The sequence below is a fragment of the Armatimonadota bacterium genome, from assembly GCA_031432545.1.
GTDB lineage: Bacteria > Sysuimicrobiota > Sysuimicrobiia > Sysuimicrobiales > Sysuimicrobiaceae > Caldifonticola > Caldifonticola tengchongensis.
Map to the genome: position 1 here is coordinate 1 of JAVKGX010000003.1, position 198011 is coordinate 198011.

Here is a 198011-nt window from a genome sequence, read left to right on the forward strand (position 1 = left end):
CGCACACGCGGCGATGGAGGTCGGGCCTTCCATCGAACTGGGAGAAGACCTGTGGGCGAAGATGGTCTACGACTTCGCCGTGGGGTTTCACCGAGAGGATCTCGACCCCGACGAGGTGGTCGGCGCACTCGTACCGATCTACTTCGGCCGGATCGCGGCATTCGCCGCCGAGACCGATTCGAAGACCACCGCCCAAGCCGAAGAGGTGATCGAGCGGCAGGCCCGGGTGTTCGAAGAGTTGAAACCGCGGCTGATCCAGGCGTGGGACCGGGGTTGATGTAACCGTAGCGTGCAGTCCGCGCGGCTGACCTCGTCATGTGGCAGGACGACCGCTGGATGCGATCCGGTGCCGATCCGGATCTGCGACGCGACGCGGCCGCGATCCTGGAAGCCGCCATACGCGCCGTCGATGCTCAGGAAGCCGTTCGCCGGTTTGTGCGGCGCGAAGGGGACGTCCTGTGGGTCGGGGCGTCGACCTACGATCTCAGTCGCATTCGACGGGTGTGGGTCGTGGGTTTTGGGAAAGCTGCGGCGTCGATGGCCCGGGGACTGGAGGATGTCCTGGGAGACCGGATCGCCGGCGGGGTCGTCGTGGTGAAGCACGGGCACCTGTCGGATCTGCGCTGCGTCGAGATCGTGGAGGCCTCACACCCGCTGCCCGATCGCGACGGCGAGGCGGGTGCACGCAAGATCGTGGAAGTGCTCCGAGAGGCCGCAGACGGCGATCTGGTGGTTTGCGTGATCTCCGGAGGGGGATCGGCGCTGCTCCCGCTGCCGGCGGAGGGTCTCGGGCTCGAAGACAAGGTCGCCACCACCGACCTGCTGCTGCGCAGCGGTGCAACGATCGTCGAGGTGAATGCTGTCCGCAAGCACCTGTCGGCGGTCAAGGGCGGACGGCTGGCGGCGGTCGCCTACCCGGCGCAGGTTGCGGTCCTCGTGCTCAGCGACGTCATCGGCAACCCGCTGGACGCCATCGCGTCCGGGCCGTTTGCTCCGGACCCGACCACCTACGCGGACGCCCTGGACATCCTGGGGCGCTACGGCCTCGAGGAACGCGTGCCGAAGACCGTGTTGGCGCGCCTGCGGCGCGGAGCATCGGGTGAGGTCGAAGAGACGCCCAAGCCCGGAGATCGGGTCTTCGAGCGGGTGACGACTACGATCGTCGGAAGCGTGGTGCAGGCGGCCGAGGCCGCGCAGGCTGAGGCTGTGGCGCGCGGGTACGCTTCCATGATCCTGAGCACGAGTGTCGAAGGAGAAGCTCGCGAGGTGGCTCGCGTCGTCGCCGCTCTCGCCAGGGAGGAACGCCAATACGGCCGTCCGGTGCCCCTTCCGGCCTGCCTGATCCTGGGTGGTGAGACGACGGTCACCGTGCACGGCAGCGGGCGAGGCGGGCGGAACCAGGAACTGGCGCTGGCTGCTGCCCTCGGGTTGGAAGGATGTGAGCGGACACTCGTCGTCAGCTTCGCAACGGACGGAACCGACGGGCCGACGGACGCTGCTGGTGCGGTGGCCGACGGCGACACGCTCCGACGCGCGCGGGACCAGGGGTTGAATGCGCACCGATATCTTGTGGACAACGACGCCTACACCTTCTTTGACGCGTTCGGAGACCTCCTGCGCACCGGCCCCACGAACACGAACGTCAACGACTTGATCCTGGTGATGGCGAAGTGAGGGTCTTGCCCCGGGCTGGTCAGGAGGAGGGGGAGGAGGTACGCTGGCCAGCGCGGTGGATGGGGATCACGCGGGCGCTGTGGCTAGGTGCTGGGGCGACGGTTTCCTCCGCCGGCGGCTCGATCGCAGCCGGGATGATCGGTCCCTTCAGTACGCCGCGGGCGATGAGTTCGTCTTCGAGCGCGCGGACCACCGAGAGGTCGTACTCCTTGCCGGCAACACTGTATAGTTCCCGGACGGTGGCCTCCGGAGTCTTCGCCGGGCGGTAGGGGCGGTCGGTGGTCATCGCATCGTAGGCGTCGGCCACCGCCAGGATTCGCGCAGGGTAGAGGATCTCCTCGCCCTTCAGGCCCTGCGGGTAGCCCGAGCCATCGAGCCGCTCGTGGTGCTGGTGGAGGACGTCGAGGGCCGGCCGGTAGAGGCTGATGCGTTCGAGGATACGTACCCCGGCTTCGACGTGCTCTTGCATCTCTCCGAGCTCGTCGGCGTCCAGTTTCCCCCGCTTCTGGAGTACGGCGTCCCGGACCGCGACCTTGCCCACGTCGTGCACCCGGGCGATGACTTCCAGGTTGTGCAGGTCCTGACTGCTGATTCCCAGGCGCCGACCCAGCGCCGTCGCCAGCTCGGCCACCCGCTGGGAGTGCTGCGACGTATATGGATCCCGAAGGTCGATGGCGTCGGCCAGGGCCTGGATGAAGCTATCGGTCTCCGTGCGCAGACGGACGTAGTTCTCGTAGGAGAGTTTGGTGGCGATCATTGGTGGAATCAGGAGGAGCAATGCGGCCGGATGCAGGTTCCAAAGAAGCACAGCGATAACCGCGAGGCCAATCATTGCTCCAAACACCGGGGCCACGACGGACATATTCTGAAAGAGCACTGGAGGCAATGACAGGCCCTGGGCTACCGAGATTACCATTGCGATCATGCTACTGTTTGCAACAAAGAAGACACCGCCCGCAAGAAGTGCAGCAATGATGCTATGCGGCAGGGCATTCTGAAAGGCAGTGTTGCCCGCAACACTTTGATAGGCGGTCCCAGCGAGAAACACTGAGACCCCGTACGTGGCGACGTTGTAGACCGTCTTAAACCAAGGCTTGCCGGCTTGAATGTGCGTTGTGGTTGCGGCAAACACCAGTAAGAGAAAGGCCACTGGCCATCCGTAAAGAATGAGAACAGGAAGGGCGATGATAATGGTAAGGGTTACCTCGGTGCCTTCCTTACCAATGTTGAACCTCGTAGGCCGAAGCTCAGTTAGGATTGCAGCGAAGGTCGCAGACATTAGCACAGCGACGTCCTGATGGAGAACCGGTACTCGATCACTGACCAACAGCAAGACAACGTGGACGGCAAGCATGCCGAAGCCTGCTGTAACGACAGCAATCAGCAGCTTTAACTGCGGGCGCACCGGAGCATTTCCTCCGCTCGAGGGGCGGTACCCGCCCGTCGAGGGGAAGTTAGGGAGCAAATCGCGTGCCACTTAGAACTACAGCCCCTCTGGCCTAGAAGATACAGAAGTGCCGTGTCATCAGGGAGTGCGGAGAACTCTGGCTTTATCCCCTGGCGCAGGCACGATGTGCGGAAGCGCTAGGCCCAGCGCTCACACTTGGTACGACCCCACTTGTTCATGCCGCCCTCCTCAACACTGGGGTAGTCATGACGGTGAACTGAGAACTGAAGGTTCTAGGCCCAGCGCTCACACTTGGTACGACCCCACTTGTTCATGCCGCCCTCCTCAACACTGGGGTAGTCATGACGGTGAACTGAGAACTGAAGGTTCTAGGCCCAGCGCTCACACTTGGTACGACCCCACTTGTTCATAGCGCCCTCCTCTGGTTTGGTGTGCAGTGCCGGTACCACCGCGTCCGTACGATCCGTCGATGCGTAACGGCTAACCCCACTTGTTCATGGCGCACTCCTTAATCCGGTTTGGCACGGTAGTTGCTCTTGCAGCACTGCGGCTACAAGTGCCAGCGGCCCGAGCCTCCGGCGTGCTGGGTACTACCTGTGTCTGGCGAGGGGGTCAGTGTGCCCTCGCGTCAGACAAAACAACCGACTGCGTCCGTCACAGTCGGTTGTCCGGCACTTTCCTTGAAGTTAGCTGGAGATTTGACGCACACCCCGTCTGGGGTCGGCGTCCAAACTCCAAGCGTCAATCCGAGTTCGATTGTCCTGGAAGCTGAAAAGACCCTATCACCCCTGCAGCGCCAGCATGCGGCCTCTACCGCTGTGCTGTCAAGAAAGTTCGTTTTTCCGGCTGTCCCCCGCTTTCTATATCGGACTCCGTTATAAATGCATGGGCTACGGTTCTGGACAAAGAACGTGCGCTCGGCCTTCTTCCGCCGCATGTGGGGCGCGGCTCTCCGTAGGCCGGTCCAATGCATGGAGGTTGGCCGCTGGCACAAGCCGAGCGCTGGAGTTCGCTCGGCGGTGGCAGCGGTGCCTGCTATCATGACCCGGGACGGCCTGGATGGCCTAACGGGTCCATATTGCACTGCACGTGTCGCCACCGGACGGGGCGCACCACCCGGTCGTGACCGCCTCGAGACTTGATCCCCGTCCGGGGCTTTCAAGCGTGTCATGGGCCGCCGGCTTAAGGTCCGATCGAGGCCGCCGCACGGTTGACCACCGGCACCGACCATTGGCTTTCGTGGGGTGACGCCTTGCGGGTGCTGTTCGTCTCCTCGGAAGTTGCACCGTTCGCGAAGACCGGCGGACTCGCGGACGTGAGCGCCGCGCTGCCGGCTGCTCTGGCCCGAGCGGGGATCGACGCGAGGATCTGCATGCCGCGGTATGGTTCCATCCCCATCCCTGCGCCCTCAAGCCTCGTGCGCGAGAGCGGTGGGGAGATCGTCGAAACCTCGTTGGGTGACGTCACGGTCTGGATGGTGGATCATCCGGGCTACTTCGACCGTCCGGGCCTGTATGGGGAGGGCGGGCGCGACTACGAAGACAACCTGGAGCGGTTTGCGTTCTTCTGCCGCGCGGCGCTGGCATGGTGCCGGCAAAGCGGCTGGATCCCCGACGTGGTCCACTGCAACGACTGGCAGACCGCGCTGATCCCGGTCTACCTGAAGATCGCCCATTGTGGCGATCCCGATTTGCGGGACGTGGCCAGCCTCCTGACGGTCCACAACCTGGCCTACCAGGGCGTGTTTCCAGCCGAACGCTTCTCGGCCACGGGCCTGCCGCCGGAGCTGTTCAGTTCGGCTGCGTTGGAGTTCTGGGGCAAGGTCAACCTGCTCAAGGGCGGGCTGGTGTTTGCCGATCTGTTGAGCACGGTCAGCCCGACGTACGCGCGCGAGATCCAGACCCCTGAGTTCGGGTGCGGTCTCGACGGTGTCCTGCGCGAGCGGGCGCACGATCTGTACGGCATCCTCAACGGGGCTGACTACACGGTGTGGGATCCCTGGGTGGACGAACTCATCCCGGCCCGCTACAGCGCAGCCGACCTCAGCGGCAAGGCGGTCTGCAAGGCAGAGCTGCAGCGGGAGTTCGGTCTGGACCCGGCGCCAGAAGCGCCACTGTTGGGGGTGGTGTCGCGGCTCACGGATCAGAAGGGGCTGGACCTGATCGCGGCGTGCCTAGACCGGATCGTCGCGGCCGGCGCCCAGTTCGTCCTCCTCGGCACGGGGGATCCCAAGTACCAAGACCTCTTCCGCAACGCTGCCCGGTCCCATCCGGGTTCGGTCGGCGTTCGGATCGGGTTTGACGAGCGGCTGGCGCACTGGATCGAGGCCGGCGCCGACATCTTCCTGATGCCGTCTCGCTACGAACCTTCGGGGCTGAATCAGCTCTACAGCCTCCGATACGGCACCGTCCCGGTCGTGCGCAGGACGGGCGGACTGGCCGACAGCATCACCGACGCCACACCGGATGCGATCGAGCGAGGTGAGGCCACGGGGTTCGTCTTCGTCGACTACACGGCCGATGCGTTGTGGACGGCCATCGAGCGAGCACTGGCTGCCCACCGGGACCCCGAGATCTGGTCCAGGTTGGTGCAGGCCGGGATGGCGGCGGACTTCTCGTGGGATCGGGCAGCGGCGGGCTACGTCGAGCTCTACCGTAAGGCGGTCGAGCGGCGCAGGGCCGGGCGGGACTTTGGCGACCGCGGATACGGAGGGTAGTATGGGGGCGTTCCCCGGCGCACGGTTGTCCCGATCACAGCGGAAGCCACCGCTCGTCGGACGGCCCGCGCGGACGGGGTGAGGGGGCAAACAAGGCAGGTATCTGGAGGCCGCAGGTGCCCGAGTTGCGACGTGATGTCGTCTCCGGCCGCTGGGTGATCATCGCCACCGAGCGGGCCGCCAGGCCCACGGACTTCACGAAGTCGCGGGAGGCGGTGCTGGAGGACCGTGAGCGATGCCCGTTCTGCTACGGTCGCGAGAGCCGGACGCCGCCGGAGATTTTCGCGATCCGGCCCGACGGGACCGCTCCTGATACCCCCGGCTGGCAGGTACGCGTGGTGCCCAACAAGTTCCCCGCACTGCGCATCGAAGGCGAGGTGAACCCCGACGGCGGTCCCCTCGCCGAGCACATGGACGGCGTGGGAGCCCACGAGGTCATCATCGAGACTCCTGACCACGATGCCCACCTCGGGCTGCTGTCGGCAGACCAGGTGGCAACGGTGCTGCGCGCATATCGGGAGCGCTACGTCGACCTCAGCCGCGATCCCCGCTTCCAGTACGCGTTGCTGTTCCGCAACCACGGCCGGTCGGCCGGCGCGAGCCTTTCCCATCCTCATTCGCAGCTGATCGCCCTGCCGGTGCTGCCGCGCCGGGCCGAAGAGGAGCTGGAAGTGGCGCGCACCTACTTCGCCGAGCACGCGCGCTGCCTGTACTGCGACGTCGTCGCGAGGGAGCTACGCGACGGAGGGCGCATCGTGCTCGCCAACGAGCAGTTCGTCGCCTACGAGCCCTACGCGTCTCGGTTCCCGTTCGAGACGTGGGTCGTCCCGAGGTTCCACCAGGCGTCGTTCGGTGATCTTGCCGACGACCATCTCCTGCCGATGGCCGAGGCTCTGGGTGCGACGCTGCACAAGTTGCACGCGGCGCTGGACAACCCGCCCTACAACTTCATCCTCCACACCGCACCGTACAAGCTCCTGCCCAGGCACTACTACCACTGGCACATCGAGATCATGCCCAGGCTGACCCACGTAGCGGGCTTCGAATGGGGAACCGGCTTCTACATTAACGTGGTGCCGCCAGAGCACGCGGCGCGCTACCTACGCGAAGCCCCGGCGCGCGTGTCGGCAACGGAGGTGGCCGGGCCGCCCAAGGAGCCCCTCCGGGTGCACGGGGAGGTCGGCGGGAGATGACCACGTCGACGTCGCAGTAGTTGGAGAAGACGACGATGAGGATCGTTTCGCCATCGGGTGTGGAGGTACGCGGTCCCGAAGTTCCGGGTGCCGAGCGGGTCCTCACCCCAGAAGCCCTGGACTTCGTCGGCGCGCTGCACTTGGAGTTCCGCGCCAGGCGCGGCGCGCTGCTGGAGCGCCGGTCGCAGAGGCAGGTGGAGATCCTCGCCGGCGCGATGCCCGACTTCCTCCCCGAAACCGCGGCTGTACGCGACGGCGCGTGGCGGGTGGCGCCGGCACCTCCCGATCTCGAGGACCGGCGCGTGGAGATCACCGGTCCCGTCGAGCGCAAGATGATGATCAACGCGCTCAACTCCGGCGCGCGCGTCTTCATGGCCGACTTCGAGGACGCGCTGTCGCCGACCTGGGCGAACGTCGTCGCGGGCCAGCAGAACCTGATCGACGCCGTGCGCCGCACGATCACCTACACGAGTCCGGAGGGCAAGCGCTACCGGCTGAACGAGACGACCGCCACGCTGGTGGTGCGGCCCCGGGGATGGCACCTGGTCGAAAAGCACGTGTGGGTGGACGGCGAGCCGATCTCGGCCAGCCTGTTCGACTTCGGGCTGTACTTCTTTCACAACGCGCGGGAGCTGCTGGATCTGGGCAGCGGTCCGTACTTCTACCTCCCCAAACTCGAGAGCCACCTCGAGGCGGCTTTGTGGAACGACGTGTTCCAGTATGCGCAGGACGCGGTGGGCATCCCGCGGGGGACGATCCGGGCCACGGTGCTGATCGAGACGATCCTGGCGGCGTTCGAGATGGATGAGATCCTCTACGAACTGCGGGACCACGCATCCGGGCTGAACGCTGGGCGCTGGGACTACATCTTCAGCGTGATCAAGAAGTTCCGCCACCGTCCCGACTTCGTGCTCCCTGACCGTGCGCAGGTCACCATGGTGGTGCCGTTCATGCGCGCCTACACCGAGCTGCTGGTCAAGACGTGCCACCGCCGCGGCGCGCACGCGATCGGCGGCATGGCGGCGTTCATCCCCAGCCGCAAGGACCCGGCGGTCAACGAGGTGGCGCTGGCGAAGGTGCGCGAAGACAAAGAGCGGGAGTCGGGCGACGGGTTCGACGGGACCTGGGTGGCACATCCGGACCTGGTGGCGGTGGCGCAGGATCCGTTCGACCGCGTGCTGGGCGGCCGCCCGCACCAGAAGGAGCGGCTGCGGGAGGACGTGCAGGTGACCGCGCGAGACCTGCTGGACATCCGCGTCCCCGGCGGCTCGATCACGGGCGACGGGGTGCGCAACGACGTCAGCGTGGCCCTGCAGTATCTCGATGCCTGGCTGCAGGGCACGGGAGCGGCCGCGATCTACAACCTGATGGAAGACACGGCGACCGCCGAGATCTGCCGCGCCCAGCTGTGGCAGTGGATTCGCCACGGCGCCAGATTGCACAAGGACGGCGCGGTGGATGAGGCGCTGTACCGTTCATTGCGGGAAGCGGAAGTCGAGCGCCTGGTCCGCGAGGGAGCCGCCGGATCGAAGGTAGGCGAGGCCGCAGAGATCCTCGACGCACTCGTGCTCAGCGAGGAGTTCGTGGAGTTCTTGACGGTGCCGGGGTACGAGCGGCTATAGGAGCGCGACTCACCCCTCCCTGACGCCCGTCGGTCATGAAACCGTGAGCACGTTCGACATCCGATCATCGCTTCGGGAGATCTACCCACCCGCTCGGATCCTGACGCGACCGGCCGAGCTGGCGCCGTACGAATCCGACGCGCTGACGGCTTTCCGCGCCCGGCCGGTCGCCGTCGTCCTGCCGCAGACGCAGGACGAGGTCGTGGCCACCGTCCGCTGGTGCAACCGTACGGGTGTACCGTTCGTGGCGCGGGGCAGCGGCACCAGCCTGTCGGGCGGCTCGCTTCCCGTGCCCGACGGGATCGTGATCGCCCTCAACCGATTGAACCGCATCCTGCGCCTGGACCCGACCGAACGCCTGGCCGTGGTGGAACCGGGCGTCATCAACAGCGACGTCTCGCGGGCGGCCGCGCCCCATGGTCTGTACTACGTGCCCGATCCGAGCAGCCAGCCGGTCTGCACGATCGGGGGCAACGTCGCGTTCAACTCCGGCGGGGCCCACTGCCTGAAGTACGGGATGACCACCAACCACGTGCTGGCGATCAAGGCCGTGCTGGCCGACGGCGAGGTGGTGCAGCTGGGGGGCGGCAGCGTCGAGGGCGTCGGGCCGGACCTGGTTGGGATCTTCGTCGGCTCCGAGGGGCTGTTGGGCATCGCGCTGGAAATCACGCTCCGGCTGCTGCCCAAGCCCGAAGGCTACCGCACGGTGCTGGCAGCGTATCGCACCCTCGAGGCGGCGGGCGAGGCGGTGGCCCAGGTGGTGGCGGCGGGGTTGCTGCCCGGCGCGATGGAGATCATGGATCGGCTGGCCATCGAGGCCGCGGAAGCCGCGGTTGGGGCGGGGTATCCGTTGGACGCGGCGGCCATCCTGATCGTCGAACTCGAAGGCGAACTCCCCGAGATCGAAGCCGAACTGGCGCACCTGATGCGGGTCATCAAGGTTTCGGGGGCCTACGAAGTCCGCCTGGCGCGCGACGAGGCGCAGCGGCAGGTGATCTGGAAGGGGCGTAAGAGCGCGTTCTCCGCGGTGGGGCGACTGAGCCCCGATTACATCGTCCAGGACGGCGTCGTCCCGCGCGGCCGGCTCGCAGAGGCGCTCGCGGAGATCGAGCGGTTGAGCCGCGAGTCAGGCATCCGCGTCGCCAACGTGTTCCACGCCGGCGACGGCAACCTGCACCCGCTCATCCTCTACGACGGACGCCAGCCGGGCGCGCTGGCACGGGCGGAGGAACTCGCCGGCGAGATCCTGCGGCTGTGCGTGCGTCTGGGGGGATCGATCACCGGCGAGCACGGCGTGGGGATGGAAAAGCGCGACTACCTGCCGCAGATGTTCGGCCAGGCGGACCTGGAGGCGATGCGGCGGTTGCGGCGGGCTGTCGACCCGCTGGAACTGTCCAACCGGGGCAAGATGTTCCCATCGCGCGAGTGAGCCTGCGCATGATCTGCCGCCCACGCAGCATCGACGATGTGCAGGAGGTGGTGCGCGAGCGTACGCGGATCAGGCCGCGCGGGGGCGGCACCAAGACCGCGCTCTCGGCTCCCGCCGACGGCGAGACGGTCGTGGACATGTCGGGCCTGACAGGGGTCGTGGAGTACGATCCGGGCGAGTTCACCTTCAGCGCGCTGGCTGGCACGCCGGTGCGCGAAGTGGAAGCACTGCTTGCACAGCACGGTCAGTACCTACCCTTCGACCCGCCGCTCGCCGCGGCGGGGGCCACGCTGGGTGGGACCGTCGCCGCGGGTTTGAGCGGGCCCCGGCGGTATCGCTACGGCGGGGTACGGGACTTCGTGCTCGGCGTGCGATTCGTCGACGGCGAGGGGCGCGTCGTGCGTGGCGGCGGCAAGGTCGTCAAGAACGTCGCCGGTTTCGACTTTCCCAAGCTGATGGTCGGGAGCCTGGGGCGGTTGGGTGTGCTGGTCGAACTCTCGTTCAAGGTCTTCCCGAGGCCACGGTCGTACGCAACGGTGCACGTCGAGCGCGCCGACATGAGCGCGGCGGTGGAGGCGCTGAAAGACCTCTACGTGAGTCGGTTCGACATCGAGGCGCTGGACCTGGAGCCGCCGGGCGTTCTGTGGGTACGAATCGGGGGCCTATCCGAGTCCCTGGACGTGCGGCTGCAGCGGCTGCTGGAGTTCTTGGGGCGGGCGGCGCGGGTTTTGCGCGGCGACGAGGAAGTTGCGCTGTGGGAGTCCGTCCGCGAGTTCTCGTGGGTTCCCGCCGGATGTTCCCTGGTCAAGGTGTCAATCACACCGGGACGGGTTACGGCACTGGAGGAGCGACTGGCAGCGAGGGAGCCTGCGCGCCGGTACAGCGTCGGCGGCAACCTGGCATGGGTAGCGTGCCCCGGTGACCTCGGAGACCTGGACGCGATCCTGACGTCTGTTGGACTGGCGGGCCTGTGCGTTCTGGGTCCTCCGGGGCGGGTGCGCCTGGGCGCGTGGGGCGACGGTGTGTTCGCCGAGAGGGTGAAGCGCGCCCTCGACCCTGGGGGGCGCTTCGGGAGAATTGCCTAGTGCAGCATAAGATTCCGCTGGGGCGGTACGGAGCGGCCGGTGCGCACATGGCCCAGGCCGTGGAGACGTGCGTGCACTGCGGGTTCTGTCTTCCCGCCTGCCCCACGTACCGTGTGCTCGGCGAAGAGATGGACTCCCCGCGCGGCCGCATCTTCCTCATGAAGGAAGTCCTGGAGGGCAGTCTGGCACCGGACGAAGCGGCGCCGTTCGTCGACAGGTGCCTGGGGTGCATGGCCTGCGTGACCGCATGCCCTTCCGGAGTCCGGTACGGCGAGCTGCTCGTACCTTTCCGCGATCATGCCGAACAGCACCGCCGCCGGCCCATCGGCGAGCGGGTGCTGCGTCGGGTGGTGATGGCGACGCTGCCCCATCCGGGGCGGTTCCGTCTCGCCGCGTGGGCAGGACGCCTCGCGGGCCCGTTGGCCCATATCCTGCCGTCACGCCTGCAGGCGATGGTGGAACTGCTCCCGTCTTCCCTTCCCTCGGCATTGCCGTTGCCTGAGGTCGTTCCGGCGCAGGGAACGCGTCGCGCGCGCGTGGCGCTGCTGTCGGGATGTGTGCAGGAGGTGCTCGCGCCCGAGATCAACCGGGCGACGCTGCGTGTGCTGAGCCGCAACGGCATCGAGACCGTGATCTCCAAGGAGCAGGGATGCTGCGGCGCTCTCCCGATGCACGCGGGAGAAGCGAAGCTGGCGCGCGCTCTGGCTCGCCGCAACCTCGCAGCGTTCCCTCCCGACGTGGATGCGGTGGTGACGAATGCGGCCGGATGCGGATCGGCGATGCGCGAGTACGGCCTGCTGTTTGCCGGCCACCCCGAAGCGCCGACCGCCGAGGCGTTGGCGCGCAGGGTGCGCGACGTGAGCGACTTCCTCGCCGAAGTCGGCATCGTGCCTTCAGGCTCGCTTGGTGCTGGGGTACGGGTGGCCTACCACGATCCCTGCCACCTCGCTCACGCGCAGGGGGTACGCGAGGCACCGCGGCGGCTGCTGTCAACCGTCGCCAACCTGAGTCTATTGGAGCCGGAGGAGTGGGAGATCTGCTGCGGGTCGGCTGGGATCTACAACCTCGAACAGCCGGACATCGCCCAAGACCTCGGCCGCCGCAAGGCCCACAACCTGCTGGCCACCGGTGCCGAGGTGGTGGCCACCGGCAACGTCGGGTGCATCGTGCAGATCCGGGCGCACCTCGCGAGGCTGGGCAGATCCCTGCCCGTCTTGCACACCATGGAGATCCTCGACCGGGCGTATTCTGGGCTTCCCCTCGCGTAGGTGCCAGCCACGGTGGTGGCACGGTGGTCAGACCATCAGACCACGTGCCAGGCACGCAACGGTGTCAGGCACCCACGTCGCGTATCTGCCGGGCCTTGTGCACCACCGCCTGCGCCATCCGGACCGAGGCCGCATCGACCATCCGGCCGTCGACGGCGAGGACCCCGCGTCCGTCGCGCCGCGCCTGTTCGTAGGCCTCCAGCACACGCCGTGCCCAGATGACTTCGGCTTCGGTCGGGGAGAAGACTTCGTTGGCGATCGGAACCTGCGCTGGGTGGACGCACCACTTGCCGTCGAACCCCATCGCCCGCGCCACCTCGCACGAACGCCGGAAGCCCTCGAGGTCGCGAACGCCGGCAAACGGGCCGTCCTGCGCGCGCAGCCCACGGGCGCGGGCGGCGACCACGATGCGGTGCATCGGATAGTGCCAGCGGTGACCGGGATATCGGGCATCCCACTCGTCGGGCACACCGATGGCCGTCGAGGGCATGCCCATCGATGCCGCATAGTCTCCCGGACCGAAGACCAAGGCTTCGAGTCGATCGCTGGCCGCCGCGATGAGGTCGACGTTGACCACACCCAGCGCCGTCTCGATCTGTGCCTCGATCCCGATCCGACGGCCGCCTCCCGCAGCGAGCTCGAGCTGATCGAGCAGCGTCGCGACAAACGTAACGTCCTCGATGCGCCCGACCTTGGGCACCATCACGCAGTCGACGACGGTTCCGGCCGATTCCAAGATCTCGACGAGGTCGCCGTACGCCCAGGGTGTGTCCAGGGCGTTGATGCGGAACATGCACACCCTTCCAGTCCAGTCCAGGTCCTGCAAGGCGCGAACCACGTTGGCCCGGCTCGGCGCTTTGTGCTCGGGCGGGACCGCGTCCTCGAGATCGACGAGTACCGCGTCTGCGCCGGAAGCCAGGGCCTTCTCGATCATCCGTGCGCTCGAGGCGGGGACGACGAGGATCGACCGCTCGAGCCTGGGTGGGACCATGCCGACCTCCTCGATATCTGTGTGACAATGAGTTCGCAAACGCGTGGGCGGGATCCTACGGAGTATGAAGATCGTCGTGACGCGTCCTGAGCTGGACACGATGACCGGCCGCGACCGCTGGCTGGTGACGTACGCCGTGATGCTCGGCATGTTCCTGGCGGCGCTGGATACGACGATCGTCGCGACGGCTCTGCCCACGATCGCCCGCACGCTGGACGGCATCGAACTGTACCCGTGGGTCGTCGCCGCATACTCGCTAACGATGACCGCGGGGACTCCTGTGTTCGGTCGCCTCAGCGACCGGTATGGACGTCGGCGCGTATACCTGTTCGGGATCGCGGCGTTCCTCGCAGGCTCGGCGCTGTGTGGTGCGGCGCGGACGATGCCGCAGCTCGTCGTGTTCCGGGCGATCCAGGGGATCGGGGCTGGGGCGCTGCTGCCGATCGCCATCACGATCATCGGCGACATCTACACCGTGGAGGAGCGCGCGCGCATCCAGGGGCTGTTCAGCGGCGTGTGGGGCGTGGCGAGCATCGTCGGTCCCGTCTTGGGCGGCGTGATCGTGAACTTCTGGTCGTGGCCGTGGATCTTCTATGTGAACCTTCCGATCGGGGCCGTAGCGCTGTGGGTCGTGTGGAGAGGGTATCCGGAGCGTCCCGCGGCCGCCGAGGGCGACGTGGACGTGCCGGGAGCCGTGCTGCTGGTGGCTTCCGTGGTGCTGCTGCTGGTGAGCCTCGAGCGGGGAAGCGTGCACTGGGCCGGTGTCGGGGCGAGCGTGCTGCTGGGGGCTGTGTTCGTGTACAGGGAAACACGGGTGGCGCACCCAATCCTGCCCCTGGAGTTGTTTCGCAACCGCGTCGTGGCGGTGACGTCGATCAGCGGGTTGCTGATCGGGGCCGCGTTGTTCGGGAGTTTGTACTACATTCCTCTGTTCGTCCAGGGCGTGCGGGGTGGGGCGGCGACCGACGCGGGGTTTGCGCTGATGCCGCTGATGCTGTCGTGGACGGTCGCGAGCACGATCGGCGGCCGCCTGATATTGCGGATCGGTTTCCGCGCGATCGCCTCCGTTGGGCTTGCGCTGCTGGCCGGCGGCTTCGTGTTGCTGACACGCATGAACCCGCAGATGTCTGTCGCGGCGGTGCAGTTCGCGACCGCCCTGCTCGGCACGGGCATGGGACTCGCGATCCTGGTGTTCGTGCTCGCCGTGCAGACTTCGGTCCCCTACGCGCAGCGTGGTCTCGCCACGTCGCTGACCCTGTTCTTCCGGACGATCGGCGGCGCGATCGGTGTGAGTTTGCTGGGTAGCCTCCTGCTCGCGCGTCTGGCGGCCGACGGGTTTCCCGCGCGGGCGGTGCAGACGGTCCTCGACCCGGTCAGGCGCGCGGCGCTGCCCGGCGCCACGCTGAGCGCGATGCAGGATTCGCTCGCCTCCGGGCTCGGCACGCTGTTTGCGGTGTCGCTGGTCCTGGTGCTTCTCGCGCTCGTCTCGCTGCGCTGGCTGCCGGCCGGACGGGCGGTTGACCTCCGCGCGTCGGTCGCTCCGGAAGCCGCCGAGTAGCAAAGACCCCAGCAGCCCGAACCTACGTGTCTGTGGGCTTCGGCTGGCCTTGAGATCCCCGTGCCCCCGCTGGCCGGCGATCGGTGGGCTTGACTGCGATCACCGTCGCGGTGAACACCGGCGCCGCCGAACAGCACCCGGCTTCGCCGCATCCGTCGGACAGGCCGCGCGTCAGGCGCACGCCCACGAACCCCGCCTCCCGGACGGCCCGCAGGTACTCCGCCACGGGGAGCGCCCCCGCCAGACACGCGCTCCAAGCTTCCGGATCCTCGCGCAGTTCTTGCGGCAGCGCCGCCGACGCCAGGATGTCGGAGACGACGAGCCGACCGCCGGGCCGCAGCACCCGGTACGCTTCTCGGAAGACGCGGGCCTTGTCCGGTAAGAGGTTGATCACGCAGTTGCTCAGGATCACGTCGGCAAACGCGTCCGGCAGCGGCAGCGCCTCAATGTCCCCCAGCACGGACGAGACGTTGCGCACGTCCAGGCGCCGGGCATTGCGTTCCGCTCGCTCGATCATCTCCGGCGTCATGTCGACGCCGACGACGTGCCCTTCCTCCGTGACCGCCCGCGCCGCCAGGAACAGGTCCAGCCCCGCACCCGAGCCCAGGTCCACAACCACCTCGCCGGGCTTGAGGCCCGCGGCCGACACGGGGCTGCCGCATCCGAGCGAGGTGTTGCGCACCTCTTCTGGGACCCCCGCCAGGACTGCGGGATCGTAGCCCAGTGGCTCCGGACCGCAGCAGCACCCACATCCCGCATCGCGTGTGGCCTGCTGAGCGTACCGGGCCCGAACCGCCCGTTTCAGGTTGTCTGGTTGCATGGGCACACCTCCACGCTTAAGGTTTGCCGAAACCACCGCACGGACGGTTGTGCACAGTGTACGGCGGTGCGCCGGCGGGTCGCCTCGTGGACGAGGGTGTCTTGTCGCCGCTCGCGCAGGATCTCCCGGGTCCCCTCGCCTGCCCACGCTTCCGACAGCAAGGGGTGCATCATCTTCGCCTCCTCGATCATCATCGACGAATATCGATGAATGTACCCCACAGGGAACTGCCGCACAGCAAGGGCGATCAACACCGCGCTGTCCTCGCAGGCGCCCTGGAACTGGGCGGAGGCGGTCAGCCGCGGAGGGCTGTGCCCGTCGGATGCTGATGCGGCGTTCACAGCACTTCCACCAACCCCTGGGCCAGCCGCTTGACGGTGTCGCGGCGCAGGGAGTAGTACGCCCACGTCCCGCGGCGGGCGACCTCGACCAGGCCGGCGTCGCGCAGGACCTTCAGGTGGTGGGAGATCGTCGGCTGGGCCAGGTCGAAGGCTCCCTGGATTTCGCACACGCACAGCGCCGGATGGCGGGCAAGAAGCCGCGCGATGGCCAGCCGGACGGGGTCGCCCAACGCCGCGAACACCCGCGCATCGCGCTCGGCCGCCTGGCTGTCGGGCGCGGGCAATCTGACGACGCAGCAACCCGGCGGTTCCATGCGCGGCAGTGTGGTCGCAGTGCTCATCTTCGGCCTCCTGCGCCCAGCGTAGGGGATGTATCGATATATGTCAATGAAATATTTGGCGCCCCGGCGCCGGGCCGTGTGCAGGTGGCCTATGGGAGCCCGTGGCGTGCGAGCGTGCCGGCCAGCCATCCCGCTCCGGCGGCGAGGAGCGTCGTGCCCACCGAAAGGTGGATGGACCAGCCCAGACCGGTCAGGTGCGCTCCCGGATGCCCACCCCCAGTCCCGTACAGGACGTCGATCGCGGGCAGTTGCGACAGGACAAGGAAGTACAGCAGGCAGTAGACAGTCGGGATCGCCGCGGTCACTAGCGGCAGCTCGGACGCCCGCGGCGGGTGGGCCGCCTTCTGGGCCAGGGAATCGGTCAGCAGTCCGGCGCCGGCAGCCACTGCGAGGAACGGATATCGGTCCTGCAGCGCGACCATCAGCAAGCCGTTCAGCCCAAACGCGATCGTGAAGGTGCCGAAGGGAGGTCGGCGGCGGCGGAGGATCCAGGCGGCGGTCGCGGCCAGCAAAGTCGCCTGCAGCAGGATGCTCAGAACGCCCATCGCCTCCCCGAAGAAGAACCGGTTGTAGCGATACGTCTGCAGCCCCGTGCGCATGAACCCGATCGAGGGCCACGGGTCCGTGAGCGGGTGTGCGAACTGGGTGACGAAGGTGACCACCGAAAGCCCGAACGAAATCGACAGCGCCGCGGGCAGCCAAGATCCCGCCTGGGTCGACCACCCGCCGACCCACGCGCTGCGCAGCGGCCCCGTGACGACGAACAGCAGGCCCGCTGCCTGGAGGATGTGGGCGGGGCCGAGCATGCCGGTCAGGGACTCGAACCGGAACGCTGCCCCCGGCGTCTGGATGCCGGTTCCCGGCCACAGGGCACCGGCAGCGGTCGCTGCGGCGCACAGCACGGCACCGATCAGGGACTGCGAGTAGGCGGGCCCGAGTGTCTGCTGCCAGGAGGCGGCGTCACGCTGCCGCAGCAGCGGCGCGGCCAACACGATACAGGTGATCGCCAGCGCCGCGTGAAACGGCGCGTGCCACACCGTGAGGGCCGCCGGGATCTCGGGCGGTGCCAGCGGTGGCGGCGAGGGCATACCGGGCAGCAGGGGCCGGTCGGGGATGCGCCGGTTGTGTGCCCACCCGTCGAGGTAGAGCGCACCTATGAGCAGCGCGCCCAACCCGGCGACAAGCCAGTCGAAGCGGCGGCTGGCATGCCCGGTTGCGGGGTTCGTGGGCATTGCCACCTGTCGTTCGTCGGTCACGGACGGAGGACCGCCTGCCACCTCCACCTCCGCGCTGCAGGCGCCTCTGCCCTGCGGTCGGTCTGTGGCGACCGCCCGCGGGCCCGGAAGGGTATGCCCGGCACGGATGCGGCGCTGCCCTACAGGGCCCGGGTGGCGCCGCGTCCGAGGACGACGATCCCCGATCGGTCCACGTGGTAGTGGGCCGCGTCGACGTCGGCGTCGAAACCGATCCACGTACCGGGCTCGATCGTGTTGAACCGGTCCACGATCGTCCGTCGCAGGCGGCTGCCCCGCCGGACGATCGTGAAGTCCATGACGATCGACTCCTCGATCTCGACGTCGGCCTCGACGCGCACGCCGCGCCCGAGGATGGACCGCCTGATGCGCCCGCCGGAGACAATGCTCCCCTCGCCGACCAGTGAGTCCGTGACGTCTCCGTGCACGATCCGGGCCGGCGGACCCGGGTAGGGCGCGCCCATGATCGGCCACAGGTGATTGGCTAGATCCAAGCGCGGTTCGGTCCCCAGTAGGTCCATGTGCGCGTTCCAGTACGCTTCGATCGTCCCCACGTCGCGCCAGTAACCCGGCTCCTCGTAGTCGCGGACGCCGGGGATCCGGTTCGCGTGGAAGTCGTAGGCGAACACCCTCTGGTGGGCCACCATGCTGGGGATGACCGTGCGGCCGAAGTCGTGGTCGGTGTCCTGCCGGGCGTTCTCGATCAGTGTCTGGACGAGCAGGTCGGCGTTGAAGACGTAGTTGCCCATCGACCCCAGAGCGTGCGTGGGACGGCCGGCCATCGTCTTCGGCTCAAGGGGTTTCTCCTCGAAGCCCAGCACGCGGCCCTCGTCGTCGGCTTCGACGATGCCCAGCCCGGACGCCCGGTCCAGGGGAACGGGCAGCGCCGCGACCGTCACGTCGGCCTCACAGTCCAGGTGGAACTCCACCATCTGGGAGATGTCCATGCGGTAGATGTGGTCGGCGCCGAAGATCGCGACGAGCGAAGGCCCGTAGTCGCGAATCAGGTTCAGGTTCTGGTAGACAGCGTCCGCAGTCCCCCGGTACCAGGAGTCCCCCCATCGCATCTGTGGCGGCACGACCAGGATGAAGTGGTCCTCGTGCACGCCGCTCGCGCGCCAGGCGTGCCGGAGGTGGTCGATCAGCGATTGGGACTTGTACTGGACCAGGATGTACAGCGAGAAGACGTTCGAGTTGACGAAGTTGCTCAGCACGAAGTCCACGATGCGGTACTTGCCTCCGAACGGGACGGCGGGTTTGCTGCGCTCACGGGTGAGCGGGTGGAGGCGCTCGCCGCGCCCGCCGGCGAGGATGATGCCGAGGGTTCGTCGCCGCCCGCCGGGATAGCCGGCGCGGCTGGCGGCGGTTTTGGGGGTGGTCACGCCGTACACACCATCCTCACTGCGCACCTTCCGACGGTGCGATGGCCTGCAGAGGGATTCCGCGCTCGGCCAGCGCCCGCCTCACCCGCACGCGCAATTCGCGTTCGGCCTCCCAGTGCAGCAGTGGCTTCACCGGGATCGACAGGCGCAGCGTCGCAGAAGACCCGGAGATCTCCATCGGTCCTTCCACGCGGACGGGGCCGAGCGCGCGGTCGGGGTTGCGCGCCGCCCAGGTCTCGCCGACTTGCGCGAGCACGGCGGCCACTCCTTCCAGGTCCGCGTCGGCGGGGACCGCGACCGTGAGCATCGCCCGCATGTACCCGCGGTTGAGGTTCGCAAACCGCAAGATCTCGCCGTTGGGGATCGTGACGAGTTCGCCGGTGAAGCGTCGGATCTGCGTTGTGCGGATGCCGATCTGCTCCACCTGCCCCGTATCAGGTCCGACGCGGATGACGTCGCCGACCTGGATCGCTCCGTCCAGGATCAGAAAGAAACCGCTGATGGTGTCCCGGATCAGGTACTGGGCGCCGAAACCGATCGCCAGGCCCACAACGCCGGCGCTTGCGAGGATGGCCGTCACGTGGACGTTGAGCTGGGCGAGAATCGTCACTGCCGCGACAAAGTACAGCACGTAGCGGAACGCGCTGTGCAGCAGCGGGACCAGCGTGCGCGCCCGTGCCGCACGGCCGGCGTAGTCCCTTGCCCCTTCGCGTGGCTGCAGCGCACGTTCGAGGGCCCGCCGCGAGAGGTTGTTGAGCATACGCACGCCCACCAAGATCGATAAGACCACGACCGCACTTCGCACGGCTGCCGCGAGAGCGGCCGGCGAGAGCAGCTGCATCAGGGTCTCGCGCACGACGTCGATGGCGGCCACCTCCTGCGAGGCGAACCTAGATCTCCTGCCGCGTGCGGCGGATCGCCAGGTCGATGAACAGCGCCGCGGACCACCCGAACCCGGGCGCTGCTTTCTCGGGTACCTCACCGGTCTCCGGGTGATAGTACTCCTTGATGTCGGCGTGCCGGGCTACCAGCCCCAGCGTACGGTCGCACAGATCGCGCGCCAGTTGCCGCTCCCCGCAGCGCATCAACGCCTCGACGAGCAGGTAGTTGATGTTGACCCATACCGGGCCGCGCCACATCTGGTTGGGGTCGTAGCGCGGGTCGGACCGGGCGACCGTTGGCACGGGATAAAGCGTCCAGAACGTCTTGGGATCGCGCAGGCGCGCGAGGAGCTGCCGATTGACCTCCGGCGGCAGGCGGCCGGTCCACAGCGGCAGCAGGCTCATCGGCGTGAGCACCGGCACGGGTTCGTGTCCACCGTCGGTCATCCGAAGAGCGCGGAAGATCCCGGCAGCACGATCGTACAGATGCGCCAGCAGACTCCGGGCGGCGGCGTCGGCCTGCTCCCGCCAGCGCGCGGCGTCGCGGGTCTCGCCGAGCACTTCGGCCATGTTCGCCAGAGCCTCCGCCTGCAGGCACAGGTATGTGTTGAGATCCGGGGACTCGACCGGCATCCCCCAGTCCCACAGTGGGCTGTCGTCCAGCCCGGAGGAGTAGGGATGGTCGTACTGACAGACGCCGTCGCGGTCCGCGTCGCAGTGCTCGAACCACCACTGCTGCCAACGAGCGATCGGTTCGTACATCTCGGCCAGAAAGTCCCGGTCGCGGGTCACCTCGTACACCCGCCAGGCCGCCCACCCCGCGACCGGCGGCTTGGTGACTTTCGCGTCGACGGGGTAGCTGAGCCGCTCGACGATCCCCTCGTCGAAGACTGCGTCCGGCACCATGCCGTCCGGTCGCTGGTGGTCGAACATGACGCGGAACTGGTCGTGCGCGAGTTGCGCGTCGACGTGGCGGTAGGCGAGGGCGTGGAAGAACGCGTCCCACTGCCACAGCCCGACGTAGTGCACCTTCGAGGGAACCATCGCCTCCCGCGTGAGGTAATATCGGCTGCTGATCAGCCCCGCGCGCATCAGGTACCAGGCGTAGTAGTACGTCGACACCCAGGGTTCGACGACCGCGGGGACGGCCGCGAACCAGTTGCGCCAGCGACGCTCGGCCTCCTCGAACGTCGCGTCCGGATGGACGCGGCGGTCGAAGCCCAGCCTCGGCGTGATGTTCAGCGTGACCATCCCGTCGGCGACCGGTTCGACCAGCAGCGTGGCCCGCCAGCGGTTGTGGTCCTCATTGTGGATCTCGTTGTGCACGATGGGGGCGTTGGTGGTGTAGGCGACGTGCCGGATCCCGCGCGTGTGGCCGCCGCGGCGGTCGGTGGCAGCGGACTCGGCCCGCACCACCAAGCGCAGCCCACACCGCGCGGCGGGCAGGCGGATGGCGATCAGCTCGGGTGTGGCGAAGGCCATCTCGAACCGCCCGAGGCGGGTTTCGACGACGAGCTTGTGCGGGTAGGTGACGAGACGGAAGGACAGGGCCTGTCCGGCCCCGTCGAGGAACTCGATGTCGCGCACCAGCGGCGGCCGCACCCGGTAGTGCCCTTCCGTGTACTCGAACTTCGGCCAGCGTTCGCAGACGCGGACGTACAACCGGTCGGCGCCGTTCTCCCGGAACACGAGCAGCCGGCTGCCCCGATCGGTGAACGGGACCACCCCGATGTCGAGCCGGTTGCGCAGGACCTCGATCGGGTCACCAAGGCGGGTCGCGGTCGGGGCGTCGCCCATCGTCACAACGGCGTCTCAGCGAGAGCTTGACAGGGCGCGCTGCCGAGCCAGTTCGCTCCGGCGTGCGCGGTACTCGGGCAGCGTGACCATCGGAGGGCGCTCCCACTCCACCACCTCGCGCTCTTCCAGCGCGAGTTGCCCTTCGGCGGACCGGATCAGCTTCATGGTGCGCGTGGCGTCTCCGAGGAAGGGGACGCTGAGCCGGTCCTCGAGCCGCCGCATCACCACCTGGACGATCTGGAACGACATCATCGACAGAGTCTGCAGCGACTGGTTGCGGTGGATCCGCTGCTCGAGATCCACCTGGCCGATCGCACCCAGCCCGAAACGGGTCAGGATGTCGATCAGCATGCCGGTCTCCACGCCGTAGCCGGTGAAGAACGGGATCTGCTCGAGCACCTCGCGCCGCCCGGCGTATTCGCCGGCCAGCGGCTGGATCAGGCCGCTCAACTCGGGGAAGAAGAGATTGAGCAGCGGCCGGGCGGTGAGCTCGGTGACGCGGCCGCCTCCCGTCTCGTACATGCGGCCGCCGACCTGTACCGGCCGACGGTAGTAGCCCTTGACGAACTGGATCCGCCCTTCGCGCAGCAGCGGCCCGATGAGCCCGTAGACGAACTTCGGATGCATGTTCCGGATGTCGGTGTCCACCCAGACCACGATGTCGCCGCGCAGGACGTACAGGCTCTTCCACAATGCCTCGCCCTTGCCGCGGTAGGTGCCGTACTGGGGCAGGATCTGCGCGTGACGGTAGACCGAGACGCCTTCGTCGTGGGCAATCTCGCGCGTGCGGTCGGTGGAGTCGCTGTCGATGAGGGCGATCTCGTCGAGCAGTGGGACCTCGCGCATCAGGGCGTCGCGCAGGACCCGGATGATCTGGCCGATCGTCTCCTGTTCGTTCAGCGCCGGCAGGCCCAGGCTGATGGTCACGCCGCGTTGCTCCTTCAGGGCCAGCAGGCGATCCAGGTCGGCGAACTCGCGTGCGTGGAATGTGTTCTCGGCGAACCACTTCTCGACCTCGGGGAGAGACCATCGCGAGGGGAGGCGGGCCTGGCGGGCCATCCACGCCTCCACCGGCTGCGCGCTGCTGACGACGATCAGCGGCCGAATCCTCCGGAACGCCGGCTGGATCGCGGGGCGCTGTGGGTCTGCGGTCGCCCCCACCACGACGGCCGTGTAGCCGGCGGACTCGCGGGCGATGACATCGGCTGCGCTGCCGGCGGCGATCCGCTTGCGGACCGTCCCCTCCGCGTGCTCCATGACGGCGATGTAGGGCCGTTCCTCCCGCCAGCGGTCGCGTTCGGGGATGTCGTCCCGGAAGACGTGCAGCCCTGTGACCTCGCCCCCTTCCGGTTGGGCCAGGGCCGTGGCGACGCGCAGCGCCAGCTCGGCGTTCGGGCCGCCGCGCACCCCGACGAGGATGCGGTGAAACGCCTCCGGGGGCATGGCCGGCATCAGCACGAGGTCGCAGGGCGGGTGGTGCAGGACGAAGTCGACGGTGCGTTCGAACAGATGGGACCGTTCCGCGCCGTCCTCGAGCAGGACGAGTAGCGCGGCGTCGTGCTCGAGGCAGGCGGCGACGACCTCCTCCCAGGGTTCGCGTCCCACCCGGACCAGCGGGTGCACCCGGACATCGGAAGCCTCGGCCGCGGCAGCCTCGAGTCTCTCACGGGCGCGTTGCGCTTCGATCGCACCCTGGCTCAGCGGCGCGGGCGGCGGGACGGCCACCGTGTACAGCAGCAACAGCGGCGCCTGCCAAGCGCGCGCGAACCGCCTGCCCACTTCGGTAGCCGCGCGTGCCTGGTGCAAGTCGGCCAGCGGGAGGAGAATCGGGCGCGTCACTGTCTCCATTTTAGTCGGTAGCCCAGAACGGGTAGCGACGGCGACGGGATGGTGCGCGACAGGGACCTCGCGCGCCAGGAGCGAACCCTATCGGTATGCCGCATTTGCTGGACGACGCAGACCGCAGGCGCGCGCTGGACCCGCAGGACATGCTGGGGCTCGCGCTGCGGCTGGGCGAGACGCTGCGCGAGGGGTGGGCGCTCGGCCTCGAGGCGGACGTCGGTGGCGCACCGGACGCGGTGGACCACGTCTTGGTCATGGGCCTGGGCGGGTCGGGGATCGGGGGCGATCTCCTCCGAAGTGTGCTGTTCGACTCCGCTCCGTTCCCCGTCGTGGTCGTCAAGGACTACGCTCTGCCGGCATGGGTTGGTCCGCGGACTTTGGCATTCGCCTGCTCGTACTCCGGCAACACCGAGGAGACACTGGCCGCCTACGCCGCGGCCCGGAGGGCGAAGGCGAGGTGTGTGGCGATCACTTCCGGGGGTGAACTCGCTCACCGCGCGCACGCCGACGGCGTGCCGGTGATCTCGATCCCCTCCGGTTGGCCACCGCGGGCCGCGCTGGGATACCTGTTCGCGCCGTTGCTGGCGGTCCTCGAACGCTGGGAGGTCGTCCGAGGTCACGCCGCAGGGTTGGAGGAGGCCGCGTTGCTGCTCGCCGCGCTGGGCGCGGCCTGGGGTCCGGAGAGGCCGCAGTCGGACAACCCGGCCAAACAGCTTGCGCGCAGCCTGCTCGGCCGGGTGCCCGTCGTCTACGCCGCGTCCCGCTTCACCGAAGCGGCGGCGCTGCGCTGGAAGTGCCAGCTCAACGAGAACGGCAAGGTGTACGCGGTCTGGAACACCTTCCCCGAACTGAACCACAATGAGACCGTAGGGTGGGGGCTGAGCGGTCAGCCCGACGGGCTGTTCGAGGTCGTCGTGCTGCGCGACGCGTCCGACCCGCCGCGCCTTGCGCAGAGGGTCGAGATCACGCGGGAGATCGCCCTCGGCGGAGCCGCGGGGTTCCACGAGGTACACAGCGAGGGTGCAGATCCGCTGGCCCGGTTGATGTCCCTGATCCTGTTCGGTGACCTCGTGAGCGTGTACCTGGCGTATTCGAACGAGGTGGATCCCTATCCGGTGCCGGTGATCGACGAACTGAAGCGTCGGTTGGGGGAGGCAGGGACGCCCCCCTAGCTCGACGGGGGCGCGCGTGGCCCGAGGCGGTGGAGGAAGGACGGTATGGCGAGAGTGCTGCTCGAGAACGTCACCAAGCGGTTTGGAGCCGTGACGGCGGTCAAGGACGTGACGCTCGAGATCCCCGACCGCCAGTTCACGGTCCTGGTGGGGCCCTCGGGGTGCGGCAAGACGACCTGCCTGCGGCTGGTCGCCGGGCTGGAGGAGGCGACCGAGGGCGACATCTACATCGGCGACCGACGCGTCAACGACGTCGCCCCCAAGGACCGCGACATCGCGATGGTCTTCCAGAACTACGCGCTGTACCCCCACATGACCGTCTACGACAACATGGCGTTCGGGCTGAAGCTGCGGAAGTATCCGAAGGCGGAGATCGACCGCCGCGTGCGGGAAGCGGCGGCGATGCTGGGGATCGAGGGCCTGCTGCAGCGCAAGCCCAAGCAGCTGTCGGGCGGCCAGCGCCAGCGGGTGGCGGTGGGGCGAGCGATCGTGCGCGAGCCGCAGGTCTTCCTGATGGACGAGCCCCTGAGCAACCTCGACGCCGCGCTGCGGGTGCAGACGCGCGCGGAGATCAAGAAGCTGCACGCCCGCCTGCAGACGACCACGATCTACGTCACGCACGATCAGGTCGAGGCGATGACGATGGGTGACCGGATCGTGGTGATGCGGGACGGGGTGGTCCAGCAGGTCGACACACCCCTCAATCTCTACGAGCGCCCGGCCAACGTGTTCGTGGCGGGGTTCATCGGCAGCCCCGCGATGAACTTCGTCGAGGGGCTTTTGATGCGGGGCGACGGCGCGTTCGCGTTCGACGCCGGCAACTGGCGGATCCCCGTTCCCGCCGGCCTGTCGGAGTACGTGAAGGACTGGGAAGGCAGGCGCGTGGTGTTCGGCGTCCGTCCCGAGCACATGGAGGACGCCGCACTCGCCTCTCCCCAGGAGCATCACGCGGTCCTGCGCGCGAAGGTCGAGGTCCACGAGCCACTCGGCTCGGACGTCATCCTCTACCTGGACGCCGGGGGACACTCGATTGTCGCCCGCGTGGACGCCCACAGCCCGGCGAAGATGGGGGACGACGTCACCGTGGCGCTGGATCTGCGCAGGATGCACCTGTTCGATGCCGAGACCCACAAAGCCATCATCTGACCACACCGCCGTTCGCATGGCCCGTCGTCGGCGCGTTCGCGCGGCCGGGGATCCCGGCAGGTTTCCCGTCAGCGCGCGGGGCCTTGCTGCTGCTCGTATGCGGTCGTCGTCCTGATGCCGACCGCCCGGACGTGTTCGAGGCCGATGCGTTCCGGTCGCGTCACGCCCAGCAGCGTCATCGCGTTCACCAGTTCCTCCCGGAGGATCTGGAGCACGCGTGCCACGCCGGCCTCGCCGGCCACAGCCAGGCCCCACAGGTAGGGACGCCCGACGAAGACGGCCCGGGCACCTAGTGCCAGGGCGGTGACGACGTCCGTGCCGCGGCGTATGCCGGAGTCCACGTACACCTCGGCGCGACCACCAACCGCATCGACGATCTCCGCGAGCGCGTCGATCGCCGCCACCGCTCGGTCGAGCTGCCTGCCGCCGTGGTTGGAAACCCACACCGCCTCGACCCCGTGCTCTACGGCCTGCTGCGCGTCTTCCGCGGTCAGGACCCCCTTCAGCACGATCGGCAGCCGGGTCAGCGACCGCAGCCACGCCAGGTCGCCCCACGACAGGGAGCGGTCGAAGTGCAGCGAGACGGTGTCCATCAGGTCGCCTTCGGCCGGTAGGTTCGCCGGCTTGCACCGTGACAGGTCCAACGGTTCGCGGAGTTCGCGCTCGCGATAACCGGGGACGGGCAGGTCCACGGTGAGCACGATTGCCGTGTAGCCGGCAGTCTCCGCGCGGCGCACGAGTGCCTCTGCGACTGTGCGGTCGCGGTAGACGTACAGCTGGAACCAGCGCGGTCCCGGGCGGACGGCGGCGACGTCCTCGATCGTCCGGCTCGCCAGCGTCGACAAGCACATTAGGACGCCGGCCTCGGCCGCCGCGCGTGCTGTCGCGACTTCCCCTTCCGGGTGGGCGAGCCCTTGCAGCGCGCACGGCGCCAGCCCGACCGGCATGGCCACCGGCGTCCCGAGCACGGTCGTCTGGGGATCGACGCGGGAGACGTCCACCAACACCCGCGGCCTCAGCCGGTAGCGGGTGAAGGCCCAGACGTTGTCCCGCAGCGTGACTTCGTCGGCGGCGCCGCCCGCGTAGTACGCCCACGTGGCGGAGTCCATGTGGTCCCGGGCGAGCGCCTCCAGATCACAGACGCTGTGGATCCGATCGAGGTCGGTGCGGTCGGCCCCAGGCACGGTCACGAACCGTCTTTGTCGCCGAAGGCCTTTCCGGTCAGTTCACCGAGCGGCCCGAGCAGCCTCGTGAACTCCATCGGGAAGATGAACTTCGTGGCCGGGCCTTCCCCCAACGCCTTCAACGCCTCAAGGTACTGCAGGGCCATCGTCTTGCTGTCGACGTTGCGGGCGACGGCGAAGATCTTGTCCAGCGCCAGCGCGAACCCCTCCGCCCGGAGGATGGCGGCCTGGCGGTCTCCCTCGGCCTTGAGGATCGCGGCCTGCTTTTCGCCCTCGGCGACCTTGATCGCCGCCTCGCGCTTGCCGTCAGCCTCGGTGACGACCGCCCGCCGGTTGCGTTCGGCCGACATCTGGCGCGTCATCGCCTCCTGGACCTCGCGCGGCGGCAGGATCTCGCGGATCTCGACCGCGGTCACCTTCACGCCCCAACGCTCGGTCACCTCGTCCAGCTTTGCCCGCAGCACCTGGTTGATCTGCTCGCGGCGGGCCAGCACGTCGTCCAGGCTGATGTCGCCGATGACGGCCCGAAGCGTCGTCGTCGCGATGCCCCTCGCCGCACCCGCGAAGTCGGCGACCTGGATGACCGACGACTCAGGGTCGATCACCTTCCAGTAGATCAAGAAGTCGATGTTGATCGGCGCGTTGTCCTTGGTGATGCAGGTCTGGGAAGGGATCTCCAGGAAGGCTTCCCGCAAATCCACCCACACCGCGCGGTCCACGATCGGGATCAGGAACACGATACCGGGACCCCGCTGTCCGATCGAGCGCCCGAGGCGGAACACGACCAGGCGCTGGTACTCCCGGACGATCTTGATGGCCGACACCAAGATCCACAGAGCGACGACCGCCCCACCGATCACATAGACCATTCGCGCACCTCCACCCGCTTGCGTAACTTGGAGACGGACGTCTCGGTCTCCTGCTGGCGGGGTTCGGGCCGTCGGGCGCGAACACGAATCCAGGCGTCCTGGGGAGGTGCGCGGTGGGCCGATGGGTGTGGGGCGTGGACATCGGTGGGACGAAGCTGCGGGTCGGCCTGGTAAACGACTCCGGCACGGTGGCCGACACCGAGCTGCGACCGACGCCGCAGTCGGGGCCGGAGGCGGTCGTGGAGGCGATCGCCGACGCCGTCGAGGCGTTGGCCTCGCGGACCCTCCAGTCTCCGCGGCGCATGGGGGTGGGGGTGCCGGGTCCTCTCAGCATCCGCGAGGGTGTGGTCTTCGAGCCTCCGAACCTGAGAGGGTGGCACGACGTCCCCCTGCGTGAGACGCTCGAGCAGCGGTTGGGTCACAGCGTGGTGTTGGAGAACGACGCCAACGCCGCCGCGTGCGGGGAGTGGTGGCGGGGCGCGGCGCGGGGCGCACGCCACGCGCTGTACGTCACCGTCAGCACCGGGATCGGCGGCGGCTTGATCCTCGACGGGCGGATCTACCGGGGCGCTTCGGACACCGCCGGGGAGATCGGCCACACGGTGGTAGACCCCAACGGCCCGGTCTGCCCGTGCGGCCGCGTGGGACACCTCGAGGGGATCGCTGCCGGGCCGGCGATCGTGCGGTGGGTCCGCGACCAGATCACGCTCGGCCGCCGCACCGCGCTGGGGGACCGCAACGAACTGTCGGCGCACGATGTGGCCGCGGCGGCCACAGCCGGCGACGAACTCGCGCGCGAGGCGTTCGCCCGCGCCGGGCGGTACGTGGGCTACGCGGTGGGCAGCATGCTCAACCTCCTCAACCCCGAGGTCGTGGTGATCGGAGGCGGTGTGGCGCGAGCGGGCGACCTGCTCATGGCACCGCTGATCGAGATGGCCCAACGCACCGCATTCGAAGTGCCATTCCGCGCCGCCCGGATCGTGCCCGCGGCCCTGGGTGACGACGTGGGGGTGATCGGGGCCGCCTATGTGGCGCTGCACGAGGCAGAGATGGACGAGGAAGGATGACGGCCGGAGGTCGACCATGCGCATCGTGGTGGGCAAGACTTCGATCGAGATCGTGCAGGGCGACATCACCAAGCAGGAAGTCGATGCGATCGTCAACGCGGCCAACCCGTCACTGATGGGAGGCGGCGGGGTCGACGGTGCGATCCACCGGGCCGGCGGCCCGGCGATCCTGGAGGCGTGCAAGCGGATCGTCCTGACCTTGCCGGACCGCAGACTGCCGCCCGGGCAGGCGGTCATCACCACCGGGGGAAACCTACTGGCCAGGTTCGTCATCCACACCGTCGGTCCGGTATGGGAGGGCGGCGGCAAGGGCGAAGACGACGTGCTGGCCAGCGCCTACCGCAGCAGCCTGCGAGTCGCCCACGAAAGGGGAATGCGCACCGTGGCGTTCCCTTCGATCAGCACCGGCGCCTACCGCTTTCCGATCGACCGCGCGGCGGACATCGCACTGCGGACGATCCGTGACTTCGTGGAGGCGAACCCGGACGCGTTTGACACGGTGCGCATGGTGCTGTTCGGGGAACGGGACCTGCAGGTATACCGGCGGGCGCTGGAACAGCTGCGGAGCGCGTGGGGAGGTGTCGGGGATGCGGATCGGTGAACTCGCGGCACGTTGCGGGGCGAACGCGCGCACGATCCGATACTACGAGGCCCGGAGGCTCGCGTCCTCGTCGCGGTGGGGCTCTGGCAGGTCGCGTCCGCGGTGTGGGCGAAGTGGTTCGCGCAGGTCTTCCCGGTCTAGATTTCAGTAGGATGTAGACGGGATGCGGATCGTCTCTCTGCTGCCCAGTGCCACCGAGATCGTGTGCGCCCTCGGGCTGTCGGACGCGCTCGTCGGTGTCTCCCACGACTGCGACCACCCACCGGAGATCTTCGGCAAGCCGGTGCTGAGCGAGGCGGTCGTTACGACCGACATGCCCAGCGGCCGCATCGACGCGGTCATCCGCGAACGGGTGCATCGGGGCCGAAGCGTTTACCACCTCGACGCCGCCCAGCTGGCGGCACTCCGACCGGACCTCATCCTCACGCAGGAACTGTGCACGGTATGCGCGCCCTCGTACACCATGGTCACCGAGGCGGCGAAGGTGCTGGACGCAGACACGACGATCGTCTCGCTCGAACCGCTGGGGTTGTTCGACATCCTCGAGACCATCCGGCTTGTCGGCCACAGGACCAGGCGCTCGGCGCGGGCCGAGGCGCTGGTGGCCGAGCTGCGCGCCCGCATCGACCGCGTGCGCGAGCGCACCACCTCGCTGCCCCGACCGCGGGTCGTGTGCATCGAGTGGCTGGAACCCATCTACGTCGCCGGGCACTGGATCCCCGAGATGGTCGAGCTGGCCGGGGGCCAGGATGTGCTGGGCCGGCCGAGGGAACCCTCCTTCGCCGTGCCCTGGGAGCGCGTCGTGGCCGCGCAGCCCGAGGTGGTAGTCGTGATGCCGTGCGGGTTCGACGTCCCCCGCACGCGCGAGGAGATCCACCTGCTCACCCGCAGGCCCGGTTGGCGGGATCTCCCGGCCTTCTGCAGCGGGCGCGTCTACCTGACGGAAGCGACCTCGTACTTCAGCCGTCCCGGCCCTCGCATCGTCACGGGCCTGGAGATCCTCGCGGGGATCCTACACCCGGAAGAGTTCGCGCAGGTGACTGCGCCGGGGGCGGTCGAGACGCTGTAGAAGAAGACGAGACGTTCAGCCCAGCAACAGGATTGGATTCTCCAGCAGCCGCTTGACCTCGACGAGGAACTCGGCGGCCCCCACGCCGTCGGTGACGCGATGGTCCGCAGAGACCGTGATCGCCAGGACCGGACGCACGACGACCTGGCCGTCGCGCACGACGGGGCGCTCCTGCGCGCGCCCCACCGCGAGGATGCCGGCCTGCGGAGGGTTGATGATCGCGACGAAGTTCACCACGTCGTACATGCCCAAATTGCTCACGGAGAAGGTGGCGCCGGTGTACTCCTCCTGCTTGAGGCGGCGTTGGCGGGCACCCTCGATCAGGCGGCGTGCCTCGCGGGCGATCTCGAGCACCGAACGCCCATCGGCGTCCCGCAACACGGGCGCGATCAGCCCGTCGGGCGTGGCGACCATGATCCCCAGGTGGATCCGACGGTGGCGGCGCAACGTGCGGTCGTCCACGACCTGCGCGTTCAAGTCCCGGTGGCGGCGGAGGGCGAGGGCCGTGGCCTTCAGGATCAGGTCGTTGACGCTGACCCTTCCTTCGTCCTCGCCGTAGGCCTCGAGGAGCTGGCGGCGCAGTTCCAGCGCGCGTGTCATGTCCACTTCGGCGGTGACGTAGAAGTGCGGCGTCGTCTGCTTGCTCGCGACGACGGTGCGGGCGATGGCCTGCCGCATCCGCGACAGGGCCACGTCCTCGTAGTCCTCGGCCGGCGCGGCCAGGCCGGCCGGCCCGGTGCGCACCCGCGCCAGATGGGCTTCGATGTCCCGCTCCACGATGCGCCCCCCCGGGCCAGTGCCGGTCAGCTGCGACAGGTCGATGCCGCGTTCGGCGGCCAGCCGCCGGGCCAGCGGAGAGGCCTTGATGCGTTCCTCGCGTTCGGCCGGCTTGTGGCGCGTCGGCTCGGGGGCCCGGGCCACCTCGTCCGAGGGGGCGGCGGGCTGGGCGGCCGGCTCCTTGGGGGGCTCGGCGCGCCGCTTGCCGTCGATGTAGGCGATGACCTGTCCTACCGGGACGGTGCTGCCCTCGGCGGCCACGATCTGAGTGAGCGTGCCAGCGGTCTCGGCCTCGATCTCGACGTTGACCTTGTCGGTCTCAATCTCCGCGATCACCTCGCCCTTTGCGACCCTGTCGCCCTCCTTCTTGCGCCAGGCCAGGATCTTCCCCTCGGTCATCGCGTCGCCCATCTTGGGCATGATCACTTCCGCCATGACGACCCCCGGGCGGCGCTGACGCCGCCTACGCTGTGACCCTCCGCACCGCCTCGACGATCTTCTCCTCGTTGGCGAAGGCCAGCAGCTCCAGGTTGCGCGCGTACGGCGCCGGGACGTCCTCGCCGGTCACCCGCTCGACGGGCGCGTCGAGGTCGTCGAAGCAGTGTTCGTATATGGCTGCGGTGATCTCGGCAGCGGCGCCATACGGCTTCCATTGCTCCTGCACGACGACCGCACGGTGGGTGGCGCGGACCGACGCCGCGATCGTCTCGACGTCCAGCGGCCGCAGCGTGCGCACGTCCACTACCTCGCACTCGATCCCGTCCTGCGCGAGCCGCTCGGCCGCTGCGAGCGCCAGGTGCAGCATGCGGCTGTAGGCTACGACGGTGGCGTCGCTGCCGGCGCGCACCACGGTGGCACGGCCGAACGGGACGGCGTGGTCGCCGTCGGGGACCCGTCCCCTCGTGCCGTACAGGGCGGCGTGCTCCAAGAAGATCACCGGGTCGCGGCCCCGGATGGCCGTGCGCAGCAGACCCTTGGCGTCCGCCGGCGTAGCGGGCGCGGCGACCTTCAGCCCCGGAAAGTGGCCGTAGAAGGACTCGAACGACTGGGAGTGCTGCGCCGAGAGCTGCACGCCGGCGCCGTTGGGGCCGCGGATGACCATCGGCACGTCGACCTGCCCGCCCGAGAAGTAACGCACCTTGGCGGCGTTCTGGAGAATCTGGTCCGCGGCCGGCAGGGAGAAGTTCCACGTCATGACCTCGACGACCGGTCGCAACCCCAGCATCGCCATCCCGATCGCGGCGCCGATGAACCCCAGTTCGGAGATCGGCGTATCGATCACACGCTTGGGCCCGTACCTTTCCAGCAACCCCTCGGTGATGCGGAAGGTGCCCTGGTAGATCCCGATGTCCTCGCCGAGCAGCAGAACGCTCGGATCGCGGTCCATCTCCTCGACGAGCGTCGTCTTGATGGCGTCTCGGTAGGTCATCTCGACCATCGGCCACCTCTGCTCCGCGGTCGGTCCGAGGCCGTCAGGGGACCCTAGTCTCCGTACACATCCGTGTACAGCTCCTCCGGCGGGGGTTGGGGGCTGGCCTCGGCGAACGTGACCGCTTCTTCGACCACCCGATCCGCCCACGCGCCGATCTCATCAACCTTCTGGTCGTCGAGCGCGCCCTGGCCGCGCAGCCTCTGCTCCAGCAGGACGATGGGGTCTCGCGCCTTCCATGCCTCGATTTCTTTCCTGTCCCGATAGGGCTGGAAGAGGTCGGCGGCCCCGTGCCCGGCGAAGCGGTAGGTGATCGCTTCGATGCCGTACGGCCGTCCGGTTCGGCGCACGTCGTCGACGATCCGGCGTGCCGCCTCGTAGACCGCGATCACGTCCATGCCGTCGCACTGCTCGTTGGGGATGTCGTAGGCGTCAAACCGACGCGCCAGGTGCCTGACCGCCGACGAACGCTCCACCGAGGTGCCCATCGCGTACTGGTTGTTCTCGATGACGAACACGACGGGACACAGGCCCTCCCGTCCCCACAACCCGGCCAAGTTGGCGGCCTCGTGGAACGCACCGCAGTTGACCGCGCCGTCGCCCAGAAAGCACAAGCAGACGCGGTCGGTGTCGCGGTATCGCAGGGTGTAGGCGGCGCCGACGGCCAACGGGATGTGGCCACCGACGATGCCGTAGCCACCGTAAAAACCGCGCTCGACGTCGAACAGGTGCATCGATCCGCCCTTGCCCTTGCAGACGCCCGTTGCCTTGCCGTACAGCTCGGCCATCACGGCGCCAGGGTCCGTGCCGCGCACCAGGGCGTGGGCGTGATCGCGGTAGCCGGTGAAGTAGATGTCGTCGGGGCGTAGGGCGGCCAAAAAGCCCGTGGCCACGGCTTCCTGCCCGGTGTAGACGTGGAGGTAGCCGCCGATCTTGCCGCGGCGGAAACTGCGCTCGGTCTGCTCTTCGAAGCGCCGGACGAGCACCATCGTCCGGTACCAGTCGAGCAAGAGCTCGGCGCTCAGCGTCTGGTCGAGTTGCCTCATGCGTGTGTCCTGCTTCGTCACCGTGGCAGGGCCGCCAGGTCGATCCGGCGTTGCACGAAGTTGGTATAGACCTCGCCGCGCCGGAAGAACGCGTTGTCGAGCAGCAGTCGGTGGAACGGAATCGTCGTCCGAACCCCGGCGACCTCGAACTCCCGCAGCGCCCGCTCCATCCGCGCGATCGCCTCGGGGCGGTCGCGACCCCAGGCGATGATCTTCGCCATCAGTGAATCATAGTACGGCGGAATCGTGTAGCCGGCATAGACGTGCGTGTCCACGCGGATCCCGGGTCCGCCGGGCACGATGAACCCGCTCACACGTCCGGGCGAGGGGCGGAAGTCGTGGGTCGGGTCTTCAGCATTGATCCGGCACTCGATCGCGTGCCCGCGGAATTCGATGTCCTTCTGTTGCCAGCTCAGCCGCTCGCCGGCGGCCACGCGGATCTGCTCGCGCACCAGATCGAGTCCCGTCGTCATCTCCGTCACGGGGTGCTCGACCTGGATTCGGGTGTTCATCTCCATGAAGTAAAAGTTCTCGTCGCGGTCGACCAAGAACTCGATCGTGCCGGCGTTCGTGTAGCCGATCGCCTGGGCGATGCGCACGGCGGCGCGGTGGAGGCTGGCGCGCAGACGCCCGGAGATCCCCGGCGCAGGGGCTTCCTCCAGCAGCTTCTGGTGGCGGCGCTGGATCGAGCACTCCCGCTCGCCCAGGTGCACGACGTTGCCGCGGGTGTCGGCGAGGATCTGCACTTCGACGTGGCGCGGCTCGTCCAGGTACTTCTCGATGTAGATCTCGGCGCTGCCGAATGCGGCCTCGGACTCCTGTTGGGCCAGCTGCAAGGCCCGCGGCAGGTCCTCGCGGGTATGGACGTAGCGCATGCCGCGCCCGCCCCCGCCGGCCGACGCCTTGATGATCAAGGGGTATCCGATGCGGGCGGCGACGGCCTCGGCTTCGGCCTCGGTGCGCACCGGCCCAGGGCTGCCCGGGATCACCGGCACACCGGCCCGTTGGGCGATCTCGCGGGCCCGGGACTTGTTGCCCATCGCCTCGATGGCCTCGGGCGTGGGCCCGATGAACGCGATCCGCACATCGCGGCAGATCTCGGCGAAGTGCGCGTTCTCGGCCAGGAACCCGTACCCGGGGTGGATCGCGTCCACCCCCAGCAGTTCGGCGGTGCTCATGATGTTCGGGATGTTCAGGTAGCTCTCGACGGCCGGAGGCGGCCCGATGCAGAACGCTTCGTCGGCCAGCTTCACGTGCAGGCCGTTCCGGTCGGCCTCGGAGTACACCGCAACCGTGCGCACACCCAGCTCGCGGCACGCACGGATCACGCGGACCGCGATCTCTCCGCGGTTGGCGATGAGAACCTTTTTGAACATCAGGGATTCGGGGTCATGGGTTTCACTGTCCCCGCGGGTCGATCAAGAACAGAGGTTGGCCGTACTCGACGGGTGCTCCGTTTTCCGCCAGGATCCGCACGACGCGGCCGCTCACGTCCGCCGGGATTTCATTAAACATCTTCATGGCCTCGATGATGCACAGCGTCCGCCCCTCCTCGACCCAATCCCCCTCGTTGACGAAGGGCGCCGCCTCAGGGGAGGGAGCTCGGTAGAACGTGCCGACCATCGGCGCGGTCACCGGCACCCAGTGCGCGGGCATCGTGTCGGGCGGGGCAGCGGCCGGCGCCGGACCAGGGTTGTCGACCGTCGCCGGGGGCAGAGCTGGGGCGGGGGGAACAGGCGCGGCGGCTTTGCGGATTGCGACCCGTAGGTGACCCGCCTCCACCTCCAGTTCGGTGATGTTGGCCTCGCTGGCGATCCGCACGAGTTCGCGGATCTCTTCGAAGTTCAGGGCCCCGCGTTCGTTGTTCTCCATGGGCTCCCCTCGACGGTCAGCTCCCCACATACTTTCCCATGCGGCGGTACTTCTCGTAGCGGCCCGCGCACAGCGTCTCGGTGCTGAGACCTCGCAGCGACCCGAGGGCGTTCCGCAACGCCTCCCGCAGCGCGTTCATGACGGAGTCCGGGTCGAGGTGGGCGCCGCCGGGCGGCTCCGGCACGATCTCGTCGATGAGCCCCAGCTGCAGCAGGTCGGGCGCGGTGAGCTTCAGCGCCGCCGCCGCCTCCTCCTTGCGGGAGGCGTCGTGCCACAGGATCGCCGCGCACCCCTCCGGCGGGATCACGGAGTAGATGGCGTACTGCAGCATCAGAATACGGTCGCCTACGGCGATGCCCAGCGCGCCCCCGCTGCCCCCCTCCCCGGTGATTGCCACCACGATCGGCGTGCGCAGCTGCGACATCACCATGATGCTGCGCGCGATGGCCTCGGCCTGCCCCCGCTCCTCCGCCTCGACGCCCGGGTAGGCGGCCGGCGTGTCCACCAGCGAGATCACCGGAAGGCGGTGCTTTTCGGCCAGCCGCATGATCCGCACCGCCTTGCGGTAGCCTTCCGGATTCGGCATTCCCCAGCGGCGCTCGATGTTCTCGCGGGTCTCCCTGCCCTTGTAGTGGCCGATCACCGCGCACGGCGTCCCGTCGAAACGCGCCAGCCCGCAGAACATGGCGGGATCGTCGGCGAACAGGCGGTCGCCATGCAGTTCGGTGACGTCGGTGAACAGGCCGGCCAGGTAGTCGGCCAGCTTCGGCCGCTGGGGGTGGCGCGCCGCCTGGACGATCTGCCAGGCCGTCGGGTCCCGCCAGACCGCCTCGCGGAGCTCGTTCGCGCGTTCGGTCAGCGCGGTGATCTGGGAGCGCAGATCAACCCCCTCGTCCCGCTGCACCCGGGTCAGGCGCGCGAGTTGCTCTTCGACCTCTTGCAGCCGTCGCTCGAGTTCGGTTCTACTGGGCGCCGGGTGAGCGGTCACCGTCGACCTCCGGTTGCTCGGGAAGGGTTTCGGGTGAGCACCCCAGCAACTGTAGCAGATCGGCGACGGCGTCCTTCAGCTCGGCACGCGGCACGATGCGGTCGATCATCCCGTGCTGCAGGAGGAACTCTGCCGTCTGGAACCCCTCCGGCAGCTTCTGGCGGATCGTCTGCTCGATTACCCTCGCGCCGGCGAACCCGATCAGGGCCCCGGGTTCGGCGATGTGGACGTCGCCCAGCATGGCGAACGACGCGCTGGTCCCGCCCGTCGTTGGATCACAGAGCACCGAAACGAAGGGCAGCCTGGCGTCGTGCAGTCGCTGCACGGCCGCGCTGGTCTTCGCCAGCTGCATCAGCGACAGCGCTCCTTCCTGCATCCGTGCGCCGCCGCTGGCGCTGAACGTGACGACCGGCAGCCCGCGCGCGACCGCCCGCTCGAACATGCGCGTGACCTTCTCGCCCACCACGGACCCCATGCTGCCGCCGAAGAACTCGAAGTCCATGAATGCCGCGGCCACACGGACGCGGAGGATCAACCCCTCGCCCGTGATCACCGCGTCGTTGCGGCCGGTGCGCTGGCGCACCTCCTGGTACCGGCGCGCGTAGTTCGGAAAGCCCAGCGGGTCGGTGGACGCCAGTTCCGCGTCCCACTCCTCGAACGTCCCCTCGTCCACGATGAGTGCGAGCCGCTCCGGGCCGCTGATCCGGTGGTGGTGCCCGCACTTGGGACAGACCTTCAGGTTGCGCTCCAGTTCCTTACGATACACGAGCTGGGCGCACTTCGGACACTTCACCCACAGGCCGGCCGGCAGTTCACGCCGCTCCACGGCGTTGTACTTGGGCCGTCGCAGCCAGTTCAGCATCGTATGGCCTTTCTTTGCGCGCGCGGCCTTATCCTCTCGGTCTGCCGTTCGGCGGCGGTCACGGGGTGCTAGAGTGATGTGTGAGGGTCTGGTCGATGCGGCGGATCCTGCTGCTGTGTACGCTCGCGCTCGTCGCCGTACCGGTGGGGGCACAGAGCCCGCCGCCACCGGAGATGGTCGAAGTGTACCGGGTGCGGTTGGACCACCAGGCCGGCGGTGCGATCGAGGCCAGCGTGGATCGCGGCGCGACGTGGCGCGCCATCGGGCATGTCGCGCGTCCGGCGGAGGACGTCGCGGTCGGGTTCAACGCCGCGCGCTGGGGCACGCCGGGGACCGTGGTGGCGAGCGGCGCGAACGCGGTGCACATCAAGGTGGGCGACTCGCCGGAAGGCCGCGGCCTCATCGTCAGCTTGATGCCGCGCGGTGCGCCGGGCGGGCGGCACGTCGTCGGCACCGACATACCGGGCGGCACCGCGATCTTCGGGGGCCGGTTCGCCCCGTTCGTCGGCAACCCCGTCGTCGTCGAGCGGCCCGACGGCGTGGTACCGCTCGCCGAGCAGGCGCCGCGGATCGGCGACCGGATGGTCATCACGGTGCAGCGGCCCGCCCGCTATCCGCTGGAGATCGAGTTCGAGAATCGGTTCGGCGGGTTGGTCCGAGCGCGGTACGCGGACCGCAGCGAGCGGGTCGTGGCCGTCGTCCTGCGTCCGGTGGCCGGTGTCGGGCGGTTCGGGGGCACGGAGTACGTGGGCGTCGGCCGCGTCCGCGCCAACCACCCCGGTGTCATCGACATCTCCACCTCGCCCATCGGCCAGGTGGGAGGCTTCCAGATCATTCCGCGGGACCACGCGCACAGCGCGGAGCTGATCGGCGCGATCCTGGGGACGCAGTGGATGGTCGTCGGCCCGGTCAACCCCCTCGATCCGTCGCCGCAGGGTACGCAGCCGCTGTTCTCCTCGTTCATCATGCCGCGCTACGAGAGCGCCGACCTCACCGACGAGGAGTGGATGCGGCGGATGGCGGAGCGGTTCCTCGTGATGGTGCGGCTGCGAGAGGGGCCGTGGCAGCTCATGCCGCCGCTGGTGGGCAAGGACAACGGCGCGCTGCTGGAGATGACCCACTTCAAGATCCTGTTGGGGCTTTGGGCCGGCGCCGGGGCCGGGCCCCCGACGCCCGCTGCGACGCCGTCACCGTGGATCGTTGACTTCCACGGCCGGTGACGGGGCTCCTGCGCCGCCCGTACGGACCGGGCCGGCTCGGCTAGGCGTTGTGGCCCGATCCACCCCCGCGGTGGGATGCCGCCAGCGCCTCCAGCAGTTCCTCGGCACTCGTACCGGTGTCGCCGTCCACCCCCAGCGCCTGCGCGATCTCCCTCGCGCGCTGCGCCCGCGCGTCGGGTGCGAGTTCGGTGCGTCGCAGCAGGAAGCGGCGGACGAGTTCGTACTCCTGCGGACGCAACCGACGCGGGGGCACGCGTCCGGGGGGCACCGGCGTCGTCCGCAGGGCGCGGGGCCGCTGTGCGACCGCATCGTGGATCACGATCGTCCCGGCGGCGAAGTCGCCCAGACGGCGCTGTGCGCGGTTGAGGAGCATCGTGATCACGCCGACCCCGTAGGATAGCGGCAAGAAGTCCACGAGCCGCACGACGTTGCGGATCGCGGCCTGCGCAAAGCCCACCGGTCGACCGTCGTCGCGCACCACGCGAATCCCGACCGCCCGCTTGCCCGGCGTCTGCCCGTTCCACGCCGTTTCGAAGAAGATGAAGTACCCGGGGAAGATCGCAAACACCGCGAGCAGGACAATCGCAAGCTGCCACCACACGTAACCCCGCAGGGCACCCTCGATCTGTGCCGTGGAGGCGAATCCGATCAGGAGTGCGGCCAGGACCGCGAGTTGGACGACCGTGTCGATGAGCGCGGCGACGAACCGAGAGCCCAACCCGGCGATCTCGTAGGAGATCTCCACCTGTTCGGGTGTTAGGATGGTGGCGCGGTCCTCCACAGTACGCAGTATGGAACACGCACCGGACCGTCACAAGGCGCCGCGCGGACCCTCCCATGACCGTCGACCGTTTCATCGAGACCCGGCAGGCCGCCTGGGACCGGCTCGAGGCGCTCGTCCGCAAGGCGGACCGCGGCCGCGTGTGGCGCCTGTCAGAACCAGAACTGGCTGAACTCGATCGCCTGTACCACCGGACGGCCGCCGACCTGGCCCGTGCGAGGGCTGCCTATCCCGACCTCGTCCCCTACCTGAACCGACTGGTTTCTGGTGCGCACCACGTGATCTACCAGCCTCCTTCGCAGGGGATGCGCGGGGTGTGGCGGTTCTACCGTGACGAAGCCCCGCGGGTGGTGCTGCGCACGTGGCCATTCTGGTCGGTGGCGGTGGGGTTGCTCGCCGCCGGCTTCGCCGTGGCGTTCGCCGTCGGCGGTTCGGACCCGCAGGCGTTGCGGGCGTTCGTCCCGGATTTCTTCGAGGAAGTGGTCGAACGTGTAGAAGCCGGTCGCGCCGGCCCTGACGTGGTGCGCGAGCAGGCCCCGTATCTGACCAGCGCGGTGCTGACCAACAACCTGCGCGTGGCCATGCTCGCCTTCGGCGGAGGGATCCTCTTCGGTGGCCTGACCGCGTACGTCCTGGTGCTCAACGGCCTGATGTTGGGCGCGGTGAGCGCGGTCTTCCACCAGTACGGGTTGGCGTTCCCGTTCTGGTCGGCGATCTTGGCCCACGGATTCCTCGAACTCACGGCGATCGTCCTGGCGGGCGGGGCGGGGCTCGTCATCGGCTGGGCGCTCGTTGCACCCGGGATGCACACACGCAAGGACGCGCTCGTGGTCCGCTCGCGCGAGGGCGGCCGACTTCTCGCCGTCACCGTCCCGCTGTTCGTGGCCGCCGCGGTCATCGAAGGCTTCTTGAGTTTCTTTCCGGGCGACAACGCGACCAAGCTGGCGGTGGGCGTTCTGTCGGAAGCGGTCTTCGTGATCTACGTGCTGCGCGGGCGTGTGCCGCCCGCCGCCCGGCCGGCGGGGTGAGCGGCAGATCGGCCCTGCCGCAGCAGACGCGAGGAGTTGGCGAGGATGCCGATGTCGGGCAGCGACTGCGCGGCGGCGGCGAAGATCGGGGGCAGGTAGCCCAGGGCGGCCAGTGAGATCCCGACCAGGTTGTAGAGGGTCGTGAAGCCGATGTTCAGCCGAACCACCCCCATCGTCCGGCGCGCGATCTCGAACAGGGCGGGCACCAGGTGCCAGTCGTCGCGCAGCAGCGCGACGTGCGCGGCCTCGATCGCGACGTCGTGCCCCGCGGCACCCAGCGCGATCCCGACGTCAGCGCGTGCCAGCGCCGGCGCGTCGTTGACCCCGTCGCCGACCATCACGACGGTGTGTCCGGCGGCCTGGTATTCCCCGACGACGGCGAGTTTGTCTGCGGGTAGCAGGTTCGCGCGGTAGGGGATGCCGACTGCATCGGCGACGGTGGCGGCGGATGCTTCGTTGTCGCCGGTGAGCAACTCGATCGTGCGGATTCCCGTGGCCTGCAGCGCCCGTATGGCGCCCACCGCGTCGTCGCGGACGGAGTCACTGGCGGCCAGAACGCCGATCAGTTTTCCATCGCGTACCACGTACAGCGGCGTCTGGCCGTCCCGCAGCTGGGTCCGTGCCGCCGCGTCCGGTTCCGGGACGATCCGCTCGCTGCCGACGGCGACCAGATGGCCGTCCACGCGGGCGCGGACGCCCGCACCGGGCAGCGCCTCGAACGCCTCGACCGGTAGCGATGCCAGGCCGCGGTGCTGTGCCGCGTGGCGCACCGCTCGGGCGAGCGGGTGCTCGGAGTCCCGTTCAGCGGAAGCCGCCAGGGCCAGCACATCGTCCGGCGAGGCGCCGTTCATCGCCAGCACTTCGGTGATGCGCGGGCGCCCGGTCGTGAGCGTGCCGGTCTTGTCTACGAGCACGACGTCGGCGCGTGCCAGCGCCTCGAGGTAGCGGCCGCCCTTGACGAGGACGCCCCGCCGGGCGGCGGCGCCGATCGACGCGAGCATCGCGATAGGTGTCGCCAGCGCGAACGAGCAAGAGCAGGCGACTGCGAAGACCGCCGCCATCGCCAGCGGGTCGCGGCGCACCAGGAGCGTGAGACCGCCGATGGCCGCCACGACCGGGAGGTAGTAGGCTGCGAACCGGTCCGCGGTGCGGTGGACTTCGGCCTTGTGGGCTTCGGCCTCTTCCACCAGGCGGATCACGCGGCCGAACGTCGAGTCCGATCCCACATGGGTCGCCCGGATGCGAAGGCTGCCCAAGGTGGCGATCGTCGCGGCGAATACCTTCGAGCCGGGTCCGACCTCCGCGGGCATCGCCTCGCCCGTGATGGCGGCTTGGTCCACTGTGGCGGTCCCGGCGACGACTTCGCCGTCGACCGGGATGCGCTCACCGGGGCGGACGACGACGATCTCGCCGACCCGCACGCCCTCGACGGGGATCTCGACTTCGCGGCCGTCCCGCTCCAGCCGTGCCATCTGGGGGGCCATGGCCGTCAGATCACGGATCGCACTGCGCGCTCGGTCGGTGGTGAAGCGCTCCACGTAGTCGCCGAGGCGAATAAAGAAGACCAGCACCAGGGCGGTGGCCCACTCCCCGACCGCCAGCGCCGCCACCACGCCCAGCGTCATCAAGGTGTGGGCAGTAATGCGACGGCGCAGCGCTGCGCGGACGACGTTCCGAAAGACGGGATAGCCGGCCCCGAGCGCGATCGCCGCGCCGACCGGCCAAGGCACGCGGGCGGTGAAGCGGTCGAACAACCCGAGCCACTCGCCGGCGGCGACGGCGAACAACACGATCCCAAAGACCACGCCGAGGGCGGTCAAAAACGGCCGGTGCAGCGCGCCCTCGGCCGCCGGGGGACGGGTCGGCGCGGAATATCCCGCGGCTTCGATCGCTCGGCGCACGGCCGCCGGCGAGACGCGCGCCGGATCCAGCCGGACGACGGCCTTGCCCGCTCCCAAGAGGACGCGGACGGACTCGACGCCGGGCAGCTCCTCCACGGCCCGCCGGACGTGTGCGGCGCACTCGCCACAATCCATGCCCGACACGGGGATCTCGATCGTGTGGGTTCGCCCCACCCCTTGTCACCTCCGCGAGATGTGGCGCGGCGGGGTGTTTGCGGCGTAGCGCGTGCACTCATAGACGCCGCGGGCGACTTCGGCCAGCACCTCGTCGGCCGTCCGGAGTAGAGTCTCGACCCGGCGCTCGGCCAGCCGGTACCGGGTATGCCGGCCGCGGGGCTCCCGCACGACCAAACCGCAGTCACGCAGGCAGGCCAGGTGGTTCGATACGTTCGACTGACCCAGTCCGGTTAGACCGACGAGCTCGGTCACGGTCAGTGGCCCGGCGCGCAGCGCCTCGAGGATCGCCAGGCGCGACGGATCGGCAAACCCCCGAAACAACTTCGCCTTCAGGCCGACGGCCTGCGGCTGGGCGATCATGAGCATGACCTGACTCCTTATATTATTAGATCTAAATGTAATGATATTACATGACATGCTTGCAGTCCACACCCGCCCACCGCCCTCGCCAAGCATGTGCGGGCAGCGTCGGGAGCGTCCCCACGCGCCGGTAGAGTCTCGGCGGGTATCAGGAGGATCGGCGCGGCGGTGACGACGGGTACCGCTGGGGGCCTTAATGTGCCTCGCCCCTTGGGAATGACGGACTGCGCAGCGTGACCCCGCAGGGGGAGGAGCAGAAACGGCGATCGTCCACACGGTGGACGCGGCGGGTCTAGGCCCTGGCCGTCCCCTTGATCTCCAGGTACTTGTTGATGACGGCGATCGAGAGCGCCTCCGGCGGGCGGTCGACGACCGGGATGCCGCGAGAGTGGAGTAAGGCCACCGCGCGGTCGCGCTGCCGCAGCGCGGAGGCCGCTAGGGCCTTCTCGTACGCCTCGACTGCATCCTTGGGCAGGCGGTGCCCGAGGGCGACCATCGGCGGATCTTGCACCATGACGCAGACCACCTGGTGGCGCGCAGCCAGACGCACGAGCGGCCGCAGGATCGTCTGCGAAGCCTCGGGGTCGATCAGTTCGGTGAAGACCACGACCAGCGAGCGCTGGCGGTTTCGGACCCACAGGTCTGTCAGCGCGTGCTCGTAGTCCGGCTCGACGCGTTCGGGTTGCAGGTCGTAGATCGCTCGTAGGATGCGACCCACCTGGGAGCGCCCCCTGCGGGGCGGAACGTAGATGGCCCGGCGGGGCCCGAACGCGAGCAGGCCCACCTTGTCGCCGTTGTCGGCGGCGACCTGCCCGACGAGGACCGCCGCATTGATCACCAGGTCCAGCTTGCGCACGTCGCCGATCCACGACGCCATCAGCCTCCCGGTCTCCAGGACCAGGATCACGTTGCGGCTGCGCTCGATGTCGTACTCGTTGGTCATGGGCCGCCCGCGCCGCGCGGTCGCCTTCCAGTTGATGCGGCGCACGTCGTCCCCGGCGACGTACTCGCGCACCGACTCGAACTCGGTGCCGGTGCCGAAACGGCGCGCGGCGCGCAATCCGATCTCTGCCAGCCGGTTCCGGCGGCTGAGCAGTTCGTACTTACGCAGCTCCCACAGGTTGGGGTAGACGCGCACGGACCGGGAGGCTGACACACGGCCGGTCTTCTGTAGGAGTCCGAGCGTGCCCCACAACCGGAAGTGGATGTCGCCGAAGCGGTATGCGCCCCTGCGCCTGGGTCGAACGGTGTAGGCGACCTCCCCGCTGGTCCCGGGCGCCAGGTGCAACGTCGGCTGCGTCGCCGATGCCTCGAACTCGTGCGGGAATTCGTCGCGCACCACCAGGCGGACGGGCCTGCTGGCGCGGTTCGTTGCGGTCAGCACGACGCGGTTGGCCGCGCCGTTGGACAGCACCGACGGCACGGTGCGCCGCACTGCGACCTGCTGGGGCCGGGGCGGCAGGAGCGCGTCGACGATCACGAGTAGGGCGAGGGCGGTGTTGTAGGCGGCCAGCACGCCGATCCCCGTCCCCTCGGGCGCGATCCACACGGCCGCGGCACCCGCGGCGGCGAGGGCCACCAGACGGGCAGAGGGGATCATCCGGCTCCCTCACGCATCCGTCGTCGACGTCGGGGGATGGCACGCACCGCTATCGGGGAACGGGCACGGCCTCGACGACCTCCCGGATGGCCATGTCGGGTGTTATGCCCTCGATCTCCGACTCGGGGCGGAGCAGGATCCTGTGGCGCAGCACCGGGTAGGCCAGCTGCTTGACGTCGTCGGGGATCACGAAGTCCCTGCCCCGTAGGGCTGCCAGCGCCTTGCTGCAGACGAGCAGGTTGGCTGCCGCGCGCGGGCTCGCCCCCAACAGGATCGTCGGCGAAGTCCGCGTGCGGGCGGCGATCTGCCCGACGTAGGCGATCAGCTGGGGCGCAACCGTCACCTCCTGAACCGCGCCCTGCAGTTCGGCGATCGCGGCTCGCGGCAGCACCGGGCGAAGCGAGGACTCGACGATCCGGTGCGGGTCGAAGCCGGCGTGAAAGCGGTTGAGGATCTCCACCTCCTCGTCGGGGTCGGGGTAGGGGACGACGACCTTGAGCAGGAAGCGGTCCAGCTGCGCCTCCGGCAGGGGGTAGGTCCCCTCGTACTCGACCGGGTTCTGCGTGGCCAGCACCATGAAGGGTTCCGGCAGCGCGTGGCGCCGGCCGTCGATCGTGACCTGCCGCTCCTCCATCGCCTCCAGCAGGGCCGACTGCGTCTTGGGCGGCGTGCGGTTGATCTCGTCCGCCAGCAGGACGTTCGTGAAGACGGGTCCGCGGCGGAGGTGGAACGTGCCCTCCGTGACGGAGAACACGCTCGTGCCCACGACGTCGGCGGGCATGAGATCGGGCGTGAGCTGGATCCGGGCGAACTCGCAGTCCAGCGTCCGGGCAAGTGCTTTGGCGAGCAGGGTCTTGGCGACGCCCGGTACGCCCTCCAACAACACGTGCCCGCGGCTGAGCAGCGCCACGAGGAGCAGGTCAACCACCTCGCGCTGTCCGACCACCGCCTTGGCGAGTTCGTCGGCGATGCGACGTGCCGTCTGTGCGATGCGCTCGAACATTCCGGACTCCACGATAGGTCGTCAGCGGTTCTCCGTCAGTGTTCGCGGCTTCGTGCTCTGGGATCTCCGGACGTAGGGTACCGCGCCCTCTCCCAGGATCTGCCTGCGCAGCTTCTCTAGGGTGGCTGCGAACTCCACGAGGTCGGCGTCGGACCGCACCCCGGCTTCCAGCACCTGCAGCGCGCGGCGGAACCCCCCTCGGTCGCGTTCGGACAGGCGGGACGCGATGACCTCGGGTCCGGATGCGGCGCTCAGCCCGAGTCTGGGCGCCACCTCCCGGCGCCAGTGGTCCCACAGCGCAGTGGCGGCGGCACGGCGCGCTCCGGCACGGCGATACAGGCTGGCCATGGAGTGCACGTACTCGACCGCGTAGCGGGTGCGCTCCGGCTCAGGCAGCGGCACCGGAGGCCCCAGGTGGGACCCGGCCGACAGTGCGAGCAGCGCGGCCGCGAGGGCGACCTGCACCAGGCCCCAACCCACGTTGCCTCCGAGCAGGCGCGACCAAGGGCTGCGCGGCTGGCCTCCGAAGCCGTGGACCACCTCGTCGAACGCGACCGCTCGCCCGTCTGCGTAACGGAAGAGCAGGTTGGCGGCCAGGACTGCGTTGTCTTCGGCGGCCAGGTGGCGGTTGGTGAACAGGTGGCTGTCGGCGATCACAACGACCCGGCCGGCCCCCAGACGGTGCTCGGTGATCAGCGGACCCGCTGAATCGGCCAGCAGCACCGTCCCCGGCCGCCCGCGCACGCCCGTGGTGACCCAGACCCGGCGCACGTCGCGCGCCACGTCGGGTGTGCCCCACACCTGGCGGACACGACCGGCCGGCGGTGCCAGCGCAGCCGCCCGCCGGTTGGAGGGTTCGCCGAGGAAGGGCGCCTGGTCGGGGTGTCCCTGGTAGATCAGCGTCCCACCGCTGCGCACCCAACGCGCGATCGCCGGATCACGCGAGGGGACGGTCGCCGGCGTCGTCCACAGTACGGCGATGCGCGGCGCGAGCTCGTCGTAGGGATCGCGCCAGGCGAACGCGCGGATGCCCATGCGCTGGGCCAGCAACAGCACAGCGCGCATACCGCTTTCGGTGCTGTTGAACGTGCTGAAGGGTACAGGCGCCTGCACGGGCGGGCGCTGCTGCACGATGCGGGCGTTCAGCCACCACAGGGCGGCCAGGGCTCCTGCCACCAGGAGCATCTGCGCGATCCCGATCTTCTGACGTATGGTCATGCCGCAGCCTGTGCACGTTCGACCGCGTCGCACAACCGGTCCGCCTGCGCGTACGTCTCCGGCCCGGCCTGCGCCATGCCGTACCACACACGCTCGAACACCGTCGTCGCCTCCCACAGCGGCGCGCCGACCGGTTCTGTCCGCAACACCGCCACCGCCTCCCAGTTCGTCCGCGCCGGACAGGGCGGCAGCGCACCTCGTCGCTCCAGTTCCGCCAGCATGGCGCGGTAGCGCGCCCGTACGGCGTCCCGGTAACGTCCCGCCGCAGCGAGCGCCGCCGCGGCGGCCCGGGCGACCTCCGGGTCACCGTCCTCGGTTTCAGGTTGGGGCGAGGTATGCGCCGCGCGCGACCTGTGGGCCATCCGAATGTGCGTGCGGCGGAGCAGCAATGCGACGGCGACCACCGAGAGCAACGCGACCACCACCGCCGCCGCGCCGCCGGCGGACAGCCCGCCGGTGGGCAAGACGATCGTGTCCCACCACCGCGCGACCTGCTCGAGCAGCTGCTGCCACAGACTCTGGACCGGGTCGGGCCGCAGCCCCTCCACTGCTTCGGCGGCCCAGCGCCGGATCTGGTCCGCAGCGGGGCGCGCCGCAGCCGCCACCGCGATCACCCTGCCACCTCGGGCGCCCCCCGCCGCAGGTCCCGCGCGAGGATCTGCAGATCCAAGCCTTCCTTGCGCACGCGCAGGTCGTAGTACAGCAGTGTCATCCCCGCCATCCGCATGGGCTCCAGCACGACGCCGATCAGCGCGTACAGCAGCTGTCCTGCCCCGGCGACGTCCTCCGTCCGCACGCCCACTGCGGCGAACCGCAGCGCCAGCGTGCCCACGGCGACGGCTGCGACCTGTACGACGGAGATCAGCAGCGACAGCAGCAGCAGGATGGCGAACGCCTTCCAGCCGAAACCCGCGGTCAGCCGCCAGGACCGCTGCAGGGATGCCACCGCACCCAGACGTTCGACGACGACCGCCTGCGGAAACAGTTGCCAGCGCACGTAGATCAGCACGATCGCCACCAGCGCGGCCGCGGCCGCCAGCGCGGCGATCGCGACGGCGCCCGGCAGAAAGCCGGGTACGAGCGCACCGGCCGCCATCGGCGCGACGAACAGCAGCACGGTCGTGCCGAGGATCGCGCTCACCGACAGCACGAGCAAAAAGACGACCGCCAGCAGCGTGGTGGCGTGTCCCAGCATCCGGCGCAGGGCGTCGCCGACCCGCACGGTGCGGCCGAGCACGTGTTCGCTGGCGGCGTAGGCGAGCATCCCGGACCCGAGCGGGTAGGCGGTGAAGAAGAACAACAGGGACGACAACCCGCCCGCTTGCGATGCGATCTCCGGCAGGTTCACGCGCGGTGACAGGGTGCCGACCAACAGGTAGACGAGGACGTAAAACGGCAGGTAGACGGCCGCGGTCATCAACACGAACGGGACAAAATTGTCACGATACAGACGCACCGCACCGTCGAGGATCTCTCCGATCCGCAGCGGCCGCAGATGCATTCATCACCTCTTCACGGGGGATGTTCAACAGTAGTGATATCGCCTCGGGCAGAGTGGGCATCTCGCCCGGGCCCGTGAGATGATGCAATTGTGTGAGGTGGATGGATCCCATGTCTACGACACCGTACCGAGTCTACACACCGCCGCCGCCGGAGGCACCGCCCCCGCCCCCTCCGCCCAGGCGCGGGATGGGATCGGGGACCGTCGTCCTGATCGTGCTGCTGTCCCTCGTCGGGGGTGCCCTCGGTGGCTACTTCGCCCCCCGGGCGCTCCCGCAGGCCCCACCGCAGTGGTCGCCCGGTCAACCCGCCTCGCCTGTGACGCCCGGCGCCGGTGTTACGCGCGTCGAGCGCGAGGAGTCGGTCGTCATCCGGGTGGTCGAGCAGGTGCGGCCCGCGGTGGTGAACATCCGAACCGTGGCGGTCACGCCCGACTTCTTCGGCCAGCTCTTCCCGCGGCAGGGTGCCGGCTCCGGCGTCATCGTCAGCCCGGACGGCTACATCCTCACGAACGACCACGTCGTCCGCGGCGCGCGGGAGATCAAGGTCACGCTGCTCAACGGCCGGACGCTCGACGGGCGGATCGTGGGGACCGATCCCCTGTCCGACCTCGCCGTGCTCAAAGTCGACAGCCAGGACAGGCTGCCGGCCGCCGAGCTGGGCGATTCGCAGGCCCTCAAGGTTGGCCAGATGGCCATCGCCATCGGCAACCCGTTCGGTCTGGGCAGCACGGTGACGGTCGGCGTGGTCAGCGCCCTGAACCGCACGATCCGCGACCCCGCCAGCGGGGTCTCGCTGGACAACCTGATCCAGACGGACGCGCCCATCAACCCCGGCAACAGCGGAGGTCCGCTGGTCAACAGCGCCGGCCAGGTGATCGGCATCAACACCGCGATCATCCCGCAGGCGCAGGGGATCGGCTTTGCGATCCCTTCGTCGGTCGCCCGCACGATCATGGATCAGCTGATCCGCACCGGAACGGTGCAGCGCCCGTTTTTCGGCATCGCCTACATCGAGATCACCCCCGAGGTCGCCTCCGCTTACGGGCTCGCCGCAGACCACGGCGTGCTCGTGCAGCAGGTCGTGCCCGGCAGTGGGGCGGAGCGGGCCGGCATCCGTCCGCTGGACATCCTCGTGGAACTGGACGGACGGAAGATCGAGCGCGGTGCCGACTTCCAGGGAGAGATCTTCAACCGCAAGGTGGGCGACACCGTCCGGGTCACCGTCCTGCGCGGTGGGCAGCGCCTGTCGCTCGACGTGACGCTCGGCCAGCGGCCGCCCCAGTGAGGGGACGCGCCATCGAGGGTCGGCGGCCCGCCGTCTGCGGCTACAGGAGCCGGATCGCCCCGATCCGCTCGCGGTCGGTCACGTAGACGCTGTCCACGAAGCGGATCTCGCCGCTGGCCGCAGTCATGACCAGCGTGTGGGTGCGCATGCCGCCGGCGAAGTACAGGACGCCCTTGAACAGGTCGCCGTCGGTGATCCCGGTGCACGAGAAGATCACGTTGCGCCCGGGGACCAGGTCCTCGGTGAAAAAGACCCGATCGGGGTCGGAGATCCCCATGCAGCGCACCCGCTCGCGCTCTTCGTCGCTGCGGAACCAGAAGCGGCCCTGGATCTCCCCACCCAGGCAGCGCAGGGCCGCCGCCGCCAGCACGCCTTCGGGCGCACCGCCCACTCCCATGACAGCGTGCACGCCGGTGCCCGAGACAGCCGCCGCGATCGCGGCCGAGACGTCTCCGTCGGAGATCAACCGGATCCGCGCACCGGCGTCCCGTACCTGCTGGATCAGCTCGGCGTGCCGCGGCCGATCGAGGATCACGACCGTGATGTCGTGGACCGAGCGACGCAACGACGAGGCGATCGTGTTCAGGTTCCGCGCGACCGGCCAACGGAGGTCCACGCGGCCTGCGGAGGACGGGCCGACGATGAGTTTCTCCATGTAGATGTCGGGCGCGTACAGGATCCCGCCCCGCTCGCTGACGGCGATGACGGAGATCGCGTTGGGCAGCCCCTTGGCCACCAGGTTCGTCCCTTCGAGGGGGTCGACTGCGATGTCGACCTCGGAACCGTTGCCCGCGCCGACCTCCTCGCCGATGTAGAGCATGGGCGCCTCGTCGCGCTCGCCCTCACCGATCACGATGCGCCCGCGGATGTCCAGCTCGGACATCGCCGACCGCATCGCCTGCACCGCGGCCGCGTCGGCGGCCTCGTTGTCACCCTTGCCCATCAACCGGGCGGCCGCCAGCGCTGCGGCCTCGGTAACCTTTACGAAGTCGAGCATCAATGCCCTTTCCATGAGGCGCCCCCCTGACCGTCAGCGGTCCTCTTTGGTATTCGACGGAGCGCGGTGGCTTCCCGCCGGGCCGGTGGCTACATCATCTCCGGTGCAGGGACTCCGAGCAGGTCCAGTCCGGTGCGCAGGACGTCGCGCACCTGACGGGTGAGAGCGAGGCGCGCGCCGCGCAACCCGGGCGGCGCGTGGATCACCGAGGTGGCCGAGCTCCCGTCGGGGTTGCGGGCGTTGTAGTAGGCGTTCCAGGCGGCGCTGAGGTCGAGCAGATACTGGGCGAGGATGTGCGGCGTGCGTTCTGCGGCCGACGAGAGCACCGCTTCGGGGAACCCCAGCAACGCCTTCGCCAGCCCGACTTCGTACGACGTCACGAGGTCGTAGTCGGGGGCTTCTGTCGACAGCCCCGCGTCGGCGGCCTTTCGGAGGATCGAGTCGGCGCGGGCATGCGCGTACTGCACGTACGGCCCGGAGTCACCGTCGAACGACAGCGCCTGCTCCCAACGGAAGTCGATCTGCCGTCGTGGCTCCGTCTTGACCATCGCAAACCGCAGCGCACCGATGCCGACTGTCTCGGCCACGCCGTCGGGGTCGGGATGGTCAGGGTTTTTCTCGGCAACCACGGTTCGAGCCCGTCGGACCGCCTCCGCGACGAGGTCGTCGACCGAGATCGTATGCCCCCGTCGACCGGAGATGCGCCTGCCCTCCAGCGTCACCGTCTCGTAGGCGAGGTGGTGGGCGCGCTGGGCCAGATCGGGACGGCCGGCCACCGCGAGCGCGGTGCGGACGACGAGCTGCGGATAGCTCTGGGTCACGTCGATGACGTTGATCGTCTCGTCGCAGCCGCCGAACGGCATGTCCGGCTTGCCCTCGGGCACCGTCGTGTACAGCGGCCTTCCCGACGGCTGCGTGTCGAACCGCGCGTAGGCCAAGCCTCCCAGCAACCCCATCTTCCAAAACTGGAACGCGATGTCCTTGGCCGGATACGTTGCGGTCCCGTCGGACCTCAGCAGTACGAGGTAGGGGTCTTCCAGCCCTGCCACGAACGGGGAGGTGTCCATCACCAGCGCGCCGGCGTACTTGCCCTCGGTGGGCCGGAAGACGTGCGGGTTGCGTTCCAGCAGGGCGATCGCCTGGTGCAGGAGCCCGCTGCGGACGATGTCGGACTCCCACACGAGCAGGTCGTACTCGGCGCCCAGGCGCCATATCGTCTGCAGTTGCGCCCGGAGGATCCGCTCGACCTCCCCGCGCAGTTCACCCGACTCCAGACGGTGGATCGTCTGGCGGATCCCCGGTTCCAGCTCGGCGAGGCGTGCTGCGTCCTCCATGTCGCGGTGCAACCGGACGTAGGCTTCGCCCACCCAGTGGTCGTACTTGCGGGTCCCGTCGTGGCGCAGTCCGTAGTGGCGGACGGCGAACAGCGACTCGGCGACCTGCCGACCGGTGTCGTCGATATAGTTCGTGACCTCGACGCGGTGGCCGGCGTAGGCCAGGATGCGGGCGATCGCGTCACCCAGCGCCACGTTGCGCAGGTGGCCCACATGCAGCTCCTTGTTAGGGTTGACCGAGGAGTGCTCGACCATGACCTTGCCGGGCCGGTGCGGGAATGGCTCCAGCGGTCGCGCTGCGGCTTGCGTGAGGTGGCCGGGTTCGAACGTGAAGTTCAGGTAGCCCCCGGCGGCCTCGACGCGGCGCACGCCGTGCGGGGGCTCGATCGCGGAGGCGAGTTCGGCCGCGATCTGTGCCGGTGGTCGGCGCAGCATCCTGGCGAGGGTGAAAGCGACCGGCGTGCCGTAGTCTCCGGGTCGCTCGGGGGGTGTGGGCTGGAGTCGGATCTCGACGGACGCATCCGCGCCGATCGCCGCGACCGCACGCCGGATCGCTTGTCGGAGGTCGGCCTGCACGTCGTGCATACCCAGGATCGTAGCAGACGGGACGGCCGCGCCGTACCGAGACAGTGCCCGCCGGGGTGGGGATGTTATAATGCGACCGTGGCGATGGCCCGCGAGTTTTTGGACAAGGTCGTCCGGTCGGTCAAGGAGGGGGCGACCTCGGTGGCGCGCGAGTCGGAGAGGCTCGCGCGCATGGCGCGCGTGCGGCTGGAGATCGGAAACCTGCAGGCCAAGCTGAACAGCCACTATGAAGAGATCGGCCGTCTGGTGCACGCGCGGTTCCGGTCTGGGTCGCTCGCCGATCCCGATCTCGCCGGGCTGTGCGCGCAGGCCGAGGACGTCGACCGGCAGATCCAGCGCCTTGAGCACGAACTCGGAGAGCTCCGGGCTTCGGAGGGCAAGCCCGAGGCGCAGGCTGCCGACGCTGCAACCGAGTCGCGCGAGGACTGACCGCTCGCGGCCCGCTCGATCCCCCAGTCGCGACGTTTCGAAACCCAGGAGGACCGTGGAAGCGATGAAGCGTCTTGCCGTTCGCACGCTAGTAGCCCTGCTGGTCACCGCGCTCGCGGGAGCAGCGGTGGCTGCACAGATCTACACCGACGTCGCCGGCCGGCCTGAGCAGCGGATGCTCGAGAAACTGGCGGCCCGGGGTGTCTTCGAGATCCCCCAGGACCGACGGTTCCGCCCTGACGACAAGATCAACCGGCTGGACTTCGTCCTGGCGCTGGGCCGTGCGGTGGGCCTGCGGGAAGGTGGAGGCACGCTGCCGGAGTACCGGGACCTGAACGAGATCCCCGCGGCGGCCCGCGGGATGCTGGCGGCGCTCGTCCATTCCGGGACGGTGAACCAGACCACCGCGGTGCGGCGCACGCAGGAGATCGAGGTCATCATGGAGACCGACAAGGGTACCTATGGCCCGGGAGAGAACATCCGCCTGCGGCTGTGGGTGCGCAACACGTCGGGCCGGGCGGTCGAGCTGGAGTTTCCGACCTCGCAGCAGTTCGACTTCATCATCCGCAACCAGGCCGGCGCGGAGGTCGCCCGCTGGTCGCTGGGCCAGCAGTTCACGACGCAGGGGTTGCGGCTGACGGTGCAGCCCAACCAGCGGGTCCTAGTGGGCGAGACAGCGGGGTGGCGGCAGCTGGATCAGAACGACCGGCCCGTCCCACCCGGACGCTACGAGATCATCGGCGTGGTGACCTCCCGGCCCCAGCTCGCGCCGGTGACGATCTTCTACACGAAGGGGTTCGTTTCTGCATTTCCGGACAACACCTTCCGTCCGCGCGCCGACATCTCGCGCGCTGAGGTCGCCGAGTACGCGATCCGGGCTTCGGGGCTGGAGCAGGAGGCGATGGCCAAGCGCGGCAGCACCATCCAGGCCGCCGACGCCGCCGACGTGAAGGCCGAGCACCGGGGCTACGTGGCTTTGGGGATCGAGCGCAGGATGCTGGCGCTGGCCAACAACCGGGTGCGGCCCAACGAGCCGGCCACGCGCCTGGACGCCGCGGTCGCCCTCGACGTCGTGATGGAGGTGCTGGGCCGCTACAACTTCATCAAGGGACGGCTGCGCGCCATCCAGCCCGGCAACCCGGCCATCCTGTCGATCTCCGAGGGGGCCACCATCCGCAACTTTCGACTCTCGCCGGTCCTCGCCGTCTATCGCAACGACCGGCCGGCGCAGCTGGGCGACTTGAAACCGAACGACGAATTGGCGATGCTGGTGCAGGGAGACGTCGGGGACGTGACGTATATCGAGGCGAAGGGTCCGTAGGCGATGAAGTTCTTCCTGGACACCGCCAACGTCGAACAGGTCCGCACGGCGGCCTCGTGGGGCATCCTGGACGGTGTGACGACCAACCCCACGCTCGTCGCCCGGGAAGGGCGGGAGCACAGGGCTTTGATCCAGGAGATCGCGCGCTACGTGCGGGGGCCGATCAGCGTGGAAACCACGAGCCTCGACGCCGAGGGCATGGTCCGGGAGGCAGAGGAGTTCGTGGGCTGGGTGGACAACGTGGTGGTCAAGGTCCCCATGACCCCGGAGGGGTTGCGGGCGGTCGTGGCGCTGCGTGACCGCAACATCCGCACCAATGTGACCCTGGTGTTCACGCCGATGCAGGCGTTGCTGGCGGCCAAGGCGGGTGCGTACTTCGTGAGCCCGTTCGTGGGCCGCCTGGACGACATCGGCCACGTCGGCATGGACGTCGTGCGCGACGCGGTCGAGATCCTCCAGTCGTACGGTTACGACACGCAGGTGCTGGCCGCCAGCCTGCGCAGTCCCCTGCACGTGCTGGAGGCAGCCCGAGCCGGCGCCGACATCGCGACGATGCCGTTCGCCACGCTGGAGTCGCTGTTCCGACACCCCCTGACTGACCAGGGGATCGAGCGGTTCTTGGCGGATTGGCGCAGACTGCAGGCGGAGCTGGAAGACCGCCGCGCGAAGGTCGGCAGCTAACCTCCGACGGAGTTTCGCCGCAGGCGATCCCGAACACTCGCATCGAGAAGGACACCGACCGGGCGGGATGGCTCCGCGCCGGGTCGCCGCCTACGGAGGTGGGGTCAACTTGGCACTGGCAGAGCTGGAAGCCAAGAACCTGAGTGAACTGCAGGAGATGGCGAAGGAGCTCAACATCGCCAACTTCCGGCGGTACCGCAAACAGGAACTGGTGATGCGCATCCTCCAGGCGCAGACCGAGCAGTCGGGGCTGATGTTCCGCTCCGGCATCCTCGAGATCATGTCGGAGGGCTACGGCTTCCTGCGCGCTGCCGGATACCTGCCCGGCTCGGAGGACATCTACGTCTCACCGTCGCAGATCAAGCGGTTCGGGCTGCGCGTGGGGGATGAGGTGTTGGGCCAGGTACGGCCGCCCAAGGACAACGAGAAGTACTACGCGCTGCTGCGTGTCGAGGCGGTGAACGGCCTCGATCCCGAGCAGGCCCGAAACCGCCCCAACTTCGAGAGCCTCACCCCGGTTTTCCCCTACGAGCGGTTCAAGCTGGAATCCAACGGCGACCTGACCACGCGGATCGTCGATCTGTTCGCCCCCATCGGCAAGGGGCAGCGGGCGATGATCGTCTCCCCGCCCAAGGCTGGCAAAACGACCTTCCTCAAGAAGATCGGCCAGGCGATCGTCCAGAACCACCCTGAGGTCTACCTGATGGTGCTCCTGCTGGACGAGCGGCCGGAGGAGGTCACGGACATGCGCCGCTCGGTCGAGGCGGAGGTGATCGCGAGCACCTTCGACCGGCCGCCCGAAGAGCACGTGCAGGTCGCCGACCTGGTGCTGGAGCGCGCCAAGCGCATCGTCGAGGGCAAGCGCGACGTGGTCGTTCTCCTCGACAGCCTGACACGGTTTGCGCGCGCCAACAACCTGGTGATCCCGCCATCTGGACGTACGCTGTCGGGTGGATTGGACCCCGCGGCGCTGCACCGCCCCAAGCGCTTCTTCGGGGCGGCGCGGAAGATCGAAGAAGGCGGCAGCCTGACGATCGTCGCTACCGCCCTGATCGACACCGGCAGCCGCATGGACGACATGGTGTACGAGGAGTTCAAGGGTACGGGCAACATGGAAGTGCACCTGAACCGGCGGCTGCAGGAGCGGCGCACGTTCCCGGCGATCGACCTCAAGATGTCCGGCACTCGGCGCGACGACCTGCTGCTGACCGAAGAAGAGCTGCGCAAGGTTTGGGTGCTGCGGAAGTCCCTGGAGCAGCTGGACACGGTCGCGATGACCGAGCTGATCCTCGACCGCATGCGCAAGACCCCCAACAACTCCGCGTTCTTGCGCTCGATCGTCAAGTCCTCCGAGGAAGATGTGCGCGTCGGCTGACGGCTCCCGCCGGCGCGGCGTCCGCAGCGGCCATCGGGTGTGCCTGCCCCCCCCGAGTCGACATCGCCATGGCCATCCCCATAGACGGGCTCCGACCAGCGAAGCGGGCGACGATACGTTCGGGTCTATGCGCAGTTGACGACTCCGGTTAGAATCAGGCTTGGTTCGTCTCGGTCTGTCGCCCACTGACACCGAACTCCGAGACAATCTGGATCGCTCCGGGGAGGGAATGGCAGGTGCCCATATCCCCTGCTCGTGCGGCTGCGTGTTTGTTGCTCGGCAGTGCGGTCTTTCTCCCCGGCCCGACGATCAGCGAAGGCAGCCCCCAGCCCTCATCCCCGTCCGTCGGCCAGCCGCGTCCGTTCCTCCCTATACCCGATCCCGCGCAGGCGATCCCCCAGATCCCGATGGACATCGGGCTGCGCAAGCCCATGGCCCCGCAGAAGGCAAAGACACCGTCGGCCCCCCAGCGCAAGCAGAGCGCGTCGCACACCTCCCCGCGGCCAGCCGCGGCGCAGACGACGGCCTACACCGTGTCGGAGGGGGATACCCTGTGGGATCTGGCGCGGCGGTTCGGCACCACCGTCGAGGCCATCGCATCCGCGAGCGGCGTCTCTGAAAGCCAGTTCCTACGACCCGGGCAGCGGCTGCAGATCCCGGTGGGCGGCCGAACAGCGGCCGGCGCCGCCGCGACTGCCCCGTCCACCTACACCGTGCGCAGCGGAGACACGCTGTGGGCGATCGCCCTGAAGACCGGTGTGGACGTCGATTCGCTCGCGCGCACCAACAACATCCAGGGCGACATGCTGCGCGTCGGACAGAGGCTCGTGATCCCCGCGCCCGGGGCTGCCGCCGGCCCTCGTCGCTCGACGGCCGGCGCGCAGAGGGAGATTGCTGCCCGACGCGCCCAGGCATCCTGGTTGTGGCCGGCACGGGGCGTGCTGACCTCGCGGTTCGGCATGCGGTGGCGCCGCCACCACGACGGCATCGACATCGCCGCCCCCTACGGCACCCCGATCTACGCCGCGCGCGACGGCCGCGTGATCCGGGCCGCTTGGTTCGGCGGGTACGGCCGGCTCGTCGTCCTGGACCACGGGGACGGGATGCAGACGTGGTACGCGCACGCCTCGCGCATCCTCGTGCGGGTCGGAGAGCACGTCCGCCGCGGCCAGCAGATCGCCACGGTGGGATGCACCGGCGCCTGCTCCGGCTCCCACCTCCACTTCGAGGTGCGCATTGAGGGCAACCCGGTCGACCCGCTGCGGTATCTGCGGTAGGGGCGGACGCCGGTGCGCGGCGTGCTATAATGCGCTGGATCGCCCGGCGGCTGCCGGTGTGGGAGGTGCGGTGATGAAGCAGGGGATCCATCCCGAATACCACGAGGCGGTCGTCGTGTGCGCGTGCGGCGAGACGTTTGTGACCGGCAGCACCAAGAAGATGATCCGGGTGGAGGTCTGCTCGAAGTGCCACCCGCTGTACACCGGGCAGCGGCGCCTGGTTGACACCGAAGGGCGCGTTCAGAAGTTCATGAAGAAGTACGGCCTGGAGCCCGCCAAGACCGCCTAGCCCAGCGATCCTCCCCGCGGTCCGTGTCCGGAGGAGGGGACGCAGCTCCTCCCCGGTGACCTCGGCGCCTGCTGCATCCTCTCGCGCGGCTACTTTGCGTGTGCCGTCATGGGATCGAGCACCTCGAGCAGCGCGAAACGATGGGATTCGGCGTCGCGGGTGCGGATCGTCGTCACGCCGTCCAGTGGTACGATGGATTTGCAATGGAACGACGTGTACCTCAGATGATGATCGGCGGTCAGGCCGTGCTCGAGGGCGTGATGATGCGCGGTCCGAACTGGGTGACCACCGCGGTGCGGCGCCCGGACGGGGAGGTCGTGCGCGAAGTGCAGCAGCGGCCCAGCCTGCTCGTGCAGAAGCGGTGGGCCCGCCTGCCGGTGCTGCGGGGGATGGTCGTGCTGTACGAGGCGCTGTCCATCGGCGTCCACTCGCTGATCTATTCCGCGAACCAGGCGGCCACCCAAGCCGAGGGGCGCGAGCTGTCGGCCAGGGAGGTGGCGCTAAGCCTCGGGATCGGCCTGACCATCGCGGTGGGCTTGTTCTTCGTCCTGCCGACGGTCCTGGTGCGCTGGCTGGACCACCGGCTGCCGGGCACCCTCGCGTTCAACGTGACCGAGGGCGCGATCCGGATCGCGATCGTGGTCGGGTACGTCGGCATCGTCGGGCTGCTGCCGGACCTGCGCCGCGTGTACATGTACCACGGTGCCGAGCACAAAGCCGTCAACGCCTGGGAGCGGGGGGTCTCACTGGCCGTGCCCGAAGTCCAGAAGCAGAGCCGGTTCCACCCTCGGTGCGGGACGTCGTTCATCCTGATCGTGATGGTGGTCGCCGTGCTCGTGTTCTCCGTCCTGGGGAAGCCGCCCCTGGGATGGCGCATCGTCTCCCGGATCCTCCTCATCCCCCTGATCGCCGGCCTGTCCTACGAGGTGATCCGCGCCGGCGCGCGCTACCGGTGGTTCCGGCCGCTGGTGGTCCCGGGGCTTTGGCTGCAGCGCCTGACGACGCGCGAACCCGACGACGCGCAGGTCGAGGTGGCGATCCAGGCGCTGCGGGAAGTGGTGGACCGCGAAGACGAGCGGATGATCGAGCGCACGGTGGCGTGAGGCCCTCGGTGCGCGGCGTGGGAGATCCAAGATGCTGGCAGAGCAGCTGAACGGAATCGAGCAGCGGTACGCGGAGCTCAACGCGCTGTTGGGGGATCCCGCGGTGTTGGCGGACCCGGCCCGCTACCGTGCACTGGCGAAGGAACACGCCACGCTGGGGCAGTTGGTCGCACTCGTGCAGGAGCTGCGGCGGGTGAACCGGGAACGCGCCGACGCCGAGACGATGCTGGCCGACGGCGACGGAGAACTGCGCCAGCTGGCCGCGCAGGAGATCGCGCGGCTGGACGCGCGGCGTCGGGCCCTGCAGGCCGAGCTCGAGCAGCGGCTGGCGCCCCGCCATCCCCACGACGACCGCGACATCATCGTCGAGATCCGTGCGGGCGCCGGAGGCGAGGAGGCGGCGCTGTTCGCCGCCGATCTGCTCCGGATGTACACGCGGTACGCGGAGCGCCGCGGCTGGAAGACGGATGTCTTGGACCTGCAGCCGTCGGACCTCGGCGGCGTGCGGTCCGCGACGGTGGCGATCGCCGGAGAGGGCGCCTACAGCCGCATGAAGTACGAAAGCGGCGTCCACCGCGTGCAGCGGGTGCCGGCGACGGAAGCCGCGGGGCGGATCCACACCTCCACGGCGACCGTGGCGGTGCTCCCTGAGGCCGAAGAGGTCGACGTGGAGATCAAGCCCGACGAACTCGAGATCTCGACGTTCCGCGCCGGGGGTGCAGGGGGGCAGAACGTCAACAAGGTCGAGACGGCCGTGCGCGTCAAGCACCTGCCGACCGGGACGGTCGTCACGTGCCAGGACGAGAGGTCGCAGCACCAGAACCGCGAGAAGGCGATGCGCATCCTGCGGGCCCACCTGCTGGAGTTGCGCGAGCGCGAGCAGCAGGCGCAGATCGCCGCGGCGCGCCGCCAGCAGGTCGGCACGGGCGAGCGCAGCGAGAAGATCCGCACCTACAACTTCCCGCAAAACCGCGTCACCGACCACCGGATCGGTTTGACCCTCCACCGGCTGGAGTCGGTGATGGACGGAGACCTCGACGAGGTCCTCGACGCGCTCGCCGCGGCGGATCGGGCCGCCCGACTGGGACAGCCGGCGGCGAGCGGCGGAACATGACGGGCCGGCGACCTCAACCTCCGATCGGTGCGCGGGCCGTCCCCTCGGACCCACCAACCGGCAAGGACATCCGGCCGGTTTCTTTCCGCGAAGCCTACCTGTTCGGCCGCGAGCATCTGGCGGCGGCGGGCGTGGAGTCCGCGCCGATCGAAGCCGAGGTGCTTTTGCGGCACGCGGCGAGGCTGGACCGCGCCGGCCTGTACGTCCGCTGGACGCAGCCGGTCTCCGAGGCGGTCTGGCGGCGGTATGTCGATCTGCTCGAGGGCCGGGCGGCCGGTCGCCCCACGGCGTACCTGGTCGGGGAGCGGGAGTTCTGCGGCCTCGGGTTCGCCGTCGACGAGCGGGTCCTCATTCCTCGCCCGGAGACCGAGTTGCTGGTGGATGTGGCCCTGGAGGCGATCCGCGGGATCGCCGCACCGGTGGTGGTCGACGTGGGGACCGGCAGCGGCGCGGTGGCGGTGGTGTTGGCTGTGCGGCGCCCGGACCTGCGGGCCTACGCCACCGACGTCTCGCGGGCGGCCCTCGAGGTGGCCTCTGGCAACGCCCGACGGCACGGAGTCGCCAGCAGGGTGACGCTGCTGGCAGGCCACGCCCTCGTGCCGGTCATCGAGCGCGGCGTGCGCGCGCATGCGGTCCTCGCCAACCCGCCCTATGTTCCGCGGCACGCACGCGACGAACTTCCGGCGGAGATCCGGGATCACGAGCCTCCGGTTGCCCTGCTCTCTGAGGGTCCGCGCGGCACCGAGATCCACGAACGCATCGCCTTCCAGGCGCCGCGCGTTCTGCTCCCCGGCGGGACGCTGGCGATGGAGGTGGCAGCAAAGTGGCATCAGGCCCAGGCGGTGGCGGAGCTGTTTGAGGGGCTCGGATTCGAACACGTCCGGATCCTGCGGGATCTCGCCGGGCTGGAGCGCGTGGTCGTGGGGACGTGGGCTATCGGGCGGCCCACCTCAGATCGATCACCTACGCCGACCCCGTGATCGCGCGGCGCCGCTGCCCACAACTGTGAGAAGATTCCCGCTTGGGAGTCCAAACATACGATCGGTTGTATCGGATCCCGACGTGAAGTACCATCAACACGACTCAGCAGGGGGGAATGGAGGTGAGGACGGTGAGGGTATCGCGGATCGTCGGCTTGATGCTCACGCTCGTCGTGGCTGCGTCCTTCCCCTTTGCGGTCTGGGGGCAGGAGAACGGCGAGGAACTCATCGTGGCCCGCATCAAGGCGGTCTACGGGGAGGACTTCGAGGACCTGGATGGGCTGATCGAGACGATGCGGGACGCCGGTTACGGCTGGGGCGAGGTGATCATGGCCCTGCATCTGGCGAAGCTCTCCGGGAAGAGTGTGGAAGAGATCATGGAGATGCGTGCCAGCGGTATGGGGTGGGGCGAGATCGCCATGGAGCTCGGCGTCCATCCGTCCCAGCTCGGTCTGGCGGTCGCCTACGTCATGTCCGAGGGCAAGTCTCCGCAGAATGCCGGCAAGCCCGAGACGACGCCAGGTGGCCCGCCCTCCGGCACTCCCGGCGGTCCGCCGTCCGGGGTACCCGGCAAGCCGTAACAGCAGACGGCAGGATTCGTGTACGGAGGCCCGCGCGCTCGCGCGGGCCTCCGCCTTTGAGGGCTATAATGGAAACGCATGCCTCCCCTAACTTCTGCGGTGTCCGTCCTGCGTGTGACCCCCGATGCCCCCGCTCCACGGCGCGCCGTGGAGTTGCTCCGCACCGGCGGGGTGATCGTCTTCCCGACCGACACGGTCTACGGGCTGGGTTGTGACGCCACGGACGCTGCCGCGGTGCGGCGCGTGTTCGCGATCAAAGGACGCACCCCAGACCAGCCGGTACCCATCCTGCTCGCCGATCCAGACGACGCCGAGGGTCTTGCGTTCATCACGCCCGCTGCCCGCCTACTCATGGACCGCTTCTGGCCGGGCCCGCTAACGATCGTGCTGCGCGCCCGTGACAGGTTGCCCGACATCGTCACGGCGGGCACCGGAAACGTAGGCTTGCGCGTTCCCGACCACGCGGTCCCACGCTCCCTCGCGCGCGAGCTGGGGCGGCCTCTGGTGGGCACGAGTGCCAACGTGCACGGCCAGCCTCCGGCCACCTCCGTCGTCCAGGTCCTCTCGCAGCTGGATGGGCGGCCAGACCTGATTCTCGACGGCGGGCGCTGCAGGTCGGCGGCCTCGACCGTGGTGGACTGCACCGCGCAGACGCCCCGCGTCCTGCGCCCCGGGCCGATCTCGGAGGCGGAGGTCCTGGCCGCGGCCGGGTGAAGGTTCGGTCCGAGGGCGAGGCGAAGTGAGCTGACGATGCGGATCGCCCTTGCCAGCGACCACGCCGGCTACGCTCTGAAGGAGGACCTCAAACGGATGCTGCGCGACCTCGGACACGAGGTGCGGGACTTCGGTACGCACGGGGAGGATCCCGTCGACTACCCCGACTTCGTCGTGCCGGTGGCCGAGGGGGTGGCGGCGGGCACATTCGACCGTGCGATCGTGATCGGCGGCACCGGAAACGGGGAGGCGATCGCAGCCAACAAGGTCCCCGGCGTGCGGTGCGCGGTGTGCTGGGAGAGCTACACGGCACGCATGGCGCGGGCGCACAACGACGCCAACGTGCTGTCATTGGGTGCGCGCGCGATCGGCGTCGAGGTGGCCAGGGATGTCGTTCGGGCGTGGCTGACGGCGGACTACGAGGGAGGCCGCCACGACGCCCGTCTCGCGAAGATCCGGGCCGTGGAGGAGAAGTATGCTGCGCCATCTGATTCGCGAAGATCCGGAGATCGCTGAGGCCATCCTGCGCGACATCGAACGTCAGCGGATGCGCGTGAACCTGATCGCGTCCGAGAACTACGCCAGCCGGGCGGTCCTCGAAGCGCAGGGCAGCGTGCTGACGAACAAGTATGCCGAGGGCTATCCGGGGCGCCGCTACTATGGCGGGTGCGAGTACGTGGACGTCGCGGAGAGCCTGGCCATCGAACGCGCCAAGGCACTGTTCGGCGCCGAGCACGCCAACGTGCAGCCACACTCGGGATCGCAGGCGAACATGGCGGCGTACTTCGCCGTCCTCAAACCCGGGGACCGCATCATGGCGCTGAACCTGGCCCACGGGGGCCACCTCACGCACGGCAGCCCGGTCAACTTTTCCGGGCAGCTGTTCGAGGTGGTGCCCTACGGCGTCGACGAAAAGACCGAGGTGATCGACTACGACAACCTGGCGCGCCTGGCCCGGGAGCACCGTCCGAAGATGATCGTGGCCGGCGCGACGGCGTACCCACGTCACTTCGACTTCCCCCGCCTGCGCGAGATCGCCGACGAGGTCGGTGCCTACCTGATGGTGGACATGGCCCACTTCGCCGGCCTGGTGGCGGGGAAGGTGCATCCCGACCCCGTACCCTACGCGCACCTGGTGACTTCTACGACCCACAAGACGCTGCGGGGGCCCAGGGCGGGGATGGTTCTGTGCAAGGCGGAGTTCGCCAAGGCCGTGGACCGAACCGTGTTTCCGTTCGGCCAGGGGGGTCCGCTGATGCACGTGATCGCGGCCAAGGCGGTGTGCTTCCGGGAAGCCGCCACCCCAGCCTTTCGCGAGTACGCCGCCCAGATCGTCCGCAACGCCCAGGCGCTCGCGGAGGAACTGTTGCGGGGCGGGTTCCACGTGACCTCCGGGGGTACGGACACGCACCTGATGCTCGTCGACCTCCGTTCCGTGGGGTTGACGGGAAAGGTGGCGGAGGAGGCGCTGGGTCGGGCCCATATCGTCGTGAACAAGAACATGGTGCCCTTCGACCCGCAAAAGCCCACGGTGACGAGCGGGATCCGCGTGGGGACGCCCGCGGTGACGACCCGCGGCATGCGCGAAGTGCAGATGCGTCAGATCGGACGGTGGATCACACAGGTCCTGAGTGCGCCGGACGACGAAGTGGTGCAGTCCCGCGTGCGGGCAGAGGTGCACGAGTTGTGCGCCCAGTTTCCGATCTACGCCGAGTCCGACGTGCCGGCGTTGGAAGCTGTCGGCGGTTCCGACACGCGGCCCGCCCCGACCCCAAGCCCCTGACTGCCACCGGAGGCCCGCCTTGTCCAAGGTCTATGTCGTGGACCACCCGCTCATCCAGCACAAGGTTCGGATCCTGCGTGATCGGCACACCAATCACAAGGAGTTCCGCGAGCTCGTCGAAGAACTGGCGATGCTGCTCGCCTTCGAAGCCACGAGGGACCTGCGTACCCGTGACGCAAAGGTCGAGACGCCCCTGGCGGTGACGCGCGGCAAGACCATCTCCGGGTACGAACTAGCCGTTGTGCCGATCCTGCGCGCCGGGCTGGGCATGGAGCCCGGCATCACCAAGCTCATGCCCACCGCACGGGTGGGACACGTGGGCATCTGGCGCGACCCCGAGACGCTTGAGCCGGTGACGTACTACGTGAAGCTTCCGCCGGACATCGCACAGCGGGAGGTCATGGTGCTGGACCCCATGCTGGCCACGGGCGGGTCTGCCGCGGAGTGCGTGCGGCTCATCAAGGAGCGCGGGGCGACCCGGTTCAAGCTCATGTGCCTGATCGCCGCCCCGGAGGGGGTCGAGCGCGTCCACCGCGACCACCCCGACGTGGTGATCTACACCGCCGCGATCGACGAGTACCTCAACGACCACGGCTACATCGTGCCCGGGCTGGGCGACGCGGGCGACCGCCTGTTCGGCACCCGGTGACCCGCCCTACCTGGGACGAGTACTTCATGAGCATGGCGGCACTCGCCGCCAGCCGGTCGACGTGCCTGCGGCGCCGGGTCGGGGCGGTGGTGGTCAAGGACCGCATGGTGCTGTCGACCGGGTACAACGACACGCCGCGCGGGCGTCCGAACTGCGGGGAAGGGGGATGTCCGCGCTGTGCCGGGGAGGCACCGCCGGGGACTGGGCACGACACCTGCCTGTGCATCCACGCGGAACAGAACGCCATCCTCCAGGCTGCGTATCACGGGGTGAGCATCGCCGGCGGCGCGCTGTACTGTACCCACCAGCCGTGTCTGGTGTGCGCGAAGATGATCGTCAACGCCGGTCTGGTGCGCGTCGTCTACGGGGGCGACTATCCCGATCCGGCCGCCGCACAACTGTTGCAGGACGCGGGCGTGGACCTGGTGCGCCACGGTGACGGCCGATGACCCGCACCCCAGTCCTCCTGCCGAAGGGAGCGAGCGCTGGGAGTTGTCCCGCCCCGGCGCCTGGGGGAAGATGGGAACCGGGCGGCGGAACCTCGCACATACGGACGTCAGCCGCTGCCGCAAGCCGAGCGAGGGTCGAAACGATGGCCGAACGCATTCTCGTCGTCGACGATGAGCGACCGATCGCCGAGGCGGTCCGCTTCGCCCTCGAGCGCGAAGGTTATCAGGCGGTGGAAGCGCACGACGGGGCCACCGCGCTGGACCTTGCCCGGACCCGGGCGTTCGACCTGATCGTCCTCGACGTCATGCTTCCGGAACTCAGCGGGTTCGAGGTGTGCCGCATCCTGCGGCAGGAAAGCGACCTGCCGATCCTGCTCCTGACGGCCAAGGGCGACGAATCCGACCGCGTCGTCGGGCTGGACATCGGTGCGGATGACTACATCGTGAAGCCGTTCTCCATGCGCGAGCTGGTAGCGCGGGTGCGGGCCGCCCTCCGGCGTCGCACCCCGGTCCGCGCCGCGCCTCTGACCGTGGGTGATCTCGTCCTCGACGCCGCGCGCCACGAGGTGCGCCGCGGGGAGTCCACCCTGCCCCTTGCGCCGAAGGAGTACGATCTGCTGGCGGTCCTGATGCAAAACGCCGGCATCGTGATGAGCCGCGGCCGGCTCCTGCAGAAGGTCTGGGGCTACGACTACACCGGCGACGAGCGCACCGTCGACGTGCACGTCTCCTGGCTGCGCCGCAAGCTGCGCGAAGCCGGCTCAAGCGTCCGCCTGGACACCGTGCGCGGCGTGGGCTACCGCCTCGAACCGTAGGGATCCATGACGCCGCGACTGCTCGTGGGCATCGGCCTGGGCATCGCTGCCATCGGCCTGGCGCTGCCGGCGCTGCGTACGGGTGCACCGTGGGGCGTCGCGGCGCTCTTGGTCGCCGCCGGGGCGCTGCTGGTCGCCGCCGCCGCGTGGATGACCCGAGTGCTCCATGCCGTGGACCGGGCGAAACGCGGTCTGCAGGCGTTGGGCCTCGGTCAGCCGGCCGAGTACCCCGTCGGGGACCTGGATCGTCAGCCCGCGGGTCTGGTGGCCGAGCTGGAGGCCGAGGTCCGGCGCATGGAGGGTGCAGTGCGGGCGGCGCAGCACGAGCGGGACCGCGTGCGCGCCGTGCTCGACGCGATGGGCGACGGCGTCCTGGTCTTCGACGCGCGACGTCGCCTGGTGCTGGCGAATCGGACGGCCAGGAGCCTGCTTGATCTCGGGGACCGCGAGCCGGCCGGCAGCACGGCGATGGCCCTGTTCCGCCACCACGGCGTCGATGCGCTGATGGATGCGGTCCAGCGGCAGCGCGAGACCGTCGAGGTCGAGTGGGAGACCCCGCCGTCAGGCCGGCGGGTCTTTCGGGTCAAAGCGGATCCGGTGCCCGGCGGAGGCGTGGTGCTCGCGGTCCGCGACGTCACGGAGGCGCGCCGGGCCGACGCCGTCCGTCGCGACTTCGTGGCGAATGTCTCACACGAACTGCGCACACCGCTTGCGTCGGTGCGCGCGATGGCCGAAGCGCTCCAGCAGGGAGGGCTCGACGACCCCGCCTTCGCCCGTCGTTTTCTCGATCGGATGGTCGGCGAGATCGAACGGCTGACACGGCTGGTCAACGACCTTCTCGACCTGTCCACCCTGGAATCGGGGACAGTCAGGCTCCGACCGCAGAGGCTGTGGGCCGCAGACGTCCTGCACGACGTCGCCCAGCGGTTCTCCGACGCGGCGGCGCGGCGCGGGATCTCCGTCCGGGTGCACGCCGCCCACGACCTGACGGTGACCGCGGATCGCGATCGGCTCGAGCAGGCACTCGCAAACCTCGTCGATAACGCGGTGAAGTTCGCGGGCGGCACGGTGGAGCTGCGCGCGGAGGCCGGCGACGGCCGGATTTGCTTCGTGGTGGAAGACGACGGACCGGGGATTCCACCCGAGCACCTGCCCCGGGTCTTCGAGCGGTTCTACCGGGCCGACGCCGCGCGGGCACGAGCGGACGGGGGCGCGGGCCTGGGGCTGGCGATCGTCAAGCACGTCGTCTCGGCTTCGGGTGGCCGCGTGGACGCCGCCAACCGGCCGGAGGGGGGCGCACGGTTCGTGATCTCGCTGCCGCAGGAGTTGGGCTCTGCTGACGACAGATGAGGGTTCACTGCGTACGCGCGGTTGCCGGGATCCCTCGGTTCAGACGGAGCACGTGGAGGTGATGCGCATGGCACACGAGCTTTACCCCCAGCCCAGCCGCGAGCTGGCCGCCAGGCGCCGGGAGCTGGCGCCCCAGACGCTGGAGGCCTTCCGCCACTTCTCCCAGCAGGTGTTCGCGGACGGGGCGCTGCCGGCCAAGACCAAGCAGCTCATCGCCGTGGCCGTGGCCCACGTGACCCAGTGTCCGTACTGCATCCGCAGCCACACCCGGGCGGCGCGCCAGCACGGCGCCACGGCCGAAGAGATCATGGAGGCGGTCTGGGTGGCGGCCGAGATGCGGGCGGGGGCGGCCTACGCCCATTCGCTGCTGGCCTTGGACTCGCTGCATGAGCAGGACGTGTGACGGCTGCCCGAAGGCTCACGCGGTCGTACCGGGACATCGGCACGAGTCTGCGCCTCGCTTCGACTCCCGTCCCTCCACATCCCAGCCTCGGCCGGTCGGCCGGCGAGGAGAGGCGAGGCCATCCGCTCCGTGCCGGATTGCGAGCTGGACAGTCCTCCCGGTATTTTGGAAGTTGCCAATGGGCGGGCGGTTCGCAGTCGTGCTCGGAGCTGTGCTCCTTTTGGGTCCGCTTGTGGATCCCCACGCCCACGACCCGTACCACACCCACTGGTATCTCGCTGACGTCTCCCGGGTCCCCGGCCGCCATCTGTCAGTCGGGCACGTCGTGGGGCTCCGTGCTTCGCTTCGGCACCCCGCTGCGCACGCCACGGACGTGGTGTGGATCCGCGGAGCCGACCTTTTGAACCCCCTGGTGCTCCACGCCGCCGCGTTCCTGTCCGCGGTTGCCGTGAAGTTCCTCCTCTTCCGGCCCGAGCCGACTCTCCGAGCTCCGACCGAGTACGGCCTCGTACGGGCCCTTGCAGATCCGGAGCCGGAGGTTCCCCCTCCCCGCACCGGCTGACGCCAGAGTCGGCAGACTCACCCATGGATCCCGGCGTGGCGGCGCGCCGGAGGGGAGGGTTGGGATGGCCGGTAGGTCATTCGGAGTCCTTACTGCTGTTACCGTGGCGGTGGCGTGGGCGGCCGGATGCTCCCGCGTAGAGCCCCTTCGGGGCCAGCTGGTGGACCCGCCGCGCCCCCTGCCCGACCTGGTGGCGCTCGACCAACGCGGCCGGGTGTTCCGCCTGGCGGATCAGCGCGGCAAGGTCATTCTGTTGTTCTTCGGCTACACGACCTGTCCGGACGTCTGCCCCGCCACGCTCGGCCTGTGGAAGCGGGCCCGAGAACGCCTGGGCCAGGATGCTGAGCGCGTGCGCTTCGTGTTCGTCACCGTGGATCCGGAGCGCGACACAGCGGCCAAGGTGCAGGAATACCTGGAGCTCTTCAGTTCGGACTTCGTGGGCCTCGTGGGTTCCGAGGCTGAGCTGCGGGCGTTCTCCGAAGCGTTCGGGGCTGCCTACGAAAAGGTGCCGCAGCCGGACAGCGCGACGGGCTACCTGGTGGCGCATACCGCTTCGGTCCCTGTGGTGGACACCCGGGGAAGGTGGAGGCTGCGGTTCAACCCCCAGACGTCCATCGACGACTACGTGCACGACGTGCGGATCCTGGTGCGGGAAGGTGCCAAAGGCCGCGGGATCTGACCGGGCCACGGAGCCGTTTTACGGGAGGTGTGCGGAACATGCGCAAGCTCCTTACCCTCGCAACCGTGCTCGTTCTGGTGGTGGCCTCGGGTTGGCCTGCAGCAGGACGAGGTTCACTGGAGGTCAGGCGCCCGTGGGCTCGGCCCGGCAACCGGGGGGCCAACAGCGCCATCTACCTGGAAATCCACAACTCCGGCGGCCAGCCGGATCGGCTCGTGTCCGCCGCCACGGACGTGGCTCGCGCGGTGGAGCTGCATAACACCGTCATGGACCGGGGGATGCACCGCATGGTACGGGTCCAGTCGATTGCCGTGCCGGCCAATGGGGAGGTCGTCCTCCGCCCGGGCGGCTTTCACGTGATGCTCATCGGGCTCACACGCCGGCTGCACGTCGGAGATCGTTTTTCGCTGACCCTGCGCTTCCAGCGTACCGGCCGACTGACCGTCAGCGTGGAGGTGCGCGAGCAAGCCGGGGGAGGTCGAACGCACTGACGAGCCGAGCACCGTCTTGCGGGCAGAAGACCGGTTCCCCATGATTCTTCGATCCGATCGGCCCGGAACCGTCACCGTCGGGGTGACGGCCCGGGAGCGTCCGGCGGGGGCACGCGGGGCATGAAGTCGCGTACCTGCCGCCCCATCTGGCCCGTGGCGCTGCTGTCCGTGGCGGGCCTCGTGGTGAGCGGCTACCTGTGGTATGGGACCGGCGGGGCGGAACTTCGGCTTTGCCCCGCCGGGAGTGGCTGCCAAGTGGTGCAGGGCAGCCGGTACGCGTACCTCCTGGGCGTGCCGCTCCCCGTGTACGGGCTCGCGTACTACGGCACGCTTCTGGTCGCTTCATGCTGGAGCGTCGGGGCCGTGCGCCCGTGGCGGGTGGTGCTGTCCGTCTCTGCAGCGGGCTCTGCCGCATTCCTCGTCTTTTTGGGTGTCCAACGCTTCGTGCTGCACGCGTTCTGCTCTCTGTGTGTAGCCTCTGCCTTGATTTCCTTCGTTCTGCTCGGTCTGAGTTGGGCCTACGCCCGTACGCCGGTGCGCTGGCCTACGCTGGCGGTGCCCGCGCTGGCGGCGCTGATTTTCGTGGTGGGGGGCTACGCGGTCTCAGAGCGAAAGGTGGCGGCCAGCGCGTACGCGGAGGGACTCGCCAAGCACCTCGCCGCCTCCGGTGCGAAGTTCTACGGGGCGTACTGGTGTCCCCACTGTACGGAGCAGAAGCGGATGTTCGGGGACGCAGCCCGCTACCTCCCGTATGTGGAGTGCGACGGTCGCGCCCCAGAGGGAAGGCCTGAAGAGTGCAGGCAGGCCGGGGTACAGGCATTCCCCACGTGGGTGATCGGCGGGCAAGCGTACGAAGGCACGATTCCCTTAGAAGAACTCGCGAGGCTGTCAGGGTATCGGTTGCCGTGAGCAGACGCCGTCACGGGGGCGCCGTACGTGTCGGAAGACGCGTGACGCAAAGCGACGAGGTTATGGGCTACAGGCTTCTCAGGAACCGCGTCTTCTTGGTGTGCGTCGGTGTGCTCGTCCTTGCGACCATAGCCCTGACCTCTTACCGGGCGGTGAGGCCCTCGAAGTTCCCCCAACGCAATCCCATTCCTTCGACGACGCAGTCGGTTGAGGTGGGGCATCGCCTGTACCGCGCTTACTGTGCGGTCTGTCACGGCCCCGAAGGCTACGGAGACGGTCCGGCGGCGGCCAGCTTGGTGCCCAGACCCTCAGACCTGCGCCGCGCGGCCGACATGGATGATTCGGTTCTGTTCGCCCGGATCACCGAGGGCCTGCCGGGCACCGCCATGCCTGCGTTCCGCGATGTCCTGACCGAGGAGGAGCGCTGGCACGTGGTGAACTTCCTACGAACCTTGGGAAGCCTGCCGTGAGACCTCCGCGGGCCAGATAGCAGACCCAGCGGCCCCCGAGGATGTCCGCGGCCTTGGCGTGACGCCGTCTGGGTGGGACCGTGGAGTTGCATCAACTGGAAGCATTCGTGGCGGTTGCCACCTTTCGGAGCTTCCACCGCGCGGCGGAGGCGCTGTTCCTCTCCCAGCCCGCCGTGACCGCCCGGATCCAGTCCCTGGAGCGTGCCCTCGGCAAGCGGCTGTTCGAGCGCGACGGACGCACCGTGCGGCTCACGGACGCGGGAGAAGCCTTGCTGCCGTACGCGGAGCGGATCATCCAAGCCGTCGTGGAAGGCCAGCACGCGGTGCAGGAGACTTCCGGTCCGTCCGCGGGGCCCTTGACGTTGGCGGCCGTGCCCTCCCTGTGCACCTACTTGCTGCCCGAGGCTCTCAAGCAGTTCCGGCAAGAGTGCGAGGACTGCAAGGTGCTGATTCGCACCGGCCATTCCCGGGACATCTTGGAGATGGTGCTCAGCGAGGAGGCCGAGATCGGGTTGGCGCGCTCCTTGAACCATCCCCAGGTGGAGACCAGCCACTTGGCCCGCGACCCGTTCGTGCTGGTGGTCTACCCTCGCCACCCTGCCGCGAAGGCGGGCCGGGTGACTTTGCCCGAGGTGGCCGGTGAGCCTCTCATCTTCTACGACAGAGGGTCCAGCGACTGGACGCTGCTCAACGCCGCCTTCCGCCGGCAGGGCTTGATCCCCAACGTGGTCCTCGAGTTGGACACCATCGAGGCAACCAAGAAGATGGTCGAGCGAGGTGTCGGTATCTCCTTGCTGCCGAAGATCGCGGTTCGCCGGGAAGTGGCGGAGGGGAGTCTGGTCCCGGTACGTCTGCTCGGGGCGGGGATGCCCCAGCGGTTCGTGGACCTCATCTACCTCCGCGGACGCGGGCTCAACGAGTGGGCCAAGCGGTTCGTGCACACACTGCGAGCGACATTGCGCGGACACCAAGGTGTGGTCGGCCGGAAAGATCGGTCGGCCCGCTAGACTCCGACGGGCGATGCCTGCTGTTTCGCAGGGCGCGGAGTCGGACGCCCGGTGTATGGTGGTGCCTACCCTGAATGTCGGTCGCCTGCAGCCAAAACGCCGGCAGTCGTGGTCCTCTAATAAGGAACGTGAATCGGTGTTGCGTTGACACGCACCCGGCTCGCTGGTACAAGTAAACGCACACCGAAAGGCTCGGTCGCACGGAAAGGGGGCTCTGACCACGGGCCGTCCTACCGTGTCCGACACCGGACCGCCAGGTCCGGGACAGCGCCCCGCCACCCGATCGGGGCTCTTCGGGTGTGCGTCTTTCAGCTGAACTCAAGCGAGGAAGGGAAGCAGTAGGCGCCAGCAGCTCTCGCAGAGAACCGGAGCCGGTGCGATCCGGTAGAGCGAAGCGCTGAACCTCGTCCCCGAGCTTGCCGGGCGAAAGGTCGAGTAGTCCGGCACGCGGCCAGCGTAAACGCCCAACGAGGTCCAAGTTCTCCTGGGGCTTGGAACTAAGGTGGTACCGCGGGAGCCAACCCGTCCTTAGGTTGGCTCCCGTTGTTTTCCGGAGCTTGCCAAACGAAGGGAGGGTGACGATGCGGACCAGCACGGTGGAGGCGCGCGAGGCCACCCGCACCGTTTCAGGGGCCCGGGCGGTGGTGCGGGTGCTTGAGGAAGCCGGGGCGGAGTGGATCTTCGGACATCCCGGTGGCGCGTCCCTCCCCCTGTACGACGCTCTGTACGACGCGCCCAAGCTCCGCCACGTCTTGTGTCGGCACGAGCAGGTCGCTGCGCACGCGGCCACCGGCTACGCGCGGGCTTCCGGCCGGTTCGGGGTGTGCACCGCCACTTCAGGCCCCGGCGCTACCAACCTGGTGACGGGCCTGGCCGACGCCATGATGGATTCCGCGGCGGTGCTGGCTATCACGGGCCAGGTGGTCCGCGCCAACATCGGCACCGACGCCTTTCAGGAGGCGGACGTCACTTCCATCACCACCCCCATCACGAAGCACAACGCGTTGGTGATCGAGCCCCACGGCCTCGTGCGGACCCTGCGAGAAGCCATCTACCTGTGTCAGTCCGGTCGTCCCGGACCGGTCTTGGTGGACGTGCCCCGGGACGTCTTCCAGACCCAGATCCCCGCGGACCTGCTCGACGAACCCTTCGAGCCGCGGAGGCGTCCGGTCACGAAGGGGAACGCCACTCGGATCGCCCAGGCTGCCGACGCCATCTCCCGAAGTCGGAGGCCGGTCCTGTACGTAGGCGGCGGTGCCCAGGACGCCAGCGTCCCACTTGGGCGGCTGGCCCGGCGCTGCCGCATCCCCGTCATGGTCACCCTCATGGGGAAAGGCGCTTTCGACGAAACCGATCCCCTGTGCCTGGGCATGCTGGGGATGCACGGGACCGCATACGCCAACTACGCCATCAACGCCGCGGACTTGGTGATCGCGGTGGGCGCGCGCTTCGACGACCGTGTGACGGGTCGGCTGAAGGACTTCTGCCCCCACGCGCGGTTCATCCACATCGATATCGACCCGTCCGAGATCGGCAAGAACAAACCCGCGCACGTGCCGATCGTGGGCGATGCCCGGGAGGTCTTGGAGGCCCTGGAACCCCTTGCCCGGCCCCCCGAAACCGAGGCCTGGTGGAGACAGATCGAGGAGTGGCGGACGCGTCACCCCCTCCGGTGGAAGCCCGGACCCCTGCTGAAGCCCCAGGAGGCCATCGAGGCCATCTACCGGGTGACCCGAGGGGAGGCGGTGGTGGTCACGGACGTGGGTCAGCATCAGATGTGGGCGGCCCAGTACTACAAGTGCCGAAGGCCGCGCACCTTCATCTCCTCCGCCGGGCTGGGCGCCATGGGGTTCGGGTTTCCTGCCGCCATGGGAGCTCAGTTCGCCCGCCCCGACACCCTCGTGGTGGCCATCGTGGGCGACGGGGGATTTCAGATGACCCTGCAGGACCTCATCACCGCAGTGGAGTGGAAGCTGCCCTTGAAGGTCTACGTGGTCAACAACACTTCTTTGGGGATGGTGCGGCAGTGGCAGGAGCTGTTCTACCAGGAGCGCTACTGCGCGGTGCACCTGCGCAACCCAGATTTCGCCCGGGTCGCGGAGGCGTTCGGGGCGGTAGGGATCCGGGTGGAGCGGTCGGATGAGCTGGAGCCGGCCCTCCTGCGGTCCCTGGAGGTCACGGACCGGCCCGTGGTGGTGGACCTAGTCGTGGACCCGGAGGAAAACTGCTACCCCATGATCCCCTCCGGCCAGTCCGTGAAGGAAATGATCCTCGGTGACTGACGCGGTACCGATCCCCCAGGTGCGCTCCGAGCGCCGGGTGCTTGCCGTGCTGGTGGACAACGTGCCCGGGGTCCTGCTGCGCGTCGTTGCGTTGTTCCGGAGGCGGGGACTCAACATCCACAGCCTGGCGGTGTCGGTCACCGAGGACCCTGCGGTGTCCCGTATCACCATGACCGTGGAGTGTCCGGCAATCCTGGCGGAGTCCGTGGTCAAGCAGGTCCGCCGAGTGATGGAGGTCCGTCGGGTGCGGGACGTCACCGATGCGCCCCGCACGGAGCGGGAGCTGGCGTTGGTAAAGGTGAACGCGCCCGCAGGCGTGCGGTCGGAGATCCTGGAGGCAGCCCAGGTGTTCCGTGCTCGCCCCATCGACCTGACGGAGAAGACCGTGACCCTGGAGGTTACCGGCAGCCCGGAGAAGATCGACGCCTTCTTGAACCTCGTGGCGCGTCACGGGGTGCGGGAGGTGGCCCGTACCGGATCCGTCGCGCTCATCCGAGGTTCGGCCACGACGTAGATTACGACAGCCGAGGTGCGGAATGGCAAAGACGTACTACGAACGCAACGCCAGTCCGGAACTCATCCGATCCAAGCGTGTGGCGGTGCTGGGGTACGGCAGCCAGGGGCACGCCCACGCCCTAAACCTGCGGGACCAAGGTGTGTCGGTGGTGGTGGGGCTGAAACCGGGCGGATCGTGGGACCGCGCACGGGCGGACAGATTCCGGGTGGTGGAGGTAGCCGAGGCAGTCCGGGAGGCGGACGTGGTCTCGGTGCTGCTGCCCGACATGGTACAGGCCCAGGTGTACCGGGAGGCCATCCGGCCGAACCTGCGCCGGGGACAGGCCATGGTCTTCGCCCACGGGTTCACGGTCCTGTACGGCCAGGTGGAACCTCCCTCCGACGTGGACGTGCTCATGGTGGCTCCCAAGTCTCCCGGACACCGCATGCGGGAGGTGTTCGTGGAAGGCCAAGGGGTGCCCGGGCTCGTGGCCGTACACCAGGACACCACCGGTCAGGCCAAGGACCTCGCGTTGGCGTACGCGTGGGGGGTGGGCTGCCTGCGGGCTGGGGTGGTGGAGACCACCTTCCGGGAGGAGACCGAAAGTGACCTGTTTGGCGAGCAGGCGGTCCTGTGCGGCGGGGTCACGGCCCTGATCCAGGCGGGCTTCGAGACCCTCGTGGAGGCCGGTTACCAGCCGGAGATCGCCTACTTCGAGTGCCTGAATGAGCTGAAGCTGATCGTGGACCTCATCTACGAGGGCGGCATCCAGCGGATGCGGTACTCCGTGTCGGACACGGCGGAATATGGAGACTACACCCGTGGCCCGCAGATCATCGACCAGCACGTGCGGCAGCGGATGAGGGAGATTCTCAAGGAGATCCAGGACGGGAGGTTCGCCCGGGAGTGGATCCTGGAGGGCCAGGCCAACTTCCCGTCCCTGCAGAACCTTCGGGTTCGGGCGGCGCAGCACCCCATCGAGGAGGTAGGCCGTCAACTGCGGGCCATGATGCCATGGCTGCGGCGGCAGCCCAATGGCGCGCAGGCAGTAGGAGTTGGCACAGGCAGCTAGCGTTGATGGATCGCGTCTACATCTTTGACACGACCCTGCGAGACGGGGAGCAGTCACCCGGATTCTCCATGACCGTCCAGGAGAAGCTGGAGATGGCGCGGGCCCTCGCTCGCCTGGGCGTGGACGTGATCGAGGCAGGGTTCCCCATCGCGTCCTCGGGCGACCTGGAGGCGGTCCGGCTCATCGCCCGCGAGGTGCGGGGCCCGGTGATCTGCGGCCTGGCCCGGGCTCAGCGGCAGGACATCGAGGTGTGCTGGGAAGGCGTACAGGAGGCGGAGCGACCCCGGATCCACACCTTCATCGCCACCTCCCCCATCCACATGGAACGGAAGCTCCGGATGAGGCCGGAGGAGGTGCTGGACGCCGCGCGGCAGGCCGTCCGGCTGGCGCGCTCCCTGTGTCCGGAGGTGGAGTTCAGCTGTGAGGATGCCACCCGTTCCGACGTGGGGTTTTTGTGCCGGGTGGTGGAGGCGGCCATCCGTGAGGGAGCTGCGGTCATCAACCTCCCCGACACGGTCGGGTATGCGGTCCCCCACGAGTACGCGAACCTCATTCACACTGTGCGGGAACGGGTCCCGGACTCCGACCGGGTGGTGTGGAGCGTGCACTGTCACGACGACCTCGGAATAGCGGTGGCCAACTCGCTCGCGGGGGTGCAGGCGGGGGCGCGCCAGGTGGAAGGCACCATCAACGGCATCGGGGAGCGCGCGGGCAACGCGGCCCTAGAGGAGGTGATCATGGCGCTGGCCACCCGCCGCGATGCCTTCGGGCTGCGGGTGGACGTGGACACCACCCGCATCTACCCCACCAGCCGGCTGCTGTCCGCCCTGACCGGGGTGGACGTGCAGCCCAACAAGGCCGTCGTCGGGGCCAACGCCTTCGCCCACGAGGCGGGCATCCACCAGCACGGCGTTCTCAGCGACCCGAGGACCTACGAGATCATAACCCCCGCCTCCGTTGGAGTGCCGACCAACCGGCTGGTCCTCGGCAAGCACTCGGGCCGCCACGGCCTGGTGCACGCACTCCGGGAGATGGGCTTTCAGCTCACCGAAGGAGAGGTGGAGCGGGTGTACACCCGCTTCAAGGCCCTGTGCGACCGCAAGAAGCGGGTGGAGGTGGGCGACCTGGTGGCCCTGGTGCAGGAGTGGTTCGCCGCCGCGCCCGAGACGTACCGGCTGGTGTCCTTCCGGGTCACCACGGCCAGCGACGAACCGCCGCACGCCGCGGTGCGTCTGGAGCGGTCCGGCCAGCTGCACGTGGCCGAGAGCAGCGGGGACGGACCCGTGGATGCCCTGTTCGCGGCCATCAACGCGGCCACCGGGCGGCAGGTGCGGCTGGTGGACTACAGCCTGCGATCTGCCACCGGCGGCAGCGACGCCCTGGGCGAAGCGGTGTGTCGGCTGGTGGAGGGGGACCGGGTGGCCACGGGCCGCGGCAGCAGCACCGACGTCCTGGAGGCCAGCGCCCTGGCATACGTGGCAGCGCTGAACAAGCTGGTGGAGACCCGCCCTGCGGAGAAGGTCCCCGCGGGGCCGCAGGCAGCTTCCGGCCCCTGAGGGAGAACCCATGGGAATGACCATCACGGAAAAGATCCTGGCGTACCACGCCAACCTGCCCAAGGTGGAGCCCGGCGATTTGGTGGAGTGCCGGGTGGACATGCTGTTCGCCAACGACATCACCGCACCGCTGGCGATCCAGCAGTTCCAGCGGATCGGCGTGGACCGGGTATTCGACCCGGACCGCGTGGCCTTCGTCCTGGATCACTACTCGCCTGCGAAGGACATCGCATCCGCAGAGCAGTGCCGCATCACCCGGGAGTTCGTCCGCAAGCACGGGCTGGCGCACTTCTACGACGTGGGACGGGCGGGCATCGCGCACGTGCTGCTGGCGGAGGAGGGATTCGTGGCGCCCGGGGAGGTGTTCGTGGGGGCGGACTCCCACACCTGCAACCACGGGGCGCTGGGGGCTTTCGCCACCGGGGTGGGTAGCTCGGACCTGGCCGCCGCCATGGCCACGGGACGCTTGTGGTTCCGGGTCCCGCCCACCCTGCACTTCGTGTTCCGCGGGACCCTGCCGCGCTGGGTAACGGGCAAGGACCTGGTGCTCCGGATCATCGGGGACATCGGGGTGGACGGGGCGCGGTACGCGGCCATGGAGTTCGCGGGACCGGTGCTCCAGCAGCTTTCCATGGACGAGCGGTTCTCCATCACCAACATGGCGGTGGAGGCGGGCGCGAAGAACGGCATCATGGAACCCGACGAGGCGGTGTTGGACTGGGTTCGGCCACGGGCCCGGCGTCCGTTCCAGCCGGTGTACGGGGATCCGGACGCATCCTACGCTGCGGTGTACGAGTACGACGTGACGGACATGCAGCCCGTGGTGAGCGCGCCGCCGTCGCCGGCCAACGTGCTCCCGGTCGCGGAGGTGTCGGGCGTGCGGGTGGACCAGTGCTTCATCGGCACGTGCACCAACGGGCGCATCGAGGACCTCCGTCAGGCAGCGCAGGTGCTGGCAGGCCGGCGGATCCATCCGAACGTGCGCCTGCTGGTGATCCCGGCCAGCCCCCACGTCTATCGCCAGGCCCTGGAGGAAGGGCTCATCCAGGTGTTCCTGGACGCGGGAGGTGCGGTGTCCACGCCCACCTGCGGGCCGTGCATCGGCGGGCACATGGGGGTGCTGGCCGAAGGGGAGGTGTGCGTGTCCACCAGCAGCCGGAACTTCATCGGCCGCATGGGACACCGGGGCAGCAAGACGTACCTGTCCAACGCCGCGGTGGCGGCCGCAGCCGCGGTGGCAGGCAAGCTCGTGCACCCCGACGAGGTCGTGCGGGAACCGACGCGGGTGTGAGGATGTCGGCCATCGCGATCCGGGGTAGGGCGCACAAAGTCGGCGACCACGTCGACACCGACCTCATCATCGCGGGGCGGTACCTGGTCACCACGGAACCTGCCGAACTCGCTGAGCACCTCTTCGAGGACCTGGATCCCGGGTTGCGCCAGCGCATCCGGCCCGGGGACGTCGTGGTGGCCGGCGAGAACTTTGGGCAGGGCAGCTCCCGGGAGCACGCTCCCCTGGCCCTGGTGGGTGCCGGCGTGGCTGCGGTGGTGGCGGCTTCCTACGCGCGCATCTTCTACCGAAACGCCTTCAACAACGGCCTGCTCCTGCTGGAGTGCCCGGAGGCCAGCCGCGCGGTGCAGGACGGCGACGAGCTGGAGATCGACCCGCACACGGGGGAGATCCGGAACCTCACCCGGGGTGAAGTCTACCGGGCCAGGCCCATCCCGCCCTTCATGCAGGAGCTCACGCGACTCGGCGGGATCATCCCCTACGTGCGGCGCAGGCTCGGACTGGAGGCGTGCTGATGCGGGTGGAGGTGTACGACACGACCTCCAAGACCGGACGCATGGCGCGGACGTGGAGTTTTCCGTGAAGGAGACGCTGCGCTGTGCCCTGGCCTGGACGAGGTCGTGTGGACTTCGTGGAGGGCGGCAGTTAGCTCACGCGTGGTGGTGGACGGCCCCGTGGCGGTCGTACGGGCTGCATGCACGGGTAGCGGTGGCGATTGCGGGTGGGCATCAGGACGGAGGAGATACCATGGAGGAGGTCTGGAAGGAGGAACTGGAGGCCGTGCTGGGCTGGCTGTGTGAGGCAGAGGCGTCGGAGCAGGACGAGGACAGCTGGACCATCGCCTGCATCCAGCAGATGTACTGACCCGTGGACGCGCGCATCCTCCTCCTGCCCGGGGACGGGATCGGCCCGGAGGTGGTGGGGCAAGCGGTCCGTGTGCTCGACGCCGTCGGACAGCGCTACCGGCACTGCTTCACCCACCGTACGGAACTCATCGGCGGCGAGGCCATCGACCGGTACGGCGACCCCCTTCCGGGCCCGACCCGCGACGCGCTGCGGGACTGCGACGCGATCCTCCTGGGTGCGGTGGGAGGCCCTCGTTGGGATCAAGTCCCGGTGCGGCCGGAGTCCGGGTTGCTCGCGTTGCGCTATGAACTCGGGGTGTACGCGAATCTCAGGCCCGCCACCTTGCTGGACGGCCTGGAGACCGCCTCACCCTTGCGCCCTGAGGTGGTTCGGGGTACGGACTTCCTCATCGTCCGCGAGCTCACGGGCGGACTTTACTTTGGCCAACCCAAGACCCGCGACATTCACCGAGCGGTGGACACCATGGCGTACACCGCTGCAGAGGTGGAGCGGGTAGCCCGGGTCGCCTTCGGTGCGGCGCAGGCACGCCGAAGGCGGGTGCACTCCGTGGACAAGGCGAACGTGCTCGAGACCTCGCGGCTTTGGCGCGAGGTGGTGACCCGCGTGAGCCAGGAGTTCCCGGACGTGACGTTGGAAAACCTGCTGGTCGACACCTGCGCCATGCAGCTGGTGCGCCGGCCCACCGCGTTCGACGTGATCCTCGCCGAGAACACCTTCGGGGACATCCTGAGCGACGTAGCCGCGGCCGTGGTGGGTTCCATCGGAATCCTCCCCTCGGCCAGCCTCGGGGACCGACCGCCGTTTCTGTACGAGCCGGTTCACGGATCGGCCCCCGACATCGCGGGACGTGGGGTCGCCAACCCGCTGGGCGCCATCCTGAGCGCCGCGCTGATGCTTCGGTACTCGTTCGGCCTTGAAGCAGAGGCGCGCGCGGTGGACGAGGCGGTGCGTGCAGTGGTGCGGGAAGGGATTGCCACTCCCGATCTAGGCGGCGGAGCCCGGACCGACGAGGTGGGGGTTGCGGTAGCGAACCGCGTGCTCCACCTGGCGGGCTAGACACCGCGGCGTAACCCTTTACGGCCAAGGTACGGCCAGCGGTGCTGGCATTCCCTTTTCACGCAGCCCGTACGGTGCTGCCGGCGGATGCGCCGAAAGGGTTGACAGGAGCAGGCAAGGAGGTGGCGCCGTGCGGAGCGACGCGCTCAAGTCCGGGGTGCCCCGGTCGCCGGCCCGTGCGATGCTGCGGGCCGTGGGTCTACATGACGAAGACTTCCAGCGGCCCTTCGTGGGCGTGGTCAACACGTGGACGGACGGGATGCCGTGCAACTTCCACCTGCGGGAGCTGGCGGACGACTTGCAGATGGGGCTACGAGACGCGGGTGTGCTGGGGTTTCAGTTCGGCGCCCCGGCCGTAAACGACGCCATGGCGATGGGGACGGAGGCGATGCGCGCCAGCCTCATCAGCCGGGAAGTGGTGGCGGATGCGGTAGAGGTGGTAGCCCGCGGGTACCTGTACGACGGGATGGCCGTGCTGGTCGGGTGCGACAAGACCATCCCAGGCGGGGCCATGGGAGTGATCCGCAGCGGTGTTCCGGGCATCGTGCTGTATGGCGGCACCGTCGCCCCGGGCGTCCTCGGCGGCCGGAAGCTGACCATCGTGGATGCCTTCGAGGCGGTGGGCAAGTTCAGCGCGGGTCAGATGGGTCGGGAGGAGTTCGAGGCGGTGGAGCGGCGCGCGGTGCCGGGTCCGGGGGCGTGCGGAGGGCAGTACACCGCCAACACCATGGCCCTCGTGCTGGAGGCGTTGGGGTTGTCCCCAATGGGGTACAACGCCATTCCCGCCACCGTCCCCGAGAAGAAGGAAGCTACTCGCAGAGCCGGGGCGGTTTTGGCGGAAGCTGTACGTGCGGGGAGGGCGCCGCGCGAGTACCTGACTCGCGGTTCTTTCTTGAATGCCGTCGCGACGGTGGCGGCAACGGGAGGTTCCACCAATGCGGTGCTGCACCTGCTCGCGCTGGCCCTCGAGCTGGGGATCCCACTGGAGCTGGACGACTTCGACCGGGTGTCGCGCCGCACACCAGTGATCGCCGATTTGCGGCCGTGGGGCACCTACACGGCCTGGGAACTGTACGAGGCCGGCGGAACGCGCCTCGTGTTCCGCCGGATGTTGGAAGGCGGGCTGCTCGATGGCGACCAGAAGACCGTCACCGGCCGAACCCTCGCCGAAGAGGCGGGCGACGCGCAGGGGGCGCCCGGCCAGTCGGTCGTGTGGTCTGCCCACAGGCCGGTGAAGCGGCACGGGGGTCTGGCGATCCTTCGCGGTTCCCTGGCACCCCGGGGCGCGGTGATCAAGGTCGCGGGCACCGAACGCATGCAGTTCCATGGGCCCACTCGTGTCTTCGACGGGGAGGCCGACGCGCTCCATGCGGTCTTGGAAGGACGGATCCGGCCCGGTGACGTGGTGGTCATCCGCTACGAAGGTCCCAAGGGGGCACCCGGGATGCCCGAGATGCTGTCGGTGACCGCCGCGTTGGTCGGGCGCGGCCTCGGCCCCGACGTGGCGCTGGTGACGGACGGGCGGTTCTCCGGCGGTACACGGGGGTTGATGGTGGGGCACGTGGACCCCGAAGCGCAGGTGGGTGGGCCCATTGCGTTGGTCCGAGACGGCGACCCCATCGTCGTCGACGTGGAGAGCAGGCGGTTGGATGTGGACGTACCACCCGAGGAGCTGGAGAGGAGGAAGCGGGACTTCGTGCCACCGGCGCCGCGCTATCGTGTCGGCCTGTTCGGCCGCTATGCGGCCCTCGTGGGGTCCGCCTCGGAGGGCGCGATCCTGCGCGTGGAGCCGTGAAGCCGCAGGTTCGCCACACGTGGCTTCGCGTCGCGTGCCGGGCTCTGCTGCTCGCGCGGCGCTGGCTGAAAGACGACCGCAACCCCCCGATGCGGAGTTGCCCACGTGTGACCATTGGGTCGGGCGGTGGGCCTCAGTCCTTTCGACCGCCACAGACGGGGTATGATGGCAGCGAGCGCCGATGCCGGAGATCGTTGACAGCCACGTTCACTTGGTCACGCCGGGGATGGTACGCCGGTACGCATCGCGCCCGCTGCCGATCCGGCAACGGGCGCTGGAGGCGGCGCAGGCGCACCGGATGAGGCGGCTGGGGGATGTGGGTGAGGAGTCGATCGCCGAGATCGCCGCGCGCTGGCAGCGGGAGCTCGACGCGCACGGCGTGGCGGCGGCCTTCTTCATCGCGGTGGGCGAGGCCAACGAGGAACTCGCCGAGTTCGTCTCGCTCAACCCGAACCGGTTCTTCGGCTGGGGAAGCGTCGCCGATCCGTTGCATCCGGACGCCGCGCGCACCGTAGCACGCTTCCCACAGTGGGGCCTGCGGGGCCTGAAGCTCTACCCGCCGGTGCAGCGGTTCGACGCAAGCGACCGTGCTTTGTTCCCGCTCTACGAGAAGGCGGCCGAGCTCGGTCTTCCGGTGCTGTTTCACTTTGGGATCACGGTGGCCCCGCTGTACGACCTCAGGTACGCGAACCCCCTCAACCTATCGGCCGCGCTCAAGCAGTTCCCGGACGTGACGTTCGGGATTGCCCACTTCGGAGCGGGGTTCCTGCGGGAGACGCTGTTTTTGGCCTACCACACCGACAACGTGTTCGTGGACACCTCAGGCACGAACAACTGGCGCGAGTACCACCCAGGCAACCCCTCGCTGGAGTCGGTGTTCTCCGACGCACTGCGCGCGTTCGGACCGCAGCGTGTACTGTTTGGCACCGACACCGCGGTCGGTCCCTATCGCGGCCACATCCTCCGGGAGCAGGTGGACATCCTGCAGCGCCTGGAGCTCTCCGAAGCGGACCGTGCCCTGGTACTCGGCGGCAACGCCAGGCGCCTGTTCCGCATCGGCGGAGGGTAGACGGCCGTCCCTTACGGCACCATCAGGTACTGCAGGGTGAACGGCGACACCGCGCGGCCGGGTGCGGTGGGCCGCGGAGGCCAAGCAGCAAGCCCTACCAGTGCCTGGAGCAACCCGCCGGGCGGATACTCCACGACACGCGCCCGATCCAGGTTCGTCCGCCGGAGGGCCTCAGCCAAGGCTTGGGGAAACTGCCCCAGGCTGTCCACCAGACCCGCTCGCAGCGCCTGCCGCCCGGTCAAGATGCGCCCGTCGGCGAACTGCAGCACGCGGGAGCGATCCATGCGGCGGCCCTCGGCGACCACGTCCACGAACCGCTGGTAGATCTCGTCCACGAGCCCGCGGAACAGCGCGGCCTCCTCGGGTGTGATGGGGCGGTTGGGGTTGCCCATGTCTTTGAACCGCCCGCTCTTGAACACCACTGCCCGGATGCCGATCTTGCGGTTGAACTCCTCCAGGTTGGGCAGCGCCACGATCACGCCGATGCTGCCGGTGATCGTGGACGGATCGGCGACGATGTGATCGGCGGCCGCGGCGACGTAGTAACCGCCCGAGGCCGCGGTCTCGGTCATCCGCGCGATCACCGGCTTGCCGGCCCGGCGCAGCGAGGCGACCTTCGCGTGGATCTCGGCGCTTGCGACGACCGATCCACCCGGCGTGTTGAGTTCGAGGATCACCGCCTTGACCGCTGAGTCGCGCTCGGCGCGGTCGAGGAGCTCGACGATCTGCCGGCTGGAGGCGACCGGCCCGAAGACGGACATGCCGCCCTCGCGGACGATCGGCCCCGTAATCCGGATCAGCGCGATCTTGTCGGGCCCCTCACCGCTGACGTGACGTTCCTGTGCGGGGCCACCCCCGGCCAACCCCGCGCCTGCCACCAGCCCCAGGCCCGCGCCCACGACCATCGCAGCTCCCAGAGCCACGAGTGCCAAAACCACTCCGACGACGACCGCCACCGTCTGTCGCATTCCGTCACCCCCGTCGATGTGACTGCCCGCGATCGATCTTCGTGAATCCCCCTTCGGTTGCCTGTCGGCCTTCACCGAGGTTTAACGCCGTGTCAACTGCGCCTTATCGCGCGGTGTGTAGCCTTGAAAGCAAACGGAGCGCAGGAGGCTAGCAAAGATGCATCGCGCAGGTCGAATGCGCAGGTGGGCAGTTGGGGTCGCATCGATCGCTGTCGTGGCGCTGGCGTCGGGCGTGGGCGCGCAGGGCCGTCCCGGGGGTACGACAAGCCCGCCGGGCACGATCGTCGTGGACGGCTCGAGCACGGTGGCACCGATCACGAGCGCGATCGCCGAAGAGTTCGTCAAGACACCGCAAGGGCGCGGCGTCCGGATCACCGTGGGGGTCAGCGGCACGGGTGGGGGGTTCAAGAAGTTCTGCGCCGATAGCCCCCAGTCCCGTACCGACATCTCGAATGCGTCGCGGCCGATCCAGGCGACCGAAGACGAAGCGTGCCGTCGTCATCAAGTGAGCTACACGGAAGTGCCGGTCGGCATCGATGGACTGGCGGTGGTCGTGCACCCACGCAACACCTGGGCGACGTGCCTGACCGCGGGCGAACTGCGTCGGATTTGGGAGCCGGCGGCGGAACGACAGATCACCACCTGGCGTCAGGTGCGGCGCTCGTTCCCCGACCGCCCCCTGCGCCTGGCCGGGCCCGGCGCAGACTCAGGGACGTTCGACAGTTTCACGGAGGTGATCGTAGGCAAGGCGAAGTCGAGCCGGGGTGACTACCAGGCGAGCGAGGACGACAACGTCCTCGTGCAGTTCGTCCAGCGGGACGAGGGCGCGCTGGGGTACTTCGGCTTGGCCTATCTGGAAGAGAATCTGGGGCGGATCAAGGGCGTGGCCATCGATCCCAGCGACAAGGTGGACCTCACGAGCGACAGCGAGTGTCAGGGTGTGGGCCCGACGTTCGAGAACGTCCTCGCGGGCCGGTACCGGCCACTCACGCGTCCGCTGTTCATCTACGTGAACCGGGTGAGCGCGCAGACCAAGCCCGAGGTGCGCACGTTCGTCAACTACTACATCGGCCCCGACGGCGTCCGCCGCCAGGTCGACGACCCGCGTACAAGGGGCGCCAAGACGCCCCTGATCCGGGCGGTCGGCTACGTCGAGTTTCCCGCTGAGGTGTACACGCTGGCAGCCCGGTGCTTTGCGATGCTGCGCGCGGGGACCGCATTCACCCGGGATGGTCGCCCTGCTGGTTCGGCGTCGGTGGGAGACGTGGTGCAGCGGTACCGTCAGCGCTGTCGTTGACGGGCTGGGGCGCGGGTGGGAGGTCCCCTTGAGCCTCCCACCTTTCGGCTTAGCCGTTTCTTAACGGTTCCTTATGGTGTTCCCAACGACCTCGTGGAACCGTGGGTGTCGTGCGACTCGCCGTGCTGGCGCTCGTGCTCGCTGTGGCAGGCTGCGGGCCCACGGGGCTCCGCCGCGCCGCTCCGGCCGACGTGCCGCCAGGGGGGACCGCGAGCCCGCCGGGGACCATTGTGATCGATGGGTCCAGCACGGTGGCGCCGCTGACGGGTGCGGTCGCCGAGGAGTTCCGCAAGACCTCGCAGGGTCGCGACGTGCGGGTGACGGTCGGCGTCAGCGGCACGGGCGGAGGGTTCAAGAAGTTCTGCGCGGCCAGCGCGACGTCGCGCACCGACTTCCAGGGAGCCTCTCGGCCGATTCGCGCGGAGGAAGACGAAGCGTGTCGCCGAAACCAGGTGGCCTACATCGAGATCCCCGTCGCGATCGACGGCCTGGCCGTGGTGGTCCACCCGCAGAACACGTGGGCGCGCTGCCTTACGGTGGGCGAACTTAGACGGATCTGGGAGCCGGGCGCTGAGGGACGCGTGACGAGCTGGAAGCAGGTACGGCGCACGTTCCCCGATCGACCCCTGCGGCTGGCAGGCCCGGGCGCAGATTCCGGCACGTTCGACTCGTTCACCGAGATCGTCGTCGGCACCGCGAAGGCGAGCCGGGGCGACTACCAGGCGAGCGAGGACGACAACGTCATCGTGCAGTTTGTGCAGCGGGACGTCGGGGCCCTCGGGTACTTCGGCCTGGCATACCTCGAGGAAAACGTGGGTCGTGTGAAAGGGGTGGCGATCGATCCCGCCGATGAGGTGGACCTGGCTTCCGACGCCGACTGCCGGGGCGTGGAGCCCACGTTCGACGCCATCCTCTCTGGCCGGTACCGGCCGCTGACGCGTCCTTTGTTCCTCTACGCCAACCGAGTCAGCGCGCAGATCAAGCCCGAGGTCGGGGAGTTCGTCGACTACTACATCGGCCCCGATGGCCTGCGCGCCCGGGTTCCCGATCCCAGAAGCCCTGCGTCGGAGACGAAGCTGGTGAGGGCGGTCGGCTACGTGGAGTTCCCAGACGAGATCTACGACCTGGGACGGAGGTGCTTCGACGCAGGGGTCGTCGGCACTGCGTTCCAGGATCGAGGCCAACCGGCGGGCTCGGCGACCGTCGGCGATGTGGTCCGCGAGTACCGGCGACGCTGCCGATGAGGGTTGCCGCCCCGGAGAGCGTGATTTCGTGGCTTCGGTTCCCATGACCCGGAAGAAGCGGCGCGTCGGCGAGCGTCTGATCGAGTCGGGTCTCGCCGTGTGCGGATTGTGGTCGATCCTCATCACCCTGAGCATCGTCGGTGTGCTGTTGTTCGAGACGGTTGCGTTCTTCCGCTTGCCCATCGAAGCCACCAACCCCGAGATCGTCTCCCGCCGTGCCGATCTGCAGCGATTCGCCGAGGCGCGTCCGGACCTCGTAGGCCGACCGCTCGCTTTGGTCCGGGAGTTCTTCACAGAGACCACCTGGAGCCCGCTGTTCAGCAACAAGCGGTTCGGGATCCTGCCGCTGGTGGCGGGTACGGTGCTAACGAGTTTGATCGCGCTGCTGGTTGCGGTCCCGATCGGGCTGCTGGCGGCGACCTATCTCAGCGAGTTCGCGTCCGCGCGCACGCGAGCCCGGGTCAAGCCGGTTCTGGAGATCCTCGCCGGCGTTCCGACGATCGTATACGGGTACTTCGCGCTGACGTTCGTGACGCCCCTGCTGCAGGACTACGTCTTCGGGCAGGCGATGGCCGGGCAGAACGCGCTGTCCGCCGGTCTGGTGATGGGCGTGATGATCCTGCCCCTGGTGGCTTCGCTCAGCGAAGACGTGATGCGGGCGGTGCCTGTCGACCTGCGACATGGTGCCTACGCACTGGGTGCGACCCGCATGGAGGTGGCGGTGCGCGTCGTGCTGCCGGCCGCGCTGTCCGGCATCGCCGCGGCGTGCATCCTGGCACTGTCGAGGGCGGTGGGCGAGACGATGATCGTCGCGCTGGCCGCCGGGCAGACGCCCAACTGGACGTTCAATCCCTTGGAGACCGTGTCGACGATCACCGCATTCATCGTCCAGGTGAGCCTGGGCGACACGCCCTACGGGTCGGTTGAGTACCGCACGCTGTTCGCGGTCGGGATGGTGCTGTTCCTGATGACCCTGGCGATGAACATCGTCAGCTATCGTATCGTGCGGCGCTTCCAGGAGGTGTACCTGTGAGTGTCGTCGCGGCCGTCGGAGACGATGCGCTGGCCGCGCGTCTGCGTCGGCGGCAGCACGTGGCCAGGCTGTTCGTGGCCAGCTGCCAGGCTGCGACGCTGTTCGGCCTCCTGTTCTTGGCGGTGCTGCTGGTCGACGTGGTGCGGGCCGGGGCTCCTTACGTCCGACCGGAGCTGGTCACCAACTTCCCGTCGCGCTTCCCAGATCGTGCCGGATACCTGAGCGCGTTGGTCGGCACGGTGTACGTGGCCGGACTCATGGCGGTGCTGACATTCCCGGTGGCGATCGCCGCCGCGGTCTACCTCGTGGAGTACGCGCCGCGCGGCCGCCTCAGCACGCTCCTCCAGATCAACATCGCCAACTTGGCGGGGGTGCCCTCGATCATCTACGGGCTGCTGGGCCTGGGCCTGTTCGTGGAGTTCCTCAGGATGGGCAAGAGCGTGATGGCGGGAGCACTTACGCTGGGGCTGCTGGTGCTGCCGATGGCGATGATCGCGTCGCGCGAGGCGATCGCCAGCGTCCCGTACTCGATGCGGGAGGCCGCCTACGCGCTCGGGGCCACGCGGTGGCAGGTGATCCGGCACCACGTCCTGCCCTACGCGATGCCCGGCATCCTCACCGGCACGATCCTGTCGCTGTCGCGGGCGGTGGGCGAGACCGCGCCGCTCATCATGCTCGGCGCCCTCCAGTACGTGCCGTTCCTACCGGACAGCGTATGGGACTTCTTCACCGTGCTTCCGATTCAGATCTTCAACTACGTCTCGCTGCCGCAGCCGGAGTTTCGCCGGGTCGCGGCAGCGGGCATCATCCTGCTGCTGGCCATCCTGCTGACGCTGAACGCCGCAGCCATTTGGCTGCGCAATCGGTCACAAGTCCGCTGGTGAGGGAGACGATGCGACAAGCCGTGGGCGTCCGTCCCAGCCTCGAGGTCGTGCACAGGGCACCGACGGTAACCGAGCCGGTGCTGCAGGTGCGTGACCTCCGTCTGTGGTATGGGGATGTCTTGGCGCTGCGGGGCGTGACGCTCGACATCTCGTCGCAGCGCATCACAGCCATCATCGGACCGTCCGGTTGCGGCAAGAGCACCCTGGTCCGCTCTCTGAACCGAATGAATGACCTCATCCCGGGAGTCCGGATCGCGGGTACCGTGCTGTTCCGGGGACAAGACATCTACGCCGGGGACGTCGACCCCGTCGAAGTGCGTGTCCGGATCGGCATGGTGTTCCAGAAGCCCAACCCGTTTCCCAAGTCGATCTACGAGAACGTGGCGTTCGGGTTGCGTCTGCACAGCCGGCTGTCCCGCCGTGAACTCGACGAACGCGTGGAGCGGGCGCTGCGGAACGCCGCCCTGTGGGACGAGGTGAGAGACGTGTTGCACACCAAAGGCGGGTTGGAGCTGTCGGGGGGACAGCAGCAGCGGCTGTGCATCGCGCGAGCTCTGGCGGTCGAGCCGGAAGTCCTCCTGATGGACGAGCCGTGCTCCGCGCTCGATCCGGTCTCCACGGCGCGCATCGAGGCGCTGATGGAGGATCTCAAGAGGCACTACACGATCGTCATCGTGACCCACAACATGCAGCAGGCCGCACGGGTGTCGGACTTCACGGCGTTCTTGCTGAACGGTGAGCTCATCGAGTTCGGGGCCACGGATGACATCTTCACCCGGCCGAAGGACAGCCGGACGGAGGACTACATCACTGGCCGGTTCGGGTAGCAGAGTTCCAGCAGACCGGAGGTGGCAGGATGGCGCCCGAGGCCCGGCACATCCGCGAGTCGTACGACGAGGCCCTGCGGTCCCTCGAAGAGGACCTGGTCCGCATGGGCAGCATCGCCGGCGAGTTGATCCACCGGTCCATCGAAGCACTGAAGAAGCAGGACGTGCAGGAAGCCGAGGCCGTGGTCGCGGAGGACGACCGCGTGGACGCCATGCACCTGGACATCGAGCGCCGTGTGGTCAAGCTGCTGGCGACGCAGCAACCGATGGCGCGCGACCTGCGGGTCCTGACGTCGGCGCTGGCCATCTCGATCGATCTGGAGCGGCTCGCCGACCACGCGGAGGCCATCGCCAAGGCCACCAAGCGGTTGAGCCGGGAACCGCTCCTCAAACCCCTGGTCGACATCCCGTACATGGAGCAGATCGTACAGGAGATGCTGCAGGATGCGCTGCGGGCGTTCGTACAGCGCGACGCGCAGCTGGCCGAAGCGCTGGCGGCGAAGGACGACACCGTGGACGCGTTGCGGTCGCAGGTGTTCCGCGAGTTGCTGACCTACATGGCCGAGGACCCCCGCACGATCTCGCGGGGGCTGGACCTCATCCTGGTCACCCAGAACCTAGAGCGTGCCGCCGACCACGTGACGAACATCGCCGAGCGCGTGATCTACATGATCACCGGTGAGATGAAGGAGCTGAACGTGTGAGGGTGCTGTTCGTGTGCACCGGGAACTCGGCGCGGTCGCAGATGGCCGAGGGTCTGCTCCGGCATCTTGGGGGCGGGCGGATTGAGGTCTACAGCGCCGGCACCGAACCGAGGGGGCTGAACCCGTATGCGGTGCGGGCGATGGCCGAGCGTGGGATCGACATCTCCCATCACACGAGCAAAAGCCTGGAACCGTTCCTGGGCCAGAGGTTCGACTGGGTGATCACGGTCTGTGACAGGGCGAAGCAATCCTGCCCCACGTTCACCGGTGCGGCCGGACGCATCCACTGGTCGGTCGGCGATCCCGCGGAGGTCCAAGGATCCGACGAACAAGTACTGTCTGCATTCCGGGCCGTCCGCGACGACCTGGAAGCCCGCATCCGCACGTTCCTTTCGCAGCGTGCACCGGCCGGCACACCCTCCAGCTGACCCCCCGGGGGCGACGACGGGTCGTGTGGGTGGACTTGCGACCGCGCGTTGGACACCGGTGCGGCCGGTTGCTATAATCGGCTGCCGGGCTGGCCGGAGCACGGCGTTCGCCGCAGCGTCTGTGGACGGAGGATCTCGATGCAGCGTCTTTCACTGGAAGCGGAAGTTCGGAGCCGGACCGGCAAGGAGGTGGCGCGCAAGTTGCGCGCGGCCGGCCGGATCCCGGCGGTCCTCTACGGGCGGGGGATCGACCCGGTGGCCTTGAGCGTCGAGGCGAAGGCGTTCGAGTCCGCGCTGCTCACGGCTGCGGGGACCAACGTCCTCCTCGACCTCGTCATCCGCGGCAACGGTGCGCCGCGCAATGAGATCGCCATGGTGCAGGAGATCCAGCGCGATGTCCTGCGCAGGCGCATCGTACACGTCGACTTCCACAAGATCCACCTGACCGAGAAGATCCACGCACGGATCCCGGTGGTCCTCCGCGGGGAGGCACGCGGCGTCAAGGAGGGCGGCATCCTCGAACACCTTTTGCGCGAGGTCGAAGTGGAGTGCCTTCCCACTGCGCTGCCCGAACGCTTCGACCTGGACGTATCCGACCTGATGGTGGGTCACTCGCTGCACGTCAGCGACCTCCGCGCCCCGGAAGGTGTCACGCTCCTGACTTCGCCCGAGGAGACGATCGTGACGATCATCGCTCCGGCCGCCGGCGTGGAGGAGGAAGCGGCCCCGCCGGCGGAGGAGGCGGCGGAACCGGAACTGGTCGGCGCGGAGAAGAAGGGACCCGAGGAGTCCGAAGAATGAAACGCTGACTGCCGGAGTCCGACCCTCCCGACCTCGAAGTCTGACCCCTGCCGCTGCCTGCTACACTGTCAGCGATGAAGCTCGTCGTCGGCCTGGGGAACCCCGGACGCCGCTATCGCGGTACGCGTCACAACGTCGGGTGGGACGTACTGGACGTCCTGGCGCGTCGGTGGGACGTCGACGTCTCGCACGACGAGGGCTACGCGACGGTGGGCCGCGGAGTCGTCGCCGGCCGCCATGTCTGGCTGGCGAAGCCCTGGACGTACATGAACCTGAGCGGGGTCGCCGTGAGGGAACTGGCACGCCGCCACCGCTGGAAGCCACACGAGATCCTCGTGATCTATGACGACATGGATCTGCCGGTCGGGACGATCCGCGTGCGGGCGCGGGGCAGCGCGGGCGGACACCGCGGCATGGCCTCGGTGATCGAGGAACTGGGCACCTCCGAGATCCCCCGTGTGCGCATCGGCATCGGACGCTCCGGTGCTGACGCCGTCGATCACGTGCTGTCGCGTTTTGACTCCGCCGAAGAGCCGGTGATCCGGCAGGCGGTGGCCCGCGCGGCGGACGCCGTGGAGGCGATTTTGCGCGAGGGGATCGAGCAGGCCATGGATCGCTTCAACCGGAGGGCGGCGCTGTCTGCGCCGTGACAGGGCGATGGCACGTGGCCGCGCCGAGATGACCTGGATCGAGCACCTGGAGGAACTCCGGGCGCGGCTGATCTGGAGCCTCGTCGGGCTTGCCGTCGGGACGGCCGTCTGCTGGGTGTTCTCCGAGGCGCTGCTGCGCGCCCTGCTGCGTCCGGCCGGGGTGCAGCTGCACGCCATCGGCATGCTCGAGCCGTTCCTGGCGAAGTTCCGGGTCGCGGTCACCGGCGGGTTCGCGCTCGCGATGCCGTGGATCGTCTACCAGGCGTTTCGGTTCGTCGACCCGGCGCTGAAGCCGGACGAGCGGCGGGTGCTGATTCCCGTGTCGATCGCGGCCGGGCTGCTGTTTCTGTCCGGCGCCGCGTTCAGTTACTTCTTCGTCGTCCCGGCCGCGTCCGAGTGGCTGCTCTCGCACGCCGGGGGGCTGATCCGGGTCCAGATCACCGCCCTGAACTACCTCCACTTCATCACGTGGCTGATGGTGGGGCTGGGGCTGGGGTTCCAGACGCCGCTGCTCGTGATCGCGGCCTGTGTGCTGGGGATCGTGACGCCGCGCCGGTTGCAGCAGGAGTGGCGGGTGGCGGTGATGGTCATCCTGGTCGTCTCGGCGGCCGTGACGCCGGACTGGAGCCCGGTGACGATGTTCATGCTGGCGGCGCCGATGTTCCTGTTGTACGAGGGGGCGATCCTGGTATCGGCCCTCATCCTGCGCCGGCGTCAGGCGGCGCAGCGGTATGCGGTAGGGAGCCGGTAAGCCAAGACGGACGAGCATGACAGACCGCCCTCGCGTCCCCCCGGGGCAGTACGTGACCGAGAAGTGGCCTGTGTTGCACTACGGGTCCGTGCCGCGCACGGACCTGAGCCGCTGGACGTTTCGTGTCTTCGGCGCGGTCGAGGAGGAGAAGACGTGGACGTACGAAGAGTTCCTCGCCCTCGGCCACATCGAGGTTCGGTGCGACGTGCACTGCGTGACCCGGTGGAGTAAGCTGGACAACGTCTTTGCGGGCGTACCGTTCCGCGCGGTCCTCGCTCGCGTCCGCCGCAGGCCCGAAGCCGACTGGGTCATGGTGCACGCGGAGGAAGGGTACACGACGAACGTGCCGCTGGTCGACCTGGACCGTGACGACGTACTGTTCGCCCACAGCCACAACGGCCATCCGCTCACGCCCGAGCACGGCTGGCCCCTGCGCCTGGTCGTACCGCACCTGTACTTCTGGAAGAGCGCGAAGTGGGTGCGCGGGCTGGAGTTCGGGACTGAGGACCGTCCCGGCTTTTGGGAGCAGGCCGGTTACCACATGCGCGGGGACCCCTGGCGCGAGCAGCGGTTCGGTGACGACGGGTAGCGGGCCGCCGCCTTGACAGACGCGAAGCGGCCGCGTATGGTCGGAGGCACAGGCGAAGACGGAGCGGGAGTACACGCGGTCGGAGGGTCGGAGCGAGCCGGGTCGGTGAGAGCCGGTGCCCGGGCCGCGTCCCGAGGGGGGCGTCCCGCGGAGGGGTGTTTGAGTCCGCGGGACGGGAACATGGCTCCGGAGCCGCCGGGCGAAAAGCCGTTTCGTGAGTAGCCCATGCCGGGTCGGCCCGTGACAGCCGGCCGAGAGCCAGCGGATCTGAAGGTCGCGGTGTCGGCTTCGGATCCTTGGAAGCCTGGGTGGTACCGCGGAGAGCCCCTTCGTCCCAAAGGACGTCGGGGCTCTCGGCCGTTCGAAAGAGGTGATCGGCGTGTCTGGAACGTTCTACATCACCACGGCCATCGACTACGTGAACGCAACGCCGCACATCGGCCACGCGTACGAGAAGGTCCTCGCCGACGTGCTGGCCCGCTACCACCGGCTGGCCGGGGACGAGGTGTTCTTCTTGACGGGCACCGACGAGCACGGCCAGAACATCGCCACCGCCGCGGCCCAGGCGGGGGAGGACGTGCAGACGTTTGTGGACCGCAACGCCGCTGCCTTCCGGCAGCTGTGCCGCGACCTGAACCTGTCCAACGACGACTTCATCCGCACCACCGACCGCAAGCGCCACTGGCCCGCGGTGCAGGAGATCTGGCGCCGGGCGGCGGCGGCCGGCGACCTGCACAAGAAGCACTACCGGGCTCTGTACTGCGTGCAGTGCGAGGCGTTCGTGACCCTCAGCGAGCTGGTGGACGGGCGGTGTCCCCGACACCTAACGGAGCCGCAGGTGGTGGAGGAGGAAAACTACTTCTTCCGGCTGTCGCGCTACCGCGACCGACTCCGTCAGCTGTTCGAGGAGCGGCGGGACTTCGTGGTGCCCGAGAGCCGGTGGGCGGAGATGCTGCAGCTGGTGGACACCCTCGAGGACGTCTCGGTCTCGCGGCCGGTGGAGAAGCTGTCGTGGGGGATTCCCGTGCCGGACGACCCGGGCCACGTGGTCTACGTGTGGTTCGACGCGCTCACCAACTACATCAGCGCCATCGGCTTCGGGCAGGATGAGGACCGCTTCCGGGCGTGGTGGCCCGCCCACCACCTCATCGGCAAGGACATCAACCGGTTCCACTCGCTGTTGTGGCCGGCCATGCTGCTCAGCGCGGGCGTGGAGCCGCCGCGGCAGGTGCTCGTGCACGGCTTTTTGACCCTTGAGGGGCAGAAGATCAGCAAGACGCTGGGCAACGTGGTGGATCCCGTCGCGGTGGCTCGTGACCTGGCGGAGCGCAGCGGGGCGGAGCTGGACGTGTGCGTGGACGCGGTGCGCTACTTCCTGCTGCGGGAGATTCCGTTCGGTGCGGACGGAGACTTCAGCCGCGCGCAGCTGCTCGGGCGGTTCAACGCCGACCTGGCCAACGACTACGGGAACCTGCTGAACCGCACGCTGCCCCTGCTGGAGCGGTACTTCGGCGGTCTGCTCCCCGAGCCCGGGCCGGAAGAGGGCGGGGACGCGGCGCTGCGCGGCCAGGCCGAGGCGCTGGCCGATGCGGTGCTGGCGAGCGTGCGGCGGTGCGACTTCCAGCGGGCCTTGGGTGCGATCTGGCAGCTGCTGGGTGCGGCCAACCGCTACCTGGATCAGGAGGCGCCGTGGAATCTCCACAAGGAGGGAAGGCGCGAACGGGCGGGCACCGTCCTCGTCAACACGCTGGAGGCACTGCGCGTCGCCAACGTGCTGCTCGAGCCGGTGTTGCCGTCGGCGACGTTGAAGGTCTGGACACAGCTGGGCCATCCGGAGTTCGAAGACCGTGCCCGCCAGGTGCGCGGGTCCGGACGGGTATGGCGCGGCACCGGGCTCACGGTGGACGACGCGCGTACCTGGCGGTGGCTGCGGGCGGGTACGCGGGTGCAGCCGGCAGCGCCGATCTTCCCGCGCGTGGATTCCAGGGCGGCGGCTGCAGGTGAACCGGAGGAGGCACAGATGTCGGGGGCGATCACCATCGAGGAGTTCCGCAGGCTGGATCTCCGTGTGGCCAAGGTGCTGGACGCGCGGCGTGTTCCGAACACCGACAAGCTGATCGAGGCCAGGGTCGACATCGGGGGCGAGGTCCGCACGATCGTCACCGGCCTGATCCCTCACTACGCACCCGAAGACCTGGTGGGCAAGACGATCGTGGTGTTGGCGAACCTGCAGCCGCGCAAGGTCCGCGGGGTCGAGTCCCGCGGCATGCTGCTGGCTGCGGAAGCCGACGACACCCTGGGTCTGGTCGTCCTCGACAGAGACATGCCGGCCGGGGCGAGGGTGTCTTAGCGGGCCGAACGCGCCCTCGCCCGGTTTCCGCCGACCGCCCGTGGTCGATACCCACCTGCACCTCGACAACCCCCAGTTCGACGGCGACCGCGAAGCGGTCGTCGAGCGCGCACTCCACGCCGGTGTGTGGTGCATGATCACAATGGGCGTTGACCTCGCCAGCAGCCGGCGAGCGGTGGCCCTGGCGGAGACCTACGACGCCGTCTTCGCGGCGGTCGGCATCCATCCGAACCAGGCCCACCGCGCCGGCGCCGACGACCTGGCGCGCATACGGGAACTGGCAGACCATCCACGCGTCGTCGCGATCGGTGAGTGCGGCCTGGACTATTACCGCGGATGGTGCCCGCCCGAGGTGCAGCGGGCGAACCTGCGCGCCCACATTCGGCTGAGCAACGAGATCGGAAAGCCCCTCGTGGTCCACAACCGCGAGGCACACGCCGACGTGATGCGGATCCTAGAAGAAGAACAGGCCAGCCGCGTCGTCCTCCACGCCTTCGGCGGCCCCGCCGACCACACGGCGCAGGCCGCCGAACGCGGATACTGGATGGGGCTGGGAGGATCGGTCACATACCCCAACGCGCACCAGGTGCGCGCGGCCGCCCGCGAGATCCCGTCGGAGTTGCTCCTCGTGGAGACGGACGCGCCCTACCTGCCGCCGGAGCCGCACCGGGGACGGCGCAACGAACCGGCCTACCTGCCGCGGATCGTGACGGCGATCGCGAAAGAACGAGGCCACAGCCTCCAGACAGTCGGCGGACTCGCGGGCGAAAACGCGCTACGCTGTTTTGGGATCCGGATGCGCTAGAGTCGGAAGACGATGGGCAGCAGGGTTCGTCTGTGGCTCCTTGGGAAAAGGGCCCGGGTTGGGTGCGCGGAGGACGAGAGGTCGAGGACAGCGTGCGCGCGGCGGTATGTCTGATCCTGAGCGTTGTGGCCCTGGCGGTGCCGGCGGCCGCGCAGTCCGCCGAGGACCGCGCGGAGATCGAACAGGGCCGCCGCGCGGCGCAGCAGATCGAGCGGCAGCTCAAGGTCGTCACCGACCCGGAGGTCAACGAGCGGGTGACGCGCATCGGCCGTGCGATCGCAGCCGTAACGGAGCGCCCGGACCTACCGTGGACGTTCAGGGTTGTCGAGCACAGGGTCCCCAATGCGGTCGCGCTGCCCGGCGGCTACATCTACCTGACCTCGGCGATCGTCCGCATCCTGCGCACCGACCACGAACTGGCCGGCCTGCTGGCGCACGAGGCCGCGCACGTGGCGCTGCGTCACCATCGTCGGATGGAGCGCGAGGCGCTGCGCACCAATCTCATCGTCATGCTGGTGGCGGTGCTGGTGCGCGACGCCAACGTCGCCGCCGGCGCGCAGCTGCTCGGGGGCGGACTGCTGAGCGCCTTCACACGGGAGATGGAGCGCGAGGCCGACCGGGCCGCGGTGGGATACGTGCTCCAAACCGAATGGCACCCCGTGGGTGTCCTTACGTTGCTCGAACGCATGGCGTGGGAGGACCTGCTGACCGCCAACGTCGACCCCGGCGCCTTCCGCACGCATCCGACGTGGGCCGAGCGCCTGCGGGCCGTGGAGAACGAGCTGCACCGGCGCGGCGTGCCGATCCACCGCCGGATCTCGATGGGGTTCCTGCGGATCGACGTCGCCGAGGAAGAGCTGCGGGGAGCTGCCGTGGGGGTGATCCGCGTCAATGGGGAGGTCGTGATGCGGCTGAGCGGCGGCCGGGCGCGGGCGGATCAGGTGGCCCGGCGGCTCGACCACGTGTTCAACGAGGACCCCTCGCCGTTCGACGTGCGCGCCGTGGGCGTGATGGACGAGTGGACGGTGCGCATCGGCGACGAGCGCGTCCTGACGGTCACCGGGGACGACGTCCGCCTGCTCGGCCGCTCCGCCCGGGATCTGGCCAACGACTACGCGCAGCGCCTGCGTCAGGCGATCGCCGAGGACCGGCGGCGCAGGGCCCTCGGCGGTTAGGCCGCGTCCTGCCGCACCAAACGCACCGCATGAGCAGCCGGCGGTGGAAGACCTTGGGCCGGACACCGTTCCCCAACACCGCGGTTCTGCTATGATGAGGTGTTGGACGCGCCCGTAGCTCAGCGGATAGAGCGTTGGCCTCCGGAGCCAAAGGTCACAGGTTCAAATCCTGTCGGGCGCGCCAGCCCTTCCACGTTGCGTCGTCTTCCGACCCCTCCGGATCGGTGCCCAGTTGCGACAACGGTGGGACCCGCTCCCGGCGCGTCACCGCGCCTGGTCGCGAGGCGCCAGCCAGCCGACCAGCGCCGCCGTCGCGATCAGGCTCGCCGCGATCAGAAAGACCGGCCGCGGTCCCATCGCCTCCGCGACGACGCCCGCCAGCAGCGGCGCGACGACGCCTCGCACCCCGAGCAGTGACGCGTACGCCCCAGTGTACTGGCTGACCCTGTCGGCGGGGGCGAGCTCCATCACCGCTGCCATCCACGCCAGGTCCATCGCGGCGATGACGAACCCGTCGGTGGCGAACGGCAGCAGCGCGTACCAAGTGGACGGAGCCAGGTAGAAGAGCAGGGGCGTCAAGATCCCTACGGCGAACACGATGCGAATCGCGGCCAGACCTGAGTGCCTGTCGATGAAGCGCCCCCACACGAAGAACGACAGGACCGAGCACGCCGACATCACCGCCGACAACACCCCCACTTGGCTGTTCGTCGCGCCCAGCTCGTCCACCAGCAGCAGCGGGACCGCCGGTGCCATCATCCATCCCCCGAAGCCGAAGACCGACGTCGTCACCAGCAACGCCCGAAACCGGGAGTCGGCGAGCGCCACGCGCCATGCTTCGTGCACGGAGGGCCGTTCGTTGGACCGCGGCTGACCGGGTAGGTGGATGCGGCCGAAGACGAGCGCGCTCGCGATGCCGAAGACGGCGGCGACGGGGAACACCGCTGGGTAGCCAAAGCGCTGGAGGGCGGAGCCTGCGACGAGCGCGGCGAGAATCGATGCCAGGCTCAGCCCGACGCGCACCAGACCCAGCAACCTGCCGCGGTGCTCCCGCGGGAACACCGAGCGGATGGCCGCGGTGTAGGCCGGCAGGATCGTGCCGTGCACCAGGTGAAAGGCGATCACCAGGGCCACGAAGGCGTGCGGCCCGGAGACCAGAGGCGCGAGCAAGAACAGGCCCCGCGCGACCACCGACGGCCACACGACGAACGGGACGGGGTTGCGCCCGGCGATGATCGCGCTCCACCAGGCCGCGAACAGCAGTCCGATCGCCGGCCCCGCGGTCAGCAGGGAGACCTGGAGGGGGGTCGCACCCAGGCGGCGCGCCGTGACGCTCAAGAAGGGCAGGACCATGCCGGCGAACAGGCCGAACAGAACCGCGCCGCCGAGGTCGTACAGGAACGCACGCCGGGCCGCGGGCGGGATCGCAGGTAGGAAGCGCACGGTTCTGTTTGTACGGGCTCCACTAGCGATTGTCAAAGTCGGGGACGGTCCTCACGGCCGGTGCTAGAATGAAGGAGACCGCCGGCCGCCCGAGCCGGCGTTTTCGTGTGCGGGGGTCGAGGTGCGCATCCACGCGGAGGTGGCCAGCGCTCTGGCGGGCGGCGTTCCGGTCGTCGCGCTGGAGACGACATTGTTTGCACATGGGCTGCCGTCCTCGGTGGTTCACCGGGTGCAGCAGGACGTGGAGGCGGCCGTGCGCGAGGAGGGCGCGGTCCCCGCTGCGATCGCCGTCCTGGAGGGGGAGATACGGGTCGGTCTGGGGCCGGAGGACTGGAGAGCCGTCTTCGATCGGCCACTGGACAAGGCGGGTCTGCGTGACCTGCCGGGGGCGGTGGCCAAGAGACGGGATGCGGCCACCACTGTCGCGTCGACGGCGTACCTCGCGTCGCGCGCGGGCATCCGCGTCTTCGCGACCGGTGGCATCGGCGGGGTGCACCGGGATGCGAGCCGTACCTGGGACGTGTCCGGCGACCTCACCGTCCTGAGCAGGACGCCGGTCGTGGTCGTCTGCTCCGGCGCGAAGTCGGTACTGGATCTGCCAGCCACGCTCGAGGCGCTGGAGACGCTGCAGGTCACGGTGCTGGGCTTCCGAGTGGACCGGTTCCCAGCGTTCTACGTGGCCGACAGCGGGCTGCCGGTTCCGCGCGTGGAAAGCGAAGCGGAAGTGGCTGCGATCGTGCGTGCCCGCGACGCGCTCGGCCTGGCGTCCGCGGTGGTCGTCGCACAGCCCCCTCCGCCGGGCGCCGCGCTCGATCCCGAGGTGCACGACGCAGCCCTCGCGGATGCACTGCGCGCGGCGGAGGGCGTGCGGGGCAAGGAGGTCACGCCCGTGCTCCTGCGACGCCTGGCCGAGGCGACCGGCGGTGCAGCGGTCGAAGCCAACCGGCACCTCGCCGTCGCCAACGCGCGCCTGGCGGCGCGGATCGCGAGGGCACTGGTCGGGCACTGACGGCACGTGGCGAACGGGCGGTCTTCGGCGCACACGTGCTGCCCTCGGAGGATTGCCATGCGACGCCTTCTCATCGACAGCGGCGGTAGTTCGGACGACGTCCTGGCGCTGCTGATGGCGGCCAGGTCTTCGGAGGTGGAGATCGTCGCGGTCACGGCGATCGCCGGCTGCGTGCGGGTCGGGCAGGCTGCGGAGAACCTCCTGTACGGTCTGGAGGTGGCGGGTGCGAGCCGCGTGCCGGTCTACCTCGGCTGCGAGCGCCCGTTGCTGCGACCCCACACACCGTTCGAGCCGCTGCACGGCCGCAGCGGGATGGGTGCCCACAACCACCCGCGGGCCAAGCAGCGGCCCGAATCGGCGCACGCGGTGGATGCGATCCTGTCTTTGTGTCGCCACTACCGCAAGGAGTTGGACATCGTGTGCCTGGGGCCGCCGACGAACCTGGCGGCGGCCCTGATCCAGTCGCCCAAGCTCGCCGAGATGCCCGGTCGGGTCTACGTCTACGGTGGCTCGTCCGATGGGGGGAACGTCACGGCGTCGGCGGAGTTCAACTTCCACACCGATCCAGAAGCGGCGTCTTTGGTGCTCGATAGCGGGCTGCCGATCACGCTGGTGGGCTGGGACCAGGCGCGCCAGCACATGACGATGCGCGAGGGCGACATCCACCGGATCCGCCAGGGAACCACGCGGGAGTGCCGGCTGTTTATGGAATCGACGCGGACGTTCGCCGAGTACTGCCGGCGCACCCTGCGGATGCGTGGGTCGGCGCTGGGAGCGGTCCTCACGATGGCCGTGGCCCTCGACCCCGGTGTGGTCCGGGAGTCGGTGCGCGTCCGCGCGGACGTCGAGACGCGTGGGGAGATCACCCGCGGACAGGTCGTCTTCGACGCGGTGGGCCTGTCCCACCGCCCGGCCAACGTCCAACGGGTCTGCGACGCCGACGGCGAGCGCGCGCGAGAGATGCTCTTTTCGGCCCTCGGCGCGCCGCCGGTGACGGTCGAGCGGCCGCAGCAGGTGCCGGAGATGGGCGAGTCAGAGTCTCCTCCGCAGCCCCCGGCCGAGGCGGAAACACCCGATCGCACACCACAAGGCTCGGCCGAGCCGGTGCCGGTTCCCGATGCACCGTCCGACACGACACGGGATTAGCCCGTGCTGCTGACCGCGGGCGACCTGGTCCTCGACGTCCTGGTCCGGTCGGACACCGGGCCGCATCCCGGCTCCGAAGGCGACGGACAGATCGTCCTCGCCCCCGGCGGATCGGCCGCGAACGTCGCCCGTTGGGCCGCCCATCTGGGTTTTCCGGCCCGGTTCGTCGGATCCGTCGGCGACGACTTCGCGGGTCGGTGGCTGACCGAGGCGATGCGGTCGTCGGGTGTGGACGTCCGCGTGGACGCTGTCGCCGGTGAGCCCACCGGCGTCGTCGCGGTCTGGGTGGACCCGTCCGGGGAGCGCACGATGGTGACCGACCGCACCGCCAACCGCTACCTCCCCCCGCGGCTGCTCGACGAGGACACGTGGTCGGACGTGACGCACTTCCACTTCACCGGATATTCGTTGCTGGCATCCCAGACACGTGAGCGCATTCTCGCCGCGAAGGCCATTGCGGTCCGCCGCGGTTGCACGCTGTCGTTCGACCCGGGGCCGCATCGGCGCCTCGTCCAGCACGTCGGCGCCGCTGCAATCCTGGCGGCGTGCGATGGCGTCGATGTGCTTTTGCCCAACGAGGCGGAGGCAGTTGCGCTGGCGGCAGCGAAGAGTGTCGAGGAGGCGATCGATCGGCTGAGCGCGAGGAGTTCGATCGTGTGCATCAAGCGAGGCTCTGCTGGATGCCTGCTGGCCCGTGGCGCGCAGCGGCTTAGCATCGTGCCGCCGGGCCACACCGCCGTGGACACGACCGGTGCGGGGGATGCGTTCGCCGCCGGCTTTCTGGCGGTGTGGAAACGCGGCGCCTCCGTTCCGGAAGCGGCTGCCGCCGGCGTGCGCGCCGCAGCGCGAGCGGTGTCGCACGTCGGTGCCGGGCCGCAGGGATGGGCGTAGATGGGCCTGCCGCTGATCCTCTCGCTGGTCTTCGGGGCGGGAGCCAACGCGGCCGCGAACCTGCGACGGGTTGCCGACGGGCGCGTGTGGGTGGCGTTCGCCGTCGGCGGTGGGGTGTTCTTCGTCGTGCAGTTCGTCAGCCGTCCTCTGGTTGCGCTGGTCTCGATGTTGGGCGGCTGGCAGGCCGACGGGACGTTCCCGAGCTGGCTGTTCGTGGCCGTCAACGTCGTCTTGGCCGAGCTGTTCAAGTTGACGGCCGCCCTGGTCCTGCACTCGGCGTACCGATCGCCGGTCGGGGAAGCCTCCGGGACCGGGGCGGCCGTCGGAGCGGGTTTCGCAGTCTGGTACGAGTCGCTGATCCTGTCGTCGGCGTTCCAGATCTCGCGCCTGGCCCTGCCCGGCGGGCAGTCGCTGGTTGCCGCACTCGTGGCTTCGTTGGCCCGCGTGCTGGCCGGGTCGGCGACCACGGGGCTGGGTGCCGGGCTGGCGGTGCGCGGGCAGCTGGCTGGCGGCGTCGTGCTGGCGGTGGCGGCTCAGCTGCTGTTGGATCCCGGTCTTCGGGTGCTGCTGTGGCGCCCCTGGATGACCGTCGCCGCCACCGCCCTCGTGAGCGGCGTGCTGTTCGCGTGGCTGGTCGTGTGGGGCGGCGGGAGGACCCGGGCAGTGCCCCCCGGATCGGACGGACCGTAGCGGTCGAGGAGCGAAACGCCCATGCCGGTAAATCCGAAGCTGCGCGACCGCAACACCGACCGGCTGTTCGAGGCCATCTTACAGCTGCGTTCCCTCGAGGAATGCTACCGCTTCTTCGAAGACCTCTGCACCGTCCACGAGCTGCACGCGTTGGCCCAGCGGTTTCACGTGGCCCGACTGCTGCACGAGGGGGCGACCTACGAAGAGGTCGTGCGCAAGACAGGCGCGAGCTCGGCCACCGTCAGCCGCGTGAAGCGGTTTTTGGAGTACGGCGCGGACGGATACCGGCTCGTGCTGCGCCGGATGGGCGCTCGAAAACCCCGCCCCCGAAGTTGACACCGGCCCGCTCCTCGTGGTATCGTGAGCGCTACTTCCATTCTTTAGCGCGATAAAGGACTAAATCACTGCGATGCCGAGCCGCACGGCTCCCTTCCGAGGGCATCGGATCCCCGACGGCCTGCGCGACTGGCTCCCCGACGAGTGGGGGCGGGTGCGGGCACTGGAGGCGCGGCTTCGTGCGCTGTTCGGCGCATGGGGATACTGCGAGGTGGCTACGCCGGTGCTGGAATGTCTGGACAGCGTCGCGCGCGGGATCGGCCAGACGCCGCAAGACTGGTTCGTCGTCGTGGACCGCACCGGTGAACTTTTGGTGCTGCGCCCGGAGATGACCGTGCCGATGGCGCGCCTGGCCGCGGGCCACCTGACGGGGCGGACGGTGCGGCTGTGCTACTTCGCCGAGGTGTTTCGAGGCCGACGGGCGCGGGGCGCGGCCCGGGAGTTCCGTCAGGCAGGGGTGGAGCGGATCGGGGATCGGGGGTGCGAGGCCGACGGGGAGGTGATCGCGCTGGCCGCGCACGCGCTGCGGGAGGCCGGCGTGCGTGACTTCCGCATCGGCGTCGGGCACGTGGGGTTGTTGCGCGCGTTGTTGGAGGCGGCCGGTCTGGACGCCGGGGACCGGCACACGGCGCAGGTGCTGCTGTACCGCCGCGACTTCGTGACGCTGCGCGGGCTGCTGGCGGGCAGCCCCGCCCGGGTTCGCGATGTCATCTTTTCGCTGCCCGAGTTGCGGGGCGGGGACGCCTCTGCGGCCGTGCGTGACGTCGGGGTCGGGGCCGAGGCTGTGGCGGAAGTCGATGCGGTGCTGGCGACCCTGCCGGCCTTCGGAGTGGGGGATGCGGTGGAGATGGACCTGGGCTTGATCCGCGACTTCGACTACTACACGGGCGTCGTGTTCGAGGGATACACCCGGGGGCTTGGGTTGCCGCTGCTGGGCGGGGGCCGCTACGACGAACTGCTGGGGCGCTTTGGGGCCGACCGCCCGGCCATGGGGTTCGCGATCGAACTCGAGCGCGTTCTGCCGGCTGCTGACGCGTTGGCCGAGCGGCGACCTGCGCTGCAGATCGTCTACGAGCCGCAGGCGCGCGCCGCAGCGCTGGACGTGGCGCGGCGTGCGCGCGATGCCGGGTGGGCGGTGACGGTGGATCCGCACCCGGCGGAGCCGCTGGGAGGCGCGCCGACCCTGGCGTTCACGACGGCGGGCGTCCGTCTTTCCGATCCGGACGGTACCCAACGCGAGGTGCCGGGGGCCCACTGGCAGCAGATCCGCGGCCTGTTGGACGGTGCCCGGTGAAGAAGCTGACGGTGGCGGTCCCCGCCGGGCGCCTGCGCGCAGACGCGCTGCGCGCCCTCCGATCCGCAGGCTACGCGGGTGCGGCCGATCCCGACGACCGCAGCCTGTTGCTGCCGTGGGGTGAGTTGACGGTGCTGGTGGCGAAACCGGTCGATCTGCTGACGTACGTGGAACGCGGTGCGGCCGACTGCGGGATTGTCGGCAAGGACGTGCTCCTCGAGCAGTCGCACCACGTCTACGAGTTGCTCGACCTGGGCTTCGGGCGGTGCCGGGGCGTGGTGGCCGTCCCGCGCGGGCGAACCGCGCTCTGGGACGACGCGCGCCGGCCGCTGCGCATCGCCACGAAGTACCCGCGGGTCGCCGAGGGCTTCTTCCGGGAGCGCGGGCGCCCGGTCGAGATCGTCGAGATGTACGGGTCGGTCGAACTCGCCCCGCGCGTGGGGCTCAGCGACGGCATCCTCGACGTGGTGATGACCGGCGCTACGTTGCGTGCCAACGACCTGGTGGAGGTGGCGCAGGCGTTCGTCTCCACCGCGCGCCTGGTCGTGAACCCCGTGAGCCTGCGCGCCCGGTCCGACGCAGTGCAGACCCTGTTGGACCGTTTGAGGGGTCGCAGCGGCGGTGCGGCCATCGCCTCGGCCTCGCAGGGGGAGGGATCGGCGTGAGGGTCGTGCGCCTCCGTGACGTCCCGCCGGGCGACCTGCGCCGGTTGCTGGCGCGTTCCCGGGATCGGATCTTCGACCCCCAGACGCAGGACGCAGTTCGCCGGCTGCTCGACGACGTGCGCGCGCGGGGCGACCAGGCCGTTGTGGACGCCACGGCCCGATTCGATGGGGTGCGGCTTCGGCCCGATGAACTCGCCGTCTCCCGGCAGCAGATCCGTTCCGCGCACCGGCGGGTGGACGATGCGGTGCGGGCTGCTCTGGAGGCGGCGATCGAACGCAGCCGGCGGTTCTCCGAGTGGCTGCGGCCGCCGGAGACGGTCGTCGAGGAGATCGAGCCCGGCATCACCGTCGGCGTGCGCCACACGTCGATCGCATCGGTCGGCGCGTACGTCCCCTCCGGCAAGGGGAGGTTCCCCTCGACGGTTGCGACGATGCTCACGCCGGCCGTGGTGGCCGGCGTTCCGGACATCGCCCTCGTCGTCCCGCCAGGGCCAGACGGTTCGGTGGATCCCGCGGTGCTCCTCGCGGCGGACTTGCTGGGGATCGAGCGCGTGTTCTGCGCCAACGGCCCCGCGGGCATTGCCGCGCTCAGCGTGGGGACGGCGACCTTCCCGCGGGTGGAGGCGGTCGTGGGTCCGGGCAGTCCTCACGTCGTAGCGATGCAACTGACCATCTCGTCGTTGGGCGTGCGCGCGCTGGGACTGATGGGACCCACGGAATCCGTGGTGCTGGCCGACGGCCGGGCTCCGGTGGACCTCGTGGCGCTCGACTTGGTGAACGAAGCCGAGCACGGCAGTGACTCGGCCTGTTGGCTCGTCACCCCCAGCGCCGCGCTGGCCGAGGAGGCGGTCGCACGTGTGAGGGACCTGCTGGACCGAATCCCCGAGCCGCGGCGTACCTACGCGCGCGATGCGCTGTCCGATCTGGGCGGGGCCCTCGTGGTCGATAGCTGGGAGGAAGCGGTGTCGTTCGTGGACGCCTACGCCCCCGAACACCTCCTCATCCACGCCGCCGAGGCGTGGGAGACGGCGTGGCGCATCCGCCACGCGGGGGAGATTCTCATCGGACCACACACGCCGTTTTCGGCGGCGAACTACGCGATCGGCATACCGGCGGCGCTGCCCACGGGCGGGGCGGCACGCCGCGAGGGTGGCATTACGGTCCTCAGCTTCCTCAAGACCACGTCTGTGGGACATCTGGATCCGCGTGGCCTGGAGAAGGTGCGAGGCGTCGTGCAGGCGCTGGGTGCGTATGAGGGTTTCCCCGCGCACGTGATGGCGGTGACCGGTCGACCCGTTGGGCCCTCGGGGCCCGGAGGGTAGGGGGCCATGCGGGTCCGACCCAGACCGGAGGTCGACGCGCTGCCGGGTTACCGGCTGACGGTGGTGCCCGCCCCGATCAAGTTGAACCAGAACGAATCCCCCTACGACCTTCCGCCCGAGGTCAAGGAAGAGGTGCTCGGAACGTTGCGGTCGGTGCCCTGGAACCGCTATCCGCCGATGCGCGCCGGGCGACTGCGGGAAGCGATCGCCCGGTTACAGGGTGTAAAGCCTGAGAAGGTGATCCTCACCAACGGCTCCAACGAGGCGATCCTCGCGCTGATCTCTGCCTTCGCCGCCGGCGGCACGGTCGTTCTGCCGGAGCCGGGCTACTCGATGGCCAGACCCCTGGCCGTGACCGCGGGCGCCCACGCGGTGGCCGTTCGGCTGCGCGAAGACCTCAGCATGGATCCGGACGCGCTCCTTTCCGCCGCGGCCGCCTCCTGCGCATCGATGATCTTCTTCGCCTCCCCGAACAACCCGACGGGCCGCGCCGTACCCCCCGACGACGTGGAGCGCATCGTGGCGGGCTTTCGTGGCCTGGTGGTCGTCGACGAGGCATACTGGGGTTTCTCGGAAGGGACGGCGCTGCGGCTGCTGCCCGAGCGGGCGAACGTGGCGGTCGTGCGAACGGCGTCCAAGGCGTTCGGTCTTGCCGGCGTGCGAGTCGGCTGGGTCACCGCGTCGAGGGACGTGATCGCGGCGTTGGACAAAACCCTGCCACCGTACAACCTGGACGTCTTCGCCCAGGCCGCGGCGGAGGCGATGGTGCGCCGGCCGGATCTGGTGCGCGAGCGCGCATCGCAGGTCGTGCGGGAGCGCGAACGCGTCCTGGAGGCCCTGCGCGCGCTCGGGGTCGAAGCGTTCGCGAGCGAGGCGAACTTCATCCTGTTCCGCACGCCCGACGCGGCTGCGACGTTCGACGGCCTGGCGCGGCGCGGCGTGCTCGTGCGGGACGTCTCGCACTTCCCCATGCTCGACGGCTGCCTGCGTGTGACTGTGGGGACGCCTCCCGACAACGACGCGTTCTTGCAGGCGCTGCGTCAGGCCCTGCCCCGGGTGCGGGCGTCCGGCGGGAGGTCTGTATGAGGTCTGCGACGGTCGCGCGCACCACGGCCGAGACCTCGGTCCGGGTGTCGCTGAACCTGGACGGCACCGGCCGGCACGATGTGCGGACCGGCATCGGCTTCTTCGACCACGTGCTGGCGCAGCTCGCCTGCCACGGCGGGTTCGACCTGACCGTTGTGGCGGAGGGCGATCTCGAGGTGGACGCCCACCACACCGTCGAGGACGTGGGCATCACGCTGGGCCAGGCCCTCTCTGAGGCGCTGTCCGACCGCAGCGGGATCGCCCGGTTCGCCAGCCTCCACGCCGCGATGGACGACGCGCTCGTGCTCTGCGCGGTGGACGCAGGCGGCCGGCCGTTTCTGGCGTGCGACCTGCGGTTCTCTCTGCCGGTGGTCGGTGCGTTTCCGACGGAACTCGTCGAGGAGTTCCTGCGGGCGTTCGTCACGCACGGACGCCTCACCGCCCACGTCAGACTCGTTGACGGCCACAACAGCCACCACATCGTCGAGGCCGTCTTCAAGGGGTTGGGTGTGGTTCTGCGCCGCGCGGTCGCGGTCGAGCGGCAGGGCGTGCCGTCCACGAAGGGTGTGCTGTGAAGGACACAGCGTGCCGGGCCGCCGTCGTGGACTACGGCGCCGGCAATCTGCACAGCGTGGAGCGTGCTCTCGCCCGAGTGGGGTTCGCCGCCTGGCGGGCGGTGCGGCCGGAGGCGTTGGACGGCGCCGACGTGGTCGTGCTGCCGGGGGTGGGTGCGTTCGGTCCGGCGTCGCGTCGCCTGCGCGAGGAGGGGTTCTTCGAGGCGATCCGCGCCGCGCTGCGCGAGGGGCGATGGCTCGTCGGGCTGTGCCTGGGGATGCAGATGCTGTTCGAGGAGAGTGAGGAGGACGGAACCCACGAGGGACTCGGACTGCTGGCGGGCCGGGTCGTGCGGCTGCCCGACGGGATGAAGGTGCCACACATGGGCTGGAACACGCTGACGGTCGCCCGCGGTTGCCCGTTCCCTCTGGGCGTGAGGTCCGGGGAGTACGTGTACTTCGTGCACTCCTTCTACGCCCGAGCCCGCGAGGAGGACACGGTCGCCTGGACCCCGTACGGGGTCCGCGTTCCGGCCATCGTCGCGGCAGGGAGGGTGTTGGGTTTTCAGTTCCACCCCGAAAAGAGCGGCGAGGTGGGCCTGCGCCTGCTGCGGGGCCTGGCCGGCGCGGTCGGGCGGTCATGACGGTCCTGCCCGCCGTCGACGTCCTCGGCGGGCGGGTCGTCCGGCTGCGCCGGGGCGATTTCGCGCAGGCCACGGTCTACGACTCTGATCCGGTACGGGCCGCGCGACGGTGGACGGCACGGGGTGCGCGGTGGCTGCACGTCGTGGATCTGGACGGCGCGCGCGTGGGCGCCCCAAGGCAGTTGGGGGTGCTGGCCGCGATCGCGAAGTCAGTCGGTGTCCCCGTGCAATTCGGGGGCGGCCTCCGGTCGGTCGAATCGGTCGGGCGTGCGCTCGATGCGGGAGCGGCGAGGGTCGTGATCGGCACGTCGGCGCTGACCGATCCCGCGACGCTGGCGTCGGTGTGCGACCGGTTCGGCGAGCGCGTCGCGGTCGGCCTGGACGTGGAGGACGGGATCGTCCGCATTCGCGGCTGGACCGAGAGTGCGAGTGTGCACCTCGAAGAGGCGGCCAGGCGTGTGCTGGCGGCGGGCGCGCGCAGGTTGGTCGTCACCGACGTGGTGGCGGACGGGACGATGGCCGGTCCGAACCTGGAGCTGTACCGACGCCTGGTGCCCCTGGGCGTGCCAGTCGTCGCGTCGGGGGGCGTCCGCGACGTCGACGACCTGCGGGCCCTGCGGGAGATCGGAGTGGAGGGCGCGATCGTCGGCCGGGCCCTGTACGAGGGGACCATCGACCTCCGGGAGGCCGTCGACGCGGTGCAAGGCGCACGGTCCGAGGAGTGCGGCTCCGCGCTCGCCCGGCGCATCATCGCCTGCCTGGATGTCTCGCCGGTGGGTGGACGGGCCCGCGTGGTCAAGGGCGTGCACTTCGTCCGGCTGCGCGACGCAGGCGACCCGGTCGAGCTCGCTTTTCTGTACGAGCGGGAAGGCGCGGACGAAATCGTGTTCTTGGACATCACCGCTTCATCGTCGGGTCGCCCGACGCTCGAGGACGTCGTCCGGCGGACGGCGTCGGAGGTGTTCATCCCCCTGACCGTGGGCGGGGGCGTCGGTTCGGTCGAAGACGTGCGGCGCTTGCTGCGGGCCGGGGCGGACAAGGTCGCGGTCAACACCGCGGCGGTGCATCGGCCCGAGCTGGTGTGTGAGGCGGCGGAGATGTTCGGATCGCAGTGCGTCGTCGTCGCGATCGACGCGCGGCGGCGGCGCGGAGGCTGGGAGGTCTGCACCCACGGGGGGCAGAAGCCCACGGGCCTGGACGCCGTGGCGTGGGCCCGGAGGGTGGCCGACCTGGGCGCCGGCGAGATCCTGCTGACCAGCATGGACCGCGACGGAACGACCGAGGGATTCGACGTCGCGCTGACGCGCGCGGTGACCGACGCCGTCGGCATCCCGGTGATCGCATCGGGTGGGGCGGGAGACGTCTCGCACTTCGCGGAAGTCCTCGCCGAGGGCGGCGCGGACGCGGCGCTGGCCGCATCGGTCTTCCACTTCGGCCGTCTGCGCATCGGCGATCTGAAGGATGCGTTGCGGGCCGCCGGCGTGCCGGTGCGCCCGGCGTTGGGCGGTGCCGGCGGCCGGACACAAGCGATGGGACGGTGACGCCCAGCGTGCGGATGTTCCCTCGATGACCGACCGGGAGGATCCGCGGGTGGAGATCCCACAGGGTCGTGGCCCCGTCGCTTTCGACGACCTGGGGTTGGTGCCCGTCGTGGTCCAGGACCGCTGCACGGGCGCCGTCCTGATGCTCGCCTACGCCGACGCCGCGGCGATCGCCCGAACGGAACGGACGGGTCTCGCCCACTTCTGGAGCCGCTCGCGCGGACGCCCCTGGCAGAAGGGCGAGACGAGCGGCCACGTCCTGCGCGTGCACCGGATCTTGACCGACTGCGACGGCGATGCGGTGCTGTACGTCGTCGATCCCTCCGGCCCGGCGTGCCACACGGGAGAACGATCCTGTTTCCATCGAGACTTGTCCGGCGCGCGGGGCGTTGCGCCCGCGGCGGTGCTGGCGGATCTGGCGGCGCTCGTCGCCTCGCGGCGCGCACACCCCGTGGAAGGCTCGTATACCGCCGCGCTGCTGTCCGACGTCCCGTCGCGCCTACACGCGAAGATCTACGAGGAAGCCGCCGAGGTCGTGCGTGCCGCGCGCGAGGAAGGGCCTCGTCGCCTGGCGGAGGAGGCGGCCGACCTCCTGTACCATCTGCTGGTGCTGCTCGCCCGGCATGACGTGGCGCTGTCCGATGTGCTGGACGTGCTGGAGCGCCGGCGAGGCGCAACGGGGGCCGAATCGTAGGCCCCGCGCTCGACCCTGACCGCTGGCTCGCCACTTCGAACTTCGATACCACGCGGACCCGCGGTGGATGCTTGCGCTATGCTGAGACATGCGGGGATGCTGTACGCGATCCTGTCCGACGTGCACGCCAACCTCGACGCGCTCGAGGTCGTCCTCGCCGATGTGGCCGGCAGCGGGGCGGAGCAGGTGATCTGCCTGGGTGATTTCGTCGGGTACGGACCGGAGCCGAACGAGTGCACCGAGCGGTTGCGCTCCGTCGCGACCGTGGCGCTGGTGGGCAACCACGACCTGGCTGCCCTCGACCGACTGGACGCCGGCCGCTTCAACCTGTTTGCGCGTCTGGCGGTGGAGTGGACCAAGCTGCAGCTGGAAGAGTCGATCCGCCACTACCTGGAGTCGCTGCCCGCCACGCGGGAGTACGGAGGGCTGCTGCTCGTGCACGGGAGCCCGCGGGATCCCGTCGAAGAGTACATCATGGATCTGGAGACTGCAGACGACAATTTTCGGGCCGCGGATTTCGAAATCTGTTTTTTCGGCCACACACACTATCCCGTGTGGTTCGTGCACGACGGCGAGCGTACCCGCATGCGCGCCCTCGCGCCGGGCGAGCGTGCGGCGCTTCGCGGTGGGCAGCGCCATCTGATCAACGTCGGCAGCGTCGGCCAGCCCCGGGACGGCGATCCGCGCGCCGCCTACTGCCTGTTCGATTCGGACGCCCGGGTCGTGGAGCTCCGGCGATTGCCCTACCCGATCGAGTCGGTGCAGCAGAAGATGCGCGACAGGGAACTGCCGCGGCCGCTGTGGGAGAGGCTGGCGGAGGGGCGGTAGCGCAGAATCGCCCCTTCTCTCGGGCCGGAGCCTGAGGTCGGCAGCGGGGCGGGGGTGAGGGGGCATGACCGTCGAGAAGCGCGAGGAACTGGTGGCGAAAGCGTTTGCGGCCGCCAAGGTCGCAGAGCAGATGCACCGCTTCTACCGCGGCAAGATCCAGATCCAGCCCAAGTGCGCGATCCGCGGCGTCGAGGACTTCGCGATCTGGTACACACCCGGCGTGGCCGAAGCCTGCCGGGCGATCGTCCGCGACCCGCTGGAAGTGTACGAGCAGACGAACAAGTGGAACACGGTCGCGATCGTGACCAACGGTACGCGCGTGCTCGGGTTGGGCAACATCGGGCCGGAGGCCGCGCTGCCCGTGATGGAGGGCAAGGCGCTGCTGTTCAAGTACCTGGGGGGTGTTGACGCGGTGCCGATCTGCCTGGATGCGCGCGATCCGGAGGAGATGATCCGGACCACCCGCCACCTGCAGCCGGCGTTCGGAGGGATCAACCTCGAGGACATCGAGCAGCCGGCCTGCTTTCACATCCTCGATCGCCTGCGGGAGGAAATGACGATCCCGGTCTTCCACGACGACCAGCAGGGGACCGCAACGGTGACGCTGGCGGGCCTACTGAATGCCCTGCGGATCGTCGGCAAGCCCCTGGCCGACGTGCGGATCGCGATGGTCGGCGCCGGTGCGTCGAACATCGCGATCGCCCGCATCCTGATCGCCGCGGGAGCCGATCCGGGCAACATCGTCATGACCGACAGCCGCGGCATCCTCAACCGGCGCCGTACAGAGTTGCGCGATACGCACCGCCAGAAGTGGACCCTCTGCTTGGTCACCAATGCTGAAAACCTGAGCGGTGGTCCCGCCGAGGCGATGCGGGGGGCTGACGTCCTGATCGCGCTCAGTACGCCGGGACCTGACGTCATCAAGCCAGAGTGGGTACGAGAGATGGCGCCTGATCCGGTGGTGTTCGCGTGCGCGAACCCCGTGCCGGAGATCTGGCCCTGGGACGCAAAGGAAGCGGGCGCACGGATCGTCGCCACCGGACGCAGCGACTTCCCCAATCAGATCAACAACTCTCTGGGGTTTCCCGCCATCTTTCGCGGGGCGCTGGACGTTCGCGCGCGCACGATCACGGACGAGATGTGCGTCGCCGCGGCGCAGGCGCTCGCCGGCTATGCCCAGGAGCGGGGGCTGCACGAGGACTACATCGTCCCGTCGATGGTCGAGTGGGAGGTCTATCCGCTCGTTGCCGCTGCGGTGGGCGAGCGGGCGATCGCACAGGGCGTGGCGCGGCTGCGCCCTCCGCGCGAACAACTGGAGGCAAGCGCGCGAGAGATGATCCGCTCGGCGCGCGAGGGGACACGCCTGCTGATGGAGCACGGCTACATTCCGATCTTGAATCTGTAAGCCGTCTGGCGGACGGAGGTTCGCTGCGCACATCATGGAGGTTGTTGCGAATGCGACCGATCACCATCGAGGATTTGCTGAGACTCAGGTTCGTCTCCGACGTTCAGATCAGCCCCGACGGCAGCCGTGTCTGCTACGTGCAGACGGTCATCGAGCGCGATGCGGGCAAGGACGAGGATGTGTATCGCTCTCACCTCTGGATCGTGGCGGCGGCCGGGGGAGAACCTCGGCAGTTCACGTTCGGCCCTCATCGGGATTCCCAGCCGCGCTGGTCGCCCGACGGACGCCGGATCGCGTTCCTCTCCGACCGGGGCGGAGACAAGCACCTGTGGGTGATCCCGGCGGACGGGGGCGAGGCGCGACAGGTGACGAAGCTGAAAGGAGGAGCTTCCGAACACCGGTGGTCACCGGACGGACGCAGCATCGCGTTCGTCAGCAAGGTGGGCCCGGATCCCCTCGACGACGAGCCCGACCGGGAGAAGGCCAAGCGCAAGAAGCAAAACCGTCTACGCGTCTACACGCGCATCCGCTACAAGCTCGACAGTGAGGGTTTTTGGGACGGCAAGTGGAAACAGATCTTCGTGGTGGACGCCGAAGGTGGCGAACCGCGACAGGTCACCTTCGGGGAGTTCGACCACGTGGGCCCGGCGTGGGCGCCCGACAGCCGGCACGTCGCCTACGTAGCCAATCCGCAGCCGGACGCCGACTTCACGAACGTCACCGACGTGTGGGTGATCCCGGCCGGGGGCGGTGAGCCACGTAAGGTCACGCGTTCGCTGGGACCGGCTGGCAATCTCGCGTGGTCGCCAGACGGGCAGTGGATCGCCTACTTCGGGCACGACAACCGGTTCATGACCGCGACGCTCACCGGCGTGTGGATCGCGGCGTCCGACGGCAGCGGGGTGCGAAACCTGACGGACGGGTGGGACCGGGCGGTGGGCAACCACGTGCTCGATGACATGCGGGCGCACCCCGTTGCCGGCGGGCCTATCTGGCGACCGGACGGCCGCGAGATCCTGTTCTTGGGCGGCGATGGGGGTACCACGCAACTGTATGCGGTCAGCACCGAGGGGCAGGTCCGCGCCCTGACGCAGGGTCGTCGCGTGATCTACGGCTACTCGTTCGACGCCGCCGCCGGACGCGCCGCGGTCGGGGTCTCGACGCCGACCGTCCCCGGGGACGTGTACCTGATCGAGTTCGGTGAGGGCGTGCGCGAGCGGCGGCTGACCGACGTGAACCGGGAGACGCTGGGCCATGTGCGCCTCAGCGAGCCCGAGCCGGCGTGGTTCGAGGGGGTGGACGGGTGGAAGATCGAAGGGTGGCTGCTGCGTCCGGTCGACTTCCAGGAAGGTCGGCGCTACCCGGTGGTGTTGCAGGTCCACGGCGGCCCGCACGCCGCATACGGCTGGTCGTTCTTCCACGAGTTCCAGGTCCTGGCGGCGTCGGGCATGGCGGTGCTGTACACGAACCCTCGCGGCAGCCAAGGATACGGCCAGACGTTCAACGCTGCGACGCGCAACGACTGGGGCGGCAACGACTACCGGGACCTGATGATGGCCCTCGACCAGGCTCTGGATCGCTGGCCGTGGCTGGATCGCGAACGCATGGGCGTGGCGGGGGGATCCTACGGCGGCTACATGACCAACTGGATTGTGGGCCACACGGACCGCTTCCGCGCCGCCGTCACGATGCGGTCGATCGCCAACTGCTACAGCCAGTGGGGGACGAGCGACCTCGCCTTCATGAAGGGCTTCTGGGAATTCCCTGGTGAGCCGTGGGACCACCCTGAGTTCTACCTGGAGCGCTCACCCATCACGTACGTGAACAACGTGCGCACGCCGATGCTGATCATCCACAGCGAAAACGACCTGCGCTGCCCGATTGGGGAGGCGGAGCAGCTGTTCGCGGCGCTGACCAAGCGCGGGGTGAAGACCGTGTTCTTGCGTTTCCCCAACGAGTCACACGACCTGTCCAGGGCGGGGCAGCCCGAGCACCGCATCCAGCGGCTCCAGTGGATCGTCCGCTGGTTCGTCGAGCACCTCACTGAAGTCGCGAGCCCGCATGCCGCAGCCCGGGAGCCCGTTGCGGCCGCGGCCGAAAACCTGCAGGCGACCGTCGCCCCCGACCCCGAGCACCCATGAAGATCTACACGAAGACCGGAGATGCCGGCCAGACCAGTCTGTTCGGAGGCGAGCGGGTCTTTAAGACGCACCCGCGCGTGGAGGCGTACGGCGCGGTCGATGAACTCAACAGCGTGCTCGGTGTGCTGCGGAGCCGACTCGCATCGGACGATCTGGAACGTCTGGTGGCGCGGATCCAGAACACGCTGTTCGACGTGGGGGCGCAGCTGGCGACGCCCAGGCCAGACGATCCGAAGCTGGCGTCGCACCTGCCGGCCGTCTCGGCTGCCCGCGTAGAAGAACTGGAGGATTGGATCGACCGGCTAGACGCAGACCTGCCTGCGCTGCGGGCCTTCGTCCTCCCGGGCGGTGTCGAGGCGGCCGCGTGGGCGCACGTGGCCCGATCCGTGTGCCGGCGGGCCGAGCGGCGCGTGGTGGCGCTCGCATCCACGGAAACCGTCGATCCCGAAATCCTACGGTACCTGAACCGTTTGGGAGACTTGCTGTTCGTGATGGCCCGCTGGCTCAACCGCCGCGAGGGCGTCGCCGACATCGAGTGGGAACGGGGGAGAGGGTAGCGGGCGGGATCGGCGTCGATCGTCGATGGGGAAGACGGAGGGTGCGATGGGCAAACGACGGATTCAGGTCGACGATCTGTTGAGGTTCGCGATGCCGTCCGATCCGCAGATCAGCCCGGACGGCACGCGTGCCGTCTTCGGCCTGCACCGCCTGGACCTGGAGTCCAACGGGTTTGCCAGCGTGCTGTGGATGGTCTCGCTGAGCGGTGGCGATGCCAAGCAGTTCACCGCCGGTGCGAAGCGGGATCACTCCCCCCGCTGGTCGCCCGACGGCCGGTGGGTGGCATTCCTCTCCAACCGATCCGGCAAGGACCAGATCTGGCTGATCCCCGCCGACGGCGGGGAGGCACGCCAGATCACCCACCTGCGCGACGGCGTCAAGGATCTGTCTTGGGCACCGGATTCGCGGCGCCTGTGCTTTTTGTCCCGCAGCCGCCCGGACGAGCGCGAGGAGGAGCAGGCCAAGCCGGATCCGGTCGTCGTACGGCGTTACACACGCATGGCGTACAAGTTCGACGGCGTGGGCTTGTTCGACGAGGACCGTCCGCCGCAGATCCACACGGTCGACGTCGTCACCGGCGAAGTGGTGCGGATCACCGACGACCCCTACCCGGTGCAGTTCCCCGTGTGGTCGGTCGACGGCGAGGAGATCCTGTTCGTCGGTACGCGCGAAGATCGGTGGGACGACACGTACGTCCGCGACGTGTACGCGATGCGCCCCCGCGACGGCCGCCTGCGGTGCCTGACCCGCAGCCGCGGTCCCGTCCAGGCACCGACCCCGTCGCCCGACGGCCGCTGGGTCGCGTACGCGGGGCACGACGACCGCTCCGGGCACGCGACAAACGTGCGCGTGTGGGTCGTGCCGTTTGAGGGCGGGGAGTCCGTCGACCTGACCGACGCCATGGACCGGTCCGTCGGAGGGTACATGGGCAGCGACGTGCGCGTCGCGCCCATGGTGCTGCCGATCCGCTGGAACCCGGAGGGAACCCACGTATACTTCGTTGCCGGTGACCACGGCAACGCGCACCTCTACGCGGTCGACGTCGCCACCCGCCGCGTCCAGCGTGTCACGACGCGCGCTGTGGAGGCCGTATCCTGCTTCGACGTCGGCCCGCTCGGGCGGGTCGTCTACCAGGCCATGGACGCGGTGACACCCGAGGAGATCTGGCTGCACGAAGCCACCACCGACAGACCGCTCACCGACTTCAACGGGGCGCTGACCGGGGAGCTCGACCTCGGTGAAGTCGAGGTGTTCCAGTACGCGGGCGCCGACGACTGGCCGATCGACGCCTGGCTGTACAAGCCGCCGGATTTCGTGGAGGGCAGGAAGTACCCACTGATCCTCCAGATCCACGGCGGTCCGCACTCGGCGTACGGGAACATCTTCTCCCACGGCACCTTCCTGCTCGCCGCCGCCGGGTATCTAGTGCTGCGTACGAACCCGCGTGGGAGCCAGGGCTACGGCGAGGCATTTGCGCGCGCGGTCATCGAGGATTGGGGCGGCCGCGACTTCCAGGACCTGATGCGGGGCGTGGATGCGGTGATCCAGCGTGGGTACGTCGATACGGCACGCATGGGCGTGACCGGCGGATCGTACGGCGGCTTCATGACCAACTGGGTGATCTCCCACACCGACCGTTTCCGCGCGGCGGTCACCGAGGTGTGCATCTGCAACCTGCTGTCGTTCTACGGGACGAGCGACATCGGCTACCTGTTCGGCGAGCGGCAGCTGGGGGGCCGCCCCTGGACGAATCCACAGCGGCTGTGGGAGTTCTCGCCCCTCAAGTATGTCGAACGCGTCGCCACACCCGTTCTGATCATCGGCAACGAGGAAGACCACCGCTGCCCGATCGAGCAGTCCGAACAATGGTTCATCGCGTTGCGCAAGCTCGGCAGAGATGCCGAGTTCGTGCGCTATCCGGGTGAGGCCCACACAATGCAGAGCAATGGCCGTCCGAAGCCACGGATCGACCGTCTGCGCCGCTTGCTGGCGTGGTGGGGTCGCCACCTCGGCGGGGACGCCGCAGCCGTCGAACGCCCCCTCGCCCAGGCCGAGGCCGCGGAGTGAGTCCTGTGGGCCGCAGGGACCTCACGGGGGTTGTCGGTGGCCGCAATGTAGACTAGTATTTACGTACTGGTAATCGAAAGACTACATGGCGCGGGCGATCCTGCTCTCACCCCATCCCAGCGCCCTCCACGTCCGCGTGGAGGCCTGTGCGGTTTACGACTTCCTGGCCGCGCTGTTCGTTGTGCACCGGCACGGGCGGGGGCTGGCGTTCGACGTGGCGGACGCGTGGGTCGAGCGCGCCCGCCGCGGACTGGGCCAGCGTTCGCTGCGGGACTTGGATCTGTTAAGTTGTGAGCGCGGCACGTTGCTGTCGCTGGTGGCCCTGCTGGACCGCCGCGCTGTCGACGACACCGTCGCCGGCTTCGTCGGCCACGTGCGCGAGGTTCCCGCGGACGAGCTGGTGTTGACGTTGCTGGCCAGCGCGCGGGCAGCCCGCCCGGTGCGCCAGCACCTGCGCGAGGCGTTGCGCACCCGCGGCGTCGCGCGCGAAGCGGCGCTGGCCCGGTTCGCCGCCGGGCTGCCGCAGGAACTGCGGCCGGAGGCGGCGGTGGAGCTTGCGCGGATGGACCCGCAGGCGGTGCGCGACCGGCTCGTGCGTCTGCTGACCCGTTTCCACGAGCGCGTCTACGCTGGCGAGGAGCCCCGGGTGCTGCCGCTGCTGCGCGCCGACGCCGAGCGCAAGCGCCGGCGGGCGCAGCATCTGTCGCCGCAGGCGTTCGTCGAGGAAGCGACCGGCGGGCACGTCCTGGACCCGACACAGGTGACCGAGGTCGTCGTCGTCCCCTCGTACTTCGTGCGTCCGTTCAACCTGATCGCGGACCACGTCGGGGTGCGCACCTACGTCGTGCCGCTGGGGGAGGACGAGTCGGTGGGGGAGCCGACGGAGGTCGTGGTGCGCGTCGCCAAGGCATTGGGCGACGAGACGCGCCTGCGCATCCTCCGCATGCTCATGGACAGGGAGATGTACACGCAGCAGGTGGCCGAGGCGCTGGGCACGAGCCACGTCACCGCCATCCATCACCTGGCGGCGCTGCGGGCGGCGCACCTCATCCGCATCGTCGAGAGACAGAACCTGAAGTTCTACGTGTTGCGGCCGGAGGGGCTTCAGGAGGCGCTGGGCGTCCTGTCGCGGTTCCTGCGGCCGGGCGCGTCACCTGCGAGTTGAGGAGACGACCGTGAACGCTGTGGCGCTTGACGATCTGCCCGAGGTGCTGACGGTCGAACAGGCCGCCGGCTACCTGCAACTGCACAAGGTGACGGTCTACAAGTACATCCGCGAAGGATTGCTCCCGGCCGCACGGATCGGCAAGGTGTACCGGATCCTGCGACCGGATCTGGAGCGCTTCCTTCGCTTGGCGACCGAGGAGCAGCAGACCGGCGAGTAGCCTCCATATGCCGCCCGCCGCCGGCCGTGACGGCTAACCCATGACCACGTTCCGCGCGTTTCGCCACGCCAATTACCGCCGGTTCTGGTACGGCATGCTCGTGTCGCTGGTCGGCACGTGGATGCAGGGTACCGCGCAGTCGTTCCTCGTCTACGAGATGACCGGCTCGGCGCTGCGGACGGGGATGGTGATGTTCGCGTTTACGCTGCCCTCGCTGCTGTTCTCGCTGTTTGGAGGCGCCATCGCCGACCGCTACGACCGCCGGCGTCTGCTGGTCGGTACGCAGATCGCCTTCATGACGTCGGCGGCGGTCCTGGCGACGTTGACGCTGACGGGGGTTGTGCAGGTCTGGCACATCCTCGTCCTGGCGTTCGCCAACGGGGTCACGATGGCGGTCGACGCGCCAGCACGGCAGGCGATGCTTCCGACGCTGGTCGGCCGCGAGGATCTGCAGAACGCCGTCGCGCTCAACGCCGCGGTGTTCAACGGGTCGCGCATCTTCGGCCCGGCGCTGGCCGGGATCGTCTACAAGATCGGGGGGCCGGGCTGGTGCTTTGCGGTCAACGCGATCTCGTACCTGGCGGTGATCTGGCCGCTGGTGCGGATGCGGTTGGTGATGGCGTCGGGTGACGCGCCCTCCGAGCCGATGACCGCGCAGATCCGGGATGGGCTGGCGTACGTGCGTTCCCACGCGGCGGTGCGGTCGCTCCTGCTCCTCCTCGCCGGGGTGGGCACCTTCGGGTTCGCCTGGATGGTGCTCGCGCCGGCCTTCACGGTGAGGGTGCTGGGTATGGGTCCGGTAGAAAATGGTTACCTGCTGACGGCGACGGGTGTCGGCGCGACCGCGGGTGCGCTCACCGTTGCCACGCTCCAGGGATTGCGGCGGCCCGGAGTCTTCGTCGTCACCTGCGCCACGCTGGCCGGAGGGATGCTCGTTGCCTTTTCGTTCACCCGAGCACTGCCGGTCGCGCTCCTGGCACTGGGGGTCGTCGGGTTCTTCTTGACGGCGTTCATGTCGTCGACGAATTCCACCATTCAGTCGCTGGTGGAGGACCGTTATCGCGGTCGGGTGATGAGCCTGTACACGCTGGCGCTGATCGGCAGCGGCCCGGTGGGGAGCCTGCTGGCGGGATCCGTCGCCGACGCACTGGGCGTCCCTACGAGTCTTGCGATCAACGGCGCCCTGGTGGTCGTGTGCGCGGCGCTGACCTACCTGCTCGCGCCGGCGGTCGTGGGGCTACGGGTCGTGATTCCCCCGCATCCGGTCAGTCTCCCCTCTTCCATCGGTACGACCGCCGGGCGTGCCGCCGCGCGCTGACTGAGCCGTCGCCCCAACCCCAGCAGAGGGCCGGCCCGCCGGTGGGAGAGCAAGACCCCGGCATTCTCACTTTGCGTGAGGAAACGGAATCCGCACTGGGTAGCAGTGCTAGGCGCGGCTGAGGACGATCGCCTGCTTGATCTCCTGGATGGCCTTGGTGATCTCGATCCCCTGCGGGCAGGCTTCGGTGCAGTTGAAGACCGTACGGCAGCTGAATGCGCCGCTGCGTTCGGCGAGGATCGCCAGCCGCTCGTCCGTCCCACGATCGCGGCTGTCGAAGACGAACCGGTGGGCCGCCACGAGCGCCGCGGGTCCCAGGAACTGCCCACTCCCCCAGTAGATCGGGCAGGCGGTCGTGCAGACCGCGCAGAGGATGCACTTCGTGGTGTCGTCGTAGCGGGCGCGCTCTTCGGGCGACTGCAGGCGCTCCCGCTGCGGCGGCGGTTCGTCGTTGATCAGCCACGGCCGGATCTGCCGGTACTTCGCGAAGAACGGCTCCATGTCCACGACTAGATCCTTGATGACCGGCAGGCCGCGAATCGGTTCGACGGTGATCCGGTTCCCCACGTCACGGACCAGGACCTTGCAGGCCAGGCGGTTGCGTCCGTTGATCAGCATCGCGTCGGAGCCGCAGATCCCGTGCGCGCACGACCGCCGCAGCGCCAGCGAGCCGTCCTGGTACCACTTGATCCGGTGCAGGACGTCCAGCACCCGGTCGAAAGGGTCGGCGGTGACGCGATAGGTGGCCCAGTAGGGCTTGGCGTCAGCTTCCGGATTGAAGCGCTTGATGCGGACGATGGTCTCCATGGGATCTAGTACTTCCTCTCCTTTGGCTGGTATTTCGTGATCGTCACCGGTTTGTACCTGAAGTCGTGCTGTCCACGCTCGCGCCGGTAGATGAGCACGTGCTTGAGCCAGTTCTCGTCGTCGCGGTTGGGATGGTCCTCACGGTAGTGCGCGCCCCGGCTCTCCGTGCGGTGCAGACAACTGGCCACAGTGGCTTCGGCCAGGTCCAGGAGGAACCCCAGCTCGAGGGCCTCGACGAGGTCGGTGTTGAAACGCCGGCCGCGGTCGTCCAGCCGCACCCGCCCGAACCGTTCCTGCAGCGTGAGCACGGTGTCCATCGCATGTTGTAGGCTGGAGGCGGTGCGGAACACCGAAGCGTTCTCCATCATCTCTGCCTGCAGCGCATCCCGGATCGGTGCCGCCGTCTCTCCGTCGGTCCGCGCCCGCAGCGCGTCGATCTGCGCCTGCGCCCGACCTACGGGGTCTTCGCGCACGACCGGGGGATCGGCGCCTTGTATGTAGCGAGCCATGTGGCGGCCTGCTCGGCGTCCGAACACGAGGATGTCCACCAGCGAGTTCGTGCCCAGCCGGTTGGCGCCGTGCACGGAGACGCACGCGCACTCGCCGGCCGCGTACAGCCCACCCACCGGTATGCCGCGTTCGTCGGCGATGACCTGCGCGTCGTTGTTGGTGGGGATGCCGCCCATGGCGTAGTGCGCCGTCGGCTGGATGGGGACCGGCTCGGTCGCAGGGTCGATCCCCAGGTAGGTGCGCACGAAGTCGGTGATGTCGGGCAGCTTGGTGTCCAGGACCTCCCTGCCCAGGTGCCGGAAGTCCAGGTGCACGTAGTCCGTGCCGTCGATCCCGCGCCCTTCACGGACCTCCAGGTAGATGCAGCGGGAGATGATGTCGCGCGGTGCCAGCTCCAGCAGCGTCGGCGTGTAGCGCTCCATGAACCGCTCACCGTGGCGGTTGATCAGGTACGCGCCCTCGCCGCGCGCCGCCTCCGACAGCAGGATCCCCAGGCGGTAGATCCCCGTCGGGTGAAACTGGAAGAACTCCATGTCCATCAGCGGGATGCCGCGCCGCCAGGCGATCGCCACACCGTCGCCGGTCAGTGCGTGGGCGTTGCTCGTGACCTTGTACATCCGCCCGAAGCCACCGGTGGCGAGCAACACGGCGCGGGCCCAAAAGACGTGCAGCATCCCCGAGTCGATCTCGTAGGCGACGACGCCAGCGCAGCGCCCGTCCTCGATGAGCAGGTCAACCATCTGGAATTCGTCGAAGAACGCGACGTCGTTGCGCAGGCACTGCTGGTACAGAGTCTGCAGGATCATGTGACCGGTGCGGTCGGCGGCATGGCACGCCCGGCGGACGGGGCCCTCACCGAAGTTGCGCGTGTGGCCGCCGAACCGGCGCTGGGCGATCCGACCGTCGGGCGTGCGGTCGAACGGCAGGCCCCAGTGTTCCAGTTCGTAGACGGTTTCGATGGCCTCCTGGCACATCTGCTCGGCGGCGTCCTGGTCAACCAGGTAGTCGCCGCCCTTGATGGTGTCGAAGGTGTGCCACTCCGGTTGGTCTTCTTCCAAGTTGCCCAGCGCGGCGCCGATGCCGCCCTGCGCGGCACCGGTGTGCGAGCGTGTCGGATACAACTTGCTGAGGACCGCGACCCGGCGGCCCCGCAGTTCCAGTGCCGCGCGCAGCCCGGCTCCCCCGGCGCCGACGATCACCGCGTCGAAGGTGTGCTCAATCATCGGTGACGGGCCGCTGCGGTTCGAAGTCGAGATAGCGCAGGACCGTGTGGTCGGTGATGGAGTCGAACCAGCGGCGCCGCAACTCCTCCCCCTCCGCGGACATCAGCCAGCGCCGGAAGTTCGCGGCCGCCTGCTCGCCCACCCAGAACGCCTCGTTGAGATACTTGGGGCGGCGGACCGGCTTCGGTTGTTCGTAGCTGCCCTCGAACCCGTCCACGAACACCCACGTCTTGCGGCCGATGCACCCGAAGCGCCGGGTGACCTCGTCGAGGCGCCCATCCAGCCACTCGACGAAGGATGTCTCGTCGACTCCAGGTTTCACGTTGTATGCGTGGATCACACGCAGCATACCCGTCCCCTCCTTCTTGCCCGAAGTGTCACAGGCGCGCGAGAACGACCGCCGCTGCCGCGACGATGCCGACGGCCGTACCGTAGCACGCGAACGCCACCGGCACCCAGGAGGCCTTGAGGTGCAATCCCTCGGTGAGCGTGTAGCGGAACCGATGCGCCCAGTGCAGCATCCACGACGCCACGACCGCGAACACGTAGGCGCGGCCCACCGGATGGGCGACGAGTTCGACGGCCCGCTCGTAGGCGAGCGCGTCGCGCGTCCAGCCGGCGGCTACGCCGACCCCCGTGAGCAGGACGTGGACTGGCAGCAACAGCGCCGCCACCGTGCCGCCGGCCGCGAACAGGAGCCACCACAGGGGCTCGCTGCGCATCCGCTACCGCCCCAGCACGATCCGGGCCACGACCGCCGAGACGATGGCCCACACCGCGTAGTTGGCCCCGACGACCGCCGCGTCCGGTACCCGGTGCCGTCCCAACCGCACCGTCATCGCCTTGGGGGCGAGCGCGAACCACGTGACCGAGTGGTACAGCGCGGCCGCCAGCCCCAGGGCGTGGAAGACGGCCATCCCGGGCGCACCCAGAAACGCCAGGTACGCTTCGTAGGCGGTGGGTCCTCGTACCAGCCGGTCGACCAGGATCAGCAGCAAGACCGCGTACGTACCGACAAACAGGCTCGTAAGTTCTCGCACGACGAACAGCACGTACGACCGCCGTTCGGTCCACCAGAGGAAGCGCACGGGTCTGCGGTAGCCCGTCATCTTCGCCCCCACGGCACGAGCACGTCGCGGGCCCACTGCAGGGCGCTGTGCAGCTTCAGCCGCTGGATCGCACCCGCAGGATCGACGTGCTTGGGGCAGACGGTTGTGCACTCGCCCACCAGCGTGCAGTCCCACACGCCGTCCGGTCCGGCCACGACCTCGCGCCGCGCCTTGCGTCCCTGGTCGCGGGAGTCGAGATCGTAGCGCGCGGCCAGCGCCAACGCCGCCGGGCCCAAAAAGCGCGGCTCCAGGGCATACACGGGGCATGCGGAGTAGCAGAGCATGCAGTTGATGCACATGCTGAACTGCCGGTAGTCCTCCAGCTGTTCGGGCGTCTGGAGGTGCTCGGAGCTCTCGGGGTCGGGATCCCGCCGGATGAGCCACGGCTTGACGCGTGGGAGCTTGTCCATGAAGTCGCCGATGTCGACGACCAGATCGCGCGCAATGGGGAAGTTCGCGAGGGGCTCCACCCAGATCGTCCTCGGATGGAACTCGCGCAAGAACGTGGCGCACGACAGTCGCGGCGTGCGGTCGATCATCATGCCGCAGCTGCCGCACACGCCCATCCGACACGACCAGCGGTAGGTCAGACTGCCGTCGACCTGGTCCTTGATGTAGTTGAGCGCGTCCAGCACCACCCAGTCCTCGCGGTAGGGCACCTGGTAGGTCTGGAAGTAGGGGCTGGCGTCGCGGCCGGGGTGGTAGCGGAGGACGCGGAGCTCGGCGGTCGGGCGGGCCATCGTCAACCTCCGTAGACGCGCTCGGCCGGCGGCCAGCGCGTGATGACCACGTCCAGGTATTCGACCCTCGGCTCCCCGTCGCCGCGATAGGCGAGCGTGTGGCGACAGAAGCGCGCGTCGTCACGCTCGGGATGGTCGGTCCGCTGATGGGAGCCCCGCGATTCGGTACGCGCGAGCGCCGAGTGCGCCACACACTGTGCGACGTCCAGCATGAAGTCGAGTTCGAGCGCGGCCACCAACTCGGTGTTGAACGCGAGCGTGCGATCGTCGAGCCGGATGCGGTGGAAGCGCTGGCGCAAATCACGCAGCCGATCGCACGTGGCCCGCAGCGATGCATCGTCCCGGTAGATGCCGCATCCCGATTCCATGGCATCCTGCATCTCGGTGCGGATGCTGGCAATGCGCTGGTCGCCGCCGTCCTTGCGCAGGAAGTCTCTCTGGATGCGATGCTCCTCGTCCAGTGCCAGCGCGGTCAGCGGGTTGGGACTTGGGGGTGGGCTCTCCCGAGCATGGGCCGCCGCCGCCCGGCCGGCACGGGCGCCGAACACCAGGCACTCGGGCAAGGAGTTCGATCCCAACCGGTTCGCGCCGTTGATGCTGACGCAGGCGACTTCACCCGCCGCGTACAGGCCCGGCATCGGTGTGGCCCCATGCTTGTCCGTGTGAACTCCGCCCATCATGTAGTGGACCACCGGGCGCACAGGGATGGGTTCGTGCACCGGGTCAATCCCGGCGTAGTTGCGCGCAAGCTCGCGGACGAAGGGCAGCTTCTCGTTGATGCGTCGCTCTCCCAGGTGGCGGATGTCGAGGTGGACGACATCGCCGTAGGGTCCTGCGATCGTGCGGCCCTTGCGCATCTCGTGTACGAACGCCTGCGACAGCTTGTCGCGCGGGCCGAGCTCCATGGCCCGCAGACGCGGCCACGGCTCGGGCGGGCCGAGGCCGTAGTCCGCTAGGTATCGGTAGCCGTCCTTGTTGACGAGGATGCCCCCCTCGCCGCGCGCGGCTTCCGTGATCAGGATGCCCGTGCCCGGCAGACCCGTGGGGTGGTACTGCACGAACTCCATGTCCTTCAGAGGGACCCCGGCGCGGTAGGCCAGCGCCATGCCGTCCCCCGTCACGATCGCGCCGTTGGTCGTGAACGGGTAGATGCGGCCGGCGCCGCCGGTGCAGAGGATCACGGCCCGGGCGGCGATGAGGTACAGGCGGCCGGTGGCGAGTTCGATCGCCACCGCTCCCCGGCACCGGCCGTCCTCGACGAGCAGGGTGGTGACGAACCACTCGTCGTACCGCCGGAGTGCCTGGTAGCGGAGGCTGGTCTGGAACAGGGTGTGCAGGAGGTGGAAGCCGGTCTTGTCGGCTGCGAACCAAGTGCGCTCGATCTTCATCCCGCCGAACGGCCGGACGGCGACGTGTCCGTCGGGCTCGCGGCTCCACGGGCATCCCCAGTGCTCCAGCCGCAGCAACTCCTCTGGGCACTCCCGCACGAATTCCTCGACCGCGTCCTGGTCGGCGAGCCAGTCCGAACCGGTGATCGTGTCCTCGATGTGTGCCTCGAAGGTGTCGTTGGGCTTGATCACCGCCGCGGCGCCGCCCTCGGCGGAGACCGTGTGGCTGCGCATCGGATAGACCTTCGACAGCAGGGCGACGTCGAGGGCAGGGTCGGCTTCCGCCGCGGCGATCGCCGCGCGCAGCCCGGCCGCGCCACCCCCGATGATCAGGATATCGTGCTCGAGGATGTCCATGATCCGTCTCAGTCGGCCCTCCGCCCTCGGCGATTGGCGGTGCCCGGGACGATCGTAGAGCCTTGGGCTGCGAAAGCCGCCTGCCGTCGACGGCGCTCGCCCGTGCGGTCGCTGCCGACTCCTACGGCCCCGGCTGGAACGTAAACAGCACCAGGGCACCCAACGTGCCGAACACCAGGCCCAGCGTCCCGATCGTGGCGTTCCAAAACAATCGCCACCTGGGCGATCGGGTGTAGTCCGAGACGATGCCCCGAAGCCCGTTCAGGCCGTGGGTGAGCGCCAGCACCAGGATCAACAGATCGTAGACGCGCCACAACGGCGTCGCGAACCGCTGGGCGACGAAGTCGAAGTCGATCGTGTCGGTGCTGTTGAGGATGTGCATGATGTACAGGTGCCCCAGCACCAGTCCGATCAGCAGCACCGCTGAGACGCGCATGTACAGCCACGACAGCCACTCCCAGCCGTTGGGTCGCGCTCGCGCCACCGGATACGTCATCGTTTCGCTCCAGGCTCACGCCTCACTTGAACATCGGGCGCAGCATCAGGAATGCGACCGGGGTCATCAGCGCCGCGTAGGCCGCCGCGCCCACCCAGAACATCCTGCGATACCATCGGGTTGCCCGCGGGAACAAATCGAGGATCATGATGATGACCCCGTTGCCGGCGTGGTAGACGACGGCGGCCACGAGCAGGAACTCCAGGGGTTTGAACCACGGCTGGCGGTACAGCTCGATGGCCTTGTTGTAGGCTTCCGGGCCGTACATCAGCATGGCCGTCTCGACGATGTGCATGAACAGGAACAGCAGGATCGCCACACCCGTGATCCGGTGCAGCACCCACGCCAGCATCCCAGGTCCACCTCGGTACATGACGACCTCCGCCTCGCTCGCCTCTGCCCACTACCGATCGTGGAGTTGCCTTTCGATGTCCTCGCGCATGTCCTCCATGTGGCGGTGCATCACGCCTCGGGCGAGCGCTTCGTCCCGCATGCGGATCGCTTCTACGATAGCCTGGTGAAACTCCTGCGCCTTGTGGGGACTGGTGGGGGCACGCCCGGTCGCCTCGCGGCTCTGCAGCCATATCTCGTTGAGCGTGCGCACGATGGAGACGAGCACCGGATTCCGGGTCGCCTCCGCGATGAGCCGATGAAACAGCAGATCGGTCTCGAGATCGGCCTTACCCTCAGCCAGCTCCCGTTCGCGGCGGTTCAACAGGTCCTGCATCTGGTCGAGGTCGTCCTGGGTCGCCTGGTGGACCGCCAGCGCCACGATCTCTTCCTCGACGATCCGTCTCGCCTGAAGAAGATCGAGGAGGAACTGCCGCTCGGGCAGCAGCGCCCACACTGCGGGATCCACGGGCGCGTGGGCGGACCGGATGAACGTACCGTCTCCCGAGCGGACCTCGACCAGTCCCATTGCGTTGAGGACCCGCAACGCCTCACGCACCGAGGCCCGGCTGACGCTGAGGGTCTCGGCGAGTTCCCTCTCCGGGGGGAGGCGGTCGCCGGGTTGCAGGTGGCGGTCGGCTATCAGTTCCTGAATCTGGCGGACGATGTCCTCGTAGATCCGGCGGTGGCGGACAGGCTGGAAGACGGGCGTCTGCGCCATTGGCCTGGTGGTCTGCTGGTCTGACCAAACCGTAGATCGACTCCGACCCCGTTGTCAAGCAGTACCTGGTACCGGGTTTGCCCCGCGCTTCGCGTCGGGTTACACTGACGTTCGCCGGTCCCGTCGGCCTCCGCATACCCCGTTTGACAGAAGGAGCCCCTCAGATGCTGAGTCTGGAAAGGCTGGCCCCACCGACAGAAGGTCGCCGGATCGAGATCATAGACGGCAGACTCGTCGTCCCCGACGACCCGATCATCCCCTTCATCGAGGGAGACGGCACCGGCCCGGACATCTGGCGTGCTACGCGCCGCATCCTCGACACCGCGGTCCAGCGCGCGTACGGAGGCAAGCGGCGCATCGTGTGGTTCGAAGTATTCGCCGGAGAGAAGGCCAACGACCAATTCGGGGACTGGCTGCCGGCCGACACCCTGCGGGCGTTCGAGCACTACGTCGTGGGAATCAAAGGGCCGCTGACGACGCCCGTCGGCGGCGGGTTCCGCTCGCTGAACGTCGCGCTCCGTCAGCTCCTGGACCTGTACGCCTGCATCCGGCCGGTGCGCTGGTTCGAGGGCGTGCCCTCTCCCGTCAGGCACCCCGAACGGGTCGACATGGTCGTCTTCCGGGAGAACACCGAGGACATCTACCGTGGAATCGAGTGGCCGGCCGGCTCCGAGGAGGCCAACCGGATCATCGACTGGCTGCGCGCCGAGTTCGGGGTGCAGGTGCGGCCCGGCTCGGCGATCGGCGTCAAGCCGATGAGCGAGTTCGGAACCAAGCGCCTGGTACGCAAGGCGATCCGGTACGCCCTGGAGCGCAACCGTCGCAACGTCACGCTCGTGCACAAGGGCAACATCATGAAGTACACGGAAGGCGCGTTCCGCGACTGGGGGTACGAGGTCGCGCGCGAGGAGTTCGGCAACCGCACGATCTCCTGGGACGAAGTCTTACGCGACTACGGCGGGAAGGTTCCCCAAGGGCGGTTGCTCATCCAGGACTACATCGCCGACGTCACGTTCCAGCATGTGCTGACGCGCCCCCAGGACATCGACGTGATCGCCACCGGCAACCTCAACGGCGACTACCTCTCCGACGCGATCGCCGCACAGGTCGGCGGGATCGGGATGGCCCCGGGGGCCAACGTCGGGGATTTCCACGCCGTCTTCGAGGCCACCCATGGGACCGCGCCGAAGTACGCGAACCTGGACAAGGTCAACCCGGGATCCCTGACGCTGTCGGGGGTCATGATGCTCGAGTACCTGGGCTGGCAAGAAGCCGCCGACCTGGTGATCGCCGGGCTGGAGCGCACGTTCCGCAAGAAGGTGGTGACGTACGACCTGGCACGGTTGATGGATGGGGCCCGCGAGGTCCGGACGAGTGAGTTCGCCACCGAAGTGATCGAAAACATGTGAGGAGGCATCCGCAATGCCGCTTGGACGCCCGAAGATCTCGATCGTCGGCGCGGGCACCGTGGGGACGGCCGCGGCCCACTGGCTCGCCTCGCATCACCTCGGGGACATCGTCCTGACCGACATCGTGGAGGGACTCCCCCAGGGCAAGGCCCTCGACATCCTGCAGGCCGGGCCGATCGCCGGTTTCGACTGCCGGCTGATGGGTTCGAACGACTACGCCGACACGGCGAACTCCGATGTGGTCATCGTGACTGCCGGGGTTCCCCGAAAGCCTGGCATGACGCGCGAGGAGCTGCTGGACACCAACGCCGGCATCGTGCGCGGCGTCGTCGAGCAGGTGGTGCCCCGATCCCCGGACGCCGTCTACATCATCCTGACCAACCCCCTGGACGCGATGACCTACGTCGCCTACCGGGCGTCGGGGCTTCCGCGCGAGCGCGTGATCGGCCAGAGCGGGGCGTTGGACAGCACCCGGTTCCGGGCCCTTTTGGCGATGGAGATCGGCGTGTCGGTCCGCGACGTCGACGCGATGGTGATCGGCGCCCACACCGACAAGGACATGGTGCCCCTGGCGTCGTTGGCCAGCGTGCGCGGCATGCCGGTCTCGCGATTGCTCCCACCGGAGCGGCTGGAGGCCATCGTCGCCCGTACCCGGCGGGCGGGGGCGGAGATCACCGAGTTGATGAAGGCGAGCGGGTTCACGGCGGCCGGCGCGGCCCTGTGCGAGATGACCGAGGCGATCGTGCGCGACCGCAAACGCGTGATCCCCTGCTGCTTCTACCTCGACGGGGAGTACGGTGAGCGTGACGTCTGCGTCGGGGTGCCGGTGGTGCTGGGCGCCGGCGGGGTCGAGCGGGTGCTCGAACTCCCTCTGTCGGACCCGGAGCGAACTGCCTTCCGGGCATCGGTCGCCGCCATACGGGAGCTGCTCGGGGGCGTGAGGGTCTAGAGTCTGCGCGGAGGTGGCGCAGCGGCACGCGCCGGGAAGTATGTGCTGCGAGCGAGGTGGCTTGATCCCATGAAGCTGCACGAGTACCAGGCCAAGGAGTGGTTCCGCACGTACGGGATCCCCGTCCAGAACGGTACGGTAGTCGAACGGGCTGAACAGGTCGGCGATGTCGGCCTCGCCTACCCTGTGGTCGTCAAGGCGCAGGTGATGGTCGGCGGACGCGGCAAGGCGGGCGGCATCCGACTCGCCAGGACGCCGCAGGAGGCGCAGGAGGCGGCACAGGAGATCCTCGGCATGGAGATCAAGGGCGAAGTCGTCCGCAAGGTTCTCGTGGCGGAGGCCGCCAACATCGAACGCGAATACTACCTCGCCTTCACGGTGGACCGTTCGGCGCGCCGCCTGGTCTGTGTCGCCTCGGCCTTTGGCGGCGTCGACATCGAGGAGGTGGCGCGCGCGACCCCCGAGGCGATCGTCAGGCTCCACGTGGACCCGCTGTTTGGGTTCCATCCGTTCCATGCGCGGTCGGTGGGTCGCCGACTGGGCTTCGGTGGGCCGGCTCTGGTGCAGTTCACCCAGATCGCGCACGCGCTGTACCGGCTGTGCGCCGAGAGGGACGCCGAGCTGGCGGAGATCAACCCCCTGGCTGTCGCCGACGGGAAGTTGGTGGCGGTGGACGCGAAGCTGATCGTCGACGACAATGCCCTCCACCGCCATCAGGACCTGCCCGACAACGAGGAGCTAAGCGAGCTGGAACGGCTGGCCCGTCAAAACGACCTCTCCTACGTCGAACTGGACGGCGACATCGCGATTATCGGCAACGGGGCAGGGCTGGTGATGGCGACGTTGGATATGATCGCGCACTTCGGGGGGCGGCCGGCGAACTTCCTCGACATCGGTGGGGGGGCGTCGACCGAGAACATGCGCCAGGCGATCGACATCGTCCTGCGCAAGCCCGGCGTTCGGTCGCTGTTCATCAACGTCTTCGGCGGCATCACTCGCTGCGACGACATCGCCCGTGGGATCGTCGCCTCACGCCCTCCGGTGCCCGCGAGCATCCGGCTGGTAGGCACCAACGAGGAGGAGGGACGGCGCATCCTGCGCGAAGCAGGGATTTCGGCGTTCGTGGATCCGGAGGAAGCAGCCCGGGAGGCCGTACGGCTGGCGTCGTAAACGCCGGCGTCACGGGCGATGGAGGGCCGCGCCGTGGAGTGCGTGTTCTGCAAGATCGCAGCCGGTGAGTTGCCGTCGACGAAGGTCTACGAAGACGAACGGGTGCTTGCGTTCATGGACATCAACCCGCTCAACGACGGGCATCTGCTCGTCGTCCCCAAGCGGCATGCCTCCACGCTGTGGGACCTGGAGGTGGAGGAGGCGGAAGCGGTGGCGCGCGCGGCCAAGCGCATCGCCGACGCGATCCGCGTTGCGCTGCAGCCCGACGGCCTGACGGTGAACCAGGCAAACGGCCGTGCTGCCCACCAGGTCGTCCCTCACTACCATGTTCACCTGATCCCCCGGTGGAGCGGGGACGGCAAGGGGTTCGACTGGGAGCTGGTACCCGGCGACATGCAGAGGATCCGGGAAGTCGGGGAGAAGATACGACGGGCGATCAACGGCTAGCCGTCGCTGATCGGTTTCCGGCGCCGCGCGACCGCCGTCTTCGGAGGTTCCCTTGGCGATACTGGTCGACGAGCACACGAAGGTGCTGGTGATGGGCATCACCGGCCACCAGGGTCAGTTCCACACCGCCCGCATGCTGGAGTTCGGCACCCAGGTGGTGGCGGGCGTCACGCCTGGCAAGGGCGGCACGAGCGTGCACGAGGTCCCCGTCTTCGACACGGTCGAGGAAGCGGTACAGCACACCGATGCGAACGCGGCGTGCCTGTTCGTGCCCGCCCCCTTCGCCAAGGACGCGGCGTTGGAGTGCATCGCTGCGCGCCTGGATCCCGTCGTGGTGATCACGGAGCACATCCCGGTCCACGATGCGATCCTGGTGGTCGACGCCGCCCGCCGCCAGGGCGTGCGCGTCGTCGGGCCGAACTGCCCGGGTGTAACCTCCCCCGGCCGCTGCAAGATCGGGATCATGCCCGGCCACCTGTTCCGCCCCGGGCCGGTAGGCCTGCTGTCGCGCTCCGGTACGCTGACCTACGAGATCGTCGCGGGCCTGACGGCGGCAGGGATCGGCCAGTCCACCGCCGTCGGGATGGGCGGCGATCCGGTGATCGGCCTGACGTTCGTCGAGATCTTGGAGGCGTTCGAGAACGACCCGCAGACGTCGGCGATCGTGCTGGTCGGTGAGATTGGGGGGGCCGCGGAGGAAGAGGCGGCGGCCTACATCCGCGAGCGGGTCCGCAAGCCGGTGGTGGCCTACGTCGCCGGGCGGACCGCACCTGCGGGCAAACGCATGGGGCACGCCGGCGCGGTGATCTCGGGTACCGAGGGCACGGCGGCGGGCAAGGTCTCGGCACTGCAGGCCGCGGGCGTCCGGGTGGCAGAGCTGCCCACCCATGTGGCAAAGCTCGTCGCGGAGGTCGTGTAAAAGTGGCCCGGCCGGTGGCTGAGGTCCGATCGGAGACGAGCATGGGCATTCTCATCCGGTTCGCGATCACCGGCCTGTCGCTGTGGCTTGCGACGCAGATCTATCCGGCGGCCTTTCGGCTTGCCGACGCGCAGACCGCCGTGCTCGCGGCGGTCGTCCTGGGCCTGGCCAACGCCTTCATCCGGCCGGTGGTGTTGGTGGTGACGCTTCCCTTGAACCTGGTGACGCTGGGGCTGTTCACGCTGGTGGCGAACACGCTGATGGTCTACATCGTCGTGTGGCTGTTGGGCATCCCCCACGGGGGCTTCCTGTCGATGTTTGTGGTCTCGCTGCTCGTGACCCTGATCAGCGTCGTGCTCTCGCGGGTCGTGACGTCTTGACACCTCGCGCCGTGACCCCACAGCCCGAACCCCGAACGCGCAAACCGCCGCCAGCTGCCGATCTGCCCTTCGTCGTCATCACGGGGCTGTCAGGGGCGGGCAAGTCCCACGCTGCCCACGTCTTCGAGGACATGGGCTTCTTCTGCGTCGACAACCTGCCGCCGGCGCTGGTTCCGCGCTTTGCGGAGCTCGTGATGCGCGCCCACGACCGGTTCGAGGGCGTCGCGCTGGTGATCGACGTCCGCAGCGGCGAGTTCTTCGACGCGATCCCCGACGCCCTGCGGTTTTTGGATTCCCGCGGCATCCGCTACCAGATCCTCTTTCTGGATGCGTCGGACGAAGCCCTCGTGCGCCGGTTCAAGGAGACGCGCCGCAAGCACCCGCTGACTCCCACCGGCTCCGTACCCGAGGGGATTCGCGCAGAGCGCCGCCGGCTGGAGGCGATCCGCGAGCGGGCAGACAAGGTGATCGACACGACCCAGATGACGCCCCAGATGCTGCGCGACGAGATCCGCGCCCTGTTCGCGCCGTCTGGCGAGACGTCGAAAACGTTGGGGATCGGCGTTGTTTCCTTTGGGTACAAGCACGGCGTGCCGACCGACGCAGATCTGGTGTTCGACGTTCGGTTCCTGCCCAATCCGCACTACGTCGAAGCGCTGCGGGCGCGGCCGGGAACCGACGAGGAGGTCCGCCGGTACGTCATGCGCTGGCCCCAAGCGCAGGGGTTCCGGCAGCGGCTGGAGGAGATGGTCTCGTTCTTGCTTCCACAGTTCGTCGCGGAGGGCAAGTCGCACCTGACGATCGCCATCGGGTGCACCGGAGGGCGGCACCGGTCGGTCGTGTTCGCGCAGGAACTGGTCACGTTCCTACGTGCGCAGGGATACGAGGCGCACGTGCGGCACCGGGACATCGAGAAGGAGTGAGGTAGTGTGATCCGGGCCCTCGTCCAACGGACCCGCCAACTGGCCAAGTGGCTGGTACCGGGCATCCGCGTCAAGCGCTACGTGGCGTTGGTGTTCGTGGGCGTATCGCTCGTCGCCGTCGGCGCCATCCTGCTCGCCGACGTGGTCACCGTCGGCGTCGCGCAGGTCCTGTACGCCATCGTCAGAGCGGCACTGTGGGTGTCGGGGGGCGAACGGTGGGGTTTGGTCGGCGCCGGCGCACTGCTGATCGCACTGGGCGTCTACTGCGTGTTCCTCGGACTGCGGGCGACGGTGCGGTCGGTCGCCGGATTGTTCCTACCGCGCGGCGACCACCGATTGGCGGAGTTGATGGTCCAGCGCCGCGCCCTGGGGCGCGGGCCGCGGGTGGTCGCGCTGGGCGGCGGTACGGGTCTTTCCACGCTGCTGCGCGGCCTGAAGCGTTACACGATGTCGCTGACGGCGGTGGTCACCGTCTTCGACGACGGCGGCAGTTCCGGGCGGCTGCGGCGAGAACTGGGCATCCTCCCTCCGGGCGACATCAACGACTGTCTGGTCGCCCTCGCCGAGGCCGAGCCACTGATGACCCGGTTGTTCGAGTATCGCTTCGATCGGGGCGACCTGCGGGGGCACTCCTTTGGCAACCTGTTCTTGGCGAGCATGATGGGTGTGGGTGGCGATCTGGTGTCGGCGGTCCGGCTGGCCAGCCGAGTGCTCGCCATCCGGGGCCAGGTCCTGCCCGCCACGGTGGACAACATCGTGCTGTGCGCGGAGTTCCTCGACGGGACGACCGCCGAGGGTGAGTCGGCGATCCCGGCTGCCCGCAAGGCGATCCGCCGTGTCTATCTGAAACCTGCCGACGCGCGAGCGGTGCCCGAAGTGCTCGACGCGATCACCCACGCCGACCTCATCTTGCTGGGACCCGGCAGCCTGTTCACCTCGGTGCTGCCGAACCTGCTCGTCACCGGCATCGGCGATGCTCTGCGCCGCGCCGAAGCACCGGTGGTCCAGATCGTCAACGTCATGACCCAGCCGGGCGAGACCGACGGGTTCCGCGCGTCGGACCACGTGCGGGCCGTCGTCGAGCACGCGGGGCCCATCGTCCGCGCCGCGATCGTCAACGACCAGATGCCACGCAACGCCGTGCTCCTGCAGCGCTACCGCGGCGAGGGGGCCGTACCCGTCGAGCCGGATCTGGACCGCATCCGGCAGATGGGCCTGGTGCCGTTCGCGTACGGGCTCATCAGCGAAACCGAACTGGTGCGCCACAATCCGACGAGCTTGGCCGAAGCGGTACTCGATGTGCTCGATCGCCTGTCCGGCGCCCGGCGCCGCGTCGCCCGCGTCAGCGTCATCAACCCATGATCGGGATCCGGCCAGTAGGTTTTGGGGCACAAGACGCGAAACGCTATCGCCGAGGGTGTGCATCGTGGCGCCGAAGGCGCGTCTTGGGCCAGAGTCGAGCAGGATGAACGTCATTCGACTCGGCCGGCAGGGAGCCGGGGCATGACCGAGCCCAGAGCCCGACCGAGGGTCTTCCAGGCGCTGCTGTGGCTGCCTCAGAACCGCAACCTCTTCGTGTTTTGGACCGGGCAGGTGGTGTCCAACTTCGGCGACCGGGTGCACTGGCTGGTTGTCGGCCTGCTGGTCATCGAACTCACCGGATCGGCCCTCCAGACCGGCCTGTACTACGCGCTGACCGTCATCCCCGAGGTCTTGTTGGGCTTCCTCGCGGGCGTGGTTGCCGACCGCGCCAACCGAAGGGCGCTGATGGCTTCCATGGACTTCGTGCGGGTGGGCCTGGTGGCGACAATTCCCCTGATGGCTGCCGCGGGTTTCCTGCGCGTGGAGTACCTGTATGGCGTCGTGGTCGCGCTGGCCGTATGCAACGTCTTCTTCGATACCGCTTCCGGTGCGTTCATCCCCCAGATCGTCCCCAAGGAAGACCTGCCGGCGGCCAACAGTGCGCTTCTGCTGGCGGTGCAGAGCGCGATGCTGCTGGGGCCACTGGCGGGCGGGTCGCTGGCCGCGACGCTGGGGCTGGCGAACAGCCTGTGGATCACGAGCGGCGGATACCTCGTCTCGGCGACGGCGATGCTGCTGGTGCGTACGACGCAACCGGCGTCCACCGAGGCGGACCGACGAGGCGTGCGCGACGACTTGGCCGAGGGGTTGCGGTACGCGTTGTCGCATCCTGCAGTCCGGGCGATCTCGTTCAAGTCTTTGGGCGCAAACCTGGCACTGGGCGCCTCGATCACCATGGCCATGTTCCACTTCCGCCATAACGTCGGCCTGGACACGCCCGCCATGGGTGCCGCCTTCAGCGCGGCCGGTGCGGCGGCGATCGCCGGAGCCGCCACCGGCGCAGCACTGGGGCGGCGGTTGGGAATCGCGCGCGCCGGAACCATGGCCAGCTACCTGGAGGTCGCCGGCATGGTCGTGCTGGCGTCCGTCGCCTCGTTCTGGGGACTGGCAGTTGGCTACGTGATGATCGGGTTCGGTGTCTCGGTCGCCAACGTCAACTACAGCGCGGCGCGCCAAACGGTCGTCTCCCCAGAGATGCAGGGTCGTGCGTGGGCCTTCGAGCGGACCGTCAGCCTGGCCTCCTTCCCGATCGGAACGTTGGCGGCCGGGGTGGTGGCGGAACTCACCTCCCCGCAGCTGGTCTTCCTGGCGGCCGCTGTTGTCGTGTTCGTCGCCGCCACGTACGCCTGGTACGGCGGCCTGCGCGACGCCTTTGCAGGCCCTGCACAGCGCCCGCAAGAGGACGCGGTCCATGTACCTGCCGCGTCCCCGCACAGCGAGCGCGCACGCCCGTGGCGGTGGCGCGCGGTCTTGGTGGCGGTGTTCGCATCCGGTGTGGCGATCGGGTTCGCCTTGGGGGCGACGCTGTCCAGCCGTATGCCGTCACCCACGGTGGCGACGACCGGGTCCCCTCCCGTCGCGGCGGCTCGGTCACCGGATTCGCCCACTCCTGTCCCGGGTGCCTGGACGCCCGCGCCGCCGTCCCCGGGCCTGGTGGCGTCCACACCCGAGCCGTCGCCGACCGCCACCACGCCGGCGGTGCAGCCGGCCGCGATCCCCGCGCCCGCGACGGCCTCCGCACTGTACGCCGCCCAGGTTGGCGCGTACCGGGATCGCGCCAACGCCGAAGCCGTTGCCGCCCGTCTCCACGAGCTCGGCTACTCGCCGGCGGTGCGCGGCGCGGGGGGCTGGTACCGGGTCACCGTCGGCGAGTTCGACTCACCCGGACCGGCGCAGCGCCTCGTGCTTGAGTTGCGCGACCGGGGGTTCGAGGCGTTCGTGCGACGAATCCGTTGAGCCTTCGCACGGCACCGCCGGCCGCCCGTATTGACACCCCGCGCGATCGATCCGTATGATGCGTCTGGGCCGCCGTGGGCTGAAAGTCAGATCTGGCGCGGCATGCGGCGGTTCGCAGATCGGTTCCTTCGCCGTTGGGAACTCCCGATTCTTTGTGGGCGGTCAACGCTCCCTGCCCTGAGGCCGGCGTGGTTACAGACGAGCGCGTTGGACGGAAGGGATCGGCGCGCGCGATCGCTAAGAGTGGTCATGGGCCGGCCACGGGTGGTCGGCCGCCGCATCCGGCCAACGGGCGGTAGAGCGCCCTGACAGCTCAGCGGAGGTTGTGGTGCCCCTTGACTGGGTGTATGTGGCCGTGTTCGCGCTCGTCGGCGCCGCCATGGCAGCCCTCCCGCTGGCCATCGTTTGGCTGATCGCCCCCCGCAGCCAGTACCCGCAGAAGTTGTTGGCCTACGAATCTGGGATCGTCCCGTTCGGGGAGGCGTGGTCACAGGTCAACATCCGCTACTACCTGTTCGCATTGATCTTCCTCTTGTTCGACGTTGAGGTGATGTACATCTATCCCTGGGCCGTGGTGCTGCGCAGCTTGGGCATGCAGGCGTTCGTGGCGATGGCGATCTTCCTCGTGTTGCTGTTCGTCGGACTGCTCTACGAGTGGAAGAAGGGAGCGCTGGAGTGGGTCTAGGACAGGTCCTGGACGCGCTCTGGCGGATCGACCTCGTCCGCGCCCTGGTCGCGGTGGTGGTGGTCTTTACCTTCATCGCCGTCTTCGTGGCGATGTTTTTGGTCTTGATGGAGCGAAAGGTCAGCGCCTGGATCCAGGCACGGATCGGGCCCAAGCACGTGGGGCCGCACGGAACCCTGCAGACCTTGGCCGATACGATCAAGCTGTTGCAGAAGGAGAACATCGTGCCCGCGCGGGCCGACGTGCTCCTGTTCTCCGTTGCGCCGGTCCTCGTGGCGGTCAGCGGGCTGCTGGCCTACGTGGTGTTGCCGTGGGGTCCGGGCGTGATCGTGCGCGATTTGAACGTGGGCCTGGTGTATTTCGCCGCGGTGCTGTCGGTCGGCGTCGTCGGGGTGCTGGTCGGCGGGTGGGCATCGAACAACAAGTACGCGCTGCTGGGTGGTTTACGGTCGGCGGCGCAGATGGTGTCCTACGAGATCCCGCTGGGGCTGGCGATCGCGACGATGGCAATCCTCACCGGGACGCTGTCGACCGTGCGCATCGTCGAGGCGCAACCGTATCCCTGGTACCTGTACCCCTTTGTGGCGATCAACGCGCTGGTGTTCCTGACCGCGGCGACGGCCGAGACCAACCGCATCCCGTTCGACCTGCCGGAGGCGGAGTCCGAACTGGTCGCCGGATACTTCTCGGAGTACACGGGCATGCGGTTCGCGCTCTTTCAGCTGGGCGAGTACGGTTCGCTGTTCGCGAGCTCCGCGCTGTTCGTCACGATGTTCCTCGGCGGCTGGCGTGGCCCGTTCGACCTGCCGCTGGTCGGACCGGTGGCCAGCGGCGTGTTCTGGTTCCTGTTGAAGAGCTACGCGATCGTGTTCTTCCTGATGTGGGTGCGCTGGACTTATCCACGCTTTCGGATCGACCAGCTGTTGAACCTTGCGTGGAAGATCTTGATCCCCGTGGGGCTGGTGAACCTGCTGATCGTCGGCTTTTTGGTGGCCCGGTGGGGGTGAACGGGGTGGATCGTGTCGGGTGAGGTGGTCGCGTTCTACATCCTCGCGGGCATGATCCTCGCCGGCGCACTCATCGTGGTCAACGCGCGCAACATCGTCCACGCGGCGGTGTCGCTGATTCCTGTGCTGCTTGGCGTGGCAGGGCTGTACGTGCTGCTGCACGCCGAGTTCGTGGCGGTCGTCCAGATCCTCATCTACGCCGGGGCGATTACGGTTCTCATCCTGTTCGTGGTGCTGCTGACCGAGGGCGCGACCGGCATCCGTCGGCGCCAGCGCAACGAACAGGTCCCGATGGCCCTGGCGGCGTCGGGTGTGCTGGCCGCCCTGTTGCTGTGGCTGTACGCACGTACGAGTTGGCCCATGGGGGCCGCACCGCCCCCCGCCTACAACCCCGGCGCGGTGGGCGAGAGCCTGTTCGGTCCGTACGTCCTGGTCTTCGAGGTCGTCGGCATCGTCATCCTGGCGGCGCTGGTCGGCGCCATCGTCGTGGCGAGGCGCGAGGCATGATCGGCCTCAACCACTACCTGGTCGTCGGCGCACTGCTGTTCGCGATCGGGATGTACGGGGTCCTCACGCGGCGCAACGCGGTTGCCATCCTCATGGGGATCGAGTTGATCCTCAACGCGGCCAACATCAACTTCGTCGCGTTCACGAAATTCGTCTCGCCGACGTTTGTCGCCGGCCACATCGCGGCACTGGTCATCATCACCCTGGCCGCCTGCGAGGCGGTCGTCGGACTGGCGCTGATCCTCAACCTCTACCGGCAGCGTGAGACGATCCAGGTCGACGAGATCAACATCATGAAGTGGTAACGATGGGCGCCCTCGCTTGGCTGATCCCGCTGTTTCCGCTGGCTGCCTACGCCGTCCTGATCTTCCGGGGCCGCGCCCTGGGTGACCGCGCGGCCTTCGTGGCGATCGGAGCGATGTCGGTCTCGACCCTGTTGGCGCTGGCGATCCTGGGCGCGAAGGTCTTCGGCGCCCCGGATTTCGTATGGCGTGCCGCCTGGGCGGTGGGTGGAGATCGCGAGATCACGATCGGGTTCACGGTGGACAACCTGTCGGCGATCATGACCGCCATGGTCACGTTCGTCGGCACCCTGATCTTTGTCTACTCGGTCGGTTACATGCACGGAGATCCTTACTACAGTCGCTTCTTCGCTTTCCTGTCGCTGTTCTGCTTCGGGATGCTCACGATGGTCCTGGCCAACAGCTTCCTGCTGATGCTGATCGGCTGGGAGATCATCGGGCTGTGCTCGTACCTGTTGATCGGGTTCTACTTCCGCCGGAAGTCGGCCAATGCGGCGCAGATCAAGGCGTTCATGACCACGCGCGTGGGAGACTTCCTGATGCTGATCGGCATCATGATGGTCTTCTGGCAGTTTGGTACCGTCGACTACCACGCGGTGTTCGACGCGATCCGCAAGGGAGGCGAAGGTGCGGCGCGGACGGTGGCGTTGGGAGGCTGGCAGATCCCGCTGGTCACGCTCACAGCGTTGATGATCTTCGGCGGCCCGATCGGCAAGAGCGGGCAGTTTCCCCTGCACGTGTGGTTGCCGGACGCGATGGAGGGTCCGACGCCCGTCAGCGCCCTGATCCACGCGGCGACGATGGTGGCCGCCGGCGTCTACCTGGTGGGGCGAGCGTACCCGCTGTTCTTCTTTACGCCGCATCACGAGGCGCTGCTGTTCGTGGCATGGATCGGCACGATTACGGCGCTGATGGCAGGACTGATTGCGCTGGCGCAGGACGACATCAAGCGCATCCTCGCGTACTCGACGATCAGCCAGCTGGGTTTCATGATGGCGGGACTCGGGGTCCTGGGCTACGCGGCCGGTCTGTTTCATCTGCTGACGCACGCTTTCTTCAAGGCGCTGTTGTTTTTGGGCGCCGGCAGCGTGATCCACTCGGTGCACACGAACAACATCAAGGAGATGGGCGGGCTGCGCCGCCACATGCCGGTCACCTTTTGGACGTTCGCCGCGGGTTTTTTGGCGCTCGTGGGAATCTTTCCGTTCGCGGGCTTTTGGAGCAAGGACGAGATCCTACTCGAGGCGTTTCACCACAACCCGGCGATCTACTACGCGCTGACGGCCGGGGCGTTTCTCACCGCGCTGTACATGTCGCGGCTGATGGCCTACACGTTCTTCGGGGCGTACCGAGGCACGAAGCACCCCGAGTCGGACCCCTGGCTCCCGGAGGACTACGGCCGGCACTCTTCGCTCCACGGCCCATCCCCCATGGGGCACGGGGCGACGTCCGGTGAGCACCGTCCCCACGAGAGCCCGCGCGTAATGACGGCGCCGCTCGTCGTGCTCGCAGCCTGCTCGCTCGTCGTCGGGTTTGTCGGTGCCCCCGGGACGTGGGAAAAGGGTTCGTGGATCCACCACTTCCTGGAGTTCGAGGGGTTTAAGGCGGCCGGGATCGAAGCGCCGGCGTTCTCGTGGCCACTGGCGCTGCGGTCCCTGGCCGCGGCGCTGGCAGGGGTGGGCGTCGCGTGGGTCGTCTACGGCCTGCGGGTGGTCACCAGCGACCGCATCCGCGCCTGGACGGGCCCCCTGTACGGATTCTTGCGCAACCGCATGTACTTCGACCATGCATACGGCCTCGTCTTCGTGCGCGGCGGCCTCGCACTGGCCAGTTTGGTGCGGATCTTCGACGAGCGTGTCGTCGACGGCATCGTGAACTTCGTCGGCTACCTGATCGTGGGCATCAGCCGGATCCACCGTTTCTTTGATACCTATGTGGTGGACGGCCTGGTCAATCTGATCGGAGTGCTGACGCGCTGGATCGGCCTGGGGCTCCGCTACGTGCAGACGGGCCGCGTATACAACTACATCCTCGTGGTGGCCGTGGGCTTGACCGTCGTCGTGATCGTGGGCCTGTGGCGACTGTAGCCGGTCGCGGGTCGAGGAACGGGGTTTGAGGATGCGGTTGGGAGGAAGTGTGCAGGAGATCGCAGCCGAGGAGCCGCGCGCATGCCGATTTTGACCATCACGTTGTTTTTGCCGTTGCTGGGTGCGTTGGTGGTGCTGTTCTGGCCCAGGGACGATCACGCGAGGATCCGCCGGTTGACACTGGGCTTTTCGATCGCGACGTTCGTGGCGTCGCTGCTCATCCTCACACAGTTCTCGTTCGGCCAGCGCGGACTGCAGCTGATCGAGCAGGCACCGTGGATCCCGTTCGTCGGCATCCAGTACAAGGTCGGCGTCGACGGCATGAGCGTGGCGCTGGCGATCATGACGGCGCTGCTGACGGTGATCTCCGTCGTGTACTCCTTCCGCGAGAATCATCGCGTAAAAGAGTACAATCTGCTGTTTCTGATCCTGGCAACCGGGATGCTCGGCGTCTTCTTCGCGCTGGATTTCTTCCTCTTCTACGTCTTCTGGGAGCTGACGCTGGTCCCGATGTACTTTCTCATCGGCATCTGGGGAGGGCCGAGGCGGGAGTATGCGGCGATCAAGTTCTTCCTGTACACGCTGGTCGGGTCGTTGGCGATGCTGCTCGGCATCCTCCTCCTGTACTTCAACCTGCCGCCCGACGGGCGTACGTTCGACGTGGTGCGGATCATCGAGGCCAAGCCCCTGATGGACAAGGGGCTGGTAGCCCAGCTCGCGTTTTGGGGATTCTTCCTGTCGTTTGCGATCAAAGTGCCGATGTGGCCCTTCCACACGTGGTTGCCGGATGCGCACGTGGAGGCACCGACGGCGGGATCGGTGATCCTGGCGGCGGTTCTGCTGAAGCTGGGCACGTACGGGTTCGTGCGGTTCAGCCTGCCGATCTTTCCCGATGTGTTCGCCCAGCATGCGTGGTTCATCGCCGTCCTGGGCGTCATTGGGGTGATCTACGGTGCCCTCGTGGCAATGGCGCAGACCGACCTGAAGAAGCTCGTCGCGTACTCCTCGGTCAACCACATGGGCTATGTGATGCTGGCGATCGCGGCGGCGGCCGCCGCGTACGGACGCCCCGAGCTGGCGAACGCGGCGGCCACGGCGCTGAACGGCGCGACGATGGAGATGCTCGCGCACGGCGTGATCACCGGCGCCCTGTTCTTGATCGTGGGCGTCATCTATGACGACCGCACGCACACGCGGGGTGTGGACGACTTCGGGGGCCTGTGGGCGGTGCTGCCGAAGTACGGAGCCGTCACGATCACCGCCATGTTCGCCTCCCTGGGCCTTCCCGGACTAATGGGTTTCGTCGCGGAGTTTCTGATCTTCGTCGGCGCGTTCAGCATCTTCCCGATCCTCACCGCCCTCTCGGCGCTGGGCATCATCATCACCGCGGCGTTCTTTCTGTGGACGATCCAGCGGATCTTCTTGGGGTCGATCAACCCGAAGTGGGCGAATCTGCCGGACCTGGATCGCCGTGAGTCGTGGTCGTTGGTGCCGCTGGTGGTCCTGATGATCGTCTTCGGCGTGTATCCGAAGCCGCTGCTGGAACTGATCAACCTGACGTCCAGCCACGTCGTGGCGATGTTGCGATGAACCCCGCCGACCTCCGCTGGATCGTCCCCGAGATGGTCGTAGCCGGCCTGGCGGTCGTCCTGCTCGTGGCCGATGTGTTCCTGCCCAAGGAACACAAGCGGCTGGTGGGCACCTTCGCCCTGCTGGGGCTGATCCCGGCGGTCGTCGCCTCCGGCCTGCTGCTGGGAACCCTTCGTGCCGCCGGCCTGGACGGCGTCCGCATCTTCGCCGACACCTACACCGTCGACACGTTCGCCGTGTACTTCAAGTTCATCGCGCTGATCGCGACGGCGCTGGTGATCCTCGTCGGCATGGACTACTTCCCCGGGCGGACGGCCTACGTGGCCGAGACCCACGTGATGCTCGTGTTCACCTGTTTGGGCTTGATGCTTATGGCGGGGGCGTCCGACCTGATTCTGCTGCTGCTGAGCATCGAGTTCGTCTCGCTGGCCTCCTACCTGCTGGCCGGGTACCTGAAGGCGGACCCCAAGAGCAACGAGGCGGGTGCCAAGTACTTCCTGTACGGGGCGGCGACGACCGGCGTGATGTTCTACGGTTTCTCGCTGCTGTATGGCCTGACCGGTTCCATGAGCCTGTATCACATCGCCGATCGGCTGGGGGAGGCCGGGCCGCTGGCCTACGCCGCGGTTGCGATGGTGCTGGTGGGCTTTGGGTTCAAGATCTCGATGGTGCCCTTCCACCAGTGGACCCCGGACGTCTACGAAGGCGCACCGACGCCGGTCACGGCGTACTTTTCGGTCGGACCCAAGGCCGCCGGTTTCGCCGTCCTGCTGCGGACGCTGGTCGTCGCCATACCGACCCCGCAGATCGATTGGACATTGCTGATCGCCGTCCTGGCCGCGCTGTCGATGACGGTCGGCAACCTGCTGGCGCTGGTGCAGCGCAACATGAAACGCATGCTCGCCTACTCCAGCATCTCCCACGCCGGCTTTTTGCTGATCGGCGTCGCGGCCTGGGAGTCGGCGTGGGCGCGGCCGGGCCTGCTCGTCTACCTGCTGGCCTACCTGTTCACGAACCTGGGAGCGTTCTTCGCCGCGATCGTCGCCGCGGAGGCGACCGGCTCCGACGAGATCCCCGACCACGCCGGGCTCAGCCGCCGCGCGCCCTGGGTCGCCTTCGCCATGGCGGTCTTCATGCTGTCGCTGACCGGGATACCGCCTACGGCGGGGTTCTTCGGAAAATTCTATCTGTTCGCCGCGGCGGTGGACGGCGGGTTGCTCTGGCTGGCGGTCGTCGGTGTCGTCAACAGCGTGGTTTCTCTGTATTACTACGTGGGGGTCATCCGGGCGATGTACCTGATGCCTCCCCCGGTGGCGGCTCCCGTCACGGAGACGCCCGGACTGCGGGCGGGGCTGGCGGTCGCCCTGACCGGGACGCTCGTCATCGGCCTGTACCCGCAGCCGTTCTTGCTGCTCATAGACTCCGCGAGACGACTGTTGGCCGGCCCCTGACCGACCCTGGATTCCGGGGGGCTTTGCTGGTAGGATGAGGGGAGGAAGCGGTACCCTGACGCCGGGGGCGGTGGGCGGGGGCCGCTTCTCGCATGGTCAGGCCTTCCCCAACCGACAGCACAGCCGAGTATCCTGGGATCGGAGTTCGGAGGCACCGCCATGGCAGAGGGCCGCGCGCACCAGTCCAGGCCGAACATCTTGCAGTTGATCGCCCAGAGGGAACAGGAGCTCGAACAGCAACTCGCCCAGGCCAAAGCGGAGGCCGAGCGGATCGTCGCCGAAGCGCACGCGGAGGCCGAGCGGATCCGCGAGCGCGCGCGCCGGCAGGTCGCTGAACTCCAGCGCGAAGCGGAGCGGCGCGGCCGCGAGGAGGCACGGGCGATCGAAGAGGAGGTCGTGCGGCGCGCGCAGGAGGAGGCCGAGCGCATTCGCGAGCGCGCGCAGGAACGGTTCGAGGAAGCCGTGCGTACGGTCGTGCAGGCGGTGCTGCGCGGGCTCGACGAGCAGGCGGCCGAGCGCGGCGACGGGTGAGGGCGTTGGGCGGACGCGCGCCCGAGCGGGTGGTGATCGGATGATCGTAGAAATGAGCCGGGTGATCGTCCTGGGTCCCAAGCGTCTGCTGGGACAGGTGACGGAGGCGATCCAGCGGGTGGGCGTGATGCACGTCGACCGCGTCGAAGCGGAAGAGGTCCCCTCCGTCCGGCCGTTGGAGCCCGGCAGCGAAGAGGAAGCCCGCCGCCGGCAGCTGGAGGCGCTGTCGTCCCGCGTCGGGGGACTGCTGGCCCTGCTGCCGCGCGTCGGGGGGGAGCAGGAGATCCCGGATCTGTCCGGGCGGAGCCTCGAGGAGGTCGAGGCACTGCTCGAGCCGATCGAGCGCGAGGCCCGGGATCTCACCCGGCGCCGCCTGGAGGCGGAAGAAGAGAGGGAGCTGATCGCGGCCTACGAGAACGCGGTGCGGGTCCTGTCTCCCCTGCTGGGCGCACTGTCGGACAGCAAGCACTTCGAGACGTACGGCTTCGTGCTGAAGGGCAAGGCTCTGGACGCCGTCGCCGGCCTGCATAAGGAGCTCAACCGGCTGACCGAAGGCCGCGTCGAGGTGGTCAGCCGGCAGGTCGACGAGCGCCACGTCGGCGTCGTGGTAGCCTTCCACCGGCGCGACGCGGAAGCCGTGCGGTCGTTTCTTCAGCGGGCCAGCATCAGCGAGTTGCGGCTGCCGGCGAAGTTCGTAGGCCGGCCGGCGGCGGAGGCCATCCAGGAGATGGAGCGCCGGCGCCAGGCGCTCCCGCAGGAGATCGCCGAACTCGCACGTCTGCTGGAAGGCCTGAGCCGGCGTGCCCGGGCCACGGTCCAGGCGATCGAGGCGTATGTGCGCGACGAACTCGGCAAGCTCCAGGTCCTGCCACGCTTTGCGCAGTCGCGCTACACCTTCATCGTCCACGGGTGGGTGCCCACGCAGAAGGTGGGGCAGCTGCGCGGGGTGCTGCACCGGCAGTTCGGCGACGAGATCGTCGTTTACGACGCGCCTGCAGATCCCCACGACCACCACGAGGCCGCGCGTGTGCCGGTCATCCTGCAGAACCCGCCCTGGGCACAGCCGTTCACCCTCCTGCTGGGGCTGTTCAAGCCGCCCCGGTACGGGTACCTGGACCCGACGATCTGGGTGGCGATCTTCTTTCCCATTTTCATCGGGATGGTGATCGGGGATGCCGCCTACGGCCTGCTGTTCTTCTGGATGGGTTGGGGGTTGCGTAAGCGCGCGCGGGCCGGGGTCCCGCTGGGAGGTACGCCCCCCCGCGACCTCGCGGATCGGATCTTCCGCCTGCTCAACATCCGGATCGCTCCGCCTACCCTGGATGCGATCTCCTGGGTCGTGCGCGTCTGCGCGGCGTGGGTGATCCTGTTCGGTGTGCTGTACGGTGAATTTTTCGGCAACCTGATCGAACACCACTTCCACCTCGAGCCAATCTTCAACCGCGTCCACAACACCGACGCGTTTTTGCGGCTGATCTTCGGCTTCGGGATCGTACAGGTGTTCTTCGGCCTGGGGCTGCACATGCTCGGCGCCTTGCGGCACCGCAACTGGTTCCACACGCTGGAGGCGCTGGCGCTGGCCGCGGGCGGCGCGGCCCTGCTCGTGTTCTTGGCCGCGCGCGGAGGGTTCTTCCCGGCGGAGTTTGCGCCGGTGGCCGGGCTGCTGGCGCTGGCGTTCGGGATCATGTTTGTGGCGGTGTTCTTCGTCCGGGCCGGGTCGGTGCTGGAGAAGACGCTGTTGCCGCTGGAGTCGTTCTCGGCGCTCGGCCACATCCTCTCCTACGCGCGATTGTTCGCCCTCGGGCTGGCCGCGGCGCTGCTGGCCAACGTGGCCAACGAGCTCGGTGGCCAGGCGGGGCCGCTGATCGTGGGCATCTTCTTTGGCATCTTCATCCAGTTGTTCTTTGTGCTGCTGACCCTGATCGGGCACGTCATCCAGCCGGCCCGTCTCAACTGGGTCGAGTTCTTCACAAAGTTCAAGTACCATTCCGAGACCGGCGAGAAGTACCAACCATTCCAACGTGCGGGAGGTGAGTAGGTTGAAGCGAGCGTTGTTCGTCGTGGTCGTCGCGCTCACGGTGGTGGCGGTGGTGGCGAGTGGGGCGCTGGCGGCCGAGGCACCTGCGGCGCCGGGGGCAACGGGGCTGAACGCCGGCCTGCTGGGGATCGCCGCGGCGCTGGCGGTGGCGTTCGGCGCGGTCGGCACGGCGTGGGCCCAGTCACGGATCGGATCGGCCGCTGCTGGCGCCATGGCGGAGCGCCCGGAGATCGGCGGTCTGATGCTGGTCTTTTTGGCGCTGCCCGAGACGATGATCATCCTCGGGTTCCTGGTGGCGTTCTTCTTGATCGGCAAGATCTAGGCCGAAACGGAGCGAGCCGGGGGGACGCGCGTTGCCGCCGGCGGGCTCCCCGGGCGGATCCGGCAGGTGATCCGCCGCGAATCGTCACACGCCGCCGCAGACGGGATGCCCTGGGAGAGGGTACGCAATGGCGACGGCAACGGAAGCGAGGACGGGCATGGACTCTGAACTGATCGCGCTCCTCGAGCAGGAAGCGAATGCCGAGCGCGAACGGATCCTCACCGAGGCCCGACGGCGCGCCCAGAAGATCGTCGAGGACGCTCAGGCCGCTGCGGACGAGCAGATCGCGTCCCAGCGGCGCCGCGTCGACGCCGAGGTGGAGGCCGCGCGTGTGCGCGCGCGCGGGACGAGCAACCTGCGCGCGGCCTCGGTCCTGCTCCAGGCGAAGGACGAGACGATCGCATCGGTCTTCGCCGCCGCCGAGCGCGAGTTGGATCGGATCGCGTCTGATCGCCAGACGTACGAGCGCATCCTGGGGCGACTGCTCGCGGAGGCGGCGGAGGGCGTCGGCGGCCCCGTCGTCGAGTGCGCGGAAGAGGACGTGGCGGCCGTGCAGGAGACGGCGCGTCAGCTGGGTCTTGACGCAGAGGTCCGCCCGTCCCGTGACCTCCGTCGCGGCGTCCGCGTCCGCAGCGTGGACGGTCGCTTCGTGGTGGAGAACACCCTGCGCTCGCGGCTGGAGCGTGCGAAGGCGGTGCTCGTCGCTCAGGTCGCCGAACTCCTATGGGGCTAGCCCGGGATGCCGGACGACTTCGGGTACATCAACGCACGGGTCAAGGGCATGCGGTCCCGGTTGTTGCTGCCCGGCCGGATAGAGGAACTGCTGGCGCTGCCCGACCTCGACGGCTTGCTGGCGGCGCTGGGCAACACGCCCTATGGGCCCGAACTGCAAGAAGCCCTGACGCGCTATCAGGGCATCCGCGCCGTGGACGAAGCGCTGATGCAGCACTTCCAGAAGAACGTGCGCCGGATCCTCTCGTTCGCCGAGGGCAGGGCCAGGCAGCTGATCGAAGTCGTGTTGATGGACTGGGACCTCCACAACCTGCGTGCCGTTCTGCGGGCCAAGCACGCCGGCCGCAACCCGGAGGAGGTCACCGAGAACCTGGTGCCCGCTGGCCAGCTGACCGAGGTGCGCCTGCGCGAACTCGCCCAGCAGCCCGACGTCGCGGCGATCGCCTCCACACTGTCGACGTGGGGACACCCGCTGGCGGAGGCGCTGGTGGAGGGGCTGCGGGACTACCAGGAGACGAAGGACCTATTGGCGCTGGAACTCGGACTGGACCGCCACTACTTCGAGTGGGCGCTGCGGATGGCACGCGGATCCGGTCGCAGTGAGAGCGTCGTGCGCGAGATCGTCCAGATGGAGATCGATCACACCAACGTCAAGACGGCGCTGAAACTGCAGCGGATCCCGGACCTGCCGCGTGAGGACAGGCGCCGTTTCTTCCTCCCGGGTGGGGCCGTGGTCTCACCGGAGGTATTTTTGAACCTGGCCGATCCGCAGACGGCGGAGTGGGGCACCCGGGAGCTGCGCGCCCGCGGCATCCATCCGGAGGGCAGCACGATTGCCGACCAGGAGCGGTCGTTGGACGAGGAGTACGCGCGGCATCTGGCGCGCCTGTACCTGGGCGACCCGCTGGCCATCGACGTGGTGATCGGGTTTGTCGCGATGCTGTACAGCGAGATCCGCAACCTGCGGCTGATCGCCCGCAGCAAGGTGCTGGGCATCCCCCGCGACGTCGTGCGCAGGGAGATGGCCCTTGTGTAGGAACGCGATGAGCGATCAGCCCGCACCAGGCACCTCATGGCCACCCGGATCGCGATCCTGACCGATCCCGAGACCGCCACCGGTTTCCGGCTGGCCGGCGTCGAGGTCTTTGAGGCGGACACGCCGCAGGCGGCGCTGGAAATTCTGCGCAGCCTGATGTCCGGGGACTACGGCCTGGTCGCGGTCAACGAAGCGCTGCTGGCGGGGACGGAAGACGAGCGGGCCCGCCTGATGCGCGGCCGCGACATGCCGATCCTCGTGCCGTTCCCGGCCCCGAAGGCCCAGCTCGAGTCCGGGGAGGAGTACATCGCCCGGCTGGTCAAGGAGAACATCGGGTTCTACGTGAAGCTGAAGTAGGACGAGGGAGGGTACACCATGGCCAGCGCTGGCCGAATCGTCAAGATCTCCGGCCCGGCGGTGATCGCCGAGGGGATTCCCGGGGCACGGATGTACGACATCGTGAAGGTCGGGCAAGAGGGGCTGCTCGGCGAGATCATCCGCCTCGACGGCCCGACGGCGTTCGTCCAGGTCTACGAGGACACCTCGGGCCTATACGTCGGCGAGCCGGTCGTGTCCACGGGCGGACCGCTGATGGTCGAGCTCGGCCCCGGGATGTTGAACGCGATCTACGACGGCGTCCAGCGCCCGCTGAACGTCATCCAAGAGCGCGAGCAAACCCCCTTCATCCGCCGCGGTGTGGTCGTCCACAGCATCGATCGGGAGCGCACGTGGGAGTTTGAGCCGGGGGTAGCACCCGGTGACGAGGTCGGCCCCGGGGACGTGCTGGGCACCGTAAGGGAGTTCACGTTCACGCACCGCATCCTCGTCCCGCCAGACCACCGCGGGGGCCGGATCGCCGACGTCCGGGCCGGTTCGTACACGGTCGAGGCACCCGTCGTCCGGTTCGAGGACGGATCCACACTCAGTATGCTGCACCGGTGGCCTGTGCGGCAGCCGCGGCCCGTCCGGCGCAAACTCGATCCACGCGAGCCGTTCCTGACTGGCCAGCGGATCTTCGACGTGCTGTTCCCGATTGCGATGGGCGGGACGGCGGCGATCCCGGGTCCGTTCGGATCCGGGAAGACCGTCATGCAGCAGTCGCTCGCCAAGTGGGGCAACGCGCAGGTGATCGTCTACGTCGGGTGCGGAGAGCGCGGAAACGAGATGACCGACGTCCTGGTCGAATTCCCGGAACTCGAAGACCCGCTCACCGGCCGTCCTTTGATGGAGCGCACCATCCTCGTCGCGAACACGTCGAACATGCCGGTGGCCGCCCGCGAGGCCTCGATCTACGTCGGCGTGACGATGGCCGAGTACTTCCGGGACCAGGGCTATTCGGTGGCGCTGATGGCCGACTCCACGAGCCGCTGGGCCGAAGCGCTGCGGGAGATCTCCTCGCGTCTGGAGGAGATGCCCGCCGAGGAAGGCTACCCGCCCTATTTGGCCGCGAAGCTGGCGGCGTTCTACGAGCGGGCCGGCCGCGCCGTGCTCGTCGGGAAGCCCGAGCGCAACGGATCGATCACGATCATCGGCGCCGTCTCCCCGCCGGGCGGCGACCTGTCCGAGCCGGTCACCCAGTCGACGCTGAGGATCGTGGGCACGTTCTGGTCGCTGGACGCCAGCCTGGCCAACCGCCGGCACTTCCCGGCGATCAACTGGAACCGCTCGTACAGCCTGTACGCGGTCGGGTTGGAGCGCTGGTATCGGGAGAACGTAGCCGAGGACTTCGTCGAAGCCCGCAACGAGATCTCCGCGCTGCTGGCGCGGGAGGCGGAGCTGCTCGAGATCGTCCAGCTCGTCGGTCCCGACGCGCTGCAGGACGAGCAGCGTCTGGTGGTCGAGGTCGGGAAGATGATCCGCGAGGACTTCCTGCAGCAGTCGGCCTACTCGGACGTAGACGCCTACTGCCCGCCCGAGAAGTCCTACGGCATGGCCAAGGTGATCCTCGCCTTCTACCACGCCGCCTCCGATGCGCTGCGCCGCGGGGCGATGACGATCGACGATCTGCTCAACCTGCCGCTGCAGGCGGAGATCGCGCGGCTGAAGGAAGTGAGGCGCGAAGACTGGGAAGCCCGCTATACGGACATCATGAACCGGATCCCGCAGGCGTTCGGGGCGGCGGTCCCCGCGGCGGCGACGGGGGCATGAGGGAGGCCGGCGATGGAACTGGCGACGAAACGGTATCAGTCCCTCAGCTACATCTCGGGTCCGCTGCTGTTCGTGGAAGGTGCGCGCGACCTCTCCTACGGCGCGATCGTCAACATCCACGTCGGAGACGGCAGCGTGCGCGGCGGCCAGGTGATCGAGGTGTCCGAGAAGACCGCGGTCATCCAGGTGTTCGAGGAAACCCGCGGGCTGGACCTGGCGACGACCTCGATCAGCCTCCGCGAGGACGTGGCCCGCATCGGCGTCAGCCGTGAGATGATCGGCCGCCGGTTCAACGGGCTCGGGGAGCCGATCGACGGCCTGCCGCCGATCATCCCAGAAAAGCGCGTTCCCGTGATCGGTTCGCCCATCAACCCGGTGGCGCGCGAGAAGCCCGCGGAGTTCATCCAGACCGGGATCAGCACGATCGACGGCCTGAACACGTTGGTGCGGGGGCAGAAGTTGCCCATCTTCTCGGGATCGGGCCTGCCGGGCAATGAGATCGCCGCGCAGATCGCGCGGCAGGCGAAGGTCCCCGGACAAGAAGAGGCGTTCGCCGTCGTGTTCGCCGCGATGGGGATCACGCAGCGCGAAGCCTCGTTCTTCATCGAGGAGTTCGAGTCCACGGGTGCGCTGAGCCGTTCGGTGGTGTTCATGAACCTGGCCGACGATCCAACGATCGAACGGCTGATGACGCCGCGCGTGGCGCTGACGACCGCGGAGTACCTCGCGTTCGAGCTGGACACCCACGTGCTGGTGATCCTCACGGACATGACAAACTACTGCGAGGCGCTGCGCGAGATCGGCGCCGCGCGTGAGGAGATCCCCGGCCGTCGTGGGTATCCCGGGTACATGTACACCGACCTGGCCACGATCTACGAACGGGCGGGCAAGATCCGCGGGAAGAAGGGGTCGATCACCCAGATCCCGATCCTGTCGATGCCCGACGACGACATCACCCACCCGATCCCAGACCTCACCGGCTACATCACCGAGGGGCAGATCCTGTTGAGCCGGGGGCTGCACCGCCAGGGCATCTATCCGCCGATCACGCCCCCGGGATCCCTGTCACGGCTGATGAACAACGGGATCGGAAAGGGCCGGACGCGGGAGGACCACAAGCAGGTCTCCGACCAGCTCTACTCCGCCTACGCGAACGGGCTGGACCTGCGGCGGCTGGTGGCGATCATCGGCGAGGAAGCTCTGACCGACCTGGACCGGCTGTACCTGAAGTTCGCCGAAGAGTTCGAGCGCGTCTTCATCGGTCAGGGCAACACGGACCGGTCGATCGAGGAGACGCTGACGCTGGGATGGGGGCTGCTGTCGGTGTTCCCCAAGACCGAGCTCAAGCGGTTGAGCCAGGATCACATCAACAAGTACTATGGTGCGGCGATGGAGGAGATCTGGGGCCGAAAGGGAGATCGGTTGAGTCAGATGTGAGCGAGCAGCCCCGGCGAGACGCCGTGGCGGCCGACGTCGAAGCGAGGAAGTCCCGGTACGGGCTCCGGACAGATTGATGCAGACGCTGAGTCCCACCCGCATGAACCTGCTGCAGCGCAAGAACCAGTTGCGCATCGCGCGGCAGGGCGTCGATCTGCTCAAGCGCAAGCGGGACGCGTTGGTGGCGGACTTCTTCAACGTGGTGCGCCAGGCGCTGGCCGCGCGCGAGCGGCTGAACGCGGCGTGCGAGAAGGCCTACGTCGTGCTGAGCCTGGCCAAGGCGGTCGAGGGGCGGCAGGCACTGGAGGCCGCGTCGATGGCGGACAGCCGGCGGCTGCTGGTGAACGTCGAGATCCACAACATCTGGGGAATCAAGGTGCCGGAAGTGCGTGCCCCGGAAGTCCGTCGGCCGGTGCTGGAACGCGGGATGAACCCCGCGGCGGTGAGCGCCCGCACCATCGAGAGCGCTGACAACTTCGAGGAAGTGGTGGCCGCGATCCTCGAGGTGGCCAGCACGGAGATCAAGCTGCGCAAGATCGGCGAGGAGATCAAGAAGACCACTCGTCGCGTCAACGCGCTGGAGCAAATCGTGATCCCGCGCATCCAGGTGGAGATCCGTTACATCAACGACGTGCTGGAGCAGCGGGCCCGCGAGGATGTCTTCCGGCTGAAGCGCATCAAGAAGAAGCTGGAAGCCAAACACGCAGCGGCCAGCCCGTGAGCGAGCAGCGGCGGACGCCACACGGGGGGCGGAGTGCCCGACCAGCGCTTCTCCTCGACCACCCCCGTATACTGGAACCGTGATGCGGCGCCTCCCCTTCACGCGCCTGCAAATTGTCCTCACCGCGGTGCTGCTGGCCGCGGGATTCCTGGTGGCCTGGCAGCTCCGGATCGAGAACCTGGTCCGCCGGGAGCTGCGCATCTCCTCTCAGCGCCTGGAAGAGCTGGCGTTCCTGCTGGAAGAACAGGCCCGTTACCGCGAGCGGCTGGAGGCCGAAATTGCCAGCCTGCGGGATCAGCTCGCGGCCTACGAGGACGCTGCGGCCCGCGACCAGGGGGCGTTGCTCCAGGTGCGCCGACAGCTGCGGGCGCTGCGGCTTCAGGCGGGACTGGAAGCAGTTGCGGGTCCGGGCGTGGTGGTCGAGATGCGCGACAGCCTGCGGCCGCTGCAGCCGGGAGACGACCCCAACCTTACGATCATCCACTATACGGACATACACGCGGTCGTCGCCGCGCTGTGGGCCGCCGGCGCCGAGGCCGTGGCGTTGAACGGCGAACGCATCGTCGCCAGCACGGGCCTGAGCTGTGTGGGCACGACCATCCTGTGCAACGCGAAACGCATCGCTCCTCCGTACGTCGTCACGGCGATCGGCGACCCGGGAAAACTCTACGAGGCCCTGACGGGCCCCGGCAGCCCCGTGCGTCTGCTGCGGGCCTTCGACTTCCCGGTCCAGGTCACACGGGCGCGGCGGCTGGTGGTGCCTGCGTACCGCGGCGGCTTCCGCTTCTCGCACGTCAGACCCGATACGAGCGACTGACTTCCTGCCGGGGGTGTCGTCATGTGGCTACCTCTCGTCGGCCTGATCGCAGGTGTTCTGCTCGGGCTCCTCGTGGGCATCGAGATTCCGCTGGGCTTCGTCAAGTACACGGCCATCGCCGTGCTCGCGGCCCTGGACACGATCCTCGGTGGGGTGCGGGCACAGCTGGAGAAGCGGTTCGATCTGATGGTGTTCACAAGCGGATTCCTCGTGAACACCTCGTTCGCCGCGCTGCTGACCGCGATCGGGGACCTGCTCGGGGTGGACATCTACCTGGGGGCGGTGATCGTGTTCAGCATGCGGATCTTCGACAACGTGAGCTACGTCCGCCGGGACCTGCTGCGCCCGTACACGCGTGAGGGTGGGGCGGCAGCGCAGACTGCGGTGGACGGCTGATCTACGGGCGTCCCGTTTCACGGGTGGCCAACGGCAGGAGGAGGATTCCGATGGCGGTGCGTGTGGGCATCAACGGCTTTGGAAGGATCGGACGGCAGGCGCTGAAGGCGATGCGTGAGCGCGCCCGGGGCGTCGTGCAGGTCGTGGCGGTTAACGATCTGGTCGACGCCGAGATGAACGCGCACCTGTTCAAGTACGACACCAACTACGGGATGTATCCGGGCAGCGTGGAGGTGCGCGACGGGGCCATCGTCATCGACGGAGACGAGATCCGGGTGTTCGCCCAGCGCGACCCGGCAGCCGTCCCGTGGCGCGACGTGGGCGTGGAACTCGTCGTGGAGTCGACCGGACTGTTCACCGACGCGAACCGGGCGCGGGGGCACATCGAGGCCGGAGCGAAGAGGGTCATCATCTCCGCGCCGGCCAAGAACGAGGATCTGACGATCGTGCTGGGCGTCAACGAGGACCGGTACGATCCCAGCCGCCACCGCATCGTCTCGAACGCGTCCTGCACGACGAACGGGCTCGCGCCGGTGGCGCGCGTGCTGTACGAGGAGTTCGGGATCGACAAGGGCGTGCTGACGACCGTCCACGCCTACACGAACACGCAGCGGCTTCTGGACCTGGCGGCGGCGGACCCGCGTGATGCGCGCGCCGCCCCGATGAACATCGTCCCGTCGGAGACGGGCGCGGCCAAGGCCGTAGGGCTGGTGATCCCGGAGCTGCAGGGCAAGTTCACGGGGATGGCCTTCCGGGTTCCCGTGTCCACCGTCTCGGTGATCGACTTCACGGCGGTGACCCGGCGGGACGTCGACAAGGCGACGGTGAATGAGACGATGAAGCGCTGGTCCGAGGAGAAGTTGCGAGGGATCCTCGCGTACACCGAGGAGCCGCTGGTGAGCAGCGACCTGAAGGGGAACGAACACTCGTCGATCTTCAGCGCGATGGACACGCTGGTCGTGGGCGGCAACCTGGTCAAGGTGATCGCGTGGTACGACAACGAGTGGGGGTACGCATGTCGGGTGGCGGACCTGGCACGATACATGGCGGAGAGAGGGGTGTAGCGGCCGCCCCCCTGCGCCTGGCAGCATTTGTGCAACGGAGATGACGAAGAAGACCGTCCGGGACGTAGACGTCCGCGGCAGGCGGGTCCTGGTGCGGGTGGATTTCAACGTTCCGCTGGACGACAGAGGAACGATCACCGACGACCGCCGGATCCGCGAAGCGCTGCCGACGATTCGCCACCTGCTCGATGCAGGCGCTGCGGTCATCCTCATGTCGCACCTGGGGCGTCCGAAGGGCAAGGTGGTCGAGTCGTTGCGGCTGCGCCCGGTGGGCCGTCGCCTCGCCGAGCTGCTGGGGCGGTCCGTGGCGACGCTGGGCGACTGCGTCGGCGAGGAGGTCGAGGGTGCCGTCGCCCGCATGGAGCCCGGGGACGTCGTGCTGCTGGAGAACCTCCGGTTCCATCCCGAAGAGGAGGCGAACGACCCAAAGTTCGCTGCACGCCTCGCACGGTTGGGCGACCTGTACGTCAACGATGCGTTCGGGACCGCCCACCGGGCCCACGCGTCGACGGTCGGGGTCGCGCGGTACCTCCCCGCGGTCGCCGGGCTGCTGATGGACAAGGAGATTCGTTTCCTCAGCCGCGTACTCGAAAGCCCCGACCGTCCGCTCGTGGCCGTCCTGGGGGGCAAGAAGGTGTCTGACAAGATCGGGGTCGTGCGTAACCTCCTGACGCTGGCCGATAGCGTCCTGATCGGAGGTGGGATGGCCTACACGTTCTTGCGGGCGCAGGGGCACAGGGTGGGCGCCTCGCTCCTGGAGGAAGACAGAGTCGCGCTGGCGGCGGAGTTGCTGGAGCAAGCGCAACGCTCGGGCGTCGAGCTGCTGCTGCCCTCCGACGTCGTGGTGGCCGACCGGTTGGCCCCCGAGGCGCGGACCCAGGTCGTCTCCGCCGACGCCATCCCGGACGGGTGGATCGGCCTGGACATCGGCCCGCAGACCGCGCGCCGCTTCGCGCAGATCGTTCGGGGCGCCGGCCTGGTCGTCTGGAATGGACCCATGGGTGTCTTCGAAATGCAGCCGTTCGCAGCCGGCACGCGCGCGATCGCCGAGGCGGTGGCGGAGTGCGGGGGAACCGTGATCGTCGGCGGGGGGGACTCCGCGGCGGCACTCGAGCAGTTCGGCCTCGCCGATCGGGTGGACCACATCAGCACCGGTGGCGGGGCCTCCCTGGAGTTTCTCGAGGGCAGGCAGCTGCCCGGGATCGCCGTCCTGCAAGACGACGACGCCCCACCGGACGACGGGGAGTAGCGGATGCGGGCGCGCCTACCCCTCATCGCCGCGAACTGGAAGATGCACAAGACTGCCGGCGAGGCGCACGCCTTCTGCGATGTCGCGCTCCCGCGGTTGCTCGCGCTGACCGACGACGTGGAGGTGGCGCTGTGCCCCCCGTTCACGGCCCTGCACGCGGTCGCAGAGCGCGTTCGGGCGACACCGGTCCGCCTGGGGGCGCAGGACCTCCACTGGGAGCGGGCGGGTGCGTTCACAGGGGAGGTGTCCGGTCCGATGCTCGTCGCCGCCGGCTGCACGTACGTGATCGTGGGGCACTCGGAGCGGCGCGAGCTGTTCGCAGAGACCGACGATCGGGTGCGGCGGAAGGTGAGGGCGGCCTTCGACGCGGGGCTGGTGCCCATCCTGTGCGTCGGCGAGACGCTTCGGGAGCGCCAGGACCGCCTCACCGAGGAGCGGATCGCCGCACAGCTGGCCGAGGGAACCGCGTCCATCACGTCCGAGGAGGCCGCACGGTTGGTCATCGCCTACGAGCCGGTCTGGGCGATCGGCACCGGCCGTGCCGCCACCCCCGAAGACGCGCGCCGCGTCATCGGATGGATCCGGGACGTGATGCGCCAGCGCTTCGGCCCGTCGGCGGACCGGATGCGCATCCAGTACGGGGGCAGCGTCAATCCGGACAACGCCGCCGGCTTCCTGCAGCACCCGGAGATCGACGGGTCGCTGGTCGGCGGCGCGAGCCTGGACCCGGAGGCGTTCGTCCGGATCGTCGAGGCGGCGTTGCCCGCGAGGGTGTAGCATCCAGTTGCAGGTCGGCTGCACTTCAGGGGGTTTGCCGACGGGGTGGCCGTCTGTTAGCATGGCGGAGGTTGTTGACGCCAAACGAGGTGGGACTTTGGACAGGGCGCTTCTGATCGTGCACTTCGTGCTGGCGGCCACGCTGATCGGGCTGGTCATCCTCCAGGGACCCAAGGGCGAAGGCCTGGGAGCCATCGGCGGCAGCGCGCGGCTGTTCCACGGCCCTCGGCCCCGCGAGACGTTTTTCACGCGCACGACGGCCATCTTCTCGGTGCTCTTCGCGCTCAGCGCCATGTACCTGGCCTTCGTTCCCCGCTGATCGAGACATCTCGGACCGTCTGTGGTGCGTGGTCGGTTGGCTCGCTATAATCCAAAGGCGGAGGTTCGACGAAGACGTGGTCGGCCTCCACGTTGTGCCCGGATGGCGGAATTGGCAGACGCGCACGTTTGAGGGGCGTGTGGGGAAACCCGTGGGAGTTCGAATCTCCCTCCGGGCACCAACCTTGCGGGGCCGACCCGGCCGACACCCCGCAGGCGGACATCCTGGTCCGCTTCCGATCTCCGGCTAGTCCGACGGGTATGGCAGGCCTAGGGCTTCGGGCTTCGCCAAGCCCCACCGCGTGCGAAACCACGGTGTGGAGATGATCGTCAGGATCAAAATCGTCGTCACGAAGGGGACCGCGCGCCAGACGTAGCGGGAGAAGACGCCGGGCAGGACGAGTTCGGGACTCAGCGACAGCTGCCACATCGTGCCGAACAGAACTGACCCCACGAGCAGGATCCACGGGTTCCACATCGCAAAGAACACCAGGGCGAGGCTCACGAACCCCCATCCGCCGAGGAAGTTGTAGTTCCACACCGGGTTGTACGACAGCGTGTAGGCGGCTCCCGCCAGTCCACCCAGGGCGCCCCCGACGAGCGTGCACCCGTAGCGGGTGAGCGCGACGTTGATCCCCGAAGCGGCCGCGGCGGCGGGGTTTTCCCCCACGGATCGGATGGCGAGCCCAAGACCCGTTCGGAACAGTACGAACCAGGCGACGCAGACCAGCGCCACCGCCAGGTACGGGAACGGCGAAAGCCCCCCGATCGTGGAGATGCGCTCCATGCCCAACGGTCCGGTGTAGGGGTTGCCGATGTACGTGGTGAGGCCGAAGCTCAAAATCCAAAGGCCCATCCCGCTCACGACCTGGTCGCCGCGCAACGTTACGGAGACGAAGGCATGCACCAGCCCCAGCAGCGCTCCGACCGCGACCCCGGCGGCCAGTCCGAGCCCGTGGTCGCCCGCAGTCTGGGCGACGATGAACCCCAGCGTGCCGCCGAACAGCATCACGCCCTCCAGGCCGACGTTCAGCACACCGGATCGCTGGTTGGTCGTCTCGCCCAGGGCCGCCAGCAGGAAGATCGCCGACGCTTCCAGGCTGCGCAGAAGCAGTTCCGACATGCCTCGCTCCTCACGCGTGCTCGGCGGTCGACTCCGCAAGCGCCGGGGCGGCCTGCGCCCGCGGGCGCAGCCGGAGCCGGTCGAGGAAGTGAGACGCCACGAACGTCACCATGAGCAGCCCCAGCATCGCGTAGTCGACGCCGAACGGCAGGTGCAGCGCGCCCTGGGCGAAGCGGCCGCCCAGCGACAGCCCGGCGAACAGCACCGCGACCGGGACCGCGCCCAGCGCGCTGCCGCGGGCGATCAACGCGCAGATGATGCCGTAGAAAGCCAGGTCGCCGTAGTAACCGTAGTTGGTGGGGATCTTGTACAGACCGGGCACGGCCGCGAAGTAGTGGTAGCCGGCGAGCCCGGCGAAGGCGCCTCCGGTCGCGAACACCCAGACGGAGACGCGCAGCGGGCTGATCCCCCCGTACCGGGCGGCGGGAGGGCTGTGGCCGAAGGCCCGGACCCTGTAACCGGCGGCTGTCCGGGCGAACAGCCAGTCCAGCACGGCCGCGCCGGCCAGCGCGACCAGCGCGGTGATCGGCACACCGGCCATCAGGGGTGCGCGCAGCGTCTCGGGCAAAGCGAAGCTCTCGCCCTCCGCCGTGGCGCTCATGAAGGGGCCGCCCTCCTTGATGAAATCGGAAACCAGCCAGAAAAGGATCGAGTTCAGCATCATCGTCACGAGGATCTCGTTCACCTGGAGGCGGGCACGCAGCACGCCGGTGAGGGCGGCCAGTGCGGCTCCGGCGGCGGCCGCCGCGACAACCATCAGGACGACGTATCCGGTGCCGGGTGTGAAGGTGGACGCCGGGTCATGGACTCCCAGCGCGAACGGCACCGCGAAGGCCCCCAAACTGCCGGCGAAGACCTGCCCGGGCAGACCGATGTTCCACAGCCCGCCGCGCAGCGGGATCAAGAAGGCGAACGTGCACAGGACGAGGTAGATCGCCCGGTGAAGGGTGGCCACGAATCCATGCAAGTTGGCGAACGCATACGAGAAGATCATGCGGTACGCGGCGAGGACGCCGCCTTCAGCCGGCAAAAACAAAAGAGCCGACAGCGCCAGTGCCAGCAGGATGGCAGCCGCGGGGCCCACCAGAGCCCGCGTGATGCCGCGTGCTGTCCCTTCCACTAGACCGCCTCCGCCGGCTGCAGGCCGGCCATCATCGCACCGACGGTCTGCGGCGTCACCTGGTCCCGCGGGAGTACGGCGACGAAGCGCCCCTCGTACATGGGCGCAACACGGTCGGCCACGGAGAGGATCTCGTCGAGGTCTTCGGAGATCAGCAGAACCGCGGCGCCCCGCGCTCGGGCTTCGAGGAGCTTGGCGCGCACGAATGCGGCGGCCTCCACATCCAGACCCTGCGTGGGCAGGTGCGCTACGATGCACCGCGGCTCGCGCGACAGCACGCGGCCGAGGATCAGTTTCTGGAGGTTCCCGCCGGACAGGTGCTGCGCGCGGACTTTCGTGTGCGGCGCACGGATGTCGAACGTCGACATGATCCGCGCCGTCAGTTGTTCCAGCACCGTCGGGTCGAGCAGGCCGCGGCGGCAGACCCTGCCGTCAAAGTGATAGTTGAGCGCGGTGTTCTCCACCAGCGAGAAGGCTCCGACGGAGCCCACGGTCGACCGCTCGGCCGGGACGTAACCCATGCCGATCCGCCAGCGGTCCAAGGGCCCAAGACCCGTGATGTCGCGACCGGCGAAGACCACCTTCCCCGAGGCAACGGGCCGCAGTCCGGCGAGGACCTGGGCCAGTTCATCCTGTCCGTTGCCGGTCACACCGGCGACGCCGAGGATCTCGCCCTCGCGCAGGTCGAAGGACATCCCGCGGATCGCGAGCGTCCCTCGGTCGCCGTACGCGGAGAGATCCTCCACTGACAGGAGCACGCGGTCCCCGGGGGCCTGCGGATGCGCATCCCGCGCCGGCACGTCATGTCCGATCATGTGGACGACCAGGTCGTGTTCGGTCGCATCCGCGGTGCGCAGGCGTGCGACCACCCTGCCCGCCCGCAGGACGGTGATGGAGTCGGCGGCGCGCATGACGATCGGCAGCTTGTGGGTCACGAGCAGGACCGTCACACCGTGCTCACGCACCAAGACATCGAGTGCGGCAAGCAACGTCTCCACCTCGGGGGGCGTGAGCGTAGCCGTCGGTTCATCGAGGATCAGAATCGCTGCCTGGCGGTACAGCGCCTTGAGGATCTCCACCCACTGCTTTTCTCCCTCGGAGAGCTGCCAGATCTTGGCGTCCAGATCGACGCGGAGTCGGTAGCGCGCGCACAGCGCTTCCACCTCCCGCCGCACGGATCGCAGGTCCAGCAGCCCCCGCGCGCGGGGATGCCCGAGCACGATGTTCTCCAGCACGTTGTGGGCGGTGACGAGGCGGCGGGTCTGGTGCACCATGCCGATCCCGGCGTCCAGCGCATCGTGGGCCGACCGGAAGTGCACCCTCCTGCCTCGCAGGTAGATCTCGCCTCCGTCCGGCTCCACCAGACCGAACAGGACGTTCATCAACGTCGTCTTGCCCGCTCCGTTCTGTCCGAGGACGGCGTGCACCTCACCGGCACGGACCTCCAGATCGACGCGGTCGAGGGCGAGCACGCCGGGAAAGCGCTTCACAATCCCTCGCGCCGCGAGGATCACGTCGGGCGGGGAACCGTCAGGCGTCGGCTGCGGCATTGCGGACGCGGTGCCCTGCGGGCGCAAACGTGCGGCGAGGACAGCCCTGCGTGTCCGGGGCTGTCCCCGCCCGCCGCGCTGCCGTCCTCGCGGGACGGGCTCACCTCAAGATGGTAATGCCGTTCAGATCGAAGTTGAACTGCGACAGCAGCCACTCGTCGGTCGGCATCACACCGGCTCTCTTCACGACAGTGCCCTTGGGAGGGATCGGGGTGCCGCGCAGGGCCAGTCCCGTGCCGTTGCTCACGAGCGCGTGTGCCTGGAACGGGTCCCACTCACCGCGCATCATCTGCTGGCGCCGCTGCGTCACGAGCCGGAGGATCGAGGCCGGGATCATCGGACGGGCTCTGGGGCTGATCGCGTCGACGCCGACCCGCCGGTTGTTCATGATGTCCACGGCGGAGACGACCGTCCCGTCCGCTAGCGTCATCGTGTCCCGCATGCCCAGATACAACAGGTTGCGCGGGTTGCGGTTGCCCGCCAGGTAGTCCCGGACCATTCGGTCGTAGATCACTTCCCAACGCGTGTCGAACGAGACCGCGACCGTGTTGGTGTCGGACCACCCGTAGAAACCCACGATGTCCATGTCCTTGCCGACGAACCAGATCCGCCGCTCCTGGGCGACGTCCAGCGGCGATCCGGAGTCGGTCTGCTGGGTGAGCACGTCCACGCGCTGCTGGCTGACCAGCGCCCGCGCCACGTCGCGCTCCTCGGTCGGCTTGTACCAGTCGCCGACGTACTTCACGTAGACGTTGATGCGTTTGTTCAGGGTGCGGGCGGCGTCCTGCACGCCCAGGAAGAAACCGGCAGTGCGGCGGATGACCTGGATGTTCGGGAAGGCCGATACGATACCGATGTTGCCGGTACGGGTGAGCGCGCCCGCGATCAGGCCCTCGAGGTACAGCGCCTGATACTGGCGGGGGAAGTAGCGGATGAAGTTGCGCTTGCGGCTGACGTCGCTGGCCACCACCGAGCCGAAGTAGACGTTGGGGTACCGGTCCGCGATCTCTCCCAGCGGCAGCCCCATGAACTCAGCGTTGCCCACCACGATGCCAGCACCCTGGCGGATGAGTGCCTCCGCGAAGGGCACCGTCGAGTCGGGAGCCACCTCCTCACGGTACACGTACCGCACGTTGGGGTACTTCTGTGCGATCCTCTGCCCGGCGCGGTGGTGGGCGCCGGACCACGTGGTGCCGCGGATCACGCTGAAGTGCAAGATCGCCAGCGTCGTCTGCTGCTGCGGGGCGGCGAGCGTGGAGGTGAACTGCGCGGATCCGACCAGGAGGCCGAGCACCACCAGGAGTGCAGCTCCCCGGAACCACGACGATCGGAGCGGACACGGCATGCGATCTTCCCCCCTCTGCGGCGGAATGTGATGCCTTGGGTTTCGCGCGGGGGGTGCGCGATTCCTCCGTCACGTGTCTTCCCGACGCTGGAAACCGCACGCCGCGGTCGGGGACGGCAGGGAGGGCCCATCCGGGCAGGGAAACAGTAGGCGACATGGTGGTCCGTGCAGTCCTGCGAAAGGGCAGCTACCACGACTCGGTGTCTTTGATGCAGGCCCAGCGCGCCCTCCGCGACCTGCCCGGCGTCGAGGAGGCGGGGATCGTGATGGGGACGCCCGCCAACCTGGAGATGCTGCGGGCCGCTAGCCTGGACGCGCCGGAGCTGGCTCGGGCGGGACCCGACGACTTGGTCGTGGTGGTGCGCGCGCACACCGAGGCGGCGGCCCTCGACGCGTTAGGCCGGATCGACGCGCTGCTGACCCGCCGCCCCTCGGCGGGCGGTGAGGAGTACCTGCCCAAGAGCATCCGGACGGCGCGGGCGACCCTCGAGGGCGCCAACCTGGCGCTCGTGTCGGTGCCCGGCCGGTTCGCCGCCCCGGTCGCGGAGGAGGCGCTGCGCGAGGGGCTGCACGTCATGGTGTTCAGTGACAACGTGCCGGTCGACGACGAGGTGCGGCTGAAGGCGCTGGCTGCCCAGCGCGGGTTGTTGGTGATGGGGCCGGACTGTGGGACGGCGCTCATAGGGGGCGTCGGCCTGGGGTTCGCCAACGCCGTTCGGCGCGGACCGGTGGGGATCGTCGCCGCTTCGGGAACGGGGCTGCAGGAGGTCAGCTCGTTGCTGCACCGGTGGGGCAGCGGTGTCTCGCATGCCCTCGGCACCGGCGGACGAGACCTGTCTGATCGCGTCGGCGGCGCCGCGTTCGAGGCGGGGTTGGCGGCGCTCGCTGCGGACGAGCGGACGCGCGTCATCGTCCTGCTGTCGAAGCCGCCGTCCGCCGAGGTGGCCGGGCGTGTGCTGGCAATGGCCGCCGGATGCGGGAAACCGGTCGTCGTCAACTTCCTCGGCGCCGCCGGACGTCCTCCGGTCGGAGACGTACACTTTGCGACCACGCTGCACGACGCCGCGGCGATGGCCGCCGCGCTTGGCGGGGTTCGTGTGCCGGAGCCGGAGGAGTCGGCGCTGCCGGCGCTGGAGGCGTTCCGCTCGGCGCCGGGTGCGCGGTGGATCCGCGGTCTGTACAGCGGCGGGACCCTTTGTGCCGAAGCGCAGGTGGTGGTGCGCGACCACGTAGGTCCGGTGTGGTCCAATGCGCCCTTGGAGCTCCAGTGGCGTCTGGACGACCCGCTGCGCAGCCGGGAGCACACGGTCGTCGACTTGGGCGCAGACGAGTTCACCGTAGGGCGGCTGCACCCCATGCTCGACCCGGAGGTGCGCAACAGACGGATCGTCGAGGAGGCGGCCGACCCCGAGGTGGCAGTCGTGCTGCTGGACGTCGTGCTCGGATACGGCGCGCACCCCGACCCCGCGGGCGAAGTCGCCTCGGCGGTGGAGGAGGCCCAGCGGAAGGCGGACCGGCGGGTGGTGTTCGTGGCGTCGGTGTGCGGGACGGACGCCGACCCGCAGGGACACACAGCGCAGATCACGGTCCTGCGCGAGGCCGGCGTGCACGTCGAGGAGACCAACGCGCGGGCGGCGCGGTTCGCCGGCCGCGTTGCGGAGGCTGTGGGGGCGCGCACCGGCGATGCCCCGCCGCTTGCAGCGCTGCATGCCACCCAGGGTTCCGCGACGGTGCCGCGCGTGTCCGATGCGATCCAGCGGTTGTTGCGCGACGGGCCGCGCGTGGTGAATGTCGGCTTGGCGCTGTTCGAGCAGAGCCTGCGGGCCCAAGGGACGCCCGTCGTCTCGGTAGACTGGCGCCCGCCCGCCGGGGGCGACGCGGAGATGATGAACCTGCTGGCGAAACTGGGAGGGTGACAGGGATCCCATGGACATCGACGCGGCCAACGAAACCGCCGTGCGCAGGGTGCTGGACGCGCACCCCGTCCTCGTCGGAGTGGGGCGTGCCCTGGACGTCGTTCCGGGCATGCGCCCCAATCTGTTGCTCCACGCCGGGCCCCCAATTCCGTGGGACCGGATGTCGGGCCCGCTGCGCGGGGCGGTGATCGGTGCGTTGCTGTACGAAGGGCTCGCCCGTGATGCCGAGCACGCCCAATACCTGGCCGCCTCAGGCGAGATCGAGTTCGAACCCTGCCACCACCACGCCGCCGTCGGTCCGATGGCCGGGGTGACGTCGGCCTCGATGCCCGTGTACATCGTGGAGAACCGCGCGCACGGCAACCGCGCATACTCCAATCTCAACGAGGGCTACGGCAAGGTCCTGCGCTACGGAGCCTACAGCGCGGACGTGCTCGACCGGCTCCGGTGGATCAACGAGCGGCTCGCGCCTGCAATCGGCCGCGCCCTGGAGCTTGCGGGCGGGCTGGACATGAAGGCGACGATCGCCCGGCAGTTGACGATGGGCGACGAGGGCCACAACCGCAACATCGCAGGCTCGGCAATGTTCGCACGGATGCTGGCCCCGCACCTGGCAAGAGCCGACCTGGATGCACAGACACTGCACGACGTGCTGCGCTACCTGGCGGACAACGATCTGGCGATCCTCAACCCCGTGATGGCGGCGTGCAAGGCGACGATGGACGCCGCCCACGGCATTGAGGGCAGCACGCTGGTCACCTGCATGGCCCGCAACGGCACGGATTTCGGGATCCGCGTCTCGGGTCTGGGAGACAGGTGGTTCACCGCGCCGGCCGACATCCCCAAGGGCCTGTACTTCCCCGGATTCCGGGAGGAAGACGCCAACCCCGACATCGGCGACTCGACGATCACCGAGACCGCGGGCATCGGCGCGTTCGCGATGGCCGCCGCGCCGGCGATCGTCAAGTTCGTGGGCGGGTCGCCGCGCGATGCGTTCGCCGCAACGATGGAGATGTACGAGATCACGTTGGCCGAAAACCCGGCGTTTGGGATCCCGCAACTCGACTTTCGGGGGACGCCGACCGGCATCGACATCCGCAAGGTCGTGCGCACCGGCCTCACACCGCGCATCAACACCGGCATCGCCCACCGCGACGCCGGTGTGGGGCAGGTGGGCGCCGGGCTCGTTCGGGCGCCGATCGCGTGCTTCGAACAGGCCGTACGGACCATGGCGCACCTCGCGTCGCGTTAGGCCACCTGGTGGGAGTCACCGCCCGCCCACGGACCGGGACGTGGAGGTAGAGCCCTAGGCCATCGTTCGGCTCTCCCGGTCGTAGTTCTGGCCCAGCGCCGCGGGAGCGCGGACGCGCTGGAAGGCGAAGACCATGACGAAGATCGTGGCGACGTAGGGAAGCATGAGGACGAACTGGTAGGCGATCCCCACGCCCGTGACCTGTACGCGGAACGACAGGACTTCCACCGCGGCGAAGAACAGCGATCCTGCCAGGATCCAATCCGGCCTCCACCCTCCGAAGAACGTGAGCACGATCGCCAGCCATCCCCGTCCCCGCACCATTCCCTCGGTGAACGTCCCCGTGAAGACCATCGGCAGGTACGCTCCGGCCAGCCCCATCAACGCCGCACCGAGGATCGTGGTCGCGTAGCGCATGAGCGCCACGTTTACGCCCAGGCTGTCGGCTGCCATCGGATTCTCCCCGACCGCGCGCAGGTTTTGCCCCAGGCGGGTGCGGTACAGCCCATACCAGAACAGCAGCGAGAGCACCACGGCCGCGTACACCAACACGTTCTGCCGGAACAGGATCGGGCCCAGGACGGGGATGTCGCCCAGCCCCGGCAGGTGGATCTCCGGGAGGGTGGGGATCCGTGGCGGGGTAAGCGTGACGCCGATGGTGAGTTTGTACAGCAATGTCGACAGCGCGACGCCGATGAAGAACAGAGCCAGGCCGACGACGAACTGGTTCAATCGCAGGGTGGTCGTGAAGGAGGCCAGCACCAGCCCGAAGAGCGCACCGGTGAGGGCGGCCAAGGCGAGTCCGTACCCGATGCTCCCCCACGCGTAGGCCACCAGAAAGCCCACGGATGCACCTACGAGCATGATGCCTTCCTGCGCGACGTTGAAAACCCCCGTGCGCCCACCCAGCATGGTTCCCTGCGCGGCGAGCACGTAAGGCACCAGCGTCAGCATCACGAGTCGAGCGAAGAGCACGAAGCCGCCGTCCACCACGTTCCCTACCGCCTCCGCACGACGTCCGAGAGCAGCACGAAGATCAGGACCAGGGCCTGGACGATAAATCCGATCTCGACGGGGACGCCCATCGTCCGCTGCAGGGCGCTGGCGCCCACGTCGAGCACCGCGATGAAGAACGCCACGAACGGCACGGCCGCGTTGTTGCCCTTGGCGATCAGACCGACGATGATTCCCAGCAGCAGGAAGTTCGACTGCATGCCCTCGATCAATCTGTGGTGTACGCCGCTGACTTCGATCGCGCCCGACAGGCCGGCCAGAGCACCTCCCAACACGAGCGAGGACAGGAAGACGCGCCGGACGGCGATTCCGTACACGCTGGCCGCACGGGGATTCGCGCCCGTGGCGACCAGTTCGTAGCCGCCTACGGTCCGCCGCACGTAGAAGTGGACCAGCACCGCTGCGCCAAGCGCGAGCAGGACACCCGCGTGCACGGGCGGTCGCACGACCAGCAGCGGCATCCACGCGCCGGCCCCGACTGCGACGGTGGTGGGGTGTCCCGCGGCGCGGTCGGGCCAGATCTCGGTCGCGACGTAGTCGATCAGACCGAACGAGACGAAGTTCATCAGGACCGTCGTCAGGATCTCGTTGATGCCGAATCGGTACAGCAGCCAGGCCGGCAGTGCGGCCCAAAGGGCACCGAACAGGATACCCGCGGCAACGGCCGCCGGCAGGAGAAACGCGGCGTGCAGGTCGGCGAGGGCGATGCCGACCGCCGCGGCGCCAATCGCCCCGACGATGAGTTGCCCCTCGCCGCCGATGTTGAACTTCCGGGCGGTGAGGGGGAGCGTGAAAGCGAGCGCCTGGAGCAGCAGCGGGGCGAACTTCACCAGCGTCTGGGCGAAACTGAAAGGCGTGCGAAAGGACGTCAGCAGGATCGTAGCGTAGGCCCGGCCGACGTCGAAGCCGAGGGCCGCCAGGAAGACGCCGGCGGCGGCGAACGCGGCGGCCACGGCGAGCGCATAGGGGAGCGCTCGCGCGAGCAGGCGCGCGACCACACGGGGCAGAGCGGCACGTTCAGCCAACGGAGGCAACCCCGCCCATCATCGCCCCGATCTCGTAGCGGTCGAACCGGTCCCGCGGCAGGGTTCCGACGACGCGGCCCCGGTAGAGGACCGCGATGCGGTCGCACAGCAGCAGCAACTCGTCGAGGTCCTCGGAGGCGAGCAGGACGCCCGCCCCCTGCGCACGGAGGTCGAGCAGCTTTCGGTAGACGAACTCCGTGGACACGATGTCCAGACCGCGCGTCGGGTTGTGGGCGATCAGCAACCGGCAGGGATGGGAGAACGCACGCGCGAGCAGGATCCGCTGGATGTTCCCACCAGACAATCTGCCGGCGCGCTCGCCGTGGCTGGGTGTGCGGATGCCGTACTCCCGGATCAGTCTGCGGGCCACGCGCGCCGCCGCCCGAGGGTCAAACAGCGCTCCGCGGCTGTACGGCGGGTGCCGGTGGAAGCCCAAGATCAGGTTGTCCGCGACGCTCGCGTCCGGGAGGAACCCGTCGTGCAGCCGATCCTCGGGGATGTAGGCCACCCCTCGGTCGAGCAGCGACCGCGTGTCGGCGCCGGTGACGTCGGTGTGATCGATCCACACCCGGCCGGCCGCCGCAGGGCGCAGACCGATGAAACACTCGACGAGTTCCCGCTGGCCGTTGCCGGCCACCCCGGCGATGCCGAGGATCTCGCCCGCGCCGACCCGGAGGTCACAGTCATCGACGCGCGCGGCGCCGGTCTCGTCCAGAACACGAAGACCCTCGACACGGAGGACCGGTGTGCCGGCGCTGCCGCCACCTCGCCCGTTCCGTCCTTCGCCGGCGAACAGCAGGCTCGTGCGCACGTCCAGCTCCTCGCCGACCATCGCACGCACCAGCGTCTGGTCGTCCGTTCCGGCGGGCGCGCCCGCCAGGACGGTGCGGCCGTGCCGCATCACCGAGATGCGGTCGCAGACCGCGCGAACCTCGCGGATCTTGTGGGTAATGAAGACGACGCTCATTCCCTCGTCGACGATCGCCCGCAAGGACCCGAACAACGCATCCACTTCCTGCGGCGTGAGGTTCGTCGTCGGTTCGTCGAGGATCAGCACTCGTGATCCCCGGTACAGGGCCTTGAGGATCTCCACGCGCTGCCGCGCGCCCACGGGGAGATCGGCGACGCGGGCCAGCAGATCCACTGTCAGACCGTAGCGCCCGGCCAGGTCCCGGACGCGGGCGGCATCCCGCGCCGGGTCGGTCCGCAGGGGGTTGTCGACAGGCGTGCCCAGCGTGATGTTCTCGACCACGGTGTAGGTTTCCACCTGCAGGAAGTGCTGGTGCACCATGCCGATGCCGTAGCGCAGCGCGTCTCGCGGGGCACGGATCTCGACCGGGCGTCCGTCGACTTCGATCGTGCCGGCGTCCGCCCGGTACAGCCCGTAGAGGATGTTCATCAGGGTGGTCTTGCCGGCGCCGTTGCCGCCCAGGAGACCGTGGATCTCGCCGGGCGGAAGCGCAAAGTGCGCACCGTCGAGGGCGACCACCGGGCCGAAGGCCTTGTGCACGTCCCGCATCGCGACCAGCGCCGCGGCCTGCGCAGCAAAGCCGCGTTCGCTCATCGGATCGGTGTGCTGTCCTTCGTCACCTGGATGCGACCCGCTTCGAGCTCTCCCGAAATCCGACGCATCTGTTCCTCCAGTTCCGGTGGCGCGTTGCGCAACGGGAACTGCAGCGCGACGCCGGTGTCGAACCCGAGCGGGTAGTAGCCTCCGGTCTCGCCGGCGCGGATCCTGTCGAGGATCGCCCGCAGGGGCCCCGCGAAATCGTAGAGCACCGATGTCACGTACTGGTCGGGCGCGAACTCCGACTTGTCGGTGTACTTCGCCGTCACCCAGACCCGACGCGGCGCGGCCTTCGCCGCTTCGAACACACCGAGCATACCGAGGTTCAGCGACCCGACGAGCACGTCGACGCCGTCGGCGATCAGCGCGTCGGCGACCTGGCGCGCCTTCGTGGGGTCGTTGAAGTCCCCGGCCCACACCGTGCGCAGGTCGACGTTGAGACCGGCATCGCGGATGGCCTGCCGCATCGCGTGAACCTCGGCGTAGGAGAACGGCAGCGCCAGCCCGCCGATGTAGCCCACGCGTCCGGTCTGCGTCAGGCGGGCGGCCAGCGCGCCGATGGCGTAGAAGCCTACCTGGAAGTTTCGGTCGATGATCCACAGGTTGGGCGGTGCGCCCTCGACGGGTGCATCGGTCTCCCCTATGAAGTAGACGTTGGGGAACTCCTCGGCGAGCTTCTGGGTCTGGCTGATGAACTGCCCGCCGTGCGTCCAGATGACGTTGAACCCCTGGTCGACGTACTCGCGCATCACGCGCTCGACGTCGGGGACAGCGACCCTCTCGGAGTGAGCGATCTGCACGCCCTGTTCCTTCGCGACCTCCTGGAGGGCAACGTATCCGAGGGCGTTGTAGTCGGCGTCCGTGACGACGCCAGGGAAGATTGCCGCGACTTTGAGTTCCACGGTGGGCGTCTGAGCGGCGCGCGGGGTGCACTGCGCGGTGAGCAGGGTTGCGGCGAGGAGCAATGCCAATCCCCAAGCCGGATGTCGCTGCATCGGCCGTTCCTCCCATGTACTGTGTTGGCTGCAGCGCCAGTATAGGGTCACGTCCGGGCTGCCGCAACGGCTTTGGGGCAGGCCGTGCGCGGACCGTGGAGAATCCAATAACCGTCGAACTGTCGGCCCTGACCCCCAACCCTGTCACCACATGGTGAGGGCGGTGCGGCCGGGGGAGTGCGGCTCCGCGCAGTCACCTTTACCGAAGGGAGGTTGGAATGGAGCGCTTCGTGACGATCTGGTTGCACGTGGTCGCGGCCGCGGTGCTGGTAGGCGGCGGGGTGGTGCTCGCCCTGGCGGTGCTGCCGTACGCCCGCCGGCTCCAGGACACGGAACGCGCCGCGCTCGTGGAAGGGGTGGGCAGACGTCTTCGCGCTGTGACGTGGCTGGCAATCCTCGTGCTGTTCGTCACCGGCCTGTACCAGCTGCACCTGCGCGGCCTTCCGGTCACGGCGATCTTCCAGCCGGACGCGATCCCCGGGCGGTTCGGACAGGCGCTGGCCTGGAAACTGCTCTTGTTCTGGCTGTTGGTGTTGCTGAACCTGTTCCACGACTTCTATTTCGGCCCGCGCGCGTTGCGCCTGGTCCGGGAAGCTTACGGGGCGCGGGCTGACCAGCGCGCCGATCTGCTGGCCCGGGCCGACCGTCTGCGTCGCACGTCGGGATGGATCGGCCGGCTGAGTGCGTTGATCGCGATGGTGATCCTTTACTTTGCGGTGATCCTGGCACGATCGTGAGGGGAATGGTGGCCGACGAGCGCACGACCTGCCATCGCTGTGGAACGGAGCTGGACGCGGACGCGTTGAGGGCCAGGTTGTACGTTTGCCCGCGATGCGGCACCTACCTGCCGATGCCTGCCCGTGAGCGTATCGAACAGATGTGCGACCTGCGCTCGTTCCGAGAGTTCGACCGCGGCCTGGTGTCGGTCGACCCGTTGCACTTCGCCGACAGCCGTCCTTACCGTCAGCGGTTGGCGGAGGCAAGAGAGCGGACGGGCCTGCGTGAGGCCGTCGTCACCGGCGAAGGGACGCTGGACGGCCAGCGGTTCGTGCTCGTGGTCTTGGACTTCGCCTTCCTCGGGGGCAGCATGGGGTCGGCGGTGGGCGAGAAGGTGGCGCGCGCGTTCGAGCGTGCGACCCGCAGGCGGCTTCCGGTGATCGCGGTGACCACTTCCGGCGGGGCGCGGATGCAGGAGGGCATCCTCTCGCTGCTGCAGATGGCCAAAACCACAACGGCGGTCGCCGATCACGACCGGGCCGGCCTGCCCTACATCGTCCTGCTTGCCAACCCGACGTTCGGCGGCGTGGCCGCGTCGTTCGGGGCGCTGGGCGACGTGATCGTCGCCGAACCCGGGGCGCTGGTCGGCTTCGTCGGACCGCGTGTCGTCGAGATGATCCTCGGTGAGCGGGCGCCGGAGGAGATGTACCGCGCAGAGACGTTGCTGGCGAACGGCATGGTGGATATGATCCTCGCGCGGCCGGACCAGCGGCACGTGTTGTCTTCGCTGCTGCACCACCTGCGCCGCGGTGCGCCCACCCGTACCCCGCGCGCAGCGCTACCAACGGGGGCGTACGCGGAGGCGATGTCCGCCTGGGAGACGGTGCAAATCGCGCGTCGGCACGGCCGTCCGACCGCCGTCGACTATCTGGGGGGCCTGTTCGACGAGTTCCTGGAACTGCACGGGGACCGCGCACTCGGCGACGATCCCGCGATTGTAGGCGGGTTGGCCCAACTCGACGGGCAGAGCATCGTGGTGGTGGCCCAGGAGCGCGGGCGGACATCCGAGGAGCAAGCAGCGAGACGCCGTGGTATGGCCTATCCAGAGGGATACCGTAAGGCTCGCCGCCTGATGCGCCTGGCGGAGAAGTTCGACCTGCCCCTGGTGACACTGATCGACACGCCGGGAGCGCACCCCGGCCCGGAGTCCGAGCGGCGAGGCATCGCGGGAGCACTGGCGGAATGCCTAGCCGCGATGAGCTCGATCCGGGTACCGACGATTGGCGCCGTGATCGGAGAAGGTGGCAGCGGCGGCGCGCTGGCGCTGGCCACGGCTGACCGCGTCCTGATGCTGGAGCACGCGATCTACTCGGTGATCTCGCCCGAAGGCGCGGCGGCGATCCTGTACCGCGACCCCGCGCGCGCACCGCAGGTGGCCGATGCACTCCGGCTCACGGCACAGGATCTGTTCTCGCTCGGCGTGGTCGACCGGGTCGTCCCCGAGCCGCCCGGTGGTGCCCACGTCCAGCCGGCGGTAGCGGTGCGCCTCCTGCGGGATCACCTTGTGGACGCCCTGCGCGAACTCCGTGCGCTGCCCCGGCACCGGCGGATGCGCGACCGCTACCGCCGCTACCGCCACATCGGGAAGGTGGGTTCGTACTGGAGGCTGGTGCTGGACGAGCGGACCCGGGAAGTGCGCAACGTCCTGGCGCGCCACCTGCGCAGGTCGGCACCCGCTGTCGGAGCCGAGCCCACGCCCCAGGAGGGCGGTACCGGCTGATCTGCGCCGCCGAACCGCACGTGCAGTGGCCGACGGCCAGGCGCGCCCGCTCCCTGTGCGGGCATGGGATTGAGGTAGGGGACCCCTAGGATGCGGTCTGCACCGCCCCGTCCACGACCACCACGACACCAGACGCTCGTGCCTGCTCCTCGGCGTCGGGGCTGAGGCGTGTCCCTGCCACCGCCGCCAGCACCTTGGCCTGTAGGGCCCGTCCGAGGATCTCCGACCTCTGTGCCGCTCGCTCCACGTCGCGGACGTCGACGACCGCGGACACCTCGGCGACGAGGTAGACCTGCCCGCTGTCCCGAAGTCCGGTGACCAGGACATCGAAGCCCAGCACGTCGGCGCGCTCTTCGGGAGTGATGCGGCCCGCTTCGACCGCATCGTCCAGGAGGTCGCCAGCTTGCTGGTGGTCCAGCACACGGATCCGGCGCAGAAGTCGCTGGAAGTAGGATGCTGCTCTCTCCCGGTACCGCCTCTCTAGGCTGTCGCCCTTGAGGTCTCCGACATCGACCTTGAGTCCGGCGACGTCGACCTTCAGTGCTCCGACGTCTTTCTTGAGCCCTGCGACTTCCACCTTGAGATCGGCGACCTCCGAGGTCAGCCGGGCCAGTGCTTGCTCTGTACGTTTCTGGGCCTGTACGAGTTCTTCGACACGCTGCTCGGTACGCTTCTGGGCCTCGGTGAGTTCTTCGACGCGTTGTTCTGTACGTTTCTGGGCCTGTGCGAGTTCTTCGACACGCTGCTCGGTGCGTTTCTGAGCTTCGGCCAGCTCGCGCACCACAAACGGGAGCTGCAGCACCTCCTCTCCCAGCAGAGACGCGCGCAGGGCACCCTTCCACTCCGGGTGCTGCTCAAGCAGCCGGATCAAATCCTGCAGATCCCCGACGACAAACGGCATGGCCAAACCATTCTAGCAGGCGAACCCGCCTGGCGTGCGGGGCCGCTCAAAGCAACCCCGCACGCCGCCGCAGCGCAGCCGACCACGCGCGCTCGACGGCTTCTTGGGGTGTCTGCGCGCGGACGATTGGGTCCTGGTCCAGCCCCTCCCGCTCGATCCTCCAGGTGCGAAGCCCGATGACGGGTGTACCCATTCGCAGCGCGTAGGCGATCTCCGACAGCGTGCCGTACCAGCCGCCGACCGCGATCAATGCCTCGGAAGCCCGCGCGACGATGACGTTGCGCCCTTCGCCCATGCCGGTGGGGACCGGGATCGTCACGTGAGGGTTCGCGCCTTCGGCGGTGGGCGTGGGCAGGATGCCCACGACGATGCCGCCCGCCTCGGCAGCGCCCCGAGAGACGGCTTCCATCACGCCGCCCATCCCGCCGCAGACGACTACGCCCCCGCGCCGAGCGACCTCTCGCCCGACCGCGTGCGCCGCCTCCTGCAGGTCGGGTGCGGCTTCCCGCTCGCCTACGACTCCGATGCGAACCGGCCGGACCACTCGGCTCGCGGAGACCGCACCCACCACCGCCCTAAACGTACTCCGCCCGCGGGTCGACTTCGTGTTCGCTGCCCAGCCGCGCGGCGAACAGACCCTGAAGCACCAGGTGTGCCACCATCGCGACGACGACGCCGTTCACGGGCGGAATACCCGGCAGGTACTTCGCCGCCAGTCCTCCCAGTACGTAGGCGATGACCGCGGTCCAGCGGACCGGCACGAAGGTGACGTACTCCATGCGCGGCAGCCTGCGCTTCCACACGAACAGGTAGTCGGCGATGATGACGCCGCCCAGCGGCGGGATGAACGTGCCCATGGCGATCATCCACGGGATGAGCAGGTTGTACGCGCCGGTGAGCGCGAAGATCGTGCCGATGACCGCGCCGATCAGGATGAACGGCCGTTTGTTGTTGACGTTGAACGCCTCGGCGCCGGCGACGCCGAAGGCGTAGGCCGCGTTGTCGTTCGTCGTCCACAGGTTCAGCGCCAGGAACAGAACGCCCCACAGCAGCAGGCCCTGCGCGGCGAGAACATCCGCGAGGTCTGGCTTCTGGTAGACGGCCCCACCGATCGCCCCGAACAGGAACATCAAGCCGTTGGCGACCATGAAGGCGGTGAGAGCCGCGGTGAAGGCGATGGTCGGCGTACGGGCGAACCGGCCCCAGTTGGGGGCCTGCGTGCCGCCGCTGGCGAAACTGCCGACGATCACCGTCATCGCCGCGGCGAGCGTCATCGTTTCGGTCGGTGTCTTGGCCGCGATCGACGCCAGGCCGCCGCCGTCGCGCAGCGCGATCGCCATCGACCAGAACCCCAGGATGGTCATCAGCGGTACGCCGATGTAGCTGAGCTTTTCCATCCCGCGGTACCCGAAGTACGCGGTCGCCGCGTGCAGCGTGCCCCACAGGATCATCATCGGCGCTGTCCAGCTCTCAGGCAGGTTCAGCGCGCGCACGAAGGGAACCGCCATGAACGCGACCGTGACCCCGAACCAGCCGACCTGCGTTCCGCCAAGCAGCAGATCGGCCCACTTGGCGCCGTACCGTCCCAGGGTGTAACGGCTGAGCAGGACGGTGGTCAGGCCGGACCGCGCGGCGATCCCGGCCAGCGTCGCGACGTACAGCCCGAGCAGAAGATTCCCGATCAACAAGACCAACAGCAGCTGCCCGAACGGGTACGCCGCGCCGAGCTGCGCTCCGGCGAACATCGTGCCGGAGAAGAACGTGAAGCCGACCAGCACCGCGGTCACCGATACCAGCCCCTTGCGCGCCTCCACGGGAACGTGCTCGAGCGGGTAGTCGGGATCCCGCGCCGCGGGTTGCAGAGCCACTGCCTCTTGCGCCATGCCACCACCCCCCCTTGGTCAAGGTAGAACTGCCCGTGCCTGCCCTCTCCTCCAAGCTTCGTCCGCGCGCGAGGATCGGAGGGCCGATCAACCGGTGAAGCGAACTTCCTCCTCGGTGCCGTCGAGCGCGACCACGGACCGGGCTGGTTCCGTCCTCGCCACGACCCGACCGTTGGCCACCACGTAGCGGCGCGCCGCCATCGTCCGAACGACGTCGAACTCCGTCTCGGCGTCAAACACCACGAAATCGGCGCGGGCGCCGGGCCGGATGCGGTGGTCTCCTCCCAGGCCGAAGCAGTCACCGGCGCGCGTCGTGACCATCGCCAGTGTCTCGGCAATCTCTTCGTAGCCGGACATGTGGCCGTAGTGCACCAGCACGAAGGCCGCCTGCAGGGGGTCGCCGACACCCAGCGGGTACCAGGGGTCCATGATCGAGTCGTGACCGATCGCGACGTTGATCCCGTTGGCCAGCAGTTCCTTGATGCGGGTGAACCCGCGACGGACGGGGTAGCCGTCGAAGCGTCCCTGCAGCACCGAGTTGTCCAGCGGGTTGGTGACGAAGTGCACGCCGGCGTGGCGGATCCACCGGATCAGGCGGTAGGCGTAGGCGTTGTTGTACGAGTGCATCGCGGTCGTGTGGCTGGCGGTGACACGGCCCTGCAACCCCAGGCGGACCGTCTCCGCGCACAGCACCTCCAGGAACCGGGACTGTTCGTCGTCGGTCTCGTCGCAGTGCAGGTCCGCCAGCAGGCCCTGCTCGGCAGCCAGCGCCAGCGCGAACTTTACGTCGCGTTCGCCGTACTCGCGCGTCCACTCGTAGTGCGGGATGCCGCCGACGACGTCGGCACCCAGTCGCACCGCCTCCCGCATCAGGTGCTCCCCTTCAGGGAACGAGTAAATGCCCTGCTGCGGGAAGGCGACGACCTGGAGCCGGATGGTGGGGGCCACCTCCCGGCGGACTTCGAGCAGTGCCCGCAGCGCGGTGAGGTCCGGGTCACAGACGTCGACGTGTGTGCGGACGTGCGTGACGCCGTGGGCGAGCATCCAGCGGATCGCGCGGTGCGCGCGCTCCTTGACGTCGGCGTGGGTCAGCGTCCGAACGCGCTCGCTCCAGATCTCGATGCCCTCGAACAGCGACCCGGTCCGGTTGTAACGCGGTTGCCCGACGGTGAGGACGGCGTCCAGGTGGATGTGTGTCTCGACGAGGGAGGGAGTGACGAGCCGGCCGCCGGCATCGATCTCGACGACTGCCCGGTCGCCGATCCGCGGCGCGATCTCGGCGATGCGCTCGCCGCGGACGCCAATGTCCACAAGATCACCGTCGCCCCGCAGCCGGGCGCGGCGCACGATGAGGTCCAAGCCCCCCCCGGATGTCCCGTGGATGCACGGGGATTCGCCCCCGCCGGCTGGAAATCCTCTCGGCCCGAGTGCCGATCTCCCGAGTTTCGGACCCTCCCGCGATCGTCCCTTGCTCCGTGGGACATAGGGTGAGGGCCGTCATCGCAGGACATCCAGCCCGCGCCGACGTACTCTATGAAACACTCCCCGCAGGAGGTGCTCGATGGCCTTCGACCTCTACGACCTGCGCGACTGCCGGGTCCTGGACCTGTCCCAGAACTTCAGCGTCGACTCGCCACCGTTCGCCTATTACGACGGGCCGACCATCAAGTGGGTCAAGAAGATCGCCTTCGAAGGCGTGAACGCCCAGCACATCTCCACGACCAACCACATCGCCACCCACCTCGACTCGCCGCTGCATTTCTACGACCCCGGGCCCGACGTCTCCGGGATCCCGATCGAGCGGCTCGTGGGTCCGGCGTGCGTCGTGGATTTGCAGCAGTTCGGAATCGGCGACTACGACATCTACGGACCCCGCCACTTCGAAGAGTGGGAGCGCAAGCACAACATCAGGATCGAACCCGACGACATCCTCGTGATCCACACCGGCTACCACGCCTACTACAACGAGGACTGGTCGCCGCACACGAGGGAGTATCACCCGGACGCCGGCCCGGATCTGCCGCGTTCGTTTTTGCGTCACCCGGGCCCGCGCGCGGAGTTCTGCGAGTGGGTGCTGGACCGCAAGATTCGGTGGATGGCGGTCGACGCGATCTCCACCGACCATCCGTTCAACACCAAGGTGCGCGACGCCCGGCGCGACCTGATCCCGGTGGTCGAGCAGAAGATCGGCATGAGCATGGACGAGGCCTTCCCCTGGCCGCGCGACTACCAGGCGACGCACACGATGCTGTTCCCCAAAGGCGTGTTCCACCTGGAGAACATCGGTGGGCACATCGACCTGGTCCTCAACAAGCGGGTGTGGGTCGGCGCGTTCCCGTTCCGTTTCAAGGGAGGCGAGGCCGCCTTCTGCCGGTTCGTGGCGTTCGTGAGAAAGTAGGGGGGCCGTCGTCACCGAAAGGAGGATTCTACGTCCGGTGCGACCGCTCGACGACCTGTTCGTAGTCGACCTCACGCGCGCGCTCGCGGGCCCGTACTGCACCATGATGCTGGCGGACCTCGGTGCCCGCGTTGTCAAGATCGAGACCCCGGACGGTGGGGACGACACACGCGGATGGGGCCCGCCGTTCCTCGAGGGGGAGAGCGCCTACTTCATGAGCGTGAACCGCAACAAGGAGTCGGTGACGCTCAACCTGAAGCACCCGCGCGCGATCGAAGTCCTCCACCGCCTGCTCGAGCGCGCTGATGTCCTCGTCGAGAACTTCCGCCCGGGCGTGATGGAACGCTTCGGGTTGGCCTACGCGCAGCTGCGCGAACGCTACCCGCGCCTGGTGTACTGTTCGATCTCCGGCTTCGGCCAGGACGGTCCCTACCGCGAGCGGCCGGCCTACGACCTGATCCTGCAGGGCATGGGCGGGTTGATGGGGATCACCGGCGAGGAGGATGGGCCGCCGGTGAAAGTGGGCGTGGCGGTCGCCGACATCTGCGCGGGCATGTTCGCCGCCTACGGCATCCTCGCCGCTTTGCGCGTGCGCGAGCGTACCGGCCGCGGCCAGTGGCTGGACGTCGCCATGCTGGACGGCCAGATCGCGTGGCTCACCTACGCGGCCGCCAACTACTTCGCGACCGGCCAGGACCCCAAGCGCCTGGGATCCGCGCATCCCAACCTGGCACCCTACCAGGCGTTCCGCACGGCCGACGGCTACCTGAACGTGGCGGTCGGCAGCGAGGCGATCTGGCGGCGGTTCTGCGAGGTCGTCGCTCCCGAACTCGCCGATGACGAGCGCTTTCGCACCAACCCGGATCGCGTGCGCAACCGCGACGTCCTCATCCCCGTGCTCGAAGCGCACTTCATGCGTCGGACGACCGCGCAGTGGGCACGGACGCTGGACGACGCCGGCGTACCGAACGGCCCGATCTACACGATCCGCGAGGTGTTTGCCGACCCGCAGACGCTGCACCGCCAGATGAAGGTGACCATCTCTCATCCCACGGCGGGAGAGATCAGCGTGACCGGTGTCCCGCTGAAGTTTTCCGACACCCCCGGCGACGTCCGCGCGGCTCCCCCGACCCTGGGTCAGCACACCGCCGCGGTCCTGGAAGAGCTCGGCTACTCCGCGCAGGACATCGCGCGCCTGCGAGGCGAAGGCGCCGTCTGAGACGGCTGCCCTCACTTCGCTGCTGGAGCCGCTCCCACACCAGATCACCGCGGTGTACGAGGCCATGCTCCCACGTCAGCCCCTGAGGTTCCTCCTGGCGGACGACGCCGGCGCGGGAAAGACGATCATGGCCGGGCTGCTCATCAAAGAGGTCCTGGTGCGTGGGGACGTCCGCCGCTGCCTGGTGGTGTGCCCCGGGAGCCTGGTGGAGCAGTGGCAGGACGAGCTCCAGCAGCGTTTCCAGCTCCCCTTTGAGATCACCACCAACGACAAGCTGGAAACGGCGCGGACCGGCAACTGGTTCCTGGAAAACCACCTCGTGATCGCGCGGCTTGGACAAGTCCGCCCGCGACGAGGCCGTGCAGGCGAAGCTCGCAGCCCCCGAGTGCCGGTGGGACATGGTCGTGGTGGACGAGGCCCATAAGATGTCCGCCACGTTCTTCGGTGAGGAGGTCAGGTACACGAAGCGATACAGGCTCGGCCAGCTCTGGGACCCCGAGCAGGACCGCCGGTTTACGGTCTGGGAGGCCACCCACCACTTGCTGCGCGTGTACTGGCACAAAAAGCCGGGGGCCAGGCTACGGCAGGCCTCTTGCGGAAGCTGGGCTCCCGCGGGGACGTGGCCCGCGAGCTCGCGTACCGGCTGTACAGCGTCTGCGAGAGGCGCCGCTGGTCCCGGGAGGCCCAGGCCTACAACGCCCTGGTCCTCGGCTGGCCGGAACTCGCCCGGCTGGCCCGGGAGCGCGTGGTCGTTACCGGCCCGTTGTTTGGGGGCGGGAGACCTGATGGACTGATGAGGGAAGGTCGTTGCGTGGGATGTTCAGGGTGGCTCGAAGGAGGAAAGGAGCGTAGCCATGAGACAGGTCGTCTTGTATCCCGGCGAGGACGGCTACTGGGTGGCAGAGTGTCCGAGCCTTCCGGGTTGTGTGAGCCAGGGGAGGACAAGGGAAGAGGCAATTGCCAACGTTCGAGAAGCGATCCAGGCCTACGTTGGGGCGCTCGAGGATGACGGGCTGCCCGTCCCACCGGAGCGGTTCGAAGCCGTCGTGGTAGTGGTGTGAGCAAGCTCCCGCGTGTTTCCGGGCGTGACTGCGTCCGGGCCCTGGAGCGAGCCGGCTTCTACCGCAGGCGGCATACAGGCAGTCATATCGTCATGCGGAGGGACGATCCGTTCGCGCAGGTAGTGGTGCCGGATCACGACGAACTCGACCGCGGTACCTTGCGGGCGATCTTACGGCACGCGGGGCTCAGTGTGGAAGAGCTCCTGCGGCTTCTTTGAAGGGGACCGTGACGACGGGGGGCCAGGTCGCTACCGGGGGATGCGGGCGGAGAGCAGGTGTCGCTGCCGGATGCCGACCCTCCAGGGCTGCTGGTGAAGCCCGAGGTCGCACGCGGGCGGCTCGATGCCGAGCAGCGGCGTGAGGGTCAGGACGCCTAGACCGCGCCCGCCCCCGCCGGCCCGACCGGCGTTCAGCCTACGACAACCGCCGCGCCACCACCTGTCACTGCGCTTCCGCGTCGATTCCACGGAAGCGTGAGTCTCGACCCCCTCCGCGCCGGCGCTGACGCTGGCAAGATCGCCCAAGAGGTAGTTGCGCATCTCGCCGGCCTGCCGGGAGCCCAGCTTCGGGTAACCCTGGAAATCGAGGCGACCGTGCCCGCAGGTGTGCCCGAACACGTCGTGCGCACGGTCACCGAGAACAGCCGCACGCTGAGGTTCTCCACCAGCGGCTTCGAGAGCGAGTGAAGCGAGTGAGTCGAGGGAAGGGCACGCAACTGCTCTTCACGGTGTCAGCGGTGTCGTGTCGGGTGCTTCTGAGGGCTGCGGTCGGGACTCCCGGCCGCGGTCGGGGGCCGAGCCGACTAGGCGCCGAGCGGGATCGGGACGCCGGTTTGGGGCAGCACGACGTCAGTGCCCCGGAAGAGGTTGAGGAAGTCCGCCGGTCGCGCGGTGTGCACCGGGATGACACGACGCGGCCCGATCTCCTCGATGAGGTCGCGCAGTTCCGGTCCGCTGATGTGGCCCGAGGCGTGGTAGGGCGACGGTAAGTCGGTCAGGCCGACCGGCGTCAGACCGAAGCGCACAAGCCAGTTGCGCAGCCGCTGCATCTCGAACTGCTGCTCCTCGTCGTGGGGTTCGCTGGCCGAGTAGATCCAGATCCCTCCCACGGGGTCGATGTCGATCAGTTCCGTGATGTCGAAGAACGACATACACAGGAGGTAGTCTCCCGGGTGAGCGTTGACGTGCGCTGCGGTGACGTGGTCGGGATAGCGGTGGCGCACGAACTTCACCCAGGTCTGCGGCTTCAGCAGGGCGCGGCGGTAAATGGTGAGCGCAGGTTCGGTGACCGGTGTGGGGATCGCGGGATCGACGACGTGCATCGCGGCGAGCATGTAGGCGTCTTTTTCCGTGACGGCCAGTCGTCGGCCTGTGCGGCGCGCGATCTCCAGGAAGATCAGCAGCCGCTCGACGTTGCGCGGGCCGAAGTCCGCCACGACGAACTCGCCATGGGCGTCCTGCACCGTGCGAAGGCACGCCTCCATCACTTCTTCCTCAGTTGGGCCCGGGCCGCGGTCGACGTTGGTGCCCTCGCACACCAGCGCGACCGGATCGAGGGCGCGAGCTTCCCGCACGAAGGCATCGGTGAGTGCACGGTCGCGGCCGTGGCGGCGCAGGTCACCGGTGTAGACGACCCATCCGGAGGAGGTCTCGACCGCGACGGCCGCCGAGCCGTGGATGGAGTGGTCGACGGGCAAGAAGCGCACCCGCAGGCCGGCGATGCGGTCGGCGACGCGCAGGGTCTGGGAGGGGAAGTACCGTCCGCGCGGCGCGGAGGGAGGTAGATTCCAAAATCGCTCCGGGTCGGCGGGCACCTCGTCGGTCAGTAGGTACGGCCGCCGCTGGAACGGGAAGTCCCGCGCCGGTAAGGCCCCCAGCGTCCCCTCGTCCGTGGCCTGCTTGGGGATCGCATAGCAAACCTCCCCTTCGAACTGGTGGGCGCCGCAGTCCTGGATCGCCTTGCACAGGTAGGCCGTCATCGCCGTGCAGACGATGGGGACGAACGGGTCCAAGAACGAGATGTACCCGCAGTGGTCCAGGTGGGCGTGCGACAGCAGCACCGCGTCTGCGCGGCACTCGCGGAAGTGGGAGAAGCGGCCCGCCCGGTCCCAGACTCGGCCGTCGGGGTCTTCCATGTCGGCGCGGTAGATGCCGCGCAGCGGCGGCAGCAGCCCCATCTGGACCAAATCGAGCAAACCCGTGCGAGAGCGCGGGGCGAGGAACTCTTCGAAGTAGAGGTTGCGCGCGTGGAAGGACGCCCCGAAGTCCAGCCACAGCGAGGCGTCGCCGTCCTCCAGGAGGATCTTGTTGCCGCCGATGGTGTCGGTGCCGTCGTAGACGGTGATGGTGGCCGGCAAGGCAAGCTCCAGACCCGACCGTGAAGATCTGGGTTCGGCGGGCGGGCTGGCGCACCTGCCGCTGTCTGAAACATCCTCCCGGCAGTACCGACCCTCGGAGGCCGGGCAGGCTCGAGTCAATCCGGAGCCGGTAGGGCGGTGGCCCTTTCGGCTGCGACCTGGGTCCACGCCACGGCGAGCACGATCAGCACCCCGCCGGCGACCTGCCGGACGTTCAGCCACTCCTCCAGCACCGCGTAGGCCACGAACGCGGCGACAACCGGCTCCAACGTCGCTGTCAGCCCTGCGCGGCTGGGCGAGACGAAGCGCAGCCCATACAAGAACAGCTCGAACGGCAGCACAGTCGCCAGCACGGCCAGGTGGGCGAACAGCAACCACTGCGAGGGTGTGTATGGTTGCAGCCACGCTGTGTGCGGCGGCACGCCGAGGCTCCAAACGACTGCGCCGGACAGCAGCGCCAAGACCAGAGTCCCCCACTGGTCGGCGCGCGCCACCCGTCGCCGCGCGAGCAGCGTGTAGGTCGCGAACAAAGCGGCCGAGGCTAGACCCCACGCGATGCCCGCCGGCGTGGCCACCAGCCCTACGGGACCGACGACCAGCAGGTATGAGCCGGTGACCGCGAGTGCGACCGCGCCGGTGCGCGCGAACGTCAAAGGGGTTCGCGATCCACCAAGCGCGCCCACAGCACCAGCAGGATCGGCGCCAGCTACTGCAGGAAGATCGCCGTCGCCACGTTGGTGAGGTTGATCGCGGCGTAGTAGGCGAACTGGGTGAACGCGAGCACCAAGCCCAGGACGAAGATCGGCCCGCGGCTGGCCCAGGCCTGGCGCAGCGCATGCCGGCGGAACGCCAGGAGGTAGGCCAGCCCGACGACCGCGGCGCCCGTCAGACGGATCTCGATGAGGACATGCGGGGGGATCTGCTCGTTGAACAGGGCCTTGGCGACCACACCGGAGACCCCCCACAGCGACGCCGCCGCGATGACGGCGAGGTATCTTCGGGTTTGGTCCTGCATCGGAGTGCGCGTGCCCCGGCCCGCCCCGGCGCTCGCGGAGGACGTGCGCGTGCACAGGCCGCCCGAAAGCGAGACTCCGATCTTCGGCGTCTGCGGGGCTCACTTCCGCATGGGCTCGTAGTACGATCATAGCCGACGCATGCTGCGCAGGATTCTCCCCCTATCGGTGTTCGCACGGTACGAGCGCTGGTGGGAGCGCCGCCACGGCCTCATCCACTACGCCCCGGGCAGCCTCCTGCGGTTGGAGATCCGGACGCATCGCGGCCGACCGGTCGTGGTGGGGGACGGGACGGTGGTCCGGCCGGGGGACCCGATCGGCGAGATCCACATCGACAACATGGTGGTGGCGGACTACCACCGGCAGACTTCGGATCCGCGGCGCCTGGGGTTGCTGTTCGGCCGGGGCATGGCCGAGGCGCTGCGCCTGTTGGCTTCTTACCTCAAGGCGAACCCCGACAGGCGTATCGTGGCGGTGCACGCGGTGTCCCTGTACTGGGAGGGGTCGGAGCGCCTGGGTTTCGAGATCCGCCCGATCCGCAGTTGGTGGGCGCGGTGGGCCGCCAACGCGTGGCTGAAGTTCCTGCTGTGGTACTACCACCCGGAGGGGGTCCGGCGCAGCCGGGGCCGTGAGCGCCTCAGGGAGCCGCGCGAGGCGTGGATGTCCTTCCAGCGGCTGATGGAGCGCCACGGGTCGGATGGCGCGCAGTAGGGAGGTTTGTCGCACTTCGCCGGACCGACCGGGCGGGCCGGGAGTGCGGTGCCTGGCAGAACACCGGGCGGACGGAAGACGTCTGCTCAGATGCGGAGGGTGGCAGCGTGACTGCGATCGACAGAGTGCTGGCAGCGAACCGGGCGTACGCCGAGGGATTCTGCCACGCCGGGTTGCCGGGCAGCCCGACCCGGCTCGGGCTGGCCGTGGTGGCCTGCATGGACAGCCGGCTCGACGTCTCGAGCCTGTTGGGCTTGGAGCTCGGAGACGCCCACATCGTTCGGAACGCGGGCGGCATCGCGACTGAAGACGTCCTGCGGTCGCTGATCATCTCCTGCCACGTCGCGGGCACCCGGGAGATTATGATCGTCAACCACACGAAGTGCGCCATGCTCGCGCTGCGGGACGACGAGCTGGCAGCGAGACTGCGGCAGCAGACGGGGAAGGCACCCGTCTCCCCCGCCTGCTTCTACACGTTCACCGACTTGGAGGCAAACGTACGGGAGCAAGTGCAGAAGGTGAGGTCGCATCCGTGGATCCCCGAGGACATCGTCGTGAGGGGCTTCGTCTACGACGTGGACACGGGCCTGTTGACGGAGGTTCCCGCGCCGTCGGGTGGTGGCCCCGGGGTGCTGTGCAACGGGGGACGTAGCGTTCGGCCTCCCGCGGGCCGCCGTCGGCCAGCGGCACTGCGCCGCTCAGCCCGGATGCTCGACTCCCGACTCCCGCCCGCTGCATTCGGACGCCAGCAGATCCGACAGCGTGACCGGCTCCAATCCTCTGGCCCGCAAGCCCGCGATGATCTCCGGCAGAGCGCCCAGGACACGCTCGGGGGTGTCGGGGAAGCCTCCGCGGTCGTGCAGGTTCACGATCGCGCCGGGGTGGCAGCGGCGCACCACCTCTCGGGCCATCTCCGAGGCCGCAGGTCGCCAGCGGTAGCCCTCGCCGCGGACGGTCCACAGCACCGGGATCAGGCCCTCCGCTCGGCACGCTCGCAGCGCCGCCGCGTTGAACGTTCCCCACGGTGGACGGAAGTAGCGCGGGTCGACCCCTGCGGTCCGCTCCACCGCCCGGCGTCCGCGGGCGATCTCCTCGCGCGTGGCGCGCGGTCCCAGACGCCACAGGTGGCGGTGGCGGTAGGTGTGACTGCCAACGTCGTGCCCGGCCTGGCCGATCGCGCGCGCGACGTCCGGTGCCTCCTCAGCGTGCTGCCCGATGAGAAAGAACGTCGCGCGGACGCCGTACCGGGCAAGGGTCTGGAGGAACCGCGGGGTACATTCGGGATGTGGGCCGTCGTCGAAGGTGAGCGCGACGCGCATCACCGCGGGACCGCGGCGAACCGCACCGCCGGCGCGCGCCGCGGCCTGAGCACCCACAGTGTAGGCGAGTGCACACACACCGGCTCCCCCCGCGATCCACAAGAGGCTCACGGATGCGGCCCCGTGCGGTCCACGGCGCGCCGAGCGCGGCGGTTTAGCACCGGCTCGACCGACTTCGGCAGCAGCGCCACGTAGCCCATGGCCACGACGACGAGCAGCACGGCAGCGGCGTGAAACGGGGTGGACGGGCCGAACGAGTCCCACAGCACGCCGCCGATCGTGGTGCCGAACGCGATTCCCATCCCCTCGATCGACATCGCCAGCCCCAGCAGCGTGGCACGCCGCGAGGGCGGCAGCAGGTCCATGATGAGCGCGTTCCACGCCGGCAGCATCGTCGCGTAGCCCAGGCCGAGGATCGCGACGAGCGGGATGAGGATCCACAGCGACCGGAAGAACGGCAGCGCGAACAGGACCGCCGCGCCCAGGGCGAGCGCGGCGGGCAGGACCTCCACGCGGTCGACCCGGTCGATCGTTCGGCCGAGCGGGACGAGCAACAGCACCGTCAGACCCGGCCCGGCCACCAGCAGGACGCCGATCCAGAACGGGCTCAGACTCAGCACCTCGCGTGCGTAGGGCGACAGGATCGGCATGAGCATGCCGATGGAGACGGTCTGCAGGAACATCCCCCCGATGAGCGGCCACAGCCGCGCGGCGGTGATCTCCACCTCGTGCACCGATTCCCGCAGCGCCTCCTGTACCCGACCCGTCGACCGGTCGGCGATGATCCGGCGTGCGAGGACGAGCGCGCCCGTCAGGCAGCCTGCGACGAACCCAAACGCCACGGCGGTGTGGATCTCCAGCAGGAAGTTGGCGACGACGAACCCAGTACCGGTGCCGATCATCCAGCTGGTAAACACCGCCCCCATCGCGCCGCCGCGGCCTCCCGGTTCGGTCGCCTCTGCGACGCCGCTGACCACCGACGGCCAGACCGGTGACGCGCCCAGTCCCCCGATCGCTGCGGCCAGCAGGATCGCCGCGGTCGACTCCACTCGGGAGAACATCACGACCGCCAGCAACGACAGCGTGATGCCGCCGTACAGGGGGACGCGCCGGCCCCAGTGGTCGACCAGCCACCCCGAAGGTACCTTGGCTGCGAGTTCGGCGATGTAGTAGGCGGAGAGCGCCAGACCGACCACCGACATCTGGTGACCGACCCCGAAGCGGAGGTGGTTCGGCAGCAGTGTGAACAGCAGCGCCCCGCGGGCGCACTCCACCAGACCGATCACGGCGACGTGAGGGGCGAGCGGAGTGCGGGCCGCGGCGATCATGCGCTCGCGACGAGGTCGAGGACCACGCGCGCGACGTCGTGCGCGGCGCGCGGCCGCTTGAGGCGCCGGGCTGCCCGTCGCATCGACTCGATCTCTCCGGGGTCGGCCAGCAACGCGTCCAGCACCCGCGCGAGGTCCTCGGGGTCCCTGGCAACCTTGGCCGCGCCGGCGCCGGCGACGGTGCGCGTGTTCCAGTCCTCCTGGCCGGGGATCGGGCGATAGACGACCATCGGCAGTTCCTTGGCCAGGGCCTCGGAGACCGTGATCCCGCCTGCCTTCGTCACGAGCAGGTCGGCTGCGCTCATCCACTCGTGGACGTTCGTCACATACCCGTGGACGTGGAAGTCCGGCCGCCGCCGGCTGCGCTGTCGGAGCCTTTCCACCAGGGCCGGATCGCGGCCGCAGATGAACACCGCCTGCACCGGCCGGGAGCTGTGCATCAGCACACGATGGACGTCCACGACGCCGCCGAGCATCGCGTACGCACCGGCCATGACCAGGACGGTTGTCCGTGCAGGGTCCAGCCCCAGGCGGCGCGCGGCCTCCGTCCGGTCCATCGGTGTGGCGAACACCGGGTCGATCGGGATGCCGGTGACGGTGATGCGTTCGGGCGGGATGCCGCGGTCCTCCAGCCCGGCTCGGATCTCGTCCGTCGCGACGCAGTAGCGTTCGACGTGAGGGTGGATCCACTGTGAGTGGATGGCGTAGTCGGTGATCACGACCGCCGCCGGCCGGTCGACGATCGATTCGGCCTTGAGATCGGACATCACGCCCGCCGGCGTCGGGTGCGTGTGGACGACGACGTCGGGCTTGTGCTCCCGGATGTAAGCCGCCAACCGCCGGCGGCCGAGCCGATTGATCCACTTCTGGGTCGGTGAGTCGGGGCGAATGTTCCCGGTGGCATAGTAGAACGCGCCCCACAGCCGGGGCGCGTGCCGCACGCTGTTGATGTACAGAGAGCGCGTGAGATGGTTGAGCGTCGGGTTCACGAACGCGTCGAAGAAGTCGACGATCTCAACCCGGACACCGGGCGCGGTTTCGCGCCAGACCCCGTCCAGCACCTCGGCTACGCGCTGGTGGCCGCCCCCGTAGGTCGCGGACAGCACAAGGATCGCCGGTCCCGCTTGGGCGGGCTGGGCGCGCGCGGGGTTGTCCGATGCGGTTGTCATCGGATCAGCGCGCGGCCGCTTCGACAGGACGCGGCACCGGCCTCCACGGCAGGGCGTCGGGTGGCAGCAGCACGCGGATGCCGCGCGGCACCACCCGTGCTTCCAACCGCCGCGCGCGCCCCAGGGGATTGCCATCCACGTGCGCGTCGATGCTGCGGTCGGCCTCGACGGTGACCCGCCCGCAGCGCTGCATGAGCACCTCGGGGACCGGCGTCCGCCGGATCACCTTCCACGTCACGTTGATCGACCGCATCCGGTGGGTTTCCCGTACGATGTACAGGTCGAGCAGGCCGTCGCGCAGACCGGGTGCGGGGAGGGAGGGGACGCGCTCGCCGTACATGCGGCCGTTGACAGCGACGATCGCCAGGACAGAACCGCTGAAGGCGTCCGACTCGGTGACCACCTCGACGCGGACGGGCTCGCGGCTGCTCACCAGTTCTAGCAGGCTGGCGAGGTAGTAGACGGCACGCCCGCGCATGCTGAGCCGGTCCCGCAGCCGGCTGGCTCCGGCGGCCACGCGGGCGTCCAGCCCGATCCCCAGTACGTTGGCGAAGTAGCGTCCGTTCACCTCGGCCACGTCGATCGCTGCGGGTACGCCCGTCGTGAGGACCTGCGCCGCCTTCTGCACGCCCCGCGGGATGGGGAGGCTGCGGACGAACTCGTTGGCGGTGCCGGCGGGGATGATGCCCACGGGGATGCGGGCGCCGGCGCGCATCACCCCGTTGACCACGGCGTTGACGGTGCCGTCCCCCCCGACAGCGACCACGGCCCCGAATCCCTCGTCGGCCGCGCGCTCGGCCAACGAGGCAAATGCCTCGAACCCCGAGGCCGTACGGACTTCGTGCGCGGCCCCGCGGGACCGCAGGACGCGCGCGATCGTCGGCATCAGGTCGCCGATGCGTCCCCCGCCGGCATAGGGGTTGGCGATCAGCAACAGCGGCTCCATCTTAGACGCTTCCATTGTACCGGGTGACGGGCGGCCGTCCGCCAACACATCCATTCCACCATGCAAAGAAGCCCGCCATCATGTCCGCACCGGACGTCTCGCCCCAGCGCAGCAGTCTGCGCGCCGACGGCTCCCAGCCGCCTTCGCTCCGTAACGCCTGCAGCAGATCGTGCCACGGTTCGTTCGCCTGTCCGTGGGCCGCCGCCTCGAGGTAGGCGCGCGAGATGCGCGTGGTGTCGGTGGCCGCCTCGACGATGGGTCGCGGATCGGCGCCGGCGAGCCGGAGGCCGATCAGCACGCCGACCAAAAAGTCGTCGCCCGAGGGCGTCAACCCAAGACCCAGGCCGCACAGCCGCTGCGCTCCGCTTCGGATCTCATCCGCCTCGTCCGTGCGTAGGCCGCGCAGCAGGGTCTGCGCGGCGGCGAGCGCCTTCTGTTGCCAGGCGGACGGCAGCGCACGCGTGCGGGGCGTCGCGTCCAGCACCGACAGCAGGACCGCCAGACCGTCGGCGGGCCCTTCTCGCGCCACGAACGCGGCGCACGCAGACACGGCCTTTGGATCGAGATCTGTGGCACAAAGGCGCAAGTGAGGGTCGTGCGGGCGGGCTTCGCGCACCGATAGGGTGAGCGGCTTCGCGCCAGGAAACGAACCGCCGCCCACGGTCATCTGGCCGTCGACCAGACAGACGCGATCGCCCTGGCGCAGGCAGAACTGTTCCGTGTCGAGGCGGTCCGCGACGAGATTGAGCGGTCCGTTTCCCAGCTCGGCGTCCACGATCGCGAGGATGGCGCCGCCCGTCGGAGGCCTCAGTTCCACGTACACGCTGCGGCGGTGTACCGACAGGACGCGCCCGGCGGCCGTGCCTTCGAGGAGGGGGCGTCGGGGCGCCGGATACGAGACGATCCGCCGTGAAGCCATGGGAGGTGGGGCGGGTCGGCTCCTACGAGCCGGACCGGCCCTGCCGCATCAGCGCCGCCGCGCGTTCCACGGCGTCCACGATGTTCACGTATCCGGTGCAGCGGCACAGGTTTCCGGAGATCGCCTCGCGGATCTGCTCGCGCGTGGGCGCGGGGTTGTCTCGGAGGAATGCGACGAGCGTCGTCAGGAATCCCGGTGTGCAGAATCCACACTGCAGTCCGTGGTGCTCCCAGAATGCCTGCTGCAGCGGGTGCAGCCTGTCGGGAGAGCCAAGACCCTCGACCGTGATCAGTTCTGCGCCGTCCGCCTGGACCGCCAGCAGCAGGCAGGAGCGCACCGCCTCGCCGTCGAGCAGCACCGTGCAGGCGCCGCACACCCCGTGCTCGCATCCCAGGTGGGTCCCGGTCAGGCCCAGGTCTTCTCGCAACGCATCGGCCAGCGTCTTGCGCACCGGGACCGTCAGCGCGTGCTCGACGCCGTTGACCCGCATGCGGATCCGGCGGGCGGGTTCGCCACCCAGCTCAAGCGGCGGCTGCGTGCGTTCGCCCAGCGTCACCCCGCGGTCCCCGATCCCGGCCGCCAGGTCGGGTGGGGTCGCGGGCGCTTGCACGGCTCGATCCCCAGATGCCGTTCTCTGGTGGGCGCGGTGGAGCGCGCGCCGTGTGAGCACACCGGCCAGGTGTCGGCGGAACTCCGCCGACGCGTGCATGTCCCCGTCCGGTTCCAGGCGCGATGCGGCCTCTGCGGCAGCGGCGCGGGCACCCTCGTCGACGGCCTCGCCGCAAGCGGCGGCCCGCTCCGCCTCGACCAGGCGCACCGGCACCGGGCCCACCCCGACGTAGGCCAGCCGAGCTTCGACGACCCGCCCCTCTTCCACCCGGACGCCGGCCGCCACGCCGCACAGCGCATAGTCGCCGTGACGGTTGCTCACCTCCTCGAACGCCCAGCCCCATCCGTTCGGGAAGACGGGGAACCGCACCTCGACCAGCATCTCGTCGGCTCTCAATCCGGTGGTCAGGTAGTGGACGAAGAATTCCTCCGCCTGTAGCAGGCGCTCACCCGCGGCGCTGCGCACGACGAACGTCGCGCCCACGGCCGCGGCCACGCCGGGCAACTCCGCCGCCGGATCGGCATGGGCGAGGCTGCCGCACACCGTCCCGCGGTTGCGGATCTGCGGGTGTCCGATCCAGCGGATCGCATCGAGGAGCAGCGGCAAGCGTCGTGCGGCGTCACTGCGTTCGATCCTTCGCTGCCGCGCCGTCGCCCCGATGCGCACCTCTTTGTCCGTGGCGCGCACGTAGTCGAGTTCAATGAGGCGGTTGATGTCGATCAGTACCCGCGGGCGCGCCAGGCGCATGCTCAGCAGCGGCAGGAGGCTCTGGCCGCCGGCCAGGATCTTCCCTTCGTCGCCGTGCTCCGCCAGCAGCGCCAGCGCCTCGTCCAGCGTGTGCGGATCGTAGTAGTCGAAGCGTGGGGGCTTCATGGGGCCTCGGCCAGTTTGCGGTCCAGACACTGGAAGAACTGACCGGCCAGCATCTTCGCGATGCCGGGGATCATCCGCGTGCCGATGACCAGCGCCCCGCCGACCTGGACGTCGCCCGACCAGCGCACGCCGGTCTCGCCGCCGCGGTCCTCGAGTTCGATGGCGCCGCTGGCGCGCACGAACCCCGCGCCGCTGCTGCCCTCGACCTGGATCGCGTACCGCTGCGGCGCGGCCCGCTCGGTGATCCGCAGCTTCCCCTTGTAGGTCCCCTTGACCGCTGCGATGCCGATCGAGATCACCGCCTCGAACTCGTCGGGCCCGAGGGGGTTGAGTTCCTTCAGACCCGGCGTGCAAGAGGCGAGCGACTGCGGGTCGTTGAGCATCTGCCACACCCGGTCGCGCGGGGCGTGAAGCGTCTCGGCGCCCTCGATTCTCATAGGAATCCCTCCGTCATACGTTTCTCCTCTTCCCGGCCTGCTGGATCAACTGGAACAACGCGTCCGGGTGCAGGGGCATCTGCGTGACGACCAGGTCTAGGTCGTCGAGGGCATCCTCGATCGCCTGGGCGACAACGGCCGGTACCGGGATCACGCCTCCCTCGCCCGCGCCCTTCACCCCCAGCGGGTTGAGGGGCGTCGGCGTCTGGCGGTGCACGATCTCGATGTCGGGCACCTCCATAGCCGTGGGAATCTGGAAGTCCATGAACGACCCCGTCAGCAGCTGGCCGTCTTGGTCGTACACGAGACGTTCGTAGAACGACCCGCCGATGCCTTGCGCCACGCCGCCGTGGATCTGGCCGTCGAGGATCATCGGATTGATGACGACCCCGCAGTCGTGGACGACGACGTATCGCAGGAACCGGATCGTCGCGGTCTGCGGATCCACCTCGACGAGCGCCGCGTGCACACCGTTGGCGAACGTCCCGCGCGGCGGGGCGAAGTAGCGGGTCGCCTCCAACCCAGGCCCTTCCCACTCGGAGGGGATTACGCCGCGCAGGGGGTTGGCAGCGCGCGCCACCTCCCCGAGCGGGACCGACCGCCCGGGCGCTCCGCGCACCGCGACCCGACCATGGGCCAACTCGAGATCCTCGGGGCTCGCCTCGAGCATCGTGGCGGCGACCGTAAGCGCCTTCTCGCGTACCGCTTGGGCCGCCAGGTGGACGGCGGTCCCGGCCACCACCGCGGCGCGGCTGGCGAACGTACCGGTCCCCCAGCCAAACGCCCCGGTGTCTCCGGTCGTCACGTGCACGTCCCCGACGTCCACACCCAGCGCGTCGGCGACGATCTGAGCGAACGACGTGAAGTGCCCCTGACCCTGCGTGCCCACACCCGTGGCCACGTGTACCTTGCCGGAGGGCTCGACCGTGACGCGGCAACCCTCGTAGGGTCCGATGCCCGACCCTTCGACGTAGCAGGCGAACCCCAGGCCAACACGGCGCCCCTGCGCCCGGAACTCGGCCTTTCGCTGCGGCCACCGCTCGTAGTCGACGGCCCCAAGCGCGTCTTCGAGCGTCGCGGGGTAGTCGCCGCTGTCGTAGACGAGCGTGGCACCGTCCTGGTAGATGAGCCCGACGTCGTAGGGGAACTCGTCGGGCCGGATGAAGTTGCGGCGGCGGATCTCCGCGCGGTCGATGCCCATGCGGCGCGCCGCCAGGTCCAGCAGCCGCTCCATAACGAACACGCCGTGCGGCCGGCCCGCGCCGCGGTAGGGGCTGACCATCGTCTTGTTCGTGAACACCGCACGGAACTCCGCGTGGTAGTTGGGGATCCTGTACGGACCGGGCAGCGTGCACTCGGCCACGATCGGGACGATCAGCCCGTACGGGATGTAGGCTCCGGCGTCGTAGAGGAACACGGTGCGCACGCCGAGGATACGCCCGTCGGAGGTAAGCGCGATCTCTGCGTCGTGGATTTGCGTGCGCTCGTGGTTGGTCGCCAAGAAATGTTCGCGGCGGTCCTCGATCCACTTGACCGGGCGGCCCAGGCGCATCGCGGCCAGCGGCACGAGGATCTCCTCCGGGTAGCACATCATGATCTTCGGCCCGAAGCCGCCGCCGACGTCGGGCGCGATCACCCGCACATCCTTCTGCCCGAGATCGAACAACTCGGCCAGGTAGTTGCGGATGCGGATGGGCGCCTGCGTGCTGTCCCAGACGGTGAGTTGCCGCGTCCGGGCGTCCCAGTGGGCGACGACGCCCCGGGACTCCATGGGCGCGGCCATCCCGCGGTCCATGACGAACCGCTGGGCGACCACGACGTCCGCCTGCGCCCGGGCGGCCTCGTAGTCGCCAACCCGCTGGGTGTAGTGGGCCGCGGTGTTGGTCCCGGCGTCAGGGTGCACCAGGGCCGGCCTGTCGGCCGCCGCCTCCTCCAGGTCGACGACGGCCGGCAGTTCCTCGTAGTCCACCTCGATGAGCTCGGCGGCATCCTCGGCCACGTACCGGTTCTCGGCGACCACGAACGCGACCGGCTCACCGACGTGGCGGACCACCCCGGGGGCGAGCGCGTACTGGGTCTTGTGGTGCACCAGGGTGGGGTGCGGGATCAGCTTGGGCAGGGGGTCTCCGAGCCCAGGTGGCAGGTCGGCGTGCGTCAGCACGGCCAGCACACCGGGCAGTTCCCGCGCGCGCCGGGTGTCGATCCGGCGGATGCGGGCGTGGGCGTGGGGGCTGCGCAGTACCGCGGCGTGGGCCACCCCCGCCAAGCGGACGTCGTCCACATACGTCCCCTGGCCGGTCAGCAGCCTAGGGTCCTCGTTGCGTCGTACACGCTCACCGAACAGTCGAGTGGTCATCGGAAATCACCTGGACGGCACGTAGGCGCCCTCGCGGTCGCACAAGCCCCTGCCGATCCCCCTCTTCCCCGGGTAGGGTGTCCTAGAACGAATCACCGCCCCCGCACCGGTTCGCGGGCCGGCGGTGATCCGGGGTATGGCTAGCGCGAAGCGACTTTGGGTATATAGGGTTCGGCAGGTTGGCCCGGGAACCCTACCGGCCGAGCGCGGTGGCGCGGTTGGGGTCGTCCTTTCGGTCGAAGCCGGGATGATCTTTTGGAGGAATGGTGAACCCGATGACGGAAAACCTGGTGGGCCGGGGAGGAATTGACGACTTCGGCTCCGAAGGCACTTAAGATAGATCCGTACCCCATTCCCCGTGCGCAACGTCTCCGGCCCGATGGTCCAGAGTTCTGTGCCCCCGCAGGAGGTCGCGGTGACACGTACGCTTGCCCGAGGACCCAAGCCGGACCCGGCCTGGCGCATGGCCAGGGTGAGCCACCAGACCATGCTCGAGACCACCAAGCGGCTGCTGCGGCCGATGGACATGGCCGCGGTCCTCGACGAGATCCTCACCCAGGTCCACACCCTGTTCGGTTACCGGATCGCGGCCGTGCTGTTGGTCGATCGCCAGGCGCGTGAGCTGTACTGTGCGGCACAGCGGGGCTGCAACCCGGACGTCGCAGAGAAGCGGCGGTTCCGCATCGGGAAGGATGGATTGGTGGGCTGGGTGGCCTACACCGGGTGGCCGTACTACGCCCCCGACGTCCATCGAGAGCCCCGATACATCGAAGCCGCCACCGGTGTGCGCTCCGAACTCGTGCTGCCCCTGCGCATCGAGGGTGAGGTCATCGGCGTCCTCAGCGTCGCCAGCACAGAGCCCGAAGCGTTCCCCGACGAGATGCGAGGGATGCTGGATGCGTACGCGACGCTGGCTGCCGCGGCCGTCCAGCGCGCCGACAGGGACGCCGAACTGGAGCGCATGGCCCTGACCGATTCCCTGACGGGGCTGGCGAACCACAGGGCGCTGCACCAGATGCTGCAGCGGGAACTCGCCCAGGCGGCCCGCTACACCTATCCCGTGGCGCTCCTGCTCCTGGACCTCGACGGGTTCAAGCAGGTCAATGACCTGTTCGGCCACATGTACGGCGACGAGGTCCTGCGGCAGGTGGCCCGCATGATGACTGAGGTCAGCCGTGGCATGGACCTGCCGGCGCGCCTGGGCGGGGAGGAGTTCGTCCTCGTGCTGCCGCGCGCCCCCAAACTCGCCGCCCTACAGGTCGCCGAGCGGCTGCGCCGGCGGATCGAGGACGCCGCCCGCGAGGCCGAGATGCGCCTGAGCGCGAGCGTGGGCGTAGCCGTCTTCCCCGACGACGCGAGCACCCCCGACGCGCTGCTGCGGGCTGCGGATGAAGCGATGTACCGCGCCAAGCGCGCCGGCGGCAACCGCGTGGAAGCTTCCTGAAACCGGCCGGCGGGTTGTGCTAGACTTCCCTTGACCCCGGGTGCTCCCGGGGTTTTGTAATGTCGGGGCCCTCAACCCAGC

General features: G+C 68.7%; 192 protein-coding genes, 2 tRNA genes, 3 pseudogenes and 1 other annotated feature. Of the genes and pseudogenes, 133 read left to right on the forward strand and 64 right to left on the reverse strand.

Going from position 1 to position 198011, the window contains the following annotated elements; all coding sequences use genetic code 11:
• Both QN163_04615 and QN163_04620 read left to right on the forward strand, forming a co-directional pair.
• A partial coding sequence (locus QN163_04615) for a glycosyl transferase (GenBank protein MDR5683292.1) occupies window positions 1-277 on the forward strand: 277 nt, incomplete at its 5' end.
• A 38-nt stretch (window positions 278-315) separates the two neighbouring features.
• Window positions 316-1674 carry a glycerate kinase gene (locus tag QN163_04620; GenBank protein MDR5683293.1) on the forward strand — a complete coding sequence of 453 codons (1359 nt, stop codon included), beginning with the start codon at window positions 316-318 and terminating at the stop codon, window positions 1672-1674.
• Window positions 1675-1693: 19 nt separating this feature from the next.
• Here the strand turns inward: QN163_04620 and QN163_04625 are convergent, their stop codons facing one another.
• The gene (locus QN163_04625) at window positions 1694-3079 is read right to left on the reverse strand and encodes an HD-GYP domain-containing protein (GenBank protein ID MDR5683294.1); all 1386 of its coding nucleotides are present in this window, start codon (window positions 3077-3079) and stop codon (window positions 1694-1696) included.
• Between the two features lie 1255 nt (window positions 3080-4334).
• Between QN163_04625 and glgA the strand changes: the two genes are divergently transcribed.
• The 6 genes from glgA (at window position 4335) to glcF (ending at window position 12395) form a co-directional block, all read left to right on the forward strand.
• Entirely contained in the window at window positions 4335-5798 is a 1464-nt protein-coding gene (gene glgA / locus QN163_04630) for a glycogen synthase GlgA (protein MDR5683295.1), read from the forward strand.
• A 116-nt stretch (window positions 5799-5914) separates the two neighbouring features.
• Window positions 5915-6991 carry a galactose-1-phosphate uridylyltransferase gene (gene galT / locus QN163_04635; protein ID MDR5683296.1) on the forward strand — a complete coding sequence of 359 codons (1077 nt, stop codon included), beginning with the start codon at window positions 5915-5917 and terminating at the stop codon, window positions 6989-6991.
• 35 nt (window positions 6992-7026) lie between these two features.
• Window positions 7027-8613, forward strand: coding sequence for a malate synthase A (gene aceB, locus QN163_04640; protein ID MDR5683297.1), 1587 nt, complete (start codon window positions 7027-7029; stop codon window positions 8611-8613).
• Between the two features lie 43 nt (window positions 8614-8656).
• Window positions 8657-10042 (forward strand): FAD-linked oxidase C-terminal domain-containing protein, encoded by a 1386-nt coding sequence (locus QN163_04645; protein MDR5683298.1) that lies wholly within the window; start codon window positions 8657-8659, stop codon window positions 10040-10042.
• Window positions 10043-10050: 8 nt separating this feature from the next.
• On the forward strand, window positions 10051-11127 hold the full coding sequence (locus QN163_04650) for an FAD-binding protein (protein ID MDR5683299.1): 1077 nt from the start codon (window positions 10051-10053) through the stop codon (window positions 11125-11127).
• Window positions 11127-12395: a glycolate oxidase subunit GlcF gene (glcF, locus tag QN163_04655; GenBank protein ID MDR5683300.1), complete on the forward strand. Its 1269-nt coding sequence runs from the start codon at window positions 11127-11129 to the stop codon at window positions 12393-12395. The genes QN163_04650 and glcF overlap by 1 nt, the downstream gene beginning before the upstream one ends.
• A gap of 64 nt (window positions 12396-12459) precedes the next feature.
• Here glcF and QN163_04660 read toward each other — a convergent pair whose 3' ends face one another.
• Complete coding sequence (locus QN163_04660; protein MDR5683301.1) at window positions 12460-13386, reverse strand: CoA ester lyase; 927 nt, start codon at window positions 13384-13386, stop codon at window positions 12460-12462.
• 64 nt (window positions 13387-13450) lie between these two features.
• Between QN163_04660 and QN163_04665 the strand changes: the two genes are divergently transcribed.
• Window positions 13451-14944, forward strand: coding sequence for an MDR family MFS transporter (locus tag QN163_04665; protein MDR5683302.1), 1494 nt, complete (start codon window positions 13451-13453; stop codon window positions 14942-14944).
• A 22-nt stretch (window positions 14945-14966) separates the two neighbouring features.
• On the opposite strand, the gene arsM is transcribed toward QN163_04665, so the two are convergent.
• The 8 genes from arsM to QN163_04705 all read right to left on the reverse strand — a co-directional run bounded on the left by arsM (window position 14967) and on the right by QN163_04705 (window position 23598).
• The gene (gene arsM / locus QN163_04670; GenBank protein ID MDR5683303.1) at window positions 14967-15764 is read right to left on the reverse strand and encodes an arsenite methyltransferase; all 798 of its coding nucleotides are present in this window, start codon (window positions 15762-15764) and stop codon (window positions 14967-14969) included.
• Entirely contained in the window at window positions 15746-16105 is a 360-nt protein-coding gene (locus QN163_04675) for a hypothetical protein (GenBank protein MDR5683304.1), read from the reverse strand. The genes arsM and QN163_04675 overlap by 19 nt, the downstream gene beginning before the upstream one ends.
• Window positions 16102-16446 (reverse strand): metalloregulator ArsR/SmtB family transcription factor, encoded by a 345-nt coding sequence (locus QN163_04680; GenBank protein ID MDR5683305.1) that lies wholly within the window; start codon window positions 16444-16446, stop codon window positions 16102-16104. Before QN163_04680 ends, QN163_04675 begins: the two co-directional genes overlap by 4 nt.
• Before the next feature lie 89 nt (window positions 16447-16535).
• The gene (locus QN163_04685) at window positions 16536-17723 is read right to left on the reverse strand and encodes a hypothetical protein (GenBank protein ID MDR5683306.1); all 1188 of its coding nucleotides are present in this window, start codon (window positions 17721-17723) and stop codon (window positions 16536-16538) included.
• A 98-nt stretch (window positions 17724-17821) separates the two neighbouring features.
• Window positions 17822-19081 (reverse strand): glucose-1-phosphate adenylyltransferase, encoded by a 1260-nt coding sequence (glgC, locus tag QN163_04690; GenBank protein MDR5683307.1) that lies wholly within the window; start codon window positions 19079-19081, stop codon window positions 17822-17824.
• Window positions 19082-19097: 16 nt separating this feature from the next.
• Window positions 19098-19955, reverse strand: coding sequence for a mechanosensitive ion channel family protein (locus tag QN163_04695; protein ID MDR5683308.1), 858 nt, complete (start codon window positions 19953-19955; stop codon window positions 19098-19100).
• Window positions 19956-19971: 16 nt separating this feature from the next.
• Window positions 19972-21759, reverse strand: coding sequence for a trehalase family glycosidase (locus QN163_04700; protein MDR5683309.1), 1788 nt, complete (start codon window positions 21757-21759; stop codon window positions 19972-19974).
• A gap of 15 nt (window positions 21760-21774) precedes the next feature.
• Window positions 21775-23598, reverse strand: a complete 1824-nt coding sequence (locus QN163_04705; GenBank protein MDR5683310.1) for a glucosyl-3-phosphoglycerate synthase — start codon at window positions 23596-23598, stop codon at window positions 21775-21777.
• 95 nt (window positions 23599-23693) lie between these two features.
• Between QN163_04705 and QN163_04710 the strand changes: the two genes are divergently transcribed.
• Window positions 23694-24773, forward strand: a complete 1080-nt coding sequence (locus QN163_04710; protein ID MDR5683311.1) for a bifunctional phosphoglucose/phosphomannose isomerase — start codon at window positions 23694-23696, stop codon at window positions 24771-24773.
• 45 nt (window positions 24774-24818) lie between these two features.
• Entirely contained in the window at window positions 24819-25919 is a 1101-nt protein-coding gene (gene ugpC / locus QN163_04715; protein MDR5683312.1) for a sn-glycerol-3-phosphate ABC transporter ATP-binding protein UgpC, read from the forward strand.
• A 68-nt stretch (window positions 25920-25987) separates the two neighbouring features.
• Here ugpC and QN163_04720 read toward each other — a convergent pair whose 3' ends face one another.
• Both QN163_04720 and QN163_04725 read right to left on the reverse strand, forming a co-directional pair.
• A complete protein-coding gene (locus tag QN163_04720; GenBank protein MDR5683313.1) occupies window positions 25988-27109 on the reverse strand; it encodes an alpha-hydroxy acid oxidase in 1122 nt (373 codons plus the stop codon).
• Window positions 27106-27972: an SPFH domain-containing protein gene (locus QN163_04725; GenBank protein ID MDR5683314.1), complete on the reverse strand. Its 867-nt coding sequence runs from the start codon at window positions 27970-27972 to the stop codon at window positions 27106-27108. Before QN163_04725 ends, QN163_04720 begins: the two co-directional genes overlap by 4 nt.
• A gap of 113 nt (window positions 27973-28085) precedes the next feature.
• Between QN163_04725 and QN163_04730 the strand changes: the two genes are divergently transcribed.
• From QN163_04730 to QN163_04745, 4 genes are read left to right on the forward strand one after another with little or no spacing between them, the layout of a single operon-like run.
• A complete protein-coding gene (locus QN163_04730) occupies window positions 28086-29039 on the forward strand; it encodes an ROK family protein (GenBank protein MDR5683315.1) in 954 nt (317 codons plus the stop codon).
• Between the two features lie 16 nt (window positions 29040-29055).
• Window positions 29056-29640 carry an O-acetyl-ADP-ribose deacetylase gene (locus QN163_04735; protein MDR5683316.1) on the forward strand — a complete coding sequence of 195 codons (585 nt, stop codon included), beginning with the start codon at window positions 29056-29058 and terminating at the stop codon, window positions 29638-29640.
• Window positions 29627-29791: a MerR family DNA-binding transcriptional regulator gene (locus QN163_04740; protein MDR5683317.1), complete on the forward strand. Its 165-nt coding sequence runs from the start codon at window positions 29627-29629 to the stop codon at window positions 29789-29791. The genes QN163_04735 and QN163_04740 overlap by 14 nt, the downstream gene beginning before the upstream one ends.
• Window positions 29792-29803: 12 nt before the next feature.
• Window positions 29804-30709: a cobalamin-binding protein gene (locus QN163_04745; protein ID MDR5683318.1), complete on the forward strand. Its 906-nt coding sequence runs from the start codon at window positions 29804-29806 to the stop codon at window positions 30707-30709.
• 15 nt (window positions 30710-30724) lie between these two features.
• Here the strand turns inward: QN163_04745 and QN163_04750 are convergent, their stop codons facing one another.
• The 7 genes from QN163_04750 to accD are packed head-to-tail and all read right to left on the reverse strand — an operon-like array spanning window position 30725 to window position 37683.
• Window positions 30725-31921, reverse strand: a complete 1197-nt coding sequence (locus QN163_04750; protein MDR5683319.1) for a dihydrolipoamide acetyltransferase family protein — start codon at window positions 31919-31921, stop codon at window positions 30725-30727.
• Window positions 31922-31949: 28 nt separating this feature from the next.
• Window positions 31950-32924, reverse strand: a complete 975-nt coding sequence (locus tag QN163_04755; protein ID MDR5683320.1) for an alpha-ketoacid dehydrogenase subunit beta — start codon at window positions 32922-32924, stop codon at window positions 31950-31952.
• 44 nt (window positions 32925-32968) lie between these two features.
• Complete coding sequence (pdhA, locus tag QN163_04760) at window positions 32969-33961, reverse strand: pyruvate dehydrogenase (acetyl-transferring) E1 component subunit alpha (GenBank protein MDR5683321.1); 993 nt, start codon at window positions 33959-33961, stop codon at window positions 32969-32971.
• Between the two features lie 17 nt (window positions 33962-33978).
• The gene (gene accC, locus QN163_04765; GenBank protein MDR5683322.1) at window positions 33979-35337 is read right to left on the reverse strand and encodes an acetyl-CoA carboxylase biotin carboxylase subunit; all 1359 of its coding nucleotides are present in this window, start codon (window positions 35335-35337) and stop codon (window positions 33979-33981) included.
• Between the two features lie 22 nt (window positions 35338-35359).
• Window positions 35360-35833 carry an acetyl-CoA carboxylase biotin carboxyl carrier protein gene (gene accB, locus QN163_04770; GenBank protein MDR5683323.1) on the reverse strand — a complete coding sequence of 158 codons (474 nt, stop codon included), beginning with the start codon at window positions 35831-35833 and terminating at the stop codon, window positions 35360-35362.
• Between the two features lie 16 nt (window positions 35834-35849).
• Complete coding sequence (locus tag QN163_04775; protein ID MDR5683324.1) at window positions 35850-36821, reverse strand: acetyl-CoA carboxylase carboxyltransferase subunit alpha; 972 nt, start codon at window positions 36819-36821, stop codon at window positions 35850-35852.
• Window positions 36796-37683 (reverse strand): acetyl-CoA carboxylase, carboxyltransferase subunit beta, encoded by an 888-nt coding sequence (gene accD / locus QN163_04780; GenBank protein MDR5683325.1) that lies wholly within the window; start codon window positions 37681-37683, stop codon window positions 36796-36798. The genes QN163_04775 and accD overlap by 26 nt, the downstream gene beginning before the upstream one ends.
• 95 nt (window positions 37684-37778) lie before the next feature.
• On the opposite strand from accD, the gene QN163_04785 reads away from it, so the two are divergent.
• Entirely contained in the window at window positions 37779-38903 is a 1125-nt protein-coding gene (locus tag QN163_04785) for a hypothetical protein (GenBank protein MDR5683326.1), read from the forward strand.
• A gap of 40 nt (window positions 38904-38943) precedes the next feature.
• Here QN163_04785 and QN163_04790 read toward each other — a convergent pair whose 3' ends face one another.
• Window positions 38944-39648 (reverse strand): RDD family protein, encoded by a 705-nt coding sequence (locus QN163_04790; GenBank protein MDR5683327.1) that lies wholly within the window; start codon window positions 39646-39648, stop codon window positions 38944-38946.
• Between the two features lie 92 nt (window positions 39649-39740).
• Between QN163_04790 and QN163_04795 the strand changes: the two genes are divergently transcribed.
• The gene (locus tag QN163_04795) at window positions 39741-40712 is read left to right on the forward strand and encodes a stage II sporulation protein M (GenBank protein MDR5683328.1); all 972 of its coding nucleotides are present in this window, start codon (window positions 39741-39743) and stop codon (window positions 40710-40712) included.
• Here QN163_04795 and QN163_04800 read toward each other — a convergent pair.
• The 7 genes from QN163_04800 to QN163_04830 all read right to left on the reverse strand — a co-directional run bounded on the left by QN163_04800 (window position 40664) and on the right by QN163_04830 (window position 48472).
• Window positions 40664-42787, reverse strand: a complete 2124-nt coding sequence (locus QN163_04800; protein ID MDR5683329.1) for a cation-translocating P-type ATPase — start codon at window positions 42785-42787, stop codon at window positions 40664-40666. The two genes, QN163_04795 and QN163_04800, sit on opposite strands and share 49 nt — an antisense overlap.
• A 6-nt stretch (window positions 42788-42793) precedes the next feature.
• Window positions 42794-43156: a metalloregulator ArsR/SmtB family transcription factor gene (locus tag QN163_04805; GenBank protein MDR5683330.1), complete on the reverse strand. Its 363-nt coding sequence runs from the start codon at window positions 43154-43156 to the stop codon at window positions 42794-42796.
• A gap of 286 nt (window positions 43157-43442) precedes the next feature.
• Window positions 43443-44750 carry a DUF58 domain-containing protein gene (locus QN163_04810; protein ID MDR5683331.1) on the reverse strand — a complete coding sequence of 436 codons (1308 nt, stop codon included), beginning with the start codon at window positions 44748-44750 and terminating at the stop codon, window positions 43443-43445.
• Between the two features lie 49 nt (window positions 44751-44799).
• Window positions 44800-45753, reverse strand: coding sequence for a MoxR family ATPase (locus QN163_04815; GenBank protein MDR5683332.1), 954 nt, complete (start codon window positions 45751-45753; stop codon window positions 44800-44802).
• A gap of 21 nt (window positions 45754-45774) precedes the next feature.
• Window positions 45775-46971 (reverse strand): DUF4350 domain-containing protein, encoded by a 1197-nt coding sequence (locus tag QN163_04820; GenBank protein MDR5683333.1) that lies wholly within the window; start codon window positions 46969-46971, stop codon window positions 45775-45777.
• On the reverse strand, window positions 46968-47585 hold the full coding sequence (locus QN163_04825; GenBank protein MDR5683334.1) for a DUF4129 domain-containing protein: 618 nt from the start codon (window positions 47583-47585) through the stop codon (window positions 46968-46970). Before QN163_04825 ends, QN163_04820 begins: the two co-directional genes overlap by 4 nt.
• On the reverse strand, window positions 47582-48472 hold the full coding sequence (locus tag QN163_04830) for a hypothetical protein (GenBank protein MDR5683335.1): 891 nt from the start codon (window positions 48470-48472) through the stop codon (window positions 47582-47584). The genes QN163_04825 and QN163_04830 overlap by 4 nt, the downstream gene beginning before the upstream one ends.
• A 101-nt stretch (window positions 48473-48573) precedes the next feature.
• On the opposite strand from QN163_04830, the gene QN163_04835 reads away from it, so the two are divergent.
• On the forward strand, window positions 48574-49758 hold the full coding sequence (locus QN163_04835) for a trypsin-like peptidase domain-containing protein (GenBank protein MDR5683336.1): 1185 nt from the start codon (window positions 48574-48576) through the stop codon (window positions 49756-49758).
• Window positions 49759-49798: 40 nt separating this feature from the next.
• Here the strand turns inward: QN163_04835 and glpX are convergent, their stop codons facing one another.
• Both glpX and QN163_04845 read right to left on the reverse strand, forming a co-directional pair.
• Window positions 49799-50770: a class II fructose-bisphosphatase gene (gene glpX, locus QN163_04840; protein ID MDR5683337.1), complete on the reverse strand. Its 972-nt coding sequence runs from the start codon at window positions 50768-50770 to the stop codon at window positions 49799-49801.
• A gap of 74 nt (window positions 50771-50844) precedes the next feature.
• The gene (locus QN163_04845) at window positions 50845-52674 is read right to left on the reverse strand and encodes an arginine--tRNA ligase (protein ID MDR5683338.1); all 1830 of its coding nucleotides are present in this window, start codon (window positions 52672-52674) and stop codon (window positions 50845-50847) included.
• Window positions 52675-52752: 78 nt separating this feature from the next.
• On the opposite strand from QN163_04845, the gene QN163_04850 reads away from it, so the two are divergent.
• From QN163_04850 to QN163_05010, 33 genes are all read left to right on the forward strand, one after another.
• Window positions 52753-53103 carry a hypothetical protein gene (locus tag QN163_04850; GenBank protein MDR5683339.1) on the forward strand — a complete coding sequence of 117 codons (351 nt, stop codon included), beginning with the start codon at window positions 52753-52755 and terminating at the stop codon, window positions 53101-53103.
• A gap of 64 nt (window positions 53104-53167) precedes the next feature.
• Window positions 53168-54424 (forward strand): BsuPI-related putative proteinase inhibitor, encoded by a 1257-nt coding sequence (locus tag QN163_04855; GenBank protein ID MDR5683340.1) that lies wholly within the window; start codon window positions 53168-53170, stop codon window positions 54422-54424.
• A gap of 3 nt (window positions 54425-54427) precedes the next feature.
• On the forward strand, window positions 54428-55105 hold the full coding sequence (fsa, locus tag QN163_04860; GenBank protein MDR5683341.1) for a fructose-6-phosphate aldolase: 678 nt from the start codon (window positions 54428-54430) through the stop codon (window positions 55103-55105).
• Window positions 55106-55172: 67 nt separating this feature from the next.
• Window positions 55173-56480, forward strand: coding sequence for a transcription termination factor Rho (gene rho, locus QN163_04865; GenBank protein ID MDR5683342.1), 1308 nt, complete (start codon window positions 55173-55175; stop codon window positions 56478-56480).
• Window positions 56481-56749: 269 nt separating this feature from the next.
• Window positions 56750-57757 carry a peptidoglycan DD-metalloendopeptidase family protein gene (locus QN163_04870; GenBank protein MDR5683343.1) on the forward strand — a complete coding sequence of 336 codons (1008 nt, stop codon included), beginning with the start codon at window positions 56750-56752 and terminating at the stop codon, window positions 57755-57757.
• A gap of 73 nt (window positions 57758-57830) precedes the next feature.
• Window positions 57831-58046, forward strand: coding sequence for a 50S ribosomal protein L31 (gene rpmE / locus QN163_04875; protein ID MDR5683344.1), 216 nt, complete (start codon window positions 57831-57833; stop codon window positions 58044-58046).
• Between the two features lie 203 nt (window positions 58047-58249).
• Window positions 58250-59149 carry a DUF1385 domain-containing protein gene (locus tag QN163_04880; GenBank protein MDR5683345.1) on the forward strand — a complete coding sequence of 300 codons (900 nt, stop codon included), beginning with the start codon at window positions 58250-58252 and terminating at the stop codon, window positions 59147-59149.
• A 31-nt stretch (window positions 59150-59180) separates the two neighbouring features.
• Entirely contained in the window at window positions 59181-60263 is a 1083-nt protein-coding gene (prfA, locus tag QN163_04885) for a peptide chain release factor 1 (protein ID MDR5683346.1), read from the forward strand.
• Window positions 60260-61243, forward strand: coding sequence for a peptide chain release factor N(5)-glutamine methyltransferase (prmC, locus tag QN163_04890; protein MDR5683347.1), 984 nt, complete (start codon window positions 60260-60262; stop codon window positions 61241-61243). Before prfA ends, prmC begins: the two co-directional genes overlap by 4 nt.
• A 131-nt stretch (window positions 61244-61374) precedes the next feature.
• Entirely contained in the window at window positions 61375-61824 is a 450-nt protein-coding gene (locus QN163_04895) for a hypothetical protein (protein MDR5683348.1), read from the forward strand.
• 99 nt (window positions 61825-61923) lie between these two features.
• The gene (locus QN163_04900) at window positions 61924-62538 is read left to right on the forward strand and encodes an L-threonylcarbamoyladenylate synthase (protein ID MDR5683349.1); all 615 of its coding nucleotides are present in this window, start codon (window positions 61924-61926) and stop codon (window positions 62536-62538) included.
• A 36-nt stretch (window positions 62539-62574) separates the two neighbouring features.
• On the forward strand, window positions 62575-63054 hold the full coding sequence (gene rpiB / locus QN163_04905) for a ribose 5-phosphate isomerase B (protein MDR5683350.1): 480 nt from the start codon (window positions 62575-62577) through the stop codon (window positions 63052-63054).
• The gene (gene glyA, locus QN163_04910; protein MDR5683351.1) at window positions 63017-64321 is read left to right on the forward strand and encodes a serine hydroxymethyltransferase; all 1305 of its coding nucleotides are present in this window, start codon (window positions 63017-63019) and stop codon (window positions 64319-64321) included. The genes rpiB and glyA overlap by 38 nt, the downstream gene beginning before the upstream one ends.
• Window positions 64322-64340: 19 nt before the next feature.
• Window positions 64341-64970 carry a uracil phosphoribosyltransferase gene (upp, locus tag QN163_04915; protein MDR5683352.1) on the forward strand — a complete coding sequence of 210 codons (630 nt, stop codon included), beginning with the start codon at window positions 64341-64343 and terminating at the stop codon, window positions 64968-64970.
• Window positions 64967-65419 carry a cytidine/deoxycytidylate deaminase family protein gene (locus QN163_04920; GenBank protein MDR5683353.1) on the forward strand — a complete coding sequence of 151 codons (453 nt, stop codon included), beginning with the start codon at window positions 64967-64969 and terminating at the stop codon, window positions 65417-65419. Before upp ends, QN163_04920 begins: the two co-directional genes overlap by 4 nt.
• Window positions 65420-65562: 143 nt before the next feature.
• Entirely contained in the window at window positions 65563-66234 is a 672-nt protein-coding gene (locus QN163_04925) for a response regulator transcription factor (protein ID MDR5683354.1), read from the forward strand.
• A gap of 6 nt (window positions 66235-66240) precedes the next feature.
• The gene (locus QN163_04930; GenBank protein MDR5683355.1) at window positions 66241-67584 is read left to right on the forward strand and encodes an ATP-binding protein; all 1344 of its coding nucleotides are present in this window, start codon (window positions 66241-66243) and stop codon (window positions 67582-67584) included.
• 67 nt (window positions 67585-67651) lie between these two features.
• The gene (locus QN163_04935) at window positions 67652-67987 is read left to right on the forward strand and encodes a carboxymuconolactone decarboxylase family protein (protein ID MDR5683356.1); all 336 of its coding nucleotides are present in this window, start codon (window positions 67652-67654) and stop codon (window positions 67985-67987) included.
• A 178-nt stretch (window positions 67988-68165) separates the two neighbouring features.
• Window positions 68166-68549, forward strand: a complete 384-nt coding sequence (locus tag QN163_04940; GenBank protein ID MDR5683357.1) for a hypothetical protein — start codon at window positions 68166-68168, stop codon at window positions 68547-68549.
• Between the two features lie 64 nt (window positions 68550-68613).
• Window positions 68614-69228 (forward strand): SCO family protein, encoded by a 615-nt coding sequence (locus tag QN163_04945; protein ID MDR5683358.1) that lies wholly within the window; start codon window positions 68614-68616, stop codon window positions 69226-69228.
• Window positions 69229-69266: 38 nt separating this feature from the next.
• A complete protein-coding gene (locus tag QN163_04950) occupies window positions 69267-69719 on the forward strand; it encodes a copper chaperone PCu(A)C (GenBank protein ID MDR5683359.1) in 453 nt (150 codons plus the stop codon).
• 120 nt (window positions 69720-69839) lie between these two features.
• Window positions 69840-70628 carry a vitamin K epoxide reductase family protein gene (locus QN163_04955; protein MDR5683360.1) on the forward strand — a complete coding sequence of 263 codons (789 nt, stop codon included), beginning with the start codon at window positions 69840-69842 and terminating at the stop codon, window positions 70626-70628.
• 62 nt (window positions 70629-70690) lie between these two features.
• Complete coding sequence (locus QN163_04960; protein ID MDR5683361.1) at window positions 70691-71098, forward strand: cytochrome c; 408 nt, start codon at window positions 70691-70693, stop codon at window positions 71096-71098.
• A gap of 80 nt (window positions 71099-71178) precedes the next feature.
• Entirely contained in the window at window positions 71179-72105 is a 927-nt protein-coding gene (locus QN163_04965) for a LysR family transcriptional regulator (protein MDR5683362.1), read from the forward strand.
• A 316-nt stretch (window positions 72106-72421) separates the two neighbouring features.
• Window positions 72422-72638: a binding site (T-box leader), on the forward strand.
• Between the two features lie 48 nt (window positions 72639-72686).
• Window positions 72687-74387 carry a biosynthetic-type acetolactate synthase large subunit gene (ilvB, locus tag QN163_04970; protein MDR5683363.1) on the forward strand — a complete coding sequence of 567 codons (1701 nt, stop codon included), beginning with the start codon at window positions 72687-72689 and terminating at the stop codon, window positions 74385-74387.
• A complete protein-coding gene (gene ilvN, locus QN163_04975) occupies window positions 74380-74901 on the forward strand; it encodes an acetolactate synthase small subunit (protein ID MDR5683364.1) in 522 nt (173 codons plus the stop codon). The genes ilvB and ilvN overlap by 8 nt, the downstream gene beginning before the upstream one ends.
• Window positions 74902-74923: 22 nt before the next feature.
• Window positions 74924-75955 carry a ketol-acid reductoisomerase gene (gene ilvC, locus QN163_04980; GenBank protein ID MDR5683365.1) on the forward strand — a complete coding sequence of 344 codons (1032 nt, stop codon included), beginning with the start codon at window positions 74924-74926 and terminating at the stop codon, window positions 75953-75955.
• 5 nt (window positions 75956-75960) lie between these two features.
• The gene (locus QN163_04985) at window positions 75961-77511 is read left to right on the forward strand and encodes a 2-isopropylmalate synthase (GenBank protein ID MDR5683366.1); all 1551 of its coding nucleotides are present in this window, start codon (window positions 75961-75963) and stop codon (window positions 77509-77511) included.
• A 10-nt stretch (window positions 77512-77521) separates the two neighbouring features.
• Entirely contained in the window at window positions 77522-78802 is a 1281-nt protein-coding gene (locus QN163_04990; protein MDR5683367.1) for a 3-isopropylmalate dehydratase large subunit, read from the forward strand.
• A gap of 11 nt (window positions 78803-78813) precedes the next feature.
• Window positions 78814-79317 carry a 3-isopropylmalate dehydratase small subunit gene (locus QN163_04995; GenBank protein ID MDR5683368.1) on the forward strand — a complete coding sequence of 168 codons (504 nt, stop codon included), beginning with the start codon at window positions 78814-78816 and terminating at the stop codon, window positions 79315-79317.
• Window positions 79318-79669: 352 nt separating this feature from the next.
• Entirely contained in the window at window positions 79670-80725 is a 1056-nt protein-coding gene (gene leuB / locus QN163_05000; protein MDR5683369.1) for a 3-isopropylmalate dehydrogenase, read from the forward strand.
• Between the two features lie 130 nt (window positions 80726-80855).
• Window positions 80856-82520: a dihydroxy-acid dehydratase gene (ilvD, locus tag QN163_05005; protein MDR5683370.1), complete on the forward strand. Its 1665-nt coding sequence runs from the start codon at window positions 80856-80858 to the stop codon at window positions 82518-82520.
• Between the two features lie 181 nt (window positions 82521-82701).
• Window positions 82702-83589 (forward strand): amidohydrolase family protein, encoded by an 888-nt coding sequence (locus QN163_05010; protein ID MDR5683371.1) that lies wholly within the window; start codon window positions 82702-82704, stop codon window positions 83587-83589.
• Window positions 83590-83600: 11 nt separating this feature from the next.
• Here QN163_05010 and sppA read toward each other — a convergent pair whose 3' ends face one another.
• A complete protein-coding gene (gene sppA, locus QN163_05015; GenBank protein MDR5683372.1) occupies window positions 83601-84557 on the reverse strand; it encodes a signal peptide peptidase SppA in 957 nt (318 codons plus the stop codon).
• Window positions 84558-84714: 157 nt separating this feature from the next.
• Between sppA and QN163_05020 the strand changes: the two genes are divergently transcribed.
• The 15 genes from QN163_05020 (at window position 84715) to QN163_05090 (ending at window position 98279) form a co-directional block, all read left to right on the forward strand.
• Window positions 84715-85854, forward strand: a complete 1140-nt coding sequence (locus tag QN163_05020) for a PstS family phosphate ABC transporter substrate-binding protein (GenBank protein MDR5683373.1) — start codon at window positions 84715-84717, stop codon at window positions 85852-85854.
• Window positions 85855-85955: 101 nt separating this feature from the next.
• On the forward strand, window positions 85956-87098 hold the full coding sequence (locus QN163_05025; protein MDR5683374.1) for a PstS family phosphate ABC transporter substrate-binding protein: 1143 nt from the start codon (window positions 85956-85958) through the stop codon (window positions 87096-87098).
• A gap of 43 nt (window positions 87099-87141) precedes the next feature.
• The gene (gene pstC, locus QN163_05030; GenBank protein ID MDR5683375.1) at window positions 87142-88131 is read left to right on the forward strand and encodes a phosphate ABC transporter permease subunit PstC; all 990 of its coding nucleotides are present in this window, start codon (window positions 87142-87144) and stop codon (window positions 88129-88131) included.
• Complete coding sequence (gene pstA / locus QN163_05035; GenBank protein MDR5683376.1) at window positions 88128-89015, forward strand: phosphate ABC transporter permease PstA; 888 nt, start codon at window positions 88128-88130, stop codon at window positions 89013-89015. The genes pstC and pstA overlap by 4 nt, the downstream gene beginning before the upstream one ends.
• Window positions 89016-89023: 8 nt before the next feature.
• Entirely contained in the window at window positions 89024-89842 is an 819-nt protein-coding gene (gene pstB, locus QN163_05040; protein MDR5683377.1) for a phosphate ABC transporter ATP-binding protein PstB, read from the forward strand.
• Between the two features lie 29 nt (window positions 89843-89871).
• A complete protein-coding gene (gene phoU, locus QN163_05045) occupies window positions 89872-90546 on the forward strand; it encodes a phosphate signaling complex protein PhoU (protein ID MDR5683378.1) in 675 nt (224 codons plus the stop codon).
• Complete coding sequence (locus QN163_05050) at window positions 90543-90974, forward strand: arsenate reductase ArsC (GenBank protein ID MDR5683379.1); 432 nt, start codon at window positions 90543-90545, stop codon at window positions 90972-90974. Before phoU ends, QN163_05050 begins: the two co-directional genes overlap by 4 nt.
• A 138-nt stretch (window positions 90975-91112) precedes the next feature.
• Window positions 91113-91775, forward strand: a complete 663-nt coding sequence (locus tag QN163_05055; GenBank protein ID MDR5683380.1) for a 50S ribosomal protein L25/general stress protein Ctc — start codon at window positions 91113-91115, stop codon at window positions 91773-91775.
• Between the two features lie 74 nt (window positions 91776-91849).
• Window positions 91850-92425 carry an aminoacyl-tRNA hydrolase gene (pth, locus tag QN163_05060; GenBank protein MDR5683381.1) on the forward strand — a complete coding sequence of 192 codons (576 nt, stop codon included), beginning with the start codon at window positions 91850-91852 and terminating at the stop codon, window positions 92423-92425.
• 7 nt (window positions 92426-92432) lie between these two features.
• A complete protein-coding gene (tatC, locus tag QN163_05065; protein ID MDR5683382.1) occupies window positions 92433-93176 on the forward strand; it encodes a twin-arginine translocase subunit TatC in 744 nt (247 codons plus the stop codon).
• Window positions 93177-93192: 16 nt separating this feature from the next.
• Complete coding sequence (locus QN163_05070; GenBank protein MDR5683383.1) at window positions 93193-93765, forward strand: sulfite oxidase-like oxidoreductase; 573 nt, start codon at window positions 93193-93195, stop codon at window positions 93763-93765.
• Between the two features lie 370 nt (window positions 93766-94135).
• Window positions 94136-96115, forward strand: coding sequence for a methionine--tRNA ligase (metG, locus tag QN163_05075; protein ID MDR5683384.1), 1980 nt, complete (start codon window positions 94136-94138; stop codon window positions 96113-96115).
• A 40-nt stretch (window positions 96116-96155) separates the two neighbouring features.
• A complete protein-coding gene (locus QN163_05080) occupies window positions 96156-96920 on the forward strand; it encodes a TatD family hydrolase (protein ID MDR5683385.1) in 765 nt (254 codons plus the stop codon).
• 62 nt (window positions 96921-96982) lie between these two features.
• Window positions 96983-98095 (forward strand): M48 family metalloprotease, encoded by a 1113-nt coding sequence (locus tag QN163_05085; GenBank protein MDR5683386.1) that lies wholly within the window; start codon window positions 96983-96985, stop codon window positions 98093-98095.
• Between the two features lie 108 nt (window positions 98096-98203).
• Window positions 98204-98279 (forward strand) — tRNA-Arg (locus QN163_05090).
• An 80-nt stretch (window positions 98280-98359) separates the two neighbouring features.
• Here QN163_05090 and QN163_05095 read toward each other — a convergent pair.
• Entirely contained in the window at window positions 98360-99538 is a 1179-nt protein-coding gene (locus tag QN163_05095; GenBank protein ID MDR5683387.1) for an MFS transporter, read from the reverse strand.
• A gap of 121 nt (window positions 99539-99659) precedes the next feature.
• Here QN163_05095 and QN163_05100 point away from each other — a divergent pair, with 121 nt between their 5' ends.
• The 22 genes and pseudogenes from QN163_05100 to QN163_05205 all read left to right on the forward strand — a co-directional run bounded on the left by QN163_05100 (window position 99660) and on the right by QN163_05205 (window position 121112).
• Window positions 99660-100547, forward strand: coding sequence for a pseudouridine-5'-phosphate glycosidase (locus tag QN163_05100; protein ID MDR5683388.1), 888 nt, complete (start codon window positions 99660-99662; stop codon window positions 100545-100547).
• A 57-nt stretch (window positions 100548-100604) separates the two neighbouring features.
• Entirely contained in the window at window positions 100605-101693 is a 1089-nt protein-coding gene (locus QN163_05105; protein ID MDR5683389.1) for a nucleoside hydrolase, read from the forward strand.
• 3 nt (window positions 101694-101696) lie between these two features.
• Window positions 101697-102584 carry a sugar kinase gene (locus QN163_05110; protein ID MDR5683390.1) on the forward strand — a complete coding sequence of 296 codons (888 nt, stop codon included), beginning with the start codon at window positions 101697-101699 and terminating at the stop codon, window positions 102582-102584.
• A complete protein-coding gene (locus QN163_05115; GenBank protein MDR5683391.1) occupies window positions 102585-103274 on the forward strand; it encodes a hypothetical protein in 690 nt (229 codons plus the stop codon). It abuts the gene before it with no gap.
• A 21-nt stretch (window positions 103275-103295) separates the two neighbouring features.
• Window positions 103296-103610 (forward strand): YerC/YecD family TrpR-related protein, encoded by a 315-nt coding sequence (locus QN163_05120; GenBank protein MDR5683392.1) that lies wholly within the window; start codon window positions 103296-103298, stop codon window positions 103608-103610.
• Between the two features lie 73 nt (window positions 103611-103683).
• Window positions 103684-104904 carry an ATP phosphoribosyltransferase regulatory subunit gene (gene hisZ / locus QN163_05125; protein MDR5683393.1) on the forward strand — a complete coding sequence of 407 codons (1221 nt, stop codon included), beginning with the start codon at window positions 103684-103686 and terminating at the stop codon, window positions 104902-104904.
• Complete coding sequence (hisG, locus tag QN163_05130) at window positions 104901-105569, forward strand: ATP phosphoribosyltransferase (protein MDR5683394.1); 669 nt, start codon at window positions 104901-104903, stop codon at window positions 105567-105569. The genes hisZ and hisG overlap by 4 nt, the downstream gene beginning before the upstream one ends.
• Complete coding sequence (gene hisD / locus QN163_05135) at window positions 105566-106891, forward strand: histidinol dehydrogenase (GenBank protein ID MDR5683395.1); 1326 nt, start codon at window positions 105566-105568, stop codon at window positions 106889-106891. The genes hisG and hisD overlap by 4 nt, the downstream gene beginning before the upstream one ends.
• A gap of 6 nt (window positions 106892-106897) precedes the next feature.
• Window positions 106898-107977: a histidinol-phosphate transaminase gene (gene hisC / locus QN163_05140; protein MDR5683396.1), complete on the forward strand. Its 1080-nt coding sequence runs from the start codon at window positions 106898-106900 to the stop codon at window positions 107975-107977.
• Window positions 107974-108552: an imidazoleglycerol-phosphate dehydratase HisB gene (gene hisB / locus QN163_05145; GenBank protein ID MDR5683397.1), complete on the forward strand. Its 579-nt coding sequence runs from the start codon at window positions 107974-107976 to the stop codon at window positions 108550-108552. The genes hisC and hisB overlap by 4 nt, the downstream gene beginning before the upstream one ends.
• Window positions 108549-109175 carry an imidazole glycerol phosphate synthase subunit HisH gene (hisH, locus tag QN163_05150; GenBank protein ID MDR5683398.1) on the forward strand — a complete coding sequence of 209 codons (627 nt, stop codon included), beginning with the start codon at window positions 108549-108551 and terminating at the stop codon, window positions 109173-109175. Before hisB ends, hisH begins: the two co-directional genes overlap by 4 nt.
• Window positions 109172-109849, forward strand: a pseudogene (hisA, locus tag QN163_05155) (1-(5-phosphoribosyl)-5-[(5-phosphoribosylamino)methylideneamino]imidazole-4-carboxamide isomerase). The gene hisH and the pseudogene hisA overlap by 4 nt, the downstream one beginning before the upstream one ends.
• Before the next feature lie 24 nt (window positions 109850-109873).
• On the forward strand, window positions 109874-110716 hold the full coding sequence (gene hisF / locus QN163_05160; protein MDR5683399.1) for an imidazole glycerol phosphate synthase subunit HisF: 843 nt from the start codon (window positions 109874-109876) through the stop codon (window positions 110714-110716).
• A gap of 25 nt (window positions 110717-110741) precedes the next feature.
• Window positions 110742-111410 carry a bifunctional phosphoribosyl-AMP cyclohydrolase/phosphoribosyl-ATP diphosphatase HisIE gene (gene hisIE, locus QN163_05165; GenBank protein ID MDR5683400.1) on the forward strand — a complete coding sequence of 223 codons (669 nt, stop codon included), beginning with the start codon at window positions 110742-110744 and terminating at the stop codon, window positions 111408-111410.
• A gap of 78 nt (window positions 111411-111488) precedes the next feature.
• Window positions 111489-112238 carry a metallophosphoesterase family protein gene (locus QN163_05170; GenBank protein MDR5683401.1) on the forward strand — a complete coding sequence of 250 codons (750 nt, stop codon included), beginning with the start codon at window positions 111489-111491 and terminating at the stop codon, window positions 112236-112238.
• Window positions 112239-112302: 64 nt separating this feature from the next.
• Window positions 112303-113643 (forward strand): NADP-dependent malic enzyme, encoded by a 1341-nt coding sequence (locus QN163_05175; protein ID MDR5683402.1) that lies wholly within the window; start codon window positions 112303-112305, stop codon window positions 113641-113643.
• A 50-nt stretch (window positions 113644-113693) separates the two neighbouring features.
• Window positions 113694-115784, forward strand: coding sequence for a S9 family peptidase (locus QN163_05180; GenBank protein ID MDR5683403.1), 2091 nt, complete (start codon window positions 113694-113696; stop codon window positions 115782-115784).
• Window positions 115781-116341 carry a cob(I)yrinic acid a,c-diamide adenosyltransferase gene (locus QN163_05185; GenBank protein ID MDR5683404.1) on the forward strand — a complete coding sequence of 187 codons (561 nt, stop codon included), beginning with the start codon at window positions 115781-115783 and terminating at the stop codon, window positions 116339-116341. The genes QN163_05180 and QN163_05185 overlap by 4 nt, the downstream gene beginning before the upstream one ends.
• A gap of 46 nt (window positions 116342-116387) precedes the next feature.
• Entirely contained in the window at window positions 116388-118409 is a 2022-nt protein-coding gene (locus QN163_05190; protein MDR5683405.1) for a S9 family peptidase, read from the forward strand.
• A gap of 85 nt (window positions 118410-118494) precedes the next feature.
• A complete protein-coding gene (locus QN163_05195; GenBank protein MDR5683406.1) occupies window positions 118495-119574 on the forward strand; it encodes an ArsR family transcriptional regulator in 1080 nt (359 codons plus the stop codon).
• Between the two features lie 10 nt (window positions 119575-119584).
• On the forward strand, window positions 119585-119794 hold the full coding sequence (locus QN163_05200) for a helix-turn-helix domain-containing protein (protein MDR5683407.1): 210 nt from the start codon (window positions 119585-119587) through the stop codon (window positions 119792-119794).
• 40 nt (window positions 119795-119834) lie between these two features.
• Window positions 119835-121112 carry an MFS transporter gene (locus QN163_05205; protein MDR5683408.1) on the forward strand — a complete coding sequence of 426 codons (1278 nt, stop codon included), beginning with the start codon at window positions 119835-119837 and terminating at the stop codon, window positions 121110-121112.
• Between the two features lie 108 nt (window positions 121113-121220).
• Here the strand turns inward: QN163_05205 and QN163_05210 are convergent, their stop codons facing one another.
• The 10 genes from QN163_05210 to QN163_05255 form a co-directional block, all read right to left on the reverse strand.
• Window positions 121221-121919 carry a succinate dehydrogenase iron-sulfur subunit gene (locus QN163_05210; protein MDR5683409.1) on the reverse strand — a complete coding sequence of 233 codons (699 nt, stop codon included), beginning with the start codon at window positions 121917-121919 and terminating at the stop codon, window positions 121221-121223.
• A gap of 5 nt (window positions 121920-121924) precedes the next feature.
• Complete coding sequence (sdhA, locus tag QN163_05215; protein MDR5683410.1) at window positions 121925-123649, reverse strand: succinate dehydrogenase flavoprotein subunit; 1725 nt, start codon at window positions 123647-123649, stop codon at window positions 121925-121927.
• On the reverse strand, window positions 123645-124001 hold the full coding sequence (locus QN163_05220; protein MDR5683411.1) for a hypothetical protein: 357 nt from the start codon (window positions 123999-124001) through the stop codon (window positions 123645-123647). Before QN163_05220 ends, sdhA begins: the two co-directional genes overlap by 5 nt.
• Window positions 124002-124029: 28 nt before the next feature.
• Window positions 124030-124374 carry a fumarate reductase subunit D gene (locus QN163_05225; protein ID MDR5683412.1) on the reverse strand — a complete coding sequence of 115 codons (345 nt, stop codon included), beginning with the start codon at window positions 124372-124374 and terminating at the stop codon, window positions 124030-124032.
• A 3-nt stretch (window positions 124375-124377) separates the two neighbouring features.
• Window positions 124378-124761 (reverse strand): fumarate reductase subunit C, encoded by a 384-nt coding sequence (locus tag QN163_05230; protein MDR5683413.1) that lies wholly within the window; start codon window positions 124759-124761, stop codon window positions 124378-124380.
• On the reverse strand, window positions 124758-125501 hold the full coding sequence (locus tag QN163_05235; protein MDR5683414.1) for a succinate dehydrogenase/fumarate reductase iron-sulfur subunit: 744 nt from the start codon (window positions 125499-125501) through the stop codon (window positions 124758-124760). Before QN163_05235 ends, QN163_05230 begins: the two co-directional genes overlap by 4 nt.
• Before the next feature lie 2 nt (window positions 125502-125503).
• The gene (gene frdA, locus QN163_05240) at window positions 125504-127246 is read right to left on the reverse strand and encodes a fumarate reductase (quinol) flavoprotein subunit (GenBank protein MDR5683415.1); all 1743 of its coding nucleotides are present in this window, start codon (window positions 127244-127246) and stop codon (window positions 125504-125506) included.
• A gap of 121 nt (window positions 127247-127367) precedes the next feature.
• Entirely contained in the window at window positions 127368-127742 is a 375-nt protein-coding gene (gene sdhD / locus QN163_05245; protein MDR5683416.1) for a succinate dehydrogenase, hydrophobic membrane anchor protein, read from the reverse strand.
• A gap of 22 nt (window positions 127743-127764) precedes the next feature.
• On the reverse strand, window positions 127765-128115 hold the full coding sequence (sdhC, locus tag QN163_05250; protein ID MDR5683417.1) for a succinate dehydrogenase, cytochrome b556 subunit: 351 nt from the start codon (window positions 128113-128115) through the stop codon (window positions 127765-127767).
• 30 nt (window positions 128116-128145) lie between these two features.
• Window positions 128146-128853: a FadR/GntR family transcriptional regulator gene (locus QN163_05255; protein ID MDR5683418.1), complete on the reverse strand. Its 708-nt coding sequence runs from the start codon at window positions 128851-128853 to the stop codon at window positions 128146-128148.
• A 164-nt stretch (window positions 128854-129017) separates the two neighbouring features.
• Between QN163_05255 and icd the strand changes: the two genes are divergently transcribed.
• From icd to QN163_05415, 32 genes are all read left to right on the forward strand, one after another.
• Window positions 129018-130262, forward strand: coding sequence for an isocitrate dehydrogenase (NADP(+)) (gene icd / locus QN163_05260; protein MDR5683419.1), 1245 nt, complete (start codon window positions 129018-129020; stop codon window positions 130260-130262).
• A 13-nt stretch (window positions 130263-130275) separates the two neighbouring features.
• Window positions 130276-131211: a malate dehydrogenase gene (mdh, locus tag QN163_05265; GenBank protein MDR5683420.1), complete on the forward strand. Its 936-nt coding sequence runs from the start codon at window positions 130276-130278 to the stop codon at window positions 131209-131211.
• A gap of 69 nt (window positions 131212-131280) precedes the next feature.
• Complete coding sequence (gene sucC, locus QN163_05270; GenBank protein ID MDR5683421.1) at window positions 131281-132381, forward strand: ADP-forming succinate--CoA ligase subunit beta; 1101 nt, start codon at window positions 131281-131283, stop codon at window positions 132379-132381.
• Between the two features lie 33 nt (window positions 132382-132414).
• The gene (locus QN163_05275) at window positions 132415-132828 is read left to right on the forward strand and encodes an HIT family protein (GenBank protein ID MDR5683422.1); all 414 of its coding nucleotides are present in this window, start codon (window positions 132415-132417) and stop codon (window positions 132826-132828) included.
• A gap of 52 nt (window positions 132829-132880) precedes the next feature.
• Window positions 132881-133747: a succinate--CoA ligase subunit alpha gene (sucD, locus tag QN163_05280; protein MDR5683423.1), complete on the forward strand. Its 867-nt coding sequence runs from the start codon at window positions 132881-132883 to the stop codon at window positions 133745-133747.
• Between the two features lie 2 nt (window positions 133748-133749).
• A complete protein-coding gene (locus tag QN163_05285) occupies window positions 133750-134127 on the forward strand; it encodes a phage holin family protein (GenBank protein ID MDR5683424.1) in 378 nt (125 codons plus the stop codon).
• On the forward strand, window positions 134124-135050 hold the full coding sequence (rapZ, locus tag QN163_05290) for an RNase adapter RapZ (GenBank protein MDR5683425.1): 927 nt from the start codon (window positions 134124-134126) through the stop codon (window positions 135048-135050). Before QN163_05285 ends, rapZ begins: the two co-directional genes overlap by 4 nt.
• A gap of 6 nt (window positions 135051-135056) precedes the next feature.
• Complete coding sequence (locus QN163_05295) at window positions 135057-136412, forward strand: YvcK family protein (protein ID MDR5683426.1); 1356 nt, start codon at window positions 135057-135059, stop codon at window positions 136410-136412.
• A 141-nt stretch (window positions 136413-136553) separates the two neighbouring features.
• Window positions 136554-138368, forward strand: a complete 1815-nt coding sequence (locus QN163_05300; protein ID MDR5683427.1) for an MFS transporter — start codon at window positions 136554-136556, stop codon at window positions 138366-138368.
• Window positions 138369-138747: 379 nt separating this feature from the next.
• Window positions 138748-139053: an NADH-quinone oxidoreductase subunit A gene (locus tag QN163_05305; protein ID MDR5683428.1), complete on the forward strand. Its 306-nt coding sequence runs from the start codon at window positions 138748-138750 to the stop codon at window positions 139051-139053.
• Complete coding sequence (gene nuoH / locus QN163_05310; GenBank protein ID MDR5683429.1) at window positions 139044-140060, forward strand: NADH-quinone oxidoreductase subunit NuoH; 1017 nt, start codon at window positions 139044-139046, stop codon at window positions 140058-140060. The genes QN163_05305 and nuoH overlap by 10 nt, the downstream gene beginning before the upstream one ends.
• A 12-nt stretch (window positions 140061-140072) precedes the next feature.
• Window positions 140073-140567, forward strand: coding sequence for an NADH-quinone oxidoreductase subunit J (locus QN163_05315; protein ID MDR5683430.1), 495 nt, complete (start codon window positions 140073-140075; stop codon window positions 140565-140567).
• Window positions 140564-140872 carry an NADH-quinone oxidoreductase subunit NuoK gene (gene nuoK, locus QN163_05320; GenBank protein MDR5683431.1) on the forward strand — a complete coding sequence of 103 codons (309 nt, stop codon included), beginning with the start codon at window positions 140564-140566 and terminating at the stop codon, window positions 140870-140872. Before QN163_05315 ends, nuoK begins: the two co-directional genes overlap by 4 nt.
• 2 nt (window positions 140873-140874) lie before the next feature.
• Window positions 140875-142956, forward strand: a complete 2082-nt coding sequence (gene nuoL, locus QN163_05325; GenBank protein ID MDR5683432.1) for an NADH-quinone oxidoreductase subunit L — start codon at window positions 140875-140877, stop codon at window positions 142954-142956.
• Window positions 142957-143037: 81 nt separating this feature from the next.
• On the forward strand, window positions 143038-144546 hold the full coding sequence (locus QN163_05330; protein MDR5683433.1) for an NADH-quinone oxidoreductase subunit M: 1509 nt from the start codon (window positions 143038-143040) through the stop codon (window positions 144544-144546).
• A complete protein-coding gene (locus QN163_05335; protein MDR5683434.1) occupies window positions 144543-145997 on the forward strand; it encodes an NADH-quinone oxidoreductase subunit N in 1455 nt (484 codons plus the stop codon). The genes QN163_05330 and QN163_05335 overlap by 4 nt, the downstream gene beginning before the upstream one ends.
• Window positions 145998-146156: 159 nt before the next feature.
• Entirely contained in the window at window positions 146157-146528 is a 372-nt protein-coding gene (locus QN163_05340) for a V-type ATPase subunit subunit G family protein (GenBank protein MDR5683435.1), read from the forward strand.
• A gap of 40 nt (window positions 146529-146568) precedes the next feature.
• Complete coding sequence (locus QN163_05345; GenBank protein ID MDR5683436.1) at window positions 146569-148566, forward strand: hypothetical protein; 1998 nt, start codon at window positions 146569-146571, stop codon at window positions 148564-148566.
• 1 nt (window position 148567) lies between these two features.
• Complete coding sequence (locus QN163_05350; GenBank protein ID MDR5683437.1) at window positions 148568-148888, forward strand: V-type ATP synthase subunit K; 321 nt, start codon at window positions 148568-148570, stop codon at window positions 148886-148888.
• Window positions 148889-149045: 157 nt separating this feature from the next.
• Entirely contained in the window at window positions 149046-149621 is a 576-nt protein-coding gene (locus QN163_05355; GenBank protein ID MDR5683438.1) for a V-type ATP synthase subunit E, read from the forward strand.
• Window positions 149622-149627: 6 nt separating this feature from the next.
• Entirely contained in the window at window positions 149628-150656 is a 1029-nt protein-coding gene (locus tag QN163_05360; GenBank protein MDR5683439.1) for a V-type ATPase subunit, read from the forward strand.
• A gap of 36 nt (window positions 150657-150692) precedes the next feature.
• The gene (locus tag QN163_05365; protein MDR5683440.1) at window positions 150693-151013 is read left to right on the forward strand and encodes a V-type ATP synthase subunit F; all 321 of its coding nucleotides are present in this window, start codon (window positions 150693-150695) and stop codon (window positions 151011-151013) included.
• A gap of 18 nt (window positions 151014-151031) precedes the next feature.
• Window positions 151032-152804 (forward strand): V-type ATP synthase subunit A, encoded by a 1773-nt coding sequence (locus tag QN163_05370; GenBank protein MDR5683441.1) that lies wholly within the window; start codon window positions 151032-151034, stop codon window positions 152802-152804.
• Between the two features lie 12 nt (window positions 152805-152816).
• On the forward strand, window positions 152817-154241 hold the full coding sequence (locus tag QN163_05375) for a V-type ATP synthase subunit B (protein MDR5683442.1): 1425 nt from the start codon (window positions 152817-152819) through the stop codon (window positions 154239-154241).
• 76 nt (window positions 154242-154317) lie between these two features.
• Window positions 154318-154962, forward strand: a complete 645-nt coding sequence (locus tag QN163_05380) for a V-type ATP synthase subunit D (GenBank protein MDR5683443.1) — start codon at window positions 154318-154320, stop codon at window positions 154960-154962.
• An 82-nt stretch (window positions 154963-155044) separates the two neighbouring features.
• Window positions 155045-155779 (forward strand): DUF881 domain-containing protein, encoded by a 735-nt coding sequence (locus QN163_05385; GenBank protein ID MDR5683444.1) that lies wholly within the window; start codon window positions 155045-155047, stop codon window positions 155777-155779.
• A gap of 21 nt (window positions 155780-155800) precedes the next feature.
• Window positions 155801-156175, forward strand: coding sequence for a small basic family protein (locus QN163_05390; protein ID MDR5683445.1), 375 nt, complete (start codon window positions 155801-155803; stop codon window positions 156173-156175).
• A gap of 50 nt (window positions 156176-156225) precedes the next feature.
• Window positions 156226-157239, forward strand: a complete 1014-nt coding sequence (gene gap, locus QN163_05395) for a type I glyceraldehyde-3-phosphate dehydrogenase (protein ID MDR5683446.1) — start codon at window positions 156226-156228, stop codon at window positions 157237-157239.
• Between the two features lie 40 nt (window positions 157240-157279).
• Window positions 157280-158488 carry a phosphoglycerate kinase gene (locus QN163_05400; GenBank protein MDR5683447.1) on the forward strand — a complete coding sequence of 403 codons (1209 nt, stop codon included), beginning with the start codon at window positions 157280-157282 and terminating at the stop codon, window positions 158486-158488.
• Between the two features lie 3 nt (window positions 158489-158491).
• Window positions 158492-159265, forward strand: coding sequence for a triose-phosphate isomerase (gene tpiA, locus QN163_05405; GenBank protein ID MDR5683448.1), 774 nt, complete (start codon window positions 158492-158494; stop codon window positions 159263-159265).
• Between the two features lie 97 nt (window positions 159266-159362).
• Window positions 159363-159584 (forward strand): preprotein translocase subunit SecG, encoded by a 222-nt coding sequence (secG, locus tag QN163_05410; protein MDR5683449.1) that lies wholly within the window; start codon window positions 159363-159365, stop codon window positions 159582-159584.
• A 96-nt stretch (window positions 159585-159680) separates the two neighbouring features.
• A tRNA-Leu gene (locus QN163_05415) sits at window positions 159681-159765 on the forward strand.
• Between the two features lie 65 nt (window positions 159766-159830).
• Here QN163_05415 and QN163_05420 read toward each other — a convergent pair.
• The 4 genes from QN163_05420 to QN163_05435 all read right to left on the reverse strand — a co-directional run bounded on the left by QN163_05420 (window position 159831) and on the right by QN163_05435 (window position 164721).
• On the reverse strand, window positions 159831-160706 hold the full coding sequence (locus tag QN163_05420; GenBank protein MDR5683450.1) for an ABC transporter permease: 876 nt from the start codon (window positions 160704-160706) through the stop codon (window positions 159831-159833).
• Between the two features lie 10 nt (window positions 160707-160716).
• Entirely contained in the window at window positions 160717-161826 is a 1110-nt protein-coding gene (locus QN163_05425) for an ABC transporter permease (protein MDR5683451.1), read from the reverse strand.
• Window positions 161826-163316: an ABC transporter ATP-binding protein gene (locus tag QN163_05430; protein MDR5683452.1), complete on the reverse strand. Its 1491-nt coding sequence runs from the start codon at window positions 163314-163316 to the stop codon at window positions 161826-161828. The genes QN163_05425 and QN163_05430 overlap by 1 nt, the downstream gene beginning before the upstream one ends.
• 160 nt (window positions 163317-163476) lie before the next feature.
• Window positions 163477-164721 (reverse strand): BMP family ABC transporter substrate-binding protein, encoded by a 1245-nt coding sequence (locus QN163_05435; GenBank protein ID MDR5683453.1) that lies wholly within the window; start codon window positions 164719-164721, stop codon window positions 163477-163479.
• A gap of 155 nt (window positions 164722-164876) precedes the next feature.
• Here QN163_05435 and fdrA point away from each other — a divergent pair, with 155 nt between their 5' ends.
• Both fdrA and QN163_05445 read left to right on the forward strand, forming a co-directional pair.
• On the forward strand, window positions 164877-166637 hold the full coding sequence (gene fdrA, locus QN163_05440; protein MDR5683454.1) for an acyl-CoA synthetase FdrA: 1761 nt from the start codon (window positions 164877-164879) through the stop codon (window positions 166635-166637).
• A gap of 10 nt (window positions 166638-166647) precedes the next feature.
• Entirely contained in the window at window positions 166648-167889 is a 1242-nt protein-coding gene (locus QN163_05445) for a DUF1116 domain-containing protein (GenBank protein MDR5683455.1), read from the forward strand.
• A gap of 54 nt (window positions 167890-167943) precedes the next feature.
• Here QN163_05445 and QN163_05450 read toward each other — a convergent pair whose 3' ends face one another.
• The 4 genes from QN163_05450 to QN163_05465 are packed head-to-tail and all read right to left on the reverse strand — an operon-like array spanning window position 167944 to window position 172490.
• Window positions 167944-168879, reverse strand: a complete 936-nt coding sequence (locus QN163_05450) for an ABC transporter permease (protein MDR5683456.1) — start codon at window positions 168877-168879, stop codon at window positions 167944-167946.
• An 8-nt stretch (window positions 168880-168887) separates the two neighbouring features.
• The gene (locus QN163_05455) at window positions 168888-169928 is read right to left on the reverse strand and encodes an ABC transporter permease (protein ID MDR5683457.1); all 1041 of its coding nucleotides are present in this window, start codon (window positions 169926-169928) and stop codon (window positions 168888-168890) included.
• Window positions 169921-171492 (reverse strand): ABC transporter ATP-binding protein, encoded by a 1572-nt coding sequence (locus QN163_05460; GenBank protein ID MDR5683458.1) that lies wholly within the window; start codon window positions 171490-171492, stop codon window positions 169921-169923. Before QN163_05460 ends, QN163_05455 begins: the two co-directional genes overlap by 8 nt.
• A complete protein-coding gene (locus tag QN163_05465) occupies window positions 171489-172490 on the reverse strand; it encodes a BMP family protein (protein ID MDR5683459.1) in 1002 nt (333 codons plus the stop codon). Before QN163_05465 ends, QN163_05460 begins: the two co-directional genes overlap by 4 nt.
• A 218-nt stretch (window positions 172491-172708) precedes the next feature.
• Here QN163_05465 and QN163_05470 point away from each other — a divergent pair, with 218 nt between their 5' ends.
• The gene (locus tag QN163_05470) at window positions 172709-173227 is read left to right on the forward strand and encodes a hypothetical protein (GenBank protein ID MDR5683460.1); all 519 of its coding nucleotides are present in this window, start codon (window positions 172709-172711) and stop codon (window positions 173225-173227) included.
• Window positions 173228-173292: 65 nt separating this feature from the next.
• Window positions 173293-174987 (forward strand): acetyl-CoA carboxylase carboxyltransferase subunit alpha, encoded by a 1695-nt coding sequence (locus QN163_05475; protein MDR5683461.1) that lies wholly within the window; start codon window positions 173293-173295, stop codon window positions 174985-174987.
• A gap of 85 nt (window positions 174988-175072) precedes the next feature.
• Here QN163_05475 and QN163_05480 read toward each other — a convergent pair whose 3' ends face one another.
• The 4 genes from QN163_05480 to codA form a co-directional block, all read right to left on the reverse strand.
• Window positions 175073-175888, reverse strand: coding sequence for a hypothetical protein (locus tag QN163_05480; protein MDR5683462.1), 816 nt, complete (start codon window positions 175886-175888; stop codon window positions 175073-175075).
• A 46-nt stretch (window positions 175889-175934) separates the two neighbouring features.
• The gene (locus QN163_05485; GenBank protein MDR5683463.1) at window positions 175935-176456 is read right to left on the reverse strand and encodes a TIGR00725 family protein; all 522 of its coding nucleotides are present in this window, start codon (window positions 176454-176456) and stop codon (window positions 175935-175937) included.
• 7 nt (window positions 176457-176463) lie between these two features.
• On the reverse strand, window positions 176464-177771 hold the full coding sequence (codB, locus tag QN163_05490; protein ID MDR5683464.1) for a cytosine permease: 1308 nt from the start codon (window positions 177769-177771) through the stop codon (window positions 176464-176466).
• 87 nt (window positions 177772-177858) lie between these two features.
• A complete protein-coding gene (gene codA, locus QN163_05495) occupies window positions 177859-179130 on the reverse strand; it encodes a cytosine deaminase (protein MDR5683465.1) in 1272 nt (423 codons plus the stop codon).
• 202 nt (window positions 179131-179332) lie between these two features.
• Between codA and QN163_05500 the strand changes: the two genes are divergently transcribed.
• The 6 genes and pseudogenes from QN163_05500 to QN163_05525 all read left to right on the forward strand — a co-directional run bounded on the left by QN163_05500 (window position 179333) and on the right by QN163_05525 (window position 183135).
• A complete protein-coding gene (locus QN163_05500) occupies window positions 179333-180169 on the forward strand; it encodes a cyclase family protein (GenBank protein ID MDR5683466.1) in 837 nt (278 codons plus the stop codon).
• Window positions 180170-180206: 37 nt separating this feature from the next.
• A complete protein-coding gene (locus tag QN163_05505) occupies window positions 180207-181388 on the forward strand; it encodes a CoA transferase (GenBank protein ID MDR5683467.1) in 1182 nt (393 codons plus the stop codon).
• Window positions 181389-181401: 13 nt separating this feature from the next.
• Window positions 181402-181876, forward strand: a pseudogene (locus tag QN163_05510) (DEAD/DEAH box helicase).
• A 366-nt stretch (window positions 181877-182242) separates the two neighbouring features.
• Entirely contained in the window at window positions 182243-182449 is a 207-nt protein-coding gene (locus QN163_05515; protein ID MDR5683468.1) for a type II toxin-antitoxin system HicB family antitoxin, read from the forward strand.
• Window positions 182446-182667 (forward strand): type II toxin-antitoxin system HicA family toxin, encoded by a 222-nt coding sequence (locus QN163_05520; GenBank protein MDR5683469.1) that lies wholly within the window; start codon window positions 182446-182448, stop codon window positions 182665-182667. Before QN163_05515 ends, QN163_05520 begins: the two co-directional genes overlap by 4 nt.
• Window positions 182668-182922: 255 nt before the next feature.
• Window positions 182923-183135, forward strand: a complete 213-nt coding sequence (locus QN163_05525) for a hypothetical protein (protein MDR5683470.1) — start codon at window positions 182923-182925, stop codon at window positions 183133-183135.
• Between the two features lie 116 nt (window positions 183136-183251).
• Here QN163_05525 and QN163_05530 read toward each other — a convergent pair whose 3' ends face one another.
• The 3 genes from QN163_05530 to QN163_05540 all read right to left on the reverse strand — a co-directional run bounded on the left by QN163_05530 (window position 183252) and on the right by QN163_05540 (window position 185820).
• The gene (locus QN163_05530) at window positions 183252-184805 is read right to left on the reverse strand and encodes an MBL fold metallo-hydrolase RNA specificity domain-containing protein (GenBank protein ID MDR5683471.1); all 1554 of its coding nucleotides are present in this window, start codon (window positions 184803-184805) and stop codon (window positions 183252-183254) included.
• 116 nt (window positions 184806-184921) lie between these two features.
• On the reverse strand, window positions 184922-185458 hold the full coding sequence (locus QN163_05535) for a DMT family transporter (protein MDR5683472.1): 537 nt from the start codon (window positions 185456-185458) through the stop codon (window positions 184922-184924).
• Window positions 185459-185511: 53 nt separating this feature from the next.
• Window positions 185512-185820: an EamA family transporter gene (locus QN163_05540; protein MDR5683473.1), complete on the reverse strand. Its 309-nt coding sequence runs from the start codon at window positions 185818-185820 to the stop codon at window positions 185512-185514.
• A 139-nt stretch (window positions 185821-185959) separates the two neighbouring features.
• On the opposite strand from QN163_05540, the gene QN163_05545 reads away from it, so the two are divergent.
• Both QN163_05545 and QN163_05550 read left to right on the forward strand, forming a co-directional pair.
• Entirely contained in the window at window positions 185960-186529 is a 570-nt protein-coding gene (locus QN163_05545) for a hypothetical protein (GenBank protein ID MDR5683474.1), read from the forward strand.
• A 209-nt stretch (window positions 186530-186738) separates the two neighbouring features.
• Window positions 186739-187107: pseudogene (locus QN163_05550) on the forward strand (carbonic anhydrase).
• 120 nt (window positions 187108-187227) lie between these two features.
• On the opposite strand, the gene QN163_05555 reads toward QN163_05550, so the two are convergent.
• From QN163_05555 to QN163_05590, 8 genes are read right to left on the reverse strand one after another with little or no spacing between them, the layout of a single operon-like run.
• Window positions 187228-187959, reverse strand: a complete 732-nt coding sequence (locus tag QN163_05555; GenBank protein MDR5683475.1) for a polysaccharide deacetylase family protein — start codon at window positions 187957-187959, stop codon at window positions 187228-187230.
• Window positions 187956-189176 carry an MFS transporter gene (locus tag QN163_05560; GenBank protein MDR5683476.1) on the reverse strand — a complete coding sequence of 407 codons (1221 nt, stop codon included), beginning with the start codon at window positions 189174-189176 and terminating at the stop codon, window positions 187956-187958. Before QN163_05560 ends, QN163_05555 begins: the two co-directional genes overlap by 4 nt.
• Window positions 189173-190345, reverse strand: a complete 1173-nt coding sequence (locus tag QN163_05565) for a glycosyltransferase (GenBank protein ID MDR5683477.1) — start codon at window positions 190343-190345, stop codon at window positions 189173-189175. The genes QN163_05560 and QN163_05565 overlap by 4 nt, the downstream gene beginning before the upstream one ends.
• Before the next feature lie 4 nt (window positions 190346-190349).
• On the reverse strand, window positions 190350-191291 hold the full coding sequence (locus QN163_05570; protein MDR5683478.1) for a diacylglycerol kinase family lipid kinase: 942 nt from the start codon (window positions 191289-191291) through the stop codon (window positions 190350-190352).
• 1 nt (window position 191292) lies between these two features.
• On the reverse strand, window positions 191293-192210 hold the full coding sequence (locus QN163_05575; GenBank protein MDR5683479.1) for a DUF2877 domain-containing protein: 918 nt from the start codon (window positions 192208-192210) through the stop codon (window positions 191293-191295).
• A gap of 22 nt (window positions 192211-192232) precedes the next feature.
• Window positions 192233-193693 carry an FAD binding domain-containing protein gene (locus QN163_05580; protein ID MDR5683480.1) on the reverse strand — a complete coding sequence of 487 codons (1461 nt, stop codon included), beginning with the start codon at window positions 193691-193693 and terminating at the stop codon, window positions 192233-192235.
• On the reverse strand, window positions 193690-194130 hold the full coding sequence (locus QN163_05585) for a carbon monoxide dehydrogenase subunit G (protein ID MDR5683481.1): 441 nt from the start codon (window positions 194128-194130) through the stop codon (window positions 193690-193692). The genes QN163_05580 and QN163_05585 overlap by 4 nt, the downstream gene beginning before the upstream one ends.
• Window positions 194131-194143: 13 nt before the next feature.
• Window positions 194144-196486, reverse strand: coding sequence for a xanthine dehydrogenase family protein molybdopterin-binding subunit (locus QN163_05590; GenBank protein ID MDR5683482.1), 2343 nt, complete (start codon window positions 196484-196486; stop codon window positions 194144-194146).
• A 415-nt stretch (window positions 196487-196901) separates the two neighbouring features.
• Here QN163_05590 and QN163_05595 point away from each other — a divergent pair, with 415 nt between their 5' ends.
• On the forward strand, window positions 196902-197930 hold the full coding sequence (locus QN163_05595; GenBank protein MDR5683483.1) for a sensor domain-containing diguanylate cyclase: 1029 nt from the start codon (window positions 196902-196904) through the stop codon (window positions 197928-197930).
• Window positions 197931-198011 lie beyond the last annotated feature (81 nt).

Coding starts and splice junctions, on each gene's coding strand:
- QN163_05105 (MDR5683389.1), top strand. CDS start 100,605: ATGCGACGCCTTCTCATCGACAGCGGCGGTAGTTCGGACGACGTCCTG.
- QN163_05195 (MDR5683406.1), top strand. CDS start 118,495: ATGGCGCGGGCGATCCTGCTCTCACCCCATCCCAGCGCCCTCCACGTC.
- QN163_05300 (MDR5683427.1), top strand. CDS start 136,554: ATGACCGAGCCCAGAGCCCGACCGAGGGTCTTCCAGGCGCTGCTGTGG.
- hisC (MDR5683396.1), top strand. CDS start 106,898: ATGCGGGTCCGACCCAGACCGGAGGTCGACGCGCTGCCGGGTTACCGG.
- QN163_05590 (MDR5683482.1), bottom strand. CDS start 196,486: ATGACCACTCGACTGTTCGGTGAGCGTGTACGACGCAACGAGGACCCT.
- arsM (MDR5683303.1), bottom strand. CDS start 15,764: ATGCAACCAGACAACCTGAAACGGGCGGTTCGGGCCCGGTACGCTCAG.
- QN163_05575 (MDR5683479.1), bottom strand. CDS start 192,210: ATGGCTTCACGGCGGATCGTCTCGTATCCGGCGCCCCGACGCCCCCTC.
- ugpC (MDR5683312.1), top strand. CDS start 24,819: ATGGCGAGAGTGCTGCTCGAGAACGTCACCAAGCGGTTTGGAGCCGTG.
- ilvB (MDR5683363.1), top strand. CDS start 72,687: ATGCGGACCAGCACGGTGGAGGCGCGCGAGGCCACCCGCACCGTTTCA.
- QN163_05345 (MDR5683436.1), top strand. CDS start 146,569: ATGATCGTAGAAATGAGCCGGGTGATCGTCCTGGGTCCCAAGCGTCTG.
- accD (MDR5683325.1), bottom strand. CDS start 37,683: ATGCTGAACTGGCTGCGACGGCCCAAGTACAACGCCGTGGAGCGGCGT.
- QN163_04855 (MDR5683340.1), top strand. CDS start 53,168: ATGAAGCGTCTTGCCGTTCGCACGCTAGTAGCCCTGCTGGTCACCGCG.
- QN163_04845 (MDR5683338.1), bottom strand. CDS start 52,674: ATGCACGACGTGCAGGCCGACCTCCGACAAGCGATCCGGCGTGCGGTC.
- QN163_05190 (MDR5683405.1), top strand. CDS start 116,388: ATGGGCAAACGACGGATTCAGGTCGACGATCTGTTGAGGTTCGCGATG.
- QN163_05470 (MDR5683460.1), top strand. CDS start 172,709: ATGGAGCGCTTCGTGACGATCTGGTTGCACGTGGTCGCGGCCGCGGTG.
- QN163_05225 (MDR5683412.1), bottom strand. CDS start 124,374: ATGCGCAGCGAGCCCCTGTGGTGGCTCCTGTTCGCGGCCGGCGGCACG.
- accB (MDR5683323.1), bottom strand. CDS start 35,833: ATGGAGAACAACGAACGCGGGGCCCTGAACTTCGAAGAGATCCGCGAA.
- QN163_04810 (MDR5683331.1), bottom strand. CDS start 44,750: ATGATCCCCTCTGCCCGTCTGGTGGCCCTCGCCGCCGCGGGTGCCGCG.
- QN163_05540 (MDR5683473.1), bottom strand. CDS start 185,820: ATGCAGGACCAAACCCGAAGATACCTCGCCGTCATCGCGGCGGCGTCG.
- QN163_04795 (MDR5683328.1), top strand. CDS start 39,741: ATGACCGTCGACCGTTTCATCGAGACCCGGCAGGCCGCCTGGGACCGG.
- QN163_05560 (MDR5683476.1), bottom strand. CDS start 189,176: ATGATCGCCGCGGCCCGCACTCCGCTCGCCCCTCACGTCGCCGTGATC.
- icd (MDR5683419.1), top strand. CDS start 129,018: ATGCTGAGTCTGGAAAGGCTGGCCCCACCGACAGAAGGTCGCCGGATC.
- QN163_04665 (MDR5683302.1), top strand. CDS start 13,451: ATGAAGATCGTCGTGACGCGTCCTGAGCTGGACACGATGACCGGCCGC.
- QN163_04955 (MDR5683360.1), top strand. CDS start 69,840: ATGAAGTCGCGTACCTGCCGCCCCATCTGGCCCGTGGCGCTGCTGTCC.
- pstC (MDR5683375.1), top strand. CDS start 87,142: ATGACCCGGAAGAAGCGGCGCGTCGGCGAGCGTCTGATCGAGTCGGGT.
- QN163_04700 (MDR5683309.1), bottom strand. CDS start 21,759: ATGGGCGACGCCCCGACCGCGACCCGCCTTGGTGACCCGATCGAGGTC.
- rpmE (MDR5683344.1), top strand. CDS start 57,831: ATGAAGCAGGGGATCCATCCCGAATACCACGAGGCGGTCGTCGTGTGC.
- QN163_04620 (MDR5683293.1), top strand. CDS start 316: ATGTGGCAGGACGACCGCTGGATGCGATCCGGTGCCGATCCGGATCTG.
- QN163_05210 (MDR5683409.1), bottom strand. CDS start 121,919: ATGGAGACCATCGTCCGCATCAAGCGCTTCAATCCGGAAGCTGACGCC.
- QN163_04835 (MDR5683336.1), top strand. CDS start 48,574: ATGGATCCCATGTCTACGACACCGTACCGAGTCTACACACCGCCGCCG.
- QN163_05460 (MDR5683458.1), bottom strand. CDS start 171,492: ATGAGCGAACGCGGCTTTGCTGCGCAGGCCGCGGCGCTGGTCGCGATG.
- QN163_05390 (MDR5683445.1), top strand. CDS start 155,801: ATGTGGCTACCTCTCGTCGGCCTGATCGCAGGTGTTCTGCTCGGGCTC.
- QN163_04830 (MDR5683335.1), bottom strand. CDS start 48,472: ATGCATCTGCGGCCGCTGCGGATCGGAGAGATCCTCGACGGTGCGGTG.
- QN163_05360 (MDR5683439.1), top strand. CDS start 149,628: ATGCCGGACGACTTCGGGTACATCAACGCACGGGTCAAGGGCATGCGG.
- QN163_05335 (MDR5683434.1), top strand. CDS start 144,543: ATGAACCCCGCCGACCTCCGCTGGATCGTCCCCGAGATGGTCGTAGCC.
- QN163_05010 (MDR5683371.1), top strand. CDS start 82,702: ATGCCGGAGATCGTTGACAGCCACGTTCACTTGGTCACGCCGGGGATG.
- QN163_05175 (MDR5683402.1), top strand. CDS start 112,303: ATGACCGTCGAGAAGCGCGAGGAACTGGTGGCGAAAGCGTTTGCGGCC.
- pstB (MDR5683377.1), top strand. CDS start 89,024: ATGCGACAAGCCGTGGGCGTCCGTCCCAGCCTCGAGGTCGTGCACAGG.
- frdA (MDR5683415.1), bottom strand. CDS start 127,246: ATGGACATCCTCGAGCACGATATCCTGATCATCGGGGGTGGCGCGGCC.
- QN163_04725 (MDR5683314.1), bottom strand. CDS start 27,972: ATGGTCTATGTGATCGGTGGGGCGGTCGTCGCTCTGTGGATCTTGGTG.
- QN163_05565 (MDR5683477.1), bottom strand. CDS start 190,345: ATGACAACCGCATCGGACAACCCCGCGCGCGCCCAGCCCGCCCAAGCG.
- QN163_05115 (MDR5683391.1), top strand. CDS start 102,585: ATGGGCCTGCCGCTGATCCTCTCGCTGGTCTTCGGGGCGGGAGCCAAC.
- QN163_05570 (MDR5683478.1), bottom strand. CDS start 191,291: ATGGAGCCGCTGTTGCTGATCGCCAACCCCTATGCCGGCGGGGGACGC.
- glpX (MDR5683337.1), bottom strand. CDS start 50,770: ATGGAAAGGGCATTGATGCTCGACTTCGTAAAGGTTACCGAGGCCGCA.
- QN163_04660 (MDR5683301.1), bottom strand. CDS start 13,386: ATGGTCCCACCCAGGCTCGAGCGGTCGATCCTCGTCGTCCCCGCCTCG.
- rho (MDR5683342.1), top strand. CDS start 55,173: ATGGCTCCGCGCCGGGTCGCCGCCTACGGAGGTGGGGTCAACTTGGCA.
- ilvC (MDR5683365.1), top strand. CDS start 74,924: ATGGCAAAGACGTACTACGAACGCAACGCCAGTCCGGAACTCATCCGA.
- tpiA (MDR5683448.1), top strand. CDS start 158,492: ATGCGGGCGCGCCTACCCCTCATCGCCGCGAACTGGAAGATGCACAAG.
- QN163_04945 (MDR5683358.1), top strand. CDS start 68,614: ATGGCCGGTAGGTCATTCGGAGTCCTTACTGCTGTTACCGTGGCGGTG.
- QN163_05185 (MDR5683404.1), top strand. CDS start 115,781: ATGAAGATCTACACGAAGACCGGAGATGCCGGCCAGACCAGTCTGTTC.
- QN163_05585 (MDR5683481.1), bottom strand. CDS start 194,130: ATGAGAATCGAGGGCGCCGAGACGCTTCACGCCCCGCGCGACCGGGTG.
- sdhC (MDR5683417.1), bottom strand. CDS start 128,115: ATGTACCGAGGTGGACCTGGGATGCTGGCGTGGGTGCTGCACCGGATC.
- QN163_04650 (MDR5683299.1), top strand. CDS start 10,051: ATGATCTGCCGCCCACGCAGCATCGACGATGTGCAGGAGGTGGTGCGC.
- pdhA (MDR5683321.1), bottom strand. CDS start 33,961: ATGAGGCAACTCGACCAGACGCTGAGCGCCGAGCTCTTGCTCGACTGG.
- QN163_05400 (MDR5683447.1), top strand. CDS start 157,280: ATGACGAAGAAGACCGTCCGGGACGTAGACGTCCGCGGCAGGCGGGTC.
- QN163_05205 (MDR5683408.1), top strand. CDS start 119,835: ATGACCACGTTCCGCGCGTTTCGCCACGCCAATTACCGCCGGTTCTGG.
- hisIE (MDR5683400.1), top strand. CDS start 110,742: ATGACCGACCGGGAGGATCCGCGGGTGGAGATCCCACAGGGTCGTGGC.
- hisB (MDR5683397.1), top strand. CDS start 107,974: ATGAGGTCTGCGACGGTCGCGCGCACCACGGCCGAGACCTCGGTCCGG.
- QN163_05375 (MDR5683442.1), top strand. CDS start 152,817: ATGGAACTGGCGACGAAACGGTATCAGTCCCTCAGCTACATCTCGGGT.
- QN163_05500 (MDR5683466.1), top strand. CDS start 179,333: ATGGCCTTCGACCTCTACGACCTGCGCGACTGCCGGGTCCTGGACCTG.
- tatC (MDR5683382.1), top strand. CDS start 92,433: ATGGCACGTGGCCGCGCCGAGATGACCTGGATCGAGCACCTGGAGGAA.
- QN163_05465 (MDR5683459.1), bottom strand. CDS start 172,490: ATGCAGCGACATCCGGCTTGGGGATTGGCATTGCTCCTCGCCGCAACC.
- QN163_05365 (MDR5683440.1), top strand. CDS start 150,693: ATGGCCACCCGGATCGCGATCCTGACCGATCCCGAGACCGCCACCGGT.
- QN163_05230 (MDR5683413.1), bottom strand. CDS start 124,761: ATGACGGGCTACCGCAGACCCGTGCGCTTCCTCTGGTGGACCGAACGG.
- QN163_05370 (MDR5683441.1), top strand. CDS start 151,032: ATGGCCAGCGCTGGCCGAATCGTCAAGATCTCCGGCCCGGCGGTGATC.
- QN163_05380 (MDR5683443.1), top strand. CDS start 154,318: ATGCAGACGCTGAGTCCCACCCGCATGAACCTGCTGCAGCGCAAGAAC.
- fdrA (MDR5683454.1), top strand. CDS start 164,877: ATGGTGGTCCGTGCAGTCCTGCGAAAGGGCAGCTACCACGACTCGGTG.
- fsa (MDR5683341.1), top strand. CDS start 54,428: ATGAAGTTCTTCCTGGACACCGCCAACGTCGAACAGGTCCGCACGGCG.
- QN163_05435 (MDR5683453.1), bottom strand. CDS start 164,721: ATGCCGTGTCCGCTCCGATCGTCGTGGTTCCGGGGAGCTGCACTCCTG.
- QN163_04735 (MDR5683316.1), top strand. CDS start 29,056: ATGCGCATCGTGGTGGGCAAGACTTCGATCGAGATCGTGCAGGGCGAC.
- QN163_04785 (MDR5683326.1), top strand. CDS start 37,779: ATGCGGCGGATCCTGCTGCTGTGTACGCTCGCGCTCGTCGCCGTACCG.
- QN163_05170 (MDR5683401.1), top strand. CDS start 111,489: ATGCTGAGACATGCGGGGATGCTGTACGCGATCCTGTCCGACGTGCAC.
- phoU (MDR5683378.1), top strand. CDS start 89,872: ATGGCGCCCGAGGCCCGGCACATCCGCGAGTCGTACGACGAGGCCCTG.
- QN163_05235 (MDR5683414.1), bottom strand. CDS start 125,501: ATGGCCCGCCCGACCGCCGAGCTCCGCGTCCTCCGCTACCACCCCGGC.
- QN163_04710 (MDR5683311.1), top strand. CDS start 23,694: ATGCCGCATTTGCTGGACGACGCAGACCGCAGGCGCGCGCTGGACCCG.
- QN163_05355 (MDR5683438.1), top strand. CDS start 149,046: ATGGACTCTGAACTGATCGCGCTCCTCGAGCAGGAAGCGAATGCCGAG.
- rpiB (MDR5683350.1), top strand. CDS start 62,575: ATGCGGATCGCCCTTGCCAGCGACCACGCCGGCTACGCTCTGAAGGAG.
- QN163_05515 (MDR5683468.1), top strand. CDS start 182,243: ATGAGACAGGTCGTCTTGTATCCCGGCGAGGACGGCTACTGGGTGGCA.
- QN163_04930 (MDR5683355.1), top strand. CDS start 66,241: ATGACGCCGCGACTGCTCGTGGGCATCGGCCTGGGCATCGCTGCCATC.
- nuoK (MDR5683431.1), top strand. CDS start 140,564: ATGATCGGCCTCAACCACTACCTGGTCGTCGGCGCACTGCTGTTCGCG.
- QN163_05480 (MDR5683462.1), bottom strand. CDS start 175,888: ATGCCGTTTGTCGTCGGGGATCTGCAGGATTTGATCCGGCTGCTTGAG.
- QN163_05120 (MDR5683392.1), top strand. CDS start 103,296: ATGCCGGTAAATCCGAAGCTGCGCGACCGCAACACCGACCGGCTGTTC.
- QN163_04935 (MDR5683356.1), top strand. CDS start 67,652: ATGGCACACGAGCTTTACCCCCAGCCCAGCCGCGAGCTGGCCGCCAGG.
- hisZ (MDR5683393.1), top strand. CDS start 103,684: ATGCCGAGCCGCACGGCTCCCTTCCGAGGGCATCGGATCCCCGACGGC.
- QN163_04745 (MDR5683318.1), top strand. CDS start 29,804: ATGCGGATCGTCTCTCTGCTGCCCAGTGCCACCGAGATCGTGTGCGCC.
- QN163_05580 (MDR5683480.1), bottom strand. CDS start 193,693: ATGAAGCCCCCACGCTTCGACTACTACGATCCGCACACGCTGGACGAG.
- QN163_04950 (MDR5683359.1), top strand. CDS start 69,267: ATGCGCAAGCTCCTTACCCTCGCAACCGTGCTCGTTCTGGTGGTGGCC.
- QN163_05445 (MDR5683455.1), top strand. CDS start 166,648: ATGGACATCGACGCGGCCAACGAAACCGCCGTGCGCAGGGTGCTGGAC.
- QN163_04740 (MDR5683317.1), top strand. CDS start 29,627: ATGCGGATCGGTGAACTCGCGGCACGTTGCGGGGCGAACGCGCGCACG.
- QN163_05020 (MDR5683373.1), top strand. CDS start 84,715: ATGCATCGCGCAGGTCGAATGCGCAGGTGGGCAGTTGGGGTCGCATCG.
- QN163_05255 (MDR5683418.1), bottom strand. CDS start 128,853: ATGGCGCAGACGCCCGTCTTCCAGCCTGTCCGCCACCGCCGGATCTAC.
- QN163_04755 (MDR5683320.1), bottom strand. CDS start 32,924: ATGGTCGAGATGACCTACCGAGACGCCATCAAGACGACGCTCGTCGAG.
- QN163_05070 (MDR5683383.1), top strand. CDS start 93,193: ATGACAGACCGCCCTCGCGTCCCCCCGGGGCAGTACGTGACCGAGAAG.
- gap (MDR5683446.1), top strand. CDS start 156,226: ATGGCGGTGCGTGTGGGCATCAACGGCTTTGGAAGGATCGGACGGCAG.
- QN163_04805 (MDR5683330.1), bottom strand. CDS start 43,156: ATGCTCATGATCGCCCAGCCGCAGGCCGTCGGCCTGAAGGCGAAGTTG.
- nuoL (MDR5683432.1), top strand. CDS start 140,875: ATGGGCGCCCTCGCTTGGCTGATCCCGCTGTTTCCGCTGGCTGCCTAC.
- QN163_04820 (MDR5683333.1), bottom strand. CDS start 46,971: ATGACCATACGTCAGAAGATCGGGATCGCGCAGATGCTCCTGGTGGCA.
- codB (MDR5683464.1), bottom strand. CDS start 177,771: ATGGCGCAAGAGGCAGTGGCTCTGCAACCCGCGGCGCGGGATCCCGAC.
- sppA (MDR5683372.1), bottom strand. CDS start 84,557: ATGCGACAGACGGTGGCGGTCGTCGTCGGAGTGGTTTTGGCACTCGTG.
- pth (MDR5683381.1), top strand. CDS start 91,850: ATGAAGCTCGTCGTCGGCCTGGGGAACCCCGGACGCCGCTATCGCGGT.
- QN163_05545 (MDR5683474.1), top strand. CDS start 185,960: ATGCTGCGCAGGATTCTCCCCCTATCGGTGTTCGCACGGTACGAGCGC.
- QN163_05330 (MDR5683433.1), top strand. CDS start 143,038: ATGCCGATTTTGACCATCACGTTGTTTTTGCCGTTGCTGGGTGCGTTG.
- QN163_04985 (MDR5683366.1), top strand. CDS start 75,961: ATGGATCGCGTCTACATCTTTGACACGACCCTGCGAGACGGGGAGCAG.
- QN163_04940 (MDR5683357.1), top strand. CDS start 68,166: ATGGGCGGGCGGTTCGCAGTCGTGCTCGGAGCTGTGCTCCTTTTGGGT.
- QN163_05305 (MDR5683428.1), top strand. CDS start 138,748: ATGGCAGCCCTCCCGCTGGCCATCGTTTGGCTGATCGCCCCCCGCAGC.
- QN163_05220 (MDR5683411.1), bottom strand. CDS start 124,001: ATGCTGCGTGTGATCCACGCATACAACGTGAAACCTGGAGTCGACGAG.
- QN163_04960 (MDR5683361.1), top strand. CDS start 70,691: ATGGGCTACAGGCTTCTCAGGAACCGCGTCTTCTTGGTGTGCGTCGGT.
- QN163_04880 (MDR5683345.1), top strand. CDS start 58,250: ATGGAACGACGTGTACCTCAGATGATGATCGGCGGTCAGGCCGTGCTC.
- QN163_05420 (MDR5683450.1), bottom strand. CDS start 160,706: ATGTCGGAACTGCTTCTGCGCAGCCTGGAAGCGTCGGCGATCTTCCTG.
- QN163_04750 (MDR5683319.1), bottom strand. CDS start 31,921: ATGGCGGAAGTGATCATGCCCAAGATGGGCGACGCGATGACCGAGGGG.
- sucC (MDR5683421.1), top strand. CDS start 131,281: ATGAAGCTGCACGAGTACCAGGCCAAGGAGTGGTTCCGCACGTACGGG.
- QN163_05055 (MDR5683380.1), top strand. CDS start 91,113: ATGCAGCGTCTTTCACTGGAAGCGGAAGTTCGGAGCCGGACCGGCAAG.
- QN163_04990 (MDR5683367.1), top strand. CDS start 77,522: ATGGGAATGACCATCACGGAAAAGATCCTGGCGTACCACGCCAACCTG.
- aceB (MDR5683297.1), top strand. CDS start 7,027: ATGAGGATCGTTTCGCCATCGGGTGTGGAGGTACGCGGTCCCGAAGTT.
- QN163_04815 (MDR5683332.1), bottom strand. CDS start 45,753: ATGTTCGAGCGCATCGCACAGACGGCACGTCGCATCGCCGACGAACTC.
- accC (MDR5683322.1), bottom strand. CDS start 35,337: ATGTTCAAAAAGGTTCTCATCGCCAACCGCGGAGAGATCGCGGTCCGC.
- QN163_05180 (MDR5683403.1), top strand. CDS start 113,694: ATGCGACCGATCACCATCGAGGATTTGCTGAGACTCAGGTTCGTCTCC.
- sdhD (MDR5683416.1), bottom strand. CDS start 127,742: ATGACGTATCCGGTGGCGCGAGCGCGACCCAACGGCTGGGAGTGGCTG.
- prmC (MDR5683347.1), top strand. CDS start 60,260: ATGACGGGCCGGCGACCTCAACCTCCGATCGGTGCGCGGGCCGTCCCC.
- QN163_04925 (MDR5683354.1), top strand. CDS start 65,563: ATGGCCGAACGCATTCTCGTCGTCGACGATGAGCGACCGATCGCCGAG.
- mdh (MDR5683420.1), top strand. CDS start 130,276: ATGCCGCTTGGACGCCCGAAGATCTCGATCGTCGGCGCGGGCACCGTG.
- prfA (MDR5683346.1), top strand. CDS start 59,181: ATGCTGGCAGAGCAGCTGAACGGAATCGAGCAGCGGTACGCGGAGCTC.
- QN163_04680 (MDR5683305.1), bottom strand. CDS start 16,446: ATGAGCACTGCGACCACACTGCCGCGCATGGAACCGCCGGGTTGCTGC.
- QN163_05385 (MDR5683444.1), top strand. CDS start 155,045: ATGCGGCGCCTCCCCTTCACGCGCCTGCAAATTGTCCTCACCGCGGTG.
- QN163_05340 (MDR5683435.1), top strand. CDS start 146,157: ATGGCAGAGGGCCGCGCGCACCAGTCCAGGCCGAACATCTTGCAGTTG.